Origin of the sequence: Halovenus rubra (assembly GCF_026586665.1) — an archaeon.
GTDB lineage: Archaea > Halobacteriota > Halobacteria > Halobacteriales > Haloarculaceae > Halovenus > Halovenus rubra.
In genome coordinates this window covers 57409-288094 of the sequence record NZ_JAODIY010000004.1, presented here as the reverse complement: position 1 = coordinate 288094, position 230686 = coordinate 57409, and the positions used below count along the sequence as shown (strand labels likewise).

Sequence of the window (230686 nt, the reverse complement as noted above, 5' to 3'; positions counted from 1 at the left end):
TCCTGGAGCCGTACGTGATTGAGCAGGATACCCAAGGTCTCCGACAGGACGAGGAGCTACTGGAACTGCAGTTCACCGGCAACCTGGGTCCGTTCACTCTGGATACGTGGGAGCGCTCGGGCGGGACGCGCTACTCACGAAACGAGAATTATTACATGCATGACCACACTGAGGAAAACGAGCTATTCGAAAAGAGTCCGTACTTTGAGAGCGCGGAGATTCAGGTTATCAAAGAGCAGTCCTCACGTCTCGGTGCGCTAGAAGCCGGAGAGATTGATGCTGCTGGTATTCCGCCCGAACGGGCCGAAGAGTTCCAGAGCAAAGACTCCGTGTCAGTGTACGTCTCCCCGCAGCCGTACAACGAAGTGCTTTCCGTAAACATGCGTGACAACGGGTGGAGTGCCGGTCCCGGAAACTTGTTCCGGTACAACAAGTTCCGACAGGCAATGGCTGCTGCAATCGACAAAACGCTCATCACCGACGGTGTACTTCGTGGCTTCGGTACGCCACATTACACCTGGCAGCCACAGTGGTCCAAGTGGTATCCGAGTGACCGCGAAGACGAGATTCCGAAATTTGGAACGGAAATTTATGGAAAGGAGCCAGCGATGTCGCGTGCCAAGGAAGCCTTTGCTGAGTCCGAATACGACTACGGCTTCGACGGCGACACGATGGTCACACCGGAAGGCGACCAAGTTACACTGTCTTGGATTAGCGGCGCTGGCGTCGACACGAGGAACAAGATTGCTGAGGTTTGTGTTCAGGAACTCGAAAAGAACCTCGGAATGTCCATCAACCTAGAGCTAATCAACCCAACGACATACGACCAGAACTATTTCCAGACACCGTCTGATGGTGAGCCAACCGAAGCAGAGAGTATCGATGCGTCGTGGGACGCAGGTCGATTCAATGCAGGTCCCCGAAGCGTGACTGCATCGGAGGACTGGGATATGGCAAATGTCTACGGGCTGAACACCTATCCCCGTAATCCGATTCCATCAACCGCGTTCTTCGATGGACCAGAGGCCTACTTCAACGCTGTGGGATACTATCCAGACTTCAACGCGAAAGAACTCTATGACAAAGCGGAGTCGGCAGGAAGCCGGGACGAGCTGAAATCGATTATGGGAGACATCTTCGTCAATGTCGCACAAGAGCAGCCCTATATCATGCTGGCATTCGACGACTCAATTAGTGGCTACGACCCTGAGATTGTTGGACCGACCGAGACGTTCACAACCTGGCCAGTCTCGACGTACTACAGGGAGTAACACAATCTCTCCGTAACGTCAAGTAATTACCCACGATACAAACGTTTCGATACCACGATACCCGTAATACTCAAATATGGGCTAGACACATCCTAACATGATAACAAAACTCTAACAATGGGAATGGCACAATACATCTCCGCACGTATCGTTTACGCCGTGGTAGTATCGATGATTATCGTTACTGCCTCGTTTTTGCTCCTGTATTTCTCTCCAAACCCGAATATTCAGGCAGCAGCACAACAAGCAGCGCTCGGAGGGGAAAACCCTGAAGAAGCAGTCGAGCGGGTAAAGGAAGCCCGCGGGCTCAATGACCCAATACACGTCCAGTACATGCAGTTCGTTGAGAACGTGTACACGCTTGATTGGGGGTGGTCCGAAACCAGGAGTGAACCAGTGACGGATGCGATTGTCTCCTCGTTTAAGTACACGGCGCAGTATTCAGTCCCCTGGACGGTGTTGTCAGTGCTGATAGCACCAACCCTTGGAATCTATTCAGCGTCACGTATGTACACTTGGAAAGACCATCTAGCAACTGGGTTCGCCTTCTTTGGGTATGCGATTCCGAATTTCTTCTTCGCAATTTTATTAGTGCTAGTATTTGGCGTATGGTTCGAAATATTCCCCATAACATACGACACAACGGTGCCGATATTAAGTCTCGAGAATGCTTGGCAACTGGTCTTACCAGTCTTTGTTCTCGTGACTGGGTCGATAGGTGGCACTATGCGAGTTGCAAGAAATGAGTCGGCCGAGTTTATGAATGCCGACTTCATGAAGACAGCGAAAGCAAAAGGTGTCAAACCAACACGACGGTACACCCACCACGTACTCCGGCCAACACTGGTTCCGCTGTCAACATCGCTGGTTAGTGCGTTGTTCGCACTGTTTGTGGGGGCATCAGTGTTAGTCGAGGAAGTCTTCGCGATACCGGGACTTGGTCGTCTTCTAGTGCAGTCGATCATCTCACAGGATACAAGTCTCGTCCTCGGAACAACACTGGTGTTCACGTTCGTCGGGGTAGTCGGAAACCTCGTCGAGGACCTCGTGTTTACCATGATAGACCCGCGGATTAGCTACGACGACAGATAACAATGGCAACGGAACAACCAGACACGTTCGACGAAGTCAATTGGGAGAGCGTGCGAAGCAGCAGTGGCATCGTCAATCTTGCGCTCAAGACGAAGCTGATGCTCATTACGACGCTACCGTTGCTAGCTCTGTGGCTCTATGATAGAGTGGCAGTCGGACAGCGAGAAAAGACATTTGTCCAGTTAGGTAAAGATCTCGGGCTATCAGGGCCGTTCGAAACGCTCGGACTAACATGGAATCCCGCAGGTCTTGACTACATATTCATATTTACCATATTCTTGTTTGCCTTCTATATGATTCTCCCGCTCTACGAGAATCCACGGATGACGAGATACTACTGGAAAGAGTTCAAGCGAAACCGCCCTGCAGTCGTCAGCCTGGTCTGGCTGGCTTTTGTCTTCGTTGTCGGGATCATTGGGCCGTTGTTTATTGATAAACCAGAGCCCGACATCCTCAAGTCATTCCAGCCGCCGGTGTACGCCACCGTCGATACGGCGAATATTGTCCAATGTGTCGGAGAAGCCTCCGGTGGAACGTGTCAGGGAACTTGGCAACACCCGCTCGGAACGACAGGCTCCGGACGCGATGTATTGGCCTTTATGGTCCATGGTACGACGATTACGATGAAAATTGCGTTTATCACGACGCTCATCGTTGCTCTCATTGGCATCAGTGTTGGAACCATCAGCGCGTACTCTGGTGGATGGGTCGATGAGACGCTTATGCGGATGACTGACATCGTGCTGGCATTCCCAACGCTCATTTTCTTCTTGATGATTACCTACATCTACGGAGCCAGCCTCGGTCTCTTCATTGTGATATTTGCGACATTCGCGTGGGGCGGCGCGGCGCGGTATATCCGCAGTAAGGCGCTGTCTGTAGCCGAGGAAGAGTTCATTGACGCAACAAGAATCAGTGGTGCAAGCAGGTATCGAGTCGTCAGGCGACATATTGTCCCAAACACAGCCAGTAGTATCATCACAAACCTGACTCTGCTCGTGCCAGGATTCTTGCTGGCCGAAGCACAGCTTTCGTTCCTCGGGCTAGGTGATGCTGGCCTCCTCTCGTGGGGACAGCTTATCGCCTCGGGACGGTCTTCACTGGAGTATGCGCCATGGATTATTCTGGCACCAGGATTTATTCTGTTCTTTACTATCCTGGCGTTCAATTTCCTGGGAGATGCGTTGCTCGATGCATTGAACCCAGAAGCTGAATCGGAGGCTGAAAAATGAGCGTAAACGATAATCTGCTCGAGGTAAAGAACCTCACGACGGAGTTCAGAACCGACAATGGAATGCTGACAGCGGTCGACGCTGTCGACTTCTCGATTGGCGAGGGTGAGACAGTGTGTATTGTCGGTGAGTCTGGATCCGGCAAGACCGTTGCGACCGAATCAATCACAGGCCTTGTCAAGGAGCCGCCCGGTAAAGTGTCTGGGACAGTCGAACTGGAGGGTAAAGACCTCCAGTCGATGAATAAAAAAGAGCTTCGGCAGGTCCGTGGAGATAACATCGCACATATCTTCCAGAACCCACAGGAGGCGATGAACCACTGTTACAGTATTGGCTGGCAGATAACCGAAGCATTGCAGGTTCACCAAGATGTCCCGGACGACGAAGCGAGAAAGCGCGGAATTGATTTGCTCGAACGGGTCGGCCTCGCAAATGCCTCGGCACGGTTCGACGATTATCCACACGAGCTCTCGGGCGGGCAAAAGCAACGGGCAATGATTGCGATGGCACTTGTCGGGAATCCAGACCTGTTGATTGCCGACGAGCCGACGACAGCACTAGATGTGACTGTGCAGGCCCAGATTCTGAAACTCCTCAACGAACTCCAAGAGGATTACGGGATGTCAATCCTGTTTGTCACCCACGACCTCGGCGTCGTCGCAGAGATTGCGGACCGGGTCGTCGTCATGTACGCGGGCAAGGTGATGGAACGTGGCGACGTGTTCGATATCTTCGAAGAACCGAGCCACCCGTACACACAAGCATTGATGGAGTGTATTCCAGATAAAGGACGAGAGACAGACGGGATTCCGGGAACACTACCGAACCCGTATAACACGCCTGACGGCTGTCGGTTCGCGCCGCGGTGTGACCACGCAAACGAGGACTGTACAATCGGCGACCAACCAGAAGAAATCGAAATCGAGCGCAACCACGAGGTGTCATGCGTGTACTACCAGTCGGGATACGACAGTTCAGTTGTTCGGGATAGCGAGTTAGAGAGCGACAGTAGTTCCACAGAAATGGGGGCAACAGATGACTGAACCCATTCTCTCTGTTCGGAACCTCAAAAAGCATTACCCGATAAAATCTGGGCTTTTGAACAGGAAGGTCGGCGCGACGAAGGCTGTCGACGGCATCAGCTTCGATGTTCACCCCGGCGAGACCGTTGGACTCGTCGGCGAGTCGGGCTGTGGCAAATCAACCGCAGCCACATCAATAATTCGTCTCGAAGATGCGACCGACGGAGAAGTCATCTTTAATGGCGGTAACAGAGCAAGTGAAACCCGTCGGGAAGATGGAGCCCATCCAAACGACGTAACAGAGTTCAACAAACGCGAGTTAAAGCAGTTCCGCCGGGATGCTCAGATGATTTTCCAGGACCCATCATCCAGTTTCAACCCGCGGATGACTGTCGGTAGTGCGGTCGCCGAGCTACTCTTGGTTCATGGAATGGACGACAAGCCTCGGCGTCGCGCTATTGTCGAAGACCTTCTTGAACGCGTGGGGTTGTCGGCTGAAGATTACGACCGGTATCCCCACGAGTTCTCGGGCGGACAGAAACAGCGGATCGGGTTGGCACGGGCGCTCGTGTTGAATCCTGATTTCATTGTAGCCGACGAGCCAGTCTCGGCACTAGACGTCTCAATCAAAGCTGAGATTCTGTCCCTAATTAACGACCTGCAAGAGAAGTACGGCATGTCAATGCTGTTTATCAGCCACGACATGTCCGTAATTTCAAAAGTTTGTGACCGTGTCGCAGTGATGTACCTCGGCGAAATCGTCGAAATCGGCGATGTGGACGAGATTTTCGAGAACCCACAGCATCCGTACACAGAAGCGCTTCTTTCGGCGATCCCGACACCAGACCCACGGTCGAGAAACGAGGGTATCGAGCTCAAAGGAACCGTTCCATCGCCAACGAACCCGCCGAGTGGCTGTCGGTTCCACACGCGGTGTCACCGCGTTATTCAGCCCCCAGACATGGAGTTCGAGCAGGAGAGCTGGCGAGCGATTCTGAACTTCCGTGACAGAGTGGCACAGGAGGCAATCGACCTCGAAAGTATTCGTGAAAACGCTCTTGGCTCCCAAGATTCCGGAAGTGGCGTAACAGACCAGGCCATCAAATCACAGATTCGCTCCGAGTTCGGAATCCCCGAGAGAATCGAGGAACCCACTGCTGAAACAGCCGTCGAGGAGGCACTGGACGCCCTCGTCAACGAGGATACGGACAGCGCCCGAGAGCACCTCATGTCCACGTTTGAGACGCCTTGTGAGACATCCAAGCCAGAGCAAATCGAGCACGAACCTGGCCACCGGTCGGCCTGTCACCTGAACACATCAAAAGGGAAGACAGTAGAGCTTACCCCCGGCGACGACTGAGAGCGTCTCCCGTCTTTTGGAGTTTGCATGTTTAGAGTGTGACTGTGGACGCCACGCTGGCCTGAACGCTTCGGAAAATATCGCACAACGAGAGAGAATTATGCACTAACACTTCGGGTGAGGCCAACCGTGCGACCTCGCTGGCTGAACAACCAGCCGTCGTTGACGCCTGCTGTATGCAGGGAGGAAGGCCCTATCGACAGGGCTACACGCGCTGGAAAGCACACCGCTGGTCACAATTCGGTGGCGACCTTTGACGTTCCACGCGAAAGCGTAGTTGAGAGCCGAGGAAACACACAACCAGAATGTTTCCTTCAGGGAATCCTCTCGCTTTAGTTGGGGAGGATGTCAATACGTGGTCGGTCAGAAAAGAACGCTCAGCAACGATGTCGATCTGTTACAGCAGTTACCCCAATACTGTAACTCGTCTGCGTGAGTCTATACTCAGGTTCTAACTCATCTTTGCGGTGCGTCTTTGGTCGTGTCTTGTTATACAAGGGCTAGGACTGAGCGAATCCTGTATACTCGCGCGGGTTGCTGAGCTTTGCTCAGCAGCATTCGAATCCAGTAGAACAGCCCCGAGAGTTCATCGACCGTGGTTTGTACAGTACAAACAGCGGTACACCAATTCGAGCAGCCGTGATAAGAGCGGTTCGTGGCTGTGTTGGATCTCGCCAAACTACGTCTTTCGTCGTGTCTCGTTATGCGAGGGCTGGGATTCGAACCCAGGGACCCCTACGGGAGCGGGTCTTAAGCCCGCCGCCTTTGGCCTAGCTCAGCCACCCTCGCGCATATTCTTCTCACTCAGGCAATCAAAAAGGGGTTACGAATATCGACGGACGGAAACGGCTCAGTTACCGTGAAGTTCGACCGATTCGAGATGTATGGGTGTTGTCGGGTGGTCGTTCATGTCTGTCGACGCGTTGCCGATTTTCTCAACGACATCCATACCATCAGTCACTTCACCGAATACGGCGTGTTTGTCGTCAAGGTGTGGCTGGGCGTCCAGCGTAATGAAAAACTGGGACCCATTCGTGTCGGGTCCACGGTTTGCCATCGAGAGCTTGCCGGCTTCGTCATGGCGAAGATCGTCGTGGAACTCATCGTCGAACGTATAGCCCGGGCCACCACGGCCAGTTCCGGTTGGATCGCCTGTCTGAATCATGAAATCATCGATGATACGATGGAACTCGACATCATCGTACAGCGGTTCGGTGAGAGTTTCTCCGCTTTCTGGGTCTTCCCACTCTTGTTCGCCGGTCGCAAGCCCGACAAAGTTCTCGACTGTACGTGGTGCGCGCTCGTCAAACAGTTCAACCTCGATATCGCCTTTTGAAGTGTGCAGCGTGGCACTTAGCTCGCTCATACATTTTCTCAGGGTTGCGGGACAGAAATGGGTGCCGATTACGGTTACAGGGAGTGGACTCGTTACTGCGCGAGGGGGTCGCGGTCCCAGAACTCGCTTGACTTTTTTAGTTTCGGGACCCAGGAATCAGAATCGAGAGCGAGCATCGCGACCCGTGATGCAGGCACCTGCTTGAGTTCGTCGTGAGGCAGGTGCTGTTGAATCTCCTCGGCAAAATCAATAACCTCCTCGTGTTCGGGCATTGAGTCGCGGTCGAGACGGCCTCGGGAGTGGCCGACGTGCATGTACGCTTTTAGCTCTACGAAGTCAGCCCGAGCTCTTGTACACATCGCCGCATACCATTCTGGATGGTGCATATTGTGCCCTTTTGTGAGGGTTGTCCGAATAACAGTTCGTGTGTCATCCTTTTCAGCTAGCACGTCAAGTGTCTCGATGAGTTGCTCCCAAGCATCGTCGTCGACGGCCTTGACAGTCTGGTCGAAGGTCTTCCTATCAGCAGCGTCGACTGAGACGTACAGTTGAGTGGGGTCACATTCTGCGAGGACATCCGGTTTTGTCCCGTTTGAAACAAGAAATGTCGTAATATCCCGGTCGTGAAACTCCTCGATGAGTTCCGGGAGGTACGGATAGAGCGTTGGCTCTCCATCCAGCGAGATCGCAACGTGTCGTGGCTCCATCGCCTCATCGAATCGTTCCCGGGGTACCTCCTCGTTGCCGCCAAAGCCCGAGAGCAGTTTTGTTTGCAGTTCAATCGACGCCTCAACCACTGCTTCAGGGTCGTCCCACTCAACATCGCCGAGTTCGTATGCGTGTCCCGCGTGGTCGCGCCAGCAGAAGACACAGCGCTCGTTGCACTTGACAACCGGTGTCATCTGAATACACCGGTGTGACTCGATTCCGTAGAAAATGTTCTTGTAACACTTGCCTTCACCACGGAGCGCGTTTTTTGTCCATCCGCACGTCTGGACCGCAGTATGGTTGTCGTTGTGGTAGCTCGGTTTGTCTACCTGTTTCGGGCCACCCTCAGAATCACTCATTAGTTCGATGACGACTCTCCATGGGCTAAAACGTTCCTCTCCACAGCGTCACCGACAACGTGTCAACGGTATCGCTACCATTAAATTGCCACCGAAATGTTATCAGATATGGATCCCCGAATCCGCGAACACGCAGAGATTATTGTCGACCACTCCGTCAAAGTGCAGGAAGGCGACGAAGTAATTCTACGAGGTGACCCGGTCGCCGAAGAATTGATTATTGCCGTTGCAGAGCTGTGTGGCGAGCGTGGTGCAAACCTCAATACGCGTATGAACAGTTCCCGTGCTAGTACAGCCTACCGTCGGGCGCTTGATATCGACGATATTACCATGTCAGATGTTTCGCTTGCTGCGATGGAGGAAGCTGATGTCTACATCGCTATCAGAGCTGACACAAACACGAATGAAACCAGCGACATCGACCCCGAAAAGACTGCAGCCATGTCCAAAGCAAATCAGGAAATCTTGGATATTCGTCTCGGCAAGCGCTGGGTTGGAACGCAGTATCCTGCAGCAGGGAACGCACAGGACGCCGAGATGAGTACTCCAAACTACGAGGAGTTTGTTTGGGACGCCGTCAACAAGGATTGGGACGCTGTTCGTGAACACCAACAACAGATGGTTGAGATACTCGACCCTGCAAAAGAAGTTCGTCTCGTCTCGGGCGAGGAAACCGACGTGACGATGTCTGTTGCGGGCAACCACACAATAAACGATTATGCCGAACGAAATCTGCCGGGTGGCGAAGTGTTCACAGCGCCTGTCCCTGATAGCGTTGACGGAGAGGTTGTGTTCGATAAACCCTTGATGGCACAGGGCCGGGAGATTCAAGACGTCTATCTCAACTTCGAGGACGGCAAAGTTGTCGACCACGGAGCAGAGAAAAACGAAGAAGTTCTCACTGCAGTCCTCAACACCGACGATGGTGCGCGCTACCTCGGTGAGTTGGGTATCGGTATGAATCGAGATATCGACCAATTCACGTATAACATGTTGTTCGATGAGAAGATGGGCGACACCGTCCATATGGCGCTTGGCCGTGCTTACGATGGGACTGTCGGCGAAAACAACGAACAGAACCAAAGCGCGATGCATATGGATATGATTGTTGATATGAGCGAGGAGTCTCGAATCGAGGTTGACGGTGAAGTCGTCCAGCGAAACGGGACGTTCATTTTTGAGGACGGATTCGAGGCATAGAGCAGGCTGCTTGCGACCACCACATATCGCCAGAGGCAAATAGACCCCAACGAGTAGTGCCGGTAGAGTATGTTCCTCGCGATGCGTGGGGAGGTCGAGGCCGAACTTGAACGGAGCCTCGGCGCTCTCGATTTTCCCACAGACGACCTCGGTATCGAGCAGCCGCCGGACGACGTGGACGCCGTTCTCGCATCGAGTGTCGCATTCCGGCTGGCCAGTAAAGCGGGCACAGCGCCACCTAACGTTGCTGGTGATATTGTCGACTGCTTTGATACTGCTAGGTGTGAGTTCATCGACCACGTTGCTTCACAGGGTCCGTACGTCAATTTCTTTCCCAGTGAAGCGTATTTCACCGGAACAGTTGAGGCAGGCCAAGACGGCGAGTACGGTAGGCTTCCCAATCAAGAAACGAGCGTCGTAATCGAGCACACAAGTGCCAATCCAACCGGGCCTGTCCACGTCGGGCGTGCCCGCAACCCGATTGTCGGCGACGCACTCGCAAATCTCCTGTCGTATGCCGGGTATGATGTCGACCGTCACTACTACGTCAACGACGCTGGGCGCCAGATGGCTGTGTTTACCTGGGCGTACGAAACCTTCGATGAGGAGGACTTGCCCAAACCGGAACGTGACCGCGTTGAGTACGACCTCGTGCGCTACTACCGGAAAGGCAACACCGTCCTCGAAGAGGGTGACCAAGAGACTGTCGCCACAGCAGAAGACGAGATACAAGAGATTATGCAAGGCTTGGAAGCGGGCAACGAGGAAACCTACGAGCGGGTTGGTGAAGTCGTTGACACGGTGCTCGGCGGGATGCAGGATTGTCTCGAACGGTTACCTGCGGAGTTTGACGAATTTGTCAAAGAAACGCGGTTCATCCGAGATGGATCGACCGATGAGATTGCAGAGACGCTCAAGGAAACCGAGTATGCCGTCTACGAGGAGGACGCCTGGCAACTCGAGTTGACTGACTGGGACATCGAAAAGAACTTTGTATTCCTCAGGTCCGACGGTACGTCTCTGTATACCACTCGAGACCTGGCACACCACGAGTGGAAATTCAACAACTACGACGAGGCAGTGACCGTCCTCGGTGAGGGCCATGGGCTACAGTCACAGCAGTTGCGTGCCGCGCTTGAAATCCTCGGAAACGACACAGAACTCCTCGATCAGGTGCTATACGGTTGGGTCAACCTCCCGGACGGCGAGTCCATGTCTACCCGCGAAGGGACAGGCATCATGCTCGATGACCTCCTTGATGAGGCAATCGCCCGTGCTCGGGAAGAAGTCGAAGACAGAATGGACGACCGCATCCGGAACGATGATCTTACTGACGAGGATGTCGACCGTATCGCACGCCAACTCGGTATCGGCGCGGTAAGATATGATATCGTCGCAAAGCAACCGACCAAAGCCATCACGTTCGAGTGGGAGCGGGCTCTTGATTTCGAAGCCCAGTCCGCGCCGTACATCCAGTACGTTCACGCGCGGGCGTGCGGTATTCTTTCGGAGGCAAACGAGGTACCCGACATCTCGTCAGTCGAGATATCGCTTCTCGACAGTGAATCCGAGCGGACACTGCTTCGAGAAATTGCACGGTTCCCTGCCGTGGTCGAAGAGGGGGCAGCAGAGCGGACCCCACATATCGTTGCCACGTACACCCGTGAGTTTGCAGAGGCATTCAATGCCTTCTACCGCGAGTGTCCAGTCGTCGATGCGTCCGAGGATGTCCGAATGGCTCGGCTTGCTCTTGTCGTTGCAGCACGAAATACGATTGCGAACGCGCTCGAAATTCTCGGTGTCGAAGCGCCGGAGTCAATGTAAATCGGACTCACCGGCGTTGTAACTCTCTAGAAGAGAAGAATGAAAGTGGCCCTAAGAGGGCTTAGAACGGGTTACCGGTCTACAGGTCGCGCGGCTGGACCGTCTTTCGGTCGTTTTCTTCTGCGCGTCGGGCGGCGTCCTCGAGAAGTTCCTCAACCTCATCGTCGAGGGCGTCGTAGAAGTCCGACGCAACGTTCATGTCATCAAGCTCTTCTTTGACAGCGGCTTTGACGATTAGGTCTGCCATACACGCAGAATTTCTAGAGGATAGTTTATAAGCTTTCCCGTTTTATCCCGTTTCTGACGGCTCTGCCGGTTGTTGTGTCGCGCCAATGTATGGTAAATGGTATGAAGCTTTTCATTGCAGTCTGTGAGGTCTGTTATTAGACTGTTGTCTGTTTCGAGTAACATCGGATTCAGCCTCCGCCTAAATGGATGGGATTTCGACTCACACCGTCTGTAACCGTCAATTCCAATTAATTCGGAATGCAATACGAAAAGATAGTACTAACAAATTGCTGTAATTAGGGCCTTTTTTATTAATGCCAACCAGAGACAACCGTAATGTTATTATAACTACGGCATTAATTAATAACTGAGCATGGAAATTAGTAGACGAAAAATGCTGTCCGGTATTGTCGGAGCAACAGGCACTGGAATGCTCGCTGGCTGTGTCGGAGGCGATTCGAATTCCGATTCAGGAGCTGGCGAAACGAATGCCCAAGCATCGTTTTTCGTCTTCGGAGACCTAACAGCGCACGTTACAGAGGGTATAACGGAGAGTGGGAGTCTCGTTCCTGTCGGCCAGCATGGACATGGCTGGTCGCCAGGCCCCAGTATCCGGGAAGACATCCGCACTGCTGACCTCTTCATCCACGGGATGACTAACTTTCAGCCGTGGGTCGACGCCATTCGAAGCGACCTCGACGCTGACGGTGCGGACGTAACGACGATGGATATTAGCGCCGGCCTCAATCTACTAGAAGCTGGCGGTGGTGGCCACAACCACGGTGACGGAGAACACAATGAGGAGAACGGTCACGACGGAGAACACAATGAGGAGAACGGTCACGACGGAGAACACAATGAGGAGAACGGTCACGACGGAGAACACAATGAGGAGAACGGTCACGACGGAGAACACAATGAGGAGAACGGTCACGACGGAGAACACAATGAGGAGAACGGTCACGACGGAGAACACAATGAGGAAGACAATAAGGAAGACGGTCACAATGGGCACGACCACGGCTCCGGAATGGACCCACACTTCTGGATGGACCCACTCCGAGTAAAGGAAGCGGTTGATAACGTCAGTCGCGGGCTCACGGACGTAGACCCGGACAACGAAGAGATGTATACAGACAACGCGGCGGCGTTCCAGAGTGACCTGGACGAGTTGCACGAACAAATCGAGTCGATGGTGTCTGACGCCTCAAAGAACGTTATTCTCCTTGCAGGACACAACGCCTTCCAGTACTTTGGCGACCGCTACGATATTGAAGTTGCAGCACTCACAGACGTCTCACCAGACGACCGCCCAACGCTACAGGACATCAAACAGGCACAGGAGGTCATCGAAACGCATGACCTGCAGTACATCTGTGCAGACCCCATCGAGTCACAACAGGCCGCTCAGCAACTCGTTGAGGAAACCGATGCTAACGAGGTTCTCCCGTTGACTGCGATGCCCGGCCTGACCGAGAACTGGGAGAACGAAGATTGGGGGTACATCGAGATTATGAAAAACGTAAACCTTCCCACCCTCGAAAAAGTATTAGACGCATAATGGCCGTCATCGAAGTTCAAGAGGTTACGTTCGCTTACGGGACCCGTCCAGTCGTCGAGCAGGTGTCTCTTGGGGTGGAGTCCGGGGAGTTTCTCGGTCTTGTCGGCCCCAACGGGTCGGGAAAAACGACGCTACTGGAGTTGATGATTGGCCTTCGCCCGGCTGACAGCGGCTCTATCACACTCTTTGGTGACCCGGCACAGGCGTCGACGCAGGGAGACCGTCTTGGGTACGTTCCACAGGACGTCGCGAACGCGAAAGACGAAATGCCGATTACCGTTCGTGAGGCCGTCAGGATGGGGCGATACCCACAGAAGCTGGTGGGCCGATTTACCGATGCCGACCGCGACGCTGTCGAGAGCGCGTTACAGCGAGTCGAAATCGCAGATCTCGCTGACCGTCGCGTGGGACGGCTCTCTGGTGGTCAACGCCAGCGTGTGTTTATCGCCCGTGCTCTTGCCTCGGATGCCGACTTGCTTGCACTCGATGAGCCGACTGTCGGTGTCGATGCAGAATCTCGTGAAGCGTTCTATGACCTTCTCAACGAGTTAAACGAAGACGGAATGACTATCATCCTCATCGAACACGATATCGGAATCGTCACCACACACGCATCGAAGATTGCCTGCCTCAATCAAGAACTGTTTTTCCATGGTGACCCCGAAGCGTTCGTCGAAACAAACGCGCTGGCCGACGCGTATGGCGGCTCTCAGTCGATTCTGCAACACAATCACTAAATATGGTTTCGTTACAGATTTTCCGGTCAATGATTATAGTTCTCTCACTAAGTACCGCGACCGACAGCATCACCGAGGTTATTCTGGACGATATCTGGGGGACTGCAATGGACGCTCTGTCTAAGCTGACAGGCATCGATATGTTTGGGTTTCCGTTCATGCAGCGCGCCTACCTTGCAGCCGTCTGTATCGCGCTTATCGGCCCTCTTGTCGGGAGTTTCCTCGTCCATCGAGAGATGGCAATGATTGGCGATACGCTTGCTCACTCGGCCTTTGCTGGTGTCGCGGCCGGACTGTTCGTCAACGCCACATTTGGAACAAACGTTCCTCCACTGTTCACTGCCCTGATTGTTGCAGCGGTAGCGGCGTTGCTCGTTCAGACACTGGTTGATTACGCCGGCGCGTATCACGATACATCACTGGCTATCGTGTTGGCTGGGTCGTTCGCAGTTGGGAGTGTCCTCGTGACTGCCACAGACGGCGGTATCGCTGTCGGCATCAATTCGTACCTCTTTGGCTCACTCGCCACTGTCACACGGGTAAATGCGACGATTCTGGTCGTTCTCAGTCTTATTGTAACGGCTGGAATTACTGTCGCCTACCGTCCCCTGCTGTACATTACCTTCGACGAAGTCGGTGCTCGTGCCGCTGGTATCAGTGTCCGACGTTACAATCAGTTGCTTGCGGTTCTCACCGCAGTTGTGGTCGTTGCCGCGATGCAGATTATGGGTGTCATCCTGGTCGCTGCAATGTTGGTTATTCCGGTGGCCTCGGCAACGTCGATTCGAGGGTTCAAGCGGTCTATCATGGGAGGAGTCTGTCTTGGCCTTGTCTCGACAGTAGCTGGCGTCACGATTTCATATCAGTATGATGTCGCTGCTGGCGGAACAATCGTTCTCGTCGCAATCGCAGTATACATTGTTGGCATGATTGGTCCTCGTGCCCGGAACTCCCTTGTGAGTGAGCACACAGAGGGGGATTCTGCTACGGTGACTGGTGTGAACGCCGAGGGTAGCGACAAAGGAGAGTAATGGGGCCGATTCTTCCGGGCCAATTCGCAGTTACTATCACTCCGCACTAAACAAGGAGAGACATGAGCGACGAGATACACAGGGCCGCGATTGCAGAGCGAGCGGCCCGTGCAGGCGGAGTCGTAGCACAGGGCGCATTCCGGGAGGGAATCGAAGCTGAGACAAAGACTGACAAGAACGACCTTGTGAGCGCGGCAGACAGGGATTCACAACTGCAAGTGATTGCGACGATTCAACAGGAGTTTCCGGGGGCGCGGCTTGTCTGCGAAGAAGATGTTGAGCCAGTCGACGCGGGGAGTGGCCACGAACTCGTTGAGACAGTACCAGAGACAGGAGATGCCTGGGTCGTTGACCCAATCGACGGAACAGGGAACTACCTGCGTGACATCCGGTTCTGGGCGACGAGCGTGGCGGCAGTGACTGACGGTGAGCCAGTCGCCGTTGCAACCTACATGCCGTCGATGGAAGATATCTACACCGCTGGTCCAGAAAGCGTGACACGCAACGACACGTCAATGACGGTCAGCAACAGAACGGACCCAGAGACGTTTGCTGTCGGAATGAACGGCTTGTGGCCAGTCAATGGCAAACAAGAGTGGGTCACGCTGTTCGAAGCCGGTATCGATCAGTTCGGTGACCTGCGTCGGTTTGGCGCGATGCAGGGTGTGTTGGCGCTTGTTGCCTCCGGCAGTCTCGACGCCGCGTTCATGCCGACTCGGCCACATCCGTGGGATTCACTGGCCGGCGTCCACCTCGTCCGACGCGCTGGCGGAGTCGCAACCGATATCCACGGTGACCGCTGGGCTGTCGATAGCGATGGGCTGGTCGTCTCAAACGGTGAAGCACACGATGCAGTGCTTGCTGTTGTCCAGCACGGTCTTGACCTCGAAACATGACTGGGTCTGGCACGGGGTGTGCGTTCGGGCTACACGAGACCGGAATTTAGAAACCGCCGGGCCACCGCCTTGCCAGTATGGACCTGCTGGAGCAGTACGACGTTAGCCCGGAAGCGGCCTGGGTAACCGCGTTTGTCGGCTTGCTAATAGCTATGGTTGGCGGAGCGCTCGCGTTCACCCAACGCGTCTACTACGAGTTCATTTGGCGATACTTCCTTGGCCCTGTCCGCGTTGATGCGACCAAATACGAGTGTCTTATTTACGACAGCAATGCCGGCGAAGTGATAACCCCGGACGACGGGGCGTGTCTCACGCAGGCGAGCCAGTTCGCAGTTACTGACGGGTACACCCTCACGTCCACCACAGGATACATTCTCGTGCTTGTCTTCATGCTGTTTGGAATCTATCTCTTGTTGGACCGGTTCAGCCTCAAACCCTACCGTGGGTTCTTCTACGCGCTGTTCCCGTTCATGCTAATAGGTGGCGTGCTCCGTACTGTCGAAGACGCGTTCATTGCAGCAATCGATGCGGGACTTACGCCTGCGTTCACGTATCCAGTCAGCGCATTACTCATCAGCCCGTTCATTTACTTCACTGTCTTTGGCGTTGCCCTGACAATCTTCCTCGGAAGCAAGTTCCTCTACGCTCGTGAAATTACGGAGACATGGACCTACCCACTCGGAGCAGTAGGGACAGTTATCCTTTTGGTAACGTTTGTTTACCAGTTGTATCTCTCGACATCTACCGAGTACGTTAGCCTCTACCCCGGGATTCTCGTCGTTACGCTTGGAGTCGCGACGCTTGCCTCTCTCGTTACGTTCCTCACGCTTGAAAAGTACGTTCCATGGGTGAACGAGGGAACCGGGATGATGGGTCTCGTCGTCATCTGGGCACATGCCATCGATGGTGTCGCAAACGTACTCGCAAACGACTGGACAAAACTCTGGCATGGAATCGATTACGGGGCCAAACACCCGTTTAACCAGTTCGTTATGAACACCACGAGTTCATTACAGGGCGGGACAGAACTGTTTGGCACTTATGTCGGGGAAGCGTGGCCGTTCTTCCTCGTCAAATTGCTCGCACCGGTACTCATCCTCTCGCTGTTCGACGAGCAGTTCATGGATGAGAGTCCACGCTTTGCGATACTTCTGCTGGGTGCGGTCGTCGCTGTCGGTCTTGGTCCGGGTACCCGTGATATGATTCGGGTCGCACTGGCGATCTGATTCCCTCAGGGGAATGGATGGTGGTCGTGGCTGAGTACCGGCTCGAATCCAAGGTCGTTTGGCACTGTTTTTGCGCGCTCGCCAAAGTACTCCGTCCCAAAACACATCGGCTGTGCCGACGGGAGGACGACGCGCACTGCCTCGAATCCGAGCTGGTCAACATCACGTGTCGTCGTTCGCGCGGCGTAGGCATTCAGGTCTGTTGCTGTGACCCTATCAACTAGTTCGGATAGTTCTTTTTTCCCGCGCGGTATATCATCAGGCCCCACCGAGTCGGCCGGGAGTGTCGTCTCAGCTTCGATAAAGGCCTGTGCTGTGTCGGGAAATGTCGCGTACTGTCCAATTTCTCCGAGTGCCTCAGTTGCATCTTCTTGTCCCATTCCATCGAGTTCCATCCAGTTCTGGAGTGCTTCAGCAAGCGCCGAACGAGCGGCTCCTTGGACGTTGAGGGCCGCATCGGAGCCAAGTGCAAACCGTGGCCACGTGTCTCGATGGACCGCCACGGCAACAACTGGGACATCAACGTCCTGTGTCAAAAGTAATGGCGTGACTGAGAGGTTCTCCGAACGAGCGCGTTCAGCCATCGTCCGGAAGACGTGATCCTCAATTGTGAGTTCGAGCGGGTCAAACGTCGAATACCACGAGAGCATCGCAGCGTCTCGCTCAATAACTTCATACAATCCTGAGAGCAACGCCTCCACACCGCTGTTGCCGAGACCAAGCCCTGTCGTAATCGCCGGCCGGTAGCGGCGCGACGGTGGGGGGAAATGAACGAATTCTGCCGGGAGCATCACGTCACGACCAGTCTCCAGATTTTCTCCTGGAACCCACTCGATAGCTTCACCCTCGGGTTCAGTTCGGCAGACAAACGCCTCCGGCTTGACTGTATTTGCAACTTCGTCGGGAGTCCCTGTCTCGAAGTCGTCGACACGGTATACGCCTGCACAGTAGCGTTCCATTCCCTCACCGAGAGCTTTCATGAACGAGCTATCCCAATCAGGTGCGACTCCCGCAGCGTCACGGGCGGCACTCACGTCGCTGAACCCGGCTGTGTCACAACTTCGCGCCAGATAGTAGGGTACCGGAAACGACTGTGCTTCGCCGACTTCCTGGACGATGCCGAGCATATCATCAAGCCCGTGCTCGGCCCGCGCCAGCGAGTCATCAAGTTCTCGCTCGCTGTGCCCGTACCGAAGTTCCCGGTCTCGTCCGGGGTCACAGGTGCAGTTTGGGAGCGGCAAGAACTGCCGTTCGTTAAACGGGACAACTACGACTCGCCCGAAGATATCTGCGTCAGCTTCGATTGTACGGACGGCCTCCCGACCGGCTACCGCACCAGCAAAGCGACTGGTGTGTGCGTGGGGTGCAGCCGCTGGTTCGGCCTGTGGGTCAAGGTTTGCGTTTACGCGCCCAGAGAGACATTCGTAACAGCCAGTCTCTGGACCAAACCCGGCGACTGCCGCGTCGACGATTGGAATGCCACCGACGCCACCCAGTTCGACCGCAACCCATTGGACACCCGCATCGAGTGCTTGCGCGTTGGCCTGTTCGAAGACGGCGTCGCCAACCTGTCCGACAACGACTGCGAGATCGAGGCTCGCAAGGTCCGTTGCGTCGCGGCGCTCTGTCTGGACATCTACGTCACCGAGTGCCGCCTCGGCGGCTTCAGCTGCCGGTCCACTGCCGACAATCCCAACTGTCATGCCCGAGACGACGTGGTCGGGAGCAAAAAGTATCGGGGACTATCCAAGAGCCCATGAATTTGTGAGCTGTGGCTGCCGTTGCCAGGGTTGAACACAGGACGAAAGCCAACAGTCTCTTAGTCGGACACACCAGATGTGAGGTATGCGACTACTTGCGTTCGACGGGCGGATGGGTGCAAGCGGGGATATGCTACTTGGTGCGCTCGTTGCCGCTGGTGCTGATCCGACAGTTCTTGAAACCGTCGAATCAGAACTTGGTCTTCAGTACGACGTTGCCGACAGTACAAAGTGTGGAATCGGGGCAACGACGGTGACTGTTCGCATCGACGACGAAGAGCCTTCAAGCGACGATGACCATATTGGGATTGACCCTGGGCATGCACATGACCACAGAGATGCAGGCCACACTCATAGCGACGACAGAGACAGCCACGAGAGAAGTTACCATGGCGAAGGTGAGGGGCAACACCGAACGTATCCGGAAGTAGTCAACCTTGTCGAGGCGATGGGGCTATCCGCCGGCGTCGAGGAACAAGCACTTGGCTGTTTTGAGCGACTTGGGCACGCTGAATCCCGCATCCACGGAACACCGCTCAAATCGACGCAGTTCCACGAAGTGGGGGCAGATGACGCAATCGCCGATGTGGTCGGCGTCTCGCTTCTTCTCAACGATCTCGATGTCGACCGTGTCGTCACGACGCCGATAGCGACGGGCGGTGGTTCAGTCTCGATGAGCCACGGCCACTACCCAGTTCCGGCCCCAGCTGTGGTCGAAATCGCCGAGATGGCAGACTGGGCGGTTCGTGGCGGCCCCCTCAAGAGAGAGTTACTTACACCAACCGGCGCAGCGATTCTCGCAGAGATAGCGGCGAGTGTCGAAACACTCCCGACGCTGGATATTGACAGCTCCGGATACGGTGCCGGCTCGAAGTCTTTCAAGAATTATCCAAACGTACTGCGCGCGATGGTTGGCGAAACCGAGTCTTCGTTGCGTGAAGAACCGATTACTGTCCTCGAAACACATCTTGATGATACGACACCAGAGGTACTCGGGGGTCTGTCAGAGACGCTTGCAGACGCGGGGGCACTCGACGTAACAATCGTCCCGACAACGATGAAAAAATCACGGCCGGGCCATCTGGTCAAAGTAGTCACACACCCTTCTGACGCCCACCGCGTGGCGCGCAAGCTGGCACGGGAGACAGGGACCCTCGGCGTGCGTGAGCACGGCAGCGGTCATCGATTTGTTGCCGATCGGGTTATTGAGACGGTGACAATCAAAGTCGACGGCACACAGTATCCGGTTAATGTAAAGGTGAGTCGGTTCCCGGATGACGGGACAGTTTTCGATATTAGTTGTGAGTTCGATGACGCCCAGCAGGTCGGGGACACAACCGGGAGACCTACCCGTGAAATAATCCGACTGGCTGAACAAGTTGCCAGTGAAACGTACAGTCTGGGGAAAACAGAGTAGTGGATAGACACGCGTCCGGACGAGAAATTACGCTAGGTTGAGGACATAAAAGCGGTGAAGTTCCAGAGCGAACACCACAACCAGAAAAAGAAGTGTCGGCCACCAGACTATCGACCCGAACGCGAACAATCCAAGAAACGTTCCAAGCGAACTCGCCACAAGCATGCCTGCAGTAACAAAATAGAGACCAGCGTATCCCAGTCGCGGTAACAGACGGTACCCGTCCATGGCGTCTCAAGTGGGGGTACACGCCCCCGCATCAAGTAAGTATCAGTCGTCGCCTGTGGCTGCTTCGGGTGTATTCGTCTTGGTCTCTGGAACGTCTTCGAGATACTCGTCAACGTCGAGTGCGGCTTTGGTTCCCATGCCGCCGGCCGTAATCGCCTGCTGGTAGTGGTGGTCGACCACGTCGCCGGCAGCAAAGATGCCCTCGACACCGGTCCGTGTCTGCCCGCCGCCGCTGCCACCCGTCGTCTCAATATACCCCGTCTCGTCGAGGTCGACATCTGTATCATCGAAGTAACCTGTGTTTGGCGTGTGACCAATCGCATAAAAGACTGCACCCACATCCATATCGACGCTGTTCGTTTCGGGGTCATCGAGGTTATCTTTCGGATAACCTGAGGAGTTTTCGGCAAGTGTGACGTGGTCAACGCCTTCCTCCTGAGAGCCGTGAATTTCGAGTAACTCGGTGTTGCGCAGAATCTCGATATCACCTTCGTCGACTTTTTTCGCTACACGGTCGACCCAGTGGGCCTCCGCACGGAACTCCTCGCGGCGGTGGGCGATGTAAACAGTATCTGCAAACTTCGTGAGAAATGTTGCCTCCTCCATGGCTGCGTCGCCGCCACCGACAACGAGCATATCTTCACCCCGGAAAAACGCCCCGTCACAGGTTGCACACGTTGAAAGACCATAGCCCATGAGTTCGTCTTCACCGGGAACACCAAGCGTGCGGGCGCTCGCTCCCGAAGCGGCGATAAACGCGTCCGCAGTATAGACATCATCGTTCGAACACTCGACACGAATCTTGCCGTCATCGAGTTTGGTAACATCTTCCACAACGCCGTGGTCAATATCCGCACCGAACTGCGTCGCCTGCTCTTTCATTTTGTTGACCAGTTCTGGGCCGCCGATACCGTCAGGGAAGCCCGGGTAGTTTGCCACATCAGTCGTGAGCGTGAGTTGCCCGCCTGGCTCGTCGCCTTCGAGAACGAGCGGGTCATTGTTCGCTCGGCCAGCGTAGATAGCCGCCGACAATCCTGCAATGCCTGTGCCAGCGATGATGAGGCGTCGATGGTCCACAGTCTCCTCTGTCATTACCGTTAGTTGTGTAAGGACCTGCTTGTATATTGCGCTCCCGTGTCTACAGGGGGCACAACCGCTTGTTTGGTCAGAATCCACCATCGGGAAACCCTTCGAGAAGGGCACCGTGGAGCGGGCCATTCGAGGTGAGAAGCGACGACCGCTTCTCGGTATCATCGAGTCGTAGTCCATACTCACTCCCGTCAGAATGCGTTGCCACACCACCAGCCTCACGGAGAATACAGAGGCCAGCAGCAACGTCCCAGGGGTACGTATCGTACTCCCAGTGAGCATCAGCACTCCCTGCAGCTACGTAGCAAAGATGCAACGAAGCACAGCCAAGGCGACGGACGCCACGCGCATTGCGGTAGAACTGCTTGAGGAACTCGCCAGTTGGGTCGTATCCCGAGAGTAGCATACTCTCGTCGATTCGGCTGCGGTCGGTCGGCGCTATTGGCGTTTCGTTGCGGTATGCCCCTCTCCCATCGACGGCATGGAAAAGTTCCTCAGTAACAGGGCTGTAGACGACACCGAGAACGGGTCTGCCATTCCGGACGAGTGCAATAGCGACAGTAAAACTTGGATTCCCGTGTGCAAAGTTTCCTGTCCCATCAACGGGGTCGATAATCCACGTGTACGGTCCCTCACCCGACTCAACAGTCCACCCCTCGGAGAGAATAGCGTGTTCCGGAAAGGCAGTGTGTAAAATAGAGGTGATAATCTGTTCAGTCCGGGAGATGGCAGCGCCGACAAGTTCCCCACTTACAAGCCCCGAGTCCGAGCGTTCGATTTGGTTATAGATACGGCGTGCCGGCCCACCGGCAGCGAGTGCGGCTTCCCGTGCAAATTCACCGGCTCTCGTGAGCAAGTCGGTCGGCCCGGCTTTCGGGTCAGATATTAGTTTCTCAGCCGGTTTCCCAGCATTCCAGCCGAGTTTCGTCGTTAACGCATCCATCATTGACTCGCTGTTCGAACACGTGACCAGTCTGGCTGGCGTTTTGGCATCTGTTACAGTAAACTTCGTCCCCGGACTGGCAGTTATCTCGGGCCGTGCACCGTCAACAGAGACACAGACAGCCGTCTGTGGGACAACTGTAATCTCCGTATCAGCATCGACAACGAGCGGCCGCGCTGCTGAGTTGTTGGTATGTTGTGGCGTCAGTTGTAGCGTCGCGTTGCCGGCAGGAAAGTGGACAGGACCACCCGAGGAGAGTGCCATCGCCGTACTTCCAGTTGGTGTGTTCACAAGAAGCCCGCCGCCATCGTATCGGCCGATATACTCCCCATCGGCAAAGACTTCAAGCTCGCAGTCTCCCGTGCTGGTTCCGGCTGTTGTTCCAAATTCTGTGTCCACACCATCAGTCACCGCTGTCGGCGATGTAAACTGTATCTCGTTGATCGCAGTCTCGTCGATACCCTCTGCGGTTACGCGCGCTTGGAGATGGTCTGTTACCGTCGCCTCGCCGTCGAGAATTTCGTTGAAGCTTTCGTCGACGGCGTCCGGTGAGGTCACAGTCAAGAATCCGAGCGTGCCAGAGTCAATGCCGAGAATTGGGATTTCTCGCGGTGCAAACTCCTGTACTGCCCGAAGAAACGTGCCATCACCACCGACGACCACACCGAGGACATCGCCACCCGCGAGGCGAGACTCCTCAACGGTGTTTCCAACCTCGTAGGTCACGAACGCGAGTCCGTGGGAGGCAACGGCGTCTGCCACTGACTCGACGACTGCATCAGCACCGGGTGCTGTGATACAGACAACCCGTTCTGTTGTGACCAGCCGTGACCCTCTCATTGCCTGTCCGTACGGGAGCGTCGTGAGTATCTTCTGTGTCTGGCTACCGGCATCCTCAGTCGTGGTAGTACTGCATCCCAGAGCCTTCGTACGCAGGAGCGGAGCTTCGGATTGCAGTCGCTACGTGCTGAAGTTCCATTCCCAACAGGACAACCACATCACTCAGCGAGATGATACCTGCAAGCTCACCGTTCTCGACGACTGGAACGCGGCGGCGTCCCTTCTGTGAGAGAAGTTCCACCAAGTCATAGACACCTGCTTCGGCGTCGATAGTTGGTGTTTCCTCATCGACAATATCTTCGATGGCGGTCTCATCGGCGTCGAACGCTTCGTCAAGAACCGCCATCGCCAAGTCACGGTCGCTGACCAGTCCAAGTGGCTCCTCCCCGTCAGTGACAACAACACTCCCAACTGCTTCCCCGTGCATCCGCCGGATGACATCAGCCACTGCCTCGGTTGGCTCGACAGTGACGACGTTCGTCCGCGCGATATCGATAACTGCCATAGCAATACTTCTCGGTTCCTGCCTACAAGTCTGACGCTCCGGTTTAATTCGCTATCGAGCAACGACCCCGTAGTCAGGTCAGTTTCGGTGCAGTTGTCCAACAACCAACAGCCAACAGACCACGCTCTCAGTGAGGTCCAGATGGAGTAATTATCACTCACACGATTTGTTGGTTTTGGGTATATACAACTATACAATACTATATACTAGATTATACGAATAAGTACCGTTAAGTACGGAAAACCATCTGTAGGGCCTATTGTGCTATCATATTAGAAAGACATATGGGTAGTGGCAAGCTTTTCTAATTCAGAATGGCAGACAAGCGTGCCAATACGAAAGAAACGCGTCGTAAGTTTATCGCAACAACAGGTCTTGCGACAACCGGTCTCCTCGCTGGTTGTATTGGTGGCGACGATGATAGCAGTGACGGTGGCGATAGCAGTGACGGTGACGATAGCAGTGACGGTGACGATAGCAGTGACGGTGGAGACACCACAGAAGACACGACCACGAAGATTGATTGGGTCATGAACCCGGCCCAAGAGGCAATCGAAATTACGGTCCAGTACAGCCCTCTTTTCGAATACATCGAGTCCGAAGCTGATGTCGAAATTAACGGTATTCCGACAGCGAGCTACGCAGGTACAGCACAGGAACTCCGCCGTGCAAGCGACGGAGACCGCGTCTTCGCTGACGTGTCTCCGGGTGCTGTTGCACAGATTCCAGACCAAATCGATGTTACCGGTGTCCGCGTTGCATACGGTGCTGAACGCTACTTCTCGCTGATTACGACAACAGCTGACAGCGGAGTTGAAAGTCTCAGCGATCTCAAAGGAAAGACAGTTGCGACGGCTTCGCAGACATCGGTCTCTGGCACGATGTTCCCCCTCCTGATGATGAAAAAGGCAGGACTCGACATCGGCGGCGCACCGGGTGGCAAGCCGGAAGACTTCGATATTCGTGCATCGGACCACACGACTGCACGCAAGCAGATGATTAAGGACGACCGTCTCGCTGCTGCAGGTACGGGTGCATTCTCGACGGCAGCGCACGTCCCCAAAGAGCAGTTCGAAGAAATGTCTCAAGACTTCGTCGATATCTCCGTTGAGTACGAAGGCGCTGGTGAACGTGACCCACAGCTCGATCTACTTGCAGTATCTGACCCCATCCCCCGTGCTCCTATCGTGAGCAATGCTGCATGGGAAGAGTCGATTAAAGATGAGGTCCGGAACCTGATGATTGAAGCACCGAAAGAGGCCTACCAGCACGAATCAGAGTCTTCACTCGCCGAAGAGCTAGGGGTAGACCCAAGCCTGCTTGATAAAGAAGAGAGCGAACTCTCAAAGCAGGAGAAAGCAGATGTCCAGTTGGTTGATGACCACTCACTCTGGTTCAGCGGTGTCAAAGAAGCCAACAAAGAGTACTACAACCCAATCGTCGAGCTCGGCAACGAACTCGGCCTCGCTTGGGAAGAACTGTAAGTAACCGCAACTCGAACAGTAATCATGAGCAAAATCGTGGTCGACAGTCTCACGAAGCAGTTCGGAGAGACTGTCGCCCTTGACGACGTTTCTTTCGAGGTGCCGGAAGGCGAATTTGTCATTATTCTTGGCGTCTCCGGCTCCGGGAAGTCGACACTTTTGCGGTCGATGTGCGGACTGACCTCTCCATCAGAGGGGCAGATTCTGTTCGGTGACGAACCGATTACCGCTCCGCGCCCGGAGATAGCGATGATTTTCCAGCAACACAATATCATCGGTGATATGTCAGCGTACTCAAACGCGCTGTCGGGTGGTGTCCATCGGAATGGACTACTCACGAGTATCCTCCAGTTACAGGACAAAGAGGAGAAACACCGTGCACTGGAAGCACTAGATACGGTCGGACTGCTGGACGAAGCAGAGAAGAAAGCCCGACGGATGAGTGGCGGACAACAGCAACGGGTTGGTATTGCACGTGCGCTCGTCCAACAGTCGGATGTACTACTGGCTGACGAGCCGGTAGCAAGTCTCGACCCTGGCAGCGCACAGGACGTGATGCGCTACCTGCGGGCTGCATCCGAGGACCGAGGACTGTCGACGTTCTGTAGTCTCCATCAGGTCAACATCGCACGCAAGTTCGGTCATCGGTTTATCGGCCTCAGGAACGGCAAGAAGGTGTTCGACGGCTACCGAGACGACCTCACGATAGATGCCGTGGATAAAATTTACGGCGATATCGATACCGAAGGCATGTTTGTCGGTAGCTCGGGCGACCCGAAGGAAAAAGAGGTAAAAGCGTGAGCGAAAAGACAGACGCAGATGTAGTGCCAGATGGTGGCACAACAGGCGAAGAGAGTCCACAATCCGCCATTACCGCCCAGTTCGATAAAATCAAACAGACTCGGCGACGGCGAGCATTTGGCTGGCTGGCCCTGCTTGTCTTCCTTGGCTTTGTTACAGTACAAGCCTTTGCCGCTGCTGAGTTGTTAGCAGCGGACTTCCGAATGGAGTCGCTGCTTAATTCGATGTTCCACGGTGCGAATCCATTCTTCCCGACAATCTCGATTGGAGCACTCCCGTTCCTCGATATCACCGAGTATTTCGAATTTATCCAGCAAGAGAATCTCCTGTACGACCCGGAAGTCGGTGGGCTACTCTTCCAGTGGCCGCCAAATCTGGGCGACATCTACGCGTTCTTCTTTACTGAGCTTGGCATTTTCCGGATATTCGGAGAAGCGGGTGTTACGCTTGCGATGGGATTCATCGGGACTGTGCTCGGCTTCCCGCTTGCACTCGTGTTCGGAACGATGGGGTCCGAGCGGGTCACGCCGTTCCCGTTCAACTTCATCTTCCGTGGTACGATGTCGTTCATCCGGTCAGTTCCGGCAATTATCTGGGCACTGATTTTCATTCCGCTGTTGGGACTTGGCCCCGCCTCGGCATCACTCGCAATCGCGTTCGACACCATTGGTAACCTCGGACGGCTGTTCGTCGACGAACTCGAAGAGATAGAGGACGGCCCTATCGAGGCGATGCGAACAACCGGGGCAAGCAAGCCCCAAGTCGTGTTCTTCGGGATGCTAAGTCAGGTTCGAACAGCGTTCATTGCGTGGACACTGTACATCTTCGAGATCAATGTCCGCGTCGCGGTCTCTGTCGGTGTTATTGGCGCCGGTGGTCTGGGATTCATCGTCGAGTCTCAGCGAGGCCTGCTTCGATTTACCGATATGATGGCAGCGCTGTTTGCTATCTTCATCCTGATTATCTCGGTTGAGTTGTTCAGCCAGCGTCTCCGGCACCGCCTCCGCTCGGACGAACAGAAAATGGGTATCTGGGAGCTGATTACTGGCTTCCCGAACCGAATGGCACAATCAGTCCTGAAATGATAGAAACTGCCCACACACTGGTCGCGGTCTGTGGGCTCCCCGGGGTTGGCAAGTCGACTGTCTCCTCGTACATGACGGAACGTCTTGACGCCGTTCGGCTTCGAACCGATGCGATACGTAAAGAACTGGTTGATGAGCCGACCTATTCGGACGCAGAACGCAACCGCGTGTACGACGAACTGGTCGACCAAGCTAACCAGCATCTCACAGACGGCGCGTCGGTCGTCCTCGATGCAACCTTCACCAAGGTGGCTCACCGCGAGCAGGTAAAGTCGGTAGCCGACGACAACGATGTTTCGTTTCAGCTCATCCGTGTTGTTTGTGACGAGGAAACCGTCGCACGGCGAATCGAATCTCGTGAAGATATTAGCGATGCAGACCTCAGCGTGTACCGGGAACTAAAGGCGGAGTTCGACCCGATTACCATTGGTTTCGACCAAGTCGACAACTCTGAGACGATTTCCCAGACACACGACCAGGTAGATTCGTTGCTCTCTTGGAGCAGTCCTCGACCATGAGCTAATCACTTCCGTCCGGAAAGATTTTCCCGGGGTTGAGCGTTCCTGTCGGGTCGAGTGCCTGTTTGACTGCACGCATTGTTTCGACTGCGTGTTCACCGTGTTCCTCGACAAGATACTGGCGCTTGCCCCGGCCAATGCCGTGTTCTCCAGTTGCGGTTCCGCCAACCGCAATCGCTCGCTCAACGAGGTCAGCATAGACTTCTTTGCCGCGTTCGATTTCTGCTTTGTCGTCTCCGTTGACAAGAATCGCGTAATGTACGTTGCCGTCGCCCGCGTGTCCAAAACACGGAACGAGCAGGTCAGTCTCCTCGGCCTGACGCTTTGCATACTCGATTGTCGGCCCGTATTCACTAATCGGGACAGTAACGTCACCTGCATGGAGGGGTTGGCGTTCAGGGTCGTACTCTGAGAGCGCGTACGCAAGCTCCGTTCGTGCTTCCCAGAGTTCAGCCATCCGTTCTTCCCCAGCAATTTCGAAGGCCTGTGGGTCGTGACTCTCGACAACAGCGCGACAAAAGGCGATTTCGTCCGCAATACTATGATCGGCATGGAACTCTAAGAAAATCATCGGTACGTTTGGCAGCGATGCACCGGTGTAGGCATTCGAGATGCGTGCAGACTGGGTGTCCATCAGCTCAACTTTTGCCACATCGACCCCTGAACTGACAATATCCATGACCGCTGCTGTCGCGTCGGAGAGGGTGTCAAAGATTGCCCGCCCGCCACGTTTTTGTTCGGGCCGACCAGCGAGTTCGAGCGTCGCTCGTGTCACGACCCCGAGTGTCCCTTCACTGCCGACAAAGAGGTCACGAAGATTATACCCAGCTGAGGTTTTGGGTGCCTTTGATCCTGTCGTGATGACTGAGCCGTCTGCAAGGACGACTTCCAGTTCACGCACCCAGTCTGCGACTTCTCCATATTTGACCGTCTGCATCCCACTTGCCGAGTTAGCAATCATCCCACCAATCGTTGAGATGTCGCCCGAGGAGGGAAGCGGCGGAAAAAAGAGTCCATGGCTCCCGGCCGCCTCCTGAATTGCTGGCCCCATGACACCGGGTTCGACGTCAATCTGGAAATCGTCAGGGCGGACTGAGCGCACAGTATCCATCCGTGTAAGGTTCATACTGATACCGCCGTCGACGGGGACCGGATTGCCTTCGAGACTCGTTCCAGCAGCATATGGTGTGACAGGAATCGCTCGTTCAGTCGCCGTCTTCAGGACCGTCACAACATCTTCTGTCGTCTCGGGATAGACAACGACACCCGGCTCGACAGGCTCCGGCGTAATCCACTCGGAAAGAGTCGCCCAGTCCCCGCTGTGTTCGGTCAGTGTCTCCTCGGTTGTCGAAACCTGCCGTTGGCCAAGTCTATCAACAAGAAACTGGTACTCGTCGTTCATTGCCGGAGTATCGGCCCCGTCCGAGGAATACTTTTGGCCGTGTGGCCACTCTCGTGTGAAGATGCAATCTGTGTATGAACGCTATCATCACAGAGGACAGAAGAAAACACGCTCTCGGTCGTGGTGTCCGCTCAGTCCTCAAGGTATCCGAGTGATTTGAGGCGGTCGGTTACCTCTTTTTCTTCTGACCGGGAAATCGGGAAACTATACTCATCTTCGAGCCGTTCGTCTAGCATCCCTTTCTCCGTGAGATGGCTTAATACGTGCTCGACTCCGTCATCGATTGTCTGGTCTTCTGTGTCGACGACAATATCTGGTTGCAGCGGTTCTTGGAACGGGTGGTTAATGCCGGTAAACTTCTCAATATCTCCGTTACGAGCTTGCTCATAGAGGCCCTTTGGATCGCGCTCTTGGGCAGCATCGACTGAGCATTTGACGTAGACTAACACAAACTCGCCCTCGTCTTCGACGATATCTCGTGCTTGCTGTTGGGATTCACGGAACGGCGTTATCATCCCGACAATAACTGGGATATCGTTGCGATTGAGGAGTTTTGCGATGTATGCAGTTCGTCGGTTGTTTGTCCGGCGGTCCTCCCGCGAGAATCCAAGGTCTGGATGGAGATGTTTTCGAATATCATCACCATCCAGATTTTCGATACCGTACCCTCGGTCTACCAATCGGTCTTCGACGCGACTCGCAACTGTGGACTTTCCTGCTGCCGGTCGGCCCATGAACCAAAGCGTGAACATCTTATTCCTCGATGAATACTCCGTCCGTACTCAATATCGTTTCGGCAACCTCCGGGCGCATCAACTCAGATGGTGGTTGTTGTCCGTTCGATAACGTCTTCCGAAGCTCAGTACCACTGGGCTCCATATGATGAGTGCTGTCGTGTGGACAAATCTTCTCCGAGACAATGCCATCACAAGCCGTACAGTAGAACGCATAGTGGTAATACAGCGGTTCGATGCCGATGTCACCGATTGCGTCGAACAGACGCTGTGCTTCGAAGTCGCCGTAGTAGTTGCCAACACCGGCGTGGTCGCGGCCAATAATGAAATGCGTACAGCCGTAGTTCTTCCGAACAATAGCGTCGAAGACTGCCTCACGGGGGCCTGCATACATCATTCGCGACTTAAATATCGCGAGTGCAACCGAGTCAGTCGGATAATAGTTCTCGATGAGCGATTCGTAGCCGTTGAGAATCGTCTCATTTGTGTAGTCTCCGGGCTTTTTCTCGCCGATTTTCGGCTGGATGAGGATACCATCGACGTGTTCGAGTGCAGATTTTTGTAGGTACTCGTGTGCGCGGTGGGGGGCATTCCGGGTCTGGAAGCCGACAATCCTGTCCCACCCTCGTTTCTTGAACAGGACGCGCATCTCTTTTGGCGTGAGGTCGTGGCTTCCGTTCCGCGGGAGAGCGTCTGAAAAGGCCTTGATTGGGCCGCCAACGAAAAATGGGTCTTTCGAACGGATTGTTCGTACACCCGGGTGGTCGTCGTCTGTCGTCCCGAACATATTCTGGCATGTGTCGTCCTCATTGTACCGGTAGACACTGTCAGCGTCCATAACGCCAAGTGGCGTCCCATCCGGCCGCCGAATGCCGATTCGATCACCCGGCTCAATCTCGTTTGCTAGTTCAGCTGTAATATCGAGAACAATCGGAAGCGGCCACGCGACTCCGTTTTCGAGCGTGACATCGTTGACGACTTTCAAGAAGTCGTTGCGACACATAAACCCCTCAAGCGGGCTGTAGACTCCCTGGGCTAAGTTCTGGAAGTCAAACAAGAGGTTACGGTCAAGGGTGACTGTTGCATAACTCTCGAAAGACTCACGAAGGTCTTCACTACGGTCTGCATCAACTGTTCTGTCGACGAGTGTGTTTCCATGGGGTGTGATCATTGTGGTTTGTAATGGATGCCCGAACGAGGGTGCGAGTCACGAGCAAGACACGTAATTGTTCACAAGCGATACTCTTACTCCGTTTCAAAGCTGTACTGTTCTAGCCAGTCGTATTCCTGACTCTTCGTGCTGATACGGTCGATATCGGTGTCACTCCATTCAACCTCGTGACGAGTCTGGTTCGGCGAGTCAAACACAAACTCCTCGCATGCAGAGAGGTACTCATCGTCTGCATCGATACCGAGGAACGCACAAAGCTCCGAGAGCACCGATGCCGTATCCGAGATAAGGTCCTCATGATGCAGGCGGAAGAGTTCATCGTCGTCGAGCATCCCGTCGATGAGTTCAACGTTGTCTGCGTTGGCAAAGTATTTCTCGATACCATACTCCTGCCAGGTTTCCTTTAGTTTGCGCCGTGAGGCGATAGTATCGAAGGGATTTCGAACCACGTGGACTGCCCGAATGGGCATCGAAACGGTGTCACGGAGGTCACCAAGCAGTTCTGGACTAGTGCCAAGTCGGCGAGTGGAGGCTGCGCCTTTTTTGTCACCGATAATCCGGAGACGGTCGAATTCACCTTGGGCGGTCTCTGGAACGTTGTAACTGTATCGCTCCCACTCCCGGCCAAGATTAGTGAATTCGTCGTCGCGCTGTAGGATTGCTGAGAACAATTGGTCGCGCGATACCGGAACCTGCGCCCGGTCAAGGAGTCGAAGCGCATCGAGTTCATGCGAGATGACCATTTCCGGGTGGCCGTTTAGGAGACTTCCGACGAGGCTGTGACCTGTCCGCCCGTGGCCAACGAACAGACAGTATGCTTCGACTGTGTCAAAGTCGTCGCGGTGTTCAAAGAGGTGTGGCAAAGCTGAGATGCGTCGGGCCGCAGTAAATCGATCTCGTGTGAGCGCGGGCGTTCGCTGTGGGTTCTCAAGAAGTTCCTGGCCCGCTTGTGGCAGCGGCAGACTCTCTGCAAGACGTGAAAGCATGGACATACTGAACGTATTTCGTCATCTAATCTTAAACATGCTGACTTCGGGTCGGACTGAGACCACGCACTGCTGGCTCTTGTACTCCAAGTGAGACAGCAGAAAGAACCAGCAGCTCTGAGAGAGGTACTGCCACGTCAGTATATCGTCGCACTGAGTTAGCCAATTTTAAGACTGGGAAATCGGCTAGTTTTTGCTACATGGAGCTCTGGAATCGGACAGTCGATCTACAAAAAATATATACACATCTCTTCGCCTTTCGTGACGGGTTGAGTAAACTCTCTCGTACACTGATAGCGGTGACTGCACACTCTATCACGAAAGCAGACTGCTTGACGCTACTCCGCCGTTTCATCGGAGCAATACAGGAACAGTGTGGGGTAGCCAGTAGCGCGACCACCGCCTGCGGGACCGTCTCACCAAATACCAAGCAGTTTCGGGAGGTCCTGTAATGGAGATACGACGCCGACACGTCGCGGCTGGGGTCCTTACGTGGGTTGCCGTATTTGCTGTGTTTATCTTGCTAGCGGGCCCAACAGAGTTCGTCGACGCCGCAACCAACCTTTCACAAGCCCGACTAGCTGGCATTCTCGTCATGAACGCGCTCGGGACAATCTCGATGGGGCTGACTCTGTATACTGTCTCGCGGGGCGCTGGATTGAACGTTTCCCCGATTGAAAGTGTATTCCTTAATACGACAGTTAACCTTGCAAATAATTTCACACCGTTTGGGCAGGCGAGTGGACTGCCTGCAGGCGGCGTTATCATGTCACGTTGGACAGGGCAGTCATTCGAGAAAAGCGTTGCCGCTCTCTCGACAAAGGAGCTGGTGGGCTTCACGCCCGGCATCCTCATCATGCTTTTTGGCGGAAGCTATATTGCTCTCTTCGATGCGACAATTCCAGAGCGAATCAGGTCGCCGGTCACTGTCTTTACCGTCAGTATCGCTGCATTCGTTCTTGTCTTGGCACTCATCTACAGAAATCCCGACCCAGCCCACAGGGTAATCCACTGGGTCGTCACAAAGCTCAACCACGGAATTGGGTACGTTCCGAGACTCTCAAAGGTTGAAGAAGACGAAATTCAACGCCGAGTCGACGGCTTCAGTGATTCGATTGAGGAAATTTCGACGAACAAACCAGTCGTCATCGTGGCTGCGACGCTCACGACGTTCGCGACTGTCACACAGGGAGTATTGCTCTGGATTGCGTTAGGTGGCGTCAATGTCGACATTTCGCTTGCACTGGTTGTATTCATCGTTCCCGTATCGTTGCTCGCATCTGCCATCCCAACCCCCGGTGGAAGTGGCGGAATCGAGGCCGCACAGATTGGCCTCATCTTCGCGATGACGGGAGGTCAACGGGCGACGATAATTACAGCGGTCGTCATAACGCGTGGTATCATCTACTGGACACCAATCGCTGTTGGGTCACTGACGCTGGCTGGGATACAGTTCAAGAAGTGGTGGCTTGCTTGATATCCGCCGCGCGGAACGGCGAATATTTCCGACCACAGTTGGGATACTGTAGTTTAGAACCGACGAACGCTGGCCGAGCCAAGTAGCTGTTATCCTATTCGATAGTGGGCTACGTCGCAAGCGGGCCGGGTAGTTTCTCAAACAAGTTGGCAGCTCTCTCCGGAACCACCAACCACACACTTTTGTGAATCCCGGCATCAGCCGCGCTACTCCAGTCGAATCTCCAAACAGCAGTCTCGCCCGGGGACAGCTTGGACTTCCGATACAGCTTCGGTGAACGACAACAACAAAAAAACAGCTGAGTAAGCTCGTGAGTCTGTCGGGTCTCATACATAGAGTGGGCAGGTCGACTGTGTGTTCCAGCTGGTGTCTGTCCGTCGAGATGACTGGTGCTGGTCGCCACGAGGCCTGGAAAAATGGTGTCGTCGTCAGTTGCTGGAGCAGCCGGTTACCCACAGGATTCGATTTGCCCCTGTCGCCTGCGGGCGTTTTACTTACTGACCAATTCCCCCGCCGTTTTGCTCAGTCGTCGTCTTCGTCGTCTGTGTCTTTGATTTTGTCAAGCTTGTCTACGAGCCCCTCGGTAGACATGTCCGATTCGAACTTGACTTCCCCATCGTGTTCATTTTCGTGAACACTTACTGCTTCAGCGTTCTCGTCTTCGTCCCGTTCTTGTGTTTCTTGTTCGGACTCGTCATAGCTACCAAAACCCATATCACATACAACGTGGGCAGCGACAAAAGAGGCACGGTCTCTTGTAATTCAACAGTTGTACCGTGTCAGTAAACCGTACGTTACAGGAGCAACCCTCCACAAGGATAACGGGACTGAGCGATATCGCAGATGTCGCGGCGGTCGTTGCGCCAGCGAGACGGCTATAGGGGGTCGAACGGGCGTGGCGGGATTTGAACCACAGTCATACACACAGTGACCATGGCGAAATTACGCGGCTCGTGATCACGATGAATGAACTCAATGCATCCGACGCGCTCGAATGTTCTCGGCATTCCTGACGCGTTCGGTCACTTGTTCGAGCGGACGAAACGGCGCAGATTCGTCGGTGAGGTGTGTTTGAGCACCAGTAAGAGCTGCCGGTGGGAGGCATTCTGGGCCGGGGAGAGACCCGAGAAGTGTTTTTGATGTGAAAATTGCCCGACTTCTTTCCTCATGTCTTCGGTACTCATCGACAGCCATTACCCCTGTCATAGTTGCGGCATACCCCTCGTTTCGTTTCTCAACAAGCCCATTCTCCCTCAACTCTCGAAGTGAACGCCTCACAGTCAATCGGGAATGGTCGAGTTCATCGACGGTATCTCGGGGTTGGGAGGGTCCGTTCTCGTCTAAAACTTCGATGAATTCGGCACGCCTCGTTATCATGTCTCGTTTCTCTTCAATACCAGCCCCACTCATATGTCATCATAATCAGGGGTAAAGTGAATACAATCTTACGAAAGTGGCTCACCGAATGAGCCAGTTGCTCAGTGCTTAGAGATCTACTGGGGATACTCCTTTGTGAGAGTGCTTATGTACGATAGATCCGAGCGAGGACGAAACGGAACCGAAGAAACACAGTCTATAATCGTTCAACGACCCGCAGTTCTTGGAACTCTAAATGGTGCCGTTCAGAAGGAAAACGCTTGATTGGTCGAAAAAACAAGCTATTAAATTTCACAGAAATAAGAAAGGTTTGTGTTATGATATGTAAGAAGACCAAGGACGAGAATAGTCGTATGGCACGCAGAACGTTCATTGGAGACTCTGAGGGAGGTCTGACTATATCTGATGGATGTCTATCAGGTGGCGGTTCAGAGTCTACAGATGGATCAACGGGAGGGAGTTACAACAGTGGAGAGAATATGAACACAGGAAATAATAGTTCACAAGAAACGAGACAAACAGGATCGTCATCTGGTGAGTCAGCAGTCCAGACTGCATCACCTTTCGAACAAGATACTGGGGGTCACCGACTCTTGGCTACTCAATCAGAGTAAGATACCATGACAAAAGAAGTATGTATTATTGGCGCCGGGCCAGCTGGACTAGTGACTGGAAAAGTCTTCAAGACAGATGGGTTTGACATAACCATATACGAGAAATTCGATGCTGTTGGTGGCACATGGGCACAAGAACGTCGCTATGTCAATCTAAACGCCCAAGCTGATGAGGGTCTCCTCGAGTTTTCAGACAAACCACACGATACCGCGTTTATGGACGCCGAAGACATCCAAGAATATCTTCAAGACTACGCCCGTGATTTCAGCCTCTATGAAGACATCAAGTTCAACAACACAGTAACTGGAATTGAAAAGAAAGACAGGACATGGAGGGTTTCAGTTGAGACAGGTGACAAGACACAGACAGAGACGTTTGATTACATTATCGTTTGTACTGGGCTGTATCACATCCCACATGAGCCGGACATTCCAAAAGAAAATAAATTCTCAGGAGAGGTATACCACTCCTCGGAGATAAACACATACAATACGTTTGATAGGAAGGACGTAATCTCAGTTGGATTCGGGAAGTCAGCACTCGATATGAGTGTTGAAGCAGCCAAGGCCGGTGATTCATCTACGCTCCTCTTCAGACAAGCCCACTGGCACCTTCCTCGAAAACTTGTATTCGGGAAGGTTCCGTACCCGTATATGATGTTCTCGCGATTTGGTGAATCGTTGCTCCCGACCTATCACAATGAGGATGCAAACCGCCGAATTGACAAACTCCCTAAGAAACTCAACAACTTCCTCTGGAAACGGGTGACTGATGACTTGAAGCGTTCAGCAGGCCTTAATCGGGTTGCTGATTCTATGACCCCAGAAGAAACCTTGCCGGATGGCGTTCATAGAGCGGGAGTATACCCAAAAGAACTCTTTGATTTTGTCGAAGATGGAAAGATCAAGCCAATAAAAGGAGAGATTGATACCTTTACCGAGAATGGGCTGAAACTCAACGACGGTCAAACACTTGAAGCAGACATCATCGTCTGGGGAACCGGGTTCAAACAGAATTTCCCTTTCATTTGTGATGACTGGAATTTGAAAACAGACAACGGGAGATTCAAAGCATACAGGTCAATCCTTCCTCCATCTAAAGATAACATCGGTTTCGTCGGACTACGGCAAGCGTTCAACAACTTCCTAACAATGGAGACATCAGCACATTGGCTGTCTGCCTATTTTAACGACGAATTCGATGTACCTCCTGAAGACGAACTGCGTGAACACATAGACGAGAGAGTCGAATGGGAAAAAAATGAGATTCCGGGTCTGAACGGATTTGGCCCCTACCCATACGCAGCACACCTGACCGATGAACTGCTGAATGACCTAAATATCCCTACGAATCAAGCACCAAGCTTGTTTGCAGAATATTTCAAACCAGTGAAGGCCAGATGGTACAACGATCTTCATCAAAAACGAAGCAATGCATTGAAGAGCAATTGACCTCGCCTCGGCGTGCATGAGTGAGGTTCTCAAGTCAAGCGAATCCAACATACAACTTATTACGTGCTACCAGTGACTGAAATGAGAGTACTGCAGTCAATACGGCTACCTCTTCAGAACTACAGCAGTCAGTCCTCATTCGCTATCAGAATTAGACCATTCCATAGCGGAGTACAATCAAAGTCGATTTCCTGAACTCAGACTCTTTCAGTTATTCTTGCTCTTGCTGTCCTGCCGTTCGTCGCAAACAAACTTCCAAAAGAGAGGATTCGGCCGGTCGGTCAGCCGCCGAAACCCGATGTGACAAAGAGGGGGCAGGAAAGCAACTGGACGAGAATGAGCAAAACAGGCGCGCCTGAGTAATGACCAGATAATCCAGAACGCACGCTTGTCTGGGCAACTTTTATTCCACGCGAGTACGACAGGATCCACGAACCACGTGAAGACGCCACACTGTACTCCGCCACAGAACGAACTCGCGGCTCAGAACTCTCTTCTGTTTAAATACCGGAATCCAAAACTTTGTCGCCGTACAGGGGGATTCCGGGTGTGTTGCGCTCGCACGGGCGTGGCGGGATTTGAACCCACGATCTAGGGGTTAGGAACCCCTCGCCCTATCCGCTAGGCCACACGCCCTCGTAAACACTCGAGCCTGCGCTGAAAAAACCGTTACCATTGTCGGATAACCACGCTTAAGACCGGCGGTCCGCTTCTTTCTGGCATGGAACCACGGGACCTGTCGGACCACGTCCCCTATCGTGCTGGTCGTGGCATCGAGGAAGTTGCACGTGACCTCGGATTGAACCCGGATGAACTTGTCAAGCTCTCCTCAAACGAAAACCCGTTCGGCCCGAGTCCGCATGCTGTCAAGGCAATGAAGTCGGCGGCCAAAGATAGCCACACCTACCCGAAGGCAGCGCATGCAGACCTCGCTGAGGCGCTCGCGACAGAGTGGAATCTCGATACTGAGCAGGTCTGGCTTGGCCCCGGCGGGGACGGTGTGCTTGATTACCTCGCCCGAACATTCCTCCGGCCCGACGATACCGTCCTCGTCCCGAAGCCGGGCTTTGCTTACTACGCAATGAGTGCCCGCTATCATAACGGGGTAGTCGACGAGTACCACCTCTCGAAAGCTGACAATTTCGAACAACAGCCCGAAGTCGTTCTCGACGCCTACGACGATCACCGAATCGTCTACCTCACCACACCACACAACCCGACAGGCTCGGAAATGACAGTCGACGACATCGAAACAGTTGCAAAGGAAACCGACGACGAAACGTTGGTTGTCGTCGACGAAGCCTACAGTGAGTTTACCGACACCCCATCGGCCCGTCGCCTTCTCGACGACCGAGAAGACATCGCAATGCTTCGCACATTCTCGAAGGTGTATGGGCTTGCCGGTCTCCGACTCGGATATGGCTTCGTGCCAACGGAGTGGGCTGACGCCTACGACCGGGTAAACACACCGTTTGCCGTGAACGTGCCAGCCTGCCACGCTGGCCTGGCTGCACTGGATGACGACGACCACGTCGAAAAAACGGTCGAGACGGCACGGTGGGCACGTGAGTATATCCACGAACACCTTACCGCACCAACGTGGGAGAGTGGCGGTAACTTTGTTCTCGCCGAAGTCGGAGACGCGGAGGCGGTCGCCGTCGAAGCCCAGCGCGAAGGAACGATTATCCGTGACTGTTCGAGCTTTGGACTGCCTGAATGCATCCGTATTTCTTGTGGCACACGGGAGACCACGCCACACGCCGTGGAAACGCTAAATCGGGTGATTGACGGGTGAGAGTGGCTGTTACCGGCACCCCAGGGACCGGGAAGACAACGGCTGTCGAAACGCTTGTCGAATCGGGACTCCTCGACGACTCGCTGGATGTTGTCCACCTCAACGAGGTCATTGAAACAGAGGAGTTGACGACCGGCTACGATGAAAAGCGGGACTCGGCGATTGTCGACTTCGACGCTGTCGAGGACTGGCTCACAGGCCGCGAGGATATCCTGTTTGAATCACACCTCGCTCACCAGTTCGGGGCTGATCGGGTCGTCGTCTGTCGCTGCCACCCTAACGAGCTCAACTCTCGTCTCAAAACTCGAGGTAAAGCACAAGCCTCGGTCGAAGAAAACGCCGAAAGTGAGGCACTCGATGTTGTCCTCACCGAAGCTGTCGACAGACACGGTTCGAATAGCGTCTACGAGGTCGAAACAACAGACAGTAGCCCCGAATCTGTCGCTGCAGAAATTGCTGCCGTGGCAGCCGGTGACCGGGAGCCCGGTGTCGGGACTGTTTCTTATATCGACTACTTATGACGCTGAGTTCGTTCAGAAACATCGCCGAGCGAATGATGCAGCCACTAGTCGCCGGCGCAGTCCGTGTCGGCGTGACGCCGAACGCAATCAGCTTCGTCGCACTGGTGATGGCGGCCGGGGCGGGCGTCAGCTTCGGGTTGGCCAGCGAACAGCAACTACTGTATCTTCTCGGTGCGGCACTTGTCATCACAAACGGGATATTAGACCTGCTTGATGGTGGGCTCGCACGAGAACTCGGTGTCGAGTCAGACGCTGGCGACATGTTCGACCACGTATTTGACCGCTACGCGGACATCTTTGTTATCGCTGGTCTCGCAACCAGCATCGCAGAGTACGCCCTTGGATTTGCAGCGATTACCGGTGTGCTCATGACTTCGTATTTGGGGACACAGGCCGAGGCTGTGGGGCTTGATCGGGTGTATGGGGGCCTCCTCGGGCGTGCGGACAGGCTCGCGCTTGTCACGATAGTTGCAATCGCCGCCGCGTTCATCGAGCAAAAGCTGTACGGACTCCCCATTGTCGGCTGGTTGCTCGTTGTCTTTGCCGTTGTCGGGCATCTAACTGCTCTGCAGCGGTTCTATTATGCAATGCGGGCACTACGCTGAACGGTGGACCGTTCCAGTCAACGTGTACTCCATCGTCTCCATGACACGGTCGGCTACTTCGGTGCCAAACTCTCGGCCAACAAGATGGAGTGCTAAGTCAATCCCTGATGTAATGCCGCCAGCAGTCACCACGTCACCGTCATCAACAACGCGTGCATCAACAATCTCTGCGCCAGATTCTTCGAGGTCATCAATGGCCGACTGGTGTGTGATAGCTGGACGGTCGTCGGTGATACCCACACGGGCGAGAAGCATGGCCCCTGTACAGACAGATGCCACAACTGCGCCTTGTTCGTGATATGATTTGATTGCCTCGGGCAGGACACCCCGATCTGCTTCACGGCGTGCACCTTGCATCTCACCGGAGGACCACCCGCCACCCGGAACAACAATAACATCTGGGTCCGGTGGCAGTTGTCCGTCCGGTTCAACTCGGAGTCCATGGCTCGATTCGACCACAGCCACCTCTTCGAGAGTATAGAGGCCAACATTGAGGTCAGCCCCCGCATTTTGTGTGTGGTTAAGCACTTCGTACGGCCCAACTGCGTCGAGGTCATCAAAGCCGTTGTATACCGGGATACTGAACTTCATACAGTGAACGCGGCGGCAATAGGCAAAGGTGTACCGGGCCGGCTGATAGCCGAAACGAACGCACCATTTATGCGACGGCGTCGATAAAGGCCACATATGGTCCAGTGTGAGATGTGCGGGACAGAGACAGCCAGTCCGAACCGCGTCAAGATTGAAGGGGCTGAACTCAACGTCTGTGATGAGTGTACCGACTTCGGGACCGAAGTGAAAACCGACTCGGGAACATCGTCGACATCGACGAAGTACTCGACAAGTAGTTCATCAGGTTCCAGTGGCTCGTCGTCCACGAGTTCGAACACCGGCGGGAGTTCTGACGGCGGCAGCCGACGAGATATGTACGACGAGATGGATGAGATAGCGCCCGATTATGACGAGCGCATTCGGAACGCCCGCGAGAGTTCTGGCCTCACTCAAGAAGAGTTAGCAAAGCAACTTAATGAGAAAGCGAGCCTTATTCGCAAGCTCGAACACGGTGAGACACTGCCATCCGACGAGATTCGGAGCAAGCTAGAGCGCGGGCTCGATATCGCCCTGACAACGAGTAGCGGCTCAGATGACACAGATTGGAGTAGTGACCAATCTTCTGGAGGCTACACGCTCGGTGATGTCGTCGAACGGAAAGACTAGCCGGCTTTGTTGGCAGTAACGCTACAATAGCGATGTTATCGCTGATTCTGGAGTTGCTCCGTGTCCAAATCGTCGCTAATCGCTTCAACTTCTGTTTCAAGGGTTTCGATTTCTGTAGTAAGCTCCTCAAACTCGTCGCTTTCGGACAGCTCAGCTCTCGTCTTTTCGAGCTCTAGAACGTTCCGTTTAAGCTTTTTCGAGGTAAGTTTCTGCATCCGAGAGTTGTAGGCCTCGAGTTTATTTAGCCTCTCAACAGTCTCACGGATATCACTGTATGAGACAGGTTTTATCAGGTAGTCGTCGATTCTGAGGTCGATAATATCAAAGTCTGGGTTTACTGCTGTAACCATCGCAACCCGACAGTCGAGTTTTTGTTCTTCGATGTGTGCGAGGACTTCAGTACCCGAAACGACAGGCATCCGACGGTCGAGGAGAACAATATCAAACTCATCATCAACGGTTTCGATTGCCTCCTCGCCGCTGTAAGCGACGGTAACAGCAAACTCATCTTCGAGGTACGCTGCGTACATGTCGGCAAGTTCCACCTCGTCTTCGACAATGAGTATCTCTCTCCTTTCCGAAGAGGGTTCTTTGGTAGGTGTGTCTTCGCTCACAACAATACTATATTGTCATTGGAGAAACGGATATATTAAACCCATCATTGTCACTAGCTTCGAACACGACAGCTGGATTCCCAGTGTTCCATCCCGGTTGAGGAGACGGCAAGCACGGTTGAACAACCTCAGGCCGGCTTTTCGCTCGCTCGTGACGCCGATTCGTCAAGTGATGACGACGAGACAGAACGGTTTGTCCGCACGGAGTCAGCATCAGCAGTATCAGCACTCCGTGCTGAGTTCGCAACGACAAATAGGCTACTCGTCGCCATCGCCACTGCGGCAAAGAGTGGGTTCAGGTGTCCGGTCAATGCAAGCGGAATCGCCACCCCATTATAGAGGAATGCCCACGCAAGGTTCTGTCGGATACGCCGCTTCGTGCGAGAAGCAACACGGAACACAGTTGGCACGCGTTGCAGCTCACCTTCCAAAACGACCGCGTCCGCAGCATCTGTCGCAAGCTGTGTGCCACTTTCCAAAGCGATACCAACGTCAGCGGACGCAAGCGCTGGCGCATCGTTGCTGCCGTCGCCGACCATCGCTACTGTCTCAGTGGCTGCAAGTCGTCGAACTGTTTCGGCTTTTCCGTCTGGTGGCACGCCTTCGAAGACATCATCGACTGCAGGATTCTCACGGAAGCGCTGGACACCGGGGCCTTCGTCACCGGTGAGTATGACGACACGACTGTCCGCAAACGAATCGACGACAGTCTTCCACTCTTTACGGGGTGTATCACCGACGCCGATAGCACCGTGGGCCTGTCCATCCCAGCCGACAACAACGGGGACATTACCACGTCCTCGAATCGCCGACAACTGTTCTTCAAGGGCTGCTGGTACCGTCCACTCTTTTTCCCAAAACAGACCGGGATGGCCAACGAGAACGCGGTCACCGTCAAGAGTTCCAGAGACTCCCCGTGTGAATGACTCGAACGTTTCGAGGTCGACTGCCTGCGTGGAGTCCTCACCGTCACTCACGTCGGGGGCGGATTCCATGACTCTTGTTGTCATCGGATAATCAGCGGTCGCATCAGTTACCGCGCTTGCAATCGGGTGGTCGGCGTACTGCTCGACAGCCCCAGCACGCCCAAGAAGTTCAGTCTCTGAAACGTCGTGACCCACAATAGTCGTGACTGCCATCTCGCCATCAGTTATCGTCCCAGTCTTATCAAGAACCAGCGTCTCGACTTCCCCTGCGTGTTCGAACAGTTCCGGGGTAGCAACGACGATACCCTGCTTTGCTGCGGACTGGAGACCTGATGCAACAGCGAGCGGTGTCGCGAGCCCTAGCGCACACGGACACGACACAATAAGCACTGTCAGTCCACTGAGGACCGCACTCTGTACTGATTTTCCAGTTACCAGCATGAGAGCCGTGATTGCCGCTCCGAGAAACAGTACAAATGGAACGAATACCGTCGCTAGCCGGTCGGCGACCCGCTGTGCGCCGGGACGAGACGCCTGAATATCCCAAAGCAACTCGACAACGCGGTCGAGTGTGCTTTCTCCTTCCGGCCCGGCTTCGACAACCAGCGGCGCGTCAGTGACAACTGTGCCACCACGAACCTCATCGCCCGGACGTTTCGTTTCAGGGAGTGATTCACCAGTGACAAGTGCCTCATCGACCGCCGCAGTTCCCTGCTTGACCGTTCCGTCGACAGGGATGCGCTTGCCGGGAGTTACTTGGAGTCTGTCACCTGCCGAGATATCCTCAACGGAGACTGTCTCACCGGTTTCGAGGGTTGCTTCGGCAACCTGCAGTTCTGTCAGGTCGGCAAGTAAGCCAGCTGTCCGTTGTTTGATTCGCTGCTCGTAGTAGTTACCGACCGTCACCGCAAGAACGACGACAATACTCACATCGTAGTAGAGGTCACTCCCGCCAACAAAGACTCGTCCTGTGCTATAGGTGAAAGCCGCGAGCGCGGCAATTGTGACAAGCAAGTCGACGTTCGGCCGTCGCGTTCGGAGACTGACGTAGGCACCACGGAGCATGGGTCGGCCAGTGTAGCCGATGATAATCGCTGTCATCACAGCAATTTGACCGTACAGATAGAGACCATCAAACTGACCGAACTCAACAACTGGGTCGTACCCAAAGTAGGTTGGATACAGGAAGACAGCATAGTTTGTCATCGCCATCATCCCAAAGATGCCGCCGACGAGAAGACGGCTCACTATCCCCTCACCATCTTCGGGCGCTTCGTCGCGCCTTCGAGCGTGGTATCCCATCCCTGAGACGACATCAAGCAGATCTGATTCCGTCCGGGACTCAGGGTCATAGACGAGCTTGATTGTTTCAGCCGCGTAGCTCGCCTCAGCGTCGTAGACACCATCTTGGTTGCACGCATTCGATTCGAGAAACACCTCACACGTCGAGCAGTGCATCCCGTCGACAGCGAGGTAAGCGGTTTCAGCGGACTCGGGATAGTCGGTGTCGTCGTCTGTCCCGAACGCTGACTCGATTGTTTCATCGTCCGAAACAGCAACATCACCCACAGAACGGTACACCTCCAGACACCCACGACAACAGAACGTCCCATCAACTTTCGGGGCAGTTACGGCTTCGTCTGCGGGGAGGTCACAAAGTGAACAAGCCTCGTTTGTCATGCGTATACACGTCCGCAGACTGTGGGATGCAGGCGAATCAATGTGCAGCGCCGTTTTCCTGTCCGTTTTCGGCCTCTGACCCACCGAAAAGAACGAACAGACTGCCAGTTATCAGTAAGACGTTCACTCCGGTGAAGATACCGCTGGTAAGGTCAGCTTGTGCAGTGCCTGTCAGGAACGTTACGAGCGGGATGAACGCTCCCAAAGCGAGCAAGCCATTCGCGCGAACAGGGAGACTCATGATACACCCTACGGCGGTATTATGCTAAAAGAAAGCCGTGGTTCCCAGGGCGTGGGAACCAGCGTACAGGTATTAGACTGCTGTATTCTAAGAACCGATAGTCATGAGTTCAGGCACCGAACACGAGGCATCCCCCGACACCCTTGACGAGCCAGACGATGTCTGGGAGGTAGACATCGAGAAACAAATTGGACACGACGAGTACGATCCCGTTGGAACACTCAGCCTGATTACGGTGTATTTCCTTATCATCGCCTTTCTCTGGGTGTTCATGTACTTCGTCGAGTTCCTCGGTCGCGGCCCAACGGTGGTGTGACAATGGAGATACACAGATACGAGAAAATCTGGTTCGGCGTTGCAGTGCTGTTAATCGTCGCGTTTATTGGAACCGTTGCGTACGGTGCCGTCGGAGCCGGCATCGAAATGGTCGACGATGATGGCGGAACCATTGACCCGAATAACCTCAGCGACCACGAGCGGTTTGGCGATACTGGTGTACACCAGGTCGGGGATGGAGAGTTCGAGGTGAACATGATTGCAGTTCACCCGTCGTTTATTCCCAACGATATCGAGATTCCGGAAGGTAGTACAGTGACGTTCTATATGACTGCCAGTGATGTGACACACGGGTTCAACATTGCTGGAACAAACGTAAATTCAATGATTATTCCTGGTCAAATAACGGAGATAACGGTTGAATTCGACGAGTCCGGGACGTATGGGTTCGTCTGTCACGAGTACTGTGGAAGCCTCCATCACGAAATGGAGGGGCAAATCCAAGTTGTCCCTGAAGACGAGTTTGGAGGTGATGCCTGATGGGGGTGTTCGCCCACGAGTATCCCAATGAGGCTGGAATTGTCAGGGCTGCCCTCGCAAGTTCGTTTGTCGCGCTACTTCTCGGTGGCGTGATGGGACTTATTCAGGCGTTGCACCGGACCGGTTACGTACAAGTTATCGACGATTCGACATACTACACGGTGTTGACGCTTCATGGTGTCTCGCTTGCTATCCTATTTAGTATCTTCTTTTTGGTCGGGTTCTTCCAGTGGGCAGTAACTGACAGCCTCGACCGTCCGTCAGAGGATATTCGGTTTACGAAACTTTGGTATGCTCTGATGGTTCTTGGCTCGATTATGGCCGCGGTCCCGATCCTCGGTGGATTTATCGATCAGACAGAAATCAGTGCAGACGTACTGTTCACGTTCTATGCGCCCCTTGAGGCACATCCACTGTTTTATGCCGGGCTTGCTGTGTTCATTATCGGCACCTGGCTTGCAGGCATCGACTGGTTCCGCTCGTGGTGGGCCTGGAAACAGAAGAACCGTGGTGAGAAGACACCGCTGCGGACATTCATGGTGTTGACGACGATGCTTATGTGGTATCTCGCTTCCGCCGGTGTTGCTATCGCTGTTATTTTCTTTTTGTTACCGTGGCAACTCGGTCTTGTCGGTGGCGTGAATCCACTGCTAACACGGACGCTATTCTGGTTCTTTGGCCACCCGGTCGTGTACTTCTGGCTGATGCCGGTGTACATGATGTGGTATGTCATCCTTCCCAAACTCGCGGGCGGCCGCTTGTTCAGTGACCCGCTTGCACGCATCGTGTTCGTTCTCTTCTTGGTGCTTTCGGTGCCAACTGGTATACATCACCAGTACGTGGACCCCGGTATCTCAGAAGGGTTCAAATTCTTGGCAATGACGAATACGATGTTCTTGCTGTTGCCCAGTCTGCTAACAGCCTTTACCGTTGTGGCAAGCATCGAACACGGTGCACGTCAGCGTGGTGGCTCTGGCTATTTCCGATGGCTCACTGACTTGCCGTGGAACCGCCCGGCGTTTACTGGCATGGCTCTGGCAGCACTGATGTTTGCCGCAGCAGGCTTCTCCGGGATGGTAAACGCAGGTATGAACTTCAACTACCTCGTTCACAATACACTCTGGATTGTCGGTCACTTCCACCTCACTGTCGGGACCGCCGTAGCGCTGTCGTTTATGGCGTCTACATACTGGTTCCTCCCGAAGATTACAGGCCACAAAGTGTTCAGCAAGCGCCTCGGTCTCGTTCAGGTCGTCGTGTGGTTTATCGGAATGGTGTTCATGTCGAACGCGATGCACCGCATCGGGTTAGCTGGTGAGCCACGGCGAACCGCAGACCCATTCTACGATGGTGTGACCTTCGAGACATCGCTTGGAACGATTAGCGAACTGCACGCCCAGATTGCGCTGGGCTCTGTGCTGCTGGTTGTCTCACTACTGCTGTTTGCAGCACACATTCTCTTGTCGTGGTTCAATTTCGCTGATAAAGATGCACCGACGCCAGACACAATTCCGCCAGCTCTTTCGGGTCCGGAACACGCCCCTGCAGTCCTCGAAAACTTCCGGTTGTGGACCGCTATCGCAATCGGGCTAATTCTTCTCACTTACACACTCCCGATTGCAGCAATTGTCTCTGGAAACGGCTGGTTTGGCCCAGTGACCACGTTTATCGGCGATACCAGTAGCTTCCTCACTGGGTTATTCCATGCAGTCTTTGGGGTGATACCATGAACCGTCCCGGTACGGCAGGCCTGCTGGTTCTCGGTGCGTTCGCTATCGTCTTCGCTGTCGAGTTCAATACACTGCTCGGAATGTTCGGCATTGACATCGCGCCGAGCGTCTACTTCCCAGCCATAGGGACCATCCTCGCCGTGGTGTTTGGTGGTCTCTTGCTTCTCCCGAAAAACCAGGATGCTGCCTCGGTGAGTGCATAGACAAAAGGCACCAATTCCACGTCAATAAGATAATGAGTAGCGTTACCGAGAATCCGGGAATAATCCGCGCATTCAGGCTCTTTAGGAGTCGTGCGGCAATTCTCAGTATATTTGTTCTCGTCGCTCATATTGTGGCACTACTTGCATATGTACACGCAACAGGGACAGTCATCGCAGCGGAGCGTGCGATGGTGCCGGTCGTCTGGATTACAGTTGCGGTCTGGCTAGTTGCTCATCTCCGAGAGCGTGGGTGCCAGACTAATACCGGCTTGTTTGCCCCCATCGTCGGTGTGGTGTATTTTTTCGTGCTCGCAATAATTGGCGGCGTGGTCGGTCTCGGCGCCGAAACCAGTTCTCTTGCTGTCGAGGTTTCAACTCCCGGCTGGGGGCCAGTTGTGCTCGGCTCTCTGCCACCGATACGGATTGTTCTACTGCCGTTCAAGGTTATTGGCTACATTGGACTCTCCTACGGCGTATACCGAGCTGTTGCAGCAACATCTCGCGGAGCAGTTGCCGGCATTCTCGGGCTGTTTGCGTGTGTAAGCTGTACGCTACCACTGATTGCTACGGCTGGTAGCTTCCTTACTGGAACCACACTCGCACTCCAGACAGGGGAGTTTACCTATGACATCGCAACGGGCGTGTTCGTGCTGACAGCTGTACTGCTCGTCGTTGGAGTGCCGACAGAACAGTAACACGTCATCAGGTGCTGTTTAGAGAATATGATTTTCCTTAAGGACTGCCTGAGTGTTTGTACGGAGCGTTTATTACTGGCTAATTGAATACGTGTGGTATGACCAAACAAAGCAATCATCAGCGGTACGGTCCCGAGCAGTTGTCCGAGTATCCCGATGTCGATCTAGACTGGGCACACAGCGATACGGACGACCCGACGAAGCTCACAATATTTGACCCAGCCACCCCACACATTGCGGCGGCCTGGATTACCGTCGACAGCGAAGCCTGTTGCTCGCTTGAACGTGCTCGGTAGAGAGAGTGTGCCCGGAAACTGGTGGTCACGAGGTAACGTTGGGAAAACAGTATAAGGGGATAGACAGGCTCGGTTCGGGCAAACAAAGGCTTAAGACCAGTCTCCAAGACCCGTCTGGACGAGCGATTGCTCGATACGCTCGAAGCCGCGTTCGACCTCGTTGGCATCAACTTCCCAGGTTTCGGTGACAAACTCACGAGCTGCCCCTACATCTGGGTTGATTGCCGTGTCGACAGTCACGTCTTCGACAGGCGGATCAAGAAAGAGCGAGCGAAGCCGGTCTGCGTTGTCGATATGTTCATCACGCGCCGACAGTGCGCCAAAGAGGTCACCATGTTCGGAAACAAGCGAGACAGCGGTCTTTGGGCCAATGCCGGAGATGCCCGGATTAAAGTCTGTTCCACAGAGTAGCGCCACGTCGACGAGTTGCTCCCAGGTCAGGTCGTGGTTTTCAAGCGTTGCGTCGAAGTCCATCAGCTCGGGGTCGCCGCTACTCGTGAGTTGCCGGAGTGTGTAAGGCGCGCCAAAGAGCAACGCGTCGTAGTCTTCGGTCCCGGCGTAGTCGACAGTTTTCTGCCGGGCCATGTGGGCACACTGGGCCTCACCCTCGGCGAGTGCATCCACAACCGGGACATCAAGCAGTTCGAACAGTTGCCGAGTCGTCTCGATAATCGTGTCGGTGAGCCGTTGTGTTCTGGATTCGAGACGGGCAACTGCGACTTGGTCGCCCTCTTTGCGGGCCTTTGCAAGCTCTGCCTCGTATTGCTCGCGCTGTTCTCGGCGCTTTGCTACCTCGTCTTCTTTGAGGTCAGTAACAGCTCCGTCGAAGACGAAGACGGGCGTAAGGTCGTGTTCGAAGAACTTCGGCAACCCCTGGACAGCCCCGAGAAGATTCGCAACCTCGGTCCCGTCACGCGTAGTGTACTTCTCGTCGCTGGTCCACTTGACTGTCGTCGTGAGATAACGATACAGCCAGTTGTGCGCATCAACTGCAACTGTCGACTCCCCCACGTTATCGAATGGCACCTCTGTAATCGCAGCGAGGTCGCGTAAATCTGCGTTTCCCATTGTCAGTTGTTCAGGCGGGAACGGCGAAACAATTTTTGATCCAAACTGCCGTCCTACAGCACGACGAGCAACACGATGGTCAACACAGTTGCTAACAACAGAACAGAGGTTCCGATACCAGCGCGGAGATACAGCCGCGGGGGTGCACCGCCGTCAGCCTGTGGTTGTTCGTCATCCCAAGACGGCCGAACTGATTGGGGGAGATACCGGGCAGTTCGGGCCACAGCCAACGTCGGATTGGCTCCAACCCAGTAGCTGTTACGGACCAGCCCGACCGCAACCCGGTCAACGAAAGCATACAACTCGGTAACGGCCACAATCAGGACTCGTCCACCGTAGAAGAATCCCCGGTTGTACAGGGAATCGATATCCGGGACTCTCCCAATATGATGGAGCGGCCCCCGCAACACGGCAAAGCCAATTGCACCCGCACCAGCCAACACTAGCCCTTCAGTAATGTGTGAGGCTGTGTAGGTAGTGTACTCGTACTGCCCCTGGAATGGCAATAGCTCAAAGAGAAGCGTTGGCCGGAGACCAAACAGAACACAAAGTCCCGCAACAGAGACCATCGACACACTCTGGCCGATATTTGCGTCTTTGACCACTCCGTCGTAGCTTCCTTCGATGAAAGCAAAATAGCCCAGCTTGATAAACGAGAGGAACGTTCCGACGCCGCCAAGCAAGAGGAGATACCAGAGAATATCCAGATGTTTCTTGTGGGCCGCACCAATAATCATCCCCTTCGAGACGAAGCCGTTGAATCCGGGGAAGCCAGCAATGGACAGCGCCGCGATTGTAAACGTAATAGCAGTAATCGGCATTTTCCGACCCAAGCCGCCGATGTTATCGAGACTCTCCTGTCCTGTCCGGTAGATGATGACACCGACAGTCATGAACAACAATCCCTTGTAAAGGATGTGGTTGAACACGTGTCCAAACGTCCCTGCCGCCGCGAGGACGTCGTAATACTTGTCATGACCACCGTGACCGATGGCTCCACCAGCAAGACCGACGCCAGCAATCATATACCCAACCTGAGACTGAATGTGATAGGAGAGAAGCCGACGCATATCTGACTGGAGCAGCGCCGCAAACGCACCAAAGACGGCCATCGCACCGCCCATGTACGCAATCCAGATATGACCGTCAGGGAACGCGCGATACATGCCATAGACTCCTGTTTTGGTTGTGTAGACACAGAGAAACACACTCGCAGCGAGATGTGGACTCGGATAAGTATCGGGCAACCAGGCGTGTAGCCCAACAAAGCCAACGTTGACTCCGATACCGATTGCGGCAAGTGTCGCAGGGACGGTGCCGGTAATGCCGTTTCCAGTGAATGCAACCGCCCCGACGTTAGCGTAATGCCAGACGATAGCAGCAAGGAAGAGGCTGCCACCGATACCGTGAAGCATAGCGTAACGGAACCCGGACCGGACTGCGTCGCCACCGTAGTGCCAGACAAGCAGCGTGCTCGTGACAGCCATCAGCTCCCAGAAGAAAATGAGCGTTAGCCAGTCACCGGCATAGACGGTTCCGAGACTAACTCCAACGTACGACAGCGCAAACGCCGTCTGGATGCTGTCAGCGTCACTAGCATAAGAGTACAGCACCGCAACCGCCGCGATGAACCCGAAGATGAGGCCCATCAGTCGCGAAAACTGGTCGACGTTGTAAATGACCACGTCGAAGGTGCCAAACAGTTCGAACCCAGAGAGGTGTGTTCCCTCGTCGATAACCAACGAGATAGCGGCGACGCTCCCAGTCGCGAGAACGCCAATAGCGTGCCCAAGACGCCGGGGCAAAACGGGCACAAGAACTGCGGCAATTAACACAATAGCAAACGGCGGGATAGATTCGAGCACCATTAGGCCATCACCCCCTGAGCGACATCTTCGATAAGTTGGAGGAACACAGCGGCGTCGGGCACGATACCAAGAACGACAGCACCGGCGGCAATGAGCAGTATCGGCCCAAGCATGAGCCATGACCCCTCATCACCAGTCCAGCCAACGCGGTCCCAGCCGCCGTCACCGGGGCCACCATGGTGACCCTCCTCAACGTGCGTGTCGTGGGACTCAGCGTCGCCGCCCGGGTCCTGTTCGGAGCCACCGTCGGTTGCAGCCTGCTTTGGGCTGTGGCCCCCAAGTGGCCCCTCGACGAGTGGCTTCGAGTCGGCACTGTCGTAGGACTCGAAGAACGCGCCGTAGACGATAGGCCAGAAGTACGCGATGTTGAGGACACCAGAGATGAGTAAGACAACAGCAAATGCGGACTGGCTCGCCTGAACAGCGCCGATAAGGATAAACCACTTACTGACGAACCCAGCGACCAGCGGAATACCGGCCATTCCTGCTGCAGCGATGCCAAACGCTGTCATCGTCAGTGGCATCCGCTTGCCGATACCGTCCATCTCGCTGATGTAGTCCGTGTGGGTTTCGACGTGGATAATCCCCGCACAGAAAAAGAGGGTGAGTTTCATAAACGCGTGAGCTGGGATATGGAGCAGTCCACCCTTGATGACATTTTCAAGGCCTGCACCCGCAACAGCAGCAGGCCCGACAAGTCCCAAACCAAGCACGATATACGAGAGTTGGCTGATCGTCGAGTACGCTAGCCGACGCTTGAGACGGTCAGCGCGAAGCGCAATGATGCTCGCCACCGTGAGCGTGATTGCGGCAACAATAGCAAGCACGATGCCGACACCGAGATCACCGACAAGTTGTGGCTCGTATACCTCCAAAACGAGGCGTGCGATACCGAAGACACCGCTTTTGACGACTGCCACGGCGTGGAGGAGACCCGAAACAGGCGTCGGCGCGACCATCGCGTCAGGCAGCCAGGAGTGAACCGGCATCAGGGCAGCTTTGACGCCGAACCCGGCTGCGAGCAGACCGAACGCTGCCCGAGCGAGGGCGGCGTTGGAGTCGGCGAGATGCGTAGCAGTTGCCCCAAACTCTGTCGTTCCAGCCATGGCAAACACTAGTGCAGTGCCACCCAAGACGAGCAACCCGCCGCCAAAGAACGTGTACGCGAGGTACTTCCGACCCGCCACTCTAGCTTCTTTACTTCCGTCGTGGGCGACGAGCGGATACGTAGCGACCGAGAGAAGTTCGTAGAAGACAAAAATTGTCAGTAGATTGCGCGCGAACGCGATACCGACGGCTGCCGAAAGGCTGGCAGCAAAGGCGGCGAAAAAGCGGGTCTGGTTTCCCTCGTCGAGGCCACGCATATATCCCGCCGCGTAGAAGGCTGTGAAAATCCAGAGAAAGCTGGCCAGTAGCGCAAATATCATGCCAAGCGCGTCAGCCTTCAGAGCGAACTCAATACCGTAGACAAACTCACCGAGTGACGCTTCATATTCGGTCCCGTCGAGTACGCCGGGGACCATGCTCGCGATGAGGCCGAACTTCGTAAGCGCTGCAAGTATCGACCACGACTCGCGGATATTCGGGTAGCGATGCGACGCGACAATCAACACGACCGAGACTGCCGAGACGAGCACGGCGGCCAGTGGTCGAATATCAGTGACGACTGCTTCTGTCATTGGTGTACCTCCGGCGATGATTCTTGGATTGCATCGACGAGTGGATCGATAGCGTCGGTCAGTTCAGCGCCCATGAACCCGAGTCCAACGGCGAGAACGGCAGCAGTAACGGCCAGTGCAACCATGCCAAAGGAAACCGAGCCACGGCCGTCCGTGGCAACTGCTGGCTCCTGGGCAGTGTCGGTGGTCTCGGAGAGGGGGGTGAAATACAGTTTCTCCAGCAACCTTGCGACGTACAAAAGCGTCAAGAGGGTACTGGCGAAGATGACGAAAACGAGCGGCCAGAGTTCTGCCTTGACGGCGGCTAACCCGATATACCACTTGCCAACAAAGCCAATCATCGGTGGGACACCGATGAGACTGAACCCAAGGACAGCAAGCGTCCCAGAGAGAACTGGCCGCTCCGTGGCAAGACCAGCATATTCATCAATAGACCGTGCACCGGTGCTCTTTTTTATTGCACCGACAGTCGCGAACAGCCCACCCTTGATGACAGCGTGGCCGATGAGATGGATAACAACGCCGTACACCGCAAAGCGCGTCGCTGTATCCGTCGCTGCTGGGTGGACACTGATACCGATAGCCATCGCGATGAGACCGAACTGTGCAACCGACGAATACGCAAACACTCGCTTGACTCGCTGTTGCATCGCAGCCAGAACGCTACCGATGACGACACTCAAAGCGGCCAATACGAGGATGGCCTCTGTTGCTTTGACATTCACAGCGAAGAACTCGGGTGTGAAAACGACCCATGTGATGCGAGCGAGTGCGTAGGCACTGGTCGTCGAGACGAGCGCGGAGATGAGGACCGTCACCGAATCTGGCGCTTCGGAGTACGCACCCGGCTGCCACGTATGGAGCGGGAAGATAGCAGTCTTGGTCGCCAGTCCAACAGCGATGAAGCCAAAGCTTGCGACAACCAGCGGCTCCGTGTAAAGCGCTCCCGTCACTTCAAGCCATTCAGGCTCACCTGCGAGTACGCGTGAGGTGTCAACCATGTTGAGTGTCCCAGTCCGGACAAACAGATAACCAACACCGACGAGATACATCGACGCGCCGGTCGTCCCGATGACCAGATACTTCAGCGCCGCGACAGCTGATGCCGCCGAGCGGTCGCTGGCAACGAGTGCGTAGGTCATTAGCCCCACAATTTCGAGGAAGACGAACATGTTGAACAGGTCGCCTGTGAGGACGAGACCCATTAACCCCCCAGTCAGTAGAAGGTACGCACTATAGAACGTGTTCTGTCGCGGTCCCGCTCGCCGCGCGTAGGCGAGCACACCAAGAGAGACAAACGCGATGAGCGCCACGAGTAGGCCCGAAAGCGCATCAGCGACAAGTTCGATACCGACAATAAACCCTTCTGTATCGAACGAGCCGACAGTTACCTCCTTGCGACCAAAGGTTTCACCACCCAGAATGTGTGTGATCCGGTCACCACCGATATAAACCGCGTACGCAATCCAAGAAGCCATTGCTGCCTCGACAGCGAGAACGAGCGTCGCGACCCACCAGCCAATTCGCTGGCGGACAAGTCCGAGGGCGAGTGGAAGGGTCGCACCGAGTATCGGGACTGCAATCAACAGTGCTGGGAGCGCTTCCTCAGTCATCGGCCCGCACCTCCCGAAGCGTCTCTTCGTCGAGTGTTCCGTACTCTCCGTAGATTCGAACGATGAGTGCCAAGGCAACCGCAGTCAGTGCCACACCGACAACAATTGCGGTCAAGACGATAACCTGTGGGAGCGGGCTGGCATAGGGGTCGTAAGCAGCCGCTTTCTTGGGGATAATCGGCACCTGCCCGGATTCCCCCTTGAACTCGCGTAGATAGGCTGTCGAGACGAAAAACAGGAAGATTGCGGACTGGAACAGATTTAGTCCGATAATCTTCTTCACGAGATTCGAGCTGGCAACAACCATGTACAGCCCGACCACCAGCAGGATTGCAAACAGCACGTACGTGTAGCGAGTCGTCAACAGCTCCGTCACGAGCGGCGTAGTGGAGAAACCCGCCACAGCGGCGACGAAACCGCTACTCATCGCCAGACACCTCCTCGGAAACGGAGTCCTGCATTGTTCCGGCAGCAAGGAGGAAGAACAACCCCACAACGACACTGGCAACTATCGGTGCGACGCCGCCGATTTCGATAGCCTCCAGTCCCCACTTGGCCTTGATACCAAACTCTTCTTTGTACATCTCGTATTCGAGGAAGTTGCCACCGAGGGCGAGTGGGATGAGCCCAATCATCGCAAAAGTAGTGACACCACCTGTTGCGAGTGCAACCAGCGTTCGGTTCTGAATCCAGTCACGGGTCGGTTCGATACCGAACGCGAACGCAATCATCAGCACTGTTGCACCGATAATTGCACCGCCTTGGAAACTTCCACCGGGCGACCCGGAGCCATGGAACATCAAGAACAGTCCGTAAGTGAGCGAGAACGGCGCAATAACCCGGACGGTGACCATAATGACCTGGCTCTCGATATAGGTTGATGTGGCATCCCCGAGTGAATCACCACTGGAGGAGTCGGCGCTACTCACGGGTAAACACCTCCCTGTGAAGGACAAGCAGTGTTGCGATACCAGCAGCAAAGACAACAACTGCCTCGCCGAAGGTGTCGAACCCACGGTAGCCAGCTAGCACTGACGTGACCGCATTGGTCACGTGAGTATCGCTGTAGGCGTTTTCGATGTAGTACTGTGTCACGGCAGGGTTCTCCCAGATCGGAGCGTCTGCAGTCCCGACCGCAGGGAACTCGCCCAGTGTCGAGATGATAACGACCAGCAACGCGCCGAAAACGACGAGTGCCGAGATGTTCGGTCGCTCCAGCCAGTAGTCCAGATCCGGGCGACTCGTTTTGACCAGCGCCAGCAACAACAGGAGTGTCGTCACGCCGGCACCGATAGCCGCCTCTGTCATCGCCACGTCGGGAGCAAGCAGGAAGGCATAGAACAATGCCATCCCCAGGCTGTACGCCGCAAATACGATGATAACTGCGAGTATATCTCGCAGGAGTGCGGTCGCCAGCGCAGTCGTCAAAACGAACACGAACAGTGCTGCCTCGAAGGCTGATATCATTCGTTGTCACCTCCGTCAGTTTCGAGTTTTGAATCACGGTAGAGTTCCTCGTCAGTCTGGTCGTCATCAGTTGTCCACGGTTCGATGCCCTGTTCCTCTGCAGCCCGAGAAATCGCGTGTGCTGCGGTCGGGTTGGTGATGAAAATAAAGAACAACAACAGGACCGTCTTGTACGAACCAGTTTCGAAGCCAATTGCAAGTGCGACGGCAGCGAGGGTAAACCCGGCACCGAGGGTGTCGGCCTGTGAGGCAGTGTGTGCTCTGGAATAAATATCTGGGAGTCGAAGCACACCAGCCGTCGAGACGAACGTAAAGAACAGGCCAAGTAACACGAAGGCGACAATGGCACCATCACGGGCAGCTTCAATCATAGGACACCACCCTGTTCAACGGTAAACTTCGAAATTGCAACCGACATCAAGAAGTTCAATAACGCATACACAAGCGCGATGTCGAGTAACGAAGGCACGTCGAGTCCAGCACCGAGCAACGCCAAAACGACCACAGTGTTCGTCCCGAGGACGTTCACCGCGAGCACGCGGTCCTGTGTAGACGGTCCCTTGATTACCCGATAGAGCATCGCTGTTGCGAGTAACATAAACACCGCCGCAGCCAGCAGGAACACGTCTGTCATAGCGTCACCGCTGAGGAAAAGAATCGGCATCATTGCTCATCACCTCCCGACTCACCAGCAGTCTTGCCACTGGAGTGCGGTCCACCATCCGACTCAAGCGATTTTGATTCGTCTCGTGGCTGCAAGATTGTCGTATCGTCTCGTTCACGAGGCGTCGGCATGCTCATCGCATTTCGACCATAAAACACGAACCGAACAGCTCGTTCGAGTCCGCCGTCGAACAGGTCTTCTCGTGCGCCAGGAACAAGGGTGTGCACCATCAGTGAGCGGCCCTCAACCCGGACAGTGAGTGTCCCCGGTGTGAGCGTAATGCTGTTGGCAAGTGTTGTGACCGGAAGACTTCCCCAGACAGCCGTATCGACGCGCGTGAGCCGTGGCTCAATCGGAAGGCCCGGCTGGAGTATCACTTTCGCGACCAGTACGTTGGCCTTGAGGATTTCCCAGAACAGGTAGGGAACAAAAACAACAAACCGAGCGAGGCGTCCAATCCAGCTGACTGATGGGTCGTGGTTGAACGTGATACGGGAGAGACTGACTGCAACAATTGTCCCAGAGATGGCCCCTGTAACGAGGTCAAACAGCCCAAATGTTCCGGCAAGCACTTGATAGAACATAAACGAGACAAAAAACAGCGCTCCGGCCTGAATCGAGGATGACCGCAAGAGCAACGGCGGACGACGGACCTGTCGCTGGACGGGTGCCTCCTCAACAGGGACGTCGGTAAGTCGAGTAAGCTCGACCTCAAGCGGGCGGAGCAGTGGCGAGCCGACACCGGGGTTGTACTCCGGATCGAGCACCATCCGCTCGATATCATTACGATTGGCCACCGCGGCCAGCGCAGTGCCGACATCGCCGGGGCTGAACAGGTATCTGTCTCTTCCGACATGTGTCGACTCGACTGTCAGCTCTTTACTGTTGTCGCCCGCGTCTTCTTCAGCCCAGACCGTAATTCGGTCCAACAGGGCCGTGACTGTCTCGATATTCGCCTCGGCTTGGTCACCGAGTCGCTCGTCTGAGACTTCAGGCGAGTGGACGTAGACAAACTCCAGGTATCCGGAACCAGTGCCTTCGAGTGCGGTCCTGACCGCGTACTCCACAGTTTGCCGAAGTGTCGACGACTCCGCAACTGGAACCAGCAGACGGTTATCCGGCACCGGCCTTCCACCTCCGCCGATTGACTGCGTGTGTAAATCGCATGGGAACAGCTCGTTAAAAAATGGTGTGTGTGGACGAACGAAAACCATTTCGTTCTATTGTGAACTGCCAACTCTGAGCCGTCTGCCATATATAGTTTATTTTCTGACAACATTGCGAGCGTTGTTCGTGTCGAAAGGTGTTAGTGACCGCCCTCTGGAAATGTGGTATGGCAGGCGGAAGTACGGGTGTCGTCATCGCAGCGATGATAGCGAACGGTGGTATCGCCATTCTCAAATTCATTGGCTTTCTGCTGACCGGCAGCCCCTCGATGCTAGCCGAGACGTATCACTCTATTTCAGACACTGGCAACCAGGTGTTGTTATTAATCGGCATCAAACACAGCCAACGGGGTGCATCACGCGTCCATCCCTTTGGCTACGGAAAGGCGCAATTTTTCTTTGCGTTTCTCGTCTCGGTACTGTTGTTCGGTGTTGCTGGCTGGGAGAGCCTAAAACATGGCATCGCTGAGCTACAGGCGGGCGGCCATGAGATGGAAGCCGGTGAGGCCGAGTTCCTTGGGTTCACGATTGATATCCAGCTTCCCATAGAACCGTTCTGGGTGGTCGTTGCTATTCTTCTAGGTGCAGTCGCGTTCGAAACCTACGCCTTCCTGAAAGCGCGAGCAGAACTAAAAGAACAGATGGAAACCCACGGTTGGTCAGGTTATCGTGAGACCTTCAGTCGGACCAGCGATCTTACCACCTTGACCGCGTTTACCGAAGACACTGTCGCACTCGTCGGACTGCTCGTTGCTCTTGGCGGCATCATTGCCACTCGTCTCACCGAAAATCCGGTGTACGATTCGCTTGGTGCAGTTGTCATCGGCATTTTGCTAATGATATTTGCCGTCTTTCTCGCTATCGAGAACAAACGACTCATTCTTGGTGAAAGTCTTCCAGAAGCAGCCGAAGATTCGCTCAAAGACGCTATCAGTGGTCACAGTACTGTTACTGGCATCGAAGATTTCCGTAGCATGTTCATCGGGAGCGGTGAGGTTCTCGTAACTGCTGACGTGGAGTTCGACGGATCACTTGACACGGCAGCTCTGGACGAAGATATCAGACAGATAGAAACAGAGCTCCAAGCGGTTGACAAACGCGTAAAGATTGTTTATATCGAGCCACAGAACTAGCTCGAGCTTTCTCGGCGTCGGTGGACGACGCCTTGCATATCAACTGCCTTCTCGACAAACGCCTGCACAGCATCCGCTGTCTCGTCGTCTTCGAGGACGATTGGTTGGTCGGCTGTCCGTACCGCAGGGTCGAGGGGAATCGACCCCAAGAAGGGCATATCTGTCTCCTCAGCAAATTCTTCCCCGCCACCCGAGCCAAAGATATCGTGCCGACCGCCACAGTCTGGACAGGCGAACGTCGCCATATTCTCCGCGATGCCAAGAACGGGTGTCTCGTGTTCAGCAAACATCTCCATCCCACGCTCTGCGTCGTCAAGTGCGACCGACTGTGGCGTCGTAACGATGACCGCGCCGGAGACAGGGATGCTCTGAAGCATCGTCAACTGTGTGTCACCTGTTCCCGGTGGAAGGTCAACAACCATGTAATCCAGGTTACCGCCTCGTCCCCACTGGACATCTTCCCAGAGCTGTGTGAGGACTTTATGAACCATCGGTCCTCGCCAGATGGCCGGCGCACTCTCGTCGAGCAGGTACTCCATGCTCATAATCTCAACGTCATGGACAACTGGCGGGACAATCTCTTCTTCCTCGGTGGCTTGTGGCTGGTCGTCAGAGCCCATCATCTGCGGGACGTTCGGACCGTACACGTCGGCATCGAAAAGCCCCACACGAGCACCAAGGTCTCCCAACCCGACCGCAAGATTCGCGGCGACCGTACTTTTTCCGACACCGCCTTTCCCGGAGGCGACGGCAATGATATTCTTGACGTTGGGTAACACTGTTTCCTCAGGGTCAACACCCCGGTCGACTGACGCAGTCAGTTCAACGTCGTAGCCGTACTCATCTAAAACATCCCGAACGCGACCAGCAATACTCGTCTCTGATGGGGAGTACGGTGCGCCAAGACCCAATGTCACGTCAATTGTCTCAGCCTCGTCGTCAATATCGATCTCGGTCACCAGTCCAAGGGATTCGATGTCGTCTCCCAGCAGTGGGTCCTCAACCGACTGAAGCGCCCCTCGTATTTTGTCCTCGTCTGTCATAGCTGGCATTCGGGGTGGTCCAGCGAAAAGGATTTCTATGCGGTCTAAGCGAACTCGACACCGGTGAACTCGAACCGAGCGCCGCCGGACGTGCTCTCGTCGAGCGTAACCTCCCAACCGTGTGCTTCGGCTGCACGGACAACGATTGCGAGTCCGAATCCAGTACCACCATCCTGTGTCGAAAATCCGGATTCGAGTGCCTGTTCTCTCACGGAAGCGGTCATTCCTTTGCCATTATCCTCGACGTAAAACCCTTCGGCGTCTTCGAGAAATCCGACACGTACTGTCACGTCTTCGCCACCGTGTTCGACAGCATTACGCAATAGATTCTCCAGAAGTTGTTGAAGCCGTGTCTCAGCAGCCAAAATCGGTGGTCCATCCGAGACAGTAACTGTTGCTCCACCAGTATCGACATTGAGCCAGCAGTCGTTTGTCACACTGCCAAGGTCAATGGCAGTCTGTTCAGTTACCGCATCGCCCATGCGTGCGAGTGCGAGCAATTCGTCAGTCAATGTCTCCATCCGGTCGACAGAGCGTGCGACAGCATCAAGATGGTCGCTGTCATACTCGTCCATCGCAAGCTCAAGCCGGAGCTGTGCCACATTCAGTGGGTTCCGAATGTCGTGGCTGACGATGCTCGCAAACTGGTCGAGACGTTTGTTTTCGAGACGAAGCTGGTCGCGTTGCTCGCGGAGTCGTTCTTGCTGTTCGATTCTGACGAGTGTCTGTGTTGCGTGCCCAACGAGTAACTCGACGAGTTCGAGGTCACGTTCGTCGAATACACCAACCTCACGAGCGGTTGCTTGGAAGACACCGATATCGCCCATTGGGACTGTTATCACCGAACGATAATCGCCAACTGGCCGTGTCTCTGGGTGTTCGTGGCTGTCGTTGACGAGATACGAGTCACCGGACTTGAAGGCGGTTCCGGCGATTCCGGCTTCACCCAGCGGTGACGCCTCATACTCGGTCAGCTCCGTCGATGTAGCTTCAACCACGAGCGAATCATCGATAACGCTGTCAACAATGCAAAGATCAAGGTCAAGAATTCGTTCGGCAGCGTCGACGACTAGTTTGTACACCTGTTGTTTGCTCTTGGAACCGGCGATATCAAACCCGACTTGGTGAAGTTGTGTAATCTGGTTGTGACGCTGCTTGGCGCGCTGTTCTTGACGTTTCTCTTCGGTCAAATCCGAGATGACGAGCTGCGCAGCGCGCTCTTCGTCAAACGTAACGGGGACAACTGTCCCGCGTCCATGGCGCGTGTTTCCTTGCAGGTCCATGAACTCGTAGGCTGTGAACTCAACCGGCGTACGCTCTTGTAGGACCGTATCGAGCTGTGAACGGGCTGAGTCGTCGTTTGCGGGGAGAAACATGCCGATGTCCAGATCAAGCAGTTCACTCTCGGTGTCTGCTCCGGCCACCTCGGCGGCGTGGGCGTTTACATACCGTATCGTATGGTTTGTGTCGACGACAAGCATCGGCACAGGAGCCTCTTCAACCAGCATACGGTACTCCTGTGTTCGACTTTTGACCCGTTTGCGGGCGTCGGTCGCACTGACTGCATTCAGGACTCGGTTTGCAAGCAGTTCATACTGGCTCTCTATCCGTTCTTTCCGGAAATAGTCGGTCGCTCCTGCGGAAATTGCTTCACTTGCTATGGCTTCGCTTCCTTTGCCAGTGAACAGGATAAATGGAATGTCTGGGCTTCGTTGCATCACCTTCTTGAGAAACGCGACACCGTCCATCCCGGGTAACTTGTAGTCGCTGACAATACAATCGATTGTCTCATTTTGTAGCTTCGACAGCCCCTCTTCGGCGTCGATAGCCTGAATTATATTGAACGCGTCGTACTTGCGTCGGATAAACTCAGCTGTCAGCTCGGTGAAATCGGGGTCATCGTCGACATGTAGCAGCTGAATCGTCCGTGTCACTACGTTACTATTTGCTGCTAATCACTTAAAAGCAGTCGGGTGAGTTGGCTTTTCGTGTGGATGACTGCCGTCTTACAGCAGTTGCGAGAGGTCCGTGGGATTGTCCACCCAATCAGAGAGAATTCGATGAAAAGAGACAGCCGTTTCGTTGTGTTTATATACTCCCGGGGAAGAGAGTGTAGTAGAATCGTGTAGGGGTGTTGGACCCCGAGTCCAGTCGATGGGCGCAAGTACAAGGCAGCTAAGCGCGAGTTTCGCGTGTCGTGGTAGCCAAGTGGCCCAAGGCGCATGGTTGCTAACCATGTGGCGTCATGCCTCCGGGGTTCGAATCCCCGCCACGACGTGCATCACAACGACTCACACATGAGTGAAGAACAACCAGACAACGCGGGCGAGGATGGCGAAGACGATGACATTCGCTACTTCGTTCGCATCGGCCAAGCCGACCTCGACGGGACCAAGTCGATAGAGCGGTCCCTGACAGATCTCAAGGGTATCGGACATCGTGCAGCACGAGTGATTGCTGATCAAGTAGGTGTCGACCGTACCGCTACGTTCGGCGCACTCGAAGATGACACTATCGACGACATTGTCGATACTGTGGAAGGGTTCGAAGAAGAAGTACCCGAGTGGCTCACAAACCACCGGAACGACTTCTTTGGCGGCGAGACCACCCACGAAATCGGCAGTGAACTCGGTCTGACACGACGACAAGACATCAACCGAATGAAAATGATCGACTCCTACAGAGGGGTTCGACACAAGCGCGGCCAGAAAGTACGCGGTCAGCGTACCAAGTCGACGGGTCGTACTGAGGGCACCATCGGTGTCAACGTCGAAGCCATCAAGGAGGAAGCCGCAGAGGACGACGTAGGTGAGGAATAATGGCACTCGGAACTAACACAACGTTCTACGAAACACCGAATCATCCGTATCAGGAAGAACGTATCGCCGAGGAATCCGGCCTTCTTGGGAAGTACGGACTCAAAAACAAAGAAGAGCTTTGGCGCGCCGAGTCCGAACTGCGCCAGTACCGACGTGAAGCCCGAGACGCACTCGGGGCAACCGGCGGCGACGAGAGTCAAGCCGAAGCCGAGCGCTCCGAGTTCGTGGCCCGCCTCCAGCGCCTCGACATTCTTGACGAGCAGGAGTCGCTGGCGGACGTGCTATCGTTGGAAGTGACCGATATTCTGGAGCGCCGTCTTCAGACGGTTGTTTACCGGAACGGACTGGCCAACAGCGTCGGCCAGGCTCGACAGTTCATCTCGCACGGCCATATCACCGTCAACGGTGCACGCGTTCAGCGGCCGTCGTACAAGGTTGACGCCGACGAGGAGCACTCTGTCGCCTTCGACGAGAGTTCAGCGCTGAGTGACGAACTCCACCCCGAACGAGCGGAGGACCAATAAATGCCAGAGGAAGAAAGTATCTGGGGCATCGCCCACGTGCACGCATCGTTCAATAACACTATCATCACCATCACGGACCAGACCGGCGCAGAAACGCTGGCCAAGTCCAGCGGCGGAACGGTCGTCAAGCAGAACCGTGACGAAGCTTCGCCATACGCCGCTATGCAGATGGCAGAAGAAGTCGCCGAAGACGTACGAAATCAGGGCGTCGAAGGCGTCCACGTCCGCGTTCGTGGTCCAGGCGGAAACCAGCAGACAAACCCCGGACCGGGTGCGCAGGCGACAATTAAAGCACTCGCTCGTGCCGGACTCGAAATCGGTCGTATCGAAGACGTGACGCCGATTCCACACGACGGGACACGCGGTCCAAAGAACGCGGGCTTCTAATCATGTCCGAATACGAGGTCCAGTTCGTCGAACGTAGCGAACGAAACGCACGATTCGTTGTCCGTTCGGTAACGCCAGCGTTTGCCAACGGCATTCGCCGGGCAATGATCGCAGACGTGCCGACGCTCAGTATCGACACCGTTCGTTTCATCGAGAACTCGAGCGTAATGTTCGACGAGCAGATCGGTCTCCGACTTGGACTGGTCCCGCTAAAGACGCCACCAAACGAGTTTGAAATTGGTGACGAAGTGACCCTCTCGCTCGACGTATCGGGGCCCGAGACCGCATATTCAGGCGATCTCGTCCCAGGAGATGGGTCAGTCACTGTCGCCGACGATAACATCCCGATTATCGACCTCAAAGACGGGCAGCGACTAGAGATTGAGGCCGACGCGGTTCTCGATGTTGGCAACGAACACGCCAAACATCAGGGTGGCGTTGCTGTGGGCTACCGTCATCTCCAGACTGTCGAAGTTGTCGGTGAGAAAAGCGAGTTCGACGACGGAGAGCCACACATTCTTCGGGGCGTCCTCGAAGAGCAGGAAGCCGAACACGCTGCTGAGACTGGTGACGGAACACCCGAAAACGGCGATCTCGTTCCGACCGGTGAGTTCGAGAACGACCTCACGAACCGGTATCCCGGGAAAGAAGTGACAGTCAAAGACGTTCCGGATGCGTTTGTTTTCGACGTCGAGACGGACGGCTCGCTCACTGCGGATGAACTCGTGGAGCTAGCCGCTAACACACTCGGATCACGCGCCAACGAACTCAAAGACGCAGTCGCACTATAGCAATGATTGGACACCCCCACCGTACGACGGCAGCCGGGCGCGGAGAGCGCGTGCTGGCACCATTGGTCACGCCGGAGAGCGGCGCTGACCGACGGACCGAAAGGGGTTTGTGGGGGTCACAACAACCAGTATACGCACGCAGGGATAGCCAAGTCAGGCCAACGGCGCAGCGTTCAGGGCGCTGTCCCGTAGGGGTCCGCAGGTTCAAATCCTGCTCCCTGCATTTTTTAGGAGGTAGGTTATGAGCAAGACAAACCCGAGACTTAAGAGTCTCATCGCCGACCTGAAGTCGGCTGCCCGGAACTCCGGCAGCGACGTCTGGAGCGACGTCGCCGAGCGACTGGAGAAGCCGCGGCGGACGCACGCAGAAGTCAACCTGGGCCGCATCGAGCGGTACGCTCAGGAGGATGAAACAGTCGTCGTGCCGGGAAAAGTCCTCGGCAGCGGTTCCCTCAACAAAGAGGTAGCCGTCGCCGCTGTCGACTTTTCGGGCACTGCGAAGACCAAAATCGACCAGGTCGGTGAGACTATGGAACTCGAACAGATACTTGAACAGAATCCGGAAGCCTCGAACGTACGGGTGATTCGATGAGCATCGCAGAGTTTGATGCAGATATCGTCGTTGACGCCCGTGACTGTATCATGGGTCGTGTCGCCTCACAGGTTGCCGAAAAGACGCTTGACGGTCAGACCGTTGCAGTGGTCAACGCCGAACAGGCTGTCATCACCGGCAACGAGGACGACATTATGGGAACTTACACCAAGCGCCGCGAGCTTGGGTCGGACCGCGGTCCATACTATCCGAAGCGACCGGACCGAATCTTCAAGCGAGCAGTGCGAGGAATGCTGCCGTACAAGAGCACGCGAGGCCGTGAGGCCTTCGAGAACGTCCGCATCTACGTCGGCAACCCCTACGAGGGAGACATGGAAGCGAACGTGCTTGACGGAACATCCCTGGACAGGCTTTCGAACATCAAGTTTGTCTCACTGGGAGACATTAGCGAATCACTCGGAGCAAACGTAACATGGTAACGAACACATCAGGCAAGAAGAAGACGGCAATCGCGCGAGCGACCGTTCGGGAGGGGACCGGCAAGGTCCGCATCAACGCCCGACCGGTCGAGTTGTACGACCCAGAGTCGGCCCAACTGAAGATTCTGGAACCGTTCCGCGTTATCGACGACCCGCTGCGCGAGGAGGTCGACATCGACATCACCGTCGAAGGCGGTGGTGTGATGGGGCAGGCTGACGCCGCACGAACGGCAATTGCCCGCGGACTCGTCCAGTACACGAACGACGCAGAGTTGCGCGATGCATTCATGGAGTTCGACCGGTCGCTACTGGTCAACGATGTCCGACAGCGTGAGGCCAAGAAATGGGGCGGCCCGGGCGCTCGTGCCCGCTACCAGAAATCTTACCGGTGATACAGCCATGATGGTACCAGTCCGGTGTTTCACGTGCGGGACCGTCGTCGGTGAGCACTGGGAAGAGTTTAAGCATCGCACGAAAGAAGCTGACGAGCCAGAAGACCCCGAAAAGGTCCTCGACGAACTGGGCATCGAACGACACTGCTGTCGACGGATGCTTGTCTCGCACAAGGACCTCGTCGACATCGTCGCACCATATCAATAGTATGTCGAAACCAGATAATCGCTACGAGAAGGCGCGAATCATCGGCGCACGAGCCCTACAGGTAGCCTACGGCGCACCGGTACTCGTCGAAACCGACCAGCGAGAGCCAATTCTCATCGCTGCTCAGGAGTACGACGAGGGTGTGTTGCCATTCACTGTGCGGCGAGGTGACCGTGCGTGACGCTCGTCACGGACGTCCGCCTGCGGCGGGTACTCGACTCACGCGGTAACCCGACTGTCGAGGCTGACGTTCGAACGGAAAGCGGCGGCTTCGGGCGTGCAAAGGCGCCATCCGGAGCAAGTACCGGAGAGTACGAAGCAATTGAGTTGCCTGTCGGTGAGGCAATCGCCGGCGCACGCGAGCGAGCGATTCCTCGTCTTGTCGGAGAGGTCTATGCCGGCAATCAGCGAGATATCGACAACGCGCTCCGTGCTGCCGATAGCACTGACGACTTCTCGCATATTGGTGCCAACAGTGCAGTCGCCATCTCGATGGCTGGTGCCAAGGCAGCCGCCGACGTACTCGGTGCACCACTATTCCAGCATCTTGGTGGCACGTTCCGCGGGGATACCTTCCCTACGCCGCTTGGCAACGTTGTGGGCGGCGGCGAACACGCTGCAGATGCCACACATATCCAGGAGTTCCTCGCTGCGCCCGTCGGCGCTCCATCGGTTGAGGAGGCAATCTTCGCCAACGCAGCCGTCCACAGCGCAGTACGGGACCAACTCGACGAGCAGGGACTTTCCTGTGGGAAAGGCGACGAAGGTGCATGGGCACCATCAGTCGACGACGGGAGTGCGTTCGACATCGTGTCGGCAGCAATCGAGACTGTCGAAGACGATGTCGGCTTCGAAATCCGGCTCGGACTGGACGTAGCCGCCGCGGAGTTGTACGATGCCGACAAAGAGGTCTACCGCTACGGTGAGCAGACTCGTGATACCGGCGAGCAAATCGACTACATCACAGAGCTCATCGAGGAATATAACCTGATCTACGTCGAGGATCCCCTTGACGAAGACGACTTCGAGGGCTATGTCACCCTGACAGAGCGCGTCGGCCAGGGGACCCACATCTGTGGTGACGACCTGTTCGTGACCAACGTCGAACGCCTCGAACGCGGTACCGAAATGGGGGCTGCAAACAGCATTCTGATTAAGCCCAACCAGATTGGGACGCTCTCAGAGACGGTCGACGCAGTTGAACTTGCCCGACGGAACGGGTACGAGCCGGTTATTTCACACCGGAGCGGAGAGACGGAAGATACGACGATTGCACACCTCGCTGTCGCTACTGACGCCCCGTTCATCAAGACAGGCGTTGTCGGCGGCGAGCGGACGGCAAAGCTGAACGAACTCATCAGAATTGAACATAACGCATGAGCGGAAACGATAACGACGGTCTCGAGGAGTCCGACGCCAACGTCGACCCCGAAACAGACGGGACGACCGAGGAGCAGGCTGCCGAGGCCGAGACGGAAGCGGAACCACCCGCCGAAGCCGACGAGGCTGAGGCAGAACCAGTTGACGACGAAGCGTCGGATAACGAAAGCACGCTTGACGAGGATGTCATGTCCGACGAGGATGCTGACCTCCTCATTCCTGTCGAGGACTATCTGGGCTCCGGTGTTCACATCGGGACTCAACAGAAGACCTCGGACATGGAACGGTTCATCCACCGGGTCAGGACCGACGGACTCTACGTCCTTGACGTCGCGATGACTGACAGCCGTATTCGGACGGCTGCGGACTTCCTCGCGAACTACGAGCCAGAGCAGATTCTGGTTACATCGTCGCGCCAGTACGGTCGGTTCCCGGCTGAGAAGTTTGCCGAGGCAGTGGGCGCACGCGCCTGGACCGGTCGGTTCATCCCCGGCACACTGACGAACCCCAAATACGATGGCTACATCGAGCCCGACGTAGTCGTTGTAACTGACCCAATCGGGGACGCACAGGCTGTCAAGGAAGCCATTACGGTTGGCATCCCAGTGATTGCCATGTGTGACTCCAACAACACCACGAGCAACGTTGATCTCGTGGTCCCAACCAACAACAAGGGTCGCAAAGCACTGTCTGTGGTCTACTGGCTGCTTGCCAACGAAACGCTGGACCGCCGCGGTGCCAAGCCTGCCTACTCGCTTGAGGACTTCGAAAGCGATATCTGAGTTTCGGGTTTTCGACTGACAGCGTGTGCAGTTCTCCCGATTCGAATTGCTGACCAGTGGCGACGCTTCTCTCAAGCGAATAGTGAGACCACACTGGCTGTGGACCGAGCGTCACAGGTCAACGTGAACAAACACACAGCCCAAAAGCAACAGCCACATGCCAAGCGTCGGGAACAGAATAACCTCGTAAAATCGATGCCCAACAGCTAACAGCGCCGACTCAAGTGGGCCAGCAACTCCCAGTCCACGCACAGCCGTCTCGACAACAGGAAAGCTAACACGCACTGTTGAGACAAGCGTCCCGACGACCAGCAGTTGTCGCGGGCGACCAGATGGCAGTCGGTAGAGAAGGACCACGAGTGGCACGATAAATAAGACCATGTAGAGTCGCTGGAGGGGAAAAAACAGCAGTGCGACCAACACCGTCCCAAGCACGGTTGCGTTCTTTTTGTTGTCGGTTCCAACATCGAGATAGAGATATCCCAGAATCGGCCCAAGAACGACTGCAGCAAGCGGCGTTACATACGGCGGACCGATACCGAAAATCGCCGCTACCTGCCGCTGGGCCCCGCCTCTGGTTGCTGCTGGCTCCGGAGCGCCGTCGAACCCGTCGTACCGTCCCGTGAGTACCTCGGTAAAGTAGGTCTCAGTTACATCTGGCCCCAACGCGAAGATTCCCACAAGTATGCCAGCGAAGCCAAACACCACAGCAGCCACGACGGCCCGGTATGACCGACGGCGGAGCAACCAGAGACCAAGCACTGCGGGGAACACTTTGACCAATGCGGCCCCCGCAAAGGCAATACCTGCGACGGCGTCACGGTCCCGGTCAAGAGCATCGAGGCCAGCTGCAACCGCAAATCCAAGCCAGAGTGTCACTTGTCCGTTAACCACCGTAATCGCACTGTAAGAAGAAAAAAGCCCAAAACCGGTCAGCAACAGCCAGTCAATCCATGTGAGAGCCACATTCCGTCGTGAAAGTGCGCGCCAGAGGAACACGGCGATACCCACGGCAAAGCCAGTGTTCAATACGGTCTGGACGGCGAACGCGGCTCCGGGACCACCAAGAAAGACATGTGGCACAAACACGAAGATGATAACCGGCGGATAGATGTAGTGATAACCGCTTCTATCCGGCGGGGCCACATTGTAGATATCACCCCCAGAGAGCAACGCGTCTGCTGCATAATAGTAGACATCAGAGGCGAGCATGAACTGCTCGGGTGCGACAAGGGGAACAGCAACGACGCTCAGACACCCAGAGAGAATCCCAAAAAGAAGGACGAGGCGTGCACTCCGTGGCGGCGTCACTGAGCGGTCACGGCCACAGTCATCTGGGCGGTCGGCTGACACACGAGGTGTATCAGTCGACAGCGTATAAAACAGGTCGGCTTTGGGTCAGGGTGTGGTGTCGTTGTCATCCGGACGAGCTCCAAGAGTCAGGGAGATAGTCTCGCGCTCGGCATTACGAATGATTTCGATCTCAATCGTGTCTCCGGGGTCGGTTTCCAGGGCGAGAAACGCCGAGAGTCGCTCCTGACTTGGTATTGCCCAGTCTCCCATACGGACGATGACATCGCCACCGACAGGGACATCTCTCCCGTCGACACTTTGTGTTTCGGTCGTCCCTTCAAGGATGCCATCTGACGGGCCGCCGGGGAGTGTGTCATCGATGTAGACCCCCCACGTAACAGGGAGGTCATTCGCTTTAATAATTGGTGGCCGAACATCGTATAGTTGGATACCCATATGTGAGTGCTCGTACTCGCCGTCAGCAATGAGTGCGGGGACGACATTTTGTACCATCGCGGCCGAAATAGCAAAGCCAATATTCTGTGCCTGTCGCTGTCCCGCACTGACTACACCGACCACGTCACCGCCGTAGGTGACCAGTGGCCCACCGCTATTACCGGGGTTGACTGCCGCATCAAACTGGATACCGTCGGCAATACTATACGGCTGCCCGCGAGGCCGAATGTTCCGGTCAAGGCCACTAATTACACCGGTGGTAAGAGAGCCAGCCAGATTAAATGGGTTGCCAACAGCAGCCACCGGCGTACCAACGGCCTGTGGCTCTTCGACGAGGGGGAGCGGTGTGGCATTCTCCGGTTTGTTTGTCACCTCGATAACAGCGAGGTCACTGTGGATATCAGTGCCGACCACAGAAGCTTCACGCCACCCGGCGTCCGGAAACCGAACGTACGGAGGGACGTCGAAGCTAACAACGTGTTCGTTTGTGACAAGATAGGAGTCGTTGTAGACCCAAGCGGTCCCGCCTGCAGGACCCTGGGGCGTCTGAATCTCGACACCGGCAACCGAATCAATGACTGCATCGTACACTTCTGATTGAGCGCCCTCAGTGGATGGCTTTTCGATTGTCCCCTCCGGCGTATCGGAGGTTTCGGGAAACTCTCCAAGATTTCTATCAGTGCTTTCAGACTCAGTAGAAGGGATTTCTTCGGGTGCTTGAAGCACACACCCAGCCACACTTGCCGACAACAATGATCCCACACCGGCGAGAAGATGACGACGAGACATGCCCGTCTGTTCCATACCAAAGGGAAGGACGCGACAATAATAAATGACCGGGAGCAACCGAACAAAATCTCGTGTTGCCGACGCTTTGATTTCGGTTTCACAGCTCGATGACCGTATACCAAGCGTCGCCAAATCGGTGGCGAAGATACTAGAGCAGGGCCAACAAAAAGACGGCTATGGCAACGGAGCAATCTCGCACAGACGGAGCAAATACGAGCGTATCCGACGACAAGCCAGATTTCTTGATTCCGGGCGTTCGTTGCGGGATCGAGATGGTGCTCGCTGGCGGCCTGATTGTGCTGGTTGGCCTGCCGGCAGAAAACGATATTTACTTCGGTGGAGTGATAACCCTCGCTATTATCGTCATGGTGACTATTCTGTTCTGGGGGATTAATAGACAGATAGAACAGTGGATTGCAGCGGCTCAGTAACGCTGTGTCAGTGAGCGGTCAGTGTCAACGGTGACTGACTCCTCATTGTTTAAGTAACAGTCGTGAGTAACATGAACTGGTATGGATCTTACCTGGCATGGCCACTCAACGTGGCACGTCGAACTGGGGACGACCAGTCTGCTGATCGACCCGTTTTTTGACAACCCCAACACAGAGACAAAGCCGACAGAACTCACCCCTGACTACGTGCTGTTGACACACGGACACGCCGACCACATTGCGGATGTAGGCGAGTTCAGAGATGCGACAGTTGCCGCGACGCCGGAACTTGCCAACTTCGTCGTTGACGAGTTCGATATCGACGAAGCGAACACCGTCGGCTTCAATCTCGGTGGAACGCTAGAGCTGGGTGACGCATACGTCACGATGCACCGTGCAGACCATACAAACGGCCTCATGACGGAGTACGAGTTCTCCGGTGGGATGCCAGCAGGGTTCGTTATCTCGGATACAGAGCCAGCACAGGTAAGCGAAAACGAGTCAAAGACATTCTATCACGCCGGCGATACTGCCCTAATGAGCGAAATGAAAGACGTCATCGGGCCGTATCTCGAACCCGATGTAGCAGCACTGCCGGCAGGTGACCACTTCACCATGGGGCCGCGGCAAGCGGCTATCGCTGCTGGCTGGGTTGACGCTGAGTACGCGGTTCCGATGCACTACGATTCGTTCCCGCCAATCGAAATCGATACCGAAGAGTTCGAGCGTCACATTCAGGCACATGCACCCGACACCGAGTCGGTTGTACTCGACGGCGACGAAACGTTCGAACTGTAGCAAGCAGTTGCCGTCCAGCTAACGGACAGCGCTTATTTCCCCGCAAGTACTGAGGCGATAACCAAGGTTTTCATTCCCCGGGTCGAACAGGAAGTGATGTCAGATATTAACGTCACGAGCACGTGTGAAGAAGGGTACACAACTGAGAGTGTCGTCGGAGACTGGGACCTCGTTGTCGACGCCACAGATGAGGACGGCCCGAACCCGAACGCAGTATTGGTCGCTGATTATGCGTCCTGTTTCATCCCTGCATTCCGTGTCGGGGCCGATAAAGAAGGATTCGACGATGTTGGCACAATCACGGTCGAATCCGCTGCTGAACTCGACGACGGTGACGACTTGTCCAGTATTTCATTCGACATTCACGTTGAGTCGGACCTTGGTGACTCCGTCGACGACGTCGTTGCCCGTGCAGAGGACATTTGTCACGTCCACGCCGCACTCCGAGAGGAACTGCAGGCGGATATTACGGTCACCGACAGCGCAGACCTGTAAACCAACCCCATTTTTTGGAAACGCTGATAGGGATACCGCTTGTAGGGCAGGGTATGAGTAATCAGTGGCGCGACAGGCTTGCAGGTGCGCGCATGCAGGTCGACAAACGTTTCGACGACCGAATTCGCACCTCAGAGTTTACCAACCAGCAATGGGGCCTTATTATGACTGCAGTCGAGTTCGACATCGACAACCCAGAGCAGCCAGAGTCGGCCGAACTTGTCGCCAAAACAGACCAGGTCGAACATATCATCCCAGAACTCGATAACGTCCCACAAGGAATGGGCGGCGCACCGATGGGTCAACAACAGTCTCAGGGCGGAAGTGGTGACGGGCTGTTGGGTAAGATTCGTGGTTTCCTTGGCGGGAACGATGATAGCGGCCAATCCGATGAAGAAACTCTCCAGGCAGCGTCTGCACTCGTTGGTGAGTACGCTGACGAACTCCAGCAGTTTCTCGAAGAAGAAGGGCAATGGACCTCCCTCTGTGAAAGTGCAGCAGCAGCCAAATAGTGATCTGTTGCTTGGCTCAGAGCAGATGAGAGTTCAGTTCCACCCCATATGCGGTCTTCGGTAGGTACCGTATCCACCCAACTGGAACTCGTTTCAGACAGGAGTTATCCACTCTGAGAGGAGCCCTGGCGAACTGCAGCCGCTACGACGCGTCAGCGTCAGGCACTTGCTTTGTCAGTAGCAAGACGACCGAGAGGACTCCGACGATGAAGACGCCAATGGGAATTGGCATCCCAACTGTATCTCGTTCGAGGAACTGAAAGACTGAGGAAGCGCCGACTCCGAGAGTCCCAACTCCCAGTAGTGCTCCCATCAGTCGGACCTCGCTAACCGGTAATCGTGCAATTGTCTGTGCAGTTCTAAGATACAGTGCGAGGCTGAACGCGAATGCGATTAAGAAAACAAGTGCTGCTAGCAGCCAGAGGATGCTCGCCAGCCCAAGTGTTCCCTCGTAGAACGTCGCTGAGCCGACCGGTGTAGTGGCAAACAGCGATGTGGCAAGTTCTGATCCGGAGTACGTCGCATCCAGCGGCTGCGTTGCCTTGATAGAGCTGCCGCCTATATCAAGAACGCCCGGTTGACGGAACTGGAGTTCGACCAGTGCAAACCGGAAAAAGTAGACTGTTCCGCCAGCCGGAGCGTCTCCTTGGTACGCAACGTTCCAAGGAACAAGTAACGAAACCCAGGCTGCGAGTACTGCTAATTCACTCGTATACTGCGAACGAACCCACATGCTCTTAGTGAGGGGTGAGCCGAGACAGTATTAAAGATACGTATCTCGACCAGCAATAGCCATATCTAAGACAGCCACAGACAAGACGAGTTGTAGAGTAAACCATCGCTACTATATGTGATGATGTGCAATTGAGAGCAATTCAATTAATGAGAGACAGATTGGTTCCTGTCGCAATTGCCCTCCTCTGTATTGTGGCCGTCGGAATTGGAGCCGCGTCGTTGTCACAGCCCGCCGATAGTAATGGCGGTAACGGGTTCTTCGGCGACGGAGATACCGCTGAGACAAATAGTACGACTGGCGACAGTCCTCCACGTTCCGAGGCACAATCAGGCCAGCAACAGGCAGCGCAGGGGGACACACAATGTATCAGCGGATGGGATTCGACATCGCTTGGTGTGATTCTTCTTGCGACTGTCCTTGCCCTGTCAGCACTTGTCGGCATTCACGAGGGGTCGGTAATGGCCGGTATCGTCGTCCTCCCTGTGTTAGCAATTCCAGCAGTCCTCCTCATGACCGGGTTATTCGGGTTTATTGGCTGTGCACAGCCTGGGCAGCAAGCAACCGCTGCAGTACAGGAAAACGGCACAGTTGTCCAGAACGGTACATCGTTTAACAATGCATTCGGTTCCGGAGAGGGCGAAGGGTCACTCACGAGTCGGCTACAGATAGTTGGTACCTTTCTCGTAATTGTAACGGTCTTGTTAGCGGGGGCGTTCTACGTCCAACGTCGTGATTCCGACGAGGTGGCTGACGACCATCCAACACAGGTCTCGGATATCGCTGCTGCCGCGGGAGAGGCAGCCGACGAGATAGAGCATGTGTCGGCCGATACAAACGGTATCTATAGAGCATGGGCGAAGATGACAGAGGTGCTCGATGTTGACCATCCTGAGACGAGCACACCCCAAGAGTTCGCTGACGCTGCCCTGGCAGCCGGACTCAACGCTGATGACGTCCAAGAGCTTACCGAACTGTTCGAAACTACCCGATACGGGACAACATCTATCACTAGCGACCACGAGAAGCGAGCAGAGGACGCGCTCCGACGAATCGAGCGAGAGCACGCAGGCCCGGAAGAATCGCCGGATGAAGACCAGGAGGGAGAGAAATGGCGCTGAAACGAACAGTCACCGCCGTGGTGTTGTTCACTTTAGCCGCTGTGATTTTGCTTTCGCCAGTAAGCGGAGAGATACCACTCAGTCGACAGCTCGTATATATTATTGGATTGGTCGTCATCGCTCTCGGAGTGGTGTACGTGTGGCCCGGCAGGGAACAAACACAGGCTACTCCCCCAATGCCAGAAACGCGGGCAGAGCTTTCTTCACCCGGTGAGAGTATTGAAGAACAACTGGATGTGCTCTCGGGAACCCCAGTTCGTCCAGACGCGGTCACGTTCTGGAAAGACACACGAGAGGAGGTATCGACACACCTCCACACGCTCGCAGTCCAGACGCTTGCAGAGCGGTATAACCTGACCAATGAAGTGGCAGTTGAGCTGATAGAGACAGGTACCTGGTCCCAAGACCCCAAGGCTACGGCGTTTTTCAACGCAACAAGGAACGAAAACGATGGCGGGCCGCGGGCCGCATCAATACGGTCCAACGTTGGACAACAGGCACGACACGTGATTGACGAGCTGGGAACAATCGAACGCGGCGAGCAACTTCTCCCCGACGAGGCTGTGACAAGGCCAGAGTCACTCGATAAAGACGGCCAGCAAACAGGTGTTGAGACACAGGACGCAGGTGGGCCACAATGAGCACAACACAGCATCGAACAGAACAAAAAGAGAGAACAGAACTCTCGGACGGTGAAAACGAGAACGAAACTATAAATCAATCACCAAGAGTTCGTCATATTGCCTCCCACAGTACCGGTCGCTGGAAAGTCGTCGGCGGTGGAGCCATCCTCGCTGCTGGTGTAAGTATCCTCGCCAGAGTGCCAGCACTGTTACTCGTCTGTGTTATGGCTGTTGGAATGCTTACTGTTCGGCAACTGTCATCAGTGCCAAACCCCGAGGTGACAGTCAGCCGGTCGCTCTCGCCCGTAGACCCCGACCCCGGCGAGACTGTTACGGTTGAAACCACAATAAAAAACGTCGGCGAGCGGTCATTACCCGACTGTCGATTTATTGCAGGTGTACCCGACGAACTCCGAGTGAGTAATGGAACTCCACGTCTCGCAACCAGACTTGCTCCCGGCGAAGAGTGTACGTTCTCCTACGATATCAAGGCAGAGGGTGGAACCCACAAGTTCGAGGACATCTACCTTATTCTGAGTGATGCAGTAGGAGCCACAGAACACGAGTACAAACTGGGAGTCCACCAACGACTTGACTGCCGGCGCAACCCGTCACCGCTACAAGTCCCAGTTCTCAGGTCAGTGACGACGCCGTATGCCGGTCGACTCTCAACTGAACAGCCCGGAGAAGGACTTGAGTTCTTTGCTGTCCGGGAGTACCGAACCGGCGACCCCCTCAAGCGAATCGACTGGAACCAGTACGCTTCAAGCAAGCAACTCGCGACTCTTCAGTTCAGAACGGAGCGTTCCGCATCGGTCGTTATTCTCGTGGATGTTCGAAAAGACGCGTACGTCCGAACTGACCCAGAAGACAACCATGTCGTTGAGCGCGGAATCGAAGCCGCTGGAAGAGCGCTGGTCACGCTGCTTGATGAAGACCACCAAGTCGGTCTCGCGACACTTGGTCCACCGTTCTGGCTCGCGCCGAGTGATGGGACGAACCACCGCAACAGAGCGTTAGACGCACTCTCGTGTAACCCTGTCTTCTCGTCGACACCGCCGGACGAGGAGTATCCGACGAGACTTCGAACACTTGAGTTACTTCAGCGGTTAACCGAGCCGACACAGGTGATTATATGTACGCCACTCGTCGACGACCGCGTTGAGTTACCGCTACAGATGCTAGAATCGGACGGGCACGAAGTGACTGTACTCTCACCGAATCCGGCAGAGATGGACACCAGAGGCGGTATCGTCGCCACACTCGAACGACAGCAACGCGTCAGCCGGATTCACGGATATGGAATTCCAGTCATCGACTGGGATACCGACACACCGCTTGAGACAACTGTCGCACAGACGATGCACGGGTGGTCAAAATGAGCGACGCACAGACAGACGACAAGACAGTCGATACTGAATGGGTCGAGTTCGAGTACGAACCACCAAGCATCGCGACAGCCACCATCTTCGGTGGGTCACTTGTGGCGATTGCCGCACTCGCACTTTCGACACTCTATATGGCCCTTGGTGCCGGTGCCGGCGCAGCCGTGGTAGTTGCTGGCGTCGTCAAAGGACGACAGAAAGTCGTCACTCTCGGGTCTGGTGTGTTGTTCGTTGCGCTCGTCGGCGCAGGATTGAGCGGCAGTTCTCCAGTTGCTGTTGTCGTCACCGGGGCTGCGATGGTGGTTGTGTTCGACGCAGGTCGGTACGCTGTGCAGTTGGGCACGCAAATCGGACGAAGTGGAACAACGACCGATGCGGAACTCAGACACATCGGACTCACGGTCACAGTGTCGGCCCTGACGGCCATTCTCGGAACAGTTATTTTCCTCGTCGCGCCGGGACAACAGCCGAGTGGCGTGGTGGTCCTGCTATTGCTCGCTGGCGTGTTGTTTATCTCAGCGCTGGTTCTGCGGGATGACGTTGGCGATGTCGTGTAACGGCGTCAGTTTTCGATTTTGACCGTCGGAACAGGAATCTGGTCCATCACATCACGGACGATAGATCGTCGTTCAACCCCTTCAATTGTGGCCTCAGGTTTGAGAACCAACCTGTGAGCAAGGACAGGTTCGACAACACGTTTGACGTCGTTGGGTCTGACGAAATCACGTCCATCGATGACGGCGTGGGCCCGTGCAGATTCGAACAACTTCTGTGTCCCGCGTGGAGAGACACCGACATCGACGTTCGGGTGGTTTCGTGTCGCCCGTCCAACTTTGGCGATATACTGGAGCACATCTTCGTCTGTATGAACCATCTCAGCGACCTGTCTTAGCTCACGGACCGACTCTTGGTCGAGCATCGAGCCGACTGACGGGGTCTGGACGTCACGGTTAGCACGTCGCCGTAGCAGTTCAAACTCGCCTTCTTCTTCGGGGTAGCCCAGCGACGACTTTATTTGGAAACGATCGACCTGTGCTTCGGGTAACTCGAATGTACCCTCCTGCTCGACGGGGTTTTGCGTTGCAATCACGAAAAACGGCTCCGGTAAGTCGTGTGTGTCACCGTCGACGGTAACCTGTCGTTCCTGCATCGCTTCAAGGAGGGCTGCCTGTGTCTTTGGCGGGGCACGATTAATCTCATCTGCGAGGACAACATTGGCGAAAATCGGGCCTTCAGAGAACTCAAATGACCGGTCACGCTCGTTAAAGACGTGTGTGCCGGTCACGTCAGCTGGCAGGAGGTCCGGGGTGAACTGGATGCGTGAAAAGTCAAGACCAAGCGCCGTGGCGAGTGCACTCGCCGTTAGCGTTTTCCCGGTCCCCGGAACATCTTCCAGCAGCACGTGGCCTCGTGAGAGGACACCGACCATGACTGTCTCCATAAACTCTCGGTTGCCGATAACCGCTTCGAGAATCTCGTCGATGACCTCTTCAGTCACCTCGCTTGCTTCAGTCACATCCATATCTTTGGTGAGTTGTCCCTCCCTCTTACAACTACCTCTTTGCTGTCTGCGGGTGAGCCATTTCCGGTCAGTCAGCCGCCTGCTCGCCGCCTGCGTAGGCACGTGTGATACCAACCAGTCGCTTCCGGTACTCACTCTCATCGGGGTCAGTAGCAAGCGATTTGAACAGCGTTCGGAACCGTTCGAACTCGATAGTCGGTGCGTCAGCTGCTGCGGCGTGTGCGAGGTCATACAGTTGGTGGTCGGGGTCGGCGAGATTATGACGCTCAACTAGCCCAAGAGCGAACGCGGCGTTGACAGCGGTAATTTCTGCGTCAGACCCGGCAGCGAGCCGTTCCCACCCCTGTGGCCCCGAGTCACGGTCAGCCAGAGAGCTGGCGAGACTCGCTTCCAGAAAGCCAACCAGTTTGTCTGCTGGTGCGACCTCCATCCAAAGGTCGTCCGCGTAGATGTCTTTCATATGGTTTGCAATCTGATAACAGTGGGTGAGCTTTCGCTGTTCGACTTGCTGGCCGGCGAGACCGAGATAAATTGCTTCTTCGGTTGATTGTGTATGCGATGGGTGCCCACGTTCGTAGTGGTGCATGTGTGCGAACTCGTGTAACGCAAGTTCTCGTGCGATAGCAGAGGTGGCAGCCTGGCGAGAAATAGTCAGCCGATGGCCGTCCTCCGTATGTCCAACACGAGTACGTTCGTCTGAATCGTCAACGACCGTAACCGTCACAGGTCGGTCGAGACGACACTGCGTTTCGAGCAGTGAGCCGGCAGCGAGAAACGGTTCAGCAGGGCCTGCCCCTTCTATTTTGACATCCATACACACACTGACAAGGGATGAGTGCGTATTATATTTGTGCCAGTTATTTTAGCGACACATACGTCAGAAAAGAGATTGCGAGCAGTTCCAGTACACGCATGCCAAGCGCCACCTGCCCGGCAAGAGGGTCCGTAGAGTAAAGCATCTTCATGCTGCTGAGGAAAAACAGGAGACCCACCACATTCTCGACGAGGAGGACCACACTGAATCCAAGCAGTCCAAGCACCATCGTCGAGCCGAACTTGCGATAGTTCGTGAGCCAGACAGAGACGAGGACCCCAAGCAAGAGGCTGTTGACCACGGTAAGCGCGATTCCTAGTATTGTTGGGACACCCATCGCCATAGTTAGCTCACCTTTTCAGAGATTGTTTCGAAGGTATCGCTGTGTTGTTCGAACTGGTCAGTCAAAAAGTACAGCTTCCCGTAATCGTGGTCGCTTGGCTCGACGACGTTGTGTTCTTCTAGCATGTCCAGGTGGTGGTCTATCGTATTGTAGTTGAGGTCTAATTCATCGGCAAGTTCGTTCGCGTTCCGGGGTTGATCTGCCAGCTCTTTGACGATGCGCACTCTGTTTGCACCGCCGCGGCTCCCAGCAAAGAGATACCACAGAGCCTTCTCCATTGACTTAGCTTGTTGAGACGGTGTTGTCAAAGACATTTCGACATCTGTATTGGAGCTATCTGTCTCACCAACAAGCTCGTCGACGTGCGCTGTATGGTTCATCGGGTGTTACCTAGAGTGTCGGCCCGGTTTTCGGAGTTATACCGGGAAAGCCGCGTCAGTTCGTCGAGACGATGGGACAGTTGACAGTCGCTGCACCCATCGCAAGGACGTTCGAGTCAGTAGCTGAGTCAAGGTCCGAAACAGCTTCGAAATCAGCGTTGTCGTATGGATTAACCATCCACAGCGACGAGTACCCATCATCGCCAGGCAACGTTGCGACGACGTTGTGTGTCTGATTACTACCCTCCTCGGTCATGAAGCCGGAAGCCGGGCCGCCGCCCTCCTGTCCAGGATTCGTGTTGAAGCTGACATAAATCGGCGAAAGTGGCATGCTCCCATCGTCAGTTGCCATGAAAGAGTCCTCTTCAAAGAGGAAATAGGAGACGACCTCGCCGTCATACCACCCGTCGACAACCGGTGCCTCGTCGTGGTCGTCGCCAAAGTGTTTCGACGCTGTCGAGCCTTCTGGGACGACCGGGCAGTTCTTTATCATACCAGTCGGTTCCACATCGTACCCCGCCTCGGTAATCCCGTCCACGCTGGTGAGGACGTTTGCCTCGTAGTCATCGGGCACGGTCACTTTATTCACATGCCAGAAGTCATTATATCCCTCATCGCCCGGGATAACGTCGATGATGTTGAGTTGGCCCTCAACTGGGTCGCCGTTCTCGTGGAACAGCGCGTATATTGGGGCTGGTGTGGTGGATTTTACGTCAAAATTATAGTACTCCACCATCCCTCCCTCTGGACCGAGGCCTTGTGTGATAAACGGCGCCTGGTCGAAGTTGACTGGCTCATCTGGACCGGGCAAGTCGTTTTCCTCTGTCCGAACCATTAGCATGCCGGCTTCCTCGCTAAAGCGGTCGACAGTGGCCCGTGGTGCCTCTGTGGGGTCGGTGGGGTTGGGACTATCGGTCATCATCCCAGCAGATTCATCTTCACCGTCCATTCCGTCACTCCCTGTATTCATATCGTCGCCGGAATCATCCATCGAGTCGCCATCGTCGTCACCACCGCCGAGACAGCCTGCAAGTGCAACTGCCGCCGAGCCACTAGCTACCTGTATAAACCTGCGTCGTGTCGTATCGTTGTTTGACATTCCAACTGAACGGTCTCCCTCGTGTATAAAGTGGTTTTTTCAACATTCAAACAAATTCTCCGGAAAATCCGGCGTGAAACTATTGAAATTTCGTTCCAATTTGGCCCCCAGAGATGGGCCAGAAATTAAGTACCAACCGTCTCCCAAGAAAACTCAACCGTCGCGCGCGGCACTGTTGTACAGTATGAAAATACGGACTGACCGCGATTACATTTATTACAGAAACAACCACTGGCATGGTCAAACAGAGGAGAACAAGAGTCCCGCTCACGGTGAGTCGGTAGCTAACCGTATACCATGTAGCGATATAACATAGATACTGATACAGTTCGTCGGAGAGAAACACTACCCTTTTGACCCTGCTACCGGTAGTCGACAACAATAATGGGCCGACGAAAGAAGATCGTCCAGGAATGTGAGACGCTTATGGATAAACCGGAGAACATCCGGAACATTGCAATTGCGGCACACGTCGACCACGGGAAGACGACGCTGACGGACAACCTGCTTGCAGGGGCAGGGATGATTTCCGACGCCACCGCTGGCGAACAACTCGCCATGGACACCGAAGAAGACGAGCAGGAACGTGGAATCACCATCGACGCGGCAAACGTGTCGATGACCCACGAGTACGAGGAGACAAATCACCTCATCAACCTCATCGACACACCCGGCCACGTCGACTTCGGGGGCGACGTGACGCGTGCAATGCGCGCAGTCGACGGTGCGCTGGTCGTTGTCGACGCAGTTGAGGGCGCAATGCCACAGACAGAGACAGTGTTGCGACAGGCACTGCGTGAGGGGGTCAAGCCGACACTCTTTATCAACAAGGTCGACCGCCTGATTTCGGAACTGCAGGAGGGACCACAAGAGATGCAAGAACGGATGACCGACGTTATCCGCGAAGTTAACGACCTCATCCGTGGTATGACCGAGGAAATGGACGATATCCAGGATGACTGGACGGTTTCCGTCGAAAAAGGAACTGTCGGGTTCGGGTCCGCACTGTACAAATGGGGTGTTTCGATGCCCTCGATGCAGCGTACCGGAATGGACTTCGGTGAGATTATCGACCTCGAACGTGCCGATAAGCGCCAAAAACTCGCCGAGAAAACGCCGCTGGCCGATGTCGTCCTCGACATGGTCTGTGAGCACTTCCCCAACCCAATCGACGCCCAGCCCCGTCGTATTCCGCGTATCTGGCGTGGTGATGACGATCTGGACGTCTCCGAGCACATGCAACTGGTCAACGAGGATGGTGAAGTCGTCCTGATGGTCACCGATATCGGTATCGACCCCCACGCTGGCGAGATCGCCGCGGGTCGTGTTTTCTCCGGAACAATCGAGAAAGGACAGGAGCTGTACGTCTCTGGGACCGCAGGCAAGAACCGCGTCCAGAGCGTCGGTATCTACATGGGTGGCGAACGCGAGGAAGTCGACCACGTCCCCGCCGGAAACATTGCTGCCGTCACCGGCCTCAACGATGCAATCGCCGGCTCGACGGTATCCAGCACCGAGATGACGCCGTTCGAATCTATCGAGCACATTTCGGAGCCGGTCATCACCAAGTCCGTCGAGGCCAAGAACATGGACGACCTGCCCAAGCTAATCGAGACACTCCAGCAGGTCGCAAAAGAAGACCCAACTATCGACATCGAGATTAACGAGGACACCGGTGAGCACCTTATCTCTGGACAGGGAGAGCTCCACCTTGAAGTGGTCACACAGCGTATCGAGCGCAACCAAGGCATTCCGGTCACAACCGGTGAGCCAATTGTTGTCTTCCGAGAACAGCCCCAGGAAGCAAGTCGGGAAGTCGAGGGAATCTCGCCAAATCGTCACAACCGCTTCTATATGACGATTAAGCCCCTCGATCAGGGAATTATCGATACGCTCAAGCAGGGCAAAGCGTCGATGGACATGCCGGAACTCGAACGGCGTGAAGCGCTTCAAGATGCAGGCCTTGACAAGGATACCTCCCAGAATGTCGAGCACATCCACGGTGCAAACATCATCGTCGACGACACGAAAGGTATCCAGCACCTCAACGAGACGATGGAACTTGTCATCGAGGGGTACGAAGAGGCCCTCAACGACGGACCCCTCGCCGCAGAGCCTGTCGAGGGCGCACTGATTACGCTGCACGACGCGCGCCTCCACGAAGACGCTATCCACCGTGGTCCTGCACAGGTTATTCCCGCAGTCCGTGAGTCGCTGCACAACGCGCTTATCGATGCGGAAGTCAAACTCCTCGAACCAATTCAGGAAGTCCGTATCGACGTTCCCAACGAGCACATGGGTGCCGCTTCGGGCGAAATCCAGGGTCGACGTGGACGTGTTGATGACATGTACCAGGAAGGCGATCTAATGGTTGTCGAGGGTGTCGCACCCGTCGAAGAGATGATTGGCTTCTCCTCAGACATCCGCTCTGCGACTGAAGGTCGTGCCTCTTGGAACACTGAGAATGCCGGCTTCCAGGTCATGGCCGACAACCTCCAGCCCGACCAGATTGAAGAGATTCGTGAGCGCAAGGGCATGAAGCTCGAACTGCCCGAAGCTATCAACTACTTCTAACTCAGATTTCGTTTTCTGGGTTCCTCACTCAGTTTGTTTCGGATGCCAGTAACCCAGAGTGACCTGAGATATCGCTCTATTTTCGTCACACATAGACAGGGTTTCGCTCAGTCACGTGGATGCCGGTCAGACGACTCGTATAAACGGCTGGATACGTAAACAGTCGGTATGGAAGTTCGCGGTGAGCGCGAGTGTCAGTCCTGTGGTTCGCAGTGGTCGTACTACGAGACAGACGAAATTACCTGTCCGAACTGTGGAAGCGTCCGAAGCGTGAGTCTCGACGAACCAACGACTCATACAGCACGCGATGTAACGCTTGACCTCACAGCCATCAGAAACGACATCAGTGCTGTTTCTGTCGAGACGTTAGCTGATGAGGCTTCTGAGACGGTACGGTCGTACCTCCGACAGGTTGGGTTCGTCAAGGCCGGAGAGCTACAACCACTCGAAGAGACAGTCGTTGCAGCAGCCGAGTTACGTCGAGTCGCTGTTACGCTTGGGCGCGTGATGCGCGTCGAGGACAACGAGGAGTTGTACTTCCTCGAACTACTCAAGCTAGCCGACCAAAATGAGCGGCCAAACCCAGAAGACGTTCCAGAAACGCTATACTCCGAACGAGGCCTCGGTGTAGCAGCAAGTATCGATATGTACACGACAGACATCGGGCGAGTCTACGAACAGCGAGACACTGACGTAGACCGCGTGCTGTCGTCGGTTCGCTCCCGCCGCAAGCGTATCGAGGCCCTTGATGGCGAAGTCGAACCCGAAGAAGCTGAGCAACTACTCAGAGCGGTTCGCGATGTGAGTGCGTACCTGCGAGAAAGCGATGAGACAGCACTCGCTCGGGCATTGGAGCGGTTCTAGCAAAACAGTACGACACGCTGATTGCAGTGTTTGTTGTGTTGGCCCTTACTGCTGTCGTTGCTGGATATGGAAAAAGAGAGCAAGAGACGGACTCCTAAAACTCGGAAAGCGACTTTTTCAGGGCAGTTCAACGTCGATGTCGGTTTGCAAGCTTGTCGCCTTGACCGTATTATAGAGTAGCATTGCGCGTGTCATCGGTCCGACACCGCCGGGCACTGGCGTAATCGCGCTGGCTTTTTCTTTTGCGCTCTCGAAGTCTACATCGCCGACTAGCTCGTATCCTTTCTCGTTGTCAGCGTCGACACGGTTGATTCCTACATCGATAACGACTGTTCCCTCAGTGAGCATCGAACCGTCGATGAGTTCGGGGACGCCAGCGGCACCGACCACGATATCAGCTTCGCGTGTCTTCGACGCGAGGTCATCAGTCCGGGAATGACAGACTGTCGTCGTCGCGTTGCCACCGGGTGCCTTCTGAATGAAGAGGTTCGCCATCGGCTTGCCAACAATGCGTGAGCGCCCGACGATGACAGCATCTTTGCCTTCGGTCTCCACGTCGGTTGCGGCAAGCAACTGTTGGATACCATGTGGTGTACAGGGTTTGTATCGGGGGTAGCCAGCAACGAGTCGTCCAACGTTTTCGGGATGGAACGCATCAACGTCTTTCAGTGGGTCGATTCGTTCGAGTACCTCCCGGTAATCGATGTGGTCCGGGACGGGTGACTGAACCAGAATTGCGTTGACATCGTCGTCGGCGTTGAGGTCGTCAATGGTCTCGAAGAGGTCAGACGCTGGCGCATCGAGGTCGATTTCCACGTCGCGAGTCTCGATGCCTATCTCCTCACAGTCGTTCTGTTTCATCGAGACGTAAGTTTCGCTGGCTGGATCGGGACTCATCAATACTGTCGCTAGTGTCGGGCGTTCATCGTCGCTTGCAAGGGACTCGACACAGGAAGTAAGCTCCTCTCTGATTCCCTCAGCTACTGCATTCCCATCGATTATCTCAGTCATATCTAGGCTCGCGTAGCGGTGACTATTCAACGTCCCGAATTGGTTCTCTCACCGTGGAACAGAGTAGCAGACTTATGTATGAGTAGCTACCAACTTGTTATAACACAAACACGCTCCAGAAACGGAGTGTCCAACATGAAACAGTTTGCCAATGCACGCGAGGACCGAACCACCCCAGCTACTGTTTGTCACTGCAGGCTCTGACGAACTGTCGAGTCTCTCTGACAAGCACGTCAACACGACGCTACCCGTCTCGCATGCAGCGTGGCCCAGTAACGGACTGCCGGTCAACGATGAACTCCCAGATTGTATCTTGGTCTCTGAGAGTCTCAGTACCCAAGAAGTGAGCGAGCTTGCGAGCGCAGTGCAGGACATTTCGAGACAGGTGCCTGTCGTTGCATTCGTCGGTGAGGGACGTGACAACATCGACGAACTGTTCGATGCGGGAGTTACCGATGTTATTCGGTCCAACGTCGCCAACACGCCACAAACACTCTTGGACCGGCGAATTGATGCCGCGCTTTCGATTGCCGGAGAGGAAGACACAGCCTCGACAGCGGACAAAGAGTCACCACAACTCAGTCGTGCGGTTACCGAAAGTATCGACGAAGTGGTCTGGGTCAATGATATCGGCGAGAGTGGGCTACAGTATATCAATAGTACGTACGAGGATGTGTGGGGGCGATCACCGGAACCCCTCTACGAGGATCGGAGCGCAATTTTGGAGACAGTTCACCCGGAAGATCGCGAGCGTGTCAGTCGAGCGATGGAGCAACAACGCAAGACACCCGAAGAGTTCGACCTAACCTTTCGAATCGTACGACCCGACGGGGAACAACGCTGGGTTCACAGCCGTGCAATCGGCATTCGTGAGGACAACGAGCTAGTCCGTATCGTTGGTATTGCCTCCGATATCACCGAGCGGAAGACAAAAAAACAGGAGCTTGCCGCCGAGCGAGATGTCAGCGAGCGTATCCTCGAAGCCAGTCCAGTTGGTGTCTTAGTTTTGGATACGGATGGGACGGTTACCAAGGCAAATCAAAAAGCAGAGAGTATACTCGGGACGTCACACAGAGAGCTTGAGGAAGTCCTCTCGCATCTTGACGAGGTGGGAGTCCGTGATAGAGACGGACAAAGGCTATCAGAACAAGAGTTTCCGTTCCGTCGAATCGTGGCCACTGGGGAGCCGATTCGGAACGAACAGTATATACTGGAGCCCCCAGGTACAAGCGAGGAAACCGTCATCACAGTCTATGGAGTCCCCCTGTTCGACGGTGAGTGTCTTGAGGCCGTAGTCATCACCGTTGATGACGTGACCGAACGGGTGGCTCGCGAAAGGCGACTCCAAGAACAGCGAGACGAACTCGCAGAGCTTGACCAGATAAATAGCCTTATTCGCGATGTGCATGAGGCACTGTTAGATACACATGACCGCGACGAGATGCTGGAAGCAACCTGTGAAAAGCTGACAGCAACCGGTACGTATCAACATGCTGTTGCCCTGAGAACGGGTCGGACCGGCCAATTTGGCGCAGTCGCTTGGACAAAGGGGGCAAAACACCTTGTGGCTCCACTTACCACCGAGTCGAAGGCACAAGGGGAACGGATGCAAGTGAGAAAGGCACTCGACACAAATCGCACACAGGTATTTCATCACCAGGAAAATATCAACTGGTTTCCGGTCCTCAACGAAGCAGGAATCAATTCGTATGGGATTATTCCGGTTGTCTACGAAGGAGCTGAGTACGGCGTCATCGCCGTATTTTCGTCCGGGAGCGGGCAGTTTGGCTCGCATATTCGGACTGTACTCGACGAACTCGGGAAGACTGTTGGCCATGCTATTGCCGGTATCGAAAGTCGAGAGCGCGAGGAGACATTAACAGCGCTCTACCGGGCAACAGAGCAGTTCCTCACAGCAGAGTCTCCCGAGGAAGCGAGTGAGTTGGCTGTCGAGACAGCGATGGAGGTGCTTGATTTCCCGGGAATCGGCGTGTTCCTGTTCGACGAGGAGACAAATCTGCTGTCTCCAGTCGCTGGAACCGAAGAGTTCTTGTCTTTCCTCGATGAGTCGACGGTGTTTGGCCCCGCGAAGCGAGATTCGGTTACCTGGCATACATACGTTACAGGAGAGTCTCAGTGTTATGCGGATATCCAGACGATGGACCGATTTACGAACTCGGAGACGTCAGCGCGTGCATCGCTGCTTCTCCCGCTTGGAGAACACGGCGTTTTCGTTGCCGCCTCGACAGAGGCTGGCGTTTTCACCGAACAAAGGCGTCAGCTGGTCGGATTACTTGCTGCAACAACCGAGGCGGCACTGGACCGTGTTGCCGGGCAAGCAGATATCCGGGAGCGTGACCAAGCATTGGAGTCTCGAACCGAGCAACTTGACCGAACTGAAAGCCTCCTCTCGGTCAGTCAAGACATCACGACTCTGGTACGGGACGCCCAGACAAGGGCAGAGCTTGAACAACGGCTCTGTGAGCGACTCACTGAGCACGACTATTTCTCGTTGGCCTGGATTGGAAAGACTCAGAAACAAGAAAACGAACTGGTGCCTCGCGTGTGGGCAGGGAGCGAAGAGGGGTATCTCGACGCGGTATCGTTACAGTTGAGTAGTGACGAGCCAGCAGTCCGGGCAATAAGAACGGGGGAGACAACGACTGTGTCGAACGTGACAAGCCACATTCGGGAGCAACGGTGGCCGCGCAAGGCTGTTGATAGAGGACACCACTCAGTGCTTGCTGTGCCGCTGGTCAACGGTCAAATAGTCTATGGCGTAGTCGCGCTCTACTCGTCACAACCAGGCTTGTTCAGTGAGGTTGATAAAGCGGTCGCTGAAGATTTCGGGGCAACACTTGCATATGGGATCAACAGTATCGAAACCAGACGTGGCCTCCTCTCGGAGCAAGCAACGGAACTCGAAGTTCGTATCGGTCAGACCGAGACGTTTTTCAACGAGGTCGCTGCTCTCGTTGGAGAGCCGGTGAGCTATCGGGAGCTGACACCCGTTGATGCCCAGAACAGACAACTTATATTCTCATTTTCGGACCCACCCGTCGAGGAGATACTTGCACTCGGTGACCAGTTCGTCTCGGTGACTGCGGTGAGCCATACACAGCGAGGAGAGACAGACATCTTCAGGGCGACGGTTTCAGGTGAGCCGGTCGGAGCTGAACTCCTCGACTGTGGCGGTGTTCCACAAGCAGTCACCGCAACAGCGAGAGAGACTCAGGCGACAGTCAGACTCCCGACTGAGCTACGTGTGCGGACGTTCCTCGACAGAGTGAGAGATCGATATCCCGACGCCGAACTGCATTCAAGACGTGACACGGGTGCGATGAGTGACTCAGGAAACGAGGTTCGCCGTGCACTCGACGAGGAGTTAACCGACAGACAGCGTGAAGTGTTGTTGAAAGCGTATGAAACCGGCTTCTTCCAGTCGCCTCGTGAAACGACTGGCGAAGAACTGGCCGGGTTGCTGGACCTCTCGCAGCCGACAGTTGCTCATCACCTTCGAGAAGCACAGTATCGCCTCTTAACTGCGCTGTTTGAGACACAATGACGCTCCGTCTAGATAGTTAGCCCCCTTTGGTGCTGACACTGTTGTATATTAGTAATCATGTCTATATATCGTCTTCCCATATGACATGATACGGCAGTGCCAATTTGAGACAGCGTATCTGCCGTATTACTATGTTGTGCTGTCAGAGGCACTCCGGGACTACCCCCAACTACCGGGCTGGGTAGCGCCACTTCCCCCAATTCGTGTGTTATTGTATCAGGCCACTGTCTAGTTTCCGGACTGGAAAATTTGGACAGCGCTACTCGTACAGAGTGAACTCGTTTGTGAGTTCATCCACGCGGTCGCTTACATCGCTCTTTACATCCTCATCAGCAAGGTTGTTGACGATACGTGTGATGAGGTCCGCCACTTCTCGGATCGCTTCTTCCTCAAAGCCACGCGTGGTAAGTGCGGGAGTCCCGATACGAATGCCGGACGGATTAAATGCCGACCGCGTTTCACCGGGGACAGTGTTCGCATTGAGCACGATTCCGACATCTTCGAGTGCTTCCTCGGCCTCCTTGCCAGTTGTCTCGGGGTGAGACTCACGGAGGTCGACAAGTACGAGGTGATTGTCGGTCCCGCCGGAAACCAGCGAGAAGCCGTGTTCTTGCAACTGTTCACCAAGCGCCGAAGCGTTGTCGACGACCTGCTTGGTGTACTCCTCGAATTCGGGTTCCAAAGCCTCGCCAAAGCCAACTGCTTTGCCTGCAATGTTGTGCATCAGCGGGCCACCCTGTGAGCCGGGGAACACTGCGGAATCAATGTCATCGGCGTACTCCTCATCGCACATAATGATACCGCCACGACCGGCACGGATTGTCTTGTGTGTGCTACCGGTGACAAAGTCGGCGATTCCGACTGGCGAAGAATGAACGCCAGTCCCAACAAGCCCTGTGATGTGAGCGATGTCGGCAAGGTGGTAGGCATCGACGGCCTCGGCAACCTCCTGAATACGCTCCCATTCGACATCCCGTGGATATGCCGAATACCCCGAAACGATGATATCTGGCTCGAACTCATGAGCCGTCTCTTCGAGACCATCGTAATCAATATAGCCAGTATCCTCGTCGACGTAGTACTGTTCGACATCGTACGTCTGGCCCGTAAAGTTCGCCGGATGGCCATGAGAGAGGTGACCGCCGTGGTTTAACTCCAGTGAGAGGATTTTGTCACCGGGTTCGAGCATCGCCAGGTAAACACCCATATTAGCCTGTGTTCCCGCGTGGGGCTGCACGTTGACGTGATCGGCACCCCATAGCTTTTTCGCCCGCTCGATGGCAAGATTCTCTATCTCATCGGCGTGCTCGCAACCGCCGTAGTACCGCTCGCCAGCGTACCCTTCGGCATACTTGTTCGTCAGTTCCGAACTCTGGGCTTCGAGAACCGCCTCACTGACGTGGTTTTCGCTTGCAATCATCGCCAGTGTGTCGTTCTGTCTGTCCCGCTCGGCTGCGAGCGCGTCAGCGACGGCCGGATCCGCCGCTCGCACCGTCTCGTAGCTCATGTATTTACCTCGGGTAGACAGGGCTATGAATCTACCTGTCTCGTCTTATCTCGCCGCTACAGACGGTCCGGAATCGCCACACCAGTTATTTCAAAGCGCGCACCGCCTGCAGAGCCTTCACCGACCCGGATATCCCAACCGTGGCTGTCGACAACCTCAGCGACGATAGCGAGGCCAAGACCGGTACCCTGTCTTGATTGGGAATAGCCACGGTCAAAGACCTTCTCTCTGTTTTCGTCGTCGATTCCTGGGCCGTCATCCTCGACGTAAAATCCCCGCGAATCCGAAAGTACGCCAGTCTCGATTGTGACTGTCTCCGTTTCACCGCTTGTAGTACCATCTTCAGGAGCGGTAGAGCCATGTTCGACGGCGTTACGGAACAAATTCTCGAAGAGGTGGCACAGCTGATTTTCGTTTGCTTTGATGATTCGGTCGCCAGTAACTGTAAGCGACGCTTGCTCGGATGGAACAAGCTCCCAGCACTGGTAAATGGCGTCGCTTAAGGCGACTGGGTCGTGTTCCTCAGCAGCGTTTCCTTGTCGTGCAAGTGTCAGGACGTTCTCGATAATTGAATCCATCCGCTCGATGGAGTCGAGAACGGTCTCCAGTTCGTCTGTGTTTCCGGTGCGCATCGCTTGCTGTGTGCGAAGAGAGGCAACGTTCAACGGGTTCCGAAGGTCATGAGAAACAATGCTCGCGAACTCATCAAGACGCGAGATCTGTGCCTCAAACTCTTTTGCACGCCGCTTAAGTTCTGTTTCCCGCTCGATGCGGTCGATAGCAGCGACAGCATATTCAGTGAGCAGTTCTATAACTCGACAGTCAACTTCATCGAAGGCGGCTTCCTCCGTGGAGACAACTTGGAAGACACCCCAGTCAGCAAGCGGGAGACTGATCGCCGATGCGTAGTTCGAGTTCGCCGGTTCGAACCCGGCATCCTGTAACGAGTCGACAACGAACGGTTCCTCTTCGCGGTATGTCAGGCATCCAAGATTTCCTGAGCTGTTGATGGCGATTCGTTCGTAGTAGTCTTTGTCCGACATATTCGACCCGACAGTCTGTGGGACAAGAAAATCACCAACGACCTCGTCGATAACACAGAAGTTGAACTCTAGAATATCTTCGACAGCTTCGATGGTCATGTCGTAAACTTCAGCTCTGGTCGTCGCGGTCTTCATTTCGGTCGCCACACTATGTAGTGCTTCGATTTGCGTTCGTTGTCGCTGTTTGACTTCGTTACTCGTCCTGAGCGCGTCTTTCCGTTGGATCTGTTCGATTTTTGTCGCCAGTGGCGCAATTAACGTCTCTGCGAGTTGTTTCTCGTGTTCGTCGAATGCGTTTTCGGTTTTTGATAGGGCTTGGAAGATACCCCAATCACCGACTGGCACGGTTACTGTCGAGCAGATGAATGGATGTGTCGGGGCTGCGATATCAGAGTTGTCGATGTTCCCCACAAGGCATGACTCACCACTCTGGTAGACAGCACCAGCAACGCCCTGTGTTGTTGAGAGTAGTATATCATCGACCGTTACCGGAGAGCCTTCCGTAACCTCTCGGATTTTGAAGACACCGTCTGTCGCCTCCGCCAGAAGACACCAATCAAATCCGAGTGTTTCGACGGCCGCTTCGGTTGTGATCTCCAGACCCGTGGCAACTGAATCGGACGCATAGAGCCTGTTTGTTACCTCATGTAGCTGTTCGAGAGCTTTGAGAAACTGGTCAGTATCGTCTGTCGGTTCGCGGGTGATCTCAGGCGGTTGGCAGCCGACCGCCACACCGTCACACTCAATCACTTCAAACGCTGGGTCTTGTCCTTTCCATCGTTCGAACTGAACTGTGACAGAGTCACGCTTTGGGGCTGATTTGGTGTCGAATATCGCTTCTAATTTATCAAAGTCTTTGTCTGAGATAAACTGTGTTACGTTACATTGCTCGAGTGATGGAGGGTCAGTAGCGTTGTTCGCGTCAGGGAAGTGTTCTAACAGTGTCTCACTAACATACTCAAATTCACCCGAGTCATTGAGAACGAATACCGGCATCTCCAACTGTTCGACAAGTGTATCACACCACTCAATCTGCTTGTTGAAGATCATGTTCACACTGGTCACTAAGCTGTTTCTCACACACTCATCACAAATGTTTATAATTTGTGTTTTTTAACAGTATCAAATTCAGATATTCGATATGTGAGTGAAAAGCACGAAACATGCAGACAGCAGCATGGTACATGCAACAGTACAAACAAGAGGTAACTGTAATATACACTTTGTTGAAACTATCTACAAATTAGATAGCAATCTAAAACAAGGAGTGTCGACGTTCTCTTCTGTTTTGCGGGCAACATCTGCCCAACTGTTTGGCAGGTCTATATCAAATAGTTACATACCATCGAGTGTCGCATCTGGCCTGTTTCTCACAGGGCCGTCATGAAAGACAGCGTAGGCTTGGCCAGGGTAGCACACGAGCGAAGAACCACCCTCAGAGATGAGTACGGACACAATCAGCCTGTTCAGCGGGTGTCGTACCGGGGACCTCATCGCCCTTTTCGATGATGCAGGTAACTGTTATGTTACCAGTGGAATTCAATTGCCTGTGCTGTCTTATGAGTATCATTTTCAGTCGCAACTGCCACGTGAATATCTTCTTGCAGGCCACTGTTCTCGTGTTCGATACAATCAATTCACTCGGCCAGCCGATAATGGTCACGGCAATGTCGGACGTTGTGTATACACTGAAACCGAAATTTATCCGTATTCGGGCCATTGTATAAGTCATGTCAGCAACGTTTGACTTTCCTGACAGTGTCGTGCTTGTAACTGGCATCGGCGGCGCGCTCGGTAGTGCCGTCGCGGAAGGGTTTCTCGACGCAGGCGCGGTCGTCTGTGGAGCCGACCTTGTCACACCAGACGACGAGGATTTCCTGCTCGACTCACCCGAGAGAGTTGATTTCTATCACGGTGATTTCACTGACGAAAGTGTCGTCGAAGAAACCGTCGAAGGTATCGTCGCCAGCCACGGCCAGCTAGATTTCCTCGCCAACATCGCAGGAACGTGGCGCGGTGGCGACTCAATCGATGAGACAGCGGGTTCAACGTTCGACTTTCTGTTCGACGTAAACCTGAAGACTATGTTCCTCGCCTCAAAGCACGCGATTCCACACATCAACGAGCAGTCCGGCGCTATCGTCAGCGTCTCGGCAGAGTCATCGCTCGAAGGTGGCGAGGGCGATGGTATCTATCGCGCAACAAAAGCTGGCGTCCGACTGCTTACCGAGACGATTGCAGCCGAAAACGATGAACTCCGAGCGAATGCAGTAATGCCAAGTGTCATCGACACGCCGATGAACCGTGAGATGATGCCGGATGCAGACCACTCTGAGTGGGTTGACCCCACTGACATCGCCGACACCTTCCTTGCGCTTTGTAGCGATGCTACAAGTGTCACAAGTGGCGCAGCAGTTCCGGTGTACGGTGACGCCTGACGGTTGTTCACAGCGGCTACGCTTCCGAAAACAGTATCCAACCTCGGCCCGGATCTATTGCCGTGTCAGCCGCTCTGGGCTTAAAGCTTGAGCAACGCCGTCCGCTCATCGGTCTCGGCGTCGCCATTGTCGGTATTAGCACAGGGGCACTTTTAGTTCGCTTTAGCAATGCGCCCTCCACCGTGGCTGCGTTTTATCGAGTCTTGTTCACGACGCTCCCGCTGTTGCCAGTCGCTCTCTGGCGATATCGCGGTGAGTTTCGGGCGATAGAAAAGAACGATCTCGCTTTCGCGGCGCTCTCGGGGATAGCGCTAGCGCTCCATTTTGCCTCGTGGTTCGAAAGTCTGGAGTGGACGAGCGTCGCAGCCAGCGTCACGCTCGTCCAGTCTCAGCCGCTTTTTGTTGCTGTCGGAGCGTGGCTGTTGCTTGCCGAGCATATCACCCGCCGGATGATACTTGGTATTCTGGTTGCCGTCGTCGGAGTAATTGTAATGTCGCTTGGGGACCTACTTGGCGGCGTACTCGTTGGAGCAAACCCTCTTCTGGGCAACGGGCTTGCGCTCTTTGGTGCAGTGATGGCTGCCGGGTATGTCCTCGCTGGCAGGTCACTCCGCCAGCGTGTCTCGCTAATCCCCTACGTTGTCGTGGTCTATAGCGTCTGTACCGTCTGTCTGTTCGTTATCGCGCTCCTGCGAGGGAGTTCGCTGACAGGGTACCCTCCCAGAGAGTGGCTTATCTTCCTCGGACTCGCCACAGGACCCGGCCTGCTCGGGCACACCGTCATCAACTGGGCGCTCAAACACCTCGAATCAACCCTTGTCTCCGTGTCAATGCTTGGCGAGCCGGTTGGAGCGACGGTGCTTGCATTCGTGTTGCTCGCCGAGATACCGACACGGTATACTCTCCTCGGCGGGAGTATTATCCTCGCCGGTATCGTCGTCACAACTGTCGAACGGGAACGCCGACAAAACAACGGACACACAGAGACGAGGGCCAGTAATGCGGACAACCCCGAAAAGTAGTATGGCTACTGCCCTCGGACAGATGGAGGTTAGCCGCCAAATGTCTGCTTGATCTGCTCTTGCCAAGACTGGAGGTTGCTTATTTCTTCTTCGATGTCTTCGACTCGTTCTGCCACGTCTTCGTCAGAGACTGTCTCTTGTAGCTCTTCAATTTCCGATTCGACGGCCCCAAGCGTCTCTTCGAACTCTGAGAGATTATCGTCAATGGTCTGAACTTGGTCAGTAACGTTATCAACTTCGCCCGACAGAGAGTCCATTTCATTGGAGACCGTTTCGATATCGTCGTCCAGAGACTGAATATCCCCTTGGAATTCTTCGACTGTCTCTGTCACAGTCTCTAACTGTTTGCTGTTGGTTTCGAGGCTAGATTCGACTGTCGAAAGCTCTGAATCGAACGTCTCTACCTTTGACTCAAGGTCGTTCAGGATTTCTTGACCAGTTCCGTTCTCGTCGAGGAACTCTTCGAGGGCACTTGTGTACGCCCGCAAATCAGCGACATCGTCCTGTACCTGGTCGACCTTGGCTGCGGTGGCTCCGTTGTCGTCACCAGCCATTTTGAACGCTTTGCGGAGCAGTTTCACGTCTTCAGCCGAGACTTCCTGCTCTCGGATTTCGGCTGCCATCTGTTCGACGACAGTTGCTCCCCCGCTTGTGACCTCAGATGAGTCGTCATCCGAATCGGTGGTCTCCTCCTCTGTAGCTTCTGTCTGTTCGGCTTCTGACTCACCCGGATCGTTCAGGTCGAGTTTCGCGATATCCTCACTTTCACTGTCATCGCCTTCTTCAGGTTCCTCGAGTCCGGGAATTTCGCCATCTCCGGAGATAGCCTCCTTGACCACGTCGTCATCGCTCTCAGGAATGACATCTCCGACAGGGTCCTCGTCATCGGGGAGTGGCGGCTCAACTTCCTCGATGGTTGGTTCAGTCAGGAACTGCTCGACATCATCACTGCCAGTTGCACGAATTCCGTAGACTGTCGTGTACGACTTTTCTGCCCCAATTTCCCGCTCGAAAGCAATTTCGGTGTCGTTTTCGATGACCCAGTGTTCGCTCCCATACTCTGGATGAAAGCCAAGGTCCTCTACCTCGATATTATCTGGGACGGTATCGGAGAGAATAACAGTTACCTCCTCATCACGGTGGGACGTGAACTCGAAGGCAATCGCCGGAACAGGAAACTCTTCTTCCTCGAACCGTTTGACGACTTCCACCCCGTCCGAGGCGACTGTGAGCTCCTGATATGTCTGTGAATCGCTCATATATAATAGGTCGGGATGGCAACGATATTAAACCTGTTTACTAGAGAATAGCCAGCAAATAGCTGACACGACGGTAATAACGGTCGCCGTGTTGCGTGCATCGCAGAGCTAGCGGGGTAGATTGACCGTATCTCCGATTTCAATTATGTCGAGCTGACGCGGATACTCAAACCGGCACGCGTGCTTGACAACGGCTGATGGGTCAGCGGTCAGCCCTTTCCACATATCCCAATGAGTAGGAATGAGTCGATTGAGTTGTAATTCGTTCGCCGCCTCAATGAGCATGTTCTCGTCGTTGTACCACTTCGTCCGCTTTGGCTCACGAGTTTCCTTATCAGGAATCATTCCCGCAGAGCCAAACGCGAGGACACCCAGATCGACATCGTAGGTGTCACCAATAGTCTCAAACTTCCCGGGGCGGGCATCACCACCGTGAACAAATGTCTCAGTCTCGTGTTCGATGACGTACGCGACTGGCTGGTCGGCGTCAGGATCGTTGGCTGCATGGACGTGAACAGTCAGGTCCCCGATCTCTAGTGTGTCGCCGGTCCCAACGCTGGTCAGTTGGTCCGACGTGACTGCCCACTCGTCGGTCCATGCCTGCTTATCTGTGACGCCGAGGCTCGCCTCAGGTGCGTAGAACTGCGCACCAGTTTCGGCGAGTATTGGTGCCTGACTTGGGCCGTGGACGTGGTCGCTGTGCTCGTGTGTGGCAAGTACCGCATCAGCAGTCGCTACGTCATATGGGTCAAACGGTACCGGTATCATCCGTACTGTCCGGGGCGGGTCACCCGTTCCAAGATACGGGTCGATAAACAGCGTTGTTCCGCCCGAGCTTTTGAGTACGAACCCGTTACACCCCAGATACCAGAGGCGGATGCCATCGGGGTCGGCATCCTCAACTGCCCGAGGTATCCAATCTCCCCAGTCGCTATGTATGTCGTTCACACCGTACTCTGCCGCCGAGAGGTGAGTAAGCGTTTCGGAAAGCTACCGACAAGGCACACCCTCGGCATAGAAACAGTTTGAGTTACCAGTCTACCGTATTGAATACAAAATCTTTTCAAAAGGAGAGACCATAGACTCTAATTACTACTGGGTGAGCATCTGTGCCAGAAATGGAAACTGCCGCGTTCGAGACGGATCTGAGTCTGTTCAAGTACGACAACCTAGAGCAACTCCCGCCAGCGTATCGGGAACTCGAAGAGAATCAACGCCGCCAACGCATCAAGGCGGCATTGGACGAACTAGGTGAGGAGGTGGTCATCCTTGGCCACAACTATCAGCGCCGAGAAATCGTCGAACACGCTGATTTTATCGGCGACTCCTACCAGTTGAGCCAAGCCGCCGCCGACGCCGATGCCGACTACGTCATATTTGGCGGGGTCACGTTCATGGCCGAGTCCGCCGACATCATCACGGACGACGACCAGACAGTCATCCTTCCGAGCATGGAGGCGTCATGTCCGATGGCGGGAATGGCCGAAGCACTGCAGGTTGATACAGCGTGGGCCGAGCTCACATCAAAGACTGACGAGAATATCATCCCAATCACCTACATGAACTCCTATGCCGACCTGAAGGCGTTCTGTGCCGAGCAGGGTGGGCTGGTCTGTACCTCCTCGAACGCACATCGCGCGTTCGAATACGCATTCGAGCGTGGTGACAAGGTTCTATTCCTCCCTGACAAGCATCTCGGGGAGAACACCGCACACCGCCTCGGGATGGAAGATGAGACCGCAGAGTGGGATCCATGGGACCCAGAGAGTGATGCGGCCGAAGCTGTCGAAAACGACATCATCCTCTGGGAAGGATACTGCCAAGTCCACGAGCGATTCCGCGTGAGCCACATTGAGGATATCCGGGAGGAACATCCAGACGCAAACGTCGTCGTCCACCCTGAGTGTCGACGCGAAGTCGTCGAAGCCGCCGACGTAGTTGGGAGCACCTCGACAATCTGTGAAACTGTCGAGAACGCCGACCCCGACGAGACGTGGGCCATCGGGACGGAAATTCACCTGACGAACCACCTTTCGCGGTGGCATCCCGAAGTGAACGTCCTGCCGCTGTGTGGCGACGCTTGTATGGACTGCAACGCGATGCGCCAGATTGACCCTAACTACATGACATGGGTGCTCGAAGAACTCGTCGAGGGCCGCGAGCGTAACGTCATTGAGGTCGCACCCGAGGAGAAAGAACTAGCACAAGTAGCACTCGACCGGATGCTGGAGATCTAGCATGGACAAACACGAGAACCCAACCGACCAGAACAGTATTCGCGAACGAGAGACTGAAATACTCGTGCTGGGTTCCGGCATTGCCGGCCTTGCTGCCGCATTCGCTGCCGACCGGGCAGGGGCAGACGTAACGCTCGCAACGAAAGCACAGCGCCCCGAAGAAGCCTCAACCTGGTGGGCACAGGGTGGCATCGCCGTTGCCCGGGATAACCCCGACCAGTTCAAACAAGATATTGTCGAAGCATCGAGTGCAACAGCGGACGAGGACGCTGTCGATGTCCTCGTCGAAAACGCGACGGAGGCCGTCCGAGACGTTCTGGTCGAGACAATCGGTATCGAGTTCGACACCGACGGCGAAGCGTTCGATTACACTCAAGAAGCGGCACACGAGGAGCCGCGTATCCTGCATATTAACGCAGAAACTGGTAAGCACATTCACGTCCCCTTCTTAAATTACGTTGCCGAGGAGACGGGTGTCGAGATTCTAGAAGATACCGCCGCTCTCGAATTGCTCCGACACGAAGGACAAGTGTACGGGGCGACGCTCGAACGCGACGGTGACTGGGAACCGACCTTTGCTGGGTCGACAATTCTAGCAACAGGCGGAATCGGCGCGCTGTACCCAACTTCGACGAACCCCGACGGCGCAACAGGTGACGGGATTGCGATGGCTGCACTTGCCGGAGCGGATGTTTCGAACATGGAGTACGTTCAGTTTCATCCGACAGCCTGTACAACGGAAGATGGAACATTCCTCATCAGCGAGGCCGTTCGCGGAGAGGGAGGGCTCCTCCGGAACGGGAACGACAGGCGGTTCATGCCTGAATATCACGATGACGCCGAGCTTGCACCCCGTGATGTCGTCGCTCGCGCGGTCAAAGCCGAGCGCGAGAAAACTGGCGAGGTGTACCTCGACGTCTCACCGTTCGATTTCGTCGGCCACTTCCCGGAACTCGCCGTCAAATGCGAGGAACACGGTATCGAGTGGACATCGGGCATCCCCGTATCGCCGGCCCAGCACTTCCTTTGTGGCGGTATCGACGTCGACGACCGAGGACAGACGACTCTTACGGACCTCTATGCTGTGGGCGAATGTGCCTGTACGGGTGTCCACGGCGCAAACCGTCTTGCAAGCACTTCCCTGCTGGAGGGACTCGTCTGGGGCCTTCGTGCCGGCGAAGATGCGGTTGGGTCGAGTGTTGCTAGAATCGAGCCGCCGGAGTTACTTGAGCGAGACCCCGACCTCCCGTCGAACTTCGCGAGACAAAAGTTCAACCGGCTTCAACGAGTTATGGACGAGCAAGTTGGCATCGAGCGCTCGACAGGCGGCCTCAAACGCGCACAGGGAATCCTGCGACGACTCAAAGGAGAGGTTGATGCGTATGTTCGGACACGGACCTCGCGGTCACTGTATGAACTCCGCTCGGCCTCAGTCGTCTCGCTGCTGGTTTCGCGAGCGGCCGTGGAAAACGAGTCGTCCGTTGGCTGCCATTATCTTACCGACGAGAACGATAGCCAAGAGCAAGCACCTGTCGAGTCGACACCAGAATCCTAACGATGCCGGTAACACAGCGCCAGATTGAGGCGTGGCTACGGGAAGACCTCGGTCACCACGACGTAACAAACGAGGTCCCCGGCGAGACGACAGGCCGCCTTGTGACGAAGACAGACGGCATCGTCGCAGGACTCAACGCCACAACAGCGGTCTTTGAGTACCTCGGTGTCGACGTTGAGACAACAGTCTCGGACGGTGACCGCATCGAAGCCGGCGAGACAGTACTTCGCGTCGAGGGGAAAGCCAAGGACGTGCTCCGTGCTGAACGTGTCGCTGTGAACATCACAGGACACGCCTCGGGCATCGCAACGCAGACACATGAGGCGGTCAACGCCGCCCGTGAGGTCTCCGAAAGCGTCGAAATTGCTGGGACACGGAAGACGACTCCGGGACTGCGCGGTATCGAGAAACGTGCGGTCGTCGCCGGCGGCGGGGACAGTCACCGCCTGGACCTCTCGCATATGGTAATGGTCAAAGACAATCATGTCGAGGAGATGGGTCTCGAACACGCTGTCGAGCACTTCCGTGAGCGAGTCTCTTTTGCCACGAAAGTCGAGGTTGAAGTCGAACAGCCAGAAGACGGGCGGTTCGCGGCTGAAGCGGGCGCTGATATTGTTCTGTTCGATAACCTTTCGCCTGCCGAAGTCGAGCGCGGCGTCGAGTTGCTTCCCGAAGACACACTCGCGGAGGCCAGTGGCGGAATTACCATCGCGGACGTGCCCGACTACGCGGCAACTGGCGTGGATGTCATCTCGATGGGGTCGCTCACCCATTCTGCCCCGTCGCTTGATTTCTCGTTCCGGACAGGATAGGTTACTCTTTGCGTTCGAGTTCAGCCGCCAGCGATTCGAGCCGCGAGATACGGTCTGCCGTGTGGGGATGTGTCTGGAACAGCCCCTTCATCTGCTGGTTGTCCTCGACTGGAAGAATATCGAGCGCTCCCGCTGTCCGCATAAACTCTCGTTTGTCCTCGCTCGGTCGATGACGAGCGCCGTCGAGTTTCCGCAGAGCACTCGCAAGCGCGGCGGGTGACCCGGTGAGTCGCGCTGCCCCCGTATCGGCGGCAATCTCTCGCCGCCGTGAAAGAAATGCGACACTGAACTGTGAGAGGTATAACTGAACCCGAGAGACGGCATAAATAGCCTTTGAGAGGATAAGTTCGATGAGATACGACATGAGAGGTGTTCCACTGACCTCTGCCCCAGCACCGGTCGTTGGAGCGTGAACAACACTCTCGGAGGCGAGTGTCGGTTGCTTTCCGCTGGCGACGTGTTCGGCGAGAAGCATCGGGACGAGCAGCCACCGCAGAATGCGTGTGTCATTGTTGGCGAGATGGCTCACCTCGTGGGCGAGCACCGCCTCGATTTCGTTATCGTCGAGTTGTTGAATGAGACCGCGAGTGATAACGATGGTTCCGTTCTCGGTGTTGGCAACAGCGTAAGATTCCGGCCGACTGCGGTCGACGATACGAACGGAAGGTGTGGGACTATTCGCCTGCTTTGCCAGCCGCTGGGTCAACGAATCGATTTTTGGGTCTTGTTCCGTTGCTAGCTGGCCGGCACACCCCAGTTCCGCTTCGAACGCCCGGATTTCGTCCCTGACATGGTCACGAAAGAAAAGAGGGGTAAGCACCGTACCGAGTGCGAGACTGGCAACCAGATACTGGCCTATCGAAGGGGGCCAGAGACCAACCAGTTGGTCAGGTAAAAATAGACCCAGAGTGAAGATGTTGAGGATAGCACCGCCGAGGACGACTGCAAAACCAACAAAAAGTCCGACAGTGCCTGCTACAATTACAGCAACCACACCGGAGACCACCAACGCGAAGCTCATGCGAACGAGCAACGAGAGCCTATTGGGGAGTATCATTGACATATGGAATAGTCATAATTCTGGCCATTATATCTTTCGCACAGTGTCAGCGAACTCAGACAAGGTGTGGCTGGGTTTTCCGGGCGGTTTAACCGGTCTGTCCGGGGCGAGTCCCCGGAAATCGAATCGACATTCGTAATTTCGCCGCTGGCCACTCGGCGGGCACCGAGACTCACGTAACGGACTGGGAGTCGATACACCGCTTCATACCCGATAATGACAACAATAATATATTTTAAAACCACCAGTTGAGCTACGTACTGGCCAGGAACAGCTGCAGGACTTTCGGAATGACAACGGAGAGGAGGAGTTGGGTCCAGATGCTGAACGTTGCCGGATACTCCCGTGTCGAACTGACCTGGTTGATCCGCTGGCGGAGGTCTTTGACTTCTTCAGTGGCACCGTCCTGTATCGAGTAGTTCCGTACTTCCCACGGGTTCTCGATATAGTTATGTAACTCATCTTCGAGGTTTCGCAGTGCTTCTCGCTTTTCTCGGTGCAAAAACCGGTGAAGTAACAGGACAGCGAACGCGACGGTCGCTATCGTTGTGAGCCAGACGCCAATGATCGGCTGCAGCAGGAAGTACGGGTTCAGCACGTAGATGGGTGTGTTGTCGAAGATGAAGATTTCGGCTCCAGTAGAGATGACCGTCCATCCAAGCATGGTTACAATGGCATACAAATACGACGGTGGGAGAGAGGGATTTTCCTCGTCCTCGTCGGGATTCTAAACGAGGGCATACAAGTACGACAGTGGGGGAGAAAAGGTGAGAAACGTCGCAAGCCGCCCGAACCCGAAATACCGGACGAAGCGGTCCAGCCAGATCTCGGAGCTACCTTTATGTGGGATGCCATCGGGTGATGGCTTCATATGACTGTCTTAGGTTGGTGTTACTTCATTTTCAGACTTGCCGAGGGTGCTACCGTCATCTGCTGTCATACCTCCCATTCCTGAGACGAAAGTTAATCAAACTGTATGTTCGAACACGGTGACGACGAAGGTCGGACTATTCGCATCGTGTCTCGCACACCGACAAAGGAATTCTTCTCTGTGATACGTTTCATGCCGGTCAGTACACAGCACAGGTCTGCGGCTGATTCGCCTCAATGAAGAGAAGACCGACCCCTATGAGCTGCTGGTAACGCAGGCAACTCCAAGTCAGGCAATTTTTATCCCGGCACGGGCAACTCGGTGATATGAGCTTCGAGAAAGGCGACGCAGTTGTGCTCAACGACAAGCATAGCGACTACGACGGCGAAGCCGGCGAAATCACGCAGGTTTCCGAGACGATGTTCGGCGACGAAAACTACTCGATTAGCTTCGAGGACGGAAAAGAACACGGCGTTCCCGCCGATTCGCTCGAAGCCGCGGACGAAGAAAAGACCGACGACGACGCGGACGAGGAGTAACTCAGAATGTCTTCGGTCCCGTTTCACTACATCGACCTCCGGACGTTCTGTTACGGAACGGAGGATGACGAGCGGGTCGAAGACGCACTCCGGTCCTTTCTCCCCGAGGAGTTCGAGATACAGCGTGCGGAGTCCGAGGGACACCACGGTGACCGTATTCTCGTCCTCTCGGCCCGCGTCGAGAACGCTGACGAAATGCGCACCGTCCTTGGAGCGCTTGGAGACCTCCCCGACGAGGAGTTCGCACAGGTGCAAGACGAACTTGATGAGCGAGTGACCGAGAACACCGAATTTTTCCTGAGCCTGTCAAAACAGGCCGCGTTCAGCGGCGATATCGAACGCGGCGACGGTATTACGTTCCGGGCGAAAGTCGAGGCGTACCCAGCGAAGAAGGCACACGCCCTCGAAAACGTCAAAGAGACCCTCGCCACGCTCGATGAGTGAGACAGCAACAGACCAGTTAAAACCCATGTACGAGGCAGTCCACGCCTATCCGGATGGCGAAAGCACCGTCGCCAGGCACGCACTCACAGCCAGTGAGTACGGCTTCGATGGTCTCGTCGTCCGCAACCACGGCGGTTCCCCCGCATCCTACGACCCTGAAGTGGTTGCCAAAACGTACGATATTGACGTTGTCCCGGCTGTCGAGATTCGTGCAACAGACCCCAGTGAAGCGAGTGGATATCTCGGCTCTCACCGGGAGCAGACCACGCTCGTTGTGGTTCACGGAGGGACTCCCAAGATGAACCGATTTGCTGTCGAGCAGTCCGCTGTGGACGTACTCGCTCACCCTATGGCCGGTGATGGCGATTTCAACCACGTGCTGGCGAACGAAGCGGTCGACAATGATGTCAGTATCGAGTTCAATCTTCGAGGAGTCCTCCGAGACGCTGGCGGGACTCGTGTCCAGACACTCAGTGATCTGCAGAAACTCCGTGAAATCGTCGACTACTACGACGTTCCCTACGTCGTCAGTGCAGACCCGACCACTCACCTGCAACTTCGTGCTCCACAGGAGTTGGAGGCTGTTGGCTCTGCAGTTGGCTTGTCATCGGACGACGTTCGGGCGGGACTGACCGAATGGGGGCGTCTCGTCGACCGGAACAGGGCACGACAGTCAGACTCATTCGTCCAGCCTGGTGTTCGACGAGTCGATACGGAAACTAGCCAACTCGACGAGTAAAGCATACGCGCGGCGGTCGTGTCTCATCGGCACATACCTGGTACCAAGGGGAATATTTTAGCGTCGCGGAATCCAACCCGCGAGCAGATGGAACGTGGTGATGCCGACAACTTCAGTCGGATGGGGACTCTCGGCGTCGAAGAAGAGTTCTTCGTCGTCGACCAGGCTGGCCGACCGACTGCCGGGACAGACGACTTAGTCTACGGAAGCGACCCGCCTGAGATACTGGCGGACCGTCTCGACCACGAACTGTTTAAGAGTGTTATCGAGACACAAACCCCCCGACTTGAGGATGTGAGCGAAGCAGACGAGAGTCTGCGAGCAGTGCGTGAAGCGCTTGTCGAACACGCGAGCGAACACGGATACGGGATAGCAGGTGCAGGGTTACACCCACTCGCCCGCTGGCGCGAACTGGAACATGCCGAGAAATCACGTTATCGGTCACAACTCGAACGTATTCAGTATCCACAACACCGGAATACAACCGCAGGGTTGCATATTCACGTTGGCGTCGACGACGCAGACAAAGCTGTTTGGGTCGCTAACGAGATTCGCTGGCACCTCGGGCTTATGCTCGCGCTCTCGGCAAACTCACCGTACTGGAACGGCTTCGATACGGGGCTTCAGTCGGCGCGAGCCCGTATTTTTGAGGGATTACCAAACACTGGCGTTCCAACCACGTTTGACTCCTACGAGGCGTTTGATTCCTTCGAAAAGACCATGCTCGAACGAGGGGCCATTGAGGACCGGGGCGAACTCTGGTATGACGTGCGCCCACATTCTGGACACGGCAGTGTCGAGGTACGTGTTCCGGACGGGCAACACGACCCCAGACGAGTATCTGCATTCGTGGAATACACGTACGAACTCGTTGTTGATTTGGCCGAGCGCTACGAGGACGGCGGAGAAGAGTTTGGCCACCGACGCGAACTTCTCGACGAAAACAAGTGGCGTGCACTTCGTCACGGGCGAGATGCTGAACTGCTTGACCGCAACATCGAAGACTCTGTTCCGGTTGACCAGCTCGTCGAACGAGAGGTAGACCGGTTGGGAGTAGACAGTCTGTGGACACTCATCGAAACCGAAAGTGGCGCACAGCGACAGCGGCGGATTCGAGACCAATCAGGTGTCGACGCGCTCTGTGAAGCGTTGTTGCTCGATTCCGACCAGCTCTGACCACGGCCTCAAGACTCAGTTTCTTCGGCCTGAAGCTTTTTTTCATACAGCCGGTCCACTGCAGTCCCAGCGTGTGCAACGAGCATTTCGAGCAGTTTGAGGTTCTCTTCGCTGATAGACACAGAATCGTCATCAAGTGCAATCAAAACGATTGTTTCATCGTCGGTATTGGTGATGAGCAGCGTCAGTGCACCATCAGAACGACGCTCGTTGCCAGCAGGGAGGTCATGAGAAACGGCTGTCGCCGGCTGTTGCTCCAGTGAGTCAGTTGCTAGATCGAACAGAACCGACTCGGGGACACCAACGGTCGTATCGTCAACAAGTACCGTCTCTTCGGTATCCATGACGGCGAATGCGAGGTTCGTGAGACCCAGGAATGTTTCCGTTGCCTGGAGGCAAAGCGAGCTTACCTCTTCAACTGAGTCACTCCGGTTAAGTTCTCGGCCATAGTTGTTGATGTCTGCGGCTTTGTTCGCAAACTGTTCGACTCGGTCACGCTCGTGTTCGAGTTCGCGCTGATGGATTCGGCGGCGAGCATCGTAGATGCCAACCAGTGTCCCTGCCAGTGCCCCAACTGTGAGAAGATTAACCACGATGAACGGAGCCTGTTCGAGCACATTTGCAGCGCTGGAGAGGGTAACCTCCAGACTAAAGATTAACAACGCAGCGATCGACGAAAAGAGGATACTGCTCCCAACGGCCCACGCAACGACACGTTCTATCTCGTCGTCGAGATCGGCCTGTGTCAGGAGCCATGAGCCAATGTACATAAGCGCCAGACCAACAAGGACGAACGGTATCGTTTCGAATATAAACACGATATAAAGGTCAGTTCCGTCGAATCCCTCTAACTGTTGGACCCCCTGAAACAGTTGGAGCACGACGAGTACGAACCCCGATATCATAATCCCACCTGCCGAAAGGTCGCGTGCTTCCATTGTCAACAGTACTCACTACTTGCTATCTGTATATAAAATGTCCCCAGAAAACCGGCAATAGTTGCGATGGTGTGAAACTGTGCAATACCGTCAGTGTGCTGTGTCCGGTAAGCAGTCGTATCGTTGATAGCAGTGGAGCAACAACGCCCAGGCATGAAACAGTCGCTCAAAGAGCACGCTGAGCGGTTCGATGAAAAAGCACCAGAGTACGATTCGAGCAAAAACGAGGAGTACAAGGCCACTGTCTCGCTGGTAGTAAGCCACGCACGACCCAGAAACGACGACACAGTACTTGATCTCGGGACAGGCACTGGAGCGATTGCGCTGGCACTTGCCGAGGATGCAGGCGAAGTTGTTGGTCGCGATATCAGTGACGGGATGCTCGAAGAGGGGCGGGAGAAAGCCGCCGACCGTGGTGTCGAGAACGTGGCCTTCGGAGACGGTCGCTTCCGGGAGCCAAACGCACCCGAAAATACCGATATTGTCACCTCGAATTTCGCGATGCATCACCTCACGGACGGTCAAAAGCGCGAGGCAATCAACGTAATTGCGGGTCTTGAACCCCGTCGTATTGTACTCGGTGACGTGATGTTCTTCGGCGAGCCGAATCCAGACGAGCCTTTCTACTCACCGGAAGTCGACGACCCAGCAACCGTCGGTGTGCTTGCCGACGCCTTTACCGATGCCGGATATGTACTCACTGCTGTCGAGCGAGTACACGAACAAGTCGGTGTCCTCGTTGCAGAGTCGCTTCCTAGTGATGACGGCGACCGCTGATGAAACACCTTCCAAAACATCTCCAACCGCGATGGCGGTATCTCGCGGTCGCGCTGGAAACCTGGGCCGACGAGGAGGTGACACGCGAGCCGTTCCAGCGAGCACTCTGGTACAGCGCACAGAACGTGCTCGGCGATACCGGAAGTGCGAAGCTGGACCTGTCAGTCCTCCGTTTCGAGTTCGTCGGAAACAACGGCGAAGCACTCGTCCGAGTCCGACGCGGCGAAGTCGAGGACGCTCGGGCGGTACTGGCCTGTCTCGACGAAGTTGCGGGGATGGAAGTTGGTCTCAGAGTAGTCGGGACAAGCGGGACAGTTCGAGCCTGTGAGGAAAAGTATATGCGTCGGGGACCGATAGAACCCGACCAGAGACACGTCGTGTTCGACGGGACAGAACGGCCCGCACTCGTCCGGAATGGACGGGTCGATATCGGGACCGACAACCCGACGGGTGCGACGACCCTCGACACCGATAACTAGGCAACTATGCAGGGACAAAATCAACAGCAGGCGTACGACCGAGGGATTACCATCTTCTCCCCGGACGGCCGCCTCTATCAGGTCGAGTACGCGCGAGAAGCGGTCAAGCGCGGCACAGCAAGTATCGGCGTACGAACGACGGACGGTGTCGTGCTGGCAGTCGACAAACGCATCCGCTCCCCACTGATGGAGCGTGACAGCGTCGAGAAAATACACAAGGCAGACGATCATATCGGCATCGCCAGCGCCGGTCATGTGGCTGATGCACGCCAGCTTATCGACTTCGCCCGGCGACGCACGCAGATTAACGAGCTTCGCTACGGCGAGCCAATCGCCGTTGAAACGCTGACGAAGGAAGTCACGGACTACATCCAGCAGTACACGCAAGTTGGTGGCGCACGCCCGTTCGGTGTCGCGCTTATCATTGCCGGCATTGCAGACGGTGAGCCAAAGCTCTACGAGACTGACCCATCCGGGACGCCGTACGAGTGGAAGGCCCTCGCTGTCGGGTCTGACCGCGGCGATATCCGAGAGTACCTCGAAGAGCACTACGACGAAGACGCCGACCTCGATGGCGGCATTGAGCTTGCACTCGAAGGGCTTGCTTCCGTCAATGATGACGGGCTGACGCCGGAAGGCATCGGCATGGCAACCATCGATACGGAGACGGAGTCGTTCCACACGCTCTCTGAAGACGAGAAATTGGAGTATCTCGAAACGTTTGATCTCCTTGCGAGCGACGACGAAGCGGACGAAGCAGACGAAGACGACGAGGAGTAACGCCCGCTCCTCTCTCCCGAATTGTATACAACACACTCGTAGCGGCAGTATTTTCTATGGACTGAAAACACGGAACGAACACTGACCGAACAGTCTCTGCAATGAAATCACAAACAATGGCCGAAAGTAGGCACAAACACATTTAAACTGCCCACAAGAACAACAGGGTATGATATCACTCGACGAAGCAGTCACTGCACGACTTGAATCACACGGTGAGCGATTCGAGGTACTGATTGATCCGGACGCTGCGCTAGAGATCAAGCGTGACGAGTTTGAGGACGAACTCGAAGACGTCATCGCAGCCGAAGACGTGTTCGAAGATGCCTCCAGTGGCGACAGGCCACCAGAGAAGGCGCTCGAAGACGTGTTCGAAACGACCGAGCCACTCGACATTATCCCGGAGGTAATCAAACAAGGCGAGATACAGATTACGGCCGAACAGCGCCGGGAGATGCAAGAGCAAAAACGGAAAGCCCTCATCAATCAGATTGCCAGAAACGCGGTTAACCCCCAGATGGACAACGCGCCACACCCGCCAGAACGTATCGAATCAGCACTCGAAGAAACCGACTTCCGTATCGACCCGATGGAGCGCGTCGAGAGTCAGGTTGATGAAGCACTCGACGAACTACGGCCAGTCATCCCTATCCGATTCGAAACGGTTACTGTTGCTACGCAACTCCCACCGGACTATGCCGGCAGCGGTCAGGCCAAAATCCGCGAGTTTGGCGACCTCGAAAAAGAAGAGTGGCAGGCAGACGGTTCGTGGGTTGGGGTACTCGAATTCCCGGCTGGTCTCCAAAATGAGTTCTACGACCTCGCCAATGAGGTGTCGAGCGGTGAAGCTGAAACCCAGATTATCGAAGACAAGGACGATATCAAAACGCGATGACAGCCGACGAGCGGGCAGTGGTGCTTGTTTCGGGCGGGATGGATAGTGCGACCGCCGTCTACGAGGCGATAGAGCAGGGGTACGAGCCCGTATTCTTACACACTTCCTACGGGCAAAACACTGAAACCAAAGAACTCGCCTGTGCAAAGAAACTCGCTGAGGTCGTTGATGCACAACTGCATCATGCCGAGACGGGACACCTTGCTGCAATCGGGACATCAAGTCTCACTGACGACGAAATGGCTGTGGCCGACGCAGACACCGAAAGCGACGAGATTCCCGCGTCATACGTTCCGTTTCGGAACGCAAACCTGCTGTCGATGGCCGTTTCCTACGCAGAAGCGACCGACTGTGCTGCTGTGTTTATTGGTGCACACTCCGAAGATTTTTCGGGGTATCCCGACTGTCGCCCAGCGTTTTTTGAGACGTTCCAATCTGTCGTCGATAGCGGAACCCGACCTGACACCGAGATTGAAATTACCGCACCGTTTGCGGAGTGGTCAAAAACGGACATCGTCCGACATGGCCGTGAGCTTGCTGTCCCCTATGAATATACGTGGAGTTGCTATCGTAGCGACGAACCCGCATGTGGCACCTGTGACGCCTGTACGTATCGGTTGGAAGCGTTCCAGCACGTTGGCGAGCGGGACCCGATTCCGTACGAGACCCGGCCCAACCACACGGAGACGAGGTGACGACTGGCTGACGAAATGTATTTCTGACACGATTCCGTACCGCGGACAATGACAGCCACCGAGGAGTCCAGTGACCCCGCTTTGAGTGAGAATGGGAGTGAAAATACCGAGACAGGTGACTCCATGGAGGCCGAAAAATCAGCTGAAGACGACCCCTCACAGCCAGATGCAACCCCGCAGTCGGTTGCACTCAGGCGACAACAGTATGCTGTCGGCGTCGGTGCCGCACTCATTTCTGGATTTGCACTCACAATCAGCAGTCTTCAGCATTACCCGTCGCTCCCCAAGGCCATGCCACTCCTTGCTGGATTGTTCGGCGCTGGCATCGTGTACTGGCTCGTCGGGCACAGCCTCTATCCGACCGAAGACGAACTCTCTGGGAGTGAGTAGGACCGAAGGGACGCCGTTTTATTTCGGACGACGTTACTGAGGGTCATGACATCATTTTCGGACGTGCCACCGGATACGCTCTCGGTTCGGCTAACTGAGGGCGGTATCGCCGTCGAATATCTTGACGGACGAGAGGTGTTCTATCATGGCGTTCCAGAGCAAGCAACACCGCCACACGGAACCAAGCCCGGAAAAGACGTACACGTCCTCGTAACCGACGACACCGAGACAAGCGGGATTCTGGTGTACGTCGACGAGCGGGCCACCGAATCTGATATTCTTGAGTCCTCAGGAGTAGGGCGAATACTGCTCGACAACGAAGAGCGCAGGTCGCTGTTTGCAGGAGTCGAAGCGACGCGGGACAACCTCACGTACAAAATTGATATCGACGACGCGATGATCGACGGTCGTGTGTTCGTCTTCGAAGAAGACCAATTCAGCGAACACGCCTACGAGTTGACTGCAACGGAGCAAGGCGACAAGCCGAGTGACAGCGACGGACCCGTCTCTTCCTGACGGGATACAACCGTTTTCATCGGTCAGTGGCGCTCTATCGTTACAGTCTCTGGTCAGCAGAGCTATGACTGTTCAAGCTCATTTTGCCACTGTTGGACCTGCTGGATGACTTCCACAGGTGGTGTTTGTGTGACATCTAAATCCAAGACCGCATCCAGAACGTCCTGTTCAACGTTGCTCCGTGTCTCCGCTCTCGGGGCTGTTTCTTCGTTATTGTCAGATATAATATCGTCACTCTCTTTCGAGACAGACTGGTCGGTTGAAGACTCTGTTTTGAACTGCCCAGAGCCGAGGTCGAACACTGTCTGGACTGAGTCTGTGTCGCCACCCTTAGCCTCGATAGCTTTCTCCTCACGGAGGCGTTCAAGCACTTCCCGAGACCGGTCGACGACAGGTTCGGGCACGCCAGCGAGGTCGGCGACGTGAACTCCGTAACTTCGGTCTGTCGGGCCGTCTCTAACTGTCCGGAGGAAAGTTACATCGCCGTCAGATTCGTGAGGTGCGCCTGTAGACGACGAACGTGGCTCGCCGTCGACTGCCACGTGGACGTTCTCGACGTGGCCGAGATGCTCGGAGAGCGATGTAAGCTCGTGGTAATGTGTTGCAAATAGTGTTTTTGCCCGGACCATATTGTGTAGGTATTCGGTTGCCGCCCAAGCAATCGAGATGCCGTCATAGGTTGCTGTTCCGCGGCCAACTTCATCGAGAATGACAAGCGAGTCTTCGGTCGCAGAGTGAAGAATATTCGAAAGCTCCTGCATCTCGACCATGAACGTTGAGCGACCCTGTGCGAGCTCGTCAAGCGCGCCAACCCGGGTGTAAATACCGTCAACGAGCCCGATTGCTGCTTGACGTGCCGGGACAAAGCTGCCAACCTGTGCGAGAAGCGTGATGAGAGCAGCCTGACGCATGTACGTTGATTTGCCGCTCATGTTCGGGCCAGTGACAACCAGAAAGCGACGGTCATCATCTAGCCGGAGGTCGTTGGGGACGAATTCCGTTGTCTGTTCAACAACTGGGTGACGGCCGCTTTCGATATCAAGTCGGTTGTCATCGTGCAGTTCCGGTCGGGTCCAGTCGTTCCGGACAGCGTGTGTCGCCAGACTCACAAACACGTCTATCTTGGCGAGGGCACGACCGACAGCCTGCAACGTCTCGGCTGCACGTGCGACCTGTGCTCGGAGGTCCTCGAAGATGTCGCGTTCGAGGTCGTGACGCTGTTCTTCCAGCCGGAGAATGTCGCGCTCGTGTTCCTCAAGTTCCGGAATTGTGAACCGCTCGCTATTTTTCAGTGACTTGATTTGCTCGTAGGCATCGGGGACTTGGTCGGCCTCGCTGTTGCCGACCTGAATGTAGTAGCCGTCAGTCTTATTTCGGTCAACCGAGAGGTGTGTGATGTTGTGTTTCTGTTTTTCGCGGTCAGCCAACGTCTCAATCCACGTCAGCGCTTCCTCGTGTTGCTCGACGATTTCGTCGAGTTCATCGTCGTATCCTGTCCGGATGAGACCACCCTGTGAGATAGTTCCTGGCGGGTCGTCGACGATAGCTTCATCAAGCTTAGTCGCAAGTGTATCAGCTGCCGGCTGGTCGGGCCGGTCAAGTGCAGTGGCCAGTTCCGACTCAGCGAGACGGTCTGTCTCCTCGACAATGTGAACCAACGCAGGGAGCACAGAAAGCGTCTCCGCAGCAGCGCGCAGGTCACGTGCATTCGCGCTTCCGGAAGCAGCCCGTGACGCAAGACGTTCGAGGTCGTAACTCCCATCTAACTCTTCTTGTATCCGCTCGCGTGCCATGACAGCTTCTGTAAGGGCCGCTACCGCAGACTGTCGGTGCAGTAGTTCACCTCGGGACTGTCGGGGGCGTCGCAACCACTCTGCGAGTAGCCGCCGTCCGGCGCTGGTCACCGTGTGGTCGATAGTATCGAGTAGGCTCCCACTTCGGTCGCCCTGCATCGTCTCTGTCAGTTCGAGATTTCGCTGTGTCGTTGCATCGAGTTCGACGTGGTCGGTGGAGCCGTGGCTCTGTAATCGTGTCATCGAAGCAAGGACACCAGCACCGCTTTCATCGACATACGACAGGACAGCACCGGCAGCCTGGACTGCGAGGTCACTCTCGGCAACCCCAACACTTTCGAGCGTCTCATCCCCGAACTGTTCGCGGACCTGATGGCGTGCCCGGCCTGGGGCAAAGGCGTCAGTCGCATGGAGCGTAAGCGTTGCACTGGTTCGCTCGCGGAGCGTTCCCAGTAACTCGTCTTTGTTCCGAAGCGTCGGCCCGGGGAGTAGTTCTACCGGGTCGAATCTGTACAGTTCTGTCAGCAGTTCGTCGGTTGCACTCTCGTCTACACATTCAGTGACGTGGAACTGTCCAGTCGTCACGTCGGCAAAGGCAACGCCGAACTCGTCATCATCGTAGACAACTGCACCGAGATACTGCGCGTCTGCATCACCCGTCTCGATGAGAGTTCCCGGTGTCACGACTCGAGTGATTTCTCGCGCGTGGCCGTTCTCAGTTTCGTACTGGTCGGCGACTGCAACCCGATAGCCGCGCTCAACGAGTGCGGTCAGATACGGCGTGAGGTCATCGACAGGGACCCCAGCCATCGCATAGGAAGAGCCATGCGAAGATTTCTGTGAAACTTTCAAGTCGAGCTCATTTGCGACGGTCTCAGCATCGTCGTCGAAGAATTCATAGAAGTCGCCACATTGCATCGCCAGCAAGTCCGCGTCCGTCTCGCGTTTCAGGTCAAAGAACTCACCGACGATACCCCCTGCTGTCGTCATACCCATTGCTGTGTGCGTCTCCGATTAAAACGTCACGGGTTGTGGGCTTTAGCAGAACCTGACGGCGCTCAAAACGTCTCAGTCGTACCGCTTGTGTATCAGCTGTACACACTCGAATAATGAATTTACGAATGTAGTCATAGCTATCAGATATGGTACAACAGCGAACGCGTCGTCAAATGCTGGTTGGCGTCGCCGGCAGTCTAGCACTTGCAGGCTGTGTTGGCGGCGACTCTGACGGTGGAACAGATAGTGGCGAGACGGGCGCGAGTGACGGTGACGCAACTGCCAACTCAGATGAAAGTTGGCAGGCGGTTGCGCTGGAAGACGTGCGCTCAGGCGAGGAGTTCACTATCGCGGATATCGAGCAGCCGGTTGTCCTCCATACGTTCGCGACGTGGTGTTCAACGTGCAAGCGACAGCAGGACACGCTCGCAAACGCCTACGAGAACAGTGGGGACGATGTTACGTTCATCGATATCACTATCGACGAGAACGACAACCCTGCTGACCTCCGTGAACACGCCAATGACAACGAGTTTGGCTGGCGGTTCGCGGTCGCACCCAACCAGATGACGAGCGACCTCGTCGACAACTACGGCCAGCGGGTTGCCATCGCTCCACAGTCCCCAGTCATCGTTGTCTGTCCCGACGGAACGACAAAGACGTTAGACAAGGGCGTGTCGGCAGGCAAAATCGAGGACACAGCAACTTCCTGTCAATGACACTCTCGGGGCTTGTCGAACATTTTCTTCTTGGGATTGCAACGCCATTAACGGCCTCCTGTGTCATTCCGCTGTATCCGGCGTTTATCGCGTATCTGGCAAGTACTGGCGACGACGATGGCGGACGGTCGGTCGCTGTTCTCGGAAGTTTGGTTGTTATCGGAGTCCTTGCGTTTATGGCGACTATTGGTATCGTGTTCACTGTCGTCCTCGAAGAGTCAATAAATACCGTCGTCGAAGACCTGTCTCCCATCGCGTTTGGGGTTTTAGCTGTCGTTGGAGCGGTCCTCTTGATCGACCCGAAAGGATTCTCTCGGCTCCCAGCATTTGAACCGCCACAGTCGCGCTACCCCAGCGCTTCGGCGTTCAGCTACGGTTTCTTTTTTGGTGCAATCATTATTCCCTGTAACCCGGCAACTATCTCGCTGTTTTTCGCCCGAACACCGGTTCTTTACGATACGCACGTCGAGAGCATGCTCGGCTTTCTTGCCTTCGGTCTCGGCATCGGCGCGCCGTTGCTCGCGTTCGCATTGCTGTCGGAGTCGTTTGGTCGGCGCGTCACGACGACGCTAGCCCGGTACAGCAACCCTATCAATCGTGCGACCGGCGCAGTGTTGCTCGCTGTCTCGCTGTACTACTTGGGGCCAGTCTTCAAAGTTATTTCCGTCCCGTTCGTGTTTTGAGGACGGTGCCCAGCGGTCTCGAAGTTGCGGTCACTTGATAATGTCACCGACGCGTCGCGGTTCACCGGAGAGTGATGGGTTGTCCTCGATTATCTGTAACACTTCGTGGTCGGTCACGTCGGGATACTCCTTTTCGATTGCCTCCTCGATAAGTGACTTTTCGAGTCGAAAATCCGTCCCCTGGTAGACTACGTCGACACCGTTTTCATCAAAGGAAAGAGCCGTCATACGCGCCAGTATGACGACTGTAAATAAAAGTCTGTAGATGACGCGCTACACAATCGGGGGAACTTTTTCACGCCCACCGGTCCAGCATGGCGTTATGGAGTATACAACACTTGGCCGGACAGGAATGGAGGTCAGCCGCATCTGTCTGGGGTGTATGAGTTTTGGAACGTCAGACTGGCGGGACTGGGTACTCGACCCCGACGAGAGCCGCCCAATCATTGACCGAGCAATCGACCTCGGAATCAACTTTTTTGACACCGCAAATATGTACTCCAACGGTGAATCCGAACGCGTTCTCGGAAAGGCATTAGACGGCCACCGCAATCAGATGGTCGTCGCTACTAAGGGTTTCTTCCAAATGGACGAGGACGACCCCAACAGTGGTGGACTCTCACGAAAAGCAATCGAGCAAGAACTCCAGGCAAGCCTCGACAGGCTTGGCATGGAAACCGTCGATCTGTACCAGACCCACCGCTGGGACGACGGGACTCCTATCGAGGAGACATTACGGGCACTTGACGACGCAGTGAGACGTGGAAAAACCAGATATATCGGGACAAGTTCGATGTGGTCCCACCAGTTTGCAGAGGCACTCCACACGAGTGACAGCGTTGGCTTGGAGCAGTTTGCCACGATGCAAAATCACTACAACCTTCTCTACCGGGAAGAAGAACGCGAGATGCTTCCCCTTTGTAAGAAACAGAACATCGGCGTGATTCCATGGAGTCCACTCGCGCGAGGATATCTCACACGTCCCCACGAGGAGTTCGATGCGACAGTACGGGGCCAATCCGACACTTACGCACAGCAACATCCCTATTTCGACGGAAACGGTCGAGAGATAAACGAGCGTGTACAGGAGATTGCCGCCCAAAAGGACGTAACGATGGCGCAGATAGCGCTGTCGTGGCTGTTGCACAAAGACTGGGTTGACGCCCCAATCGTTGGCACGACAAGCGTCGAACATCTCGAAGCTGCTGTCGAAGCACTCGATATCTCGCTGTCAGAGAGCGACATCGACTGGCTCGAGGCACCCTACGAGACAGTTCCTGTCAGCGGTCACGAGTAACGTTGAAACGGTCGAACGGGGAAGACGGCAGAGTAAAGTGACTCTCAGCCAAAAGCGGAGACGCGAATGTTTGAGCAATGGTACGGCCCCGGTATCGGGAGTGACCGCGAGTATCTCGTGAGTAGAGGTGTCATTCCCGCGTTGGGCACGATTGGGGCGATGGCTGTCGCGTTCTCTGTCGTCGCTGGTATACTGTTCGTGGCAGAAGGGCTTATTGTTAATAACGTGGTGACCCAGACAGTCGCGATTCTGGTGATGTACGCCCTCCCGCCGTTTGCGGTCGGATTGTGGGTTGGAAAACGTCATGGGTTGCTCGTTGCCCCAGCAATTGCTATTGGTGTTGCTCCCATCATGGTACTAATCACCGCTCTCGCGGCGTTTAGCGGGCCGGTGTTGACGCTGTTTGACAGCCCGCTGCTTCTTGTTGGGGCGGTTGCTGGTTGGAGTGCTCTTTCAGGATTCGGTATCGCCGTTGGGTCTAAGCTCGTCAAGCCTTGGCTGACCGAGTGAGCCAGACAGTTACGGGCCAGTACCGACGACGGGATGGGGCTGAGTCTCGGCAAATGTTGATGCGAGTCGAGCGCAAAGAACCAATATGGAGCGAGACGATGTTCGACAGGCGTGGGATGATGTCTCACAGACCTACGCCACACGACGAGACCCAGACGGTTCGGACGCAGACTTGATTGATGAACTCCGTTCTGATTGCCCACAAGACCCCCAAATCGTCGATATTGGGTGTGGCGACGGTGCACGAACGCTCAGCAACCTTCCAGACGGGAGTCTCGGAATCGACTTTTCTCGCCAGGGGCTTCAGTTGGCAGGCAGTACTGTGCCATCAGCGAAACGCGTCCAAGCCGATATGTGTGCGCTGCCGTTGGACGATAGCTGTGCTGACGCACTCACTGCGTACCACGCCGTCTTTCACGTGGAACGGACGTCACACCCGACCGTGTACAGAGAGTTCGCTCGCGTTCTAAAGCCCGGCGGGATGCTTTTGATGACTCTCCCGGGTGGCCGATTCGAGACAGTGCGCCGAGGCTGGATGGGCGGCGAGATGTTCTTTTCGGCACCTGGACGGGACCAAACACTTACCCAGTTATCAGACGCCGGATTTGGAAACCTGCAAACAAAAACAGTTGGTGACCCGCTTGGGAGCGAAAGCGAATTTGTCTTCGCCGAGCACAGCGGTAACTGAGTGGCGTCACTCGGCAGCAGCAATTCGCCTGATGAGTCCCGAGCCTTCTTCGAATCCAGTCGTCAGGACGTACATTTCGTCGTTGGGGTCGCGAGCAAACGAGAGGATTGCGCTGTTAAGCCGACCACTCTCTGTATTTTCGACAGTAAGTTCTTCGAGCGGATACGGTCTCTTGCCGTCATGGGCAGGGTCGACCGCGAACAGCGGAGCAGGAACCATGTAGTCACCAAAGACGTATTTCCCCTGCAGTTCGGGTAACGCTTCGCCGCGGTAGACGTAACCGCCGGTGACTGCACGGGAACCGGTACGTTGGTACTCGACAATTGGGTCACGAATCGACCCCTTCGACGTTTTCGGTGTTGCACACACCTTGACTGGCGAAACCCGGTTAGTTAGTGCCTGCCACGTCTTGGGATTGAAGACGTTAAGCGGATTGTCAGCTATCGTGTGTCCTATCGAAGTAGAGGGGGCACACGACGACCCCTCGACAATGGGCCAGCCATGGTTTGCTCCCTTCTCTACGAGATAGACCGACTCACGTGTGTGTTCGCCAACATCGCCGACGAACACCCGGCCGTCGTCGATTGACATTTTGTAGGGATTGCGAAACCCCCAGGCATAGTACTCGTCGCGGCCTTCTTTGCCCACGAGTGGGTTGTCATCCGGGATACCGTACTCCTTTCCGTCTTCGGGATTGTCAACGTCGATACGGTGGATGCCGCCGAGGAGATTGTCAGTGACGTTCTGTGCGGCCTGTCCCTGGTCGTACCACCACGACTTGCCGTCCTCATTGAAACTAGTCCGTTGACCGTCACCGAGTGCGACGTAGAGATACCCCTCTGGACCAAATGTGAGCGAACCGGCGTTGTGCATGGGGCCCGGTTCGGGGACTGTAAGAATCCGCCGCTCGGACTCTTGTACCACACCTGTCCTGTCAGCGTTTGCCTCATACTCTGCAAGGACAGCGACATGAGAGTATTCGTCAGCGGACAGCGACTCCGGAAGCTGGCCACTGTAGCGCAGGTAAAACCGACTGTTCTCCTCGAAGTTGGGATGAAGCGCGATGCCGACTAGTCCCCGTTCACCCTCAACCTCGGCCATCTGACCACTTACGTCGTGGAACAATCCCTGCGCGAGACCTGAATCGGTATGCCGGAGCAACTGTCCGGTCCGTTCGATGATGAGTCGGTCCCCGTTAGGCAAGAAAACCATCCCAGTCGGGAACGAGACACCCGAAACGACATCTTCAAGTCTTACATTCAATCCATCACTTTTCAAGCTGTCCGTCGCCGTTCCGAGAGTACAGCCAGCCAGTCCAGCCATACCAGCACCTGCGCCGAGGCTGAGAAACTGTCGCCGGTTCATCTATCGAACCCTACCATTACTCAAATATCGGGCAGAAGCCAAAATAACGTTTCGACACCGAAATACGGCCATAGTAGTTCTGTCTGTCTGACTGACGTGTTTGTTGTTCGTTTCAATCCGTATGTTTATCAACGCGCCAAGCAATCTACCGGTGTGAACGAACGGAACAACGTCTTGCTCGTCATACTGGATTCCGTTCGCGCAAAGAACACCAGTTTGTACGGGTATGAGCGGGAGACGACACCATTTCTTTCGGAGTTTGCCGACCGCGCAACGGTATACACGCAGGCGAGAGCGCCAAGCATACATAGCATCGCCAGTCACGTCAGCATGTTTACCGGGGCACACGTTGAGGAACACGAAGCGACACGCCATACTGCTCAAATCGATCTCGACCGGACAATCTGGCGTGAGCTACAGAACGAGGGGTACGCGACTGGGCTCTTTACCAATAACCGTATCGTCGCAAACGCCTCCAACCTCGGTGACGGGTTTCAATACCGTCACGAGCCGGAGTATCCGATAGCGGAACGGCTTGAAAATGCAGTTGATGGGACCGTATTAAAGCGTGCGTACTTCCGGGGATACGATGCATTTTCTCGGCTCACAGAGTCAGTCTCTGAGAACGGGCTGGTGAGCCGAGTCAGTGACAGCATCGGTCGCGTGGCCGATATTGGCCCGTCGTCGGAGACAGACGCAGACTCGGGCTACCGGACGCTCTTTGGTGACGAATTTACCGATTCGTTTCTTGACTGGCAATCTCAACAAGACGATGCTTGGGCAGCGTGTATCAACCTGATGGATACTCACTCTCCGTACGAACCGGAAGCAACGTACGACAAGTGGGCTGACGAGCGCCACTGGGACATTCAGGAAAACGAGAAACCGAGTGTCTGGGAGACGCTCCGGGGCAGTGGCTGGGATAACATCGAAGCGCTTGAAGACCTCTACGATGGGACAATCAGACAGGCAGACGCTATCCTCAAAGACCTTGTTACCAAACTTGAAGCCAAAGGAGAGCTCTCTGACACCCTTCTCGTGGTAACGAGTGACCACGGGGAAGCATTCGGCGAGCAGAGTCGCCTAAAGGAGAACGTCCGTCTCCGTGGTCATAAGTGGGGTATTCCAGAGGTATTAACGCATGTTCCTCTGGTAGTCAGCTATCCCGGACAGGAGGTGGGCCGTACCGTCGATAAAGTCGTCTCACTGACAGATACGCCGGACCTCCTGCGAGCAGGGGCCACCGGCGACGGCGAGGACCCACTGACCGGGAGAAAAGAAGTGCTTGCGTCGACCTACAGAATCCCAGAGAAGAAAATCAAGAAATACAGCTCTGTTGAGAATGTCAACGACTACATCGGCCCGTGGAGAGCAGTCTACGAGAACGGCGAAGATGGCATCAGAAAGTTTGCACAGAAAGACGACTCGTTCCTAACAGCCGATGTTGCCGGAGCAGATGATGCGACAGTTGTCTCGACAGCGCCTCATAAGCGGGTCCAAGAGGCCTACGAGCCACTAGTCGATAGCGAGATTCTCGCCGAAGAAACATCTGAAATAGACGACAACCTCGAAGAGCAACTCGAAGATCTCGGCTACATTCGATAAGAGAAGATACCAGGGCGTTCTTATCGATTGGTACGGGAAACACCTGTTCTCGTCTGTCTGTTGTGCAGCTAGATTTATTTACTTTCGAATAGGTCGTATAAACAATGAGTTACTTGCAGAAGGCCCGAGACAGCTTCATCGCCGGGCTTGTACTTGTCATACCGCTGGTCGTCACACTCTATATTCTCCAGTTACTGAGTGACTTCGCGTTCTTGATTATCGACCCTGTCGTTCAGGAGACAGAGCTAGAATCGTTTACTCGAAACGTCGAAGCCGTCGCTCGGGTTCTTGCCGCCGTACTTATTGTGGTGGTGCTTACACTTATCGGGTTTCTCGCTCAAAGGCAGGTCGGGCAGCGACTGTTCGGTAGCTTGGGACGGTCGGTCAAGGTTATTCCCGTCTTCCGGACAATTTATACGACTGTCCGACAAATTTCGCAGTCGTTTTCTAACACTGAGACATCCTACGATAGTCTCGTACTTGTCGAGTTTCCACGGAAAGGACTCTATACAATCGGCCTTGTGACTAGTAAAAGCCCGGAAGCGGTGAATGAGACAGTTGGAAAGACCGTTTATAACGTGTTTCTTCCGAGTAGTCCCAATCCCGCGAGCGGTCGGCTTGTGCTCGTTCCCGAGGACGAAGTCCATGAGATTGATATCTCGGTCCGGCAGGGGATGGGACTGCTCATGACGACAGGGGCAGGAAGTGACCAATCAACGACCCCTCCAACAGATGTGACCGTCTCTCCCGAAGAAGCCATCGCTGCGCTTGAAGAGCTGGAAGATGCTGGAACTGACGAGATAGCGGTGACTCAACAACAGGCGGATGAGGGCTCTGAAAGCGTCGAATAACGAACTGCGTCTAAAAGCGTCTTGCCAGCGAAGTACACGCTCTTTATCGGTAGGATGTGGAGGCGTTGGCAGAGATAAACAACAGCCGGCGCTCCAAGACAAGACCAGCACGCTGCGAAGGACATCGTTATCTCTGTTGCCTTCCTGAACCAACGATATGTCGCGCGGGTTGGGCGTCATCGAACCGATTCAATCGACGATTCCAGACTGGCTAGGCGTTCTTGTCGCAGTTATAACACAATTGGGTGATGGGTGGTTCCTCCTTGCTCTGCTCGGAGGATTGTACGTAACTCAACGAGAGAGCCAGACAGGAATTGTGCTTGTCGGTGGCGTACTTGCATGTGGTGTCGGAGCCTACAGTACACTCAAACAGCTATTCGCCCGTCCACGCCCAACAGCATCACTTCTTGACCCGACAACTCTTCCCGAGATGATTGCTCCGCTGTATGAGTTTACTGCACACGCTTCGGGCTATGGCTTTCCGAGTGGTCACGCAACGATGGCAACAGTCGCGTATCTCGGTTTGGCAACAGTTCTAGATAGCGGGTCACGGCGACAGCGGTTCCTCGGAGCAGGAATCATCGTCGTGCTTGTGGCGTTCAGCCGTGTCGCGCTCGGGGTTCACTTCCTTGTCGACGTTATCGCTGGGATGGGTCTCGGTCTGACTTTGCTTGCATTTGCATTCCACGGAATCCCCCGACTGTCACTCCCATCCGAGACAACAGTACTAACAACAGCAGTTCTTCTGAGTGCAGTCTGGGTCGGGATTTCTCACGGGCACAGCGAATCGCTATTCTTGCTCTGTGGTTCAGTTCTGGCACTCGGGGCGTGGGTAGTTGATAAACCCCAAAGCAACTAACTAGGCCAGTTACAGACGTTGGCGTCATCTCAAAAGGAGTGCCGGAACGCCACGCAAGGACACAGCGCCCCCTGTCAGCTTGCGAGCGACCGTCTGTAAACTGGCTTACGCTGACCCAGTATCGTTCAGCGCGGCCTGTACTTGTGAGCGGAGTGATTCTTTCAGCGGTATCGGGTTCTGGAGACACCACTCTGCAGCCGTAAGTGTTCGTGGAGATGGCGGCGTCCGATCAACAAGTGAGAGCGTCGGCTCTGTGTCCGTTTCTTCGGCAACGACCGTTTGGATAGATTCGCCGAGTTCCAGATTTGTGACGGTGTGTGCGAAAATCGACGACGGTGTACGAACCGTGTACGCATTCGTCCCAATGTCGATAAGCGCCGATGCGAGGTCGCGAACATCAATGTACGAGCGACGGATGTTCCCGTTGTCCCATACTTCGATGTCGCCAGACAGTGCTTCTTGAATCATGTCCTGTGCCTGTCCACGAGGCGCGCCACGTCCGGCGACGTTCGGAAAGCGGACCGTTGTCACGTTGTCGTACTCACTGACCGCCTGCTCGGCAAGGTTCTTGGAGCGGCCATATCGGTTGAACTCGCCTGACGCAGCAACACTGGATGCAAACACAAGCGGAATGTCTGCCTCAGCTGTGGCGGCAGCGACGTTGGCAGTGCCGACAACATTGTTTTCGAGCAGATATGGCCAGTCGTCAACCCAGACATCGGCGTCAGCAGCCAGATGATAGACGATATCCAACTCCTTGGTGGTGATAACCTCCTCGACTCGGTCGCGGTCACGGATATCGTCGCCTGCATCGGCTGTACGGTCAAACCCAATGACATTATGACCGTTTTCTACTAACTGGTCAGCCAACACACCGCCAATATATCCTGCGTGACCCGTAACGAGTGCGTCCATACCTAGTCTTCAGCTATTCTGGTATTCAATGCATCGGGTTACACTCTCCGTAGGCGACATAGCGCTTCACAGAACCGTTTGGCCGGAACTCTAACAGAGAGGGGAAAACTGGACCCAACTCATACTGATGGCAGTAATCTCGTCGGCATCGTAGGTACCATGCAGTTTCGGGACGTAGGATTTGAGCGCGTTCTTCGAGTGGTAATTCAGGTCGTAGGGCGTCACGATGTCGTTGGTGGCGCTCATTGTTGCACACCCGGCGTCGAACGCCTCTCGAAGCGCCTCACGGTACGTCGAAAGTGTCTCTCGAAGCTTCCGCTCCTTGTGGCGCGTCGGTGGTGCGAGCGTGGCCTGCAACGTTTTCATGACGGTCTGGCTCATCGGTTCTGTTCAGCCCCCGAAACACACTTCTCACAACGTTGCCCATCTAGTCTTGTTGTGCTAATTTGGTCGCCGCAAGACTGACAGAAACGCCATTCATTCGGTGGTTCCGGAGGGCCGTATTCTGGTCGCCTTCGTAACTCTTGCTGTTTCTCTCTCTGCCTGCTCCAGCAATCTTCACAGAGCCATCCGTCGTTAGTCTCGTAAAATGTAGGGCCATTCTCTTGTCCTTGCTCAGTTGTCTTCTGGTATGACGCTCTGCCAAAAAACATCGTCTTAGTGTCTATCTGAGCAGTTTTGCTACAGTATTCGCAGGCAACTTCTTGTTCTTCTATTGCCCGTATCATGGTTGATTTTCGACGTACTCTTTCAGGTCGTCAAGCGTCACCTGTCCAGTGGTACAGGTCACGCAAATGGGTTAGTAGAGTTTCGCGTACACGTCTGCAACAGCCTCAGCAACATCGGTATCTGCAATATCGTACATCGGGCTTTGTCCCTCTGTCCGTGTCTGTTCGATGACATCGAGATCTAGGAGGACATCTTTCTTCTCGTACACCGTAGTTCGATTCACACCTGACGCTTCCGAGAGACCGGTTGCGCTCATGTCGTGAGGAGAGGTTAGGAGTGCCGCGATTATCTTCCCGTTCGACTGAGTGAATAGCTTCGTTAGGCGGTCTTTCTCTCGAATTTCGCGGATACGCTTCTCTGTTTCTTCCTTGGTATTCTCAACATTTTCCGCCGGTTCGGTGTCGGAATTTCCTGACATATGTGTTATTTCTATTTTCTACATATATAACACATTCCCCACACTGATGTTAATCAAATCCAACACCATTACACTACTGGCATTAGTTTTACTAAACCCAGGTGTTGGATAAAGCTAACATAGAAGACGTATCGGAGTCGAGCATAGGGTCGGCAATCGCAGTGCGGATGTACGTCTGTCACGAGATTGGCGAGACAGTAGTACGGCGTGATATCCTTGCTGGGCTAGTCTCAGGCGATAACAGAGATTCTAGGCCGCACATCGAAGAGATAGCGTTTTGTTCGACTGGTCTCCTCGTAGCGGATTCGACGACGCAGATGTATGTGTTTTTTTATAACTCCGCTATACATATATACATACAGACGAATGTTGGTCTCCTACGAAAACAAACTCATCACCGTTTCAGCACTCGCAACTGTAGCTGTGCTTTTCGGATTAGCCCTTTTTGAGATGAGATTCGGAGTGTTTGGAGAATGGGTCTACGTTCTGGGGTTTTTATTATGGGTAGCAATCGCATATGCGATTCCGCAAGCACTGTTGATGCGGAGAGACGGAGCTGTATCACGCACTTCGCGGATGGGTGTTTGCACGTTTATGTGTATTATTATCGCCGGACTGTTTTCGAGCGACGTTTCGGGAACCGAGTCCGCGGTTCTCTGGGGAATTGTCGGTGTCTCAATCACGGTTGTTTTCGTTCACGAAGTTTGGATAGGGTATCAAGACTCAACTGTGAGCGAAGCACGGGTAGAAGCTGAACGATCTCTGTAACCCCAAAACAGTGGCCGTGTTGGACCAGTTCCAGAAGATAAACCGGGCCGGTGGACAATCTGGGCATTACTCATATGCCATGTTACAGCATTTCTACTGGATTTCAAAGGACTTCCCCACCCTCTCGTCTCGGTACGCAATTCCAGCTACAGAAGAGCCGTGCCATATCCTGATGTACGCTACTATTTGTGACAGCAAGAATAGAGTTGGGCAGTAGCTACATTGTGTCGAAATATGTGCCCGAACACTAACGACCGACATCATTCCTGGCGGTGTGCCGAGTCAGTCGGCTAACCCTCGTGCGGGCACAGGAGACGGGAAACGTCTCTATTGGGACGGAGTGTTCCCGTCCGAAACTGTCGCATGCCCGGGTTCACCGCGTGTCATCGCACCCGTGTGGGTCCGCTCAGGCGGGGACTAGGGCACGCAACAACGAGTATGGCACCCGTGTGTAAGAACCCATCGCGTAACTCCTCAGTCGAGACCAGTACGTATACTACGACCCAGCGTATAGAACTGAGCGTGACTCGAAGCGAACGGGCGGCGATTCTTGGCGGAACATTCACGCCAGTCCACAATGGGCATCGGGCGCTGTTACATACCGCGTTCCAAACGGCGAGCCACGATGGCGCTGGGGATGGACACGTAGTTGTTGGTCTAACTGACTCTGCAGTGGCAAAGCAGACACGAAGTGACCCTGACCATGCATCCAAGCTCGGTTCGTTTACCGACCGACAAGCGCAACTCGACGAGGAGTTGCAGAAACTCGGGACGACCTACAGCGCCAGCTACGAGATTGTAAAACTCGAAGACACACACGGTCCTGCAGCGTCGCGCGCCGACATTGACGCACTGATCGTCTCACCGGAGGCAAAAGCACAACGCCGGGCCTACGAACTAAACGAGGATCGCGCAGAAAACGACCTCCCTCGACTCGAAATCCATACCGCACCGTTCGTCGTCGCCGAAGATGGCACACGCATCAGTAGCACTCGCATTCGGAACGGAGAAATAGACGAACACGGTCGCTTGTTGGAGTGACAAACAGAGTGCTGAGACAGCCTTCAGAGTGAGTACGCAGATTCTTCGAACTGAACGTAGTCACTGTCGGTAAACTGGCGTCTTGTCTGCTGGTACTCACGGAATAGTTTTAGACCGCTAAGTCCCGATTTGAGAACACCAAATAATGAATACTCTCCACGGTTTACCATCGTATCGGTTGTCTTGAAGGCGCGGTCCCAGTCTGCGGGTCCGTATCCCCGGACTAGGTCGGCCATCGTTACGTTGCGAACCATCTCTGTGTCGAGTGCAGCCTGCCATCTCTCATTGTACTCTTCGAGTCGGCCCTGTGCGGCCAGTTTGCCGGCAATTTTGCCAGTCCTGACAGCAACGTGATCGCCACCCTCGTGGAACGCGGAAGTCCCACCCATCGCACCACCGACTACGGCGATGTTGGCCTGTGTCGGTGACTCGATTGGTCGTGTCGAAGAGATAGCGTACGTCTCTGTCCCGTCACGCTTTCCTCTATCTTCGACGAGCGGGAAGTCATCAATGTCATATTCGGGATACTCCTGTTCGAGGAGGCGCTCGATGTAGACGTTACCGCGTGGAATCTTGTCATCGTCAGCTCGAAGCAGCGACCAGTCGCGGTGGTTGTAGTCGTCGATATCAAGCCCAATGGGCATCGTGAGACCAATGCGTGCGACGCTCTGGTCGTTCGGGAACACCCAGGGGTAGGCAGTATGCCCTGGCATAACACCCCACCAGAACTTCAGCCGGTGTGGGTCATAGAGTTCCTCAGGGACCTTGCGGTGTTCCTGATATGCGATGTGGTTTACCACTGATGGGTCAAGGACATCAGCGATAGATTGCCCCGCAGGAGTGAACTGGTCCAAGGTGTCGATGGTGACGGTTCGTTGGGGGCCATCAGCTAATACGAGAGAGGTGGCTTCGAACTGGTCTCCGCTGGAGAGCGTCAGCGTGTGGCTGTATCCGTTTTCTGGGTTTGTCTCGATATCGGTGACGCTGTCGCCAATCTCGTAACGTCCCCCAGCCTCTTCTGCACGCCCGCGTAGCCAGTCGTCGAAGCGGGCGCGGTGGAATGCACAGCCAAAATGCGGGTAGGCAGAGTCGATACCAGTATTATCGATAGAGATGTCGGCCGACGGGCCGATAAAATCAGCACCTGTTAATCGAGTGAGGATAACGTCGTCCGGAATCTCATCAGGGGTAAAACCCATCAAATCGACCCAGTAATCCAGTAAGCCCGCAGCGTCTGTCGAGTCCGGACCGAGATTCTCCCTATCTGCACGGGGAACTCCTTTTTCGAACACGACCGCGTCGGCTCCATGTTGGGCGGCCGTCCACGCCGCCGAAGTCCCGGCAGGACCACCGCCAACAATTGCGACGTCGATTCGCTCCATATCCACTTACTCTCGCGCGGCGTTTATATTCCCTGCCATCCAGAGTGACAGCGTACGGTTAAAACGCCCGGGGAAGAGGTATGTCTCTGAATACGTCGGGGAAGAATGTGTCTATAGATACCCTTGCTTTGCGAGCAACTCGCCGTTAAGTACGGAGGCGCCGGCCGCGCCACGGAGTGTGTTGTGTGCCAGACAGTTGAACTGCACGCCACCATCAGTCTCTTGGACGCCGCCGGCTGTCACTGTCATCCCATCTTCACGGGTGCGGTCAAGCCGTGGCTGTGGCCGCTTTGCATCGTCGAATACGTGAATGAGGTCATCCGGAGAACTGTGTAGTTCCGCAGACGGATACGTTTCCATCGCCTCAATGATGTCGTCTGCGTTCGTCTCGTCTACGGTATCGACCCACACGTTTTCGAGGTGTCCGTCAAGTGTCGGAATCCGGTTACAGGAGGCTTCGACACGGGCGTCGTGCCACTGCACCTCCGCGCCATCGAACTCACCGAGCAGCTTCCGTGACTCGGACTCCATCTTGTTCTCCTCACCGCCGATATGGGGGATGGCATTGTCGATAATCTCCATCGAAGAAACTCCGTCGTAGCCAGCGCCCGACACCGCCTGTAGTGTTGCGACGGTGACGCGGTCAAGACCGAATTCCTCCTCAACTGCAGCCAACGGCGGGACCATGGTGATTGTCGAGCAGTTGGGATTTTTGACCAACGCTCCGTCCCACCCTCGTTCGTCTCGCTGTACCTCGATGAGGTCGAGGTGTGACGGGTTCACTTCAGGAACTGTTAACGGTATATCCGACGCAGTGCGATGGTTTGAGGAGTTTGAAGAGACGACATAGCCCGCCTCACAGAACGCCGGCTCAACGTCACGCCCGACCCCAGACGGGAGCGACGAGAAGATAATATCAAGATTATCAGAGACTGCTTCCGGCGTCGTCTCGGTCACGGTCATCTCAGCCACGTCTGCTGGAATCGGTGAGTCGATACGCCATTTGGCTGCCTCACGATACGACTGACCAGCACTCGATTCACTCGCGGTAAGTGCTGTAATCTCGAACTCGGGATGTGGGTCGAGCAACTGTACGAGTCGTTGTCCTACTGCTCCAGTCGCGCCAAGAACTCCTGCACGTACTGACATAGGCGTTTGTAGGTGGGAGACACATCAAAATAGTTTGGAAATCGTCCACATATGTGATAGAGCACGTTGCTCCGATAGCAAACTAGGTCAGTGATGCAATTGCACCACAGCTTCCACACCGTACCTGCGTCCCATCGGAGAGTACTTCGTAGCCGTCACTGCCACTCAACAGCCCGCTGTGTGCCCACACCGCGTCACAGTACGGTTGTGGACACTGTTCCGGGATGTCGGCATCAGATGGCGATTGCGCGCCAGTGCCAGATGTCGTATCGTTGCCAGTGTCCCGCACGTCTTCACCAAGCTTCTCTGCGAGATACTGGAGATGCTCGTCTACATCTGTCTCAGGAGGTTGTTCCTCGATTTGGAACCCCTTGTTTCGCGTTCCTCCCTGCCCAGTCAAGAATCGGTCGCCGGTCCATCCGTCGCCACGTTCAACTGTTGACTCACCCTCGTTTCCTGTTTTGGATGACGCCTGCGCCGGTCCAGACGCTGACAGGCTATGTGTCGTGTGGGTACTTCCGGGAGACGTCTCCGAGTCTTGGCCGTCCCCTCCAGAGACCGACCCCGTCGTTACGAGTCTCGCCAGCAGAATAACACTGCACAGAGTAGCGAACAGGATGACCCAACGCTCGACGCCGCTCTCGCCGAGCCCAGCCACGAATAACCGAGTTGTTGGCCAGGATACAAGCCAAAGCGCAAACAGGACGAACAGCCCGAAAGCAACGACGCGTCGCAGGCGGTTCATCGTCTCTCTGTTGGGGCGCCGAGAATAAAAACAGCAGTGCCATACTGTCGCTATGAGTTACCGAGTAACAGAGTTGGTAACTGAACCAATCATAAGCGCCATACTTTCAGAGCCGTTCACCGGTCAACAGCGCCAGACTACCAGAGAGAAACGCAATAACGCACACAAACGACAGACGACAGCGAAAAGGACATACACTGGTATCGTCAACCAACTGTGTGGCCGAATCCAGTCAGAGAACAGTCGGCAAGACACCACGTGACAGTGATTCGGTGCGTTTCTGGTATGTGGTTGATTTGCTCTTGTTGTGTGTTGGGCCGGTTGCGTTACTTGCCGTATTCAGTGTCCCCATTGCGGTGCGCGAGGAACTCGTGTTCCGTATCGCCAGTCCTAGAGTCGTGACGGCGTACACCTCACACTATATTCACCTGACCGAGAGTCATCTAGTCGGAAACCTTGTTAGCTACGTCGTCGTCGCACCGACAGCGTATGTCCTCTGTCTCCAGAGCCATCGGCGATGGCTGTTTAGGAAAGCGTTGCTAACGTTTCTGCTTGTTTTTCCGTTTGCTTTGAGCGCGATGCAACTCGCATTCGACCGCCACCGCCAACTGTACGGGTTTTCGTCAATTAATGCCGCGTTGTTTGGGCTGTTGTGTTTCGCAGTTGTCAGCTACACCAGTACCCACCTTTCGAGTACTGTCGACGAAACTGATGCGCCAGCACTCCTCTTTTTTATTATGGCAATTATCACAGTTCTGTCAGTGCCGTCTCGTGCGTGGATGGGCGAGATTGTGGTCCTCTCTGTTGGGATTGGATTGGCGTACGTGGTAACGTTGCTTAGCTATATCGGCATCCCGGAGTGGGATGAGGTTGTTGATGGCTGGAGTGGTGGTCGTATCGAGGTTGGGCTTCTCGGTCTGGGTGTGTTACTACTGTTCCCGTTTTTCGGCTTTAACCAACAGTTCACCGGCGACGGTGCTGTGTTCGACCTCTACACACATCTTCTCGGATTCTGTCTTGCGTTTATTGTTGTCTACGTGACAGCAGTTATCCTTGAGTAAGCTGCGGTCACTCACTGTTTTCATCGGAGCCAGAGGAAACGCCACGGTCACTCGCGGCGAGGCCCTCGTTGTCCGAGTCAACAGTTGAAGAACCTGCTTGCTCTTCTCTCTGTGCTGACCCTGATGGCACCTGTGTACTAGTACTATCGGTGCTGTCGGTCGCTTCAAGCGGGTCGCTACTAGTCGGTGCTGAGTATGTGTACATAATGTCGTCAACGATGACCGCGTACCGGTCGCCCTCTTCAAGAACACGTCTGTCGCTGTCAATTGCAATATCGACTAGGTCCTCCATCGTCTCGCTGGGGACAACAGTTCGGTTGCCGCTGTCGGGAATCGTGACCGCCGAAATCCACTCATCGAAGTCGTCGCGTTCGCTCTCAAATTCGTGACGTGTTCGCTCGACTTCTGTGACTTGTAACCATCCCTGCGAGCTTGCAATGGCGAGTCCAACTATAGTAAGTACTCCGATAATAAACAGTAGTGGCGCGCCATAGAGTGCTACGGCAGATGGTTCTACCGTTCGGGTTACCGACCCGGTCGCATCGTAGGATTTCTGATCTTCGACAGCCGTGCTGACACGGTAGAGAGCGTCTTGTGGCTCGATTACAAGACGGTCAGTACGGGTATCAGTAAACGACTCACCCGCAACGGTCCCGTCGAAGGTTGTGTCGGCGATAATCAACGCTTCTGTTTCCCCTGGTGCAGCTTTGAGGTCTCTCTCCGCGGCTCGGATACGTTCAAGGACCGCAGACACGTTGACGCGGACAGCCACTGAACGTTGGTCACCGTCGGCAATTGTGGTTTCTTTGGTTTTGAGTGTCTCCGTTGTGTCCCAGAAGATGACTTTTTGTTCGTCGCGTTCCTCGAAGGCGCGGATAACAAGAGAGAGTTCTGTCGAGGCGGTCGCTTCCCTGCCGTCGGTGTTGTCGTGGCCGAGTGTGTAGTTTGCCTCCAGAGTAGGTACAACGGTGGTGAAATAGAGTGGGCGATTTTCGAGGCGAGTCCCCATCGAAAAGACGTTAGACTCGCGCTGGACCGTTCCAGCATGGTCGAACCCGCTTTCGACAGTCCATGTCCCCTCTGTCCGTTGCTCGACGACAGTGTCTGCGCCGTTGATGTGTGCGTCGTAGGCGACGTACCCGCCAAGGAGTGAGAATACGAGCAGTACCAGTAAGACAGCAGAGAGCCAGTCTTCCAGAAACCAGCGGACAGAAAGTGGTATATCAGGTTCGTTCATTTATAGGATCTGGTTTGTCTCTGTCTCTCAGTTCAGAGGTCCGTGATTTTGAACCGGATTCCTCCACCCGGTGGTGAACTGTCCTCGTATTCTATTTCGATCAGTACGTCCTCGCCACTCAGGTCAACGGGGTCATCATAGCGTCCATCTTCTTCCTCAAATCCACGAAGATTCCACCGTGCGTCCTCACCACTTGCTAAGCTCAGACCGGAACCGGACAGATCGACCGTCTGGCTAATTGAGAATCCATCGCTGCCATTGTCTGTGTAATCATAGCTAGTTCCCTCGGTGACAATCCCGAGATCAGGATTGCCGTCGTACTGGTCAGCGTTCGTACTCGTGCTTTTGACGGTGACACTGCTGAATTCGACCGCAGGACCGGATCCAAGGTTTTTCGCGTCGTTGTTCAGGACGTTGAATGCGAGAATGTCATTTGAGCCATTCTCGTTGGCCAGCTTTTTGGAGTCGCGGATGAATTCCAGATTACCGGAAACACCGTCGATTGTCAGCGTTTTGCTCCGTTCGGTCCCGTCCGGCATCTCGAAAAAGAGCGTGACATCGAGCGTGGTGCCGCCGATGTCCGTTTTGTCGCCGACTTTAATCTCACTGACTTCTGTGCCACCCATTGTGATAGACTTGTTTCCACTTCTGAACGCTGTCAGCTCTACTGTTGCGGTATCACCAGATGCCAGTGTCTCGGTGCTTCCGTTTGGCCCCATGTCGAGGCGGTCACTCTGGCCGTTGTCATCGATAAAGTACGGCGGACCATTGTTCTCCTTGTTGTCGTAGTCATGGTCACCTCTGGAAGCAGGGTCGTACTCGTCGGTAACCCAGATGAACGCTTCCTTGGTGTCGCCTTGGACATCAGTATTCTTTATGCGGTCGGCGGACGTGTTTGTGCTCTCGACCCGGATACCAGTAAACTTGATTTCTCTGGCCCGGTTGTTCACAATATCGAAGACGACATCCTGTTCGTAGCGGGCTCGTTGGCCGGTGTTTGCCGTCCCGTCCTCATATTTCACCTCGCCGCTTACGTCTGTCGTCGCAGTGTCGCTCGTGTCCTCGCTTGCAGCCGTCAGGTCGTATGGTCCGGGGTTGATATTATCTGTATCCCATTCGAGTTGTATCTGTGTCGTTTCGCCGGACGTGAGTGCAATTGTCTCGCTATCAACTTGCCCCTGGCCTGCGACATCGAGCGTTATCGGCTGGATGTCGCGCTGGTCGCCAGTGTTTTCGATTTCGACATCAACAATAGCAGTATCACCCTTGTCGACCGGGCTGTCGTAGGCGAAGATATCGACATCAAAGGTTGCTGGGTCAGCCGCCTCTTCAAGAGACTGGAACTGGAGCCACGAAACCTTCGGGTTGTACGTTCCGTCCGGTGGGATAATACTCAGATCTTTGCCATCTACAACTTCAACGGTGAAGTTATACGTCTCAGCATTTTCACCCGACGGACGGCTCCCGTCCGCAAATTCCGGGTCACGAAGCGGGACGACAGCGGCTCCGCCATCAACATCGAAAGAGTACTCTTGGTCGAGATAATCCGGGTCGTGACACCGCATCCGCACGTCGTACCAGCCCGCTGGAAGGTCAATCTTCCAGAACGCATCTTGGGAGCTATCGTAGCTTGTCGGAATTCGGCTGTTAATGACAAAGTGGTTCAACGTATTTTCCTCAGTCGCTGAAACCGTGTTGCGATCCCGTGATTCTGTAGTTTGGTCACGATTCCAACCGTATTCGAGTGTCGACTTCGAATCGAACCCATCACGTAGCGCGAACTGATTGCCAGTGTCTGGGATGAATCCCAATGGTGTTGTGGTGCTCGCTGTTTCGAAGTTGAGACAGTTTACGAGCGAGATGTCGATAGTACGAGTGGCCTTGATGTCGGTGTCAGAGTTGTTCGAACTCGACGCGAAAATCTCTAGTTTAACAACGCCAGACTGTTCCTCACAGCTACTGCTTGCGCCGGTAATTGTGGCAGTCAGCGTTCCAGAACTGCCAGGATCTAGCGAGTTGGGCGTCGTTTCGACTTCGACGTTGAACGGAAGAGCTGGGTTGTTCTCGACGGTTGCAGAGACTGTGTCCAGTTGTTCACCAGTATTGTTCGTCAATTCGACCAGCTCTCTGGTTTCGGCTTCGAAGACAAGCTGGCCTCCAAAGGGATTGATGCCGAGCAATGCGTTGCTGTTTGGTCCGTCACTCGACGTATCAACATCGGTTGTGCGGTCAACGTCAGTTTCAGTAAACCCGCCGGTACCCACTGCGAGCAGGCCGGCACCACTCCCGATAAGTGCCAACGCACTCCGGCGCGTCCACTTCTTGCTCATTGCCCGATATCAGGTGGCGTCTCCGCAGCTCCGAGACGCATGCGCTGGCTCTCCCAGACGTGGTACAGAGCTGAGACCGAAAACAACCCAACGACAATCCCACCCCACGCAAGGTTGGGAACGCTCGCCGGGAACACACCCATGAGCACGGAGGCCAGTAGTGCTGCTGAAAATGCTGAGAGACCCAAATAATACTGTCCCCACGGAATCGATTGTTCGGGAACAACATCCAAATACACGTCGAGATTGGTCGCTTCCTCGGTCAGCGTTACCGTTCCGTTGTCGTAGTTGATGACTCCCGCACGGTCCATCGTCGGAAGGTGTGTCTGCTGCATCGAGGTGTATACGCGGTGTCGCTCGTCGGACGTGATTTCGGCTAAGCTTTTGCCATTCTCCCAAGCTGCAATCTGCTCAGCAATATCCGAAAGTTCTAGAGATCCATCAGTCTGTTTTGCAATATGCAATGCGTATCTACGGCGGTGGTTACTTAATAACTCAAAAACCTCGTCTCGTGTAAGCCCCGAATTATTCTTTTTTTCATGATTCAAATTGCTGGTGGCCATCTGTTACTAATCGAGTGATTTGGATACTAAACAGTATCGGTGAGTCTTAGTAAGATGTAAAACTCTGGAAATAAGACAATGATAATCCTGTTTTACTATTGAGTGATTACCGCCGCTTGTACTCCGTTTGTACATTGGGTTTATATGTGGTAACTCACTGGTTGTGTCACGCGGCCCAGAGAGTCCCAGCCCAATGTCCCCTGCATGTCAAGCCAGTTTTTTGACTGCTTTCTTATCTTTCGGAGAGTCGTTGATGGCTCATCACCCCTGAGTGGCACTCTCCAATAGCGTTCGTTACTACTGGATCGTGATCACGAGTTCACCGGTGGAGGTATCGTCTGCGCCATCAGCCGTCACGTCCACATCGAACTCCTGTGCACTTGTAGCGCCGATCTGTACCCCACTGGGTGGGCTCTGGAAGCTGACGCCAGTATTTGGTTCGGTGAAGCCACCGTTGCCAAACGAAAGTGAGTGCGATCCCGTTGTCTGGCTACCGGCGCTGTTGACCAGCGCAAAGAGATTATCGTATGAGGTGGTTGCGTTAGGAACGAGTTCGCTACCGCTGTGTCCGAACACGAGAGTCACATCGTTATCGATGAGGCTGACGTAGTCTTCTCCGTAACTCGGACTGCTGTAGGTGCTAGTGCCACTACTTGGGAAGAAGTCAGTGCCGTCCGTACTAGTAGTAGTTCCGTCGTCAGCTGCGACCGTCTCGTAGCCGCCGACGTTGACGAGCACGTCAGCCACTTCCTCGGAGTCACCAATCTCGTTCTCGACGAGAACATTCACTTCTACGTCGCGCTCTGCCTCGACGGAAGTAAATGCACCTGAGCCGACAAGTGCGCCGCCACCAATTGCCAATCCGCCCAATCCTGTCAGTACGTTTCTGCGATTCATTTTCATTAGAGATCTAGCACCTGAAGCGTGCCTTGCTCATCTCAAAGACCCCCATTGGTATATTATTAGGCCGCTTTATCGGAGCTAAATCGGTGCTTGAGACGATAATGGACGGCATTAACCACTATATTGCTGCCAATTACTAAGAGAGTATAGTGCATCAACACATGCAAGCACGAACTATGGAAATTAATAGACGATCTATACTGCTCGGACTTGGGACGGCTAGCGTCGGTATTGGTGGCCTGTTTAGTTCGGGTGCGTTTACTTCAGTCGAGGCGACACGTTCAGTCGAGATAAACACGAGCGACGACTCCAGTGCGATTCTGAAGTTCGAACCGAATAATCCAAGCTCAAATAACAACATCATCACAACGGAAAATGAGTCTGGAACTTCAGTAATTAAAATCAAGCAAGCGGACCTCAACGAGCGGGCAACGACGACGTTTGCGGATGCACTCAAGGTAACAAATGATGGAAGTAAAGACGTTGGTATCTCAGTAAACCCAGACGCAAGCGACGACACAAACAATCTTATCGGGGATGTCTTGGATATCCAAGATAGTAGCGGCACCTCAATCGTCGATAGTTCAACAGAGGGCGATAACGCTGTTGACCTATCCTCGGGCAGTAATATCAAGCTCACAGTCGTGATTGACCTACAGAACAATACAGGAGCAGCTATCGACACCATCAGCAGTATTGTCTTCGCTGCGCGTAAAGGAGACCACAGCTAGGCCTGACACAGTTCTCTAGGCAGCGACCGTCACTCGCTGTCTACTTTTCAGATGAATCGGTTACTCCTCACCACGGCACTCGTCTTAATCGCCTGCGGCACTGTCATAGCGACGGGTGCTGTTCCGATGGATGGGCAACGCGACAGGCTTGACCCGACAAACGACTCTGGTGTCTTTCTGAGCCCAGCCGACACAGAGAACGGTAACGAGTACGCGGAGCTAAACAGCCAAGGAAACCTGTCTGTTGAGATTGATGTCTTTGCGGGGACCAAGATGTGGATAGACGACGTGTTTGTGGTGGGATTGGAGGATACTCAAGACAGTGTTGAAACTGCAGAAGTCTGGCTCGAACAGAGTGGTACCGACGAGTTGACCCTCCTGCGGATGGACACCAAGCAACCGGTCGAAGGCGAGGACAACGCTATTAGGCTCGAACCTGACGAACACGTCGCGCTCGGCTTCGTTGTTGAGGCCGACTCAGATACGTCTGGCACCTTTGTCGAGACAGTAACCTACAGGCAGCGTCTCCCTGAGGACGAATCGGAGACCGAGACTGAATCACCAGGACAGGGACCACCGGACGTATCAGAGCAGGAAACTGATACGCCGACAGATCCGGATTCGACCCCGACTCAAACACCGGATGATGAGACTGAGACCACACCAACACCTGACCCGGATACCGACCCCACAGCGACGCCTGACCCGGATACCGACCCCACAGCGACACCTGACCCGGATACCGACCCCACAGCGACACCTGACCCGGATACCGACCCCGGAACGGATACGACACCAGACAACGGGTCACAAGATACCGATGAGTTCGTTCCCGGTGAGGAGCCAACAGCAGTTCCGCTGCTTGGGGCCCTACCGTTTGACTTCGGCAGCTTCATCTTCCCTTGGTATGTGTGGCTTCCGTTTATCGCGATCATCGCGGTCCTGACCAATTACCTGACTCAGACGCGGGTTCGGGATGTCAGGCCGCTACTGAAAACACCAGCTCAGACACGGCGACCACGAGTCAGATACGCATTGGTCCGTCTAGGCCTGCTCTGGCTGAATGTGCTGGTACTCTCGCTGGTGGCGATGGGTGGCCTCTGGTCGGCTGGCATCCGTGGGATGGCACTGTTCCTGACCGTGCTGGGTGGGTCAGCAATCCTTGGGGGTATGCTTGGCTACCGCCGCCTCCCGGATATTGAGGGTGAGTACATCGAAGCCACTCACGAAGACGAAACCGAGAACGCCTAAATGACCTCAACTTGCTCGCGCGAACGCGCTGAGGTTGGGGTTCCTGCTTTTATGACACATCGAAGGGGACAGAGAGGACGAAACAGCTATTTACGCCAGTAAACAAACAGGTGGTACCGCGATACTGGCATGTTTCGAAGACGGATTAGAAGCGTCGCGAAAATCATCGTTGTCCTGCTAATTCTCGCAACTGCCGGTGGGGCCATCATCGGGCAGCCTGCGGTCTTGAGCTTCGTTACGTCCGATAGCATGTCACCGACGATTCAGACCGGAGACGGGTTCATCGCAGTCCCAGATGTTGTCACAGGTGATATTGAGAAAGGAGATGTGGTCGTCTTCGAAGCCGAAGAAATCGAAGGCGGTAAGCTCACCACACATCGGGTTGTCGATGAAACCGAAGATGGGTACATTACGAAAGGAGATGGCAATCCATTTACTGACCAAGATGGTGTCGAACCACCGGTAACCGACGACCAGATTGTTGCAACCGCTTGGCAACCAGGCGGAAACGTCGTGACACTCCCCTCACTTGGAACGGTGGTGCTTGGCGGTCGGTCCCTCATATTCGAGGTCCAAGAGACCGTAACGACCGTACTCGGGTTAGAGGGTGCCGATACCGCTGGCCAGATGGGGTCAGTTCTCCTTCTCGCTGGCCTCGTATTGCTCGGCATAACAGTTGGCGATAGCATCCGCGGGTCAGACCGAACTCGGAGTCGAAAACAAGGCGAAAGCGAGTGGCTTGACCCACGGTACGCAGTTATCGTACTAGTCGCAGTTGTCGCACTTCCGGCAAACGCCGCGATGGTCCTCCCAAGCAGTACCCACCAAGTCCCAGTTGAGGGTGCCGCATTTCAGGACGAGGCAACACCTGGAGAGCCTGTCGATGTGAGTCTCTCTGCGACAAACGAGGGGCTTGTAACGATGCTTGTCGCCTTCGAATCTGCACCAGATACAACACTACAGGACAGGCAGCTTGGCCTTCCGGGCGGCGATACGGTGTCGACGACGATGTACGTCCCTGCACCGCCACCAGATGAACAACGAACGGTGAGTATCGACGAAAACAGATACGTCATGATTTTGCCGCCGTCGTTTCTCATGGCGTTGCACGATATCCACCCCATGGTTGCGCTTGGCGCGATCAACGTAACAATCATCGTCAGTATCACAACGCTGGTGGTCGGGTTGCTCGGGCTGCGCAGGCGGCGTGTCCGGCAGGCCGACCGTGGTGTGCCGCTTGTGCTACGAATCAAGCGCAGGCTCTAAGCGGCTGTCGACGCGGCGAGAGGCGCAGCGTCAGTTGTGATAGATGTCATCGGGCCGGATACGAAGAAGAAGTCGCTCAGTCTGGATTTCGCTGGGATAGTCGTCGTCAATATATCGCTGTGCTAGCTCGTCGGCGTGCTGGCGGGCCCCTTCTGTTGTTGTCTCCTCGACGACTCCAGTAACTGAGAGGAATCGATACGGGTCGTCAGGGTCTGTCATGCTCACTGAGACGGCGGGATTTTCGTCTACGTTGCGGGCTTTTCGTCGATGTCGCTCCGTATTGACGAGGAGTCGATTGTCTTCAGTATCGTAATCAACCCACACTGGCGTCGTATGTGGCCGGCCATCGGGCTGCATCGTTACGACGTGGGCGAAGGTTGCTTTCTCAAACAGGTCGTGAAACGAATCCGGAATTGCTGGCATATTGTATTTAACGGAAGGAAGATAGTTATGTTTACCCGAACCTCCGTGACAGAGCCGGACGGATACTCAGGTATCCAAACCCTCTTTTCGGGACACCCCTACTGTGTAGGTGATGGTTGATTTGCTGATCGGCGCTATCGCGGGCGTTGTCATTTATTCGGTGCTCGCAATGGCGTTGCGGACCTATGGTTATCTACCGGAGTATTTCAGTGTCACCGGCCCACTGTTGACAATCAAGACAAAACGCGGGCGGCAGTTTCTGGACCGAGTGGCCAGCCGCAAGCGATTCTGGCGCGCGTGGGGGAATCTCGGTGTTGGAATCGCGTTGGTCGTGATGGTCCTTGCAGGGATCTTTGTCCTCCTCTCGGTGCCGGCAGTCTTTTCACAACCCGACAGCGCGACAATAGAAAGTCCACAGAATGCGCTGGTCATTCCGGGCGTCAACGATTTCCTTCCGTTATCGGCTGCCCCCGGAATTGTTTTCGGCCTGCTGGTCGGGTTAATCGTTCACGAGGGTGGCCACGGACTCCTCTGTCGAGTCGAGGGGATTGATATCGACTCGATGGGAGTGGCGTTTTTCTCACTTGTCCCGCTTGGGGCGTTTGTCGAGCCTGATATTGATGACCAGCGCGAAGCCGACCGGGGGGCACGGGCCCGGATGTTTGCGGCTGGCATCACGAACAACTTTGCGGTGACAATCGTTGCACTGGTTGGGATTGTTGCCCTCGCTAGCTTTGTCTCTGTCGTACCGGGCGCACCGGTCGGGGATACGTTCGCGGGGTCAGGTGCTGCCGACACAGGTATCGAACGCGGGGATGTTATCACGCATATCGATGGAACACCGGTCGAGAACGTATCACAGTTCGAGGATTATCTCGAACGCAACGACGACGGGCAAGTGATGGTCTCACGCGAGGATGGTGAAGATGTCACCGTCGAACGGGAGTTACTTGTTACCGGTGGCGTCCAAGAGCTTGTTCCGGGTATTCAGTTGAGCGAAAAAGAGCCACCGAAAATCGCGTCGGTCAACGGGACAGCCGTCCAGACAGAAGGTGAGTTCGCCGCGGCCGTCGAAAACAGGACAGTTGCGACCATCCAAACCAACAGAGGAGAGGCGACTCTACCGATAGGTGCGTATATCTTCCACGTCGACCCTGACGGGCAGTTTGCCGATGCCGGCGCTCCCGAAGATAGGGAGCTTTTGATTACACATGTCAGTGGCGTCCGCGTCTCGAATACGTCGGCCTTCGGTGAGCAAATTGACGGACTTGAACCCGGACAGGAGGTACCGATAACAGCCTTTGTCAGCGGTGAGAAGAACACGTACAACGTAACAGTTGGTGGCTCGGCCGACGACCCGCAGATTGATGTTCGAGCGGCAGAGGGGTACAGCGCACTATTGCTCAACGACTTCGGTATCGACCCCTACCCTGCCGAGAACTTCTTGTCGATGCTTGGAGGCAATGCAATTCCGGATGAGATGTCGACTGTCACTGGGTTCCTCTGGTACCACCTCCAGTTGCTCATGTTGCCTTTCGCGACGCTCATCATGGAGGGAGTCTCCTACAACTTCGCCGGGTTCACTCCCGGCGTGGCCGGCTTTTTCACCGTCAGTGGCCCGTTTTCAGTTCTCGGGAGTGGGACACTTATCGGCATCAACCTTCTCTTTTGGACGTGGTGGCTGAACTTCAACCTCGCTATCTTCAACTGTATCCCATCGTTCCCACTTGATGGTGGGCACATCTTTAGAGCGGCAGCTGAGTCTGTCGTCTCACGGCTGCCCACAGCTCATGGGCGGACAATTGTCACGCTCATAACCGTTGGCATGACACTATCGATGGTAGTGTCGCTTGGCGTGCTTCTCTTTGGCCCGCTTGTCTTAACATGATGGGCTGTTCGTAGCTGACGGGAATCGAAACGAAACCTTTCCTACAGCGCTCTCGTAACACCTGTGTATGCCAGAACCACGCGACCCACCACCGACAGATGAGGGGTGGTACGCACTTCATGACTTCCGGACCATCGACTGGGATGCTTGGCGCGCTACGCCGGAGCACGAACGCGACAGGATTCTTGATGAGGCAATCGACCATCTCGAATCGACGATTGCTGTCGATGAGGCAGAGGAGGGAGCCACTGCAATCTACTCCATACTCGGTCATAAGGCCGATTTCCTCGTGTTACACCTTCGGCCATCGACCGCTCACATCGGGGCGCTTGAACGGGGCTTCGAGGGGACTGCCTTCGCCGAGTTCACCGAACGCCAGACGTCGTTCGTCTCGGTCACTGAAGCGTCGGGGTACTCCGAGCGCGCGCGAGACTACTTCGAGGGTGACCTCGATGAAGACTCAGGGCTGGCAAACTATATCAGGACACGACTCCATCCAACGATTCCGGATGCGACACACGTCTGTTTTTACCCGATGGACAAACGCCGCCAGCCCGAGCAAAACTGGTATGAGCTCTCTTTCCAAGAGCGTGCTGATCATATGGAGGCCCACGGCGACATTGGCAGAGACTACGGCGGCCGTGTCGTCCAGATGATTACTGGTGCAATTGCTATTGACGACTGGGAATGGGGCGTCACGCTCTGGGGAGACGACCTTGTCGACATGAAAGACCTCCTCTACGAGATGCGGTTTGATCCTTCAACCTCACAGTTCGCCGAGTTTGGCAGCTTCTACGTGGGCCGGCGTATGACGCCAACAGACCTACCGGCGTTACTCGCTGGTGAGCCGGTCCCAGCACCAGACGAACACAGCAGCGAGGACAAAACGGAATCATCCGGCGACAGCGTCGATTCAGTTGCCGTCCATCCTGACGAGGCCACAGAGGAACCAACAGACGACGAGTCTGCAGGCGAGAGTGGGAAGCCGCCCATAGCTGATACGGACGGAACATGGCAAGAAGAAACAGAGATTGCTGGCCGTCTCGTTCGTCTCGGTATCACTCCGGGCGAAGAGTTCGAGCAGGAAGGATACGCACTGGTACTGTACTCCGATGCCGATGCCCAAGAGCTTGCCAACGAGGTTGACAGCCTACGAGAGAATTTCGACCACTACGACTCACACGTGCTCACCAACGTTCGTGCCGAAAGTGGGCAGTCTGCGATAATCAGTATCTGGGACGCCGAGCGCGCTGCCGACACCGCATACGGATTCTTGCAAGACCTGCCAGGCATTTCTGAGAGCTATGGCGGCACAGTCGAGGGGCTTGACGGTACAACAGAGACAGATGACGTAGGGACCCCACAAGCGGCTGAGGAGTCAGCTGACATCAGAGAGACGCTGTCTGACTTGGATGTCTACGGTGGCCAACCCCACGGCGAGGATATGGTCGCACTCGTACTGTATTCAGAGTCTGAGCTAGCGACCCTCGAATCAGAAGTCGTTGACCTGAGTGACGGATTCGACCGATATGACACACACGAGGGGACCGCGGTCTACAACGACCCAGACGGAGACACAGCCGCAGTAGTCAGCCTCTGGGAGACAGTCGACGCGGCCGAGACAGCAAGCGACTACCTTGCTGAACTTCCCGACATCGTCGGCTGGGCAGATCAGGGCGATGGGTTCGAGACGATGGGGATGTTCTATACGGTTAAACCGGAGAAACGCGGGGCGTTCGTAGAGACATTCGGTGAGGTTGGCAGCATGCTTGACGGAATGGACGGCCACCGCGACACCGCACTGCTGGTCAACACTGACGACGAAAACGATATGTTCATCGCCAGCCGGTGGGACTCCAAGGAACATGCAATGGAGTTCTTCCAGTCCGACGCATTTGCCGAGACACTCGATGCAGGCCGGGAGATGTTGGCTGATAAACCACGCCACGTCTTTCTGGCATAGGGTCGGGCGCAGCCATGTCTTGGCGATAGACGAGAATATCGCTGTCGCTGTTCCAGAGCGAACGGGTTTTAGGCCCCGACTGATTACGAGCATTCAATGAGTCAACCGTTCGAGGGCCTCCCGACGACGCCGCTGGCCGACGAGCTCGTCGACCAGGCCTTCTCCCGGGCGGCACGCGCCGGGCGAGCCAAATCCGGTCACGACGCCCAGCAGTCCATGTTGTTGACGGCCACAAACATTATCTCCGATAATCTGGAGAATGTCGTCGCTGGCTGGCCCGATTTCAACCTGCTTGACCCGTTCTACGTTAACCTTGCTGATGCGATCGTCAACGTTGACGAACTCCGCCAGCATCTCAACGAGGTGACGTGGGCGAGTCAGAAAGCGGGAGATATTCGTCAAGAGTACGAATCAAAGATGCGAAACAGTGACGCTGAACTGGCACGCAAACACCGTAAACAGGCATTTGCGCGGCTTGCAGATGTTGTCGAGGAAGTTGGGGATGACCTCAAAGCGCTTCTCGACGCCAGACAAGAGCTTCGTGACCTACCGGACATCCGCCCTGACGAACCAACTATCGCAGTTGCAGGGTACCCGAACGTGGGGAAATCTTCATTCGTCAATGGAGTTACACGCGCAAGCAATAAGGAGGCGTCTTACCCGTTTACCACAACACGAGTCCACGTCGGACACGTCGAACACCAGCACATCCGGTACCAGCTTGTGGACACACCGGGGTTACTCGACCGGCCTCCCGAGAACCGGAACGAAGTCGAATCACAGGCTGTCAGCGCGCTCGAACATGCGGCAGATGCAGTTCTTGTCATCATCGACCCGAGTGGCGACTGTGGCTATCCACTCGACGTACAGCGGTCACTCCACGCTGATATCGAGTCGCAGTTCGACGTGCCTGTTGTGACGGTGTTCAACAAGCAAGACCGCGTCGAAGGCAAGACATTCGACGATGCCGATTACATGATGAGTATCACCAACGGAGAAAACGTTGAGACAGTACTCGAGGCAACCATCGATGCTGTCGGTTACGAGCCAGAGCTTCCGATTGACGAGGAGACGTAGCGACCCGCCGGTCAGGCGTGTTCGGTCTGGACGTATTGCACTTGTATTTCGATATCACGGCTACTTTCAGCACGGATTCGGTCACCCATAAGAGTCGCGAGCCCAGAGACAGATTTTCCCGGAGGGATACCGACGGTCACGACAACGTTTTGCGGGTCTTGGAAGGGAAGCGCGCGCTGATACCCGACCTCGACACTGACCAGTTCGAGTCGTTCACCGCTATCAAACCGCTCGATTGCGTCCGCCGCACCGGCTTGAATCGCATCCTCCGTCGATGCCCGCTGGAACGAGTCAAGCGTGACCCCACCAAGAAACGCTGACAGAATCAGTATTGCGACTGCAAGTGTCCCGACACGCTTGATAAGCGCGTGCCGTGCTTCGTCTTGGAGAAACCACTGTTGGGGCCGGTACCCCTTGTACCAGAGCACGACCAGTGAGGCAAGGTTGATAGAGAGAACGTTTACCAACAACAACACGCCCGAACCAATACTGACGCGAGGTTGCCACCATGCAAGCCCGATACCAACGGTTGCAGCGGGCGGAATGAGTGCAACAGCAATCATCACCCCAACCAGTGCCGACGAAACTCCGCTGGTAAGACTCACAATACCGGCGATGCCCGCACCGATAGCGATGGCCAACATGAGGAAATCTGGGGCGACCCGTTCGTGTATCTCCGGCACAGTCGTGACATCGTCGACTGGTGCTGTGAGATGTGCGTATCTGACGACAAACGCGAAAACAAATGCCGATACAATAGCGAGCCCCAATCCGAATATCTGCAGTCGAACACCACGCTTGAACATCTCTCTGTCGTTGACAACCGTGCCGACACTGGCCGATAATGCTGGTCCAACAAGCGGCGCAATAACCATCGACCCCACGACGACAGCAGCCGAATCCAACAACAGCCCGGCTGTCGCGACGACAGCACTGACGACTGTCATGATAATGTAGGTTGACAGCGAAGGTGCAAGGTTTGATGCTGCGCTGACAAGCTCGTCGCGGGCGATTCGGTCTTCGTCTTGGTCCTCGGCGTACTCTTCTTGTAACGCCTCAAACCGCTCGGAGACTACCGTGTTTGCTTCCAAGACGACCGTAAACGAGGTATCGTCCAGTCCAGCCTCCCTGAGGCTGTCAAGCGTCGGCTCAACGGCAGTAGTTGGGAGCGGAATATAGGCGACGCTGTCGAACTCCCGCCCGCTTGTTTCATCGGTGACGACGTACTCGATTCCGTCATCGTCAAGACTCCGGAGCAGTTGGTCACGCTTTCCCGCCGGAATCGTTATTTGAACCAAACGCATGTGTTCCCAGATGACGACTAGAATAAAATAGGGCAGGGTATACGACTAACTCGACACGACAAACACTGAACTGCGTCAGTTTCTCGGCCAGAAACGCCAGAGTACGCTTATTTGCGATAGCGGAAACTCTTCGTATATGCCAGACCCGCTCGCGCGGTGGTCCCGTCGCCGATTCATTGCTGGGACAACAACAGCGGCCATCACAGCAGTTGCCGGCTGTTCGACTGTTGTTAATTGGATTGCTGACAAGGCATTCAAAGATGTCAACATCATCAATGAGCTAAACCGGTCGGTCAGCGGTCGTATTACCGTCACCGATCCGGACAGAGTAGTCCGTCTAGATGAAATGTTTGAGCTACCCTCTCGGGATGGGTCCAGCAATCAAGAAGACGGTAATATCGAGTTCTACCCAGATATCTGGACGACAACCGGTTCCTACGAGGTAACAATCGCGTTGCGTGACACTGAAATCGACGGTGTCAATAAATCGTCTGAAACTGTGACTCTCGCCAATACCGACGAGGAGATGCTTCTTGTTTCACTCGGAGCAAGCGAGGTGGCTGCCCCAATTGACTTCCGTGTCGGTGAGAGTTTTACCGATATCGTCAGCGACTGAAAGCGGGAAACTCGCCATGGGCGCTCAATCGGTCGCCACTCAGATAGAAATAGCAGGGAGTTCGTGCACGGCAAACTCCAGTGCGTTGATAACGTAGTGGGCAACAATAACAATTAGCAAACTACCAGTGACAACGTAGCCGCCTGCAAGAACAAGACCCAGTGCGCCGGTAACGACGACACCCACGCGCCCTTGTGCTCCGTGCCCGAGCGCGAACGCGAGCGACGAAAGGAAAGCGAGGACCCAGACGTTGAGTCCAAATCCCATCTCAGGGACACCAATAAGTGCGCCACGGAAGAGAAGTTCTTCACTGACGGCGATAATGGGTAAGACCACGCCAAAGAGTGCAATCCAGCCGCCTATCGATTCAGGGGCCAGAAGTTCTCGGACACGCTCGTCGTAGGCTGCACCCACAGCGTCGGCGACCGTGGTGGAGAGTTCGTTTGCTCCCCAGAGAACAATGCCAAAGCCAACGCCCACCACAACAGCAGCGCCCCCACCAGTCCCAATCCCACTACCGAAGGCGTCGGCTGGAATGTCGAAATACCAGGCTGAAAGGACTAACCCAAAGAGTATCACTCCCTGCGTGAACGCGACATTGGCCATCATTGCCACAGGCGTGAGCACAATATCTGGCTCACGTTTCGATTCCGAATCGGTCGTGGCATCGGGGTTACGCAGAACCGGCTCCGGAGACTCGGGACGGTTCGTCGTAGCGTTCCGGGGAAAAAGCGCCGAACTGTCGTCAGGTGGGATAGCCGTTGACTCTGTTGTTGGCGCGTCGGTTGGTGCGAACTGGTCAATCGAATCCGCAGAACGACGTGCAAAAGCAAGTACCACACCGAGTGTGAGCACCGTCAACCCAAGGAACGCTGCCCACGCTGGCACAGCTACTGTGGACTCGGATTACCGCCCGGCTCAACGTCGCTGCTGAGGGCAGTGCCGGTAATCGTCCTGAGGCGGTCGATGAGTGTCTCTTTTCTCGCCTCACCTTCGAGCGCGATTTCGAGCACCTCGGAGATGTGTGCGACTGGGATAACTTCGACCATATCCTCGTACTCATCTTCGATCATCACATCTTGCTCGTTGGCCTTGGGGATGATAACCGTATCACAGCCCGATTTGGCCGCCGCCTCGATTTTGTGGGTAACTCCGCCGACCGGGAGAACATCTCCACGGACCGACAGTGACCCAGACATGGCGACATTCTGGTTTATCGGGATATCCTCAAGTGCCGAGATGACGGCTGTCGCGACCGTGACCGAAGCGGACGGCCCGTCAACCTCGATACCGTCGTTGGCGAACTGAATGTGGATATCTTTCTTGTCCAGATTCTCGTCCGAGAATTTCTTGATAATCGCCGAGACGTTCTGAACAGATTCTTTCGCCATCTCCTGAAGCTGCCCAGTTGCGATAACTTCACCCGGACCGTGTGCTTCGGCGATTTCAGCCATCACCGGGAGCATGATACCGGAGTCTTCGCCCATCACGGCGAGTCCGTTAACGCGGCCAACAAGGCCGCCCTCGGAAATTGTCATCTCGTAGTCGCGGCGGCGCTCAATCATCTCGTCAGCGAGTTGCTGCTCGATAGAGCGTGAGCGCTTTTTGGCTTCGAGCACGTCGTCGCGCTCGGTGTGTTGCTTGTCACTGGAACGTGCAACGTCGCCAGCGACACGGACAAGTCCACCGAGGTCACGCATTTCCAGCGTGAGCTGTCCTTTGCGGCCCGCACGACGGCGAGCTTCGAGGATGATTTCCTCGATTGCACCCCGCGTGAAGTGTGGAAGACGACCGTCTTTCTCGACTTCCTGAGCGACAAAGCGGGAGTACTTGCGGCGCATCTCTGCCGTGTCGTCGATGGTGTCATCCATATACACCTCGTACCCGTTACCCTTGATACGCGAGCGTAGTGCTGGGTGCATGTTCTGCATCGCGTCCATATTCCCAGCGGCAACCATCACGAAGTCACACGGGACAGGTTCGGTCTGAACCATCGCACCAGAGGAGCGTTCGCTCTGGCCGGTGATGGAGAACTCACCTTCTTGGATGGCAGTCATCAGCTTTTGCTGTGACCGAATGTCGAGCGTGTTGATTTCGTCGATGTACAACACACCCTTGTTGCTCTTGTGGATGGCGCCAGGCTCGACACGGTCGTGGCTGGGTGTCTCCATTCCGCCAGACTGGAACGGGTCGTGGCGGACATCGCCCAGCAGCGCACCGGCGTGGGCACCAGTACCGTCCTCGAACGGTGCCGTCTGCTGGTTTGCTGTGTTCACAATCATGTTAGGCACCATCGAATCGTTGCCCCGAGACATGTACCGGAAGACGAGATAGACAATCCCGGCAGCGATGATACCGATAAGAATCTGGCTCAGAATGATGAACGAGTAGGCTAAGACAAGGATAATGAGCACCCACATAATGAACCGGCGCATCTGGTTGCGCTTGCGGGCTTCTTCCTTGTGTGCGTCAACTATCTGCTCACCCTTGCCGGAGGGAACGGTCCGGATTTTCGGTTCGTTCCCGTCGTCAGGGTTATGATAGACAAGGATATCCTGCAGGTCTTCTTTGGGAAGCAGCTGACTCATCGCTTTTGCCAGCATCGATTTACCAGTACCCGGCGAACCAATCATCATCACGTGGCGTCGCTGTTTGGCCGCCTTTAGGATGATATCGCGGGCGTGGTCCTGTCCGATGACCTGGTCAACGAGTCTATCCGGCACCTTAATCTCTTTTGAGGTGTCGATCTGTAGTCCACCGAGAAGGTCGTCCTCGGCGATTTCCTCGTCGACTTCCATGTCCTCGTCGACATCGCTCCCGAGAACTTCATCAATCTCTGTCTCGTACTCATCGTCCGTTTCGTCGCTGTCACGCTCAACACTGTCGGGGGTCGGATTCCGAGGCGGAGCGTCCAACACACTGTCGCCGTGCCGGTCGTCGTTATCGCCGGCAGGCGAACTGGGCGACTCCGTGCCCTCGCTGGCGGAGTCATCTGACTCCTCGACGGCATCGGTCGATGCCTGCTCGCCTGACCGAGACTCCTCAGTCGAGGCAGTTGGCTCGTCGCCCGACGAGTCGGTTGTTGGGGGTGCTCCGTCCGGAGACGGAGTGTCCTGATCCTCCGCGGTGTCCGTCTCCCGCTCGTTGTCTGGAGCGTTTGTGTCGTTACTCATGCAATCGTTGCTACCATCTTTTTGGAAGTACCATATACTGATATACTTTCTCCCCTCTTCCGACTCGTGAAAGCCAACAAACCGCAACAAGGCGCGCCAACGATGGTGAACAAAGAATTCCCATGGGCCGATAGCGGGATTTAAGAAACTCGCCCGGCTTGGTTTCACCAATGACTACTCGGGGCCTCGTAATTGGTCGCTTCCAACCTTTTCACGCCGGGCACGCCCACCTCGTCAAGGAAATCGTCAACGACGTCGACGAGCTCGTCTTCGGTATCGGCAGCGCAGGTGACTCACACACAGTTCGCAACCCGTTCACTGCGGGCGAACGAATTATGATGGCAACCAAATCAATTGAGGCGATGGATATCGAGACGACAGTCTACACTGTCCCTATCGAAGACCTGAACCGCAATTCGGTGTGGGTGAGCCACGTCGAGAGCATGTCCCCTCGGTTCGATATCGCCTATTCAAACAACCCACTCGTTGTTCGGCTGTTTACCGAATCGGGCGTTGAAGTCCGTCAGACGCCAATGTATAACCGTGACGTGTTGAAAGGGAGTGAAATCCGGGAACGAATGGTCGAAGGCGAGGCATGGGAGCCACACGTCCCTGATGCAGTTGTGGAAGTAATCGAGGAAATCGACGGGATTCAGCGCGTCCAAGCAGTTAGCTAGGCCAGCGCGTCAGTTCTCGATGTTCTCTCTGTTCTCGATGGCCCACAGAAGGTCAGCAAGTGCCTGTGCAACGAACTGTGATTTGCAGTCGCCTCTGTCACCCTCAAACTCGTAGCGTCGTGCACGTGCGCCCGACGATTCGCTTCCCCATGGCCCGCCGTATGCCACGCCGATGTAGACCGTCCCTACCGGCTTCTCTTCAGTTCCACCACCCGGTCCCGCGATGCCGGTCGTCGAGACACCCCATGTTGTCCCTGCTGTATCCCTGATGCCTTGTGCCATCTCGATGGCAACAGGTGAAGAAACAGCGCCATGGGAGTCAAGCGATTCTCGGGAGACACCCAGCAGTTCCTGTTTTGCGTCGTTCGAGTATGTGACTGTGCTCCGGTCAAAATAATCGCTCGACCCCGGAACGTCGGTCACGGTCGAGGCAAGCAATCCACCGGTACAGGACTCGGCGAGTGCAAGCGTCTCGTCGTTAGTGCGAAGATGGTCGCCGGTTGTTCGGGCCGCAGTTTTTCGTTTGCTCATGCAGATAGTTTGAGCGAGATGGTAATGAATTGAGTTGGTCAATTACTGCAAAGACGAGTGCGGTACGCTCATACCTGCTGGCTTCTATGGAGGCGACATGGATGTTACCATCACGCCGTCACAGGTTGCAGGGACTACTGCGGCACCGCCCTCAAAGAGTTACACCCACCGGGCGATTCTGGCCGGCGGGTACAGCGACGAGGTTACCGTCCGGAATCCGCTGGTGAGTGCAGATACGCGTGCTACGATGCGGGCAGTCAACGCTTTTGGCGGCGAGGTTATACACAACACCGAAACGGGGACGCTGGAAATTACAGGCTTTGACGGGAATCCCGAGGTACCCGAGGATGTTATCGACTGTGCAAACAGCGGGACGACAATCCGTCTGGCGACAGCGACTGGGGCACTCGCGGACGGGTCGACAGTGCTGACCGGCGACGAGTCACTCCGAAGCCGTCCACAGGAGCCACTTTTGTTGGCAATTGACCAGCTTGCTGGACGTGCACAGAGCACGCGAGAGAACGGACAGGCCCCGCTTGTCGTCGGTGGGCCGCTGATGGGCGGGAGTGCGCCACTCCCCGGCGATGTCTCCTCGCAGTTTGTCACTGCACTGTTGTTTGCCGGTGCGGCGACCGATGCCGGCATCAACATTGCCCTCCAGAACGAACTTAAATCGGCCCCTTACGTGGATATCACGCTGGATGTGCTAGATGCTTTTGGCATCTCAGCGCGGCGGACGAGCCAAGGGTTCTCTGTCGGTGGTCGTCAGTCTTACCGCCTTCGGGATGGTGCCTACAGTGTCCCCGGTGACTTCTCATCTATCTCGTACCTGCTCGCGGCCGGTGCGCTCGCAGGGAACGAAAGCGTCACCGTGACCGAAGCGTACCCCGGCCCCCAAGGAGATCAGGCTATCGTCACAATTCTCGAAGAGATGGGTGCCTCTATCGACTGGAACCATGAGACAGGAGAACTTACCGTGACCGCGGAATCACTCTCAGGCGTCGAGGTTGCTGTCGCTGACACACCCGACCTGCTCCCGACGCTGGCCGTGCTTGGTGCGGCTGCCGATGGCACCACGACACTCACCGAGTGTGAGCACGTTCGCTACAAGGAAACTGACCGCGTTGGGGCGATGGCAGACACACTGTCGAAAATGGGTGCCACTGTCGACGAATACGAGAACAAGCTCGTCGTCCACGGCAGCGAGAGTACGCTCCAGGGCACAACAGTTGACGGCCGAGCAGACCACAGAGTCATTATGGCGCTGTCGGTTGCAGCCCTGACCGCCGCCGGCAAAACGAAAATAAAGGGTGCTGAGCATGTCGATGTTTCCTTCCCAAACTTTTTCGACGTGATGGAGACACTCGGCGTCGCCCTGTCTCGCAGCGAATAGGAAAAAACACTGCTACTCCAGCACAGTAGTGAATCAATATATCAGTATTGAATAATTTTCCGACGTGTAGCCGTCTGCTGAAATGTTCAAATATTTATCAAATCGGGATTGGCCAGTGGTTATTTACTTACTCCAGTTGATAAGCAGGATATGAGAGAAAAGAGAATACCACACACAACCAAAACTGCAGATAGCTGTCCTGCAAGCAGTGAGGCTGTCGCCATATGAACGGGGGCTACTCGAAACGATACGCAGAGTGGGTGAGTACCCATAGCAAAGCAGTTATCGCGCTCGTGTTGCTGACGACGGTGGTTGTCGGCGTTGGTATTGGAATGGGAGATGCCGGAGACGCCGGAGTTGGTGAGTTCGAAGTCGACTCGGCTGAATTCGACGCCGCAGACTTCATCGATGCTAACTACGCCAGTGACAACAGCATCGTCTCACAAGTAATCATCAGAGAGGAAGGCGGAGACGTACTAACTCGGGACTCTCTGCTGACTGGGTTACAGATACAGACGGAGCTCCGGGCAGACGAGTCAATCGACTCAACGCTGTCCGAGCAGGGAGTTGTCGGCCTCGAAAATCTCGTCGGAACAGCAGCAGTGTACTCGACAACACAGGGCCAAGCCCCGTCGACACAGCCCTCGCTCGAAGAGCAACAACAAGCACTCGAAGCACTGAGCGCCCAAGAAGTCGATGACTTATTGGAACAGTTACTCGATCCAGATGGGTCCACACAGGTACCCAGTGATGTGGACCCATACGCGTTTCTCCCTCAGGGATACGTCCCGGGCGAGACGAGTTCCCCGGCACGGCTTTCGCTTGTTAGGCAAGTCGATACGACCAGCGAGGATGAGGAGCCACTGGCAGCGTACGATGCCCAAGTAGCAATCGATGAACTCGTCGAACAGCGGTCCGGTAACGGGTTCGTCTTCGGCCAAGGCGTCTTGGACGAAGCGTCCTCGAATGCAACCGGTGATAGTTTCACAATCATCACACCCTTTGCACTCGTCCTTATCCTGTTTGTGTTGGGTGTGTCTTACCGGGATATCACTGATATCCTCCTCGCGATTGTCTGTATCGCCGTCGTGCTGGTGTGGCTTCAGGGAATTATGGGATGGCTCGCAATCCCGATGAACGTCATCCTTATCGCAGTTCCATTCTTGCTTATCGGACTCTCTATCGACTACGCGGTCCACGTTGTGATGCGTTACCGAGAGGCGAGACAAGGGTCACTCGACATCACTGTAGACAACAGTCCGACACAGACACCAGCAACGGAGACAGCCAACAGTGCAGCCACAATTCGCGGCGCGATGACAGTTGGCCTTGGAACTGTTATTCTTGCACTCGTGGCCGCCACGTTTTCGACAGGCGTTGGCTTTCTCTCGAACGTTGTGAGTCCGCTCCCCGCAATCCAAGACTTCGCTATTGTGAGTTCCGGCGGCATCTTTGCGACGTTCGTTGCCTTCGGTTGTCTCATGCCTGCGCTGAAAGTTGAGGTCGATGGGCTACTTGAAGGGCGGTTTGGCCGCTCTCGGGACAAACCCGCCTTCGGCTCGTCCGGTGGCAGCACGAACACGATTCTTGCTGGGCTGTCTTCAGTAACATCGCGGGCACCGGTTGTTGTGCTCGTGATTGCGCTGTTGTTGACGACGGGCGGTGTCTACGGAGCCACGACCATCGACACCGAGTTTAACCAAGCTGATTTCATCCCACAGGACGCACCAGAGTGGACCGAGTATCTGCCCGGCCCGCTAGAACCCGGTACCTACACTATCAGCGACGAGTTCGAATACCTGAGCCAGAACTTCCAGCTTCGGGATTCAAGTGGCCGGTCGACGATACTGTTACGGGAAGATGTCGCATCAGGAGAAATGCTCACCGCTGTCGACGAGGCAACTGCAAACGTCGATGAAAACAGCGTCATTCTACCCAGACCGGACGGTGTCGCCGCCGTCGAAGGACCACACACCGTAATCCGGGCTGTTGCAGAAGAGAACAAAACCTTCGCTACGACTGTCGCCGAGGCAGATACGAACGGTGATGGCCTCCCGGATGAGAATATCGACTCCGTCTACGCACAACTGTTCGCCGCCGACTCGGCCGCCGCCTCAGATGTGCTAAGTCGTACGAACGGCGAAGTAACCTCAGCGAGGCTCCGACTCAGCATCGAAAGTGACAAATCAGCCCAAAAAATTGCCGAAGACACTGAGGCGTTTGCTACCCAGATTGAGCGTGGCGCAACGGGCGTGACGCTAACTGCAGTGCCAACAGGGAACACCGTAACAGAAGCGGTCTTGCAGGATGCGTTGCTGGAAACGCTCATCGAGGCATTTGTCGTGACGCTACTCGTTATTCTTGTTTTTCTGACTGTTCTCTTTTGGGTGCGATACCGCTCACCGACACAGGGTATTATCGTCGTGATTCCAGTTGTCATCGCGCTCACATGGTTACTGGGTGTGATGGCAGTCCTTGGTATCCCATTTAACAGTGAGACTGCTGTCATCACCAGCCTCGCAATCGGTCTAGGCGTCGATTACAGCATCCACGCCGGAGAGCGATTTGTCGCAGAACGCGAACAGCGAGACACAGTCGAGAGCGCACTGGAGGCCACGCTCACCGGAACCGGTGGTGCGTTGCTAGCCAGTGCTGCGACAACCGCAGCAGGGTTTGGCGTCCTCGCGCTCTCGCTTTCGCCACCGCTTCGACGGTTCGGAACAGTCACTGCCGCGGCTATCATCTTCGCGTTCCTCTCAGTCATGACAGTACTCCCTAGCCTATTCATCCTCCGCGAGCGACTTGCCGAGCAGTTAGACGGTCGGTAACTGTCAGTCGTCCCCACCGACGTTCTGTGTACTCTCGAACGACGGAAGTTCAGGCTCGATTTGTGCGTATTCGACAGCCCGCTGTCCGAGCAGTCTCGTTCGCTCTTCGAGGGCCTCGTCGACAAAATCGCCATCTTCAAACTGTGATGATGCCGAGGGGATGGCTGCCTGATGTGGGAGCACCCAGGCGTTGACTGCACGACTGACTGTACGCAGGTGGTCGAGTGTCCCGGTTGGAAAGCTTCCACCGGCGACGCCGAGGAGTCCGACCGTCGTGTCTTCGAACTCATCGAATCCACAGTAATCAAGCGCATTTTTCAACGGTGCCGCGTAGGAGCCATGATACATCGGCGACCCAAGAATAACCGAGTCAGCCGTGCGTAACTCGGAGCGGAGCCGCTCTGCGTCCGAGATTTCTTCAGCATTAGGGTCGAATACTGGTAGGTGGTACTCTCTGAGATCAAGCAGTTCAGTCGATGCACCGTGTTCCTCGGCCTCGTCGAGAGCGTGGCCAAGTGCAATACGTGTATAGCTACCATCTCTGAGACTTCCACAGAGTGCAGCAACATGTGGTTGTGGAGGCATATATGACTCTTTTCAGCGAGGAAGTAATCAACAACGGTTGAATCGTGCCAGGAAAATGGCACCTGATCTCCGCTCGTAGTGTCACACGTTTTCCCTTTTGCTGAGGGAGACCAGTGTTATATCTTCCAAGATGTCAATAATAAAACTGCGGCAGACTGCTGGCTGACGTGCGTCAGACAGACAACAGACGCCCGTGATGAGAACGCGATGTTTTTTGCAGGGCCCGCCAAAGCCGCTATATGGAGTGTCTCGCGCTCTCGAACAGAACGTTTGAGGGTAACAACAATGCTTACCTCTTTGCGGACGGGCCTGACACTGTACTGGTCGATACGGGCGACCGCCTTCCGGGAACCCACGACCAACTGGAACAACAGCTTGCGAGCCACGGTGTTGCTATCGAAGATATCGATCGGGTCTTCCTGAGCCACTGGCATGGAGACCACCGTGGACTCGCTGGCCCAATTCAAGAAGAAAGCGGGGCAGACGTATTCGTCCACAAGGCCGATGCCGACCTTGTTAGAGGGGAGACAGCTGCCTGGGATGAACTCACAGACTTGCAAATGCGCTATTTCGACCAATGGGGGATGCCCGAAGAAAAAAAAGAGACAGTCACCGACGTACTGGATAGTTACGCGTGGAGAGACAACCCACCAGAAGTAACTGCTATTGAAGACGGCGACACGTTTTCGATTAACGAGTATACCATCCGCGTTGTTCACGCCCCCGGCCATACCGCTGGACTTTGTCTGTTCGAACTTGACGATGGAAGCGACAACAGTGACGTGCTCAGTAGCGACGCACTGCTTCCGAAGTATACGCCAAACGTCGGTGGCGCCGACGTTCGGGTTGACGACCCGCTTGCACAGTATATCGACACGCTCCAATCAATTGTGACAGCAGAGTACGACCGGGCCTGGCCGGGGCACCGGGACCGTATTGCGGACCCAACTGAGCGGGCAAACGTTATTATTGACCATCACGAGGAGCGGTCATATCGCGTCCTTGATGCGCTTCGCCGACTCGGCCCATGTGACACGTGGACGGTTAGCGATGACCTATTCGGTGAGCTAGAACATATCCATATCCTCCACGGTCCCGGCGAATCCTACGCCCACCTCGAACATCTTGAACAGCAAGGCTGTATCGTCTCCGAGCAAACAGAGTATCGCCTTACAGATGAGACTGCAAAACGATTAGCCACGCGCGATGATGAGCGTTGGCCGCTGTGTCACGATTAGTGTCGCGATTCTTGCCCATCGGGGAAGAGCTGATTATCGAGTTCCTCGACGATTGATTCGAGAACTGGGACCATGTTCACTGTATCTTCCTGATTGTAGTCGATGAGTCGTTCGAGTGCGCCGTCGACGCCGCGTTCGTGTTCATGCCACAGCCGAACTGCCTCACGGCCGTCCACATCGGGCAGTTCTCGTGAAATGCCCAACTCCTGTTCGACCTCGCTCAACCCACCCGAGAGCCCGACTTTCCGGGCAGTCGGCATGAGGTCGATGTGTGGGTGGTCAAGCGAACAGTCAAAGCTCGATTCAAGAAACGGAATGTCGAAGCGCGCGCCGTTGAACGTTACCAACAACCCAGCCGCTTCGAAGGCCGCTTGGAGGTTCTCACTGGTCAAGTTGTCTCCCCGGACGAGCGTTTTCGTCTCACCGTTTTGATGGAGTGTAACGGTCGTTACGACACTCGTTCGATGGTCAAGCCCAGTCGTTTCGATATCGAAAAAACACGCCTGCTCGCGGAACGATTCGTACAGTCGCCACCGACAGTCACTCGGAAACCGTTGGGCGAAAAACTCAGGCCTTCCGTTGTCAAGCGCGCGTTCACCCGCTTCGATGAACGACTCGATACGCTCGGCACGGGTTGGGCCAATGCCCTCACAGGCTGGCTCGAACCCCTCCCAGTGGGTGATACCCTGCTCCCAAAGTCGCTGTTCGATGGTCCGGCCGATGCTCTTTGCCCCGAGGAAGCAGTTCTCGACGTACACCCGAGTGATTGAGGCATGAACAGTACTAACGGTTTCGGGTCGTAGCGTGTGGGTGAAGGCGTCCCATATTGGCCGACTTACAGATGAGAAGCGCCGACGTCGGCGTCTCGCGATACCTAACTCAGTGTGTTTCGAGTACAGTGATAGCGACTGCCACACAGGTTGACAGAGACAGTGCCCATGTTATTTTACTGGCAGCGTTTGTAGGCCCCGTATGGCAAACAACAGCCAGGAAGCCAAAGCAGAATCGGCATCAACCGATGATGAGACGGAGCGCGAAGGTGAGAAAGTGATGAGTCGGGCAGATGGGGCAGAGGTCCTCCACGAAGTCGCCGATAGTGTGGAAGCAGGGAAAATCGAGATTGACGGAGAAGATGGGTTCACGGTGGCAGTGCCAGAACAGTTCGAGTTGGAAGTCGAGTACGAGGAAACCGACGACGAGGCTGAGTTTGAAGTCGAAATCGAGTGGCAGATTGAAAATGGCGAACCGGTATCAACGGACAACTGAGACGGTAAGCACTAGCAATGCCGACAACAGATAGAGTACCACGTGGTTCAAATAGAGTGTTACGTATCGCCGTCGAGGTAGCCGTACTACAGCGTCACGAACGACATAATCACGACACCATCACTGTGCAAATTTTTGGTATACCGAGAACAGTCGCGTGGTCGTTCGTCGCAGGAAGGTCCAGGCGCGGGAATTGAACCCACGTCTTGGCCACCACAAGGCCAAAGGATACCACTACCCCAGCCCGGACACGTAATTTGGTGTAGATGAGATATACAAATATACGTTACGAATCTTATCGACGCTGACGGATGGTATCGCAAGACAGGGACACTCTTCTGAAAAACGCCAACGTTCGTTACTCGTCGTCGGTTTCGATTCCAAGCATGTCGCGGTCAAGCGTAAGACGAAACGTTGGGACTGTCGTTCGGACACGCTCGACGACACCCTTGTCTGAGAGCATATGAAGTGCTGAGCGTACGTCGTCGACGTCGGTGTCGATATCCTCCTCGACATCATGTAACGTCGCAACAACACTCTGTGGCTCCGACTCAGGCTCAGGGAGTACATCGACGATTGTGGCTTGTAGGGGCGTTCCGCGGACGGTCTGGCCCCCATCGCTTGACTCACCATCACCAGCCAACTCCACAGCCGCCGGCGTCGCACAGATGAGGCTGTTTTCGTTGCGGTAATAGTAGTCGCTAAGTTCTGATTCGAGGTAGCTGTGGACCTCACTCCCACTTTCTAGACCCCAGCGCTCCTGTAGGTCGGCATTTTTCGTCGGCTGTAACTCGATAAGATCCTCAACACGCGTACGTGCCTCATCTGAGAGTGTCATGTAGTTGCTCTTACTCCCAGAGGGGTTATCCCCATTATGGATTCTCTCGAACCGCCTCAAGCGTCTCGGCGACATCATCCCAGTGACTTCCCTTCCAGAAGTACTGTCCACAGTCCTGACACACCCATACCGCAATTGAATGTGGTGCCGGTGCGTACGCCGGCGTTCTGGCGTCCGACTCGACGCGCGTGACTGTTCCATTACAGGTGCCACATCGTTCTGGAGAAGAAGACAGCCGTAACTCGAATCCTTCGTCCCACAGTGTCGAGAGCATCGTTTCTGTGTCCCGGGATTCAAGCAAAAGCGCATTATCTGTCCGGCCTGCAAGCTCACGGTTACGCGTCAGCAGCTGTCGATGTTGTGCAGTTGCGTACGTCCGGACTGCGTCGCTTGCTTCGAGACCCACATCTAGCGCGTAAACCGTGTCGTAGCCACACATCCGCAGGTACGTCGTGAGTCCACCGAGCATTGTGTCGGTCAGCAGGCGTGTCATGAGAGAAACGACCGGAGGTCGGACGCGGACCAAGTGTTCAACACGTCCGCCGGCTCTGCCCACCCGCGGCGCGCTGTATGCACTCCATAGCGAATGTAGTCGTAACTCGCTGGAGCGTGTGCGTCGGTGTTGATAACGATTGGTGCGCCAGCGTCGATGGCACGCTGGACGAGTCGTCCGCTCAGGTCGAGTCTGTGAGGATTAGCGTTAATTTCGAGGGCAGTGTCGTGGTCCGCCGCGACGCTGGCGAGATGGCTGATATCAATGTCCATCCCCTCGCGCTGATTAAGTTTTCTGCCCGTTGGGTGGCCGATTACATCAACTGCCGGATGGCGGGCTGCCTCGGTAAGCCTGTCTGTGCCATCGCCGTCAAGCTCTGAGTGGGGTGAAGCGACGACTACATCGAGGTCATTCAACACGTCATCGCCGACCGAGATACCGCCGCCGGCCTCGATATTTGCCTCGATTCCAGAGAACACCTCGATTGGCACTTCCTCCTCGGCGTTTTGGACGGCAGTAATCTGCTCGCGTATCTCCTCATCGTCGAGTCCCACGCCACCGACAATACCGGGGCCACTGGCGTGGTCGGTGATGGCGACGTACTCGTGGCCGAACGTGCTCGCACTGGCAACCATCTCCTCGATACTGGTCGTCCCATCTGACCACTGACTGTGTGTGTGGATATCGCCACAGATGTCAGCCGGTTCGATGAGGTCTGGAAGGTCTTCGGTCGCCGCGGCCTCGACCTCTCCGCGGTCCTCGCGTAGTTCAGGCTGGACCCACGCCATCGAGAGTTCCTCGTACATCTTCGCCTCACGCTCACCTGCGACCACCTCGCCAGCACGCTGGTCGTCCTGTTCGTCTTCGTCGAGACCAGACACGTCGAAGGCACCGTACTCGTTTACTTTCAATTCACGGTCAATGGCGCGGTTCCGGACAGCGACATTATGGCCTTTGCTCCCCGTGAAATATTGGAGTGCCGCTCCGAACTCTTCGGGCGCGACGACTCGTAGATCGACCCGGACAGCATCATCTCTGATACTCGCCTTCGTCGTCCCGGCCTCGATAACGTCGTTTGCCTCAGGATACGTAGTAAACGCATCGACAACAGCCGTGGGGTCATCACTGCCGACAAGCACGTCGACATCACCGATAGTCGGTTTCCATCGGCGAATCGAGCCTGCAAGATCACAGCGGTCCACCGCAGGCTGGTCGGCAAGATACGCACGGATACGTTCGCCACGGGGGCGAGCTTCACCGAGAAGTTGGCGCTGGTGTGCTTCTCGGGCGAAGGGGATTCCATCGAGGATGTTCGCCTGTGTCTTCTCACCGAATCCAGTAAGCTCCTGAATCTCGCCGGCGTCAGCGACGGCTTCGAGGTCATCGAGTGTCTGGACGCCGAGTTCCTCATAGAGCTGTCCGACCGTACGGGGGCCAACACCCTCTACCCGGGTCAATGCCCGCATCTCGACGGGCAGTTCGGCACGAAGTTCAGTCAGTTCCGCAATTTCACCAGTCTCGACGTACTCGATGACTTTTTCGGAAATGGCGTCGCCCACATCGTCGATTTCCGCGACCGCTCCCTTTCCTTCGGCCGCGAGTGACTCGATATCGACTGTGTGGTCTCGGATACTCTCGGCAGCCCGCTCGTAGGCCCGAGGTTTGTAGTCGACACCTTTGGCGTCAAGTAAGAGTGCAAACTCCTCAAGCAAGGACGCAATCTCGTCGTTCATCGTCCCTGCCCCCGTCCGACGCCGTGTGTATCGTCGTTCTTGCCAAGTGCCTTCTGGAGGAACTGCATCCATCGCTTACGGTCGGCGACCTCCTGTGCATCGGCTTTCCCCTCGATATCGACAGGTCCGAGCTGTTCGAGTGCATTCAGTGCACGGTCGATACCGATAATCGCCTCCACTAACTGTTCGCCCGTTTCGACGCTGATATTCTCATCTTCGAGTCGCTGTTTGCGTTCGAGGCGCTCTCTGCGGAGGTTCTTTTTTGCACGGTCGACACGCTCGCGCTCGCCCGCAGGGACTGTGTCGCGGCGTCGAATCTCCATGACGAACGCGTGCAAATCGAGATCCTCGCCCTGTACGGTAATCGAGTCGGGGATATCGACTCCGACGGTCGCGCCCTCTCGCTCGATGCGCTCCAGTAGCTGCTTGCGCTGGAACTCTTTCACAACGTACTGTTCTTGCCTGTGCTACTTCGCTCCTTCGCTGACTCTCCTTACACGTCGAAGACAACGTACGCAAACCACGAACTCTCACGCTTGGCAATTTCCATCTCAGAATACGTGACTGCCTTGAGGTCCCGGGCAGTGACTGCCGACAGTGAGACGCCCCGGTAGCTTCCCGAGAGTGACCAGTCGTCTCCTTGTTGAATGGTTACTCGGTTCTCGACTGGAAGAACGGCCCGCACATCGCGTTCGTAGATGAGTTCATCGAGATAATCAAAGAGGACCGCGTCACGGGATTCAGCGCGGACATCCAGCGTGTGTCGTTCGCCGCCAGCTGGAACAGACTCACACATCGCAGCAGTCATGCCATCTGCGACGGAAGCAAACGTCTCAGCGAGGGTTGCCCCGGTCGCTTCGACGGCGACATCGGCAGTATGCTCACAGAGTTCGTAGGGCATTCTCCCGAGGAAAGGTGAGCGCCTGCCGAAAACGTTGCGTTGTTGACCCCACACAGAGAGAAAAAACGACAGGAATTATTATTCGTCACGTTCTAACGTACGGTCAGTGAGCGTCAATATCCGTCGATTGGAGGTGGCCCCCGGCAGCGATGAGTTCGTGGAGGAGGCCTGGCGGTTGAAAGAGCGCATCCGCGAAGATGAGGGAGTTCTCCGCCAGCGAAAGAACTTCTTTACGAACGCCTACACGCGGTCTCGGGTCTTTCTCTACAGGGACGAAACTAGAGATAGACTCATTGGATTTGCGACGGTGAGGCGTGATGGATATCTCCTCTTTCTTGCTGTCGATAGGGCATACCGCGGACAAGGCTTTGGCAAGCGTCTCATCGCTCGTGTTGCCGAAGAATTCGGTCGAGTGACCTGCCATGCGCGGACGACAAACCAGAATGCACTGAACTTCTACCAATCACTTGGATTCGAGATTGCCCGCCGCATCGAGAACTATTACGAGGACAGTGGCGACGCGTACTATCTTCAGCTCGGCGAGGATGCGACGATCCGAGAGAAACTTGCCAACCTACTGCGACGATAACGGGTCTCGTGGGAAGTGAGCAGCTTGCGACGGTGAGAAATATTACGCAGACGACTTATTCCTGTGTCGCCCCGCGTGTTGGCAGGTCATACGATATCAGCAGAATGAGACACCAGATATTTCGAATTTGGCACCGCCACTCTCGCTCTCAGTGACAGTTATTTCCCATCCATGTGCCTCGACAATTTCTTTAACGATAGCAAGTCCAAAGCCAGTTCCATTTTCAGTAGTCGAGTAGCCGGTTTCGAAGACCGCACTGCGCTCGTCTTCCGGAATACCACTCCCATCGTCTGCAACGTAAAACCCGTCGTCATCACTACCGACAACAATTGTGACGGTCTGTTCAGTGTCGTCAGTATCTGTGTATCCGTGTTCGAGCGCATTGCGAATTAGATTCTCAAGGACCTGTTTGAGTCGCGTCTGGTCTGCTTGAATAGTCACAGTGGTTTGAATAGCGATCTCTCCGTCTTCTGCGCCGAGTGTCGTCCATGCCATTTTTGCCGCCCGTTGCAGTGGCACTGGCTCGGGTTCGTTGATAACTTCACCGAGCCGTGCAAGGGTGAGTAAATCTTCAAGAAGTTGGTTCATTCGGTCGAGTGCTCGTCGACCGCGGTCGAAATGCTCTGTATCGCCAGTTCGTCTGGCCGCATCTAGTGATAGTTCGATCGTATTAAGCGGGTTCCGAAGGTCGTGACTGACTACGCTCGCGAAGGCATCGAGTCGCTCGTTTTTCGCTTTTAGCTCTGCAGTCTGGTCTTTGAGTGTCTGCTTTTCTTGTAGCTCCCTGAGCTTTACTTGGGCATGGTCAACCAGTAACTCGGTAAATTCTCTGTCGTGTTCGTCGAAGGCACCGATGGTACCTGTTACCGTTTGGAAGACGCCGAATTCGCCGATTGGGGTTGTCAGTGCAGAGCGATACTCACTATCGGCGGGCGTACTGTCGGTTTTTCGAATGTCGTCGACGATGAGTGTTTCTTGTTGATTGTACGCGCGAACCGTAAAGAGGTGGTCTTCTTCAAGCGATACCCTCTCGTAGTACTCACGCTCGTCGTGGGACAACGACCAGACTTCCTGAGTGAGGTACCCATCTTCCGCCACGTCGATAACAACAAGGTCAAACTCAAGAATCTGCTTTGCCGTCTCGATGAGTGTGTTGTAGACCTGCTGTGTCTCCTCGGCACGACCGATTTCTTTTGCGGCGTCATGGAGTGCCGACAGGGTCTTCTCACGCTCTTGGCGTTGGTCCGCAGTATTTTTTCGTGTGAGGGCATTCGCAATAATATTTCCAGTTACTTCTATCAGATGAAGCGTCTCGTCCGTCCAAGGCCGTGTCTGGTTAGACCAATCAAACCCGATAAACCCAAACACAGATCCAGTCCGAGTAAGTGGGACGGCAAGAATCGACCGAATGTTCCCTTCTTCGAGCGTCTGGTGCAAGTGTGACGCCTCAGGAGGGAGGTCAGTCACATCGGGGACCCGCAGTGTCTGTCGGTCGAGTATCTTTGGAATGAACCACGAGAATGCGTCCGTTTCGAGGTTCTGAAGTTCGGGTTGCTGTGTGTCAATGCCGGGTGCACACCACTCGTGTGTGTTGCTCATCTGTTTTCCATCGTCAGATATCGCAAACACATAACACCGGTCTACCGATTCAAACTTACCAATCCGAGCAAGGGTTCGCTCAATCTGTTCATCAATACTGTGTCTGTCGACGTCAATCAGCTCTGACGATGTCTCGATGATGATTTGCTGTAGTTTCTCTCTGCGTTTCCGTTCAGTTACGTCCCGAAAGTAGATGAAGATACCGTCGCCGTCTTTTGCGGGGAAAATCCGCTCTCTGTACCAGTGTCCGGGGTTAGCATCTGCTTTGGCAACAACCGTCTTTGGCTTTCGGCTCTTGAGAACATCGTCATACGCCTGTTTGAACGGTGTTGTCTCTGCCTCTTGGACGAGCTCTAGATACTGTTTTCCGATCAGTTCCTCGCGGTCAAGTCCGGTCACCGTCTCCGCTTGTTCGTTAATATAGGTGAACACGAGGTTTTCATCTAGCCTCGCGAACCCATCGGTAATCCGTTCAAGCGTTCGGCGTCGACGCCGGTTCGCTCGCTCAGCGCGCTGTTGGCCCCTGTAGCGTTCGACTGCGTTTTCGACTCTGTTCGCCAGCACGGTGAACTGGCTGGAATTACCTTTTTTTTGGATATAATCAGTCGCACCGTTCGAAAGTGCTTCTGCAGCGATTTCTTCTGAACCTTTGCCAGTAAAGAGGATAAACGGTAACTCAGAAAACTCTTCGCGGACACGCTTGAGGAATTCGATGCCGTCTATCTCTGGCATGTCGTAATCGCTCACCACACAATCAAACGACGAGGTAGCAAGCTCTTCAAGTCCGTCAGCGGCCTTAGAAACAGTTTCGACAGTTATCTGATCGCTTTCGCGTTCCAGCAGACTCTCCGTGACTTCGGCGAAGTTTGTGTCGTCATCGACATGCAACACCCTGATTCGCGGAGACTCATCCCGCATGGAGATAGGTATATTTGTGGAAGGAACACGTATAAAACATTGTGCCAATTCAGCGGTACTCCCGGTCTCGAACGTATTTTTCGATGTCTGGGACAGACAAAGCGTCCAAAGATCTGCTCTCTTTTGCAGTGAGAAGCGCTTGTCTACCCCGTTCCATATCTGGGTCGCCGCTCGTTACTCATAGGTCGTGGTAAACCCGCCATCCCAAAGCAGGTCGCCACCGTTTAGATGCCTTCCGTGTCCAGAAAAACCAAACACAAACAGGTTCGCTACCTCGGCAGGCGTCATCATCTCTTTTGTGCGGGCCTGTCCCAGCATCACGTCCTCGACAACAGCCTCTGTTGAGATATTACGCTGGTTGGCTGTCTGTTCAATCTGGTTCATCATCAGCGGTGTCAAGACGTAGCCGGCCGAAACCGAAAAACTTCGAAGTAGTCCATCACCTTCAGCTGCAATCGACCGTGTGAGACCATTGAGCGCGTGTTTTGCGATTATATACGCCGGCTTCCGCTGTGTCGCATACTGTCCGTGAACCGAGGACATGTTTGCGATTGCACCGACGCCGTCGTCTGTTGCCTCGATATGCGGAATTGCTGCCCTAGCTGTGAGAAATGGAGCACGAATCAGTACGTCTTGTAGATGATCGTATCGGTCGACCGGAAACTCCGCAATTGGGTCAATATGTTGTAACCCTGCAATGTTGGCGACGTATCTCAGTGTCCCCTCTTTCGTAGCTGCCTCGACAACTGCTCGGATATCACCGGCGTTGGTTAGGTCAGTCTCGACATCGTAGAACAGACCAGAAGCCGTCAAGTCGTCGATGATGTCGGCCGTTTCTATGAGGCCATCGCCATCAATATCAGCACCGATGACAGTCAGTCCGTTTACTGCGAGCGCAACGGCCGTCGCACGACCAATGCCAGAGGCTGCCCCCGTAACCAGCGCAACGTTGTCGGCAATAAACCGTTTGTCGTCAAGAACGAGTATGGAGTCTCGTGTCAACTCTGGCGCAGTTAGCTCAGATGTCCCCTCAGTCATGTGTCAATATGAGACGGCTTGACCATATGGTTCCACGGGTTAATTACCGAACGGTATTGGGAGTGGCTAGATGACAAACCCTATTGTTGCTCTCGAAGTATGGGGCTACGTGAACGAGCGGACGCTTGCGTACCTGCGTGGTCGGTTCGGAGACTACTATCGTGGCACAGAAGTGGAGACGCCACCCGACGGTGACGCACGCGAATGGGGGTACGTCCCGTGGACAGCAGGACCCGGTGAGACCTACGTCCGTCATAATTCCCTGCTTGGAATGGGAGATCTTACTGACTTTCTCGTACGGGAGAGACCCAGACACGTCTACTTCTCGGCGGGTCGCTACGATGAGCCGGCCGAGGAGACGATGGACGACAAAGGTTGGCAGTCATCGGATCTTATTTTTGATCTTGACGCCGACCACCTACCCAACACCTCGCCGGAGGACAGCTATGCCGACCACCTCTCGGCGTGTAAGGACGCACTTTATCGTCTCCTCGACTTTCTCCGTGACGACTTCTCATTCGATGACATGCATCTCGTCTTTTCGGGGAGTCGCGGATATCACGTCCACGTCCGAGACGAGAATATTCAGACACTGGACAGCGACGCCCGCCGCGATATCGTCGACTATGTCAGAGGTATCGGCCTGGAATTCGATGCAGTTGTGACCGAAGAGACTGTCGATGGGACTGTTGGCCGTGAGAGTCCCGCAAGCAACCGTTATCTCCCGACAGATGCCGGCTGGGGCAAACGGATTCAACAAAAGTTGGAGTCAATGATGGCAGACATCGGTGAGATGGACGAGGATGAGGCAATCACTGCTCTTCAACAGTACGATGGTGTCGGACAGAAAAAAGCCGAGACAGCCTACCAATTTGCGCAGAACCGCTTCGTTGAAATCGAACAGGGAAACCTTTCGGCACACAACGTCTTCGAGAACCTCGCCCGAACGTTCGCGACCGAGGTTGTCGCCGAGCAAAACGCTCAGATTGACGAGCCCGTCTCAACAGATACGAACCGGCTGATTCGACTTCCAGGAAGTCTCCACGGTGGGAGCGCACTTGCAGTGACACCTATCCCAGCCGACGACCTCGATGGATTCGACCCGCTCGTCGATGCGCTTCCTGAGACGTTTCGTGGCCACGATATTGCCATCGATGTGACAGATGGTGGCGTTATCGAGCTCGGTGGCGATAGTTTTACACTGGAGGAGGGCGTTCACTCCGTTCCGGAGTACGTCGGCACGTTCCTGATGGCGAGGGGGCGTGCTGAGAAGGGGAAAGAATGACATACGAAAACGGCATACCATGGACCTAAACGAGCTACAGTCGGTGCGCGACCGCGAGCGACAGACTGACAAGCTCCAGCAGCTGCGGGAGTCGTTTTATGCCGACGCGGGCGAATTTATCCAACAGTTGCACACCGAGCGTGACCGCGCGGTCGACCGCGTGGATAACCCGTTCGACTCGCCCGAGGTTCGCCAACTCAGCGACGAAATCAAGACCGCAGAGCAGACTGTCGAGGCAATCTACGAGAAACGAGTCGGAAAAATCGTTAAGGCCGCCTCCTTTGCGGCAGCAGACCTGCCAGCGGAGGCCGACGGCATGACTGCTGAAGAGCAGGGGCTGTTCGAAAACCTCGTCAACGACATCGAAAGCAATCGCGGGCACGTCCTCGCACTGCTTGACGGCGATGAGCCGACAGCGGAATCCACAGGCGCTGGCGCTGGAAACTCAGCGGTTGGACACGCAGAGAACTCTCCTGTTACTGGGACTGGCCCTGCAGACCACACAGACAGCCCAGATACTACTTCCGAGCCCAAAGCAGGCGAGAGTGAGGGCGATGTACCAAACGGCTGGGACGACAAGTCGGATTCAACAGGGGTGACTCCCGCTGACGTGATGGGTGGCGAGACCGAGCCACCGGTTCCAGAAGCCACTACTGAGGAGCCAAAAGCGGTGCCACCACAGTCAAACAGCGGTGATACCTCGTCAGAACCGACCGAGTCATCGCCACAAGAACACGAATCAGTGCCGCCGGCGGCCGACCCTGTTGACCCCCCCGTTCGTAACGATGGCGGCACAGAAACGGCCACACAGGAGACACAGACCGAAGACGACAGCATGGAATCCACTGGTGAACTGGACCGCCAGCGTGTGCAGATGCTGGAGGGTGTCGAGACATTCCTCGGGTTTGATGACCGCGATTATGACCTCGAAGCAGACGATGTAGTCACGCTGCCAGAGACGAACGCAGATATCCTTATTGAACAGGGAGTTGCCCGCGAGCTATGAGATTTACCCTCGGGGCGGATAGGGGCTTCCTGTACTGCTGAAAGTACCTCGCGAGGGCGGCGGAACTGTACCCCAAACTGTTTTGAAACCACCCTCAGAATGTAGTCAGTATGGTTGACCCAATCGCAGTCGGAATGGTTGCTGCAGGGATTGTATTACTCTTCTCAGGTGCAGCGCTTTCGGTGTATGGTGCAGGACTGCTTGGAGCGGTTCTGGGAGGTGGTGGAGGCTATCTTATCGCGCCGACAATCGCGGGCGCTGCTGGCGTTGAAGGTCCAGCAGGGACAGCGGTAGCCGTCGCTGTCGGCGCAGTTGTCGGCGTTGGCATTACGTACGTGTTACTGTCGATGGCAATCGCGGCGATGGGTTTCCTCGTCGGAACGTACCTTGGAGTGGTTGCTGTAAACCCGGTTGTTGGCGGCGACTCGCTGCTTGTTACTGTCGGCGTTGGCGTAGGGACCGGTATCGCGCTGGCGTTTCTTGGCATGTTGCTCACACGGACGACGATGGTTATTATCACATCCTTCATTGGTGCAGCACTGGCTTCCCAGTCGATTACGGTGGATGCAATTACTGACGCTGCAGACGAGTTTCCAAATATGGACCCAATTGTCTTCGACGTCGGTGAGCCGCTGTTCGTTGGGCTGTTTGCGCTCGGTATTCTTTCACAGTTTGGACTGTTCAAGCTTGGATACGTCAGAAAGATTGCTGGGCTGTTGCCGGGTGCGAGCGTTCTCCGAGACGGCGAAAGCGCCGAGTCGTAGCGTTGCTTGTCGGTAAGCGTTTTGTCACGCCATAAAAGGCAATTTTTACGCAGAAGAGACGACACCATGACATGTTTTTAGGTAAACCTAAACAATAAACGTTTACTGTTTTTAGGCCATCCTAAAAACATGGCGAGCACTGAAACGGTCGCTAACTTTGTACAGGACGTTCACTACGACACATTCGATGACGATGTTGTCGAAGAACTCAAAAAGCGAGTGTTGGACTCTGTCGGTATCGGAGTCGGTGCACTCGGCGAGACACCCGTAGAGGTTGTGGCAGACACAGCCACCGACGTAAGTAGTGAAGGGTCCTGTGGTCTCTGGGGCCGCTCGGAGAGCGTGTCGGCATCGCAAGCAGCCATGCACAACACTGCGCTGACGCGCTATCTTGATTACATGGATTCGTTTCTTGCACCGGGAGAGACACCCCATCCAAGCGACAACATCGCAAGCGTAATTGCCTGTGGTGAGCGTGTTGATGCTTCGGGCAAAGACCTGATTGAGGCAGTAGGCGTCGCATACGAGTTACAGGGTGAGCTGGCGTGGAATGCTCCCGTCAGAGACAAAGGGTGGGACCACGTTACCCACACGGTCCTGTCAGTAGCCACAGGTTCGGGTGCGATACTTGACCTCGACCACGAACAGCTGCGCAACGCTATCGGCATTGCCGGAACAGCCCATAACGCACTNGGCCGAAAACGGCATGGAAGGGCCCAAAAACCTCTTCGAGGGACAAAAGGGATGGAAACACATCGTCAGCGGCGAGTTTGATATTGACCTCGATAGAGGTTGTGAGCGCGTGTTCGATACGATGACTAAGCGTTACGTTGCCGAAACCTATGCGCAATCGGCAGTGGAGGGTATCATTGATCTCGCCCAAAAACACGACATCAATCACGACGCTGTCGAATCAATCCATCTCGACACATTCCACGGTGCGAAGCTGATTATTGGTGGGGGAGAAGGCGACCGCCACGACGTCGAAACAAAAGCACAGGCTGACCATTCGCTCCCTTATATGCTTGCAGCGGCGCTAATCGACCGGGAGATGACAAATGACGCATACGACCCTGACCGTATCCAGCGCGACGACGTGCAGTCGTTGCTCCAGACGGTAACGGTGACAGAAGACACAGACCTGACAGACCGGTTCGAAGCCGGCGAAATGCCTGCAAACTTGACGATAACGCTCACAGATGGGACAGAACTCGAAGTCCTAAAAGATGATTTCCAGGGACATCCCAACAACCCGATGGATTGGGAACAGGTTGAAGAGAAGTTCGAAGTTATGACCCGTGACCGCTACGACGAAGAGCGACGTTCGAAAATTATCAAGACTGTCAAAAACCTCGAAACACACACCGTATCAGACCTCATAGACCTGCTAGTCTGACCGAGATACGGTTACAACGTCACCGTTTGCTGTTCTCTATGCAACCGTAGAGCTGTAAATATACCCACAACAGTTCTATTTTAGGCTAGCCTAAAAATATAAATAGGAGGCAACTGTAGCTTCTCATGTACATGTCACAGCGAGCATTCGACTTCCTACACGTCAACGAGAGGCCACAAAAGCCACGTACGAAAGGTATCACAGAGATACGCGGTCCCTACTACGACCCGATGGGACCACGAGAGTTGCGCGATATCCTCGAAACGATGGGACAGTACGTCGACATATATAAGTTCTCCGGCGGTTCCTTCGCGCTGATGGACCGAGACACTGTCGAGGAACTCATCGGAATCTGTCACGAGCACAACGTTGAGGTATCGACTGGAGGGTTCGTCGAAAACGTGCTTGTCCGAGATAACGACAAAGTAGAGGACTACGTTGCGGAGGCCAAGGCACTGGGATTCGATATTGTTGAAATCTCTAGTGGGTTTTTGGCGATCGATACCGACGACATTGTTGCACTCACCGAGCTAGTTGCGGACTACGGTCTCAAGCCAAAGCCTGAGGTCAATGTCCAGTTTGGGGCTGGTGGGGCCTCCGACCCAGACGACCTCGAACGCGAGGGCCAGCAGGACCCCTCGATGGCAATCCGAGAAGGTGAACGTCACCTCGAAGCCGGTGCGGATCTCTTGATGGTTGAAGCCGAAGGAATCACCGAAGAAGTCCACGAGTGGCGGACGGACGTGGTCTACGAGTTAGCGAACGAACTCGGCATGGAGAACCTGGTGTTTGAGGCGCCAGGCCCGGAGATGTTCGAGTGGTATGTCAAGAATTTCGGACCGAACGTAAACCTCTTTGTCGACAACTCTCAGATAGTCGAACTCGAATGTATGCGCTCGGGACTCTGGGGGAAGGCGACAAGTTGGGGTCGCACAACCACGTTCCGCCGGGAAGAGTAATACCACATAAAGTGTCGAAATCGCCAGTAGCCAGGCTACGGAGGCCGACGACCCCTCAAGCAGGAAAACGCCATGCCGGTTGGCGCTCACCCTCACAACAATGACAGAAATCGTATTGCTTCGACACGGCGAAACGGAATGGGATAAACAGAACCGGCTCCACGGGCTCGCCCCAGTGCCGCTGACGATGGCTGGTCGAGATGCTGTCGAAAGTATTGGCCGTGAGTTGGCGTCAGCCTACGAGTTCGACCGAGTATACACTGCAGGGACACGCGCCGCACGTGAGACGATTGCTCTCGTCCGTCTCGCTGGGGTTGCACACTCTGGCACCGTCGACCCAGCGTGGGGACCACGGGAGGCAGGTATCTTTCAGGGACTCGCCTACGAGGAACTCGAACTGGTGGGTGAGCGAAACACACCACGTAGCGATGTCGATGTACTTTCGTCACACCCTCGTGGTGGCGAAAACCACAATGAGGCGCGTAGGCGTGTGCTTACTAAGTGGCGCTGGCTTTGTGAGAATGCCCGCGACGAGACTGTTCTCGTTGTCACACACGACTTTCCGATTGCCACAGTTCGTGCGTCAGTTGCCGAAACCTCGACTGTGGGCAACGTAGCGGCGTATGCTCCGGGCAAATGCTCAAAGACGACCGTGAGCATTAGCGGCGACGAACAGAGCGTAAGCGAGCCCGAAATTGAACACGGCGAACTAGTCTGAGACAAGGATTACAGTACGTAGCTGTGTCACCGGCTCTGAAGTGAGGACCTCGACCACCCGTGCTTCGCTGAGGGATACGTGACAACAGAAGAGAACAGCGATTAGACACCTGTGAAATGTCGTTGCGTGTCACGTATGATATGTTGTGGATGCCCATAGAGCAACGTTCCTATCCCGGGGTTTAAGGCTGACCGAGACACCACTATCACCGTGGACCCGTCGCGCATCTTCGATGAGTTTCCAGCGCCTAGCTACCGCGGCGCGCAAAAACAGGCGCTTAGAGACATCCAGACAGCACTCACTGAGGGTAACAACGTCGTTTTAGTCCGCGCCCCGACCGGTAGTGGAAAGTCACTGCTTGCCCGCGCAATAGCCGGCTGTGCAGCGACACCCGCCGAGGTAGGGCCAGAAGAGCCAATCGGATCATATTACACGACACCACAGGTCTCTCAACTCGATGACGTAGCAAGCGACCCACTTCTCGAAGACCTGAATATCATTCGTGGAAAGAACAACTACAGCTGTATCCTTCCAGGCGAAACCTCGACGCCAGTCAACCGCGCACCATGTGTCCGTGAACGCGAATTCGACTGCCAAGTCAAACACCGCTGTCCGTACTTTTCAGACCGTGCCATCGCCGCCAACCGCTCGATTGCGGCGATGACGCTTGCCTATTTCATGCAAACGGCCGGCTCGGATGTGTTCGGCATGCGTGATGTGGTCGTGATTGATGAGGCTCATGGGCTCGGAGACTGGGCAGAAATGTATGCAACAATCGAACTCAGCCCTGATAGGGTGCCAGCCTGGAATGACGTAAAACCGGACCGAATCGCAACGCTTGACGACGCCGCTGACTACGCACAGTATCTCGTTACTATCTGTAACCGTGGATTAGAGAACTTGCGCGGGAATGTTGAGCTTTCGGCCGACGAGGTCGGAAAGCGAGACCGACTGACTGAGTTGCGCTCGGACCTATCGTGGTTCATTGAGGAGTACGAGGACCCTGAGAGTTCGACAACGTGGGTCGTCGACCAACCCGACGGCGAAGGAACACAGGTAACAATCAAGCCAATGAGCCCGGAACGATACCTCTCACACACGGTCTGGGACCGTGGCCGAACGTTTGTCTTATTATCGGCGACAATTCTCAGCCGGGAGTCGTTTTGTGCAAGCGTCGGGCTCGACCCTGATACTGTTGCACTGGTCGATGTACCCCATACATTCCCTGTCGAAAACCGCCCGCTCTACGATGTGACACAAGGAAAGATGACCTACGAACACCGCGACGAGACGCTTCCTAAGATTGCCCGGACGCTGGTTCGGCTCATGCAACGACACCCAGATGAGAAAGGGCTCGTCCATTGTCATTCATACGCAATACAGGAGCGATTGGAGACGCTACTCGGTGAGTTTGGCGTCAGCCAACGAGTTCGTAGCCACAGTACGGAGGATCGCGATGGGCAACTTGAAGCGTGGAAGCGAAGCGATGAGCCGACGGTCTTTCTATCGGTCAAAATGGAGGAAGCACTAGATCTTGAAGGCGACCTGTGTCGCTGGCAGTTGCTCTGTAAAGCACCGTATCCAAACACGCGAGACTCACGGGTCGAACACCGACTCGAAGAGGGCCAATGGGGGTGGTACTACCGCACAGCACTCAGGACGGTGATTCAGGCCTGTGGTCGTGTTGTCCGTTCGCCGGACGACTACGGCGCGACGTATCTTGGAGACACCTCACTGGTCGACCTCTTCGAACGAGCACGGACGGATATGCCCCACTGGTTCGCCGACCAAGTTGACCGAATGGAGCGACCGACCTTGCCGACATTTTCACCGGACAAGGCAGTACAAGAGACACGTGACGGCCGGCAGTCGTTCCAGAAAGAAAAACGGCGTTCGGGAACGCGCTCGACAAGTGAGCGCAAACGCGACCACCCGCTCTCAGATGTCTGGGGCGAGTAACGAGATCGCTAGCGCTCTGGCTCTTACTCCTTCTCGGGGCGGTATAGTTTCCCATTTCGCTCGTCAAGTAGGTCCTTGTCGACAGCAAGGTCGATGACCTCAGCACACTCTGATTCGGCAAGGTCGTAGGCGTTGGCGGCGACGACAATAATCTCTTCGCGGTTGACCGGAAACTCACGGTTTTGTAACATGCGCATGACTCTGTTGTACTCAAGCGCGGAGATTGTCGTCTCAGACGGTGTCTGGTCCGACTCTCTCTCACCGCCATCACCTGTCCCGGATTGCTCAGCTGTCGGTTGGCTATCAACTGTGCTATCCTCTTGTCTCCCCTCAGTCGCCGGCACTTCATTCGACCCGTCTTCTGCTTGCATTGAGGGAGTATCCGACTCAATCGAGTCGGCTGTCGATTCTGATGGGTCGCTCTCTGCTGTCGAGTGGGCTGTATCGTCGGCAGTGTTGGGTTCGCGTTCTGTATCGATGGCCTCCTCAGAACCAAGTTGACTGTCGGTATCCTCGGCCAGTGCTCCAGTTTCAGCTTCAGTCAGGGTGTCAGCCGCTGTGCTGTCTCCATCCGAACCAAGCGGGTCGTCCTCGAGGAACTCGTCATCCTCGAATGGGTCGTCAAGCTCCTCGCCGAGCGTCTCATTCCCAAGGTTATTCTTGCTGGCCAGCTCAGCATCTGCTTGCATATCACTACCCTGTTCAGCAGTCGTCGCCTCACTAGTTTGTTCCCCAACAGCGGTCTTCACTCTGTCTTTTTTGTCGACAGCTGTTTCATCTTTGTTTGGTTCCGTGCTCTCAGTTACAGTCTCACTCTCACTATCGGCTTTGGTGGTGTCGTGTGGTTCGCCGGCTTCGGTTGAACTCGTATCCGTCAACGAGTCGGTCGGAGTGTAGTCGTGTTCATCCCCGGCCAACCCCGAATCAGCGTCGCTCGATGTGGAGTCCTGTACAACAGTCCTGTCGTCTGCTGTCGTCGTGGCACCAGTCGGGTCAGTGACTGGTGTAAGCGACCCCTGCCCGGCAGCTTCGAGGACGATGCCGAGTTTTTCCTTACAAGACGAACAAAGTGTCACTGTCGTCTGGTTCGACGAAGAGTCATCCGAAAGGTCGTAGCTCTGTACCGGATTCTCCAGTGCAATCCCACAGAAGTAACACGAAGAGAGATGGTCCATACTCCAAAAAGTGACCTGTCGACTCAAAAACCCAGCGCCAAGAGACTCAGGTTATCATGTTTTTTTGTTACCTAATAACAGTACCTAATCAACCGTCAGTAGCTGTACGAAAACACTCATCCTAGCCGCTGTGTGCGATTACCCAGTGGTATGCACTAAGAGCTTAGCAGGTCATCGAAGCTGACAGGAAAGCTGAATCTCACTGCTTAGTTACTATCAGCGTGAGCAAAGACGAACGCACGGAGCAGTTTCGCCGCAAGCGTGGCAGCCTGTCCGTTATCACGGTCGTTGACTTCCACGATATCGAAGCCAGCACAGTGTGGGGCAACCTCTCGTAGCACCTTGTGCATCGTCTGTGGCTCCAACCCGAACGGTTCCGGGGTCCCCGTTCCCGGGGCGAATCCAGGGTCAGCAGCGTCGATATCCACACTTAGATAAACATCGTCGCTGTCGAGTGATGGCGTCCACGCTGGGACTTCTTGGGGCGGGATAACCGTTATCCGGTCGTCCATCTCTACGCGGCTCCAGCCGTCTTCGCTACCGGCACGCGCCCCGAGTAACACTACCTCATCGACGACATCGAGCGCGTGGTGTGTCACTGTCGCGTGGTTTAGCGGGTTCCCGGCGTAGGATTCCCGCAAGTCGAGGTGCGCATCGAGACAGATGTAGGTATCCGGCTCAACTCCACGGAATCCCGCGAGTGAAACAGTGTGTTCACCACCCAACACCACTGGGACAGTGTCTTCCTCACAGTAATCACGAACAGTCCCCTCTAGAAAGTGGAGGTATTCTTCGGCATCATCTCCCGGCCGGACTGGCCCATGGTCGTGGACTGAGAGGTTGGTAAAGCGTTGGCTGGTATGATGGTCGTAATCAGAAAATGCTTCAGCGACGTGTGAGAGGAGCCGAGGCCCGAATCTAGTGCCTGGCTGAAATGTCGTCGACACATCTAGCGGTGCACCGACAAGCGCGTACGCTGCCTCGTTTCTATCGGCCACCGCTCCCGGAAACATCAGATAATTTTGCGCTGGTCCTCGTGTTCGAGGAACTCGATTTCATCGTCGGGAGCGAGGTCAACTTCGTCGTTTTCAACCCGCATCACGAAATTATCGTAGGTTTCGAGGTCCATCACCTGAATCTCACCGTCACGCACGTCGAGAACCTGTCCCTGCTTACGGTTGATAATTGGCACCCAGATCTTCGCGTCGACAGGCTGAGAGAGCGAGCGTTTCTGGCCGTCGTAGACGCCGGTTGCCTCGATTCGTGCCTTCGCACTACCGTGCTTTCCGGGCTTTGCGGTACTGTAGCCTGTTATTTCACACGGCACTTCCTCAATCATTACGTAACTCCCTTCGTCAAGTTCCCGAACTTCTGTCTGCTGTTTTGCCATGTGGCTCGGTAAACTACCTGTGAGTATAAACGGTTTGGAATCAAGTCGCCCCAGTCCTCTCTGTTGGTATCGGCGGTCTACTGGGAGGAGCCACTCTCTTGGGTCCTATCTAGAATTCGGGAATCGACCTGTTCGGTCTCCGTCGAAGGGACAGCAACACCAATCTGTCCACTGTCACTGCTGCCGTCGTCACGGTCACGCATCCGCTGACGAGTGAACTGTGGCTGTCCTTTGAGCGTCCGAGACTTGGTAAACGACCGATAGAGAAGAACACCAAACGCGACTGTCACAGCTCCGAACACCCAAGTCAGCGGAAATGCCTCGAAGACATAAAGAATCGTACTCGACACGACACCAGCCGTCATCAACAACCCGATAACAAGGCGCTTTGCGAGCAAATCAAAGTAGTTTCTGTCGTCTTGCAGTTCCGCAGTCACACGGACACTGTCTCGCTCGACTTTATCTAAGACTGACTCCAGTTTCGGAGGAATACGTACGGCAGATGCTGTCGACTCACGGAGTTGTTCACCCTGGTCACCGATATACTCCCGGACGCCTTCCTCGACGTACCCTTCCTCGCCAAGATACGAGGTCGCCACCGTAATGAAATCAAATTCAGGGTCGAGAGTGACACAGACACCCTCGACAACAGTCGCAACTCGCAAGACGAGCGCGAGATTCGGAGGCAACCGAAGTGGGAACTCGTAGATTGTATCTTCAAGTTGCTGGACAATTTGCTGGACGCGATACTGCTCTACTTCCTCACCACTTGCGTCCTGAATCGCCAGTTCAGCGACTTCGGCCATCAGTTGGCGGTCGGCCTCTGGCGAGAGCGTCCCCATCTCGATGAGGGCATCGAGAATTGCGTCGATATCGCGACGAGCAATTGCCCCATAAAAGGCGACGATACGGTCCTGGATGAACGGGTCAACGTACCCGCTCATCCCAAAGTCATAGAAGACAAGCGCACCGTCCTCGGTGACTGCGAGATTGCCCGGATGCGGGTCTGCATGGAAAACGCCGTCGTCGATAATCATCTGAAGATAGATGCGCTGAAGGCGCTCTGCTAGCTCTGACCGGTCCAGTCCATGCTCGTCGATACGGTTGAGGTCCGTGATTTTTGTGCCGCCGATGTACTCCATCGTGAGCACGCGCCCGGTAGAGTGACTCTCCTTGATTGCCGGGATACGAACGTCGTCGTTGTCTGCAAAGTTTTCTTGGATTTCTCCCAGCATCTTCGCCTCCCGCTCGTAGTCCATCTCCTCGCGGATTGTTTTCGCGAACTCGTCGGCAAGGGTTTCGAGTGAAAACGACCGTGCTTCATCGACGAACCGCATCAGAAGGGGCAGTGACCAGCGAATGACCTGCAGGTCAGACTCGACAAGCGTCTCGACGCCGGGTCGGCGAACCTTCACCGCAACCGGTTCATTATTGAGACGGGCGATGTAGACCTGTCCGAGGCTGGCACCGCTTATCGAGTCGGTGTCGAAGTCGTCGAATTCTGTCTCAACCGGCCCGACATCGGCTTCGAGTACCGCTTTTGCTTCCTCCCAGTCCGCAGGCGGGACATCGTCTTGCAGTCGGGAGAACTCCGAGAGATACTCCGGGGGTAGGATGTCTGGCCGGGTCGAAAGCAACTGACCGAGTTTGATGAACGTCGGGCCAAGCGTAATCAACGAATCAAGCAGCGTAGCCGCGCGCTTGCGGCGTTGCTCGGCGCTAACCTCCCGCGAACTGCCAAACAGCAGGAACCGGCGGCGGTCGCGGGCATATGCCACCAACAGTGGCAGGAACTGCCAGAAGACGACCACGAACCGCCGGTATGCTCGTAGATTCACCGACACCACACTTCTCTACTCCGTCACGGGAATCGTCGTTGTGGTTGTAGCGGTGTGTTTGGGCACGGTGAGTTCGAGAACACCATCCTCTAGCGAGGCCTCGGCGTCCTCACCCGTCGCATCCATTGGAAGCGGGAACTCGAAGGAGAGTTCCGTCTCTCTCCGTTCAACAACAGGTTCGAACCCGGCCGGGGCCGCCTGCGTTCGGGACGCCGCAACCGAAAGGAGCCCATGGTCGACCGATAGCTCAATGTCCCCGACACCTACGCCAGGAACGTCGAGTACGAGTATATATGCGTCGTCGCTCTCCAGTACATCGCCAAAGACGGCGTCGGGAAGTTCCCGCAACGCCTCACGGAGCGCTGACATATGAGACTGTTAGGACGCAGGAGCGAAAAACCCCCCGGTGTCTACCGAGGGCATGTTACAGATTCCGAAGAGTTGAGACCCGCCTGTCGGCTCCCATCGAGAGGACCTCCCCCTCGTCTCGAAGACGTGGACTGAGCCGCTCGTAGACGCGTCGCCGGACATGGACTGAGTCGAGACCCGCATTCTGTGCAGCTCCGATATCCTGTGGGTCATCACCGACGAGTACACCCACATGGCCGTTCTGTCCCACACCAAGGTCATCCATTGCCCGCTGTACGGGTTCTGGGTCTGGTTTCCAGCCAGTCTCGTCAGTACAGCAGACGACGGTGTCGAACCAGTCTTCGATGTCGAGTGCAGAAAGAACCGGTCTAGTAAGATACTCCTGACAATGTGTCACGACACCGACTGGCCCGTCGAGTTCTGGAACGAACGATGATGCGTCGTCGTAGAGATATGTTGCTGCTGCCCGGGTCTCGGGTTGTTCAATCTCATGAAAAGTATCCCAGAACGTCTCTCGCTCGATAAGCTTCTCGGCGAGCAGGTCGTTTCGCGCTTGGCCGATGCCGTACCAGAGCAACTCTGCTTCGCGGTCGGTAAAAGATGCGTCGAGCTTTTGTCCAACTTTTTCAAACACGTCGTAGATGTACGGCTGCTCAATGTCGACCAGCGTCCCGTCGAGATCGAGTAACCAGAAGTCGTATTCAGCACTATCCATCGGATTTTGTTTCTAGGCACCAAACGAGCTAAGTACCTTGTGCCTGATATGGCGGTATTTTTTGCTTATTAGCCAGGTTTCGAGCAATTACGTAACCGCTGTCGGGTCAACGGACCCGGCAACATAGACGAGGCTACCCAGTAGTAACACGACACTAACTGGAAGGAGCCAGCTAAACGCCGTCAGCAAGAGGCCGCTCATCTGGAGACCAAAGACGACAGCGATAACGGGGGCACAGCAGGTACTTCCGGCCAACAACGCCGGCACTGACGCAAGAAGACCGCTACCTGCGCCGAGACCACAGGCCGCCGGCTGGGTCACTGCGAGATAGGTGAGCGACAGGTTCAGCCCAACAAGCGAAGCGAGGAACAGTCCGATAAGCGTGTTAATCGGCGAAACCGTCCACGTGAGGACCCCCAACTCGACGAACGCAATAGCCTCGTAGCTGAACTGGCCTGGTCCCTGCTCAAACATGAGCGAGAGTGGTTCGGACACCGGAACACTCCAGCTGAACCCAGCACTCACGTTGTACGCAATATCGTTCATCATATACAGGAAGATAGACAGATATCCGACCACGAGACCAAAGAATATCGCGACGGTGTCTCTGCGTGTCAGGAGTCCAACTGACAGCGACCCTGTCAGATACAGGCGGTGTTTGACGCTACTTGGAATCTCTCGTATCCACATGAATCGTTGTCTGTTGCGTGTCATTGAATGATTGACCTATGCTACGATTGTTGTCTCTGGGTAGTAGCCGTACCACGAGAACCACAGCACGTCGAACGCGTTAACGGACGTGAGTGGGAGCTCATCAGCCGCGTGAATCGTGCTATCAGGTCCTTCGTAGCCGTCGTCAGTCGCGTCGAACATGACCCCTTCGTCGTTGCGATATACCCACGCCGAGTCGAGTTGTTCGTGGTATGCAGCGAGATATGGAGTACCATCGACAGTTGTCTCTAACAGCCGCCTGTCGCGAAGCGAGTCCTTCAGGAATCCGACCGCACCGTCCCCGCTTCTGGCACCGATGAACACGTCTTTTGGGTGGTACTCATCGTTCTCGTGCCGAGGTGCAAACAGTGTGTTACTGTCGCTGTAGTAGCCGCTTGGAGGGTTGTAGCTGCCGTAGGGGTCCGAGCCGTAGTTCCTGACCCGGCCCGTGTCTTCTGTTAGCACTTGTGTATCTGGATACGCCTCCTTCCATCGACCCCATGTCGTCCACGTTACCTGAAACTCCCTGAGACGGAGCCCGTTTCGCTCGCCCAGTGGGCTGACTGGGTGAATCTGTGGCCACCACGAGTCAGTGTTGCGGTCATACATGATGAGGTTGCTGTTTACCAGCATGCCCGAAACACCAAGCTCAACGCCGCCACGCTCGAACCCGAGTACAGAACCCGTGAGCGGACAGTAGGTGACACCCACGCTCCTGTCACCAAACGTGTCGTTAACGACTTCATGGAAGACGAGAATGTACTGCGGGTAGGCTTTTTGGATCCCATCAATCTCGACGCCAAACACCGGATCACCGTCATCCATGTTCTCGTCACCCAGAGAAGCGTCGTCGAAGCTCGGCTCATCGATAGAAGGGATGCCGTCTTTCGGGACGCCCCCGCTGATAGCATCTTCTTCGAGCGCTGTCAGTTCGTACGGGACCGAAATTTCTGGGTCTTTTAGTGGGAGGGTTCCGTCACTTTCCGAGTCGTCACTCGGACCAGTGACATCGGCAGATTCGACAGACTCGTCAGACGCCGCGGCCGGCGTCCAAGCATTCTCTTGAACGTTTTCAGCACTGTGCCGAGCGTCGTCACGGGCATCGGAATCGTCGCCCGAGAGTACGTCAGTACACCCCGCAAGGAGAGTCATGCCCCCGGTTGCTGTCGTGAGAAATGCCCGTCGGGAACTGGAATCCATACCGTGATGTCAGCGCGCAAACCGATTAAAACACAGCCGGTCGTGCTACTGAGACACACAACCGGTCGGAGTGAACCGACAGCTGTCGCCGGATTACTCGTAGATATCGTTGAACCGCTCGGCCAGTTGCATGTCGTTTTCTGTGATTCCGCCGGCGTCGTGTGTCGTGAGCCTGACTTCGACCGAGCCGTAGGTGATTGTTATTTCAGGATGATGCCAGGCGTCCTCTGCGACGCCACCTGCGCCGGCCGCAAACCCAACGCCGTCAAGATAAGAGTCGAACTCGTACGTTCGCACGATTTCTGTTCCCTCACGATTCCATCCTTTAGGGAGTTTTTCCTCGATTTCTTCGTCCGAAAGTAGATCTGCCATGCTATCGTAATGGTCGGATGCCAGCCTCAAAACAGTTCGGCCGCTGATGTTGGCAGTCAGTCGTCGGATTGCTCTGCAAAGTTCGCGGGAAGCTGGTCACGAACACTCTCGGGAATCTCGTCGAGGTCCATTTCGTCGACAAAGGCCGGTGCGCTCTCGAAATTCGGGTCGAACAGTTGGAGGGCGGTCTGGATAGTCGACCAGTCATCCTCTTCAGCAGCGTCCCGCAAGCTGTTGGTCGGCGGGGCGAGCAGTTGGTTCACCACTGAGTCAGCCATCGCCTCGACGACAGCGCGCTGGTCTTCGTCGAAATCAGCCTTCTCGAAAGCTGTCTCTAACTCAGCGGCTTTGATGCGCTCGGCACTTTCGTACATCGACGAGATGACCGTATCTGCACGCTTTCGCTTGTAGCCAGCCATCAGCCGAGAGAACTCCTCTTCGACAATTTCCTCGACACGAACGGCAGCCTCGTGTCGCATCTCTCGTGTCTTATCAGTCACCGATTCGAGTTTATCGAGGTCATAGATACGAAGGTGGTCGAACGTGTCGGCCACCGGTGGAATGTCTCGTGGGCGCGTGATATCAACGATAAACGTCTCGCCGATTTCTCGGCACGCGTTCGGCTCCAGTATCCAACTCGGGCTTCCTGTTGCCGAGATAGCCACGTCAGCGGCGGCCAGCCGGCCAGAGAGCGAGTCGATGCCTGCCGCCTCGACGGTGGTCTTCTGTGTCTCAATTGTTGACACAACCTGCTGTGCGCGTTCGACTGTTCGGTTAGCAAGAAGAAGTTCGTCGACACGACCGACAAGATGTTTTGCGGCGAGTGTCCCCATTTCACCGGCACCGACAACGACGGCTCTAGTACCATGTAGCCCATGCGTTTCAGCGGCGAGTTTGACAGCCGCACTGGCAATCGAAACGACACCATCGTTGATTGCCGTCTCCGTCCGTGCACGTTCGCCGACTCTGATTGCTTTGGTAACCGCATCGTCGAGAATCGGACCGATACCGCTTGCTCGGCGTGCGGTTTCGTAGGCATCTCGGACCTGTCCGAGAATCTGGTCTTCGCCGACAACCATCGATTCGAGACCACCGGCGACACGGAGCAAGTGGCGAAGGCTTTCTTCGTGGTCCATCTGGCGAGCTAGTTTCCAGGCGTCGGCGTGTTGGATCGCTTTGAGGGCTCGCTGGCCCGCCGACTGGTCACTGGTAACAACATATGCTTCAATTCGGTTGCACGTCTGCATGACGAACGCTTCGGTCACGCTTGGCTCGGCGAGCAGTGTCTCGACTGCCTCGGACTCGCTTTCAAGCGATGCCGATTCCAGCTGGTCGAGCGATGCTTCGTGGTGTGACACGCCCGCTCCAACAATGAGAGTTTGGTCAGTCATCATACAGACTCACCACGGTACAGAAAGCGTTCGTCCACGGGTTCGTCACTGACTTTTGACTCCTCCTATCTAAAGCCTTCCAAACGCCCCGAAACGAACTCGCCGTGTAATACATAGAAGTGTATACTCTCTTCTCTGACCTGCATTGGTTTAAAAATCTCGCAGTGTCCCAACTTTTGAAGATACCACTTACAGCGGGCGATATTCGCCTCTTGAAAATGCCAGTTGCGTTATGTCCCAACAGCCTCATCAGGACTGTCAGCGTCACCACGAACGTACATCACGTCGTATCCTCTCTCACCGAGCGTGGACAGAAGCGCTTCTGTCTCAATGCTGGCCTCAAAATAAATCACGATATCGAACGAGCCATCACGGAGTAGTTGCTGACACTCCCAGACGAACTTCTCGTCATCAAGGGTAAGCCCCTGGTGTTGGTTCGAAGCATACTCAGTGTCATCGGTTCCCGAGTAAACGAACGTGTCGCGTGGGTCGTGGCCAGCGTGGTCCGCGATTATTTCTCCAATTTTGACCGTCTGTTGGTGCATCTCCGGCTCCTGATCGTTTGCCAGCGATGTCTCGACCACCAGTCCATCAAGGTCGATATCACCCGGCTGTAACAGCTCCCACGTCCGCCGGACGAGGTCAGACTCCAGTGTCTCTTCCATATCTGTCTCTACGCGCCGCTGGTCAAAGGGGTCACGATTTGAAGAATGCAGGTGAGCGGCTCCCGTTGGAGCTACCGGACACTACACCTGCGGTGGTTCTGGAATAACCAGAGCGATACCGCTGGTCGCGTCTACAAGCGCTCGAGGTTCTTTGCTCGTGGGCCCTTGTCGGCTTCGACGATTTCGAATTCGACTTCCTGCCCCTCTTCCAGGTCAGGACCGCCGACGTCTTCCATGTGGAAGAACACGTCTTCGTCTGCATCTTCTGTATCGATGAAACCGTAGCCGCCAGTGTCGTTGAAGAAATCAACCGTACCTTCTGCCATTGCGCTTAAGCAGACGCAGCGGATGTATTAAAAGCCTATGGTCCCTCACCCAAGAGCGTGCTGCTAGGCTAGTTAACGCAAAACTCTTACCCGAAGAATGGTTAGTCTGTGTGAGACGAATGTTGCCCAGTCTGCGTGAGTGGACCGGTTCCCTGTATGAACATATTCTTGAGCGTGAAATTTCTAAAACGCCGACACATGTCGCTGTTATTCAGGATGGGAACCGCCGATACGCAAGCCAGCACGGCGGTGAGCCAAGCGACGGTCATCGAGCGGGTGCCAAAACGACCGAGGCTCTGCTGGAGTGGTGTGATGAGCTAGATGTCGAAGAAGTAACGCTGTACACGTTCTCGACGGAAAACTTCGACAGACCAAAGCAGCAACGCGAGGAGTTGTTCGACCTCGTCGCCTCGAAGCTACGCGAGTTCGCCGACGCCGACCGCGTTCATGATCAAGAAGTTCGTATCCGTGCTATTGGTGAAACCCATCGCCTCCCCGACCGGGTACAAGATGCAATCGCCTACGCACGAGACCAGACTGAAGAATACGACCGACTCCTATTGAATATTGCACTCGCATACGGCGGTCGGGCCGAGATGCTTACGGCCGCCCGGACGATTGCCCAAGAGGTAGCCGACAACGAGCTAGACACGGACAGTATTGGCGTCACTACCGTCGAGAAGGCGCTGTACGACGGCCCGACTCATGATGTTGATCTGATTGTCAGAAGCGGTGGCGACGAGCGAACATCGAATTTCCTTCCCTGGCAGGCCAACGGAAACGAGGCGGCCGTCTACTTCTCGACGCCGTACTGGCCCGAGTTTAGTAGGATTGATTTCCTCCGGAGCATCCGAACATACGAACACCGCGAGCGCTCGTGGCGGCAGACCCGTGCTCGGCGCGCCCGCGAACTGCTTCATGCGCTTGGAACAGAGTCCTGTCCAGATGCCAGACAGACATTCAATCGGTTCCGGAGCGCGCTACCGGTTGCAGAGCAGGAACATCCTGATGATATGCAGGATAAAGAAGTCGTCGACTGACAGTTACTCACCGAATCGACGCTGACGGTCCTGATACTCACGGAGTGCGCGCAAGTAGTCACGTTTGCGGACGTTGCGCCAGTTAACATCACTAAAGTACAGTTCCGAGTATACCGACTGCCAAATCATGAAATCCGAGAGACGTTCTGCACCAGTCTTGATGACGAGATCCGGGGCTGTCGGGAATATCAGACCGCGCTCGATATCTTCCTCTGTGACATCTTCCGGGTCGAGATGGCCTGCCTCGACATCCTCCGCGATGGCTTGAACAGCAGTCGCAAACTCATGTTTGCCACCCAGCCCAATGCTGACCTGAACGGGTGTCTCAGCCTGACTCTCATCATCCGGTGTGCGGACTGCAAGCTCGTGGGGCGTATCGACGTGTTGGAACTCCCGTTCGAGCGTTGGAATGGCCTCCTCGTCGAGCACACTGACATAGACGACGACCTGTTTGGCACCGTACTCGAATGCCCACTGCAGAAAGGCAGACATTGACGTGTAGGCTCCGTCTTCGAGCAGGTCACGTTCCGTGATGACGAGCGCGACTGTCTCCGGTAGCTCCTCGTCGGCGAATCGGACTCTGCTTGCGAGATACCTGTCGTAGAGTCCCACAAAGCAGAGTGTGTTGGGCCACTCTGAAATACCCTTGTTCTTGGCTGACCAGTCTTCGGACAGGTTCGGAAAGCGTAAGTGCCACTCGGGAATATCGGACGATTGTGACAACTGCAGTCCGGCGCGCAGTCGCATTCGCGCTGGTTGGCTGTCTCGCACTCGTTGGGCCATGGGTACTCGGGGTTCAGGAGCCGGCAGTAGCGACTGTCGCTGCAATCGGCCCGTTTCTGCTTGTGGCCGCACTTGCGCTCACTGCGGGACCGGAGAATACCCTCTTCGAACTGTTCGCACGTCCCGCCGACCGGCGCAATGGATCGCTCTATGGTCTAGCAGTGTTCTCGCTTGCGGCGGCGGCACTGGCAACCCTTACCGTCGGCTTTGGGATGCCAACATCTGTCTATGTCGGGACAATTCTGCTGCTCGTTTTTGGCAACCTCGGCGGGCAAGTTGTCCGAGCATATAAATACGAACAGGTGAGGGCGACAGCAGGGTTTGTCTTCGCCGGCTTTCTGGCGGCCTCAGCCGGGCAGTTCCTTGCCGTTCAGTTGACGACTGAGTCGGTCAGCGCTCCGCTGGCTGCGTTTCTCGCTGCCAGTGGTTCCCTCTTTGCTGCGCTTCTCCAGCAGTTGCTATACCAGCGTGACGACGCACTCGTAATGGTGGCTGTCGCGATGATGCTCTGGTTGTTCTCGACGCTGCCCCTCGAGATTTCAGTAACCCGTATCACCGTCGCACTAGCCGTCACCATCATCCTCGGATACACTTCGTATACGCTCGAAACAGCATCGCTCCCTGGTATGCTCACTGGAGTCTTGTTGGGGCTGTTGACTATTGTTCTTGGAGACTATGCGTGGTTTGCAATGCTTATTGCTTTTTTCGGTATTGGGGGGCTCTCCTCAAAGTTCCGTTTCGACCGGAAACTCGACCGTGGCATCGCACAGGAAAATGAGGGTGCACGCGGGACAGGAAACGTGCTCGCCAACTCGCTGGTCGCGCTAGTTGCAGTACTTGCAGGAGCTGTCAGTACTGAGTATGACGTCTCACAGGCGGTGTTTTTCTATGCATTCGCCGGTGCAGTGGGTGCCGCTCTCGCCGACACACTCTCCAGTGAGATTGGCGGCCTCTATGACAATCCACGACTCGTCACCACTCTAGAAGTCGTCGAACCCGGAACTGACGGCGCTGTCACCTGGCAAGGAGAACTAATCGGTCTCCTCGGAGCGGCTCTGGTCGCGAGTATTGGCTGGTTTGCATTCGACGAGGTGGCAACTCTTGGCGCGGGTGTTATCGTCTTTGCCGGCGTCATTGGGATGACAGTCGACAGCTTCCTCGGTGCAACTCTCGAAGGGCGATTCCTCGGGAATCAAGGCGTCAACTTCCTTGCAACAGTTGCCGCAGCAATCGTCGGTGCCGGACTTGCAGGAATGCTCAACCTACCACTCTAATATGGTAGAGATACGACAAGGCCGTCCAGCCGACCATCCCACACTACGAACCATCCAGAAGCAGACGCTTGCAGAGCCTTCACCAGAGTTGCTTGGCACTGCGGTCCACGGGCCACCTGAACTACTCGTCGCGGACGATGGGGAGCCCATCGGATACACACTCTTTATCGCTGGCAACGAGGAAGCAATTCTGTTAGAGATTGCTGTCGCGCCACCTCGGCAAGGAAACGGAATTGGCTCTACACTCATCACAGAGACTTGTTTATATCTGGATGAGCTGTGCATCGAGAGAGTGAGGCTGACAGCACATGCCGCTGATGACAGGGCAAAGCAGTTCTATAAGCGCCACGGCTTCGAGAGTGAAGACTACTTGACAGGGTATTTTGAGTCAGGAGACGCCGTTTTATTTTCTCGGGACATCTGAGCCATAGTCATCACGTTGTCATAGATTATGGCTTCAATGGTAGCTCCGCCACACCATCAGTCCGCATCACTTCGCGATTCCGGTCGGGCCACTCGGCTAACCGCTTTCGAAGCAACTCGCCAGTTTCGGTTTCAGGGTCGTACAGACCGAGAGTTGCAGTGATACTCAACAGTAACCAGCCGCCGTAGCCGACGACCACGGTGAGAGGAACCATGACAACAATCGAGACAGAAAGCCGAACGAACCGCTCGATAAACGCCTCATCGCTGGTATTCTGATTTTCCTCACCCATAGTCGCCATTACGGCAGATATTTACTTATACACACTGCACTGTATCAGACTCTGAGAGAGGTCACGATTCGACAATAATGCGTCCTTCCATCCCAGTACCTGCTTCGGGCCGGTAATGTGGGATACAAAAGTACGGGTACGTTGCTGGCTCCTCAAAGGTGATTGAGAACTCGTCGTTTGGTGAAAGGCCCCCGCCACCACCGTCACGCCATTGCTCTATGGCTTCCTGTTGTGAGCTAAATTCACCAGTCGACCAGAACCCGACCGACTCCGGGGTTGCGTTCTCGAACGCCGTCACCGTGTGAGTGTGTGAGCTGGTGTTGATGAAGGTGACCGTCGTGCCGGGTTCTACAGTCAGAGACTCGGGCCGGAATTTAGAGATAGTCATTCCGACCTCATTTTCACCGGTTGGGTCGCCATCAACGTTGAGACATCCTGCAAGACCAGCTGTAATGCCGCCGCCGACGGTCGCAATGAACGTTCGGCGTTCCATACGTGACTCTCAGGAGTGTACTCATATATGGGCCACGGTTTTTCCAGCGTCGCGAGAAAGGGAAACGCCTTTGCCCGAAACAATCAGAGATGCAGCCATGAGCAACGGGGACAGCGAGGACACTGAAGATGCTGATGTAGTCGACCCTGCCGACCCGACGGTCTTCCAGACACAACTCGACGAGGCCGCTGAGGCAGTCGACGCTGCCGACACCGAGGCAGCCCTCGACGAGGCCGACGAACTGCTCGACGAGGTCGAATCGGACCTCAACGACGCGACGTTCGCGGTAGAACTCGAAGACGAGGATGAAGAAGACGAAAACGAAGACGAGGACAAAGACAACCCACGCGACGGGTTCGAAGACCGACTCTCGTCGCTTCGAGATGATATCGAAGAACAGCGTGGCCCTTACCTCGCGGAGGTGACTGACGCTCTCGATAGCGCGGAGTCAACTATCACGTCAAGCGAGTGGGCAAAAGAAGGTAAACCAGACGTTGTCACAGCTGTCAACTCATATGTTGACACCGCGACAGTAGTTCTATCAGGCTCGTACGGCGGATCTGGTGAGACACCGGCAGACGCCGCAGAAACGCTAGCAACGGTACGTGAGGAGATTGCCGACAGTGGTTTTCATCCAGATACCGACGAAAGCGAGATACAGGAACTCCTTGACAGCGCCGAAACCCTGGAGAGTGAACTCGACGACGTGTTACTGTTCTCGGATCTTGAAGTCCGTGAACAGCTTCGCCGTGAAGGATTTTATGACGTACTCGAATCGGAGAATCGGAAAGACTTCCCACCTGAGTGGACAGCGATCAAGATGTACGAGAAACGCGGGGAAGTTGAACCAATTCTCTCCGCGTTCGACAAGCTTGGCTCCGATTTCATGGAAGAAAACATCCTCGACTCATTAGAGCATATCGCGCCAGAAGAGGCCTATGACGAGGTTGCCGGGTTGGCACAGCGCCGGAACAACCAGGCAGTCCGCATTCTCGGGCGCATTGGAGACGAACGCGCTTGTGGGACGCTGGAGAATTTCCTTGGCGGCGGTGACGTGGCACTCGAAAAAATCACGTTACGCGCCCTTGGCATGATTGGCAGCGAAGACTCGACGGAGCCGGTTGCTAAACGACTTGGGGCCGACAACGTAGAGGTTCGGTCCTCTGCTGCCCGCGCGCTCGGACTCATCGGTGACACCCGTGCTATTGAGCCACTCGCGGATATACTGGGCAGCGACGAGGCTGACGAGGTGCGGGCAAGCGCGGCGTGGGCGCTCAACCAAATTGGGACTGAGCGCGCGCTGATGGTCGCCGCAAAGTACACCGAGGATCGGTCCTACATCGTTCAAGCCCAGGCTGAAAAGGCAACCAACGTGTGAGTTGACAGAGCACGGCAAAACCGGGAGACAACCACCGTCCCAAGCACAGAGATGTCGCTGGTTGGGAGACTGGAAAGCGTATTTCACTGGCAAAAACAGAGAGTCTCGACGCTCTTGGCGTACTTGGGTCGGGATCTAGAGTTCGCCGAGTTTACGCAAGAGCTGGCCACGGTATTCTTCGTCAGCTTGGACTCCCTTGAGTTCGAGGACACGTCGCTCTAGCTTGTCGATTGCGACCCGGAAGCCATTGTCCGCTCCGTATCCTTCGCCGGAGCCAGCGACCTGTCCACGGTTTGTCCGCAGGCGAATCTGACACTGGATGAGTGGTGTTCCACGCTTTGTTTCTTTGTGTTTGTGAAAGCGGACGTGTGCATGCTGGACCTGCATTTTCTGGTATTTTTCGGCCACGTCACCAATGCGCTGACGAATGGTATCCCGCGTCAGCGTCTCGATGAGGTGGATGTTGGTAATCTGAACGTCCATGTGGTCCTGTTCTGTGTACGTCAGCGCACGAAGCACGTCTGTTTTGGTAATGATACCAGAGACGCGCCGGTCGTCATCTTCGGGAGTAACGACGAGGCCAGCGTAGTCATCATCGAGCATCCGTGCGACAGCAGTATCGACTGAGTCGTCGATGGTTGTCGTCGCAACGGGGCTGGTCATGATATCGTACACTGGGATGTCAAGAATGCGGTCGTGGTCACCGGACCGGTCACCCTTCTGCTGGCGCTCCATGTCCCGGACAGCGAAATCAGCAATATCGTGTGTCGTGACCATCCCCGTGATGTGGCCCGCCTCGTCGAGTACAGGGAGGCGAGAAACACCGTGTTCCCGGAGTAGGTTGATCACCCGACCAATCTTGGTTTCTTCGGTGACTGTAATCACATCCTCCGTGTAGATGTCGCCGATAGTCAACGTATCGAGGTTCTCAAGCACCGTGCCGAGAATTGAATCTTCAGTGACGACTCCCCAAAGATTGTCTCCCTCGAACACCGGTGCAATTTTCGCGTTGCTCTCGACGAGTACACGGGCAACTTCGCGAACGTCCTCGCTTCGTTCGACTTTGGGCGCTGACCGAACGAGTCCTCGCACCTTTGCTTCGTCCTCAACGTGTGACTGGACGAGCTGGCGCTGATTAACGATTCCCTCGTATTCACCGTCCTCAGTGACTACTATTCCTTTTGGGTTCTCGCGCTCGAAAATAGACCGGATTTTTCCGAGGCGTTCGTCAGCATCAACATCAACGTACTCGGTTGTCGCGATATCAACGATATCCATGGTCCCACATGGACTTCGATACGGGAGGTAATCAAAGTTGGTTTATTTACCATATGCTGAGGATATCAATCGAGTGATTCGATGTAGGCATATTCCACTGGTCGGGCTTTTGGTTGTATTCCGTCCAGAACGATTTGCCAGCCGTCTATCGCAGTTGGGTCCTCGATGGCGTTCGTGATTGTTGTTTTGATGTCCAAAATATCGACGCCATAGAAATCATTTGGAATGCTGTGGAGGTACTGTAACGCTGTCTCGAAGAGACTCTCCATTCCATCGTCATTCTGAAAGTCGAAGTGCTTGTACGCACCCGCCGCAACTTGTACCATTCCGTGGGCAAATGCGCTTTCGGTGGTTCCGCTCCCGTAATTATACCACTCCGTTTCAAAGCAATCATGCGATTCGTAAGCTAACCCACCCCTAAAGGGGTGGGCTTTCAGCGTGGACTCCCGCTCTGACCGACTCATCGGCAGGAGGTTCATACTCTCCGTTCACGTTCAACGTCCCGCTGTTCAAGCGCACGCCTACGGGTGCGCCTCCACCGGAGCCAGTTTGGTTCCGGCGGAGATACCGCAGTCCAATATTTTTCGCGGCGTTGTAGTCGGCGTGGTTCTCGTACTCGCATTTCAGGCACTCGAAAGAGTCGTTTTCACGATTGTCCGGGTGCGTGAACCCACAATGTGAACACCGCCGAGACGTGTTCTCAGGGTCAACCTGTTCTACGTCGATACCGCACGATTCGGCTTTGTATTCGACGTATGCGTACAGGCGGTTGAACGCCCACTTGTGTCCCCACGACGCGCCAGTGCGTTCACGAATATCCGTCAAGTCCTCGAACGATATCACCGAACAATCGTGGTTACGGGCTTCAGCTACCAACTCGTTCGAGATACGGTGAAGCGTCATCTTGAACCGACCCTCTTCTTTTCGACCGACATACTTGGTGTTTTCGTGTGCCCACCGTGTGCCGCACTCTTGTAGGTCGCCACGCCGGTTCTCGTATTCCCGCCGCCAGTGGTCGAACTCATCGCCAGTCCAGAACGTGCCAGTTGAGGCAACTGCAAGATTGTTCACGCCGAGGTCAACCCCGAGAACCATTCCGTTCTCGGGTGTTGCCTGTTCCGGCGTGTCAGACTCCACATCCTTCTTGCAGTGGGCGTGAAGCATCCAGTTGCCGTTGCTGTAGTGTAGCTCCGCCCCTGTCGTCTCGTATTCGTCCGAGAAGAAGTATTCTGCGTGGGGCGTGTCTCGCTCGTTGTCGGGAAGCACGTAGTCAACTTCAATACGACCATCAACTGTTGCCAGCGACACATACTTGTCGTGGAAGGTAGCGGTACGGTGGTCGTATACAAGGTGGGGACTGGTGAAGTGCGGCATAGACGCCTTCTTGCCTTGTTTCCACTTTTCGACCACGCTCTTGCAGGCGTCGGCGGCCTTGTTGCGGGCGGCTTGGACGTGATTGCTGTGTAACCTCGTCTCGTTTCGCACGTCGTCGTAGGTGTCGTCGTGAAGCGTTGTCTTACTCGTGGTGACGTATTCGCCCTCGAAGGCGTGGCGTGTCACGTAGTCAGCCGCCCATAGAAACTCGTCTACGGTGTCTCGGAGAAGTACAGTGTCGTCACTGTCCACGTCAAGTTTCACGGGGACAGTTCGCCGCTTCTCCATATATCATATGTAAACACTGAGGTTGAAAACGATTGGGAGTTGGCCTTGTCGTGGCTGGTGGTTAAAGATATAGAGCTTACGCGCTTCCCCCCACCCGTGAACGGGTGGGTTTCCGCGCTGTATCCGCCATGAATCACTGCCCGGCGCAGCGTTGCGTGTTTCCATTTCTGGGTTTTACTGTCCCATCCCGTCGGGTTTCCCTCGGCCGGCGGGCCAACCGAGTTATCGCGCGTGTGTTCGTCCATATGTGGAGTATCTCCGCAACGTGCCTAACGTACCGAGCGCCTAACAGCGTTACTGGTGGTGAGGGAGTTCTGGCGAACCATGAGAAGACAACGAAACCCAAAATCAGTACCGAACAGGTAACCCACAGACGGAGCCAAGTGAGCAACAACCGGTCACTTCCGTGTCAAAGAAGTGTCGACACAGAAATACAACCAAAATAAAATATAACAAAAAGGACATTACTATGCCCCTTTTTACCAACCCACGAAACGATGTTCCTGCAAAATTAGCCGCCAAACCTCTCCTTGTTACATGTTTACAGCGTATCTTCGTTCCGTTACTTACAGGTAGGTGGCGTTTGTCCTTCCGGATACGTTTCGAATGGATTGGCTAAGAGAGCGACCAATTGCCCATCGCGGGTTGCACTCAGACCGAGTGCCGGAGAATTCGCTTCCTGCGTTCCAGAACGCGGTTGATGCGGGGTATCCGGCCGAGTTAGACGTACGTGTTACAGCTGACGGAGTCCCGGTTGTCTTCCACGACCGAAAACTCGACCGACTGACTGACAAGACTGGTGCAATTAGCGATAACCACTGGGCAGACATTGCAGACTGTACGCTCAAAGGAACCAACGAGACCGTTCCGCGCCTCGAAGCAGTCCTCGATACCATCGACGGACAGGTTCCGCTTCTCATCGAACTGAAAAACTTTCATACACCCGGAAAGCTCGAGCGGTCAGTTGTCGACTGTCTTGATTCCTACGAGGGAGACTTCGCTATTCAGTCGTTTAATCCACTAGTCGTATGGTGGCTCCGCCGACATCGGACAGATTGGCCCCGTGGCCAGCTTGCACCGCTTTCGCTTGGGAGTGGATTCCTGACGCGAAAGATTCTGACTCATCTAGTACCGAGCGCGTACACCCGCCCCGATTTCGTCGGCTACGGCTGTAATTTCCTCCCTTCACCTCCGTTCAATCGAAGTAAAAAGCGAGGACGAGATGTCCTGGCCTGGACCGTCCGGAGTGAGGACACATTCCACAAAATCAAACCCCACGTCGATAACGTCATTTTCGAGGCAATCAGACCCTGAAACCGGTGATGGCAGTTTGGTCTCCGTCTCACTAGAGCGGTGAAAAGTCGTTACTGTTGCATTCATCAAAGAACCAGCAACAATCTTCTCACCGACTGTCATTGATGTGAACACCCTCAATTTCGAATCTTGCTCCGCCGTTTTCACTCTCTGTGACAGTTAGTTCCCACCCATGTGCTTCGACAATACTGCTGACAATTGCAAGTCCCATGCCGATTCCGTCTTCGCCGGTCGTATATCCGGGTTCAAGCACGGATTCCCTGCTGTCTTCCGGAATTCCGGGACCGTCATCTTCGACGTACAGGGTGTTCCCGTCGGCTTTGCCGACACGAATTGTCACATCCTCATTCCCGTGTTCGATGGCATTCTTGATGAGATTCTCGAACAACTGTTTGATTCGTTCTTTGTCACAGTGAATTTGGATATCAGCGTCGACCGCTACCGTGGAGTCATCAGTGCCGACCATCTCGTGACAGTCCGAGAGGACAGGCCCAACATGGACTGGCTCGCGGTCTGCAACCGTCTTACCCTGCCGAGCTAAGAGCAACGTCTCATTGAGAAGCGTCTCCATACGCTCGTGTGCGTCACGAACTGCCGTCAGGTGATCACTCTCGATATTCTCTGCCAAGAGCTCCGCGCGCAGCTGTGCCACATTGAGAGGGTTTCGCAGGTCGTGGGCGATAATTCCCGCGAACTCGTCAAGACGTTCATTCTGTCGTGTCAGTTCGCGCTCGTGTTTGACACGCTCGTTGATGTTGTTGTACACACCAAATCCATCGATAGCAGCGTCTCCTTTGTATGGAATATTCCGAAATTTGAATGTTCGGACGCCGTCGGTTGTCTTTCGTCGAACCTCATCGTCAATTAGTTCCCCTTGCTGGACGCGTTCATCGAGTTGTTTCGCCTCTGATTGTTTATCAACTGGAACAATCAAGTCATCAATTGGTTCTCCTGTGACGGCTTCGGCGTCAAACCCAAACACCGCCTCAAATTCAGTGTTAACCGACTGGATAAGCGGGATATCATCTTCGTACCGGAATGAGACTGTTGGCTCAGGGAAGTTTTCGAATAGGGCCGAGAACCGCTCGTTATCGCCGTCTACTGTCTGTCTCTCTTGTTCGCTTATCTCTCGAATAGTGGCAACGTACCCATCGAGGTCTGGCTGCTTTTCTAGATGGGTCTGTGCCTCTACTGAGATCCACGATCCCTCAGCGTGTCGAAGGCGGAACTTGTCGGTCCGTTTTCCTGTGGCACCACGTTGTACAGCCCCTAGCAGCTCCGAGCGTACTCTCTTACAGTCCTCGGGATGAACGTATTCGAACAAGGAGTCACCTTGTACTGCTGTTGGTTGATAACCCAATATTTCGGTCGTAGCTGGGTTCTGGTACAGTATCGTCCCGTCATCATCAAGCAGTGTAATAATGTCAGTCGTCTCTGCGAGGAATGTCTCCATTCGTTCTTCGATGGGACTCAATCTCTGCTGACGGTCCAGTCTGTCAAGTATCGCTTCGACATTTGCAGCAAGTACCGTCGCAAGTTCGGTATCCGACTGGTCGAACGCTCCAACAGCGGTATCGGAAACTGTCATGACGCCATACTCGCCAATCGGAAGATACATTTCTGAATGGGCTGGGCCACCATCTCTTACCGCCCCAGATTCACTGACATCGGCGACTGAGACGACGTTCCCTGTATCAAGGGCGTCAGCATGTGGGCTGTCGCCGTCAAGTGGGTAGGCAGGGCACGCATCCGTTCTCTCTGCGAGATCCTTAGTTGTGGCAACTGGTTCTAAGATGTCTTCCTCAGCGTTGACCAGCCGTACCGTGACATACTCATAACCAAGAATATCTTTCGCCGCGGTTGCAGTCATTTCGGCGACTGTTTCGCGATTTCTCGCGTTTACTAACTGTCTGGTCCGTTCATGGAGCAACTTGAGTTGGTTGCTCTGTTCGTGTGTTTCCGTGACATCCCAGCCCACACTTAACACACCGCTGAATTCCTCGCTGACATCGGTCAACGGATGGGCATCCCAGTAGATTCGTCGCCTCTCACCATCTGCCCGTGTGATTACCGACTCGTACCCTTCGATGGTCTCATTACGCTGAAGAGCCTCACGACTGTCTTCAAAGACGGCCTCACGCTGTTGTTCGTCCGGATAGAGCAGTTCCGCCCAGTCGTCTCTTCCAATCATCTCGTTTGTGTCGTATCCCGAAATGTTACCTGCAGCCTGGTTCCAGACAACTACTTCGCCGTTATTATCGAGTACTGATATCCAAACGCTCGCGTTCTGGATTATCGCTTCCCGAAACTGGTTCAGTTCACGAAGTTCGGCTTCCCGCTCGCGCTGGGCGGTCACGTCAGTGAACACGAGCTGTGCGACCGATTGCCCGTCAAACGCTGACGGAACAACACTTCCCATCACGATTCGCTCGTCGCCATCCCGCGTTAAGAGACGAAATTCCCGTGTTTGCGTCGCCTCGCGGGTATCAGCTGCACGTTCGATACTGTCACGCCGGGCCGCCCGGTCTTCGGGGTGAACAAATTCAAGAAAAGACAGGTTAGTGTCCGTCCTTGGTCCATCGACACACAGTGTGTTTTGTGCACTCCCATTGAGGTACAAGACATCCCCACTCTCATTGACGACTGCCATCGGAACTGGGGCGCTCGTGATGAGCGTCTCGAACTCTCGCATCCGGCGTTTGGAGTTCCGGCTTGCCTCTCTTGCGTTTATTGCGTTGTTAATTCTGTTGGCCAGCAGCGTATACTGGTCGACTGTGCCTTTCTTCTGGAGATAATCAGTAACACCAGCACTGATTGCCTCGCTTGCGACCTCTTCTGACCCTTTCCCGGTGAAGAGAATAAATGGTAATTTCTGGTAGCGGTCCCGAACTACTTCGAGAAACTCGATGCCGTCTCGTTTCCCCATATCATAGTCCGAGACAATACAGTCGATGGCAGTCTCTTCGAGTATATCGAGAGCTTCGTCAGGCCCCGTCGCGCTGGTTATTTCAAATGTATCATCTATGTCACTCAACAACTCTGCTGTGATATCCAAAATACTGGGATCGTCGTCGACATGAAGAATGTGTATCCCCGGCTCCATTGAACCAGTAATAGTTCTATATTGATAAAGTCGTTTGCCTCTGGCATGCTAAGCTGTAACGAACGTCTCGGTACTGGAGACGTGAACTGTTTTGCCGGCCACACCCGAACCCGAACCTATGGAGTGTCCAGATTGTACTGTTGAACTGGTCGCATTCACCGTCCCACCCGAGTACCGTGACCATCTACCCGGTTCCGAACCGGGGGCTGGTCTCTGTCCACACTGTCTCTCGTTCGAAGCAGTCACTGACCCACCGGCAGAGACTCCCGATTTTGACCGTGTCGGTGAGGCGTTTCCGACAGCCCCCGACGCTGCACTCCCACTGGCGCTGTTGGTCGGGTTGCTGTCAAACCTCGCTCTCTATCGTTCAGAGATAGCAGCGTTGCTCGAAGCCGTCGAACGCGCAGGAACAGACCCGCTTCTCGTCCTCGACAGACTCGACCGCGACGAAAGTATCGAAACAGATCTCGACCTCACGGGTCGAAGAACACAACTCGAACAGCTGCTCTAAAGAGAAATATCAGTCATTAGACGCCCGTCGAGTACCGGAGAAGCCCAGCGACACCACCGAAAGCGTTGAGGAGTTGTTCGCCTTTCTCGAAGTCTGTCGAGACAAACAGCGTCTCAGTGCCACGCTGTTCAGCAATGTTAATGAGGTGGTCGATTGCATCTTCGCGCTCCCACTCCGTGATTGTCTCACCAGTCTCGGCACAGTCGATTTCATCTGGCTGTGCGTTCGTATCGACGAACTCGACATATTCGCGATCTTCACTCTCGTAGACGAGCACATCTTTGCGCAGGTCTTCGCTGATGAGGAGACGGTCGACTGACCCCATGATAAGGTTCTCACGAGTTGGTTCGAACCCGTAGGTCGCTCGTTGGCCATCGTGTAACTCCTCGAAGAACTCTTCCATTACCTGCTTGTCTTGGAGGACCTCGTGTTCTGCGAGAACCTCTTCAGCGGAGTCGACAAGGTCGTGAAGCCCCGACTCGTCGGTGTAGGCCACATCAAACTTGTCCAACACCATATCTCCGAGTTCGTGGTGGAGGTAATCACCATCGATAAATTCGTCTTTTGTCGGAGATGGACCACCAACGAGGATGCCGTTCATGTCGTGGCGTTTGGGAACGAACAGGTCATCAGCCATTCCTGCAACCTCCTGATAGAAGTTGTCAATAGCTTCAAGCCGCAGACGTGCGAACCGCTGGGCTGACTGGCCACCCTTCCGTTGCTTGCCGGGGACAAGCGAGGACGCCGACTTGACGGCCTCGACGCGTTTGCCACGGAGCCAACCGACGTTCGCCTCGCGTCGGTCAAGCACAATCAGACCGAACAAACCCTTGTCTGTAAGCATATGCGCTAAGGGCTCGGTCAGGAAATTCGAATCGCAGTGGTAGTTGAACGACTGAACCGGGTCCGGGGGGTTTTCCAGAACTTCCGTGACCATTTCTGTCCGGCCGCCACCGCTGTCGACGGCTCCCGAGAACAGCACCATCCCGTTCTCGGGGGGTTGTTGGTCGTAGTATTTCAGGCGGTCTTTGATGCTTTTTAGCGCGTCCTGAACGTTCGTACGCGTCTGTTTCGATTTAATGTTGCTTGCTTCCGAGTGTTCCTGAGTGACGTGCGCGACAACGTCGCTAATCAATCGATCCGGGGGCACATAAATTGTGACGAGTTGAGTGCCGGACCCCTCGTACTCTTTGAGTTCCTCGATAACTTTCTGGTACTCGTATTTTTGTTTATCAGTCTGGGCTTGCTCGGACTCACTCATTACCGTCAATTCGTGAGTCATCTGTAAGTAATTGTTGACCTCACCCGGCGTGGAGGACAGGGGTTTATGTCTCGGGGGTGTATTAGAGAAGGTAACAAAACGATGCCAGGATACGTCCTGACGGTTGCAGGCGGGAAGGGTGGAGTGGGTAAGACCACGACAGCAATTAATATCGGTGCCGTACTCGAAAACCACGAGTACGAAACGGTCGTTGTCGATGCAGACATCGGTATGGCAAACCTCGGAGAGATGCTCGGTACAGGTCACGATACGACTATTCATGATGTACTCGCTGGAGAGGAGACAGTAAGTGCAGCATTAACAGAAACGTCAAGTGGATTGACAATAATTCCTGGCGAGCAGAGTCTCGAAGCGTTTGCCGAAGCAGACCCAGCAAAACTCCGTAAAGTTATCAGAACCCTCAAGAGCACGTACGATGTGGTTCTCGTTGATACCGGCGCGGGACTCAGTCACGAGACGACTGTTCCGCTTGGGCTTGCCGACGGAATCTTGCTCGTAACAACGCCTGATGACGTTGCGATCAACGATACCAGCAAGACAGCAGACCTCGCCAAGCGTGTTGATGGTCGCGTTCTCGGCACCCTCGTTACCCGTGTCACCCGCAAAGCAGATGTCCCGTCGATTGCTGAACAGTTTGACGACCCATTGCTTGGGGTCATTCCAGTCGATCTCGAAGCAACGCGGAATGAACCTCATGTCTTTAATTATCCTGAAAGTGACGCTTCAGATGCCTATACTCAGCTAACCGAGGAACTCGAACAAATCTTCTTCGAGGGCGCCGATTCCGATGAGCTCGAGGATGTGTTCGAAGAAGAGTGGTTCATCGACGAAGCCGACGCCGAAAAGGCAGACGAAGAGAGCGACGAGGAGGAAACCGATGATAAAGACGATGGTGTCTTCGGCATCTTTGGCTGACCGGCTTGTTTTTGTCGAGATGTCCTGTCACCGGCCCCACTACTGGAGGCCATAGCACTACCCAGCCCACAGAGCGCAGATAACGGTGCTCTCAATGGTGTGCTCCGTATGTTCAAATAGGAAACCGAGGACAGTGCGCGTATGGACGACGCGCTCACCGAACGAGTCGAGGCAGTCGAACGAGCAGTAACTGACGGGGAGTACGACCTTTCGGGCCTTGCGGATGAGGGTGAGATCCGCGACAGGGTTAGCCAGTTAGAGGAACAGCAAAATGAGCTCAAAGAGCAAGTTGCAGAGCTCAAAGCAGCGACACAGGCGCTTCGTGGCTATGTCGGAAATATCCGGGCGGTCAACGAAGAAGTCGAAAACAGAGCCGAAACTGCACTGGCGAAGGTTGAGTCGCTTGAATCAACCGTCGCCCCGGATGACGAGACGGAGACAAATACCCACAAGGGAAACAGCGGGTGGCTTGCTGATGGAAGCGAACAAAACGGTAGTAGACATGCACGTAGGCAGCCTGCCGACATAGAAGAGACACATCCGACAGATCAGCACAACGCTGGTAATCGCCATAGCCGCCCAGAATCGCGGAGTCACGCTCCGCACACGGATTCAGGTAATCAGCGTCGGCCCGAGGCAGGCAACGGTCAGACCGACACGAAACGCTCGGAGCAAATAGAAACCAATCACTGTCACGTGTGTGGACGTGGCGAACCTACCTCCGACCACGGAACAGCGGAGAGTAGTATTGACAAATCAGAGACAGAAGGTCACAAAACAGGAAACGAACCGTTTGAGAACACCACCACACGCCAACTCAACGAGGAGGACCCGCTTGTTTCAGAAGAGACGAACGCAGACGAAGGAACGCTTAGCCGATTCAGACAGTTACTTTAGACAAGTTACGCTGGGACGAGAGATATGTCTCAGGTTCGTTTCCAGCACTCTGAGATGGTAATTTGATTGCATTCACGCTCGAGCGAACATTTAAGTAGGGATATCTGACCAGCAGAGACTATGACTGATATCACAGTTCCGAGCATAGCTCGCCTCCAGTCACTTTTTAGCCACAAAGTAGACGCAGGAAAGTGTAGGTGTCAGACTACATTCGACGAGGAAGCACTTGTTATTGATGCAACAGACTGTCCACACAACGGGACACTAGAAGCGTGTGCTGATTGTCGAGAGACAGCAATCAACGCACTGACAACACGGGATGTTACCGTCGTACGGACAGAATCAGACGGCGTCGAGCGTCGTTACGGAGATCGCGCCACGGCACTGCTCGTCGCAGCCGGGCGGTTCGTCGAGCGTGTTACGTTCCACGACGAGCGGCTCGCCGAACAAGCACGCAGAGACCCACTTGGGGCTTGCCGTGAAGCGACCGGCCGGGCAGACACAGTCGGAGACCTTGCCGCCGAAACTGGCCTTGCGGAGGTAGCAGCGACCGCAAACAAGTACGAAACTGCGCTTGCGCCGTCAGTGAAACCAACGCTGAGTCACTGGCGTGTTGATGCCACACCCCCACCGGAGGCCACTCTGAGAGGGGTGAAGGAACTCGAAACAGGCGGGACAGTTCGGACATACAACCAGGCAACTGGCTCGCCAAGATACTATCTCAGCCCTATCGAACACACACTCCCACCGGAAGCACTGTCGACACTCGCAGAGGCATACAGGCGCCTCGCAAGTGGGACAGTTGAGGGTGGTAAACGAGCTCCAGCTAGAGCCATCAGGGCAGTCATCACTGACAGGTACAGAACGAACAAACAGCGCCCAACGTGGACCAAGAAAACAGCTCGTGTCCTCCGCAAGCACACACGCGGATATGGATTGTTAGAAGATCTGTTTACCGACCAAGCAGTAACAGATGCGTTTATAACCGCACCAGCCGCCGAGAACCGTTTACGCGTAACAACTGACAGCGAAACGTTCATTACAAACCTGACAGTCACCGAGAACGGTATTACAGCGCTTGCATCGCGCTTTCGGCGCGAAAGCGGGCGTGCATTCTCGCGTGCTGACCCGACACTTGATGCGACAGCTGAGATTGGTGGTCGACAGCTTCGGGTTGCCGGTGTGACCGAGCCGCCAAGCGACGGCATTGCCTTTGCATTCCGCGCTCAGGCCAAAAAGAGCTGGACACTCCCTGCCCTCGTCAAGAACAATACGATTCCACCAAGCCCTGCAGCGCTGCTCTCGGTTGCGGTCGAGCGGGGCAGTGCAGTACTTATTGTCGGACCACGTGGGACTGGCAAAACAACGATGCTTGGCGCGTTGCTCTGGGAGCTGCCACCAGAGGTCAGAACAGTTATAATCGAAGACACACCCGAGCTGCCTGTATCAGCGCTGCAAAACGGAGGACGTGACGTACAGGCACTGCTTGCAAGTAGCTCGGGAGAAGAACTAACACCGGCAGCGGCGCTCAGAACAGCTCTCAGACTTGGGGACGGGGCTCTCGCCGTCGGTGAAGTCAGGGGAGAAGAAGCAAAAGTATTGTACGAAGCAATGCGTGTCGGCGCAAATAGTGAGGCAGTCCTCGGTACCATCCACGGAGACGGTGGAGACGCAGTCTACGAGCGAGTTGTGTCTGATCTTGGAGTCTCGCCAAGTTCGTTCGGTGTAACCGACCTCGTGGTTTCGCTTGAATCGACGACATCAGGCAAACGGCGAGTAAAAACCATCGAGGAGGTACAAGACGGAGAACAAGGTGCATTCAGGACTCTTTACGAGCAAAGTGAGAATGGTCTCCACTCAACTGGTGTTGTCGACCGTGGAAACAGCCAGTTAGTCAGAAATCTTACGGCACCAGACGAGTCGTATGATGACCTCAGGGCTGTTCTGGCGGATAGACAAACGCTCCTTGCTGGAATGGCTGCACAGGGTGCAACAACAGGTGATGCAGTTACCGACTCACAGACAGAGCGAAACTGATGAACGTGTCTCTCAGACTCATCTCGGTGTTTGCGTGTCTTTATCCCTGGCACGTCGATGTTAGTTCTGAACTTCGGGATGCCCTAGCGTTTCTTGATTGGACCGTCAATCCTTCGCTGTTCGTCCGGTCAGGATACGGGGCAGGAGCTGTCGTTGGCGGTGGTACCGCTCTCATAACGCCACTTGTTTCCCCACAGTTACGTGTCGGCGTCGTACTGCTATCAGTAGCGCTCACGCTTGGTGTTGCACACGTAATACACGTCACCCCTTGCCTCATCGCGACGGCCCGACGGACGAGTGCACTGGGTGCAGCACCCGACCTCATTGCACGGGCCGTGTTACGCATGCGTCTCACGCCAGCACCCGAACGGGCAGCCACATTTGTGGCACGAACGAGCGATAGCGCCCTTGCACGGAGCCTCGAAACTCATGTGCGGGCAACACGAAACAGCGGTCAATCTGGACTCATTGCCTTCGGTGACACATGGAGTGATCTGTTCCCATCGCTTCGTCGGTCGGTTACACTCCTTGTCGTCGCAGGACGGACACCCTCGGCAGACAGACATCGACTCCTCAACCGGTCGCTGTCCGTAGTTCTCGATGGAGTCAGTGAAACGCTTCAAACATTTGGGGCACGGATTCGCGGTCCAGTGACGGCGCTGTACGCCTTCGGTGTTCTTTTGCCGACAGCACTGGTTGCACTCCTTCCCGCTGCCGGTGCCGCTGGTATCGTCGTTACACCGGGAGTTGTTATTGTTCTCTACAACATCTGTCTCCCACTTTCTCTCACAGCAGCCTCAATTTGGGTGCTCGTTCGACGACCGGTCGCGTTTCCCCCGCCAGAAGTAACATATACTCATCCCAAGGTTGCCGACAAGCGCGTTTTCGCTCTCCTCTGTGGTGGGATAGTCGCAGTCGCCAGTTGGTTCGGTACTGCCCTATTTATTCCACAATGGGGCCCGCCGGTTGCGGCTGCCGGCTTCGGTACCGGTACGGTACTCCTGCTCGCCACCCGTCCAATAGTTTCCGTCTATGACCGCATCCGGACAGTCGAAGCCAGCCTCTCTGATGCGCTTGAACTCGTGGGACGACGCGTCGCGAACGGGCATGCTGTAGAGACTGCTATTGAGAAGGCGGCCAACGAACTCAACGGACCAATGGGAACGGTCCTTGCCGACGGTGTGAGACAACAGCGACAGCTCCAGATCGGCGTTCACGAAGCATTTCTCGGCCGCCACGGCGTTTTGGAAAACGTGCCAAGCCCGCGTGTCCGTGGGAGTGTTGCGCTACTCTCACTGGCTGCACGAGAGGGGCGCCCCGCGGGGGCTGCGCTACTGTCCCTAGCAGAACACGTCGATGACCTCCAACAAATCGAACGGGAGGCACGCCAACAACTCCTCTCCGTCTGTCGAACGCTGACCAACACTGCGACACTGTTCGGCCCGATGGTGGCTGGTTCAACTGTCGCTCTCGCAGACGGGATCAGTAGCGGGACGGCACTGTTGGGTGGCGGGCAATCGTTTAGCTGGCTTGGTGGTCCTGTAGGAATCTACGTACTCCTGCTCGCGGTTATTTTGACGGTTCTGTCTGTTGGGTTAGTCCGTGGGTTCGACCACGCATTGATCGGGTATCGTGTCGGTCGTGGGCTGCTTTCGGCAACAGGTATCTATCTCTGCTCGTATCTTTGTGTCGGGACTATCGTCTGACCACGGCTTCGAAAGCCCAGGGGCTTATATCTCGGACACCAAATGGGAGTATGCTTAGAGGGACGTTTGAACAGGCTGGCGAACTGTCACCAGAAGCACTTCGGGCCGCATACGACGACCGCCTCATTACAACTATCGAGGAAGTCGGAGAGAATACCGTCACTTCAGAGGTAGACATTGATGATGCGGCGCTCACAGCACTTGTCGATGGTGAGTCACCGGAGCTGACACTCGAGACAGCAGCAGCGATTCTCGCACTCGACGACAGGTTGCCAGATCCAGACAGTATCGTTGCAGAAGCACGGGATCTCCTCCTGATGGGAATGTCGATGGCAGTCCTCGATGTCGAGGCCATTGCCTCAGGTATCGATGACGCGATGGATCCCAAAGAGATTCAACAGAAAGCCGAGGGCCGCTTCCCGATGACCCTCGACGAGTATGCACTGTTACATAACTACATCGAACAGAGCAAGCAATGACGACAGTTGCCATCCTTGGCTGTGGCTATGTTGGCCTCGAACTCGGGAAGCAACTCCAGTCAGCAGGCATCGAGCGCGTGGTCGGTCTTCGACGGTCTAAGAAAGGTGTCAGCGCGATGGAGTCTGCAGGTATTGAGCCGGTACAGGGTGACCTTACAGATGAGGAGACACTCACAACAATACCGGACGCAGATATTGTTGTCTTCGCTGCGAGTGCGGGGAGAAGCAGTTCGACGACAGCTCGGGAGATATACGTCGCGGGACAAAAGCAAGTACTCAATCACTTTGGGAGCCGCGAGAATCCGCCGGAGCGGTACATTTACACCTCCAGCACTGGCGTCTACGGCGACCATGGGGAGAGTTGGGTCGACGAAGAGACGCCGCTTGAGCCTGAAAGCGAGCGGGAACAAGCACTCGTCGACGCGGAAACCGTCGCGATTGACGGCGCAGCTGAGTATGATATCGATGGGACAGTTGCACGCTTTTCTGGACTGTATGGCCCGGACCGCTACCGGTTGGAACGGTATCTTGAGGGCCCAGTTACCGACGGGATTTTGAATATGATACATCGCGACGACGCTGCCGGCGCAGTTGGCCACATTGTCTCTGAGGACTGCGCGCGCGGTGAAGTTGTCCTTGTGGTGGACAATGAGCCAGTTTCAAAATGGGAGTTGGCAGACTGGCTTGCAACAGAGTGCAATAGACAGACGCCATCAAAACAGACGAAGTCAGAGCGCCTCGCAGAAGTAGAATCAGCCGGGGCTAAACGTCGAATTCGGGCCGATAAGCGCTGCAGAAACGACAAACTCCAGTCGCTTGGATACGAGCTTGTCTATCCCACGTTCCGAGAGGGATACCAGAAAGCAATCATGGAGTATCCCACTTCTCAGAGTGAGTAGTACCAGCTTCCGAGAAGAGATAAGCAAGCGTATGTGGCCAAAAAGCAGTACGCATTTGTATCCGGCCGGACCGGTAGGCGTATGGGCAGACTCGCTACAATCGGGGATGGAATCGACGCGCTCGCGTCGTCCCTCGCCGACGAGCCGCTCTTAGTAATCGGTCTTGCGGTCCTCCTTGTTGTCCTCGTGGCTGGTGGTGGATACCTCCTCAGAGGTGTTACCTTGGGAAGCGGACACCGGTTTGCACGGTTGCTTGGGTCGTATGATTCGGTTGCAGTCCTGATGCATCCAGATCCAGATCCGGATGCGATGGCGTGCGCGCTCGCAGTAGCCGAGATTGCAACGGACCGAAATACCGAAACCACGCTGTACTATCCAGGCGAAATACGACATCACGAAAACCGTGCCTTTGAGACGGTTCTCGACGCAGGATTCAAGCAAATCGAGAACGTCGGTGATATCGAGGAACAAACAGCGATTCTTGTCGATCATAATGAACCCAGAGAGTTCCACGGGTCAGAAGAGATTGATCCCGTTGCTGTCGTTGATCACCACCCTGGCGGCGGGACAGGACAGAAGTTCACTGACGTTCGAACCGAGTATGGCTCCTGTGCAAGTATTTTGACCGAGTATTTCGAAGACCTCGGTTGGGAACCAATCAGCCCCGACAACATCGATGACAGTGGCGACGTGGATCTGCCAGCCGAAACGATATCACCGACAACTGCGACTGGTCTACTCTATGGAGTGCAGTCTGATACGAGTCAACTGACAAACGGGTGTGCTGCCGAGGATTTCTTTGCGGCGTCATTTCTCTACCCGGGTATCGACAACGAAAAACTCGACCGAATTGCCAACCCAGAGATGGACCCAGAGTCACTCGATGTGAAGGCACAGGCCATCAACGAGCGTGAGATTCGGTCGGCGTTTGCCATCAGCGATGTCGGAGCTGTCTCGAACAGTGACTCGATTCCACAGGCAGCCGATGAGCTCCGTCGGCTTGAAGGCATCAATGCTGTTATTGTTCTTGGAGACAACGGTGAGAAGATTCGGCTTGCCGGGCGCTCTGACGACGATCGTGTCCATATGGGACAGGTACTCGAAGCTGTCCTTGAGGATATCCCAATGTCTGGTGGTGGCGGCCACGCTCGTATGGGCGGCGGCCAGTGTTCAATCGAGCATATGAAAGGCCTCGGTCCCGGAGAAGGCCTAACACGCGCCGAACTCCGTGAACGCCTGTTCGACGCGATGAACGGTGAGACATAAAAGACACCACACAGTGTGCCTGTTATCTGTGCGTATGACGCACACACCGTAATTCGAGAAAAGCGTTTTAGGTGACTTAACGACGAGCCAACTACTTCGAGGGGTTTGTCTCCGAAATGGTGAACCGCTGCGAGAGTCGAAGGTGTCCGTTACTCGGGGTCGAGCCCGTCGCCGGTCACACGCATGACAGACTCACCATCTGCAAGGTTTGGCGCGTCGACAAGACGGACAATCCGTTTATCCCCTTTTGATTTGCGCAGATAGATGCGGAACGTCGAGGTGTGTCCGAGAATGTTGCCACCGATTGGTTGAGTCGGGTCGCCAAAGTAAGAATCCGGATTGGCTGCAACTTGGTTGGTGACAATAACGGCAGTGTTGTTGAGGTCACCCACGCGCATGAGGTCGTGGAGATGTTTGTTGAGTTTCTGTTGGCGTTCTGCAAGTTCACCACGGCCTACGTACTCGGCTCGGAAGTGGGCAGTCAAAGAGTCGACACAAAGCAGTCTGACGGGGAACTCGTCGTCTTGGCTTTCACCTGCAATTTCTTGGGCCTTCTCGGCAAGCAAAATCTGGTGGTTCGAGTTGAACGCTTTTGCAACGTGGATCTTATCGAGGACAGCCTCCAGCAAAGCATCAAGGAGAGCGTCATCGCCTGCATCAGCGCCGTCTTCGTCGGCAACATCATGGAGGACCATCGTGTCCTCGATAATGTCGTCGTCTAGCCCGTGGACCATATCTTCGATACGTTCCGGACGGAATGTGTCCTCAGAGTCGACAAAGATAGCGCTACCTTCAAGTCCACCGTGTTCGGTTGGAAGCTGAACGTTGACAGCGAGTTGATGGGTGACCTGTGATTTGCCGGCACCGAACTCACCGTAGACTTCGGTGATAGACTGGGTTTCGACGCCGCCACCGAGTAGTTCGTCGACTTCCTCAACGCCCCACGTGAGTTTCCCAATCTTCTCGCGTCGTTCCAGTACTGTGGCGCCGCTTTCGAACCCACCGATGTCAGCCGCATCCCGCGCAGCGCTGATGATATCGGCTGCACTTGATTCACCAATATCTGCCGTATTCGATAGTTCGCCGGGACTGGCGACCGCGATACCCTGGAAATCGTCAAATCCATTATCTTGAAGCTTCTCCGCTGTCGCCGGACCGACGCCCGGCAACTCTTCGAGATCTTGTGATGCCATACTCCGCGGTTGTTCCCCCTCGTATATAAACCCCAGTTAACACCAAAGTGAAAGTGAAACCAGCAGACAAACAGTGACTGTTCAGTTCAGCGATACGTACTTTAAAAAGAGAGGGTTAAGGAGTTACCGTGATGTACTCTCGACGTCGAGCCATTCGTCGGACCAGGATTCGAGCGCCGAGAAGACGGGACACAACGCGTCACCTTTCTCAGTGAGACTGTAGTACGTCGCAATCGGTTTCTCCTCGACTCGGCGGTTAACCAGTCCAGTATCTTCGAGATCATCAAGTACGCGTGAGAGCGTTCGTGAGTTCGCCCCAGTCGAACGTTTGAGTTCATTAAATCGTTGTTCACCATCGACAAGATCATGTAACACAACCAACCGCCACTCCGAACCGATTGTTCCGACTGCTTCAACGACTGGACAAGCAGCCTCGTTTTTTGCTTCGTGTGTCTCGTCGTCTCCAACTGTCGATGACATCGGTGTTACCTGCTTACACAATTGTCGCCGAAAGTACATATAAGTGCTGGTACGAACCAAGTAACGTAATGATATCAAGACCGCTCGAATCCGTAAGCGCGACAACAGGACAAACGACTCTCGACAGATTGACTGGGCCAACAGTAGAGGTGGTCAGTTGATGACCGTGACCGGGACCGCTGCTGTAGGATTACTTGTCGGTCGTGTCCTCTTTGGGGGCGTTCTCGCATTCATGGGATTCAACCACTTCATGCAACGTGAGGAGATGGCTAGCTACGCGGCTTTCAAGGGGTTACCCGCACCGACACTCTCGGTTCTCGCTTCTGGTATCGTGCTCATTGCGGGCGGAACTGCACTCATTATCGGTGTGCTTCCCGTCATCGGTGCACTCGGACTCGCTGTGTTCTTGCTTGTCACTGGGACAACGATGCATAATTTCTGGGCAGTCTCTGAGGACGACCAGCAAGACGAGATGACCGCGTTCCTGAAAAACGTCGCACTGGCCGGCGGCGCACTCGCATTCGCGGCTATTGGAACGACACCGTGGCAGTACGGGCTCGATATCGCACTGGTCTGACCCTGTTGTCGGTCGTGACCACTAAAGGGAGTGCACTCTTGAGTACCAGTCATGGCAGATGTTGCACAGGCGTTTGTCCCGGGGCATGTAACGGGTTTTTTTACAACTGAACCCGACTCTGACCCGACGAAAGCCGGTTCTCGTGGCTGCGGTATCGCTCTATCAGACGGCGTTACAGTGACCGTCCAACCAGCGGACGCCACTTCAGTTGCACTCAACGGCGAAGAGATCAGTATGGGGGCTGTCGAGCGCGTCCTTGACGCACTGGATGTGACGGCGGCAGTCCGTGGCGTGACTGACCTCCCGCTGGGGTCCGGCTTTGGCGTCTCGGGAGCAATGGCACTCGGGACAGCACTGGGAGCAAACACCGCCTTCGACCGACGCCTGTCCCGGAACGAACTCGTGACAATTGCACACGGTGCCGAGGTGCAGGCGGGCACTGGTCTTGGCGACGTGGTGGCCCAAGCACAGGGCGGAGTCACAATTCGGCTGGAAGCTGGCGGCCCCCATACCAACGTTCTCGATGCGATTCCCGCCCGCCGGCGGGTCGAGTATCACGTTATCGGTGGTCTCGCAACCGAGGAAGTGCTCAACGGGAACACCGACACTATCAGTATGGCTGGAAAGAAAGCATTGTCTGATGTTGTCGAAGATCCAACACTTAATCGATTCATGCGTGCATCACGAGAGTTTGCTCGCGAATCCAGTCTTTTGACAACCCGCGTCCGGGACGTAATTCTTGATGTGAACAAAATAGGTGGGACGGCGACGATGGCGATGCTCGGCAAAACAGTCATCGCACTGGATACTGGTCTCTCCGATGCGGGCTATGACCCACAGGTGAGTAAGGTCTACCCGACTGGTGCAGCGCTCGAACCAGCGCAGCGTCAGTAAGAAACGCTGTTATCACCGTTCGAAAACGACCTAACGGTACGTCACAAGCCAACGTTACGCGTCGTGGCGGGCTGAATCAGGTGTTAGTTGTGGACGCCGTTCATCGTATATAATCCATTGAGGGACCTCTCAGTGTCGAACTCGGTGACGCTTCATTGTTCGAGGTCCGGGTCCTCAAGGTCTTGCATATCGAAACATATCATTGCCCACACCCGTGCCCTCTATAGCAATCTCCACGGTGGGCAGTCGTGATACCCGAAAAGTACTGTCGAATAGTTCAGTTTCGGGCAGACAACGATGCGTTTTCGTCGCTGGCAGTCGAGAGCGAGAACATGAGCGAGATCGATATTCCAGAGAGTCACCCGCGCTATGAGTCGTTGTTGACGCGTCACCGTATCGAGGCTGGTGTCGAAAAGGGAATTACGAGCAAGCAGGGGCTCATCGCCCAAGGGCGTGGTGAGGCATTCGACTATTTGCTTGGTGAGGAAACAACACCAAGTGCAAAACGAGCAGAGCGAGCGGCAGCAGCACAGCTCTTGTTGGCTGAGAAGCCAGTACTCTCAGTCAACGGAAACGTCGCCGCGCTCGTCCCCGGAGAGATGGTCGAGCTTGCGGACGCAACCGACGCAGATATCGAAGTTAACCTGTTCAACCGAACGAGAAAACGGATGGTCGCTATCGCGGACCACCTCCAAGAACACGGTGCTACGGAGGTAAAGGGGTTAGCTGCAGACGCACGGATTCCAGGACTTGACCACGAACGTGCCAAGGTCGACGAAGACGGAATCTACGCCGCTGACGTGGTTTTGGTCCCGCTTGAAGACGGTGACCGTGCCCAAGCCCTTGCTGAGATGGGTACGTCTGAGATCGTTATTGACCTCAACCCACGTTCTCGGTCGACACAGCACGCAACAGTACCTATTGTGGATAATATCATCCGAGCAATTCCAAACATTACCGAACACGCACGCGAGTTGGCAGATTCAGGCCACGAACAGCTAGAGCAGTGTCTCAAAGAATTCGATGCAGCCGACGCGCTGGATAACGCTGAACAGACCATCCGGCAGGGCGACCTCTCCTGAGAGAATCGACAGGAAATATCGAACCAACCAGTTACGTCACTCGTCGTCGGGTGAGTGTGAAGTTGGACTCTGAGCGCCGCCGGTTGGCCCGACCGAGAAGACGAATTCGTGTTCAGCCTCAGTTTCAAACCGTCCAAGGATGTCCCGGAGCGGCTCCGCGTACCGCTGGAGGTCATTAGCTTGTTCGGAAACTTCGTTGAGTTCTGCGGCTTGTTCCTCGGCGGCACCGGCCACACGCTCGGATTCGGCCATTGTCTCTTCGCTTAACTCTGCAATCTCGTTGATATCGGTCGCGATATCCTGTAGGTTTGTGAGCGCATCACCGAGATCAACGCCTTCGACAGTTGCCATGGATTCAAGTTCGGTGAGCACCTGATCCATTGTTTCAGAGATTACTTGCAGACGCTCTTTTTGTCCGTACGCATCGTCTGAGATTTTTTGAATCGATTCAGCCACCTGTTCGCTGGCGTCTCGAACTGTCTCAGCACTCTGTTCAACCTCAGCGCCAGCGTTTTCAACTTCATCGACGTAGCTTTTGAGTTGGCCTGTCGTTTTCTCTAACTCTTCGATCATGTCGTTGAACTCTTCAGCGATGGTATCCATCGACTCCTCTTCGCCGTCGGGAGTCATCCGTCGGGTCATGTCACCCATTCCGACCTGTCGCATGATCTCAGAGTACTCTTCAGCCCGGTCTTGGAGGTACGACGACATCTCTTCAGCCTCTGCTCGCGCAACTTCTGCTTCTTTCCGGGAGCTTTCAGCCTCGTTACGTGCCTCTTCAGCCTCACTAATGCGTTGTTTAAGATCGCCACGCATCTTATCGAACTCGTCGTAGAGAACACCGATTTCGTCTTTTCTGCTTGTCTCTAACTCGACATCAAGATCACCCTCACCCATCTCTTCTGCCTTTGATGCGAGCGTATTCAGGTTCTTGATCGCAACCCAGCCACCGGTACCGATGACTGCCAAGAGGAACAAGAATGCAAAGACGAGCGTCAGCCCGAAGTTCTGACCGACGATATCCCGCACCTCAAAGGCCGAACTTTTCGGTGTTTCAGTCACCACGTAGAGAGAACCCTGAGACGAAACTTGCTGGTAGGCATAGAGGTTGTCTCCTGTTTCGGTTCGGATAAACTCGTCGTCACTATTCGGGCGAGAGATTTCTGGTTTGTTCCCGATGACGAGGTTATCGTCCTCGGAAATAACGCCAGTTGCTGCTCCTTCGATACTCTGCTCAATACGGGGTCCAACAACGTCTCGTGAGGTATTTATCTCGCCAATCAAGACTGCGTTGTCGTTCTGTGGGAATCGCAAGAGGACAGCGACTGCCATCTTATCGGATCCGTACTGTGCCGGAAGCACAAACCGATCTGTTTGTCCTGTCTCCTGAACCTCCTGCTCGAATGCCTTCTTATCAAAAGTTGGTCCGTCACTATCGAAGAAATTCGTTCCTTCGAAGTTTCTATCAGAGCTTGCTACCACGTCACCGGACGTGGCACTGACGTAATGTAAGTTAGAGATTTGATCGCTGATTTCGAACTGCTGGTTGTAGAGGAAGTCCGATATTTGCCCGTTATCTTGGAATTGAATTCCTTCCTCGGATATCGTCTCTCCAAGGGAACCCACCTCATCAAGACGATCGCTGAACCAATTATCGTATGCGTTTTCCTGAAGCACCGTCGAGGCTTCTATTTCTCGGTCAACCTGATTGTTCAGTTCAGAGTCGAGCCCCTGGTAGAAATAGAATCCAACTGCACCTGTCAATAGAATTACCACAGATATTGCCAGAATTAACTTTGCTAGGTAACTTTTCTGTATGAAGTCGGGAGTGATGGTTTCAATCCCACTCATATCTTACCACTGACAGTATGTGCAAGAGATGCATTCATAATGCGTTCGTTCATAGTCGATGGTTATAGTATTTTTTCATAGCTGATAAACAGTTTGATTTTTCGTGTCAATAAAGAGACTTCCCCCGGCCTACACTCTCAGTCACGACCGTGGCGGGTAACGCAATGAGGAAGACCAGTAAGTTCAACCGGTTCAGAGTTGTCTGGTGAATAAAGGACCATCTGCCCTTTCTCCATGTAGGGAACCTTTGATTCGAGTTCTCGTGGAATGTTGACAGCAGAGATAGCATCTTCGTCACCTAAGTTGAGAACAACAGTGGAGTTGATCTGTTTGAAAACTGGGTCGGCGATATCTTGAGGGTCCTGTGTGATGAGAAAGAGGCCAAGTCGCTCTTTGCGCCCCTGTTTCGCTGCGTCAGTGAATTTACCGATGACTTTCCGTGCTTGAACGGTATCAGCATCGGTCAAGAAGTTGTGTGCCTCGTCCATCCCGACGAGTAGGGGTGTTTCTTTGATTCGGTCGTGTGTCGGATCGTTCGAGAGTTTCTGGTCTACGAGTAACGATGCGAGTGCAAGAACGACCGTCTCAGCGTGGCGACTCTCTGCGATGTGATACGTCGGAACCACGGTCAAGCGACCGGGCCGCACGAACTCGTGAACGCGTTCGGTTATCGGATGAGCATCCTGATCGAAAACAGAACTAAAGCCACGGACACGCCGGCTGATAGCGTCAAACGTGGCTTCGTGGACTCGACCTGTCTCGTCAAGTTCCTCACGGAGCGCAGGGTCATCCATGAGCGAGCAGAACTGCTCGTATGTTCCGTCTCTTCCGTAGGTGTCTCGGAACCGAGGCAGTAAGATATTGACAAGCGCGCTGTACTGGTTGTCGTTCAGGCCGCTCCCGGCAACGAGCCAGGGGTTATTGTGGACCATACTAAACGGAATCGTAAACTCAACCTGTTCGGCACGGTGGTGGCTTGCAGCGTAGTTTGAACTACCGACTTTCGGGACGAACGCTACCGTATCGTCGTGCCCGCCGTGAGCGATGTTTTCTCGGTCGAGGCTAGCCGCAAACTCGTCGTCGTACTCACCGTCGTCGTGCATCTGGGCGTACTCATCTTGTGGGTCAAACTGGACGATTGCCGGGCGTACCGATCGGTCTCCCGCCGTCTCAATTGGGTAGCTTCGGTCCTCATCAAGAAATTGGCGGAGAATATTTTTGGCTCCGTGGGTCTTTCCAGAACCGGTGCCACCTGCGATGAGCGTATGCCGGAAAATGAGCGGGTCACCGTCGTCGTAACTATCTTTCATGCGATAGTCTATCGTCGGCGGTTCGGCGGCCGTTTGGACTTTCTGACCCCCAACCGAGAGGTGGCCAAAAAAGACACCATTTGCGGGAATATTTAGTCCTGTTTTGATTGCGTGTTTCTCGCGAGCCTGCTGGATGACTGTTTCAGGCTTTGGAACACGGTCAGTCATCCGGCGCTTCAAGCTGTCGTCTTCCTCGTAGAGAATTGCAACCGGGTCAAGCGTCGCCATCAGCTTGAAGTCCTCCTCATCGATACCTGATGAGCGCATCGCGCGCCTGGCGTGAATCTCCGTTGCATCATCGGCCCGGAACGCTTGCTCGTATTCGAGCTCAGTGACTCGACAGAACAGTCGTTCTCCATCAGGGTACGATGCAATCAGATACGCGCCAAGTCGGACGAAAGTTCTGTTTTCGGCGGTGACGTACGCCCGGAGCTTTGTTTCCTCTCCGTCTTCGGCAATCCGCAGCCCGTCACCTGCCGACAGAACACCCAGCCCTTTGTCTTGTCCTACAGGCGAAACATCGTACGAATCAAACTCTGTCGTCTTTTCGCTCTCACTTGCATCAGTTGCGTGTTCTGTATCGTCGTCCGGAGCAGTTGCCGTCGGCTCCTCGTCGGTATCGTATTCGGTAAAGTCCTCCAGATCGGTCATTGACGGCATATCGAGGGGAAGATACTAACACGTTTCCCCACGCCCCCCAACAAGTACCCTGATGTTCGCTATACGAAACTGAGAATGTAATATGGCGATAACCGCAGGACGTGAACAGTGTTAAATAGCGATTGTTGTCGACATATTGACTCATACAAAAGGCAGGCACAAAGATAGGCAGGCTAAAAGAGCCATTTGTGCCATAGGCACACTCTTTATATCCGGTGGTGTAGAGAAAAATAACGAGAGGGACATGGTAGATGAGCAGTATATTTCCAATCCGTGAGAAGGTTTCGCTAGACAGGGAGCCAGAGCCACGGTTGGTTGACCTTGATGAGGAGACAGCCGACGAAGTGTTTGAGGCGCTTGCGTCAAGCACGACGCGAAAGATATTCCTAGAGTTGCATAACCAGCCACAGACCGCCTCTGACCTAGCCGAGGTGACCGAAACGTCAGTCCAGAACGTTCAGTACCACCTCGAAAAGCTCGAAGATGTCGACTTAGTTGAGGTAGTCGACACCTGGTACTCTGAACGGGGCTCAGAGATGAAGGTGTATGCCCCAGAAGATGAGTCGCTCGTCTTGTTTGCGGGCCGTGACAAACAAAGCGCGTTCCGACGGTTGCTCAACCGCTTTGCAGGCCTATTTGCGGTCCTCCTTCCGCCGAGTATACTCGCAGGTTGGCTCGCTGGGCGCGACGACTCCTCCATCGAAGAAGAATTCCAGTCTGCACAAGCGGGCGACAATGCCGAGTCTAGTAGTAGCGGTGGTAGTGACGGGGCTGACGGCGCCGACGGAGCCGATGGCGGTGGTGACGTCGGAATTACATCCACCAACGTCGAAGAAGAAGCCAGTGACGCCGCTGATGGCGGGATATCAGGTGGCGGAGAGACTCCAGTTTCCGACGCGACAGAAATTCCCAAAGAAGAGTACACTATGAAAACAATGGATGGACTCGATAGCGGAACGGACAATATAACCATCCCAACGGATGTCGATATTGTGGCATCTCATAACGATACCCTCTATCTAGTTGCTGATAACGGGAGTTCAGATATTTTTGGAATCGACCCCCAAATAGCACTCGCGTTTTTTGTTGGTGGATTAGTTGTGTACGCTGCGTTCGTTCTCCGAAGACGCGTTATCTAACCCCATGACTTCGGTATCTTAAGGTTAACTCTACCGAAGACTGGTATATATACCTTCGTTGCATTCTCAGAGACTTGGAACGCGAAAACCGAAGCTTTCAATCACACGTAGTTGCAACCCCCGATTGGACCAATGACTGAGTTCGATATCGACCGGCGGAAGGTACTGAAGGCTGGAGGCGCGGCACTCATGATCGCAACAGCGGGTTGTTCGGGTGACGGTGGCGACGGCGACGATGGAAGCGACAGTGAGGACGGTAGCGATGGCAGTAGTGACGGTAGCGATGGCAGTAGTGACGGTAGCGATGGCGGAGACGTCCCCAGCGAGGTCGATGATCATCTCTCGAACGCAAACGGATACGAAGGCAGCGTCGAGGATATGACCGGTCAGGACTCGGTCACTATCGAGAACGGTGTTAATGAGCCCGACTACGCGTTCGGGCCAGCTGCTGTCCGGGTAGATAAAGGGGCGGAAGTAACGTGGGAGTGGGTCAGTGCTGGCCACTCTGTCGTTGCGACTGATGGGGCAGATTTCAGCTCTGATATTAAAAACAGCGGTTTCACGTTCAGTCACACCTTCGAAGAGTCCGGTGTGGTTCTCTATGAATGTGGCCCCCATTCAACACTTGGCCAGCTAGGTGCGGTGGTCGTGGAATGAACAGACGGACAGACACTAAACAGCGTTGTCGGTGGAGTGCAGAGCGGCCGGAGACGAATCACAACCAATCAGGAGGAGTATTATAAATGAGCGCGGACGACGCAAAAGACACGAACGAAGAACCAACACACCCCTACGAGACCGAGGATTCCTTCCACCCGCTTGGAGCGGAGTGGGAAGAAAATATGCGGTCAGAGCTCGAGGACACGGAGTTCGACGCCGACCTCGGGATGGAGATGGCCAGAGATGCACAGCGTCTCGTCGCGGGCGAACTAAGTGAAGAAGAGTTCTACGCCGAGTATCACGAGGACATGGAAGACGAGTTCGACGTCGATGAGCGTCCCGTCTTCGATGATATCGACGATGTCGACCTCGACAAGGCTGAAGACGAGTCGATGTTCGAGGCCCTTACCGACGTCGACATCGAAAACGAGGACGTCTCCCGTCGGGAGATGATGAAGAAGATGGGCGCCGGTGCCGCCTTCCTTGGATACGGAGCGTATGCAACATACGACAGTCAGAAAGAACAAGAAGAGGTCCCCCAGCAAGTAAGTGGTATCCGCCCGGCCGAGGAGGATGGGCGAGAACACCGCTGGGGAATGGTCATCGATCTTGAACGGTGCGATGGCTGTCTCTCGTGTGTCACTGGCTGTATCAACGAGAACGGGACATCGACTGGCGCAAACTGGATGTACGTGTTCACGTACGACAACCACGACACCGAACAGCAGAATTTCCTCGTTCGGCCGTGCCAGCACTGTTCGAACGCGCCGTGTGCAAAGGTTTGTCCAGTTCGGGCACGCCACGTCCGCTCGAAAGATGGTCTCGTACTGACTGACTACGAGATTTGTATCGGCTGTCGGTACTGTCAGGTTGCCTGTCCGTACGGAGTTAACTACTTCCAGTGGGGAGAACCCGACGTACCGATGGAAGAACTCGAACATCTCGACATGCGCCCGGAAGACGTGCGCTCTCTCGACGAAGACGAGCGCCATACGAAGCTATCGGAGGCCAACGACCACGTTTACGATGACCGCGGTCGCTGGACCGACAGTCGCCCGCCAAAAGGCGTTATGGGCAAATGTACGATGTGCCCGTCCCGACAAGACGAGCACACCGATAACGAGAAAGGAACTGTTGCATGTATGGACGCATGCGACGAGGCAGGGATGAGCGCCATTCACTTCGGGGACTTGGACGATGAAGAGAGTCGACCAAACACGTACCTCGAACGGCGTAAAGAAATCGAAGAGAGCCCCAAAGAGAAAAACAAAAAATTCGAGGACCCAGAGGAGTACGAACAGCCTCCGGCACCACACCCCAAGTCCCAGCTGTCGACGTTCCGGCTGCTCGAAGATCTCAACACACAGCCAAACATTACCTACATCGGCAACGAGCCGGGACCACACGCGTCGGAGACGCCCGAAGAACGGCCAGTCCACTACGAGGCACTGAGCAATGATTGGGGTGTTAATGTTGTTGCGGAGCGGAAAGAACACCTCGATTACGGTGCCCGAGCGAACGACGACAACACTCCTGGCGAAGAGGAAGGTGAGGCCTGATGGCGACGAAAGACGCAGAGGCAAAAGAGCCGGAGCCGGCTGACATTATTAGGCCAATCCTCAACACGTCGATGAAGTGGTATGCCGCTATCGGTATCCTTTCGGCGGTTGCTCTTGCCTGGCTGGCCGCGTTTGGCTTCCAGCTACAGGAAGGACTTATCGTGACGAATCTTGCAGACTGGGGTAGTGGTGGCGGTGTTACATGGGGACTGTACATCGGCGCATTCATCTGGTGGGTCGGTATCGCCCACGGCGGAATCATCCTCTCAGCAGCGGTGCGCCTGTTTGGTATGACAAAGTACCAGCCCGTTGCTCGGATGGCCGAACTGCTGACGCTTACAGCGTTGAGCATGTCCGGGCTGTACATTGTTGTTCACATGGGACGCCCCGACCGCCTCGTTACGAGTGTCGTCAATGCCTACCCGTGGACGGTACAGTCATCACCGTTGGCATGGGACGTCACCGTCATTACGCTATATTTCGTGATGACGGCAACGTACATTGCCCTGACGCTCAGGTACGACACGTACCAACTTCGTGACCGGTTGCCCGACATTCTCGACCCACTGTACCGGGTTGTTCTCATCGGATACAGCGAGAAAGAAGATGAAGTCATCGAGCGGATGGCGTGGTGGCTGGCGCTGGGCATCATCGTGATGGCCCCGCTTCTCCTCCACGGCGGTGTGATTCCGTGGCTGTTCTCGCTTATTCCATCGATGCCTGGCTGGGACGGTGCAATTCAGGGACCGCAGTTCCTCTCAATTGCGCTCACATCAGCACTCGCTGGCCTGATTGTCATTTCGTACACGACACGTATCGCGTATGACTGGGAACACATCTTTACCGACAGTGTGATTCGTGGTCTGACCAACTGGCTTGGTATCTTCAGCCTGATGTTCGTCTGGCTGCAGCTCCAGCAGATTATCAACGGCCTGTTTGCTGCCCACGTCCGGCCTGAGGTCGTCATGACTGCCAAGCTGAGTAACACCATCTACCAGATGGCTATGGTCACCATGTTCCTTGCGCTGGCGTACATCTTCGCCCAGGCGGTCAAGCCAAGCGTCTTCTCACGGCACCTCTCACTTGTTGCCGCGCTTGGTGTGTTGGTCGCCACACTCTCTGAGAAGATTCTGTTCGTCTTCGAAGGGCTTGCGTATCCTGAATTTGGCCTGTACGACCAAGTTCCCGGGCACTACTCGCCAAGCCTTGTCGAACTCTCGTCGGTTGCCGGAACAGTCGCGCTGTGTACGCTCATGTATATGGTTATCATGAAGCTCTTCCCGATTATTGAGCTTCACTCCGTTGAGGACCACGACGATGACCACGACAACGAGGAGGTGTCAGCATGAACGCAACGCTCATCACTGAACTGTTGATGACAGTAACGAGTATGCCAATGAAAGCGTACTTCGACCCATGGGCGATTCCGCCCGGCGTTTGGGTCATCTTTGGCGTCATCGGTCTGCCGGTGTACACCGCCTTCCTCGGTTGGTTTCTCGGCAAGCCACGCGATCTTAAGACGCTCGCGCTCGGCTCGACGCTGTTCTTGCTGTTCGTCTCCGCACTCTGGGGCGGACTGTTCGTGACAACGATGAATATCCGTCTGCTCTTTTTCTAACACGGACCGGTTTTTTCGCTGTTTTGCGTTTGTAGACGCGATTTCGAAAGGGACACCCTTCTCGAATACGTAACGTGTGTATGGATGCATCACCTGCAGACGTAGAAGACGCCCTGCGGGAGGTCGAGGACCCCCGCATCGGTGACGATATCGTATCACTCGACCTGATAAACAGCATTACTATCGAAGACAACACTGTCAGCATTTCGCTGGCGTTCAACTCCCCGTTTGCACCCTCGGAGATGGAACTTGGCAACGAAGTTCGGTCGGTCATCAGCGACATGGGACTCGAACCCGAACTTCACGCCGATGTATCCGCCGAGCAGGGATTTGACGAGGAAGTGTTCCCAAACGTTCGTAACGTCGTTGCCGTCGCCTCAGGGAAAGGTGGTGTCGGAAAGACAACCGTCGCAGCAAATCTAGCGGCAGGACTCGACAAGCTTGGGGCTCGCGTTGGCTTGCTCGATGCTGACATCCACGGCCCGAACGTCCCGCGAATTTTGCCCGTCCCAGAGGAACCAAGAGTCACGCCAGACGAGGAGCGGATGATTCCGCCGGAATCAGACGGTGTGAAAGTAATGAGTATGGGTTTTCTTGTGAAAAATCAGGACGACCCAGCCATCATGCGCGGCCCGATGGTCAACAACGTGATGACACACTTCCTAGAGAACGTTGAGTGGGGAACGCTCGATTATCTCGTTGTCGACCTACCGCCGGGGACCGGTGACGCCTCCCTTGACTTGCTCCAGTCGCTGCCAGTCGCTGCTGCAGCCATCGTGACGACGCCCCAGCAGATGTCACTTGACGACGCTCGGAAGGGACTCCGCCTATTCGAGAAACACGATGCACCAATTATGGGTATCGTTGAGAATATGAGTTCGTTCCACTGCCCAACGTGTGACGATACACACGACCCATTTGGCTCGGAGGGAGCCGAGGCAATCGTCGAAGACTACGATATCGACTTGCTCGGAAAGCTCCCAATTCACGAGGACTTCGGTGCTGACGGGACCGAGGCCCCCGTCGTGAAACAGGAAGACAGCGCGGCACACGGGCCGTCGATTACCCTCATCAGAGAGATGGCCGACCGCATCAGCGAACTGAATCGCCGGAAAATTGCTGGGCGGATGGAGTCTGTCGACGCAGGCTCGGCCTTTGAGGATCAGCCTGCCGGAACCGCACAAGTCACGACCGACCCTGGACAAGGTCCCGGCCCTGGCCCCGGAATGTAGCACTACCAAAGCAAAGACCGCAATCGTTGCAACGACTCTTATATCAGAGCCACGCCTCAGTTGAGAGATAGTGTTATCACAGTAGACAGCAAAGAGCTCCCACAAGCTGCTTAGAGTGAGCGCCGACCTCACGGTTGGACTCAGCTCACTTGTTGCTGTGTTAGGTAGTGGCGTGCATGCCGTTCATTTTCGTCCTCGGATTTGCTCTACTCATATCGAAACGGGTAGCATAATGATTCAATCATGATAACAGATACCAAGCACAGTATCAGAACTCTTTACGCGGACCCGAACGAACACTGTGACGTATATGACTGACGAGGACTTTCGCACGGAAGAGGACAGCCTCGGCGAAATGCAGGTTCCAGCCGACGCCTACTGGGGAGCACAGACCCAGCGAGCTGTCGAGAACTTCCCGGTCAGCGACGCTACGTTCGGACGACGGTTTATTCGGGCCCTCGGTATTGTAAAGAAATCCGCCGCGGAAGCAAACCGTGACCTCACTCTTGTCGCCGACGACAAGGCACAGCATATCATCGACGCTGCGGACGAGGTAATTGCTGGTGACCACGACGACCAGTTCCCGGTCGATATCTTCCAGACCGGGTCGGGCACTTCCTCGAATATGAACGCAAACGAGGTCATCGCCAACCGTGCAACAGAGCTCGCGGGCGGTGAGATTGGAACTCGTGAGATTCATCCAAACGACCACGTCAACTACGGCCAGTCGAGCAACGATGTGATTCCAACGGCGATGCACGTCGCCTCGCTCGAAGCTGTCGAACACGATGTGCTCCCGGCGCTCAACACACTTCGTGACGAGTTGGAGGCCAAACAAGCAGCGTTCGACGGTGTGGTCAAGACAGGACGGACGCATCTGCAGGATGCGACACCAGTCACCCTCGGGCAAGAGTTCGGCGGCTACCGGACTCAAGTCGAGAAAGGCATCGAACGCGTCCAGAACACGCGTGACCACCTCTCGGAGCTCGCGCTTGGCGGCACCGCAACCGGGACGGGCCTGAACACTCACCCCGAATTCCCGTGGCGGGCCGCCGAGTACATCTCAGAAGAAACGAACGTTGCTTTCCGTGAGGCCGACGATCACTTTGAAGCACAAGCAGCCCACGATGCCATGAGCGAGGCCCACGGCGCGCTTCGAACCGTCGCTGGCAGCCTCAACAAGATTGCAAACGACCTCCGACTGCTCGCTTCGGGGCCGCGCAACGGACTTGGCGAACTCGAACAGCCAGAGAATCAGCCAGGCTCCTCAATTATGCCCGGCAAAATCAACCCCGTCGTCGCCGAGTCTGTCAACCAAGTCCACAAGCAAGTCGTCGGCAACGACGCAGCGATCTCCGCGGGCGCAGCCGAGGGACAAATCGATCTCAACCTCTACAAGCCTGTCCTCGCCTACAACTTCCTCCAGTCAGCAAAGATTATCGCCAACAGCAGTGAGGTGTTCGCCGAACGGTTTGTGGCCAAACTCGAAGCGAACCGTGAGCATTGTGCCGATAAGGTCCAGCAGAGCATGGCACTGGCAACAGCGCTCAATCCAGCCATTGGCTACGACAAGGCAAGTGAAGTCGCGAAAGCCGCCCTAAAAGAAGATAAAACCGTCCGTGAAGTCGCCGTCGAGAAAGGCTACCTGACCGCGGACGAGGCTGATGAAGTCCTCGACCCGGCAAAGATGACCGACCGGGTCATCCTCGGCGACGAGTAACTTCAGGAAGTTCCGACAGCGCCGTAAGCATCTGCGTTTTGAGTTCCTCGACAAGGCTTGTTGCAGACTGCAACTCATCCGCCAGCCCAGCGCTCTGTCCGGCATACAGCGGAAGTGTGACAACATCGCAATCCATCCCAGGGACCGCCAGCGAATCCTCGTACCGATGGACCGACTCTCAAGTAGGCGTTTCCGCGACGATACTCTTCTGTGACCCGAAAACTGGCAGTGGCTCGTAGGTGAGGTCGTCGAAATCGAACCATGCCAGCACGTCCGCAAGTTTCTCGCTGGAACGATACAGTTGGGACAGGTGAACGTCGGCGTGGAAGATTTCTTGTGCCATTGGATATCGCTGGGTGCTCGCTTAAGCAAAAACCACACCACCTGCGGGCAGAGTCGACCCTTCGGCTTTAGTTGACCCGCGACGTAGATGCGGTCGTGTGTACGCTCACTCTCGCCTGGCAGGTGTTCGAGGACGCACCGGTACTGGTGGCGGCCAACCGCGATGAAGCGCTCGGAAGGCCCTCCGAGCCGCCTGCACGCCGTGACTGGGGAGCGCGCGCTATCGCGCCGATAGACCTGGAAGCTGAGGGAACGTGGCTCGGGTACAACGAACACGGCGTCCTCGTCGGCGTGACGAACCGCTGGCTCGACGCTGACAGAGAGGGCGAGCGTTCGCGGGGTCTACTCGTCCGCGACGCGCTGGCGTCCGAGACGGCCGAAGACGCCATCAGAGCCGTCGAGCAGGAACTCGACGAGCGAATCTACGATGGATGCTACCTGCTGGCAGCAGACGAACACGCCGCAATGCTCGTAGAGTCGGGACAGGAGCGAACAGTGACGAATCTTACGCCCGGCGTCCACGTCGTCGTGAACGTCGGTGCCGATGGAGGGTACTCCATTCCAGCACATCGACAAGAGGCTGCCAGAGGGCAGGCCGCAAACGCCGACGCCGTGCGCGAGACGCTCAAGCCCGAACCGGGTGCACAAGCAGAGGAGTGGCTCGACCGAGCCTCTGAGATACTCGGTAACCACGAGTATAGCGTCTGTGTCCATGACGACGGGTTTGGCACCAGGAGCGCATCACTGGTCAAACTTGGCGCGGACGAACGTACCTATGAGTATGCGGACGGGCCACCCTGTGAGACGGCGTTCGAGCGCGTCAATGCGTCGGTCTAAGCGGTGGGACTCTCCGACCAGGGATGAATCGAAGCTACTATTTTAGTAGAGCAGTGACAAAGACTGTACATGAGCACCACATCGGCGGAGAATGAACTCTCCGAAGATGAGCGCCGAGGGCTGGAACTCGTTCGTGAAACGGGCGGGATTCATCAGAGTAACTTCTGGAAAGAGCTCGATGTGTCATCCAGAAAGGGGAGTCGTATCGTTGACTCTCTCAGTGAGGAAGACCTCATCAACCGCGAGGAGACAGTGTACGAGGGACACAACACCTACTATTTGTCGCCAACCGCAAAGGACCTCGAATTCTCGCTACTGATGGCCGGTGACATGCTCTCGCCGTTCGTCGGCGACGAGGAAGTTGACCCACAAAGCGAGCTGTTCTCCCAGTTTGTGATGAACCTCGCCTACGAAGAATAGCGCAGCTATTCAAGAACGGCGGTCTCAAAGAGACCTACAGACTCGGGAGCCGCGCCGACTCTTCTGAGCCGTCAACGAACGGGAGTGAAAGTGCAGTTGCAACGACCTCCTCGCCGTCGGCCCGAACTGAAAGTGCAGCATCCTCGCCGATTTTCTCTCCAATCTCTCGATTAACGATTGCAAACGCAAATGGTGTGTCGCGGAGCGGACTCTCCATCGTTCGCGTAATTTCGCCGGCGTGTTCGTCACCATCGAACACTGCAGCACCGGCCGTTGTGAGTTCCTCAGTGACGAGACCGACGAGTCGCTTTGTCGGTTCACCGCGGTTTTCGACCCGGGAAACGACCTCTTGGCCGACAAAACACCCTTTGTCGAAGTCGACAGCGTTGTCGAGGTCAAGGTTGTTCGGCACTCCGTCTTCGAGTTCTGATCGAAATAGCGGAGTGCCAGCCTCGAGCGTGAGTGACTCCCATGTCCGGTAGCCAAACGGAGCAGCGTTCTGCCCTCGGTTCACCAGCGTATCAAAGACGTACATTGCATCGTCGGCACCAGCAATGACATCGTATCCCTCTTCTCCGGTCTGCCCGTCGGTCCGGATGACAGTAACACCAATATCACCCATCGACCCACGAGAAAACGTGAGCGGTTCACGTGGCGTCTCAGCCGAAAACACACTGGCAATCTTTTCAGTTGCCTTGGGTCCGTGGACGCCGAACCGAGCGAACTCGTCGCTTGCAGACTCAATCGTTACATCTTGGATGAATGTCTTTTCGTCCCAGTCCTCGGCAATTTCTTTACCGAGCCCATGCGGAAGGAAGATGAGCAGGCGCTCGCCAGCGTTGAAGATGTACATGTCCGTCCGAATCCGACCCTGAGGCGTCAAGAGAAGTGAGTATACCCCGTGGCCATCAGCGTCAGGAACGACATTCGAGACAGCATTATCGACAAATTCACGTCGGTCCTCACCGGTGACCGTGAGGATATCAGAACCGTACTCGATGACGCCCGCAGCGTTGCGGACGGCACGGTGTGACCGCTCCGGACGGCCGTACTGGGTGACGACATCTTTCCCGCCGCGTTTACCGAACTGTGCACCGTGTTCGTTGTGGACGTCCGTGAGCAAAATCATAGCATTATTGTGAGTGATCGACGACTTCGTCTGCAATCGGTTCGATTTCCTCGGGTTCAACGCGCAAGAATGGTCCCGAGAGGGTTTTTGCAAAGACGGAACACGCGACTCCGACAGTGACAGCACGCGCAGTATCCGAGCCCTGGATGAGCTCGTGGAGGAAACCACCAGTGAATGCACTAGCTTCACCAGTCGGATCAACGGAGTCAGACGGGATTTCTGAGCGTTCGTGAACGACGTTTGTCCCGGGAGTGTCGTGAAGCGCAATGGCACTCCCATCGTCACGCCTGATAACGACAATCTGGAGGTCATAGAGCGCCGATAGCGTATTCGTCAGTTCCCGTGGTGAACCCGTCTCCTCAAGCACATCGGAAACCGCCTCCTCAGAGGTAATGAGCACATCAACTTCGCTTTTGACTTGGTCGAAAGCGTGAGCGTACGAATTAGCAGACTCCAGACCGGGTGTATAATCCAGTTCGACAGCAGTTACAGCACCGCCTCCAGTGCCCGCGCGAAGCATCGCCTCGGCGGTGTTTGTCGCGGCCTCCGAAAGAACAGCACTGCTCAACGAGGTGTAGACAACAGACGCCTCCTGTATCTGTTCCATGGGAAGGTCACCCGGCGCTGTAGTCGCCAGTGCCGTCCGGTCACGGTCGTGCCAGTACGTGCTCTCTCGTGGTGATGCCGCCGCTTCGCGAAACGAGATTCCTTGGCGGTGGTCCGCATCGGACCACGTAATCGACGTTTCGACACCAGTTGACGTGATTTGTCGTGTGACGTTTTTTCCGACAGCAGTGTCTGGGAGTTTACTCACCCAAAGTGCATCAGTCCCAAGTGTTGAAGCAGCAACAGCAACATTGCTTTCGGTCCCATCAGCGAACAGTTCCATCTGTCCTGCACTCTCGACACGTGTCTTGCCAGGCGGGGACAGTCGTAACGGCGTCTCCCCAAATGTTACAAGCTCGTTCATACCTATCAATTTACACCGAATGGCTTAACATAACTGGTCTTCCGGGTTATGTCTCTCCGTCGTCGCTCTCTGGTCGTGATGGTCCCTCCATCTCCTGTACTGCCTCTGTAACCGCTTCTTCTACGGCACCTTCGACAGTCTCTTCAACGGACTCTTCGACTGCACCCTCTACCGTTTCCTCGACAGCACCTTCGACTGTCTCCTCTACGGACTCTTCGACTGCACCTTCGACGGTCTCTTCAACGGACTCCTCGACTGCACTCTCAACAGATTCCTCGACTGCACTTTCAACCGTTTCCTCGACGGCCCCTTCAACGGTCTCTTCGACGGACTCCTCGACTGCACCCTCTACCGTTTCCTCGACAGCACCTTCGACTGTCTCCTCTACGGACTCTTCGACTGCACCTTCAACAGTCTCTTCGACGGATTCCTCGACTGCACCCTCTACCGTTCCCTCGACGGCCCCTTCAACCGTCTCTTCAACGGATTCTTCGACTGCACTCTCAACCGTTTCCTCGACGGCCCCTTCAACGGTCTGTTCAACGGACTCTTCGACTGCACTCTCAACGGATTCTTCGACAGTTCCTTCAACAGACTGCTCGACGGCACCTTCGACTGTCTGTTCAACAGTTGCCTCGACCTGCTGGCTAACCTCCTTCGAAACGGTGTCTTCGACAGCCTCTCCGACCGACTGTTCGACCGTCTCGTCCATCTTCTCGCCGACAGTGTCCTCGACAGTTTTGCCAACTGTTTCGTCGACAGTTTCCTGTACGGTCCGGGTCATCCACTCAGCGTCGAATCGTGCCATCTTCCAAACGACGTGGATAACATACGAGAGCAAAACACCGATACCAAATGCCAGTCCGACTGATTCGGGACCGAGAATCATAACGAGGACTGCGGCAAAAATTAAGACGCCATAGCTGAGGTCGACAGCCGCGTCGACCCGGACTGGGCTTACATTCATATGGTTTGTTCGTGTGGTAGGCTTAATGGTGTAGTGGTTTCCCCTTCTAAGAGTGCGAGCTAGTTACTCGCGAGCGTCATACACAACGTCCCCGCCGACAACAGTCATCGACACATCAATGCCAGCGATATCGTCGGTTTCCCACGGTGACTCTGCCAGCGCTACGAAGTCGGCGCAGTTGCCCTCCTCGATTGTACCGAGGCGGTCCTCGTCGAACCCGGCGTAGGCCGCTCCAGAAGTATAGCCACGGAGCGCATCCGTAACTGAGAGTTCTTGTCCGCTTGCCGGTGCATTTACTGTCTGGTCGATACCAAAAAGCGGGTCCATCGGCATGCAGTCACTGCCGAATGCAAGGGTAGCCCCAGCAGCTAGTAAGGTGCCAAGCGGGTTCGATGCTGTCCGGCGTTCCTCACCGAGCCTATCAGCGTACAGCCCGTCCTCTCGTGCCCACTTGAGGAAGTTTGGCTGTGCCGAAACCACTACATCATCATCGGCAAGACGCTCGACGAGGTCATCCCGTACCACTTCGACATGTTCGATACGGTGTCGCTCACCGTCGGCCGACTCGTATGCGTCAAGTGCGAGTTCAATGGCGTTATCGCCGATTGCGTGAATTGTCATCTGTAACCCGGCATCGTCAACCTGTTCGACAAGTTCCCGGACGGTTTCTGGGTCGACCACCCAATCACCAACCTCGTCGGCGTCGTCGTACGGTTCAGACAGGCGGGCCGTCCGGCCACCAATACTCCCATCAGTAAATGTCTTGATTCCGCCAACTTGCACGCGGTCGCTACCATGGTTCGTTCGGAGGCCCGCCTCTAGTACCGCATCAAGATGGTCACGCCAGTAATTGATACGTACCCGAAGCGAAAGTTCGTCGTCCATATCCATGTCCCGATAGACCCGCGGAGCGTGGGACTGACGGACCATATCGTGGACACCGGTAATACCAAGACTGTTTGCTTCGTCCTGCGCCGCGCGAAGATATTCACGCATTCCGGCAGGGTCGGGACTAATTTCATCCCAGAGGACGTCAAGCGCGTCCTCAACGAGCACACCAGTCGGCTCGCCACTCTCGGTCCGAACGTCACCGGTGGGCATCTGGTCTTGGTAACCGTTGAGGACCACACTGTTGACTGAGGCAAGGTGCATGTCCTCTCGGTAGGCCACGACCGGTCGCTCCGTGCTGATGTTGTCAAGTTGGTCGCGTGTGAGGTAGTCGCCACCCCAGTTGCTCTCATCGTAACCAAAGCCAAGAACCCATCCCTCACTCTCGTCGCGCTGGTTGGCTAACAGGTCCAGACAACTCTGGGGGTCAGCAACGCCGGAGAGATCGGCCTCCGCAGCGTAACGCCCCACCATCACCATATGTGTGTGAGCGTCGATAAATCCGGGTAGGAGCGTCCGGCCTTCAAGATCAACAACGTCTGTCTCCACACCGTTCAAGAAGTCGACTTCGTACGCGGAGTCGACTCGCACGATGGTGCCGTCTTTGACGGCGACAGCTTCGGCCCGTGGCGCTCCTGTTTCGCCGTTCGTAAGCGGGTGGACAGCCCCGTTGGTCAAAATAACGTCAGCGGCTTGAGTCATGCTACTGGCTACCGAGCGCGACAGCGTTAACGGTTTGGAAACCGGCCGGCACGGCATCAAGAAAAGCCAGCACCGCGACGGAGCGCACCGGCAACGCCTGACCCCATCTGTAGGGTCGTCCCCGCAGCGGTACCCAGTACGTCGGCTGACTGCTGTGCGATGTCGCCGTGTATTATATCAAATTTCATATTGGGTTCACTTGACTAGTAGTTCAGATGCACTGCAGAAAATGCTACTGACCAGCGCATGGCACCAGTATACAAATGACAATAAAAGAGATGTTCCGAGAGGGATAGAAGAAAAAGCTTATTCAGCCCGGTGTACCACCAAATCCCATGGGACGTATCGACGTAGAGAGGGTCCCCTATCAAGACTACTCTAACCGTCAGTTAGCGGCCATACCTTTGGCGGTTCTTGCTCTCGCTCTGGGAATTATTCTCATTGCGTATCTGGTGACGGGGACACCAGTTGCACTAGGCTTTGAATTTACAGGTGGTACCACAGTCCAGTTTACTGCCGAGGACGCGTCAACCGGTGATGTCCGTGACGTGCTGGAGGCAGAGTTCGACATTGAATCGGTTCGAGCAATCGGCTTTGGCAGTGATTACGAAGTCGAGACACAACTCGAAGAGACTGCACAACTGGAGTCAGTAATTACAGATGAATACGGTGACAATGCAATCCAGTCAATCGATACTCGCTCCGCGACGTTCGGGAGTGACACACAACAAGAAGCATTACTCGGTATCATAATTGCATTCGTCGGAATGAGCGTGCTTGTGGCAGCGATGTTCCGGGCACTAATTCCGAGCGTGGCAGTGGTTGCATCAGCATTTTCGGACATCGTTGTTCCAGTTGCGCTGATGAATGTCTTTGGCATCAAGCTCAGCCTCGGCGCAGTCGCCGCGCTGCTGATGATTATTGGATATAGCGTGGACTCAGATATCCTATTAAAT

The 230686-nt window shown here is 55.1% G+C and carries 224 protein-coding genes, 5 tRNA genes and 5 pseudogenes (2 of these 234 running past the window's edge); 126 read left to right on the top strand and 108 right to left on the bottom strand.

The annotated features are described in order from the left end of the window. The 5 genes from N5098_RS03750 to N5098_RS03730 all read left to right on the top strand — a co-directional run. Window positions 1-1271 carry the 3' portion of an ABC transporter substrate-binding protein gene (locus N5098_RS03750; protein ID WP_267636354.1) on the top strand. The gene continues 703 nt to the left of window position 1, outside the view, so 1271 of the gene's 1974 nt are visible here — the last part of the coding sequence; its start codon lies off the left edge, out of view; it ends in the stop codon at window positions 1269-1271. 117 nt (window positions 1272-1388) lie between these two features. Continuing rightward, window positions 1389-2363, top strand: coding sequence for an ABC transporter permease (locus N5098_RS03745; RefSeq protein WP_267636353.1), 975 nt, complete (start codon window positions 1389-1391; stop codon window positions 2361-2363). Between the two features lie 2 nt (window positions 2364-2365). Beyond that, window positions 2366-3595, top strand: coding sequence for an ABC transporter permease (locus N5098_RS03740; RefSeq protein ID WP_267636352.1), 1230 nt, complete (start codon window positions 2366-2368; stop codon window positions 3593-3595). Continuing rightward, window positions 3592-4638 carry an ABC transporter ATP-binding protein gene (locus N5098_RS03735; RefSeq protein ID WP_267636351.1) on the top strand — a complete coding sequence of 349 codons (1047 nt, stop codon included), beginning with the start codon at window positions 3592-3594 and terminating at the stop codon, window positions 4636-4638. The genes N5098_RS03740 and N5098_RS03735 overlap by 4 nt, the downstream gene beginning before the upstream one ends. Continuing rightward, window positions 4631-5977 carry an ABC transporter ATP-binding protein gene (locus tag N5098_RS03730; protein WP_267636350.1) on the top strand — a complete coding sequence of 449 codons (1347 nt, stop codon included), beginning with the start codon at window positions 4631-4633 and terminating at the stop codon, window positions 5975-5977. Before N5098_RS03735 ends, N5098_RS03730 begins: the two co-directional genes overlap by 8 nt. A gap of 704 nt (window positions 5978-6681) precedes the next feature. Here N5098_RS03730 and N5098_RS03725 read toward each other — a convergent pair. The 3 genes from N5098_RS03725 to twy1 all read right to left on the bottom strand — a co-directional run bounded on the left by N5098_RS03725 (window position 6682) and on the right by twy1 (window position 8380). Beyond that, window positions 6682-6766, bottom strand: a tRNA-Leu gene (locus N5098_RS03725). 61 nt (window positions 6767-6827) lie between these two features. Then, window positions 6828-7343, bottom strand: coding sequence for a peptidylprolyl isomerase (locus N5098_RS03720; protein WP_267636349.1), 516 nt, complete (start codon window positions 7341-7343; stop codon window positions 6828-6830). 62 nt (window positions 7344-7405) lie between these two features. Then, window positions 7406-8380, bottom strand: a complete 975-nt coding sequence (gene twy1, locus N5098_RS03715; RefSeq protein WP_267636348.1) for a 4-demethylwyosine synthase TYW1 — start codon at window positions 8378-8380, stop codon at window positions 7406-7408. A gap of 108 nt (window positions 8381-8488) precedes the next feature. On the opposite strand from twy1, the gene N5098_RS03710 reads away from it, so the two are divergent. Next, window positions 8489-9580, top strand: a complete 1092-nt coding sequence (locus N5098_RS03710; protein ID WP_267636347.1) for an aminopeptidase — start codon at window positions 8489-8491, stop codon at window positions 9578-9580. 69 nt (window positions 9581-9649) lie between these two features. Then, window positions 9650-11404: an arginine--tRNA ligase gene (argS, locus tag N5098_RS03705; RefSeq protein ID WP_267636346.1), complete on the top strand. Its 1755-nt coding sequence runs from the start codon at window positions 9650-9652 to the stop codon at window positions 11402-11404. 79 nt (window positions 11405-11483) lie between these two features. On the opposite strand, the gene N5098_RS03700 is transcribed toward argS, so the two are convergent. Continuing rightward, window positions 11484-11651 (bottom strand): DUF1931 domain-containing protein, encoded by a 168-nt coding sequence (locus tag N5098_RS03700; RefSeq protein ID WP_267636345.1) that lies wholly within the window; start codon window positions 11649-11651, stop codon window positions 11484-11486. A 354-nt stretch (window positions 11652-12005) separates the two neighbouring features. On the opposite strand from N5098_RS03700, the gene N5098_RS03695 reads away from it, so the two are divergent. The 5 genes from N5098_RS03695 to N5098_RS03675 all read left to right on the top strand — a co-directional run bounded on the left by N5098_RS03695 (window position 12006) and on the right by N5098_RS03675 (window position 17083). Further along, window positions 12006-13193 carry a metal ABC transporter substrate-binding protein gene (locus N5098_RS03695; RefSeq protein WP_267636344.1) on the top strand — a complete coding sequence of 396 codons (1188 nt, stop codon included), beginning with the start codon at window positions 12006-12008 and terminating at the stop codon, window positions 13191-13193. Next, window positions 13193-13930: a metal ABC transporter ATP-binding protein gene (locus N5098_RS03690; RefSeq protein ID WP_267636343.1), complete on the top strand. Its 738-nt coding sequence runs from the start codon at window positions 13193-13195 to the stop codon at window positions 13928-13930. Before N5098_RS03695 ends, N5098_RS03690 begins: the two co-directional genes overlap by 1 nt. A gap of 29 nt (window positions 13931-13959) precedes the next feature. Continuing rightward, window positions 13960-14961: a metal ABC transporter permease gene (locus N5098_RS03685; RefSeq protein ID WP_267636342.1), complete on the top strand. Its 1002-nt coding sequence runs from the start codon at window positions 13960-13962 to the stop codon at window positions 14959-14961. A gap of 62 nt (window positions 14962-15023) precedes the next feature. Next, entirely contained in the window at window positions 15024-15857 is an 834-nt protein-coding gene (locus N5098_RS03680; protein ID WP_267636341.1) for an inositol monophosphatase family protein, read from the top strand. A 77-nt stretch (window positions 15858-15934) separates the two neighbouring features. Then, window positions 15935-17083 carry a DUF63 family protein gene (locus N5098_RS03675; protein ID WP_267636340.1) on the top strand — a complete coding sequence of 383 codons (1149 nt, stop codon included), beginning with the start codon at window positions 15935-15937 and terminating at the stop codon, window positions 17081-17083. A 5-nt stretch (window positions 17084-17088) separates the two neighbouring features. On the opposite strand, the gene N5098_RS03670 is transcribed toward N5098_RS03675, so the two are convergent. After that, on the bottom strand, window positions 17089-18786 hold the full coding sequence (locus N5098_RS03670) for a YcaO-like family protein (protein WP_267636339.1): 1698 nt from the start codon (window positions 18784-18786) through the stop codon (window positions 17089-17091). Between the two features lie 142 nt (window positions 18787-18928). Here N5098_RS03670 and larC point away from each other — a divergent pair, with 142 nt between their 5' ends. After that, complete coding sequence (gene larC, locus N5098_RS03665; RefSeq protein ID WP_267636338.1) at window positions 18929-20260, top strand: nickel pincer cofactor biosynthesis protein LarC; 1332 nt, start codon at window positions 18929-18931, stop codon at window positions 20258-20260. Between the two features lie 27 nt (window positions 20261-20287). Here larC and N5098_RS03660 read toward each other — a convergent pair whose 3' ends face one another. From N5098_RS03660 to N5098_RS03645, 4 genes are all read right to left on the bottom strand, one after another. Further along, window positions 20288-20488 carry a hypothetical protein gene (locus N5098_RS03660; protein ID WP_267636337.1) on the bottom strand — a complete coding sequence of 67 codons (201 nt, stop codon included), beginning with the start codon at window positions 20486-20488 and terminating at the stop codon, window positions 20288-20290. Window positions 20489-20530: 42 nt separating this feature from the next. Beyond that, the gene (locus N5098_RS03655) at window positions 20531-21580 is read right to left on the bottom strand and encodes an NAD(P)/FAD-dependent oxidoreductase (protein WP_267636336.1); all 1050 of its coding nucleotides are present in this window, start codon (window positions 21578-21580) and stop codon (window positions 20531-20533) included. A 73-nt stretch (window positions 21581-21653) separates the two neighbouring features. Then, window positions 21654-23360 (bottom strand): NAD(+)/NADH kinase, encoded by a 1707-nt coding sequence (locus N5098_RS03650; RefSeq protein ID WP_267636335.1) that lies wholly within the window; start codon window positions 23358-23360, stop codon window positions 21654-21656. Window positions 23361-23415: 55 nt separating this feature from the next. Next, window positions 23416-23865, bottom strand: coding sequence for a CBS domain-containing protein (locus N5098_RS03645; RefSeq protein ID WP_267636334.1), 450 nt, complete (start codon window positions 23863-23865; stop codon window positions 23416-23418). A 314-nt stretch (window positions 23866-24179) separates the two neighbouring features. On the opposite strand from N5098_RS03645, the gene N5098_RS03640 reads away from it, so the two are divergent. Genes N5098_RS03640 through N5098_RS03625 form a run of 4 tightly spaced genes read left to right on the top strand, consistent with a single transcriptional unit; the run spans window position 24180 to window position 27753 of the window. After that, window positions 24180-25349, top strand: coding sequence for a PhnD/SsuA/transferrin family substrate-binding protein (locus N5098_RS03640; RefSeq protein WP_267636333.1), 1170 nt, complete (start codon window positions 24180-24182; stop codon window positions 25347-25349). 24 nt (window positions 25350-25373) lie between these two features. Further along, window positions 25374-26150 carry an ATP-binding cassette domain-containing protein gene (locus N5098_RS03635; protein ID WP_368407989.1) on the top strand — a complete coding sequence of 259 codons (777 nt, stop codon included), beginning with the start codon at window positions 25374-25376 and terminating at the stop codon, window positions 26148-26150. Further along, window positions 26147-27235 (top strand): phosphonate ABC transporter, permease protein PhnE, encoded by a 1089-nt coding sequence (gene phnE, locus N5098_RS03630; RefSeq protein WP_267636332.1) that lies wholly within the window; start codon window positions 26147-26149, stop codon window positions 27233-27235. Before N5098_RS03635 ends, phnE begins: the two co-directional genes overlap by 4 nt. Next, complete coding sequence (locus N5098_RS03625) at window positions 27232-27753, top strand: P-loop nucleotide/nucleoside kinase family protein (RefSeq protein WP_267636331.1); 522 nt, start codon at window positions 27232-27234, stop codon at window positions 27751-27753. The genes phnE and N5098_RS03625 overlap by 4 nt, the downstream gene beginning before the upstream one ends. Window position 27754: 1 nt before the next feature. Here N5098_RS03625 and N5098_RS03620 read toward each other — a convergent pair whose 3' ends face one another. From N5098_RS03620 to N5098_RS03605, 4 genes are all read right to left on the bottom strand, one after another. After that, window positions 27755-29155 (bottom strand): FAD-binding oxidoreductase, encoded by a 1401-nt coding sequence (locus N5098_RS03620; protein WP_267636330.1) that lies wholly within the window; start codon window positions 29153-29155, stop codon window positions 27755-27757. 131 nt (window positions 29156-29286) lie between these two features. Next, on the bottom strand, window positions 29287-29907 hold the full coding sequence (cysC, locus tag N5098_RS03615; RefSeq protein WP_267636329.1) for an adenylyl-sulfate kinase: 621 nt from the start codon (window positions 29905-29907) through the stop codon (window positions 29287-29289). A 1-nt stretch (window position 29908) separates the two neighbouring features. After that, on the bottom strand, window positions 29909-31060 hold the full coding sequence (gene sat, locus N5098_RS03610; RefSeq protein ID WP_267636328.1) for a sulfate adenylyltransferase: 1152 nt from the start codon (window positions 31058-31060) through the stop codon (window positions 29909-29911). A gap of 74 nt (window positions 31061-31134) precedes the next feature. After that, window positions 31135-32052: a sulfotransferase gene (locus N5098_RS03605; protein WP_267636327.1), complete on the bottom strand. Its 918-nt coding sequence runs from the start codon at window positions 32050-32052 to the stop codon at window positions 31135-31137. Between the two features lie 445 nt (window positions 32053-32497). On the opposite strand from N5098_RS03605, the gene N5098_RS03600 reads away from it, so the two are divergent. Further along, window positions 32498-33523 carry a lysylphosphatidylglycerol synthase transmembrane domain-containing protein gene (locus N5098_RS03600; RefSeq protein ID WP_267636326.1) on the top strand — a complete coding sequence of 342 codons (1026 nt, stop codon included), beginning with the start codon at window positions 32498-32500 and terminating at the stop codon, window positions 33521-33523. Window positions 33524-34045: 522 nt separating this feature from the next. Here the strand turns inward: N5098_RS03600 and N5098_RS03595 are convergent. Next, window positions 34046-34237 carry a DUF5786 family protein gene (locus N5098_RS03595; protein WP_267636325.1) on the bottom strand — a complete coding sequence of 64 codons (192 nt, stop codon included), beginning with the start codon at window positions 34235-34237 and terminating at the stop codon, window positions 34046-34048. Window positions 34238-34495: 258 nt separating this feature from the next. Next, a complete protein-coding gene (locus N5098_RS03590; protein WP_267636324.1) occupies window positions 34496-34933 on the bottom strand; it encodes a DeoR family transcriptional regulator in 438 nt (145 codons plus the stop codon). A gap of 587 nt (window positions 34934-35520) precedes the next feature. Here N5098_RS03590 and N5098_RS03585 point away from each other — a divergent pair. After that, on the top strand, window positions 35521-36966 hold the full coding sequence (locus N5098_RS03585) for a flavin-containing monooxygenase (protein WP_267636323.1): 1446 nt from the start codon (window positions 35521-35523) through the stop codon (window positions 36964-36966). A 563-nt stretch (window positions 36967-37529) separates the two neighbouring features. On the opposite strand, the gene N5098_RS03580 is transcribed toward N5098_RS03585, so the two are convergent. Beyond that, window positions 37530-37602: transfer RNA gene (locus N5098_RS03580), tRNA-Arg, on the bottom strand. Between the two features lie 85 nt (window positions 37603-37687). On the opposite strand from N5098_RS03580, the gene hisC reads away from it, so the two are divergent. Genes hisC through N5098_RS03565 form a run of 3 tightly spaced genes read left to right on the top strand, consistent with a single transcriptional unit; the run spans window position 37688 to window position 39887 of the window. Then, on the top strand, window positions 37688-38761 hold the full coding sequence (hisC, locus tag N5098_RS03575; protein WP_267636322.1) for a histidinol-phosphate transaminase: 1074 nt from the start codon (window positions 37688-37690) through the stop codon (window positions 38759-38761). After that, complete coding sequence (locus N5098_RS03570; protein ID WP_267636321.1) at window positions 38758-39282, top strand: adenylate kinase family protein; 525 nt, start codon at window positions 38758-38760, stop codon at window positions 39280-39282. Before hisC ends, N5098_RS03570 begins: the two co-directional genes overlap by 4 nt. Beyond that, entirely contained in the window at window positions 39279-39887 is a 609-nt protein-coding gene (locus N5098_RS03565) for a CDP-alcohol phosphatidyltransferase family protein (protein WP_267636320.1), read from the top strand. The genes N5098_RS03570 and N5098_RS03565 overlap by 4 nt, the downstream gene beginning before the upstream one ends. Here the strand turns inward: N5098_RS03565 and N5098_RS03560 are convergent. After that, window positions 39879-40478, bottom strand: a complete 600-nt coding sequence (locus N5098_RS03560; RefSeq protein ID WP_267636319.1) for a DJ-1/PfpI family protein — start codon at window positions 40476-40478, stop codon at window positions 39879-39881. The genes N5098_RS03565 and N5098_RS03560 overlap by 9 nt on opposite strands. Then, window positions 40475-40735: pseudogene (locus N5098_RS17755) on the bottom strand (DUF8138 family protein); the annotation flags it as partial. The gene N5098_RS03560 and the pseudogene N5098_RS17755, both read right to left, overlap by 4 nt. Between N5098_RS17755 and N5098_RS03555 the strand changes: the two are divergent. Then, window positions 40626-41105, top strand: a pseudogene (locus tag N5098_RS03555) (multiprotein bridging factor aMBF1); the annotation flags it as partial. The pseudogenes N5098_RS17755 and N5098_RS03555 overlap by 110 nt on opposite strands. Window positions 41106-41140: 35 nt before the next feature. Here the strand turns inward: N5098_RS03555 and N5098_RS03550 are convergent. The 3 genes from N5098_RS03550 to N5098_RS03540 all read right to left on the bottom strand — a co-directional run bounded on the left by N5098_RS03550 (window position 41141) and on the right by N5098_RS03540 (window position 44566). Next, on the bottom strand, window positions 41141-41719 hold the full coding sequence (locus N5098_RS03550) for a response regulator transcription factor (RefSeq protein WP_267636317.1): 579 nt from the start codon (window positions 41717-41719) through the stop codon (window positions 41141-41143). Between the two features lie 128 nt (window positions 41720-41847). Then, window positions 41848-44325: a heavy metal translocating P-type ATPase gene (locus N5098_RS03545; protein WP_267636316.1), complete on the bottom strand. Its 2478-nt coding sequence runs from the start codon at window positions 44323-44325 to the stop codon at window positions 41848-41850. A gap of 37 nt (window positions 44326-44362) precedes the next feature. Further along, on the bottom strand, window positions 44363-44566 hold the full coding sequence (locus N5098_RS03540) for a DUF8131 family protein (protein WP_267636315.1): 204 nt from the start codon (window positions 44564-44566) through the stop codon (window positions 44363-44365). Window positions 44567-44669: 103 nt separating this feature from the next. Between N5098_RS03540 and N5098_RS03535 the strand changes: the two genes are divergently transcribed. From N5098_RS03535 to N5098_RS03510, 6 genes are all read left to right on the top strand, one after another. Continuing rightward, entirely contained in the window at window positions 44670-44882 is a 213-nt protein-coding gene (locus N5098_RS03535; protein WP_267636314.1) for a hypothetical protein, read from the top strand. A 2-nt stretch (window positions 44883-44884) separates the two neighbouring features. Then, on the top strand, window positions 44885-45382 hold the full coding sequence (locus N5098_RS03530; protein WP_267636313.1) for a cytochrome c oxidase subunit II: 498 nt from the start codon (window positions 44885-44887) through the stop codon (window positions 45380-45382). Next, window positions 45382-47112, top strand: coding sequence for a cbb3-type cytochrome c oxidase subunit I (locus N5098_RS03525; protein ID WP_267636312.1), 1731 nt, complete (start codon window positions 45382-45384; stop codon window positions 47110-47112). The genes N5098_RS03530 and N5098_RS03525 overlap by 1 nt, the downstream gene beginning before the upstream one ends. Beyond that, on the top strand, window positions 47109-47315 hold the full coding sequence (locus tag N5098_RS03520) for a hypothetical protein (protein ID WP_267636311.1): 207 nt from the start codon (window positions 47109-47111) through the stop codon (window positions 47313-47315). The genes N5098_RS03525 and N5098_RS03520 overlap by 4 nt, the downstream gene beginning before the upstream one ends. A gap of 32 nt (window positions 47316-47347) precedes the next feature. Beyond that, window positions 47348-48010 carry a DUF7546 family protein gene (locus tag N5098_RS03515; RefSeq protein WP_267636310.1) on the top strand — a complete coding sequence of 221 codons (663 nt, stop codon included), beginning with the start codon at window positions 47348-47350 and terminating at the stop codon, window positions 48008-48010. A gap of 98 nt (window positions 48011-48108) precedes the next feature. Next, the gene (locus N5098_RS03510) at window positions 48109-48306 is read left to right on the top strand and encodes a hypothetical protein (protein ID WP_267636309.1); all 198 of its coding nucleotides are present in this window, start codon (window positions 48109-48111) and stop codon (window positions 48304-48306) included. Between the two features lie 90 nt (window positions 48307-48396). Here the strand turns inward: N5098_RS03510 and fen are convergent, their stop codons facing one another. Genes fen through N5098_RS03460 form a run of 10 tightly spaced genes read right to left on the bottom strand, consistent with a single transcriptional unit; the run spans window position 48397 to window position 57789 of the window. Further along, entirely contained in the window at window positions 48397-49374 is a 978-nt protein-coding gene (gene fen / locus N5098_RS03505; protein WP_267636308.1) for a flap endonuclease-1, read from the bottom strand. 53 nt (window positions 49375-49427) lie between these two features. Next, complete coding sequence (locus tag N5098_RS03500; RefSeq protein WP_267636307.1) at window positions 49428-51242, bottom strand: Na(+)/H(+) antiporter subunit D; 1815 nt, start codon at window positions 51240-51242, stop codon at window positions 49428-49430. Further along, the gene (locus N5098_RS03495) at window positions 51242-52921 is read right to left on the bottom strand and encodes a proton-conducting transporter transmembrane domain-containing protein (RefSeq protein WP_267636306.1); all 1680 of its coding nucleotides are present in this window, start codon (window positions 52919-52921) and stop codon (window positions 51242-51244) included. The genes N5098_RS03500 and N5098_RS03495 overlap by 1 nt, the downstream gene beginning before the upstream one ends. Next, the gene (locus N5098_RS03490) at window positions 52918-54534 is read right to left on the bottom strand and encodes a proton-conducting transporter transmembrane domain-containing protein (RefSeq protein ID WP_267636305.1); all 1617 of its coding nucleotides are present in this window, start codon (window positions 54532-54534) and stop codon (window positions 52918-52920) included. Before N5098_RS03490 ends, N5098_RS03495 begins: the two co-directional genes overlap by 4 nt. Continuing rightward, window positions 54527-54910, bottom strand: a complete 384-nt coding sequence (locus N5098_RS03485; RefSeq protein ID WP_368407991.1) for a cation:proton antiporter subunit C — start codon at window positions 54908-54910, stop codon at window positions 54527-54529. Before N5098_RS03485 ends, N5098_RS03490 begins: the two co-directional genes overlap by 8 nt. Window positions 54911-54953: 43 nt before the next feature. Beyond that, complete coding sequence (locus N5098_RS03480; RefSeq protein ID WP_267636303.1) at window positions 54954-55463, bottom strand: MnhB domain-containing protein; 510 nt, start codon at window positions 55461-55463, stop codon at window positions 54954-54956. Further along, a complete protein-coding gene (locus N5098_RS03475) occupies window positions 55456-55998 on the bottom strand; it encodes a DUF4040 domain-containing protein (RefSeq protein ID WP_382230595.1) in 543 nt (180 codons plus the stop codon). Before N5098_RS03475 ends, N5098_RS03480 begins: the two co-directional genes overlap by 8 nt. After that, on the bottom strand, window positions 55998-56372 hold the full coding sequence (mnhG, locus tag N5098_RS03470; protein ID WP_267636301.1) for a monovalent cation/H(+) antiporter subunit G: 375 nt from the start codon (window positions 56370-56372) through the stop codon (window positions 55998-56000). Before mnhG ends, N5098_RS03475 begins: the two co-directional genes overlap by 1 nt. Beyond that, complete coding sequence (locus tag N5098_RS03465; RefSeq protein WP_368407988.1) at window positions 56369-56668, bottom strand: monovalent cation/H+ antiporter complex subunit F; 300 nt, start codon at window positions 56666-56668, stop codon at window positions 56369-56371. Before N5098_RS03465 ends, mnhG begins: the two co-directional genes overlap by 4 nt. Beyond that, window positions 56665-57789, bottom strand: coding sequence for a monovalent cation/H+ antiporter subunit E (locus tag N5098_RS03460; protein WP_267636300.1), 1125 nt, complete (start codon window positions 57787-57789; stop codon window positions 56665-56667). The genes N5098_RS03465 and N5098_RS03460 overlap by 4 nt, the downstream gene beginning before the upstream one ends. 209 nt (window positions 57790-57998) lie before the next feature. On the opposite strand from N5098_RS03460, the gene N5098_RS03455 reads away from it, so the two are divergent. Further along, window positions 57999-58964 (top strand): cation diffusion facilitator family transporter, encoded by a 966-nt coding sequence (locus tag N5098_RS03455; protein ID WP_267636299.1) that lies wholly within the window; start codon window positions 57999-58001, stop codon window positions 58962-58964. Here N5098_RS03455 and N5098_RS03450 read toward each other — a convergent pair. Both N5098_RS03450 and N5098_RS03445 read right to left on the bottom strand, forming a co-directional pair. Next, entirely contained in the window at window positions 58961-60007 is a 1047-nt protein-coding gene (locus N5098_RS03450) for an Mrp/NBP35 family ATP-binding protein (protein WP_267636298.1), read from the bottom strand. The genes N5098_RS03455 and N5098_RS03450 overlap by 4 nt on opposite strands. Before the next feature lie 44 nt (window positions 60008-60051). Beyond that, window positions 60052-61941 (bottom strand): hybrid sensor histidine kinase/response regulator, encoded by a 1890-nt coding sequence (locus N5098_RS03445; protein WP_267636297.1) that lies wholly within the window; start codon window positions 61939-61941, stop codon window positions 60052-60054. 260 nt (window positions 61942-62201) lie between these two features. Here N5098_RS03445 and N5098_RS03440 point away from each other — a divergent pair. The 13 genes from N5098_RS03440 to rpsB all read left to right on the top strand — a co-directional run bounded on the left by N5098_RS03440 (window position 62202) and on the right by rpsB (window position 68322). Then, a tRNA-Ser gene (locus tag N5098_RS03440) sits at window positions 62202-62284 on the top strand. Window positions 62285-62304: 20 nt separating this feature from the next. Further along, the gene (locus N5098_RS03435) at window positions 62305-62826 is read left to right on the top strand and encodes a 30S ribosomal protein S13 (protein ID WP_267636296.1); all 522 of its coding nucleotides are present in this window, start codon (window positions 62305-62307) and stop codon (window positions 62824-62826) included. Beyond that, a complete protein-coding gene (locus tag N5098_RS03430) occupies window positions 62826-63350 on the top strand; it encodes a 30S ribosomal protein S4 (RefSeq protein ID WP_267636295.1) in 525 nt (174 codons plus the stop codon). The genes N5098_RS03435 and N5098_RS03430 overlap by 1 nt, the downstream gene beginning before the upstream one ends. After that, the gene (locus tag N5098_RS03425) at window positions 63351-63737 is read left to right on the top strand and encodes a 30S ribosomal protein S11 (RefSeq protein WP_267636294.1); all 387 of its coding nucleotides are present in this window, start codon (window positions 63351-63353) and stop codon (window positions 63735-63737) included. It abuts the gene before it with no gap. Then, window positions 63737-64528 (top strand): DNA-directed RNA polymerase subunit D, encoded by a 792-nt coding sequence (locus N5098_RS03420; protein WP_267636522.1) that lies wholly within the window; start codon window positions 63737-63739, stop codon window positions 64526-64528. The genes N5098_RS03425 and N5098_RS03420 overlap by 1 nt, the downstream gene beginning before the upstream one ends. Before the next feature lie 138 nt (window positions 64529-64666). Continuing rightward, window positions 64667-64751, top strand: a tRNA-Leu gene (locus N5098_RS03415). 18 nt (window positions 64752-64769) lie between these two features. Then, complete coding sequence (locus N5098_RS03410; protein ID WP_267636293.1) at window positions 64770-65120, top strand: 50S ribosomal protein L18e; 351 nt, start codon at window positions 64770-64772, stop codon at window positions 65118-65120. Then, the gene (locus N5098_RS03405; RefSeq protein WP_267636292.1) at window positions 65117-65560 is read left to right on the top strand and encodes a 50S ribosomal protein L13; all 444 of its coding nucleotides are present in this window, start codon (window positions 65117-65119) and stop codon (window positions 65558-65560) included. Before N5098_RS03410 ends, N5098_RS03405 begins: the two co-directional genes overlap by 4 nt. Next, window positions 65554-65952, top strand: coding sequence for a 30S ribosomal protein S9 (locus N5098_RS03400; protein ID WP_267636291.1), 399 nt, complete (start codon window positions 65554-65556; stop codon window positions 65950-65952). The genes N5098_RS03405 and N5098_RS03400 overlap by 7 nt, the downstream gene beginning before the upstream one ends. Window positions 65953-65959: 7 nt before the next feature. Further along, a complete protein-coding gene (locus tag N5098_RS03395; protein ID WP_267636290.1) occupies window positions 65960-66160 on the top strand; it encodes a DNA-directed RNA polymerase subunit N in 201 nt (66 codons plus the stop codon). A gap of 1 nt (window position 66161) precedes the next feature. After that, on the top strand, window positions 66162-66341 hold the full coding sequence (locus tag N5098_RS03390) for a DNA-directed RNA polymerase subunit K (protein ID WP_267636289.1): 180 nt from the start codon (window positions 66162-66164) through the stop codon (window positions 66339-66341). Further along, entirely contained in the window at window positions 66338-67540 is a 1203-nt protein-coding gene (eno, locus tag N5098_RS03385; protein ID WP_267636288.1) for a phosphopyruvate hydratase, read from the top strand. The genes N5098_RS03390 and eno overlap by 4 nt, the downstream gene beginning before the upstream one ends. Then, window positions 67537-68322, top strand: a complete 786-nt coding sequence (gene rpsB, locus N5098_RS03380) for a 30S ribosomal protein S2 (RefSeq protein ID WP_267636287.1) — start codon at window positions 67537-67539, stop codon at window positions 68320-68322. The genes eno and rpsB overlap by 4 nt, the downstream gene beginning before the upstream one ends. 111 nt (window positions 68323-68433) lie before the next feature. Here the strand turns inward: rpsB and N5098_RS03375 are convergent, their stop codons facing one another. Both N5098_RS03375 and N5098_RS03370 read right to left on the bottom strand, forming a co-directional pair. Next, window positions 68434-69675, bottom strand: coding sequence for a glycosyltransferase family 87 protein (locus N5098_RS03375; protein ID WP_267636286.1), 1242 nt, complete (start codon window positions 69673-69675; stop codon window positions 68434-68436). A gap of 45 nt (window positions 69676-69720) precedes the next feature. Further along, window positions 69721-70875: a S1C family serine protease gene (locus tag N5098_RS03370; protein WP_267636285.1), complete on the bottom strand. Its 1155-nt coding sequence runs from the start codon at window positions 70873-70875 to the stop codon at window positions 69721-69723. Window positions 70876-71036: 161 nt separating this feature from the next. Between N5098_RS03370 and N5098_RS03365 the strand changes: the two genes are divergently transcribed. The 4 genes from N5098_RS03365 (at window position 71037) to N5098_RS03350 (ending at window position 73096) form a co-directional block, all read left to right on the top strand. Continuing rightward, complete coding sequence (locus tag N5098_RS03365) at window positions 71037-71291, top strand: hypothetical protein (RefSeq protein WP_267636284.1); 255 nt, start codon at window positions 71037-71039, stop codon at window positions 71289-71291. 81 nt (window positions 71292-71372) lie between these two features. Continuing rightward, window positions 71373-72089: a metal-dependent hydrolase gene (locus N5098_RS03360; protein ID WP_267636283.1), complete on the top strand. Its 717-nt coding sequence runs from the start codon at window positions 71373-71375 to the stop codon at window positions 72087-72089. A 96-nt stretch (window positions 72090-72185) separates the two neighbouring features. Continuing rightward, window positions 72186-72584 (top strand): OsmC family protein, encoded by a 399-nt coding sequence (locus N5098_RS03355; protein ID WP_267636282.1) that lies wholly within the window; start codon window positions 72186-72188, stop codon window positions 72582-72584. Window positions 72585-72637: 53 nt separating this feature from the next. Beyond that, on the top strand, window positions 72638-73096 hold the full coding sequence (locus tag N5098_RS03350) for a DUF5799 family protein (RefSeq protein ID WP_267636281.1): 459 nt from the start codon (window positions 72638-72640) through the stop codon (window positions 73094-73096). Window positions 73097-73238: 142 nt separating this feature from the next. Here N5098_RS03350 and N5098_RS03345 read toward each other — a convergent pair whose 3' ends face one another. Then, window positions 73239-73829 (bottom strand): DUF7549 family protein, encoded by a 591-nt coding sequence (locus N5098_RS03345; RefSeq protein WP_267636280.1) that lies wholly within the window; start codon window positions 73827-73829, stop codon window positions 73239-73241. 149 nt (window positions 73830-73978) lie between these two features. Here N5098_RS03345 and N5098_RS03340 point away from each other — a divergent pair, with 149 nt between their 5' ends. The 4 genes from N5098_RS03340 to N5098_RS03325 are packed head-to-tail and all read left to right on the top strand — an operon-like array spanning window position 73979 to window position 77515. Beyond that, window positions 73979-74950, top strand: coding sequence for a DUF4129 domain-containing protein (locus N5098_RS03340; RefSeq protein WP_267636279.1), 972 nt, complete (start codon window positions 73979-73981; stop codon window positions 74948-74950). Beyond that, entirely contained in the window at window positions 74941-75591 is a 651-nt protein-coding gene (locus N5098_RS03335; protein ID WP_267636278.1) for a DUF7269 family protein, read from the top strand. The genes N5098_RS03340 and N5098_RS03335 overlap by 10 nt, the downstream gene beginning before the upstream one ends. Beyond that, window positions 75588-76955 (top strand): DUF58 domain-containing protein, encoded by a 1368-nt coding sequence (locus N5098_RS03330; RefSeq protein ID WP_267636277.1) that lies wholly within the window; start codon window positions 75588-75590, stop codon window positions 76953-76955. Before N5098_RS03335 ends, N5098_RS03330 begins: the two co-directional genes overlap by 4 nt. Beyond that, window positions 76952-77515 carry a DUF7519 family protein gene (locus tag N5098_RS03325; protein WP_267636276.1) on the top strand — a complete coding sequence of 188 codons (564 nt, stop codon included), beginning with the start codon at window positions 76952-76954 and terminating at the stop codon, window positions 77513-77515. The genes N5098_RS03330 and N5098_RS03325 overlap by 4 nt, the downstream gene beginning before the upstream one ends. A gap of 5 nt (window positions 77516-77520) precedes the next feature. Here N5098_RS03325 and N5098_RS03320 read toward each other — a convergent pair whose 3' ends face one another. From N5098_RS03320 to N5098_RS03300, 5 genes are all read right to left on the bottom strand, one after another. Further along, a complete protein-coding gene (locus N5098_RS03320; RefSeq protein ID WP_267636275.1) occupies window positions 77521-78480 on the bottom strand; it encodes an AAA family ATPase in 960 nt (319 codons plus the stop codon). Window positions 78481-78547: 67 nt separating this feature from the next. After that, the gene (locus N5098_RS03315; RefSeq protein ID WP_267636274.1) at window positions 78548-79294 is read right to left on the bottom strand and encodes a DUF5781 family protein; all 747 of its coding nucleotides are present in this window, start codon (window positions 79292-79294) and stop codon (window positions 78548-78550) included. Between the two features lie 43 nt (window positions 79295-79337). Next, window positions 79338-79631: a DUF8036 family membrane protein gene (locus N5098_RS03310; protein WP_267636273.1), complete on the bottom strand. Its 294-nt coding sequence runs from the start codon at window positions 79629-79631 to the stop codon at window positions 79338-79340. A gap of 8 nt (window positions 79632-79639) precedes the next feature. Then, window positions 79640-79915 carry an ArsR/SmtB family transcription factor gene (locus N5098_RS03305; RefSeq protein WP_267636272.1) on the bottom strand — a complete coding sequence of 92 codons (276 nt, stop codon included), beginning with the start codon at window positions 79913-79915 and terminating at the stop codon, window positions 79640-79642. A 157-nt stretch (window positions 79916-80072) separates the two neighbouring features. Then, window positions 80073-81116, bottom strand: a complete 1044-nt coding sequence (locus tag N5098_RS03300) for a hypothetical protein (protein ID WP_267636271.1) — start codon at window positions 81114-81116, stop codon at window positions 80073-80075. 384 nt (window positions 81117-81500) lie between these two features. Here N5098_RS03300 and N5098_RS03295 point away from each other — a divergent pair, with 384 nt between their 5' ends. Together N5098_RS03295 and N5098_RS03290 are read left to right on the top strand one after the other, a co-directional pair. After that, window positions 81501-83690 carry an elongation factor EF-2 gene (locus N5098_RS03295; protein WP_267636270.1) on the top strand — a complete coding sequence of 730 codons (2190 nt, stop codon included), beginning with the start codon at window positions 81501-81503 and terminating at the stop codon, window positions 83688-83690. 168 nt (window positions 83691-83858) lie between these two features. After that, window positions 83859-84554 carry a TFIIB-type zinc ribbon-containing protein gene (locus tag N5098_RS03290; RefSeq protein WP_267636269.1) on the top strand — a complete coding sequence of 232 codons (696 nt, stop codon included), beginning with the start codon at window positions 83859-83861 and terminating at the stop codon, window positions 84552-84554. Between the two features lie 117 nt (window positions 84555-84671). On the opposite strand, the gene N5098_RS03285 is transcribed toward N5098_RS03290, so the two are convergent. Beyond that, entirely contained in the window at window positions 84672-85565 is an 894-nt protein-coding gene (locus tag N5098_RS03285) for a bifunctional methylenetetrahydrofolate dehydrogenase/methenyltetrahydrofolate cyclohydrolase (RefSeq protein WP_267636268.1), read from the bottom strand. 151 nt (window positions 85566-85716) lie between these two features. Here N5098_RS03285 and N5098_RS03280 point away from each other — a divergent pair, with 151 nt between their 5' ends. Next, window positions 85717-89130, top strand: a complete 3414-nt coding sequence (locus N5098_RS03280; RefSeq protein ID WP_267636267.1) for a GAF domain-containing protein — start codon at window positions 85717-85719, stop codon at window positions 89128-89130. Window positions 89131-89389: 259 nt separating this feature from the next. On the opposite strand, the gene glyA is transcribed toward N5098_RS03280, so the two are convergent. Both glyA and N5098_RS03270 read right to left on the bottom strand, forming a co-directional pair. After that, window positions 89390-90637: a serine hydroxymethyltransferase gene (glyA, locus tag N5098_RS03275; RefSeq protein ID WP_267636266.1), complete on the bottom strand. Its 1248-nt coding sequence runs from the start codon at window positions 90635-90637 to the stop codon at window positions 89390-89392. A 56-nt stretch (window positions 90638-90693) separates the two neighbouring features. Further along, window positions 90694-92745, bottom strand: coding sequence for a GAF domain-containing sensor histidine kinase (locus N5098_RS03270; RefSeq protein ID WP_267636265.1), 2052 nt, complete (start codon window positions 92743-92745; stop codon window positions 90694-90696). A gap of 665 nt (window positions 92746-93410) precedes the next feature. On the opposite strand from N5098_RS03270, the gene N5098_RS03265 reads away from it, so the two are divergent. Together N5098_RS03265 and N5098_RS03260 are read left to right on the top strand one after the other, a co-directional pair. Beyond that, window positions 93411-94118 (top strand): SDR family oxidoreductase, encoded by a 708-nt coding sequence (locus N5098_RS03265; RefSeq protein WP_267636264.1) that lies wholly within the window; start codon window positions 93411-93413, stop codon window positions 94116-94118. 74 nt (window positions 94119-94192) lie between these two features. Beyond that, on the top strand, window positions 94193-95140 hold the full coding sequence (locus N5098_RS03260; protein ID WP_267636521.1) for a DMT family transporter: 948 nt from the start codon (window positions 94193-94195) through the stop codon (window positions 95138-95140). Window positions 95141-95169: 29 nt separating this feature from the next. Here N5098_RS03260 and N5098_RS03255 read toward each other — a convergent pair whose 3' ends face one another. Next, the gene (locus N5098_RS03255; protein ID WP_267636263.1) at window positions 95170-96399 is read right to left on the bottom strand and encodes a coiled-coil domain-containing protein; all 1230 of its coding nucleotides are present in this window, start codon (window positions 96397-96399) and stop codon (window positions 95170-95172) included. A 108-nt stretch (window positions 96400-96507) separates the two neighbouring features. Continuing rightward, on the bottom strand, window positions 96508-97347 hold the full coding sequence (locus N5098_RS03250) for an MBL fold metallo-hydrolase (RefSeq protein WP_267636262.1): 840 nt from the start codon (window positions 97345-97347) through the stop codon (window positions 96508-96510). Between the two features lie 170 nt (window positions 97348-97517). Here N5098_RS03250 and nadA point away from each other — a divergent pair, with 170 nt between their 5' ends. Genes nadA through nadC form a run of 3 tightly spaced genes read left to right on the top strand, consistent with a single transcriptional unit; the run spans window position 97518 to window position 101003 of the window. Then, window positions 97518-98636 carry a quinolinate synthase NadA gene (gene nadA, locus N5098_RS03245; RefSeq protein ID WP_267636520.1) on the top strand — a complete coding sequence of 373 codons (1119 nt, stop codon included), beginning with the start codon at window positions 97518-97520 and terminating at the stop codon, window positions 98634-98636. A 1-nt stretch (window position 98637) separates the two neighbouring features. Then, window positions 98638-100191: an L-aspartate oxidase gene (locus tag N5098_RS03240; RefSeq protein ID WP_267636261.1), complete on the top strand. Its 1554-nt coding sequence runs from the start codon at window positions 98638-98640 to the stop codon at window positions 100189-100191. A 2-nt stretch (window positions 100192-100193) separates the two neighbouring features. Further along, window positions 100194-101003: a carboxylating nicotinate-nucleotide diphosphorylase gene (gene nadC / locus N5098_RS03235; protein ID WP_267636260.1), complete on the top strand. Its 810-nt coding sequence runs from the start codon at window positions 100194-100196 to the stop codon at window positions 101001-101003. A 1-nt stretch (window position 101004) separates the two neighbouring features. Here nadC and N5098_RS03230 read toward each other — a convergent pair whose 3' ends face one another. Together N5098_RS03230 and N5098_RS03225 are read right to left on the bottom strand one after the other, a co-directional pair. Next, window positions 101005-102066 (bottom strand): M48 family metallopeptidase, encoded by a 1062-nt coding sequence (locus tag N5098_RS03230; protein ID WP_267636259.1) that lies wholly within the window; start codon window positions 102064-102066, stop codon window positions 101005-101007. A gap of 250 nt (window positions 102067-102316) precedes the next feature. After that, window positions 102317-102727 (bottom strand): hypothetical protein, encoded by a 411-nt coding sequence (locus N5098_RS03225; RefSeq protein ID WP_267636258.1) that lies wholly within the window; start codon window positions 102725-102727, stop codon window positions 102317-102319. Between the two features lie 533 nt (window positions 102728-103260). Between N5098_RS03225 and N5098_RS03220 the strand changes: the two genes are divergently transcribed. From N5098_RS03220 to N5098_RS03205, 4 genes are all read left to right on the top strand, one after another. Then, a complete protein-coding gene (locus N5098_RS03220; protein WP_267636257.1) occupies window positions 103261-103473 on the top strand; it encodes a DUF1918 domain-containing protein in 213 nt (70 codons plus the stop codon). 6 nt (window positions 103474-103479) lie between these two features. After that, on the top strand, window positions 103480-103917 hold the full coding sequence (locus N5098_RS03215) for an RNA-binding protein (protein WP_267636256.1): 438 nt from the start codon (window positions 103480-103482) through the stop codon (window positions 103915-103917). Between the two features lie 25 nt (window positions 103918-103942). After that, on the top strand, window positions 103943-104656 hold the full coding sequence (locus tag N5098_RS03210) for an RNase P subunit p30 family protein (protein WP_267636519.1): 714 nt from the start codon (window positions 103943-103945) through the stop codon (window positions 104654-104656). An 87-nt stretch (window positions 104657-104743) separates the two neighbouring features. After that, on the top strand, window positions 104744-105832 hold the full coding sequence (locus N5098_RS03205; RefSeq protein ID WP_267636255.1) for a glutamate--cysteine ligase: 1089 nt from the start codon (window positions 104744-104746) through the stop codon (window positions 105830-105832). 8 nt (window positions 105833-105840) lie between these two features. Here the strand turns inward: N5098_RS03205 and N5098_RS03200 are convergent, their stop codons facing one another. Beyond that, a complete protein-coding gene (locus N5098_RS03200; protein ID WP_267636254.1) occupies window positions 105841-106770 on the bottom strand; it encodes a hypothetical protein in 930 nt (309 codons plus the stop codon). Window positions 106771-106923: 153 nt separating this feature from the next. On the opposite strand from N5098_RS03200, the gene N5098_RS03195 reads away from it, so the two are divergent. From N5098_RS03195 to N5098_RS03165, 7 genes are all read left to right on the top strand, one after another. After that, on the top strand, window positions 106924-107547 hold the full coding sequence (locus tag N5098_RS03195; RefSeq protein ID WP_267636253.1) for a class I SAM-dependent methyltransferase: 624 nt from the start codon (window positions 106924-106926) through the stop codon (window positions 107545-107547). Next, window positions 107547-108026: an Rpp14/Pop5 family protein gene (locus tag N5098_RS03190; RefSeq protein ID WP_267636252.1), complete on the top strand. Its 480-nt coding sequence runs from the start codon at window positions 107547-107549 to the stop codon at window positions 108024-108026. The genes N5098_RS03195 and N5098_RS03190 overlap by 1 nt, the downstream gene beginning before the upstream one ends. Before the next feature lie 6 nt (window positions 108027-108032). After that, a complete protein-coding gene (gene psmA, locus N5098_RS03185; protein WP_267636251.1) occupies window positions 108033-108806 on the top strand; it encodes an archaeal proteasome endopeptidase complex subunit alpha in 774 nt (257 codons plus the stop codon). Window positions 108807-108975: 169 nt separating this feature from the next. Further along, window positions 108976-109701 carry a ribosome assembly factor SBDS gene (locus N5098_RS03180; protein ID WP_267636250.1) on the top strand — a complete coding sequence of 242 codons (726 nt, stop codon included), beginning with the start codon at window positions 108976-108978 and terminating at the stop codon, window positions 109699-109701. After that, the gene (gene queC / locus N5098_RS03175) at window positions 109698-110396 is read left to right on the top strand and encodes a 7-cyano-7-deazaguanine synthase QueC (RefSeq protein WP_267636249.1); all 699 of its coding nucleotides are present in this window, start codon (window positions 109698-109700) and stop codon (window positions 110394-110396) included. Before N5098_RS03180 ends, queC begins: the two co-directional genes overlap by 4 nt. Window positions 110397-110444: 48 nt before the next feature. Next, the gene (locus N5098_RS03170; protein ID WP_267636248.1) at window positions 110445-110786 is read left to right on the top strand and encodes a hypothetical protein; all 342 of its coding nucleotides are present in this window, start codon (window positions 110445-110447) and stop codon (window positions 110784-110786) included. A 45-nt stretch (window positions 110787-110831) separates the two neighbouring features. Next, window positions 110832-111302 carry a DUF5796 family protein gene (locus tag N5098_RS03165; RefSeq protein ID WP_267636247.1) on the top strand — a complete coding sequence of 157 codons (471 nt, stop codon included), beginning with the start codon at window positions 110832-110834 and terminating at the stop codon, window positions 111300-111302. 62 nt (window positions 111303-111364) lie between these two features. Here the strand turns inward: N5098_RS03165 and mutS are convergent, their stop codons facing one another. Next, window positions 111365-114085, bottom strand: a complete 2721-nt coding sequence (gene mutS, locus N5098_RS03160; RefSeq protein ID WP_267636246.1) for a DNA mismatch repair protein MutS — start codon at window positions 114083-114085, stop codon at window positions 111365-111367. Between the two features lie 152 nt (window positions 114086-114237). Between mutS and N5098_RS03155 the strand changes: the two genes are divergently transcribed. Together N5098_RS03155 and N5098_RS03150 are read left to right on the top strand one after the other, a co-directional pair. Then, on the top strand, window positions 114238-114810 hold the full coding sequence (locus N5098_RS03155) for a TlpA family protein disulfide reductase (RefSeq protein ID WP_267636245.1): 573 nt from the start codon (window positions 114238-114240) through the stop codon (window positions 114808-114810). Next, on the top strand, window positions 114807-115493 hold the full coding sequence (locus tag N5098_RS03150) for a cytochrome c biogenesis protein CcdA (RefSeq protein WP_267636244.1): 687 nt from the start codon (window positions 114807-114809) through the stop codon (window positions 115491-115493). The genes N5098_RS03155 and N5098_RS03150 overlap by 4 nt, the downstream gene beginning before the upstream one ends. Before the next feature lie 30 nt (window positions 115494-115523). Here the strand turns inward: N5098_RS03150 and N5098_RS03145 are convergent, their stop codons facing one another. Next, on the bottom strand, window positions 115524-115721 hold the full coding sequence (locus N5098_RS03145) for a DUF5800 family protein (protein WP_267636243.1): 198 nt from the start codon (window positions 115719-115721) through the stop codon (window positions 115524-115526). Between the two features lie 94 nt (window positions 115722-115815). On the opposite strand from N5098_RS03145, the gene N5098_RS03140 reads away from it, so the two are divergent. The 3 genes from N5098_RS03140 to N5098_RS03130 all read left to right on the top strand — a co-directional run bounded on the left by N5098_RS03140 (window position 115816) and on the right by N5098_RS03130 (window position 117988). Then, complete coding sequence (locus N5098_RS03140; RefSeq protein WP_267636242.1) at window positions 115816-116790, top strand: aldo/keto reductase; 975 nt, start codon at window positions 115816-115818, stop codon at window positions 116788-116790. Between the two features lie 66 nt (window positions 116791-116856). Continuing rightward, the gene (locus N5098_RS03135; RefSeq protein ID WP_267636241.1) at window positions 116857-117300 is read left to right on the top strand and encodes a hypothetical protein; all 444 of its coding nucleotides are present in this window, start codon (window positions 116857-116859) and stop codon (window positions 117298-117300) included. Window positions 117301-117385: 85 nt separating this feature from the next. After that, the gene (locus N5098_RS03130) at window positions 117386-117988 is read left to right on the top strand and encodes a class I SAM-dependent methyltransferase (protein ID WP_267636240.1); all 603 of its coding nucleotides are present in this window, start codon (window positions 117386-117388) and stop codon (window positions 117986-117988) included. A gap of 6 nt (window positions 117989-117994) precedes the next feature. On the opposite strand, the gene N5098_RS03125 is transcribed toward N5098_RS03130, so the two are convergent. Then, on the bottom strand, window positions 117995-119353 hold the full coding sequence (locus N5098_RS03125; RefSeq protein WP_267636239.1) for a PQQ-dependent sugar dehydrogenase: 1359 nt from the start codon (window positions 119351-119353) through the stop codon (window positions 117995-117997). A 153-nt stretch (window positions 119354-119506) separates the two neighbouring features. Here N5098_RS03125 and N5098_RS03120 point away from each other — a divergent pair, with 153 nt between their 5' ends. The 3 genes from N5098_RS03120 (at window position 119507) to N5098_RS03110 (ending at window position 122668) form a co-directional block, all read left to right on the top strand. After that, window positions 119507-120958, top strand: a complete 1452-nt coding sequence (locus N5098_RS03120) for a sulfatase (protein ID WP_267636238.1) — start codon at window positions 119507-119509, stop codon at window positions 120956-120958. A gap of 104 nt (window positions 120959-121062) precedes the next feature. Then, the gene (locus N5098_RS03115) at window positions 121063-121809 is read left to right on the top strand and encodes a DUF502 domain-containing protein (RefSeq protein ID WP_267636237.1); all 747 of its coding nucleotides are present in this window, start codon (window positions 121063-121065) and stop codon (window positions 121807-121809) included. A gap of 157 nt (window positions 121810-121966) precedes the next feature. After that, on the top strand, window positions 121967-122668 hold the full coding sequence (locus tag N5098_RS03110) for a phosphatase PAP2 family protein (protein WP_267636236.1): 702 nt from the start codon (window positions 121967-121969) through the stop codon (window positions 122666-122668). 105 nt (window positions 122669-122773) lie between these two features. On the opposite strand, the gene N5098_RS03105 is transcribed toward N5098_RS03110, so the two are convergent. The 3 genes and pseudogenes from N5098_RS03105 to N5098_RS03095 all read right to left on the bottom strand — a co-directional run bounded on the left by N5098_RS03105 (window position 122774) and on the right by N5098_RS03095 (window position 124730). Beyond that, window positions 122774-123583: an NAD-dependent epimerase/dehydratase family protein gene (locus tag N5098_RS03105; RefSeq protein ID WP_267636235.1), complete on the bottom strand. Its 810-nt coding sequence runs from the start codon at window positions 123581-123583 to the stop codon at window positions 122774-122776. Window positions 123584-123718: 135 nt separating this feature from the next. Beyond that, window positions 123719-123964 (bottom strand): annotated as a pseudogene (locus tag N5098_RS03100) (RNA-guided endonuclease TnpB family protein); the annotation flags it as partial. A gap of 418 nt (window positions 123965-124382) precedes the next feature. Then, window positions 124383-124730: a helix-turn-helix domain-containing protein gene (locus N5098_RS03095; protein WP_267636234.1), complete on the bottom strand. Its 348-nt coding sequence runs from the start codon at window positions 124728-124730 to the stop codon at window positions 124383-124385. A 1290-nt stretch (window positions 124731-126020) separates the two neighbouring features. Between N5098_RS03095 and N5098_RS03090 the strand changes: the two genes are divergently transcribed. Further along, window positions 126021-126539, top strand: coding sequence for a phosphopantetheine adenylyltransferase (locus N5098_RS03090; RefSeq protein ID WP_267636233.1), 519 nt, complete (start codon window positions 126021-126023; stop codon window positions 126537-126539). 23 nt (window positions 126540-126562) lie between these two features. On the opposite strand, the gene N5098_RS03085 is transcribed toward N5098_RS03090, so the two are convergent. From N5098_RS03085 to N5098_RS03075, 3 genes are all read right to left on the bottom strand, one after another. Further along, complete coding sequence (locus N5098_RS03085) at window positions 126563-127921, bottom strand: NAD(P)/FAD-dependent oxidoreductase (RefSeq protein WP_267636232.1); 1359 nt, start codon at window positions 127919-127921, stop codon at window positions 126563-126565. Window positions 127922-128032: 111 nt separating this feature from the next. After that, the gene (asd, locus tag N5098_RS03080; RefSeq protein WP_267636231.1) at window positions 128033-129070 is read right to left on the bottom strand and encodes an aspartate-semialdehyde dehydrogenase; all 1038 of its coding nucleotides are present in this window, start codon (window positions 129068-129070) and stop codon (window positions 128033-128035) included. Between the two features lie 82 nt (window positions 129071-129152). Then, window positions 129153-129815 carry a hypothetical protein gene (locus N5098_RS03075; protein WP_267636230.1) on the bottom strand — a complete coding sequence of 221 codons (663 nt, stop codon included), beginning with the start codon at window positions 129813-129815 and terminating at the stop codon, window positions 129153-129155. Window positions 129816-130033: 218 nt separating this feature from the next. Here N5098_RS03075 and N5098_RS03070 point away from each other — a divergent pair, with 218 nt between their 5' ends. Further along, a complete protein-coding gene (locus tag N5098_RS03070) occupies window positions 130034-130876 on the top strand; it encodes a hypothetical protein (protein ID WP_267636229.1) in 843 nt (280 codons plus the stop codon). 7 nt (window positions 130877-130883) lie between these two features. Here the strand turns inward: N5098_RS03070 and N5098_RS03065 are convergent, their stop codons facing one another. The 4 genes from N5098_RS03065 to N5098_RS03050 all read right to left on the bottom strand — a co-directional run bounded on the left by N5098_RS03065 (window position 130884) and on the right by N5098_RS03050 (window position 135909). Then, window positions 130884-132113, bottom strand: a complete 1230-nt coding sequence (locus N5098_RS03065) for a DUF5305 domain-containing protein (RefSeq protein WP_267636228.1) — start codon at window positions 132111-132113, stop codon at window positions 130884-130886. Window positions 132114-132145: 32 nt separating this feature from the next. Next, window positions 132146-134443, bottom strand: coding sequence for a COG1361 family protein (locus N5098_RS03060; protein WP_267636227.1), 2298 nt, complete (start codon window positions 134441-134443; stop codon window positions 132146-132148). Then, the gene (locus N5098_RS03055; protein ID WP_368407987.1) at window positions 134440-135006 is read right to left on the bottom strand and encodes a DUF7344 domain-containing protein; all 567 of its coding nucleotides are present in this window, start codon (window positions 135004-135006) and stop codon (window positions 134440-134442) included. The genes N5098_RS03060 and N5098_RS03055 overlap by 4 nt, the downstream gene beginning before the upstream one ends. A gap of 297 nt (window positions 135007-135303) precedes the next feature. Beyond that, window positions 135304-135909 carry a hypothetical protein gene (locus N5098_RS03050; RefSeq protein WP_267636225.1) on the bottom strand — a complete coding sequence of 202 codons (606 nt, stop codon included), beginning with the start codon at window positions 135907-135909 and terminating at the stop codon, window positions 135304-135306. Between the two features lie 161 nt (window positions 135910-136070). Here N5098_RS03050 and tafE point away from each other — a divergent pair, with 161 nt between their 5' ends. The 3 genes from tafE to N5098_RS03035 all read left to right on the top strand — a co-directional run bounded on the left by tafE (window position 136071) and on the right by N5098_RS03035 (window position 139157). Beyond that, a complete protein-coding gene (gene tafE, locus N5098_RS03045) occupies window positions 136071-136640 on the top strand; it encodes a TafE family fimbrial adapter protein (RefSeq protein ID WP_267636224.1) in 570 nt (189 codons plus the stop codon). 126 nt (window positions 136641-136766) lie between these two features. Continuing rightward, window positions 136767-137891: a hypothetical protein gene (locus N5098_RS03040; protein WP_267636223.1), complete on the top strand. Its 1125-nt coding sequence runs from the start codon at window positions 136767-136769 to the stop codon at window positions 137889-137891. Between the two features lie 129 nt (window positions 137892-138020). Further along, window positions 138021-139157, top strand: coding sequence for a signal peptidase I (locus N5098_RS03035; RefSeq protein WP_267636222.1), 1137 nt, complete (start codon window positions 138021-138023; stop codon window positions 139155-139157). 30 nt (window positions 139158-139187) lie between these two features. Here N5098_RS03035 and N5098_RS03030 read toward each other — a convergent pair whose 3' ends face one another. Continuing rightward, on the bottom strand, window positions 139188-139580 hold the full coding sequence (locus N5098_RS03030) for a pyridoxamine 5'-phosphate oxidase family protein (RefSeq protein WP_267636221.1): 393 nt from the start codon (window positions 139578-139580) through the stop codon (window positions 139188-139190). A gap of 112 nt (window positions 139581-139692) precedes the next feature. Here N5098_RS03030 and N5098_RS03025 point away from each other — a divergent pair, with 112 nt between their 5' ends. The 3 genes from N5098_RS03025 to N5098_RS03015 all read left to right on the top strand — a co-directional run bounded on the left by N5098_RS03025 (window position 139693) and on the right by N5098_RS03015 (window position 144508). After that, window positions 139693-141468 (top strand): site-2 protease family protein, encoded by a 1776-nt coding sequence (locus tag N5098_RS03025; RefSeq protein ID WP_267636220.1) that lies wholly within the window; start codon window positions 139693-139695, stop codon window positions 141466-141468. Window positions 141469-141535: 67 nt separating this feature from the next. Continuing rightward, window positions 141536-143431, top strand: coding sequence for a heme-binding protein (locus tag N5098_RS03020; protein WP_267636219.1), 1896 nt, complete (start codon window positions 141536-141538; stop codon window positions 143429-143431). Between the two features lie 96 nt (window positions 143432-143527). Further along, window positions 143528-144508 (top strand): NOG1 family protein, encoded by a 981-nt coding sequence (locus N5098_RS03015; protein ID WP_267636218.1) that lies wholly within the window; start codon window positions 143528-143530, stop codon window positions 144506-144508. Window positions 144509-144519: 11 nt separating this feature from the next. Here the strand turns inward: N5098_RS03015 and N5098_RS03010 are convergent, their stop codons facing one another. After that, on the bottom strand, window positions 144520-145812 hold the full coding sequence (locus N5098_RS03010; RefSeq protein WP_267636217.1) for a TIGR00341 family protein: 1293 nt from the start codon (window positions 145810-145812) through the stop codon (window positions 144520-144522). Window positions 145813-145948: 136 nt separating this feature from the next. Here N5098_RS03010 and N5098_RS03005 point away from each other — a divergent pair, with 136 nt between their 5' ends. Continuing rightward, complete coding sequence (locus N5098_RS03005; RefSeq protein WP_267636216.1) at window positions 145949-146428, top strand: hypothetical protein; 480 nt, start codon at window positions 145949-145951, stop codon at window positions 146426-146428. Window positions 146429-146467: 39 nt separating this feature from the next. Here N5098_RS03005 and N5098_RS03000 read toward each other — a convergent pair whose 3' ends face one another. Together N5098_RS03000 and lonB are read right to left on the bottom strand one after the other, a co-directional pair. Beyond that, window positions 146468-147316: a CPBP family intramembrane glutamic endopeptidase gene (locus tag N5098_RS03000; protein WP_267636215.1), complete on the bottom strand. Its 849-nt coding sequence runs from the start codon at window positions 147314-147316 to the stop codon at window positions 146468-146470. Between the two features lie 2 nt (window positions 147317-147318). After that, on the bottom strand, window positions 147319-149601 hold the full coding sequence (gene lonB, locus N5098_RS02995; RefSeq protein WP_267636214.1) for an ATP-dependent protease LonB: 2283 nt from the start codon (window positions 149599-149601) through the stop codon (window positions 147319-147321). A gap of 170 nt (window positions 149602-149771) precedes the next feature. Between lonB and N5098_RS02990 the strand changes: the two genes are divergently transcribed. Further along, window positions 149772-150278 (top strand): nicotinamide-nucleotide adenylyltransferase, encoded by a 507-nt coding sequence (locus tag N5098_RS02990; RefSeq protein ID WP_267636213.1) that lies wholly within the window; start codon window positions 149772-149774, stop codon window positions 150276-150278. A gap of 9 nt (window positions 150279-150287) precedes the next feature. Here the strand turns inward: N5098_RS02990 and N5098_RS02985 are convergent, their stop codons facing one another. After that, window positions 150288-150809 (bottom strand): CinA family protein, encoded by a 522-nt coding sequence (locus N5098_RS02985; protein WP_267636212.1) that lies wholly within the window; start codon window positions 150807-150809, stop codon window positions 150288-150290. 97 nt (window positions 150810-150906) lie between these two features. Here N5098_RS02985 and aroA point away from each other — a divergent pair, with 97 nt between their 5' ends. Together aroA and N5098_RS02975 are read left to right on the top strand one after the other, a co-directional pair. Then, window positions 150907-152202: a 3-phosphoshikimate 1-carboxyvinyltransferase gene (gene aroA, locus N5098_RS02980; protein ID WP_267636211.1), complete on the top strand. Its 1296-nt coding sequence runs from the start codon at window positions 150907-150909 to the stop codon at window positions 152200-152202. A gap of 224 nt (window positions 152203-152426) precedes the next feature. Then, on the top strand, window positions 152427-155030 hold the full coding sequence (locus N5098_RS02975) for an efflux RND transporter permease subunit (RefSeq protein ID WP_267636210.1): 2604 nt from the start codon (window positions 152427-152429) through the stop codon (window positions 155028-155030). A 3-nt stretch (window positions 155031-155033) separates the two neighbouring features. Here N5098_RS02975 and N5098_RS02970 read toward each other — a convergent pair whose 3' ends face one another. After that, complete coding sequence (locus tag N5098_RS02970) at window positions 155034-155615, bottom strand: NADPH-dependent FMN reductase (RefSeq protein WP_267636209.1); 582 nt, start codon at window positions 155613-155615, stop codon at window positions 155034-155036. A 239-nt stretch (window positions 155616-155854) separates the two neighbouring features. Between N5098_RS02970 and N5098_RS02965 the strand changes: the two genes are divergently transcribed. Further along, window positions 155855-156853: an MBL fold metallo-hydrolase gene (locus N5098_RS02965; protein ID WP_267636208.1), complete on the top strand. Its 999-nt coding sequence runs from the start codon at window positions 155855-155857 to the stop codon at window positions 156851-156853. Here the strand turns inward: N5098_RS02965 and N5098_RS02960 are convergent. Next, window positions 156850-157611 (bottom strand): ribonuclease H-like domain-containing protein, encoded by a 762-nt coding sequence (locus tag N5098_RS02960; protein ID WP_267636207.1) that lies wholly within the window; start codon window positions 157609-157611, stop codon window positions 156850-156852. The genes N5098_RS02965 and N5098_RS02960 overlap by 4 nt on opposite strands. A gap of 214 nt (window positions 157612-157825) precedes the next feature. On the opposite strand from N5098_RS02960, the gene N5098_RS02955 reads away from it, so the two are divergent. Beyond that, window positions 157826-158119 (top strand): amphi-Trp domain-containing protein, encoded by a 294-nt coding sequence (locus N5098_RS02955; protein ID WP_267636206.1) that lies wholly within the window; start codon window positions 157826-157828, stop codon window positions 158117-158119. A 178-nt stretch (window positions 158120-158297) separates the two neighbouring features. On the opposite strand, the gene N5098_RS02950 is transcribed toward N5098_RS02955, so the two are convergent. The 6 genes from N5098_RS02950 to N5098_RS02925 form a co-directional block, all read right to left on the bottom strand. Further along, window positions 158298-158368, bottom strand: a tRNA-His gene (locus N5098_RS02950). 109 nt (window positions 158369-158477) lie between these two features. After that, complete coding sequence (locus tag N5098_RS02945; RefSeq protein ID WP_267636205.1) at window positions 158478-158957, bottom strand: DUF5797 family protein; 480 nt, start codon at window positions 158955-158957, stop codon at window positions 158478-158480. A 34-nt stretch (window positions 158958-158991) separates the two neighbouring features. Continuing rightward, window positions 158992-159450 carry a Mut7-C RNAse domain-containing protein gene (locus tag N5098_RS02940; RefSeq protein WP_267636204.1) on the bottom strand — a complete coding sequence of 153 codons (459 nt, stop codon included), beginning with the start codon at window positions 159448-159450 and terminating at the stop codon, window positions 158992-158994. Beyond that, window positions 159447-161183 carry a DNA polymerase/3'-5' exonuclease PolX gene (polX, locus tag N5098_RS02935; RefSeq protein WP_267636203.1) on the bottom strand — a complete coding sequence of 579 codons (1737 nt, stop codon included), beginning with the start codon at window positions 161181-161183 and terminating at the stop codon, window positions 159447-159449. Before polX ends, N5098_RS02940 begins: the two co-directional genes overlap by 4 nt. Next, complete coding sequence (locus N5098_RS02930; RefSeq protein ID WP_267636202.1) at window positions 161180-161629, bottom strand: DUF5788 family protein; 450 nt, start codon at window positions 161627-161629, stop codon at window positions 161180-161182. The genes polX and N5098_RS02930 overlap by 4 nt, the downstream gene beginning before the upstream one ends. A 47-nt stretch (window positions 161630-161676) precedes the next feature. Continuing rightward, the gene (locus N5098_RS02925) at window positions 161677-162084 is read right to left on the bottom strand and encodes an archease (RefSeq protein ID WP_267636201.1); all 408 of its coding nucleotides are present in this window, start codon (window positions 162082-162084) and stop codon (window positions 161677-161679) included. A gap of 106 nt (window positions 162085-162190) precedes the next feature. Between N5098_RS02925 and N5098_RS02920 the strand changes: the two genes are divergently transcribed. Continuing rightward, on the top strand, window positions 162191-162673 hold the full coding sequence (locus N5098_RS02920; protein ID WP_267636200.1) for a GNAT family N-acetyltransferase: 483 nt from the start codon (window positions 162191-162193) through the stop codon (window positions 162671-162673). Between the two features lie 96 nt (window positions 162674-162769). On the opposite strand, the gene N5098_RS02915 is transcribed toward N5098_RS02920, so the two are convergent. After that, window positions 162770-165190, bottom strand: coding sequence for a hybrid sensor histidine kinase/response regulator (locus N5098_RS02915; protein ID WP_267636199.1), 2421 nt, complete (start codon window positions 165188-165190; stop codon window positions 162770-162772). 174 nt (window positions 165191-165364) lie between these two features. Further along, entirely contained in the window at window positions 165365-166228 is an 864-nt protein-coding gene (locus N5098_RS02910) for an SDR family oxidoreductase (RefSeq protein ID WP_267636198.1), read from the bottom strand. Between the two features lie 109 nt (window positions 166229-166337). Here N5098_RS02910 and priS point away from each other — a divergent pair, with 109 nt between their 5' ends. The 7 genes and pseudogenes from priS to N5098_RS02870 all read left to right on the top strand — a co-directional run bounded on the left by priS (window position 166338) and on the right by N5098_RS02870 (window position 174315). Further along, entirely contained in the window at window positions 166338-167513 is a 1176-nt protein-coding gene (gene priS / locus N5098_RS02905; RefSeq protein WP_267636518.1) for a DNA primase small subunit PriS, read from the top strand. Between the two features lie 19 nt (window positions 167514-167532). Beyond that, entirely contained in the window at window positions 167533-168519 is a 987-nt protein-coding gene (locus N5098_RS02900) for a hypothetical protein (RefSeq protein WP_267636197.1), read from the top strand. 110 nt (window positions 168520-168629) lie between these two features. Beyond that, the gene (locus tag N5098_RS02895) at window positions 168630-169283 is read left to right on the top strand and encodes a hypothetical protein (RefSeq protein WP_267636196.1); all 654 of its coding nucleotides are present in this window, start codon (window positions 168630-168632) and stop codon (window positions 169281-169283) included. 129 nt (window positions 169284-169412) lie between these two features. Beyond that, window positions 169413-170679, top strand: a pseudogene (locus tag N5098_RS17510) (MmgE/PrpD family protein). A gap of 131 nt (window positions 170680-170810) precedes the next feature. Beyond that, complete coding sequence (locus N5098_RS02880; protein ID WP_267636193.1) at window positions 170811-171638, top strand: phosphosulfolactate synthase; 828 nt, start codon at window positions 170811-170813, stop codon at window positions 171636-171638. A 100-nt stretch (window positions 171639-171738) separates the two neighbouring features. Next, complete coding sequence (locus N5098_RS02875; RefSeq protein ID WP_267636192.1) at window positions 171739-172356, top strand: histidine phosphatase family protein; 618 nt, start codon at window positions 171739-171741, stop codon at window positions 172354-172356. A gap of 210 nt (window positions 172357-172566) precedes the next feature. Then, window positions 172567-174315, top strand: a complete 1749-nt coding sequence (locus N5098_RS02870) for a helicase C-terminal domain-containing protein (protein ID WP_267636191.1) — start codon at window positions 172567-172569, stop codon at window positions 174313-174315. Between the two features lie 23 nt (window positions 174316-174338). On the opposite strand, the gene N5098_RS02865 is transcribed toward N5098_RS02870, so the two are convergent. The 12 genes from N5098_RS02865 to N5098_RS02810 form a co-directional block, all read right to left on the bottom strand. After that, window positions 174339-175490 (bottom strand): hypothetical protein, encoded by a 1152-nt coding sequence (locus tag N5098_RS02865; RefSeq protein WP_267636190.1) that lies wholly within the window; start codon window positions 175488-175490, stop codon window positions 174339-174341. Between the two features lie 206 nt (window positions 175491-175696). Further along, entirely contained in the window at window positions 175697-176503 is an 807-nt protein-coding gene (locus tag N5098_RS02860; RefSeq protein WP_267636189.1) for an arginase family protein, read from the bottom strand. Beyond that, a complete protein-coding gene (locus tag N5098_RS02855) occupies window positions 176503-176880 on the bottom strand; it encodes a translation initiation factor IF-5A (protein ID WP_267636188.1) in 378 nt (125 codons plus the stop codon). The genes N5098_RS02860 and N5098_RS02855 overlap by 1 nt, the downstream gene beginning before the upstream one ends. 77 nt (window positions 176881-176957) lie before the next feature. Beyond that, window positions 176958-178718 (bottom strand): ABC1 kinase family protein, encoded by a 1761-nt coding sequence (locus tag N5098_RS02850; protein ID WP_267636187.1) that lies wholly within the window; start codon window positions 178716-178718, stop codon window positions 176958-176960. A gap of 15 nt (window positions 178719-178733) precedes the next feature. Further along, on the bottom strand, window positions 178734-179087 hold the full coding sequence (locus N5098_RS02845) for an Hsp20/alpha crystallin family protein (protein ID WP_267636186.1): 354 nt from the start codon (window positions 179085-179087) through the stop codon (window positions 178734-178736). 55 nt (window positions 179088-179142) lie between these two features. Continuing rightward, the gene (locus N5098_RS02840) at window positions 179143-179802 is read right to left on the bottom strand and encodes an HAD family hydrolase (protein ID WP_267636185.1); all 660 of its coding nucleotides are present in this window, start codon (window positions 179800-179802) and stop codon (window positions 179143-179145) included. Between the two features lie 87 nt (window positions 179803-179889). Next, window positions 179890-180516: a hypothetical protein gene (locus N5098_RS02835; protein WP_267636184.1), complete on the bottom strand. Its 627-nt coding sequence runs from the start codon at window positions 180514-180516 to the stop codon at window positions 179890-179892. A 12-nt stretch (window positions 180517-180528) separates the two neighbouring features. After that, window positions 180529-181713: a DUF3179 domain-containing protein gene (locus N5098_RS02830; RefSeq protein WP_267636183.1), complete on the bottom strand. Its 1185-nt coding sequence runs from the start codon at window positions 181711-181713 to the stop codon at window positions 180529-180531. A gap of 93 nt (window positions 181714-181806) precedes the next feature. Then, complete coding sequence (locus tag N5098_RS02825) at window positions 181807-182085, bottom strand: 4a-hydroxytetrahydrobiopterin dehydratase (RefSeq protein WP_267636182.1); 279 nt, start codon at window positions 182083-182085, stop codon at window positions 181807-181809. A 56-nt stretch (window positions 182086-182141) separates the two neighbouring features. After that, a complete protein-coding gene (gene hemA / locus N5098_RS02820; protein ID WP_267636181.1) occupies window positions 182142-183479 on the bottom strand; it encodes a glutamyl-tRNA reductase in 1338 nt (445 codons plus the stop codon). A 227-nt stretch (window positions 183480-183706) separates the two neighbouring features. After that, window positions 183707-184141, bottom strand: a complete 435-nt coding sequence (locus N5098_RS02815) for a DUF5778 family protein (RefSeq protein ID WP_267636180.1) — start codon at window positions 184139-184141, stop codon at window positions 183707-183709. A gap of 131 nt (window positions 184142-184272) precedes the next feature. Beyond that, window positions 184273-184467, bottom strand: coding sequence for a cold-shock protein (locus N5098_RS02810; protein ID WP_092704245.1), 195 nt, complete (start codon window positions 184465-184467; stop codon window positions 184273-184275). A 119-nt stretch (window positions 184468-184586) separates the two neighbouring features. Between N5098_RS02810 and uppS the strand changes: the two genes are divergently transcribed. Next, complete coding sequence (gene uppS, locus N5098_RS02805; RefSeq protein ID WP_267636179.1) at window positions 184587-185507, top strand: polyprenyl diphosphate synthase; 921 nt, start codon at window positions 184587-184589, stop codon at window positions 185505-185507. 3 nt (window positions 185508-185510) lie between these two features. Here the strand turns inward: uppS and N5098_RS02800 are convergent, their stop codons facing one another. After that, a complete protein-coding gene (locus N5098_RS02800; protein WP_267636178.1) occupies window positions 185511-186119 on the bottom strand; it encodes an undecaprenyl diphosphate synthase family protein in 609 nt (202 codons plus the stop codon). A 104-nt stretch (window positions 186120-186223) separates the two neighbouring features. Here N5098_RS02800 and N5098_RS02795 point away from each other — a divergent pair, with 104 nt between their 5' ends. Both N5098_RS02795 and N5098_RS02790 read left to right on the top strand, forming a co-directional pair. Next, entirely contained in the window at window positions 186224-187564 is a 1341-nt protein-coding gene (locus N5098_RS02795) for a DUF92 domain-containing protein (protein ID WP_267636177.1), read from the top strand. A 1-nt stretch (window position 187565) separates the two neighbouring features. Then, window positions 187566-187988 (top strand): GNAT family N-acetyltransferase, encoded by a 423-nt coding sequence (locus tag N5098_RS02790; RefSeq protein ID WP_267636176.1) that lies wholly within the window; start codon window positions 187566-187568, stop codon window positions 187986-187988. Between the two features lie 25 nt (window positions 187989-188013). Here N5098_RS02790 and N5098_RS02785 read toward each other — a convergent pair whose 3' ends face one another. Both N5098_RS02785 and N5098_RS02780 read right to left on the bottom strand, forming a co-directional pair. Further along, on the bottom strand, window positions 188014-188280 hold the full coding sequence (locus tag N5098_RS02785) for a hypothetical protein (protein WP_267636175.1): 267 nt from the start codon (window positions 188278-188280) through the stop codon (window positions 188014-188016). A 61-nt stretch (window positions 188281-188341) separates the two neighbouring features. Beyond that, window positions 188342-188773 (bottom strand): cupredoxin domain-containing protein, encoded by a 432-nt coding sequence (locus tag N5098_RS02780; protein WP_267636174.1) that lies wholly within the window; start codon window positions 188771-188773, stop codon window positions 188342-188344. 97 nt (window positions 188774-188870) lie between these two features. Here N5098_RS02780 and N5098_RS02775 point away from each other — a divergent pair, with 97 nt between their 5' ends. Continuing rightward, entirely contained in the window at window positions 188871-190151 is a 1281-nt protein-coding gene (locus N5098_RS02775; protein WP_267636173.1) for a HEAT repeat domain-containing protein, read from the top strand. Window positions 190152-190286: 135 nt separating this feature from the next. Here the strand turns inward: N5098_RS02775 and N5098_RS02770 are convergent, their stop codons facing one another. The 3 genes from N5098_RS02770 to N5098_RS02760 all read right to left on the bottom strand — a co-directional run bounded on the left by N5098_RS02770 (window position 190287) and on the right by N5098_RS02760 (window position 193091). Further along, the gene (locus tag N5098_RS02770) at window positions 190287-191429 is read right to left on the bottom strand and encodes a CBS domain-containing protein (RefSeq protein ID WP_267636172.1); all 1143 of its coding nucleotides are present in this window, start codon (window positions 191427-191429) and stop codon (window positions 190287-190289) included. Between the two features lie 65 nt (window positions 191430-191494). Further along, window positions 191495-191893, bottom strand: coding sequence for a DUF309 domain-containing protein (locus N5098_RS02765; protein ID WP_267636171.1), 399 nt, complete (start codon window positions 191891-191893; stop codon window positions 191495-191497). Beyond that, complete coding sequence (locus tag N5098_RS02760) at window positions 191847-193091, bottom strand: RNA-guided endonuclease InsQ/TnpB family protein (RefSeq protein ID WP_267636170.1); 1245 nt, start codon at window positions 193089-193091, stop codon at window positions 191847-191849. The genes N5098_RS02765 and N5098_RS02760 overlap by 47 nt, the downstream gene beginning before the upstream one ends. 606 nt (window positions 193092-193697) lie before the next feature. On the opposite strand from N5098_RS02760, the gene N5098_RS02750 reads away from it, so the two are divergent. After that, window positions 193698-194405: a glycerophosphodiester phosphodiesterase family protein gene (locus N5098_RS02750; RefSeq protein WP_267636169.1), complete on the top strand. Its 708-nt coding sequence runs from the start codon at window positions 193698-193700 to the stop codon at window positions 194403-194405. An 88-nt stretch (window positions 194406-194493) separates the two neighbouring features. Here the strand turns inward: N5098_RS02750 and N5098_RS02745 are convergent, their stop codons facing one another. Next, window positions 194494-197508: a PAS domain S-box protein gene (locus tag N5098_RS02745; protein WP_267636168.1), complete on the bottom strand. Its 3015-nt coding sequence runs from the start codon at window positions 197506-197508 to the stop codon at window positions 194494-194496. Window positions 197509-197626: 118 nt separating this feature from the next. On the opposite strand from N5098_RS02745, the gene N5098_RS02740 reads away from it, so the two are divergent. Then, the gene (locus N5098_RS02740) at window positions 197627-198019 is read left to right on the top strand and encodes a DUF6276 family protein (RefSeq protein ID WP_267636167.1); all 393 of its coding nucleotides are present in this window, start codon (window positions 197627-197629) and stop codon (window positions 198017-198019) included. Window positions 198020-198035: 16 nt separating this feature from the next. Here N5098_RS02740 and prf1 read toward each other — a convergent pair whose 3' ends face one another. Next, window positions 198036-199280, bottom strand: a complete 1245-nt coding sequence (prf1, locus tag N5098_RS02735; protein ID WP_267636166.1) for a peptide chain release factor aRF-1 — start codon at window positions 199278-199280, stop codon at window positions 198036-198038. Window positions 199281-199382: 102 nt separating this feature from the next. Here prf1 and N5098_RS02730 point away from each other — a divergent pair, with 102 nt between their 5' ends. The 7 genes from N5098_RS02730 (at window position 199383) to N5098_RS02700 (ending at window position 207500) form a co-directional block, all read left to right on the top strand. Continuing rightward, window positions 199383-200216, top strand: coding sequence for a MinD/ParA family ATP-binding protein (locus N5098_RS02730; protein WP_267636165.1), 834 nt, complete (start codon window positions 199383-199385; stop codon window positions 200214-200216). Between the two features lie 141 nt (window positions 200217-200357). After that, the gene (locus tag N5098_RS02725; protein WP_267636164.1) at window positions 200358-201113 is read left to right on the top strand and encodes a DUF7310 family coiled-coil domain-containing protein; all 756 of its coding nucleotides are present in this window, start codon (window positions 200358-200360) and stop codon (window positions 201111-201113) included. A 120-nt stretch (window positions 201114-201233) separates the two neighbouring features. Continuing rightward, complete coding sequence (locus N5098_RS02720; protein WP_267636163.1) at window positions 201234-203150, top strand: ATPase, T2SS/T4P/T4SS family; 1917 nt, start codon at window positions 201234-201236, stop codon at window positions 203148-203150. After that, window positions 203150-204856, top strand: coding sequence for a type II secretion system F family protein (locus tag N5098_RS02715; RefSeq protein WP_267636162.1), 1707 nt, complete (start codon window positions 203150-203152; stop codon window positions 204854-204856). The genes N5098_RS02720 and N5098_RS02715 overlap by 1 nt, the downstream gene beginning before the upstream one ends. A gap of 50 nt (window positions 204857-204906) precedes the next feature. Beyond that, complete coding sequence (locus N5098_RS02710) at window positions 204907-205335, top strand: DUF5791 family protein (protein WP_267636161.1); 429 nt, start codon at window positions 204907-204909, stop codon at window positions 205333-205335. Beyond that, a complete protein-coding gene (locus N5098_RS02705; RefSeq protein WP_267636160.1) occupies window positions 205332-206234 on the top strand; it encodes an NAD-dependent epimerase/dehydratase family protein in 903 nt (300 codons plus the stop codon). The genes N5098_RS02710 and N5098_RS02705 overlap by 4 nt, the downstream gene beginning before the upstream one ends. Window positions 206235-206315: 81 nt before the next feature. Then, window positions 206316-207500 carry a DHH family phosphoesterase gene (locus N5098_RS02700; protein ID WP_267636159.1) on the top strand — a complete coding sequence of 395 codons (1185 nt, stop codon included), beginning with the start codon at window positions 206316-206318 and terminating at the stop codon, window positions 207498-207500. 149 nt (window positions 207501-207649) lie between these two features. Here N5098_RS02700 and radA read toward each other — a convergent pair whose 3' ends face one another. Both radA and N5098_RS02690 read right to left on the bottom strand, forming a co-directional pair. Beyond that, window positions 207650-208693 (bottom strand): DNA repair and recombination protein RadA, encoded by a 1044-nt coding sequence (gene radA, locus N5098_RS02695; RefSeq protein ID WP_267636158.1) that lies wholly within the window; start codon window positions 208691-208693, stop codon window positions 207650-207652. A gap of 123 nt (window positions 208694-208816) precedes the next feature. Further along, entirely contained in the window at window positions 208817-209173 is a 357-nt protein-coding gene (locus N5098_RS02690) for a winged helix-turn-helix transcriptional regulator (RefSeq protein ID WP_267636157.1), read from the bottom strand. Window positions 209174-209333: 160 nt separating this feature from the next. Here N5098_RS02690 and N5098_RS02685 point away from each other — a divergent pair, with 160 nt between their 5' ends. The 3 genes from N5098_RS02685 (at window position 209334) to N5098_RS02675 (ending at window position 211726) form a co-directional block, all read left to right on the top strand. Then, complete coding sequence (locus N5098_RS02685) at window positions 209334-209750, top strand: DoxX family protein (RefSeq protein ID WP_267636156.1); 417 nt, start codon at window positions 209334-209336, stop codon at window positions 209748-209750. A gap of 51 nt (window positions 209751-209801) precedes the next feature. Then, complete coding sequence (locus N5098_RS02680) at window positions 209802-210644, top strand: pantoate kinase (protein WP_267636155.1); 843 nt, start codon at window positions 209802-209804, stop codon at window positions 210642-210644. Window positions 210645-210976: 332 nt separating this feature from the next. Next, complete coding sequence (locus tag N5098_RS02675; protein ID WP_267636154.1) at window positions 210977-211726, top strand: 4-phosphopantoate--beta-alanine ligase; 750 nt, start codon at window positions 210977-210979, stop codon at window positions 211724-211726. A gap of 36 nt (window positions 211727-211762) precedes the next feature. On the opposite strand, the gene N5098_RS02670 is transcribed toward N5098_RS02675, so the two are convergent. Together N5098_RS02670 and N5098_RS02665 are read right to left on the bottom strand one after the other, a co-directional pair. After that, window positions 211763-213577: a HAMP domain-containing protein gene (locus tag N5098_RS02670; RefSeq protein WP_267636153.1), complete on the bottom strand. Its 1815-nt coding sequence runs from the start codon at window positions 213575-213577 to the stop codon at window positions 211763-211765. Between the two features lie 137 nt (window positions 213578-213714). Then, window positions 213715-215538: an ATP-binding protein gene (locus N5098_RS02665; RefSeq protein ID WP_267636152.1), complete on the bottom strand. Its 1824-nt coding sequence runs from the start codon at window positions 215536-215538 to the stop codon at window positions 213715-213717. 260 nt (window positions 215539-215798) lie between these two features. Here N5098_RS02665 and N5098_RS02660 point away from each other — a divergent pair, with 260 nt between their 5' ends. The 7 genes from N5098_RS02660 to N5098_RS02630 all read left to right on the top strand — a co-directional run bounded on the left by N5098_RS02660 (window position 215799) and on the right by N5098_RS02630 (window position 223475). Continuing rightward, the gene (locus tag N5098_RS02660) at window positions 215799-216686 is read left to right on the top strand and encodes an ArsR/SmtB family transcription factor (RefSeq protein ID WP_267636151.1); all 888 of its coding nucleotides are present in this window, start codon (window positions 215799-215801) and stop codon (window positions 216684-216686) included. A 132-nt stretch (window positions 216687-216818) separates the two neighbouring features. After that, on the top strand, window positions 216819-217343 hold the full coding sequence (locus N5098_RS02655) for a halocyanin domain-containing protein (RefSeq protein WP_267636150.1): 525 nt from the start codon (window positions 216819-216821) through the stop codon (window positions 217341-217343). 86 nt (window positions 217344-217429) lie between these two features. After that, a complete protein-coding gene (locus N5098_RS02650) occupies window positions 217430-218905 on the top strand; it encodes a 4Fe-4S ferredoxin N-terminal domain-containing protein (protein ID WP_267636149.1) in 1476 nt (491 codons plus the stop codon). Next, complete coding sequence (gene nrfD / locus N5098_RS02645; RefSeq protein ID WP_267636148.1) at window positions 218905-220254, top strand: NrfD/PsrC family molybdoenzyme membrane anchor subunit; 1350 nt, start codon at window positions 218905-218907, stop codon at window positions 220252-220254. The genes N5098_RS02650 and nrfD overlap by 1 nt, the downstream gene beginning before the upstream one ends. Beyond that, the gene (locus N5098_RS02640; RefSeq protein WP_267636147.1) at window positions 220251-220523 is read left to right on the top strand and encodes a hypothetical protein; all 273 of its coding nucleotides are present in this window, start codon (window positions 220251-220253) and stop codon (window positions 220521-220523) included. Before nrfD ends, N5098_RS02640 begins: the two co-directional genes overlap by 4 nt. An 80-nt stretch (window positions 220524-220603) precedes the next feature. Beyond that, window positions 220604-221755, top strand: coding sequence for an Mrp/NBP35 family ATP-binding protein (locus N5098_RS02635; protein ID WP_267636146.1), 1152 nt, complete (start codon window positions 220604-220606; stop codon window positions 221753-221755). 310 nt (window positions 221756-222065) lie between these two features. Further along, window positions 222066-223475, top strand: coding sequence for a class II fumarate hydratase (locus N5098_RS02630; RefSeq protein WP_267636145.1), 1410 nt, complete (start codon window positions 222066-222068; stop codon window positions 223473-223475). Here the strand turns inward: N5098_RS02630 and N5098_RS02625 are convergent. Together N5098_RS02625 and N5098_RS02620 are read right to left on the bottom strand one after the other, a co-directional pair. Further along, window positions 223456-223611 carry a hypothetical protein gene (locus N5098_RS02625; protein WP_267636144.1) on the bottom strand — a complete coding sequence of 52 codons (156 nt, stop codon included), beginning with the start codon at window positions 223609-223611 and terminating at the stop codon, window positions 223456-223458. The genes N5098_RS02630 and N5098_RS02625 overlap by 20 nt on opposite strands. Before the next feature lie 42 nt (window positions 223612-223653). Continuing rightward, the gene (locus tag N5098_RS02620; protein WP_267636143.1) at window positions 223654-223818 is read right to left on the bottom strand and encodes a hypothetical protein; all 165 of its coding nucleotides are present in this window, start codon (window positions 223816-223818) and stop codon (window positions 223654-223656) included. 95 nt (window positions 223819-223913) lie between these two features. On the opposite strand from N5098_RS02620, the gene N5098_RS02615 reads away from it, so the two are divergent. Together N5098_RS02615 and N5098_RS02610 are read left to right on the top strand one after the other, a co-directional pair. Then, the gene (locus N5098_RS02615) at window positions 223914-224654 is read left to right on the top strand and encodes an NRDE family protein (RefSeq protein WP_267636142.1); all 741 of its coding nucleotides are present in this window, start codon (window positions 223914-223916) and stop codon (window positions 224652-224654) included. A 69-nt stretch (window positions 224655-224723) separates the two neighbouring features. Then, entirely contained in the window at window positions 224724-225074 is a 351-nt protein-coding gene (locus tag N5098_RS02610) for a helix-turn-helix transcriptional regulator (RefSeq protein WP_267636141.1), read from the top strand. Between the two features lie 34 nt (window positions 225075-225108). On the opposite strand, the gene ygfZ is transcribed toward N5098_RS02610, so the two are convergent. From ygfZ to N5098_RS02585, 5 genes and pseudogenes are all read right to left on the bottom strand, one after another. After that, a complete protein-coding gene (ygfZ, locus tag N5098_RS02605) occupies window positions 225109-226203 on the bottom strand; it encodes a CAF17-like 4Fe-4S cluster assembly/insertion protein YgfZ (protein WP_267636140.1) in 1095 nt (364 codons plus the stop codon). Window positions 226204-226207: 4 nt separating this feature from the next. Continuing rightward, a complete protein-coding gene (locus N5098_RS02600) occupies window positions 226208-227173 on the bottom strand; it encodes a PfkB family carbohydrate kinase (protein ID WP_267636139.1) in 966 nt (321 codons plus the stop codon). Window positions 227174-227219: 46 nt separating this feature from the next. Further along, complete coding sequence (locus N5098_RS02595) at window positions 227220-228140, bottom strand: hypothetical protein (RefSeq protein ID WP_267636138.1); 921 nt, start codon at window positions 228138-228140, stop codon at window positions 227220-227222. A gap of 63 nt (window positions 228141-228203) precedes the next feature. Continuing rightward, the gene (locus N5098_RS02590; protein ID WP_267636137.1) at window positions 228204-229730 is read right to left on the bottom strand and encodes an amidohydrolase; all 1527 of its coding nucleotides are present in this window, start codon (window positions 229728-229730) and stop codon (window positions 228204-228206) included. Window positions 229731-229795: 65 nt separating this feature from the next. Next, window positions 229796-229918 (bottom strand): annotated as a pseudogene (locus tag N5098_RS02585) (macro domain-containing protein); the annotation flags it as partial. A gap of 147 nt (window positions 229919-230065) precedes the next feature. On the opposite strand from N5098_RS02585, the gene secF reads away from it, so the two are divergent. Then, on the top strand, window positions 230066-230686 hold the 5' portion of the coding sequence (gene secF, locus N5098_RS02580; RefSeq protein WP_267636136.1) for a protein translocase subunit SecF. Its footprint extends 252 nt past the window's final position; only the first 621 of its 873 coding nucleotides appear in the window; it begins with the start codon at window positions 230066-230068; its stop codon lies off the right edge, out of view.

Bases quoted from the DNA above. Each gene is read 5' to 3' on its own strand.
- N5098_RS02900 (WP_267636197.1), top strand. From the start codon at position 167,533: ATGGACCTAAACGAGCTACAGTCGGTGCGCGACCGCGAGCGACAGACT.
- N5098_RS02675 (WP_267636154.1), top strand. From the start codon at position 210,977: ATGAGCGAGATCGATATTCCAGAGAGTCACCCGCGCTATGAGTCGTTG.
- N5098_RS02725 (WP_267636164.1), top strand. From the start codon at position 200,358: ATGGACGACGCGCTCACCGAACGAGTCGAGGCAGTCGAACGAGCAGTA.
- N5098_RS03300 (WP_267636271.1), bottom strand. From the start codon at position 81,116: ATGTCAAACAACGATACGACACGACGCAGGTTTATACAGGTAGCTAGT.
- N5098_RS02825 (WP_267636182.1), bottom strand. From the start codon at position 182,085: ATGGCAGATCTACTTTCGGACGAAGAAATCGAGGAAAAACTCCCTAAA.
- argS (WP_267636346.1), top strand. From the start codon at position 9,650: ATGTTCCTCGCGATGCGTGGGGAGGTCGAGGCCGAACTTGAACGGAGC.
- N5098_RS03365 (WP_267636284.1), top strand. From the start codon at position 71,037: ATGGCAACGGAGCAATCTCGCACAGACGGAGCAAATACGAGCGTATCC.
- N5098_RS02785 (WP_267636175.1), bottom strand. From the start codon at position 188,280: ATGGGTGAGGAAAATCAGAATACCAGCGATGAGGCGTTTATCGAGCGG.
- N5098_RS03600 (WP_267636326.1), top strand. From the start codon at position 32,498: ATGGAGATACGACGCCGACACGTCGCGGCTGGGGTCCTTACGTGGGTT.
- N5098_RS03520 (WP_267636311.1), top strand. From the start codon at position 47,109: ATGAACCGTCCCGGTACGGCAGGCCTGCTGGTTCTCGGTGCGTTCGCT.
- N5098_RS03345 (WP_267636280.1), bottom strand. From the start codon at position 73,829: ATGTGGGTTCGTTCGCAGTATACGAGTGAATTAGCAGTACTCGCAGCC.
- N5098_RS02635 (WP_267636146.1), top strand. From the start codon at position 220,604: ATGGATGCATCACCTGCAGACGTAGAAGACGCCCTGCGGGAGGTCGAG.
- N5098_RS03060 (WP_267636227.1), bottom strand. From the start codon at position 134,443: ATGAGCAAGAAGTGGACGCGCCGGAGTGCGTTGGCACTTATCGGGAGT.
- cysC (WP_267636329.1), bottom strand. From the start codon at position 29,907: ATGTTCACGCTTTGGTTCATGGGCCGACCGGCAGCAGGAAAGTCCACA.
- N5098_RS02845 (WP_267636186.1), bottom strand. From the start codon at position 179,087: ATGTCAGCGCTCCGTGAGGCGTTGCGGGAACTTCCCGACGCCGTCTTT.
- N5098_RS03360 (WP_267636283.1), top strand. From the start codon at position 71,373: ATGGATCTTACCTGGCATGGCCACTCAACGTGGCACGTCGAACTGGGG.
- N5098_RS02975 (WP_267636210.1), top strand. From the start codon at position 152,427: ATGAACGGGGGCTACTCGAAACGATACGCAGAGTGGGTGAGTACCCAT.
- N5098_RS02760 (WP_267636170.1), bottom strand. From the start codon at position 193,091: ATGGAGAAGCGGCGAACTGTCCCCGTGAAACTTGACGTGGACAGTGAC.
- N5098_RS03370 (WP_267636285.1), bottom strand. From the start codon at position 70,875: ATGGAACAGACGGGCATGTCTCGTCGTCATCTTCTCGCCGGTGTGGGA.
- N5098_RS03105 (WP_267636235.1), bottom strand. From the start codon at position 123,583: ATGGACGCACTCGTTACGGGTCACGCAGGATATATTGGCGGTGTGTTG.
- N5098_RS02875 (WP_267636192.1), top strand. From the start codon at position 171,739: ATGACAGAAATCGTATTGCTTCGACACGGCGAAACGGAATGGGATAAA.
- N5098_RS02740 (WP_267636167.1), top strand. From the start codon at position 197,627: ATGGAGTGTCCAGATTGTACTGTTGAACTGGTCGCATTCACCGTCCCA.
- N5098_RS03455 (WP_267636299.1), top strand. From the start codon at position 57,999: ATGGCAGGCGGAAGTACGGGTGTCGTCATCGCAGCGATGATAGCGAAC.
- N5098_RS03560 (WP_267636319.1), bottom strand. From the start codon at position 40,478: ATGAAGTTCAGTATCCCGGTATACAACGGCTTTGATGACCTCGACGCA.
- twy1 (WP_267636348.1), bottom strand. From the start codon at position 8,380: ATGAGTGATTCTGAGGGTGGCCCGAAACAGGTAGACAAACCGAGCTAC.
- N5098_RS03390 (WP_267636289.1), top strand. From the start codon at position 66,162: ATGTCGAAACCAGATAATCGCTACGAGAAGGCGCGAATCATCGGCGCA.
- N5098_RS02620 (WP_267636143.1), bottom strand. From the start codon at position 223,818: ATGGCACAAGAAATCTTCCACGCCGACGTTCACCTGTCCCAACTGTAT.
- N5098_RS03315 (WP_267636274.1), bottom strand. From the start codon at position 79,294: ATGGATGTCAAAATAGAAGGGGCAGGCCCTGCTGAACCGTTTCTCGCT.
- N5098_RS02855 (WP_267636188.1), bottom strand. From the start codon at position 176,880: ATGGCAAAACAGCAGACAGAAGTTCGGGAACTTGACGAAGGGAGTTAC.
- N5098_RS02985 (WP_267636212.1), bottom strand. From the start codon at position 150,809: ATGAGCAAACGAAAAACTGCGGCCCGAACAACCGGCGACCATCTTCGC.
- queC (WP_267636249.1), top strand. From the start codon at position 109,698: ATGACAGCCGACGAGCGGGCAGTGGTGCTTGTTTCGGGCGGGATGGAT.
- N5098_RS03425 (WP_267636294.1), top strand. From the start codon at position 63,351: ATGCCAGAGGAAGAAAGTATCTGGGGCATCGCCCACGTGCACGCATCG.
- N5098_RS03395 (WP_267636290.1), top strand. From the start codon at position 65,960: ATGATGGTACCAGTCCGGTGTTTCACGTGCGGGACCGTCGTCGGTGAG.
- N5098_RS03405 (WP_267636292.1), top strand. From the start codon at position 65,117: ATGAGCATCGCAGAGTTTGATGCAGATATCGTCGTTGACGCCCGTGAC.
- larC (WP_267636338.1), top strand. From the start codon at position 18,929: ATGCGACTACTTGCGTTCGACGGGCGGATGGGTGCAAGCGGGGATATG.
- N5098_RS02840 (WP_267636185.1), bottom strand. From the start codon at position 179,802: ATGGATAGTGCTGAATACGACTTCTGGTTACTCGATCTCGACGGGACG.
- N5098_RS02965 (WP_267636208.1), top strand. From the start codon at position 155,855: ATGGAGTGTCTCGCGCTCTCGAACAGAACGTTTGAGGGTAACAACAAT.
- N5098_RS02865 (WP_267636190.1), bottom strand. From the start codon at position 175,490: ATGGACCATCTCTCTTCGTGTTACTTCTGTGGGATTGCACTGGAGAAT.
- N5098_RS02720 (WP_267636163.1), top strand. From the start codon at position 201,234: ATGACTGATATCACAGTTCCGAGCATAGCTCGCCTCCAGTCACTTTTT.
- N5098_RS02630 (WP_267636145.1), top strand. From the start codon at position 222,066: ATGACTGACGAGGACTTTCGCACGGAAGAGGACAGCCTCGGCGAAATG.
- N5098_RS03085 (WP_267636232.1), bottom strand. From the start codon at position 127,921: ATGGAGCGAATCGACGTCGCAATTGTTGGCGGTGGTCCTGCCGGGACT.
- N5098_RS03150 (WP_267636244.1), top strand. From the start codon at position 114,807: ATGACACTCTCGGGGCTTGTCGAACATTTTCTTCTTGGGATTGCAACG.
- N5098_RS03200 (WP_267636254.1), bottom strand. From the start codon at position 106,770: ATGGAAGCACGCGACCTTTCGGCAGGTGGGATTATGATATCGGGGTTC.
- prf1 (WP_267636166.1), bottom strand. From the start codon at position 199,280: ATGAGTGAGTCCGAGCAAGCCCAGACTGATAAACAAAAATACGAGTAC.
- N5098_RS02770 (WP_267636172.1), bottom strand. From the start codon at position 191,429: ATGGATATCGTTGATATCGCGACAACCGAGTACGTTGATGTTGATGCT.
- N5098_RS02700 (WP_267636159.1), top strand. From the start codon at position 206,316: ATGGGCAGACTCGCTACAATCGGGGATGGAATCGACGCGCTCGCGTCG.
- N5098_RS02685 (WP_267636156.1), top strand. From the start codon at position 209,334: ATGACCGTGACCGGGACCGCTGCTGTAGGATTACTTGTCGGTCGTGTC.
- N5098_RS03430 (WP_267636295.1), top strand. From the start codon at position 62,826: ATGGCACTCGGAACTAACACAACGTTCTACGAAACACCGAATCATCCG.
- N5098_RS02610 (WP_267636141.1), top strand. From the start codon at position 224,724: ATGAGCACCACATCGGCGGAGAATGAACTCTCCGAAGATGAGCGCCGA.
- N5098_RS03165 (WP_267636247.1), top strand. From the start codon at position 110,832: ATGACATCATTTTCGGACGTGCCACCGGATACGCTCTCGGTTCGGCTA.
- mutS (WP_267636246.1), bottom strand. From the start codon at position 114,085: ATGACGACAGCAGGGGGTATCGTCGGTGAGTTCTTTGACCTGAAACGC.
- N5098_RS03050 (WP_267636225.1), bottom strand. From the start codon at position 135,909: ATGAAAATGAATCGCAGAAACGTACTGACAGGATTGGGCGGATTGGCA.
- N5098_RS03135 (WP_267636241.1), top strand. From the start codon at position 116,857: ATGTTTGAGCAATGGTACGGCCCCGGTATCGGGAGTGACCGCGAGTAT.
- N5098_RS03210 (WP_267636519.1), top strand. From the start codon at position 103,943: ATGTACGAGGCAGTCCACGCCTATCCGGATGGCGAAAGCACCGTCGCC.
- N5098_RS02955 (WP_267636206.1), top strand. From the start codon at position 157,826: ATGGCAAACAACAGCCAGGAAGCCAAAGCAGAATCGGCATCAACCGAT.
- N5098_RS03065 (WP_267636228.1), bottom strand. From the start codon at position 132,113: ATGAACGAACCTGATATACCACTTTCTGTCCGCTGGTTTCTGGAAGAC.
- N5098_RS03720 (WP_267636349.1), bottom strand. From the start codon at position 7,343: ATGAGCGAGCTAAGTGCCACGCTGCACACTTCAAAAGGCGATATCGAG.
- fen (WP_267636308.1), bottom strand. From the start codon at position 49,374: ATGGGAAACGCAGATTTACGCGACCTCGCTGCGATTACAGAGGTGCCA.
- hisC (WP_267636322.1), top strand. From the start codon at position 37,688: ATGGAACCACGGGACCTGTCGGACCACGTCCCCTATCGTGCTGGTCGT.
- N5098_RS02765 (WP_267636171.1), bottom strand. From the start codon at position 191,893: ATGAGTCGGTCAGAGCGGGAGTCCACGCTGAAAGCCCACCCCTTTAGG.
- asd (WP_267636231.1), bottom strand. From the start codon at position 129,070: ATGTCAGTACGTGCAGGAGTTCTTGGCGCGACTGGAGCAGTAGGACAA.
- N5098_RS03190 (WP_267636252.1), top strand. From the start codon at position 107,547: ATGAAACACCTTCCAAAACATCTCCAACCGCGATGGCGGTATCTCGCG.
- N5098_RS03510 (WP_267636309.1), top strand. From the start codon at position 48,109: ATGACCAAACAAAGCAATCATCAGCGGTACGGTCCCGAGCAGTTGTCC.
- nadC (WP_267636260.1), top strand. From the start codon at position 100,194: ATGCCGGTAACACAGCGCCAGATTGAGGCGTGGCTACGGGAAGACCTC.
- N5098_RS03565 (WP_267636320.1), top strand. From the start codon at position 39,279: ATGACGCTGAGTTCGTTCAGAAACATCGCCGAGCGAATGATGCAGCCA.
- N5098_RS03075 (WP_267636230.1), bottom strand. From the start codon at position 129,815: ATGAACCGCCTGCGACGCGTCGTTGCTTTCGGGCTGTTCGTCCTGTTT.
- N5098_RS03655 (WP_267636336.1), bottom strand. From the start codon at position 21,580: ATGACAGAGGAGACTGTGGACCATCGACGCCTCATCATCGCTGGCACA.
- N5098_RS03495 (WP_267636306.1), bottom strand. From the start codon at position 52,921: ATGACAGAAGCAGTCGTCACTGATATTCGACCACTGGCCGCCGTGCTC.
- N5098_RS03400 (WP_267636291.1), top strand. From the start codon at position 65,554: ATGGTAACGAACACATCAGGCAAGAAGAAGACGGCAATCGCGCGAGCG.
- N5098_RS02660 (WP_267636151.1), top strand. From the start codon at position 215,799: ATGAGCAGTATATTTCCAATCCGTGAGAAGGTTTCGCTAGACAGGGAG.
- N5098_RS02705 (WP_267636160.1), top strand. From the start codon at position 205,332: ATGACGACAGTTGCCATCCTTGGCTGTGGCTATGTTGGCCTCGAACTC.
- N5098_RS03585 (WP_267636323.1), top strand. From the start codon at position 35,521: ATGACAAAAGAAGTATGTATTATTGGCGCCGGGCCAGCTGGACTAGTG.
- N5098_RS03465 (WP_368407988.1), bottom strand. From the start codon at position 56,668: ATGATGCCGATTCTTTTCCTCAGCGGTGACGCTATGACAGACGTGTTC.
- N5098_RS02790 (WP_267636176.1), top strand. From the start codon at position 187,566: ATGGTAGAGATACGACAAGGCCGTCCAGCCGACCATCCCACACTACGA.
- N5098_RS03545 (WP_267636316.1), bottom strand. From the start codon at position 44,325: ATGACAAACGAGGCTTGTTCACTTTGTGACCTCCCCGCAGACGAAGCC.
- tafE (WP_267636224.1), top strand. From the start codon at position 136,071: ATGCAAGCACGAACTATGGAAATTAATAGACGATCTATACTGCTCGGA.
- N5098_RS03540 (WP_267636315.1), bottom strand. From the start codon at position 44,566: ATGAGTCTCCCTGTTCGCGCGAATGGCTTGCTCGCTTTGGGAGCGTTC.
- polX (WP_267636203.1), bottom strand. From the start codon at position 161,183: ATGAACGACGAGATTGCGTCCTTGCTTGAGGAGTTTGCACTCTTACTT.
- N5098_RS03710 (WP_267636347.1), top strand. From the start codon at position 8,489: ATGGATCCCCGAATCCGCGAACACGCAGAGATTATTGTCGACCACTCC.
- N5098_RS03355 (WP_267636282.1), top strand. From the start codon at position 72,186: ATGTCAGATATTAACGTCACGAGCACGTGTGAAGAAGGGTACACAACT.
- nadA (WP_267636520.1), top strand. From the start codon at position 97,518: ATGGAAACTGCCGCGTTCGAGACGGATCTGAGTCTGTTCAAGTACGAC.
- N5098_RS03170 (WP_267636248.1), top strand. From the start codon at position 110,445: ATGACAGCCACCGAGGAGTCCAGTGACCCCGCTTTGAGTGAGAATGGG.
- N5098_RS02775 (WP_267636173.1), top strand. From the start codon at position 188,871: ATGAGCAACGGGGACAGCGAGGACACTGAAGATGCTGATGTAGTCGAC.
- N5098_RS02745 (WP_267636168.1), bottom strand. From the start codon at position 197,508: ATGGAGCCGGGGATACACATTCTTCATGTCGACGACGATCCCAGTATT.
- N5098_RS03290 (WP_267636269.1), top strand. From the start codon at position 83,859: ATGGAAGTTCGCGGTGAGCGCGAGTGTCAGTCCTGTGGTTCGCAGTGG.
- N5098_RS03605 (WP_267636327.1), bottom strand. From the start codon at position 32,052: ATGTCCATGCTTTCACGTCTTGCAGAGAGTCTGCCGCTGCCACAAGCG.
- lonB (WP_267636214.1), bottom strand. From the start codon at position 149,601: ATGAGTAACGACACAAACGCTCCAGACAACGAGCGGGAGACGGACACC.
- N5098_RS03140 (WP_267636242.1), top strand. From the start codon at position 115,816: ATGGAGTATACAACACTTGGCCGGACAGGAATGGAGGTCAGCCGCATC.
- N5098_RS03595 (WP_267636325.1), bottom strand. From the start codon at position 34,237: ATGGGTTTTGGTAGCTATGACGAGTCCGAACAAGAAACACAAGAACGG.
- N5098_RS02915 (WP_267636199.1), bottom strand. From the start codon at position 165,190: ATGCGGGATGAGTCTCCGCGAATCAGGGTGTTGCATGTCGATGACGAC.
- ygfZ (WP_267636140.1), bottom strand. From the start codon at position 226,203: ATGATTTTGCTCACGGACGTCCACAACGAACACGGTGCACAGTTCGGT.
- N5098_RS03310 (WP_267636273.1), bottom strand. From the start codon at position 79,631: ATGGGTGTCCCAACAATACTAGGAATCGCGCTTACCGTGGTCAACAGC.
- N5098_RS02925 (WP_267636201.1), bottom strand. From the start codon at position 162,084: ATGCCCTACGAACTCTGTGAGCATACTGCCGATGTCGCCGTCGAAGCG.
- radA (WP_267636158.1), bottom strand. From the start codon at position 208,693: ATGGCATCACAAGATCTCGAAGAGTTGCCGGGCGTCGGTCCGGCGACA.
- psmA (WP_267636251.1), top strand. From the start codon at position 108,033: ATGCAGGGACAAAATCAACAGCAGGCGTACGACCGAGGGATTACCATC.
- N5098_RS03325 (WP_267636276.1), top strand. From the start codon at position 76,952: ATGAGCGACGCACAGACAGACGACAAGACAGTCGATACTGAATGGGTC.
- N5098_RS03180 (WP_267636250.1), top strand. From the start codon at position 108,976: ATGATATCACTCGACGAAGCAGTCACTGCACGACTTGAATCACACGGT.
- N5098_RS03225 (WP_267636258.1), bottom strand. From the start codon at position 102,727: ATGCTTGGATGGACGGTCATCTCTACTGGAGCCGAAATCTTCATCTTC.
- N5098_RS03340 (WP_267636279.1), top strand. From the start codon at position 73,979: ATGAGAGACAGATTGGTTCCTGTCGCAATTGCCCTCCTCTGTATTGTG.
- N5098_RS03435 (WP_267636296.1), top strand. From the start codon at position 62,305: ATGAGTGAAGAACAACCAGACAACGCGGGCGAGGATGGCGAAGACGAT.
- N5098_RS03285 (WP_267636268.1), bottom strand. From the start codon at position 85,565: ATGACTGAGATAATCGATGGGAATGCAGTAGCTGAGGGAATCAGAGAG.
- N5098_RS03670 (WP_267636339.1), bottom strand. From the start codon at position 18,786: ATGACAGTTGGGATTGTCGGCAGTGGACCGGCAGCTGAAGCCGCCGAG.
- N5098_RS03320 (WP_267636275.1), bottom strand. From the start codon at position 78,480: ATGGATGTGACTGAAGCAAGCGAGGTGACTGAAGAGGTCATCGACGAG.
- N5098_RS02680 (WP_267636155.1), top strand. From the start codon at position 209,802: ATGGCAGATGTTGCACAGGCGTTTGTCCCGGGGCATGTAACGGGTTTT.
- N5098_RS03650 (WP_267636335.1), bottom strand. From the start codon at position 23,360: ATGAGAGGGTCACGGCTGGTCACAACAGAACGGGTTGTCTGTATCACA.
- N5098_RS03740 (WP_267636352.1), top strand. From the start codon at position 2,366: ATGGCAACGGAACAACCAGACACGTTCGACGAAGTCAATTGGGAGAGC.
- N5098_RS02690 (WP_267636157.1), bottom strand. From the start codon at position 209,173: ATGTCATCGACAGTTGGAGACGACGAGACACACGAAGCAAAAAACGAG.
- N5098_RS02600 (WP_267636139.1), bottom strand. From the start codon at position 227,173: ATGAACGAGCTTGTAACATTTGGGGAGACGCCGTTACGACTGTCCCCG.
- N5098_RS02835 (WP_267636184.1), bottom strand. From the start codon at position 180,516: ATGACACGCAACAGACAACGATTCATGTGGATACGAGAGATTCCAAGT.
- rpsB (WP_267636287.1), top strand. From the start codon at position 67,537: ATGAGCGGAAACGATAACGACGGTCTCGAGGAGTCCGACGCCAACGTC.
- N5098_RS03690 (WP_267636343.1), top strand. From the start codon at position 13,193: ATGGCCGTCATCGAAGTTCAAGAGGTTACGTTCGCTTACGGGACCCGT.
- N5098_RS03730 (WP_267636350.1), top strand. From the start codon at position 4,631: ATGACTGAACCCATTCTCTCTGTTCGGAACCTCAAAAAGCATTACCCG.
- N5098_RS03525 (WP_267636312.1), top strand. From the start codon at position 45,382: ATGGGGGTGTTCGCCCACGAGTATCCCAATGAGGCTGGAATTGTCAGG.
- N5098_RS03410 (WP_267636293.1), top strand. From the start codon at position 64,770: ATGAGCAAGACAAACCCGAGACTTAAGAGTCTCATCGCCGACCTGAAG.
- N5098_RS03350 (WP_267636281.1), top strand. From the start codon at position 72,638: ATGAGTAATCAGTGGCGCGACAGGCTTGCAGGTGCGCGCATGCAGGTC.
- N5098_RS03035 (WP_267636222.1), top strand. From the start codon at position 138,021: ATGTTTCGAAGACGGATTAGAAGCGTCGCGAAAATCATCGTTGTCCTG.
- N5098_RS03025 (WP_267636220.1), top strand. From the start codon at position 139,693: ATGGTTGATTTGCTGATCGGCGCTATCGCGGGCGTTGTCATTTATTCG.
- N5098_RS02665 (WP_267636152.1), bottom strand. From the start codon at position 215,538: ATGACCGATCTGGAGGACTTTACCGAATACGATACCGACGAGGAGCCG.
- N5098_RS03125 (WP_267636239.1), bottom strand. From the start codon at position 119,353: ATGAACCGGCGACAGTTTCTCAGCCTCGGCGCAGGTGCTGGTATGGCT.
- N5098_RS03590 (WP_267636324.1), bottom strand. From the start codon at position 34,933: ATGAGTGGGGCTGGTATTGAAGAGAAACGAGACATGATAACGAGGCGT.
- N5098_RS03055 (WP_368407987.1), bottom strand. From the start codon at position 135,006: ATGGCCACCAGCAATTTGAATCATGAAAAAAAGAATAATTCGGGGCTT.
- N5098_RS03735 (WP_267636351.1), top strand. From the start codon at position 3,592: ATGAGCGTAAACGATAATCTGCTCGAGGTAAAGAACCTCACGACGGAG.
- N5098_RS03145 (WP_267636243.1), bottom strand. From the start codon at position 115,721: ATGACGGCTCTTTCCTTTGATGAAAACGGTGTCGACGTAGTCTACCAG.
- N5098_RS03500 (WP_267636307.1), bottom strand. From the start codon at position 51,242: ATGGTGCTCGAATCTATCCCGCCGTTTGCTATTGTGTTAATTGCCGCA.
- sat (WP_267636328.1), bottom strand. From the start codon at position 31,060: ATGATCACACCCCATGGAAACACACTCGTCGACAGAACAGTTGATGCA.
- N5098_RS02895 (WP_267636196.1), top strand. From the start codon at position 168,630: ATGGTTGACCCAATCGCAGTCGGAATGGTTGCTGCAGGGATTGTATTA.
- N5098_RS02970 (WP_267636209.1), bottom strand. From the start codon at position 155,615: ATGCCTCCACAACCACATGTTGCTGCACTCTGTGGAAGTCTCAGAGAT.
- N5098_RS03530 (WP_267636313.1), top strand. From the start codon at position 44,885: ATGGAGATACACAGATACGAGAAAATCTGGTTCGGCGTTGCAGTGCTG.
- N5098_RS03620 (WP_267636330.1), bottom strand. From the start codon at position 29,155: ATGAACGACGAGTACCAGTTTCTTGTTGATAGACTTGGCCAACGGCAG.
- N5098_RS02945 (WP_267636205.1), bottom strand. From the start codon at position 158,957: ATGACACTCTCAGATGAGGCACGTACGCGTGTTGAGGATCTTATCGAG.
- N5098_RS03335 (WP_267636278.1), top strand. From the start codon at position 74,941: ATGGCGCTGAAACGAACAGTCACCGCCGTGGTGTTGTTCACTTTAGCC.
- mnhG (WP_267636301.1), bottom strand. From the start codon at position 56,372: ATGATTGAAGCTGCCCGTGATGGTGCCATTGTCGCCTTCGTGTTACTT.
- uppS (WP_267636179.1), top strand. From the start codon at position 184,587: ATGTTGCCCAGTCTGCGTGAGTGGACCGGTTCCCTGTATGAACATATT.
- nrfD (WP_267636148.1), top strand. From the start codon at position 218,905: ATGGCGACGAAAGACGCAGAGGCAAAAGAGCCGGAGCCGGCTGACATT.
- N5098_RS03010 (WP_267636217.1), bottom strand. From the start codon at position 145,812: ATGCGTTTGGTTCAAATAACGATTCCGGCGGGAAAGCGTGACCAACTG.
- N5098_RS02990 (WP_267636213.1), top strand. From the start codon at position 149,772: ATGACTACTCGGGGCCTCGTAATTGGTCGCTTCCAACCTTTTCACGCC.
- N5098_RS02860 (WP_267636189.1), bottom strand. From the start codon at position 176,503: ATGTTTCCGGGAGCGGTGGCCGATAGAAACGAGGCAGCGTACGCGCTT.
- N5098_RS03095 (WP_267636234.1), bottom strand. From the start codon at position 124,730: ATGTCAGGAAATTCCGACACCGAACCGGCGGAAAATGTTGAGAATACC.
- N5098_RS03255 (WP_267636263.1), bottom strand. From the start codon at position 96,399: ATGAGCGATTCACAGACATATCAGGAGCTCACAGTCGCCTCGGACGGG.
- N5098_RS02750 (WP_267636169.1), top strand. From the start codon at position 193,698: ATGGATTGGCTAAGAGAGCGACCAATTGCCCATCGCGGGTTGCACTCA.
- N5098_RS02655 (WP_267636150.1), top strand. From the start codon at position 216,819: ATGACTGAGTTCGATATCGACCGGCGGAAGGTACTGAAGGCTGGAGGC.
- N5098_RS03490 (WP_267636305.1), bottom strand. From the start codon at position 54,534: ATGACTGAGGAAGCGCTCCCAGCACTGTTGATTGCAGTCCCGATACTC.
- N5098_RS02650 (WP_267636149.1), top strand. From the start codon at position 217,430: ATGAGCGCGGACGACGCAAAAGACACGAACGAAGAACCAACACACCCC.
- N5098_RS03265 (WP_267636264.1), top strand. From the start codon at position 93,411: ATGTCAGCAACGTTTGACTTTCCTGACAGTGTCGTGCTTGTAACTGGC.
- N5098_RS03195 (WP_267636253.1), top strand. From the start codon at position 106,924: ATGAAACAGTCGCTCAAAGAGCACGCTGAGCGGTTCGATGAAAAAGCA.
- N5098_RS03685 (WP_267636342.1), top strand. From the start codon at position 13,960: ATGATTATAGTTCTCTCACTAAGTACCGCGACCGACAGCATCACCGAG.
- N5098_RS03645 (WP_267636334.1), bottom strand. From the start codon at position 23,865: ATGGCAGTTATCGATATCGCGCGGACGAACGTCGTCACTGTCGAGCCA.
- N5098_RS03640 (WP_267636333.1), top strand. From the start codon at position 24,180: ATGGCAGACAAGCGTGCCAATACGAAAGAAACGCGTCGTAAGTTTATC.
- N5098_RS02880 (WP_267636193.1), top strand. From the start codon at position 170,811: ATGTCACAGCGAGCATTCGACTTCCTACACGTCAACGAGAGGCCACAA.
- N5098_RS03280 (WP_267636267.1), top strand. From the start codon at position 85,717: ATGCACGCGAGGACCGAACCACCCCAGCTACTGTTTGTCACTGCAGGC.
- N5098_RS03675 (WP_267636340.1), top strand. From the start codon at position 15,935: ATGGACCTGCTGGAGCAGTACGACGTTAGCCCGGAAGCGGCCTGGGTA.
- N5098_RS03330 (WP_267636277.1), top strand. From the start codon at position 75,588: ATGAGCACAACACAGCATCGAACAGAACAAAAAGAGAGAACAGAACTC.
- N5098_RS02710 (WP_267636161.1), top strand. From the start codon at position 204,907: ATGCTTAGAGGGACGTTTGAACAGGCTGGCGAACTGTCACCAGAAGCA.
- N5098_RS03515 (WP_267636310.1), top strand. From the start codon at position 47,348: ATGAGTAGCGTTACCGAGAATCCGGGAATAATCCGCGCATTCAGGCTC.
- N5098_RS02670 (WP_267636153.1), bottom strand. From the start codon at position 213,577: ATGAGTGGGATTGAAACCATCACTCCCGACTTCATACAGAAAAGTTAC.
- N5098_RS03700 (WP_267636345.1), bottom strand. From the start codon at position 11,651: ATGGCAGACCTAATCGTCAAAGCCGCTGTCAAAGAAGAGCTTGATGAC.
- N5098_RS03305 (WP_267636272.1), bottom strand. From the start codon at position 79,915: ATGGAGAAGGCTCTGTGGTATCTCTTTGCTGGGAGCCGCGGCGGTGCA.
- hemA (WP_267636181.1), bottom strand. From the start codon at position 183,479: ATGATGACTGACCAAACTCTCATTGTTGGAGCGGGCGTGTCACACCAC.
- N5098_RS03240 (WP_267636261.1), top strand. From the start codon at position 98,638: ATGGACAAACACGAGAACCCAACCGACCAGAACAGTATTCGCGAACGA.
- N5098_RS03660 (WP_267636337.1), bottom strand. From the start codon at position 20,488: ATGGACGGGTACCGTCTGTTACCGCGACTGGGATACGCTGGTCTCTAT.
- N5098_RS03115 (WP_267636237.1), top strand. From the start codon at position 121,063: ATGAGTTACTTGCAGAAGGCCCGAGACAGCTTCATCGCCGGGCTTGTA.
- aroA (WP_267636211.1), top strand. From the start codon at position 150,907: ATGGATGTTACCATCACGCCGTCACAGGTTGCAGGGACTACTGCGGCA.
- N5098_RS03535 (WP_267636314.1), top strand. From the start codon at position 44,670: ATGAGTTCAGGCACCGAACACGAGGCATCCCCCGACACCCTTGACGAG.
- N5098_RS03155 (WP_267636245.1), top strand. From the start codon at position 114,238: ATGGTACAACAGCGAACGCGTCGTCAAATGCTGGTTGGCGTCGCCGGC.
- N5098_RS03745 (WP_267636353.1), top strand. From the start codon at position 1,389: ATGGGAATGGCACAATACATCTCCGCACGTATCGTTTACGCCGTGGTA.
- N5098_RS02595 (WP_267636138.1), bottom strand. From the start codon at position 228,140: ATGAATGTAAGCCCAGTCCGGGTCGACGCGGCTGTCGACCTCAGCTAT.
- N5098_RS03450 (WP_267636298.1), bottom strand. From the start codon at position 60,007: ATGACAGACGAGGACAAAATACGAGGGGCGCTTCAGTCGGTTGAGGAC.
- N5098_RS03040 (WP_267636223.1), top strand. From the start codon at position 136,767: ATGGATGGGCAACGCGACAGGCTTGACCCGACAAACGACTCTGGTGTC.
- N5098_RS03030 (WP_267636221.1), bottom strand. From the start codon at position 139,580: ATGCCAGCAATTCCGGATTCGTTTCACGACCTGTTTGAGAAAGCAACC.
- N5098_RS02715 (WP_267636162.1), top strand. From the start codon at position 203,150: ATGAACGTGTCTCTCAGACTCATCTCGGTGTTTGCGTGTCTTTATCCC.
- N5098_RS02780 (WP_267636174.1), bottom strand. From the start codon at position 188,773: ATGGAACGCCGAACGTTCATTGCGACCGTCGGCGGCGGCATTACAGCT.
- N5098_RS02625 (WP_267636144.1), bottom strand. From the start codon at position 223,611: ATGGATTGCGATGTTGTCACACTTCCGCTGTATGCCGGACAGAGCGCT.
- N5098_RS03695 (WP_267636344.1), top strand. From the start codon at position 12,006: ATGGAAATTAGTAGACGAAAAATGCTGTCCGGTATTGTCGGAGCAACA.
- N5098_RS02910 (WP_267636198.1), bottom strand. From the start codon at position 166,228: ATGACTGAGGGGACATCTGAGCTAACTGCGCCAGAGTTGACACGAGAC.
- N5098_RS02730 (WP_267636165.1), top strand. From the start codon at position 199,383: ATGCCAGGATACGTCCTGACGGTTGCAGGCGGGAAGGGTGGAGTGGGT.
- N5098_RS03005 (WP_267636216.1), top strand. From the start codon at position 145,949: ATGCCAGACCCGCTCGCGCGGTGGTCCCGTCGCCGATTCATTGCTGGG.
- N5098_RS03220 (WP_267636257.1), top strand. From the start codon at position 103,261: ATGAGCTTCGAGAAAGGCGACGCAGTTGTGCTCAACGACAAGCATAGC.
- N5098_RS03110 (WP_267636236.1), top strand. From the start codon at position 121,967: ATGTCGCGCGGGTTGGGCGTCATCGAACCGATTCAATCGACGATTCCA.
- N5098_RS03680 (WP_267636341.1), top strand. From the start codon at position 15,024: ATGAGCGACGAGATACACAGGGCCGCGATTGCAGAGCGAGCGGCCCGT.
- N5098_RS03130 (WP_267636240.1), top strand. From the start codon at position 117,386: ATGGAGCGAGACGATGTTCGACAGGCGTGGGATGATGTCTCACAGACC.
- N5098_RS03020 (WP_267636219.1), top strand. From the start codon at position 141,536: ATGCCAGAACCACGCGACCCACCACCGACAGATGAGGGGTGGTACGCA.
- N5098_RS03205 (WP_267636255.1), top strand. From the start codon at position 104,744: ATGGAACGTGGTGATGCCGACAACTTCAGTCGGATGGGGACTCTCGGC.
- N5098_RS03295 (WP_267636270.1), top strand. From the start codon at position 81,501: ATGGGCCGACGAAAGAAGATCGTCCAGGAATGTGAGACGCTTATGGAT.
- N5098_RS03215 (WP_267636256.1), top strand. From the start codon at position 103,480: ATGTCTTCGGTCCCGTTTCACTACATCGACCTCCGGACGTTCTGTTAC.
- N5098_RS02815 (WP_267636180.1), bottom strand. From the start codon at position 184,141: ATGGAAGAGACACTGGAGTCTGACCTCGTCCGGCGGACGTGGGAGCTG.
- N5098_RS02590 (WP_267636137.1), bottom strand. From the start codon at position 229,730: ATGACTCAAGCCGCTGACGTTATTTTGACCAACGGGGCTGTCCACCCG.
- N5098_RS02810 (WP_092704245.1), bottom strand. From the start codon at position 184,467: ATGGCAGAAGGTACGGTTGATTTCTTCAACGACACTGGCGGCTACGGT.
- N5098_RS02940 (WP_267636204.1), bottom strand. From the start codon at position 159,450: ATGACACGCCTGCTGACCGACACAATGCTCGGTGGACTCACGACGTAC.
- N5098_RS03635 (WP_368407989.1), top strand. From the start codon at position 25,374: ATGAGCAAAATCGTGGTCGACAGTCTCACGAAGCAGTTCGGAGAGACT.
- N5098_RS03230 (WP_267636259.1), bottom strand. From the start codon at position 102,066: ATGTCAATGATACTCCCCAATAGGCTCTCGTTGCTCGTTCGCATGAGC.
- N5098_RS03625 (WP_267636331.1), top strand. From the start codon at position 27,232: ATGATAGAAACTGCCCACACACTGGTCGCGGTCTGTGGGCTCCCCGGG.
- N5098_RS02640 (WP_267636147.1), top strand. From the start codon at position 220,251: ATGAACGCAACGCTCATCACTGAACTGTTGATGACAGTAACGAGTATG.
- N5098_RS03015 (WP_267636218.1), top strand. From the start codon at position 143,528: ATGAGTCAACCGTTCGAGGGCCTCCCGACGACGCCGCTGGCCGACGAG.
- glyA (WP_267636266.1), bottom strand. From the start codon at position 90,637: ATGAGCTACGAGACGGTGCGAGCGGCGGATCCGGCCGTCGCTGACGCG.
- N5098_RS02830 (WP_267636183.1), bottom strand. From the start codon at position 181,713: ATGGATTCCAGTTCCCGACGGGCATTTCTCACGACAGCAACCGGGGGC.